This window comes from Allorhodopirellula heiligendammensis, from assembly GCF_007860105.1.
Taxonomy (GTDB): domain Bacteria; phylum Planctomycetota; class Planctomycetia; order Pirellulales; family Pirellulaceae; genus Rhodopirellula; species Rhodopirellula heiligendammensis.
Genome location: NZ_SJPU01000001.1, coordinates 56,549 through 287,234 on the forward strand (window position 1 = coordinate 56,549; position 230,686 = coordinate 287,234).

General features: G+C 57.2%; 167 protein-coding genes, 3 tRNA genes and 1 CRISPR repeat array (2 of these 171 cut by a window edge). Of the genes, 90 read left to right on the top strand and 80 right to left on the bottom strand.

The features are described 5' to 3' along the window. From Poly21_RS00290 to Poly21_RS00305, 4 genes are all read left to right on the top strand, one after another. Positions 1–594, top strand: partial view of a DmsC/YnfH family molybdoenzyme membrane anchor subunit gene (locus Poly21_RS00290; protein WP_146404863.1) — the 3' end only. Its footprint begins 1,269 nt before the window's first position; 594 of the gene's 1,863 nt are visible here — the last part of the coding sequence; its start codon lies off the left edge, out of view; its stop codon occupies positions 592–594. Next, a complete protein-coding gene (locus Poly21_RS00295; protein WP_496109470.1) occupies positions 591–2,888 on the top strand; it encodes a molybdopterin oxidoreductase family protein in 2,298 nt (765 codons plus the stop codon). The genes Poly21_RS00290 and Poly21_RS00295 overlap by 4 nt, the downstream gene beginning before the upstream one ends. Positions 2,889–2,902: 14 nt before the next feature. Next, positions 2,903–4,729 carry a NirA family protein gene (locus Poly21_RS00300; RefSeq protein WP_146404867.1) on the top strand — a complete coding sequence of 609 codons (1,827 nt, stop codon included), beginning with the start codon at positions 2,903–2,905 and terminating at the stop codon, positions 4,727–4,729. 138 nt (positions 4,730–4,867) lie between these two features. Further along, positions 4,868–6,508: a sulfite reductase subunit alpha gene (locus Poly21_RS00305; protein ID WP_146404869.1), complete on the top strand. Its 1,641-nt coding sequence runs from the start codon at positions 4,868–4,870 to the stop codon at positions 6,506–6,508. A 110-nt stretch (positions 6,509–6,618) separates the two neighbouring features. Here Poly21_RS00305 and Poly21_RS00310 read toward each other — a convergent pair whose 3' ends face one another. Both Poly21_RS00310 and Poly21_RS26880 read right to left on the bottom strand, forming a co-directional pair. Further along, on the bottom strand, positions 6,619–6,855 hold the full coding sequence (locus tag Poly21_RS00310) for a hypothetical protein (protein WP_146404870.1): 237 nt from the start codon (positions 6,853–6,855) through the stop codon (positions 6,619–6,621). A gap of 161 nt (positions 6,856–7,016) precedes the next feature. Further along, positions 7,017–7,295 (bottom strand): hypothetical protein, encoded by a 279-nt coding sequence (locus Poly21_RS26880; RefSeq protein ID WP_302117027.1) that lies wholly within the window; start codon positions 7,293–7,295, stop codon positions 7,017–7,019. A 71-nt stretch (positions 7,296–7,366) separates the two neighbouring features. Here Poly21_RS26880 and Poly21_RS00315 point away from each other — a divergent pair, with 71 nt between their 5' ends. The 9 genes from Poly21_RS00315 to Poly21_RS00355 all read left to right on the top strand — a co-directional run bounded on the left by Poly21_RS00315 (position 7,367) and on the right by Poly21_RS00355 (position 22,836). Then, positions 7,367–8,401, top strand: a complete 1,035-nt coding sequence (locus tag Poly21_RS00315) for an AAA family ATPase (RefSeq protein ID WP_146404872.1) — start codon at positions 7,367–7,369, stop codon at positions 8,399–8,401. 1 nt (position 8,402) lies between these two features. After that, positions 8,403–9,347, top strand: coding sequence for a DUF58 domain-containing protein (locus tag Poly21_RS00320; protein WP_146404874.1), 945 nt, complete (start codon positions 8,403–8,405; stop codon positions 9,345–9,347). Next, entirely contained in the window at positions 9,344–11,422 is a 2,079-nt protein-coding gene (locus Poly21_RS00325) for a BatA domain-containing protein (RefSeq protein WP_146404876.1), read from the top strand. The genes Poly21_RS00320 and Poly21_RS00325 overlap by 4 nt, the downstream gene beginning before the upstream one ends. Then, the gene (locus tag Poly21_RS00330) at positions 11,419–13,659 is read left to right on the top strand and encodes a vWA domain-containing protein (protein WP_146404878.1); all 2,241 of its coding nucleotides are present in this window, start codon (positions 11,419–11,421) and stop codon (positions 13,657–13,659) included. Before Poly21_RS00325 ends, Poly21_RS00330 begins: the two co-directional genes overlap by 4 nt. Next, a complete protein-coding gene (locus Poly21_RS00335) occupies positions 13,656–17,039 on the top strand; it encodes a DUF2157 domain-containing protein (RefSeq protein WP_302117029.1) in 3,384 nt (1,127 codons plus the stop codon). The genes Poly21_RS00330 and Poly21_RS00335 overlap by 4 nt, the downstream gene beginning before the upstream one ends. Before the next feature lie 149 nt (positions 17,040–17,188). Continuing rightward, positions 17,189–18,130 (top strand): hypothetical protein, encoded by a 942-nt coding sequence (locus Poly21_RS00340; RefSeq protein ID WP_146404880.1) that lies wholly within the window; start codon positions 17,189–17,191, stop codon positions 18,128–18,130. Continuing rightward, a complete protein-coding gene (locus tag Poly21_RS00345; protein ID WP_146404882.1) occupies positions 18,127–18,891 on the top strand; it encodes a hypothetical protein in 765 nt (254 codons plus the stop codon). The genes Poly21_RS00340 and Poly21_RS00345 overlap by 4 nt, the downstream gene beginning before the upstream one ends. Positions 18,892–18,931: 40 nt before the next feature. Further along, positions 18,932–19,993 carry a prenyltransferase/squalene oxidase repeat-containing protein gene (locus Poly21_RS00350; RefSeq protein ID WP_146406733.1) on the top strand — a complete coding sequence of 354 codons (1,062 nt, stop codon included), beginning with the start codon at positions 18,932–18,934 and terminating at the stop codon, positions 19,991–19,993. Beyond that, positions 19,990–22,836, top strand: coding sequence for a TlpA family protein disulfide reductase (locus Poly21_RS00355; protein WP_146404884.1), 2,847 nt, complete (start codon positions 19,990–19,992; stop codon positions 22,834–22,836). The genes Poly21_RS00350 and Poly21_RS00355 overlap by 4 nt, the downstream gene beginning before the upstream one ends. Positions 22,837–22,853: 17 nt before the next feature. Here the strand turns inward: Poly21_RS00355 and Poly21_RS00360 are convergent, their stop codons facing one another. The 4 genes from Poly21_RS00360 to Poly21_RS00375 all read right to left on the bottom strand — a co-directional run bounded on the left by Poly21_RS00360 (position 22,854) and on the right by Poly21_RS00375 (position 31,845). Beyond that, entirely contained in the window at positions 22,854–28,304 is a 5,451-nt protein-coding gene (locus tag Poly21_RS00360) for an MSCRAMM family protein (protein WP_146406734.1), read from the bottom strand. Positions 28,305–28,564: 260 nt separating this feature from the next. Then, on the bottom strand, positions 28,565–29,698 hold the full coding sequence (locus Poly21_RS00365) for a WD40 repeat domain-containing protein (protein WP_146406735.1): 1,134 nt from the start codon (positions 29,696–29,698) through the stop codon (positions 28,565–28,567). Between the two features lie 204 nt (positions 29,699–29,902). Further along, positions 29,903–30,679, bottom strand: coding sequence for a hypothetical protein (locus tag Poly21_RS00370; protein ID WP_302117036.1), 777 nt, complete (start codon positions 30,677–30,679; stop codon positions 29,903–29,905). Between the two features lie 11 nt (positions 30,680–30,690). Continuing rightward, positions 30,691–31,845 carry a prenyltransferase/squalene oxidase repeat-containing protein gene (locus tag Poly21_RS00375; protein WP_146404886.1) on the bottom strand — a complete coding sequence of 385 codons (1,155 nt, stop codon included), beginning with the start codon at positions 31,843–31,845 and terminating at the stop codon, positions 30,691–30,693. A gap of 39 nt (positions 31,846–31,884) precedes the next feature. Between Poly21_RS00375 and Poly21_RS00380 the strand changes: the two genes are divergently transcribed. Then, complete coding sequence (locus Poly21_RS00380; protein WP_302117039.1) at positions 31,885–32,268, top strand: hypothetical protein; 384 nt, start codon at positions 31,885–31,887, stop codon at positions 32,266–32,268. Positions 32,269–32,300: 32 nt separating this feature from the next. Then, positions 32,301–32,699 carry a hypothetical protein gene (locus tag Poly21_RS00385; RefSeq protein ID WP_146404890.1) on the top strand — a complete coding sequence of 133 codons (399 nt, stop codon included), beginning with the start codon at positions 32,301–32,303 and terminating at the stop codon, positions 32,697–32,699. A 71-nt stretch (positions 32,700–32,770) separates the two neighbouring features. On the opposite strand, the gene Poly21_RS00390 is transcribed toward Poly21_RS00385, so the two are convergent. Further along, the gene (locus Poly21_RS00390) at positions 32,771–34,177 is read right to left on the bottom strand and encodes a glucuronyl esterase domain-containing protein (RefSeq protein ID WP_302117041.1); all 1,407 of its coding nucleotides are present in this window, start codon (positions 34,175–34,177) and stop codon (positions 32,771–32,773) included. Positions 34,178–34,318: 141 nt separating this feature from the next. Between Poly21_RS00390 and Poly21_RS00395 the strand changes: the two genes are divergently transcribed. The 9 genes from Poly21_RS00395 to Poly21_RS00435 all read left to right on the top strand — a co-directional run bounded on the left by Poly21_RS00395 (position 34,319) and on the right by Poly21_RS00435 (position 45,037). Beyond that, complete coding sequence (locus Poly21_RS00395) at positions 34,319–35,824, top strand: SMI1/KNR4 family protein (protein ID WP_146404892.1); 1,506 nt, start codon at positions 34,319–34,321, stop codon at positions 35,822–35,824. A gap of 161 nt (positions 35,825–35,985) precedes the next feature. Then, positions 35,986–36,717, top strand: coding sequence for an adenylyl-sulfate kinase (gene cysC / locus Poly21_RS00400; protein WP_146404894.1), 732 nt, complete (start codon positions 35,986–35,988; stop codon positions 36,715–36,717). 267 nt (positions 36,718–36,984) lie between these two features. Continuing rightward, complete coding sequence (gene rpsO, locus Poly21_RS00405; RefSeq protein WP_146404896.1) at positions 36,985–37,254, top strand: 30S ribosomal protein S15; 270 nt, start codon at positions 36,985–36,987, stop codon at positions 37,252–37,254. Between the two features lie 323 nt (positions 37,255–37,577). Beyond that, positions 37,578–39,827 carry a polyribonucleotide nucleotidyltransferase gene (gene pnp, locus Poly21_RS00410; RefSeq protein ID WP_146404898.1) on the top strand — a complete coding sequence of 750 codons (2,250 nt, stop codon included), beginning with the start codon at positions 37,578–37,580 and terminating at the stop codon, positions 39,825–39,827. Between the two features lie 240 nt (positions 39,828–40,067). Next, positions 40,068–41,033, top strand: a complete 966-nt coding sequence (locus Poly21_RS00415) for a rhomboid family intramembrane serine protease (protein ID WP_146404900.1) — start codon at positions 40,068–40,070, stop codon at positions 41,031–41,033. A gap of 8 nt (positions 41,034–41,041) precedes the next feature. Then, positions 41,042–42,103, top strand: a complete 1,062-nt coding sequence (locus tag Poly21_RS00420) for a sugar phosphate isomerase/epimerase family protein (RefSeq protein ID WP_146404902.1) — start codon at positions 41,042–41,044, stop codon at positions 42,101–42,103. Further along, on the top strand, positions 42,100–43,455 hold the full coding sequence (locus Poly21_RS00425) for a redoxin domain-containing protein (protein WP_146404904.1): 1,356 nt from the start codon (positions 42,100–42,102) through the stop codon (positions 43,453–43,455). Before Poly21_RS00420 ends, Poly21_RS00425 begins: the two co-directional genes overlap by 4 nt. A gap of 74 nt (positions 43,456–43,529) precedes the next feature. Continuing rightward, a complete protein-coding gene (locus Poly21_RS00430) occupies positions 43,530–44,666 on the top strand; it encodes an FG-GAP repeat domain-containing protein (protein ID WP_146406738.1) in 1,137 nt (378 codons plus the stop codon). After that, entirely contained in the window at positions 44,663–45,037 is a 375-nt protein-coding gene (locus tag Poly21_RS00435; protein ID WP_146404906.1) for a nucleotide pyrophosphohydrolase, read from the top strand. The genes Poly21_RS00430 and Poly21_RS00435 overlap by 4 nt, the downstream gene beginning before the upstream one ends. Before the next feature lie 54 nt (positions 45,038–45,091). Here Poly21_RS00435 and Poly21_RS00440 read toward each other — a convergent pair whose 3' ends face one another. Continuing rightward, complete coding sequence (locus Poly21_RS00440) at positions 45,092–46,390, bottom strand: glucose-6-phosphate isomerase (RefSeq protein ID WP_146404907.1); 1,299 nt, start codon at positions 46,388–46,390, stop codon at positions 45,092–45,094. 287 nt (positions 46,391–46,677) lie between these two features. On the opposite strand from Poly21_RS00440, the gene Poly21_RS00445 reads away from it, so the two are divergent. Continuing rightward, positions 46,678–47,352 carry a MotA/TolQ/ExbB proton channel family protein gene (locus Poly21_RS00445; protein WP_146404910.1) on the top strand — a complete coding sequence of 225 codons (675 nt, stop codon included), beginning with the start codon at positions 46,678–46,680 and terminating at the stop codon, positions 47,350–47,352. 35 nt (positions 47,353–47,387) lie between these two features. Then, a complete protein-coding gene (locus Poly21_RS00450; protein ID WP_436967482.1) occupies positions 47,388–48,236 on the top strand; it encodes a hypothetical protein in 849 nt (282 codons plus the stop codon). A gap of 222 nt (positions 48,237–48,458) precedes the next feature. Here the strand turns inward: Poly21_RS00450 and Poly21_RS00455 are convergent, their stop codons facing one another. The 3 genes from Poly21_RS00455 to cas2 form a co-directional block, all read right to left on the bottom strand. Further along, positions 48,459–48,668, bottom strand: a complete 210-nt coding sequence (locus Poly21_RS00455; RefSeq protein ID WP_146404914.1) for a hypothetical protein — start codon at positions 48,666–48,668, stop codon at positions 48,459–48,461. Positions 48,669–48,850: 182 nt separating this feature from the next. Next, positions 48,851–52,230: direct repeats of the CRISPR family, unit length 36 nt; unit sequence GCTTCAATGAGGCCGCGAGTTGGAACTCGCGGAAGG. 174 nt (positions 52,231–52,404) lie between these two features. Then, on the bottom strand, positions 52,405–54,369 hold the full coding sequence (gene cas4g/cas1g / locus Poly21_RS00460) for a CRISPR-associated endonuclease Cas4g/Cas1g (RefSeq protein ID WP_146404916.1): 1,965 nt from the start codon (positions 54,367–54,369) through the stop codon (positions 52,405–52,407). An 89-nt stretch (positions 54,370–54,458) separates the two neighbouring features. After that, positions 54,459–54,749 (bottom strand): CRISPR-associated endonuclease Cas2, encoded by a 291-nt coding sequence (cas2, locus tag Poly21_RS00465; RefSeq protein WP_302117050.1) that lies wholly within the window; start codon positions 54,747–54,749, stop codon positions 54,459–54,461. A 551-nt stretch (positions 54,750–55,300) separates the two neighbouring features. On the opposite strand from cas2, the gene Poly21_RS00470 reads away from it, so the two are divergent. From Poly21_RS00470 to Poly21_RS00505, 8 genes are all read left to right on the top strand, one after another. Then, positions 55,301–57,040 (top strand): TM1812 family CRISPR-associated protein, encoded by a 1,740-nt coding sequence (locus tag Poly21_RS00470; protein ID WP_146404920.1) that lies wholly within the window; start codon positions 55,301–55,303, stop codon positions 57,038–57,040. A gap of 40 nt (positions 57,041–57,080) precedes the next feature. Then, positions 57,081–58,064 (top strand): type III-B CRISPR module RAMP protein Cmr1, encoded by a 984-nt coding sequence (gene cmr1 / locus Poly21_RS00475; protein WP_302117053.1) that lies wholly within the window; start codon positions 57,081–57,083, stop codon positions 58,062–58,064. Next, positions 58,057–59,997 (top strand): type III-B CRISPR-associated protein Cas10/Cmr2, encoded by a 1,941-nt coding sequence (gene cas10, locus Poly21_RS00480; protein WP_146404924.1) that lies wholly within the window; start codon positions 58,057–58,059, stop codon positions 59,995–59,997. Before cmr1 ends, cas10 begins: the two co-directional genes overlap by 8 nt. Next, positions 59,990–61,123 carry a type III-B CRISPR module-associated Cmr3 family protein gene (locus Poly21_RS00485; protein WP_302117056.1) on the top strand — a complete coding sequence of 378 codons (1,134 nt, stop codon included), beginning with the start codon at positions 59,990–59,992 and terminating at the stop codon, positions 61,121–61,123. Before cas10 ends, Poly21_RS00485 begins: the two co-directional genes overlap by 8 nt. A gap of 128 nt (positions 61,124–61,251) precedes the next feature. Further along, positions 61,252–62,079 (top strand): type III-B CRISPR module RAMP protein Cmr4, encoded by an 828-nt coding sequence (gene cmr4, locus Poly21_RS00490; RefSeq protein ID WP_146404928.1) that lies wholly within the window; start codon positions 61,252–61,254, stop codon positions 62,077–62,079. Continuing rightward, positions 62,076–62,510 (top strand): type III-B CRISPR module-associated protein Cmr5, encoded by a 435-nt coding sequence (cmr5, locus tag Poly21_RS00495; protein WP_146404930.1) that lies wholly within the window; start codon positions 62,076–62,078, stop codon positions 62,508–62,510. Before cmr4 ends, cmr5 begins: the two co-directional genes overlap by 4 nt. Continuing rightward, positions 62,503–63,822 (top strand): type III-B CRISPR module RAMP protein Cmr6, encoded by a 1,320-nt coding sequence (cmr6, locus tag Poly21_RS00500; RefSeq protein ID WP_302117058.1) that lies wholly within the window; start codon positions 62,503–62,505, stop codon positions 63,820–63,822. The genes cmr5 and cmr6 overlap by 8 nt, the downstream gene beginning before the upstream one ends. A gap of 302 nt (positions 63,823–64,124) precedes the next feature. Then, a complete protein-coding gene (locus tag Poly21_RS00505) occupies positions 64,125–64,448 on the top strand; it encodes a calcium-binding protein (protein ID WP_146404934.1) in 324 nt (107 codons plus the stop codon). 29 nt (positions 64,449–64,477) lie between these two features. Here Poly21_RS00505 and Poly21_RS00510 read toward each other — a convergent pair whose 3' ends face one another. Then, complete coding sequence (locus Poly21_RS00510; protein WP_302117061.1) at positions 64,478–65,680, bottom strand: ATP-binding protein; 1,203 nt, start codon at positions 65,678–65,680, stop codon at positions 64,478–64,480. 468 nt (positions 65,681–66,148) lie between these two features. Here Poly21_RS00510 and cas3g point away from each other — a divergent pair, with 468 nt between their 5' ends. From cas3g to csb2, 4 genes are all read left to right on the top strand, one after another. Beyond that, a complete protein-coding gene (gene cas3g / locus Poly21_RS00515) occupies positions 66,149–68,710 on the top strand; it encodes a type I-G CRISPR-associated helicase/endonuclease Cas3g (RefSeq protein ID WP_146404936.1) in 2,562 nt (853 codons plus the stop codon). Continuing rightward, positions 68,707–70,890, top strand: a complete 2,184-nt coding sequence (gene cas8g1 / locus Poly21_RS00520) for a type I-G CRISPR-associated protein Cas8g1/Csx17 (RefSeq protein ID WP_146404938.1) — start codon at positions 68,707–68,709, stop codon at positions 70,888–70,890. Before cas3g ends, cas8g1 begins: the two co-directional genes overlap by 4 nt. A gap of 127 nt (positions 70,891–71,017) precedes the next feature. After that, positions 71,018–71,992 carry a type I-G CRISPR-associated RAMP protein Csb1/Cas7g gene (gene cas7g, locus Poly21_RS00525; protein ID WP_146404940.1) on the top strand — a complete coding sequence of 325 codons (975 nt, stop codon included), beginning with the start codon at positions 71,018–71,020 and terminating at the stop codon, positions 71,990–71,992. 4 nt (positions 71,993–71,996) lie between these two features. After that, positions 71,997–73,643 carry a type I-G CRISPR-associated protein Csb2 gene (gene csb2, locus Poly21_RS00530; protein WP_146404942.1) on the top strand — a complete coding sequence of 549 codons (1,647 nt, stop codon included), beginning with the start codon at positions 71,997–71,999 and terminating at the stop codon, positions 73,641–73,643. Between the two features lie 323 nt (positions 73,644–73,966). Here csb2 and Poly21_RS00535 read toward each other — a convergent pair whose 3' ends face one another. From Poly21_RS00535 to def, 4 genes are read right to left on the bottom strand one after another with little or no spacing between them, the layout of a single operon-like run. Further along, the gene (locus Poly21_RS00535; RefSeq protein WP_367302515.1) at positions 73,967–75,136 is read right to left on the bottom strand and encodes a glycosyltransferase; all 1,170 of its coding nucleotides are present in this window, start codon (positions 75,134–75,136) and stop codon (positions 73,967–73,969) included. Positions 75,137–75,140: 4 nt separating this feature from the next. Then, a complete protein-coding gene (locus tag Poly21_RS00540; protein ID WP_146404944.1) occupies positions 75,141–76,502 on the bottom strand; it encodes a glycoside hydrolase family 99 protein in 1,362 nt (453 codons plus the stop codon). Continuing rightward, positions 76,499–77,536 (bottom strand): methionyl-tRNA formyltransferase, encoded by a 1,038-nt coding sequence (fmt, locus tag Poly21_RS00545; protein WP_146404946.1) that lies wholly within the window; start codon positions 77,534–77,536, stop codon positions 76,499–76,501. Before fmt ends, Poly21_RS00540 begins: the two co-directional genes overlap by 4 nt. Then, positions 77,533–78,117, bottom strand: coding sequence for a peptide deformylase (gene def / locus Poly21_RS00550; RefSeq protein WP_146404948.1), 585 nt, complete (start codon positions 78,115–78,117; stop codon positions 77,533–77,535). Before def ends, fmt begins: the two co-directional genes overlap by 4 nt. 417 nt (positions 78,118–78,534) lie before the next feature. On the opposite strand from def, the gene Poly21_RS00555 reads away from it, so the two are divergent. Beyond that, a complete protein-coding gene (locus tag Poly21_RS00555) occupies positions 78,535–79,479 on the top strand; it encodes a fasciclin domain-containing protein (RefSeq protein WP_146404950.1) in 945 nt (314 codons plus the stop codon). Positions 79,480–79,689: 210 nt separating this feature from the next. Here Poly21_RS00555 and Poly21_RS00560 read toward each other — a convergent pair whose 3' ends face one another. Both Poly21_RS00560 and Poly21_RS00565 read right to left on the bottom strand, forming a co-directional pair. Next, the gene (locus Poly21_RS00560) at positions 79,690–81,756 is read right to left on the bottom strand and encodes an FAD-dependent oxidoreductase (protein ID WP_146404952.1); all 2,067 of its coding nucleotides are present in this window, start codon (positions 81,754–81,756) and stop codon (positions 79,690–79,692) included. A 97-nt stretch (positions 81,757–81,853) separates the two neighbouring features. Further along, entirely contained in the window at positions 81,854–83,446 is a 1,593-nt protein-coding gene (locus Poly21_RS00565) for a glycoside hydrolase family protein (protein ID WP_146404955.1), read from the bottom strand. 161 nt (positions 83,447–83,607) lie between these two features. Between Poly21_RS00565 and Poly21_RS00570 the strand changes: the two genes are divergently transcribed. The 4 genes from Poly21_RS00570 to Poly21_RS00585 all read left to right on the top strand — a co-directional run bounded on the left by Poly21_RS00570 (position 83,608) and on the right by Poly21_RS00585 (position 85,944). After that, a complete protein-coding gene (locus tag Poly21_RS00570) occupies positions 83,608–84,387 on the top strand; it encodes a sugar phosphate isomerase/epimerase family protein (RefSeq protein ID WP_146404957.1) in 780 nt (259 codons plus the stop codon). 9 nt (positions 84,388–84,396) lie between these two features. Then, positions 84,397–85,290 carry an NUDIX hydrolase gene (locus Poly21_RS00575; protein ID WP_302117068.1) on the top strand — a complete coding sequence of 298 codons (894 nt, stop codon included), beginning with the start codon at positions 84,397–84,399 and terminating at the stop codon, positions 85,288–85,290. Between the two features lie 44 nt (positions 85,291–85,334). Next, on the top strand, positions 85,335–85,658 hold the full coding sequence (gene trxA / locus Poly21_RS00580; RefSeq protein ID WP_146404959.1) for a thioredoxin: 324 nt from the start codon (positions 85,335–85,337) through the stop codon (positions 85,656–85,658). 213 nt (positions 85,659–85,871) lie between these two features. Further along, a tRNA-Cys gene (locus Poly21_RS00585) sits at positions 85,872–85,944 on the top strand. 742 nt (positions 85,945–86,686) lie between these two features. On the opposite strand, the gene Poly21_RS00590 is transcribed toward Poly21_RS00585, so the two are convergent. The 21 genes from Poly21_RS00590 to Poly21_RS00685 form a co-directional block, all read right to left on the bottom strand. Next, positions 86,687–87,445 carry a DNA-methyltransferase gene (locus Poly21_RS00590; protein ID WP_146404961.1) on the bottom strand — a complete coding sequence of 253 codons (759 nt, stop codon included), beginning with the start codon at positions 87,443–87,445 and terminating at the stop codon, positions 86,687–86,689. Beyond that, positions 87,442–87,672, bottom strand: a complete 231-nt coding sequence (locus Poly21_RS00595) for a hypothetical protein (RefSeq protein WP_146404963.1) — start codon at positions 87,670–87,672, stop codon at positions 87,442–87,444. Before Poly21_RS00595 ends, Poly21_RS00590 begins: the two co-directional genes overlap by 4 nt. Beyond that, complete coding sequence (locus tag Poly21_RS00600; protein ID WP_146404965.1) at positions 87,665–87,910, bottom strand: hypothetical protein; 246 nt, start codon at positions 87,908–87,910, stop codon at positions 87,665–87,667. Before Poly21_RS00600 ends, Poly21_RS00595 begins: the two co-directional genes overlap by 8 nt. Before the next feature lie 44 nt (positions 87,911–87,954). Next, complete coding sequence (locus tag Poly21_RS00605) at positions 87,955–88,608, bottom strand: hypothetical protein (RefSeq protein WP_146404967.1); 654 nt, start codon at positions 88,606–88,608, stop codon at positions 87,955–87,957. 46 nt (positions 88,609–88,654) lie between these two features. Further along, positions 88,655–89,368: a hypothetical protein gene (locus Poly21_RS00610; protein WP_146404969.1), complete on the bottom strand. Its 714-nt coding sequence runs from the start codon at positions 89,366–89,368 to the stop codon at positions 88,655–88,657. Next, on the bottom strand, positions 89,361–89,963 hold the full coding sequence (locus Poly21_RS00615; protein ID WP_146404971.1) for a hypothetical protein: 603 nt from the start codon (positions 89,961–89,963) through the stop codon (positions 89,361–89,363). The genes Poly21_RS00610 and Poly21_RS00615 overlap by 8 nt, the downstream gene beginning before the upstream one ends. 484 nt (positions 89,964–90,447) lie before the next feature. Next, the gene (locus Poly21_RS00620; protein WP_146404973.1) at positions 90,448–90,999 is read right to left on the bottom strand and encodes a hypothetical protein; all 552 of its coding nucleotides are present in this window, start codon (positions 90,997–90,999) and stop codon (positions 90,448–90,450) included. Next, positions 90,996–91,769, bottom strand: coding sequence for a hypothetical protein (locus tag Poly21_RS00625; RefSeq protein WP_146404975.1), 774 nt, complete (start codon positions 91,767–91,769; stop codon positions 90,996–90,998). Before Poly21_RS00625 ends, Poly21_RS00620 begins: the two co-directional genes overlap by 4 nt. Beyond that, complete coding sequence (locus Poly21_RS00630; RefSeq protein WP_146404977.1) at positions 91,769–92,680, bottom strand: hypothetical protein; 912 nt, start codon at positions 92,678–92,680, stop codon at positions 91,769–91,771. Before Poly21_RS00630 ends, Poly21_RS00625 begins: the two co-directional genes overlap by 1 nt. Further along, complete coding sequence (locus Poly21_RS00635; protein ID WP_146404978.1) at positions 92,677–95,409, bottom strand: phage tail tape measure protein; 2,733 nt, start codon at positions 95,407–95,409, stop codon at positions 92,677–92,679. Before Poly21_RS00635 ends, Poly21_RS00630 begins: the two co-directional genes overlap by 4 nt. A 9-nt stretch (positions 95,410–95,418) precedes the next feature. Then, positions 95,419–95,946: a hypothetical protein gene (locus Poly21_RS00640; protein WP_146404980.1), complete on the bottom strand. Its 528-nt coding sequence runs from the start codon at positions 95,944–95,946 to the stop codon at positions 95,419–95,421. After that, positions 95,943–96,107, bottom strand: coding sequence for a hypothetical protein (locus Poly21_RS26885; protein WP_302117072.1), 165 nt, complete (start codon positions 96,105–96,107; stop codon positions 95,943–95,945). The genes Poly21_RS00640 and Poly21_RS26885 overlap by 4 nt, the downstream gene beginning before the upstream one ends. 65 nt (positions 96,108–96,172) lie before the next feature. Continuing rightward, the gene (locus Poly21_RS00645) at positions 96,173–96,655 is read right to left on the bottom strand and encodes a hypothetical protein (protein WP_146404982.1); all 483 of its coding nucleotides are present in this window, start codon (positions 96,653–96,655) and stop codon (positions 96,173–96,175) included. A gap of 44 nt (positions 96,656–96,699) precedes the next feature. Then, the gene (locus Poly21_RS00650) at positions 96,700–96,936 is read right to left on the bottom strand and encodes a hypothetical protein (protein WP_146404984.1); all 237 of its coding nucleotides are present in this window, start codon (positions 96,934–96,936) and stop codon (positions 96,700–96,702) included. A 51-nt stretch (positions 96,937–96,987) separates the two neighbouring features. Beyond that, a complete protein-coding gene (locus tag Poly21_RS00655; protein ID WP_146404986.1) occupies positions 96,988–97,509 on the bottom strand; it encodes a hypothetical protein in 522 nt (173 codons plus the stop codon). Positions 97,510–97,577: 68 nt separating this feature from the next. Beyond that, on the bottom strand, positions 97,578–98,033 hold the full coding sequence (locus Poly21_RS00660) for a hypothetical protein (protein WP_146404988.1): 456 nt from the start codon (positions 98,031–98,033) through the stop codon (positions 97,578–97,580). Beyond that, positions 98,030–98,443 carry a hypothetical protein gene (locus tag Poly21_RS00665; RefSeq protein ID WP_146404990.1) on the bottom strand — a complete coding sequence of 138 codons (414 nt, stop codon included), beginning with the start codon at positions 98,441–98,443 and terminating at the stop codon, positions 98,030–98,032. Before Poly21_RS00665 ends, Poly21_RS00660 begins: the two co-directional genes overlap by 4 nt. 69 nt (positions 98,444–98,512) lie before the next feature. Further along, a complete protein-coding gene (locus tag Poly21_RS00670; protein ID WP_146404992.1) occupies positions 98,513–98,881 on the bottom strand; it encodes a hypothetical protein in 369 nt (122 codons plus the stop codon). 2 nt (positions 98,882–98,883) lie between these two features. Then, positions 98,884–99,222 carry a hypothetical protein gene (locus Poly21_RS00675; RefSeq protein ID WP_146404993.1) on the bottom strand — a complete coding sequence of 113 codons (339 nt, stop codon included), beginning with the start codon at positions 99,220–99,222 and terminating at the stop codon, positions 98,884–98,886. 62 nt (positions 99,223–99,284) lie between these two features. Next, a complete protein-coding gene (locus Poly21_RS00680) occupies positions 99,285–99,704 on the bottom strand; it encodes a hypothetical protein (RefSeq protein ID WP_146404995.1) in 420 nt (139 codons plus the stop codon). 111 nt (positions 99,705–99,815) lie between these two features. Further along, positions 99,816–102,002 carry a phage major capsid protein gene (locus tag Poly21_RS00685; RefSeq protein WP_146404997.1) on the bottom strand — a complete coding sequence of 729 codons (2,187 nt, stop codon included), beginning with the start codon at positions 102,000–102,002 and terminating at the stop codon, positions 99,816–99,818. A 30-nt stretch (positions 102,003–102,032) separates the two neighbouring features. On the opposite strand from Poly21_RS00685, the gene Poly21_RS00690 reads away from it, so the two are divergent. Beyond that, complete coding sequence (locus Poly21_RS00690) at positions 102,033–102,284, top strand: hypothetical protein (RefSeq protein ID WP_146404999.1); 252 nt, start codon at positions 102,033–102,035, stop codon at positions 102,282–102,284. A gap of 376 nt (positions 102,285–102,660) precedes the next feature. On the opposite strand, the gene Poly21_RS00695 is transcribed toward Poly21_RS00690, so the two are convergent. From Poly21_RS00695 to Poly21_RS00710, 4 genes are all read right to left on the bottom strand, one after another. Further along, a complete protein-coding gene (locus Poly21_RS00695; protein ID WP_146405001.1) occupies positions 102,661–104,157 on the bottom strand; it encodes a phage portal protein in 1,497 nt (498 codons plus the stop codon). A 383-nt stretch (positions 104,158–104,540) separates the two neighbouring features. After that, positions 104,541–104,786, bottom strand: coding sequence for a phage portal protein (locus Poly21_RS00700; protein WP_146405003.1), 246 nt, complete (start codon positions 104,784–104,786; stop codon positions 104,541–104,543). After that, entirely contained in the window at positions 104,783–104,983 is a 201-nt protein-coding gene (locus Poly21_RS00705) for a hypothetical protein (RefSeq protein ID WP_146405004.1), read from the bottom strand. The genes Poly21_RS00700 and Poly21_RS00705 overlap by 4 nt, the downstream gene beginning before the upstream one ends. A gap of 2 nt (positions 104,984–104,985) precedes the next feature. After that, entirely contained in the window at positions 104,986–105,171 is a 186-nt protein-coding gene (locus Poly21_RS00710; RefSeq protein WP_146405006.1) for a hypothetical protein, read from the bottom strand. Positions 105,172–105,273: 102 nt separating this feature from the next. Between Poly21_RS00710 and Poly21_RS00715 the strand changes: the two genes are divergently transcribed. After that, the gene (locus tag Poly21_RS00715) at positions 105,274–105,426 is read left to right on the top strand and encodes a hypothetical protein (RefSeq protein WP_302117073.1); all 153 of its coding nucleotides are present in this window, start codon (positions 105,274–105,276) and stop codon (positions 105,424–105,426) included. 8 nt (positions 105,427–105,434) lie between these two features. On the opposite strand, the gene Poly21_RS00720 is transcribed toward Poly21_RS00715, so the two are convergent. The 23 genes from Poly21_RS00720 to Poly21_RS00830 form a co-directional block, all read right to left on the bottom strand. Next, a complete protein-coding gene (locus tag Poly21_RS00720) occupies positions 105,435–105,893 on the bottom strand; it encodes a hypothetical protein (protein ID WP_146405010.1) in 459 nt (152 codons plus the stop codon). Continuing rightward, positions 105,893–106,090 (bottom strand): hypothetical protein, encoded by a 198-nt coding sequence (locus Poly21_RS00725; protein ID WP_146405012.1) that lies wholly within the window; start codon positions 106,088–106,090, stop codon positions 105,893–105,895. Before Poly21_RS00725 ends, Poly21_RS00720 begins: the two co-directional genes overlap by 1 nt. A 155-nt stretch (positions 106,091–106,245) precedes the next feature. After that, positions 106,246–108,438: a terminase gpA endonuclease subunit gene (locus tag Poly21_RS00730; protein WP_146405014.1), complete on the bottom strand. Its 2,193-nt coding sequence runs from the start codon at positions 108,436–108,438 to the stop codon at positions 106,246–106,248. 184 nt (positions 108,439–108,622) lie between these two features. Next, positions 108,623–109,183: a hypothetical protein gene (locus Poly21_RS00735; protein WP_146405016.1), complete on the bottom strand. Its 561-nt coding sequence runs from the start codon at positions 109,181–109,183 to the stop codon at positions 108,623–108,625. Next, positions 109,183–110,838, bottom strand: coding sequence for a hypothetical protein (locus Poly21_RS00740; protein ID WP_146405018.1), 1,656 nt, complete (start codon positions 110,836–110,838; stop codon positions 109,183–109,185). The genes Poly21_RS00735 and Poly21_RS00740 overlap by 1 nt, the downstream gene beginning before the upstream one ends. Next, positions 110,838–111,317, bottom strand: coding sequence for a hypothetical protein (locus Poly21_RS00745; RefSeq protein WP_146405020.1), 480 nt, complete (start codon positions 111,315–111,317; stop codon positions 110,838–110,840). The genes Poly21_RS00740 and Poly21_RS00745 overlap by 1 nt, the downstream gene beginning before the upstream one ends. A 107-nt stretch (positions 111,318–111,424) precedes the next feature. Then, complete coding sequence (locus Poly21_RS00750) at positions 111,425–111,694, bottom strand: hypothetical protein (RefSeq protein ID WP_146405022.1); 270 nt, start codon at positions 111,692–111,694, stop codon at positions 111,425–111,427. Next, the gene (locus Poly21_RS00755; protein ID WP_146405024.1) at positions 111,691–112,143 is read right to left on the bottom strand and encodes a hypothetical protein; all 453 of its coding nucleotides are present in this window, start codon (positions 112,141–112,143) and stop codon (positions 111,691–111,693) included. The genes Poly21_RS00750 and Poly21_RS00755 overlap by 4 nt, the downstream gene beginning before the upstream one ends. A gap of 998 nt (positions 112,144–113,141) precedes the next feature. Continuing rightward, complete coding sequence (locus Poly21_RS00760) at positions 113,142–113,366, bottom strand: hypothetical protein (protein WP_146405025.1); 225 nt, start codon at positions 113,364–113,366, stop codon at positions 113,142–113,144. Between the two features lie 48 nt (positions 113,367–113,414). Beyond that, on the bottom strand, positions 113,415–114,689 hold the full coding sequence (locus Poly21_RS00765; RefSeq protein WP_302117074.1) for a hypothetical protein: 1,275 nt from the start codon (positions 114,687–114,689) through the stop codon (positions 113,415–113,417). A gap of 23 nt (positions 114,690–114,712) precedes the next feature. After that, complete coding sequence (locus Poly21_RS00770; protein ID WP_146405029.1) at positions 114,713–115,189, bottom strand: hypothetical protein; 477 nt, start codon at positions 115,187–115,189, stop codon at positions 114,713–114,715. Positions 115,190–115,280: 91 nt separating this feature from the next. Beyond that, positions 115,281–115,643, bottom strand: coding sequence for a hypothetical protein (locus Poly21_RS00775; RefSeq protein WP_146405031.1), 363 nt, complete (start codon positions 115,641–115,643; stop codon positions 115,281–115,283). A 182-nt stretch (positions 115,644–115,825) separates the two neighbouring features. After that, positions 115,826–116,803 carry a hypothetical protein gene (locus Poly21_RS00780; protein ID WP_146405033.1) on the bottom strand — a complete coding sequence of 326 codons (978 nt, stop codon included), beginning with the start codon at positions 116,801–116,803 and terminating at the stop codon, positions 115,826–115,828. A gap of 98 nt (positions 116,804–116,901) precedes the next feature. After that, positions 116,902–117,195: a hypothetical protein gene (locus tag Poly21_RS00785; RefSeq protein WP_146405035.1), complete on the bottom strand. Its 294-nt coding sequence runs from the start codon at positions 117,193–117,195 to the stop codon at positions 116,902–116,904. A gap of 99 nt (positions 117,196–117,294) precedes the next feature. Further along, a complete protein-coding gene (locus Poly21_RS00790) occupies positions 117,295–118,101 on the bottom strand; it encodes a 5'-3' exonuclease (protein ID WP_146405037.1) in 807 nt (268 codons plus the stop codon). Beyond that, the gene (locus Poly21_RS00795) at positions 118,098–118,343 is read right to left on the bottom strand and encodes a hypothetical protein (RefSeq protein ID WP_146405039.1); all 246 of its coding nucleotides are present in this window, start codon (positions 118,341–118,343) and stop codon (positions 118,098–118,100) included. Before Poly21_RS00795 ends, Poly21_RS00790 begins: the two co-directional genes overlap by 4 nt. Beyond that, a complete protein-coding gene (locus Poly21_RS00800) occupies positions 118,340–118,543 on the bottom strand; it encodes a hypothetical protein (protein WP_146405041.1) in 204 nt (67 codons plus the stop codon). The genes Poly21_RS00795 and Poly21_RS00800 overlap by 4 nt, the downstream gene beginning before the upstream one ends. A gap of 226 nt (positions 118,544–118,769) precedes the next feature. Next, positions 118,770–119,234 (bottom strand): DUF551 domain-containing protein, encoded by a 465-nt coding sequence (locus Poly21_RS00805; RefSeq protein WP_146405043.1) that lies wholly within the window; start codon positions 119,232–119,234, stop codon positions 118,770–118,772. Next, positions 119,231–119,533 carry a hypothetical protein gene (locus Poly21_RS00810; protein WP_146405045.1) on the bottom strand — a complete coding sequence of 101 codons (303 nt, stop codon included), beginning with the start codon at positions 119,531–119,533 and terminating at the stop codon, positions 119,231–119,233. Before Poly21_RS00810 ends, Poly21_RS00805 begins: the two co-directional genes overlap by 4 nt. Beyond that, entirely contained in the window at positions 119,530–119,835 is a 306-nt protein-coding gene (locus Poly21_RS00815) for a hypothetical protein (RefSeq protein WP_146405047.1), read from the bottom strand. The genes Poly21_RS00810 and Poly21_RS00815 overlap by 4 nt, the downstream gene beginning before the upstream one ends. Before the next feature lie 163 nt (positions 119,836–119,998). Beyond that, complete coding sequence (locus Poly21_RS00820) at positions 119,999–120,781, bottom strand: helix-turn-helix domain-containing protein (protein WP_146405049.1); 783 nt, start codon at positions 120,779–120,781, stop codon at positions 119,999–120,001. A gap of 5 nt (positions 120,782–120,786) precedes the next feature. Further along, the gene (locus tag Poly21_RS00825) at positions 120,787–121,218 is read right to left on the bottom strand and encodes a helix-turn-helix domain-containing protein (protein ID WP_146405051.1); all 432 of its coding nucleotides are present in this window, start codon (positions 121,216–121,218) and stop codon (positions 120,787–120,789) included. Beyond that, positions 121,208–121,561, bottom strand: a complete 354-nt coding sequence (locus Poly21_RS00830; RefSeq protein ID WP_146405053.1) for a hypothetical protein — start codon at positions 121,559–121,561, stop codon at positions 121,208–121,210. Before Poly21_RS00830 ends, Poly21_RS00825 begins: the two co-directional genes overlap by 11 nt. A 190-nt stretch (positions 121,562–121,751) precedes the next feature. Here Poly21_RS00830 and Poly21_RS00835 point away from each other — a divergent pair, with 190 nt between their 5' ends. The 5 genes from Poly21_RS00835 to Poly21_RS00855 all read left to right on the top strand — a co-directional run bounded on the left by Poly21_RS00835 (position 121,752) and on the right by Poly21_RS00855 (position 125,140). Beyond that, positions 121,752–122,090 (top strand): hypothetical protein, encoded by a 339-nt coding sequence (locus Poly21_RS00835; protein ID WP_146405054.1) that lies wholly within the window; start codon positions 121,752–121,754, stop codon positions 122,088–122,090. A gap of 3 nt (positions 122,091–122,093) precedes the next feature. Continuing rightward, entirely contained in the window at positions 122,094–122,750 is a 657-nt protein-coding gene (locus Poly21_RS00840; RefSeq protein ID WP_146405056.1) for a DUF3862 domain-containing protein, read from the top strand. Between the two features lie 73 nt (positions 122,751–122,823). Beyond that, positions 122,824–123,735 (top strand): BRCT domain-containing protein, encoded by a 912-nt coding sequence (locus Poly21_RS00845; protein WP_146405058.1) that lies wholly within the window; start codon positions 122,824–122,826, stop codon positions 123,733–123,735. A gap of 353 nt (positions 123,736–124,088) precedes the next feature. Next, positions 124,089–124,574: a toll/interleukin-1 receptor domain-containing protein gene (locus Poly21_RS00850; RefSeq protein ID WP_302117079.1), complete on the top strand. Its 486-nt coding sequence runs from the start codon at positions 124,089–124,091 to the stop codon at positions 124,572–124,574. A gap of 107 nt (positions 124,575–124,681) precedes the next feature. Beyond that, positions 124,682–125,140 (top strand): hypothetical protein, encoded by a 459-nt coding sequence (locus tag Poly21_RS00855; protein WP_146405062.1) that lies wholly within the window; start codon positions 124,682–124,684, stop codon positions 125,138–125,140. Here Poly21_RS00855 and Poly21_RS00860 read toward each other — a convergent pair. Next, positions 125,137–126,276 carry a tyrosine-type recombinase/integrase gene (locus Poly21_RS00860; protein WP_146405063.1) on the bottom strand — a complete coding sequence of 380 codons (1,140 nt, stop codon included), beginning with the start codon at positions 126,274–126,276 and terminating at the stop codon, positions 125,137–125,139. The genes Poly21_RS00855 and Poly21_RS00860 overlap by 4 nt on opposite strands. Positions 126,277–126,376: 100 nt before the next feature. On the opposite strand from Poly21_RS00860, the gene Poly21_RS00865 reads away from it, so the two are divergent. After that, a tRNA-Lys gene (locus Poly21_RS00865) sits at positions 126,377–126,449 on the top strand. A gap of 400 nt (positions 126,450–126,849) precedes the next feature. On the opposite strand, the gene Poly21_RS00870 is transcribed toward Poly21_RS00865, so the two are convergent. The 5 genes from Poly21_RS00870 to rpmB all read right to left on the bottom strand — a co-directional run bounded on the left by Poly21_RS00870 (position 126,850) and on the right by rpmB (position 171,751). After that, positions 126,850–126,935, bottom strand: a tRNA-Leu gene (locus tag Poly21_RS00870). Positions 126,936–127,161: 226 nt separating this feature from the next. After that, positions 127,162–150,492, bottom strand: a complete 23,331-nt coding sequence (locus Poly21_RS00875) for a tandem-95 repeat protein (protein ID WP_302117082.1) — start codon at positions 150,490–150,492, stop codon at positions 127,162–127,164. A 109-nt stretch (positions 150,493–150,601) separates the two neighbouring features. Beyond that, the gene (locus Poly21_RS00880; protein ID WP_146405065.1) at positions 150,602–170,191 is read right to left on the bottom strand and encodes a tandem-95 repeat protein; all 19,590 of its coding nucleotides are present in this window, start codon (positions 170,189–170,191) and stop codon (positions 150,602–150,604) included. 982 nt (positions 170,192–171,173) lie between these two features. Continuing rightward, entirely contained in the window at positions 171,174–171,482 is a 309-nt protein-coding gene (gene gatC, locus Poly21_RS00885) for an Asp-tRNA(Asn)/Glu-tRNA(Gln) amidotransferase subunit GatC (RefSeq protein ID WP_146405067.1), read from the bottom strand. Beyond that, positions 171,482–171,751, bottom strand: coding sequence for a 50S ribosomal protein L28 (gene rpmB, locus Poly21_RS00890; RefSeq protein WP_302117085.1), 270 nt, complete (start codon positions 171,749–171,751; stop codon positions 171,482–171,484). Before rpmB ends, gatC begins: the two co-directional genes overlap by 1 nt. A 289-nt stretch (positions 171,752–172,040) precedes the next feature. Here rpmB and Poly21_RS00895 point away from each other — a divergent pair, with 289 nt between their 5' ends. From Poly21_RS00895 to lpxK, 5 genes are all read left to right on the top strand, one after another. Beyond that, positions 172,041–172,409, top strand: a complete 369-nt coding sequence (locus tag Poly21_RS00895) for an STAS domain-containing protein (RefSeq protein WP_302117086.1) — start codon at positions 172,041–172,043, stop codon at positions 172,407–172,409. A 56-nt stretch (positions 172,410–172,465) separates the two neighbouring features. Then, a complete protein-coding gene (locus tag Poly21_RS00900) occupies positions 172,466–173,176 on the top strand; it encodes a sensor histidine kinase (protein WP_146405071.1) in 711 nt (236 codons plus the stop codon). A gap of 16 nt (positions 173,177–173,192) precedes the next feature. Next, positions 173,193–174,164 carry an AAA family ATPase gene (locus Poly21_RS00905; protein ID WP_302117087.1) on the top strand — a complete coding sequence of 324 codons (972 nt, stop codon included), beginning with the start codon at positions 173,193–173,195 and terminating at the stop codon, positions 174,162–174,164. A 241-nt stretch (positions 174,165–174,405) separates the two neighbouring features. Further along, positions 174,406–174,981 (top strand): MaoC family dehydratase, encoded by a 576-nt coding sequence (locus tag Poly21_RS00910; protein ID WP_146405075.1) that lies wholly within the window; start codon positions 174,406–174,408, stop codon positions 174,979–174,981. After that, a complete protein-coding gene (lpxK, locus tag Poly21_RS00915) occupies positions 174,935–176,050 on the top strand; it encodes a tetraacyldisaccharide 4'-kinase (protein WP_146405077.1) in 1,116 nt (371 codons plus the stop codon). Before Poly21_RS00910 ends, lpxK begins: the two co-directional genes overlap by 47 nt. Here lpxK and Poly21_RS00920 read toward each other — a convergent pair. After that, positions 176,043–176,906 carry a cysteine peptidase family C39 domain-containing protein gene (locus Poly21_RS00920; RefSeq protein WP_146405079.1) on the bottom strand — a complete coding sequence of 288 codons (864 nt, stop codon included), beginning with the start codon at positions 176,904–176,906 and terminating at the stop codon, positions 176,043–176,045. The genes lpxK and Poly21_RS00920 overlap by 8 nt on opposite strands. Before the next feature lie 224 nt (positions 176,907–177,130). Between Poly21_RS00920 and Poly21_RS00925 the strand changes: the two genes are divergently transcribed. Together Poly21_RS00925 and Poly21_RS00930 are read left to right on the top strand one after the other, a co-directional pair. Further along, positions 177,131–177,934, top strand: a complete 804-nt coding sequence (locus tag Poly21_RS00925) for a phosphatase PAP2 family protein (protein ID WP_302117088.1) — start codon at positions 177,131–177,133, stop codon at positions 177,932–177,934. Beyond that, entirely contained in the window at positions 177,931–178,830 is a 900-nt protein-coding gene (locus Poly21_RS00930; RefSeq protein WP_146405081.1) for a diacylglycerol/lipid kinase family protein, read from the top strand. Before Poly21_RS00925 ends, Poly21_RS00930 begins: the two co-directional genes overlap by 4 nt. A gap of 136 nt (positions 178,831–178,966) precedes the next feature. Here the strand turns inward: Poly21_RS00930 and Poly21_RS00935 are convergent, their stop codons facing one another. Beyond that, positions 178,967–180,721 carry an arylsulfatase gene (locus tag Poly21_RS00935; RefSeq protein ID WP_146405083.1) on the bottom strand — a complete coding sequence of 585 codons (1,755 nt, stop codon included), beginning with the start codon at positions 180,719–180,721 and terminating at the stop codon, positions 178,967–178,969. Between the two features lie 87 nt (positions 180,722–180,808). Then, the gene (locus Poly21_RS00940) at positions 180,809–182,329 is read right to left on the bottom strand and encodes a sulfatase family protein (protein WP_146405085.1); all 1,521 of its coding nucleotides are present in this window, start codon (positions 182,327–182,329) and stop codon (positions 180,809–180,811) included. Positions 182,330–182,636: 307 nt separating this feature from the next. On the opposite strand from Poly21_RS00940, the gene Poly21_RS00945 reads away from it, so the two are divergent. Together Poly21_RS00945 and queF are read left to right on the top strand one after the other, a co-directional pair. Next, the gene (locus Poly21_RS00945; RefSeq protein WP_146405087.1) at positions 182,637–184,022 is read left to right on the top strand and encodes a tRNA modification GTPase; all 1,386 of its coding nucleotides are present in this window, start codon (positions 182,637–182,639) and stop codon (positions 184,020–184,022) included. A 127-nt stretch (positions 184,023–184,149) separates the two neighbouring features. After that, a complete protein-coding gene (gene queF / locus Poly21_RS00950) occupies positions 184,150–184,515 on the top strand; it encodes a preQ(1) synthase (protein ID WP_146406745.1) in 366 nt (121 codons plus the stop codon). Positions 184,516–184,544: 29 nt separating this feature from the next. Here queF and Poly21_RS00955 read toward each other — a convergent pair whose 3' ends face one another. The 3 genes from Poly21_RS00955 to Poly21_RS00965 all read right to left on the bottom strand — a co-directional run bounded on the left by Poly21_RS00955 (position 184,545) and on the right by Poly21_RS00965 (position 187,926). Continuing rightward, positions 184,545–186,017, bottom strand: coding sequence for a sulfatase family protein (locus tag Poly21_RS00955; RefSeq protein WP_302117089.1), 1,473 nt, complete (start codon positions 186,015–186,017; stop codon positions 184,545–184,547). Between the two features lie 200 nt (positions 186,018–186,217). Continuing rightward, positions 186,218–187,402, bottom strand: a complete 1,185-nt coding sequence (locus tag Poly21_RS00960; RefSeq protein ID WP_146405089.1) for a cysteine desulfurase family protein — start codon at positions 187,400–187,402, stop codon at positions 186,218–186,220. Positions 187,403–187,413: 11 nt separating this feature from the next. Next, on the bottom strand, positions 187,414–187,926 hold the full coding sequence (locus tag Poly21_RS00965) for an SET domain-containing protein (protein ID WP_146405091.1): 513 nt from the start codon (positions 187,924–187,926) through the stop codon (positions 187,414–187,416). A gap of 311 nt (positions 187,927–188,237) precedes the next feature. Here Poly21_RS00965 and ruvX point away from each other — a divergent pair, with 311 nt between their 5' ends. After that, on the top strand, positions 188,238–188,774 hold the full coding sequence (ruvX, locus tag Poly21_RS00970; RefSeq protein ID WP_146406747.1) for a Holliday junction resolvase RuvX: 537 nt from the start codon (positions 188,238–188,240) through the stop codon (positions 188,772–188,774). Between the two features lie 117 nt (positions 188,775–188,891). After that, on the top strand, positions 188,892–190,637 hold the full coding sequence (locus Poly21_RS00975; protein ID WP_302117090.1) for a C25 family cysteine peptidase: 1,746 nt from the start codon (positions 188,892–188,894) through the stop codon (positions 190,635–190,637). A gap of 22 nt (positions 190,638–190,659) precedes the next feature. Here the strand turns inward: Poly21_RS00975 and Poly21_RS00980 are convergent, their stop codons facing one another. Further along, positions 190,660–191,901, bottom strand: coding sequence for a Glu/Leu/Phe/Val family dehydrogenase (locus Poly21_RS00980; RefSeq protein ID WP_146405092.1), 1,242 nt, complete (start codon positions 191,899–191,901; stop codon positions 190,660–190,662). Positions 191,902–192,087: 186 nt separating this feature from the next. Continuing rightward, positions 192,088–192,600, bottom strand: coding sequence for an NUDIX hydrolase (locus Poly21_RS00985; RefSeq protein WP_146405094.1), 513 nt, complete (start codon positions 192,598–192,600; stop codon positions 192,088–192,090). 353 nt (positions 192,601–192,953) lie between these two features. On the opposite strand from Poly21_RS00985, the gene Poly21_RS00990 reads away from it, so the two are divergent. The 28 genes from Poly21_RS00990 to Poly21_RS01125 form a co-directional block, all read left to right on the top strand. Continuing rightward, on the top strand, positions 192,954–193,181 hold the full coding sequence (locus Poly21_RS00990) for a FeoA domain-containing protein (RefSeq protein ID WP_146405096.1): 228 nt from the start codon (positions 192,954–192,956) through the stop codon (positions 193,179–193,181). Further along, positions 193,181–195,244, top strand: coding sequence for a ferrous iron transport protein B (gene feoB, locus Poly21_RS00995; protein ID WP_146405098.1), 2,064 nt, complete (start codon positions 193,181–193,183; stop codon positions 195,242–195,244). Before Poly21_RS00990 ends, feoB begins: the two co-directional genes overlap by 1 nt. 214 nt (positions 195,245–195,458) lie before the next feature. Continuing rightward, complete coding sequence (locus Poly21_RS01000) at positions 195,459–196,085, top strand: 3-keto-disaccharide hydrolase (protein WP_302117095.1); 627 nt, start codon at positions 195,459–195,461, stop codon at positions 196,083–196,085. Between the two features lie 358 nt (positions 196,086–196,443). Continuing rightward, positions 196,444–198,519, top strand: coding sequence for a flotillin family protein (locus Poly21_RS01005; RefSeq protein WP_146405100.1), 2,076 nt, complete (start codon positions 196,444–196,446; stop codon positions 198,517–198,519). Between the two features lie 16 nt (positions 198,520–198,535). Further along, complete coding sequence (locus Poly21_RS01010; RefSeq protein WP_146405102.1) at positions 198,536–203,863, top strand: DNA repair ATPase; 5,328 nt, start codon at positions 198,536–198,538, stop codon at positions 203,861–203,863. 212 nt (positions 203,864–204,075) lie between these two features. Beyond that, a complete protein-coding gene (locus Poly21_RS01015) occupies positions 204,076–204,975 on the top strand; it encodes a sugar nucleotide-binding protein (protein WP_146405104.1) in 900 nt (299 codons plus the stop codon). A gap of 202 nt (positions 204,976–205,177) precedes the next feature. Beyond that, entirely contained in the window at positions 205,178–205,870 is a 693-nt protein-coding gene (locus tag Poly21_RS01020) for an exosortase-associated EpsI family protein (RefSeq protein WP_146405106.1), read from the top strand. A 671-nt stretch (positions 205,871–206,541) separates the two neighbouring features. Then, positions 206,542–207,897 carry an O-antigen ligase family protein gene (locus tag Poly21_RS01025; protein WP_146405108.1) on the top strand — a complete coding sequence of 452 codons (1,356 nt, stop codon included), beginning with the start codon at positions 206,542–206,544 and terminating at the stop codon, positions 207,895–207,897. A 211-nt stretch (positions 207,898–208,108) separates the two neighbouring features. Beyond that, complete coding sequence (locus tag Poly21_RS01030; RefSeq protein WP_302117102.1) at positions 208,109–208,984, top strand: ABC transporter permease; 876 nt, start codon at positions 208,109–208,111, stop codon at positions 208,982–208,984. 140 nt (positions 208,985–209,124) lie between these two features. Next, on the top strand, positions 209,125–210,402 hold the full coding sequence (locus tag Poly21_RS01035; RefSeq protein WP_146405112.1) for an ABC transporter ATP-binding protein: 1,278 nt from the start codon (positions 209,125–209,127) through the stop codon (positions 210,400–210,402). Positions 210,403–210,418: 16 nt separating this feature from the next. Continuing rightward, entirely contained in the window at positions 210,419–211,261 is an 843-nt protein-coding gene (locus Poly21_RS01040) for an FAD-binding protein (RefSeq protein WP_146405114.1), read from the top strand. Between the two features lie 347 nt (positions 211,262–211,608). After that, positions 211,609–212,187, top strand: a complete 579-nt coding sequence (locus Poly21_RS28180; protein WP_367302539.1) for an acyltransferase — start codon at positions 211,609–211,611, stop codon at positions 212,185–212,187. Next, the gene (locus Poly21_RS01050; RefSeq protein WP_146405117.1) at positions 212,099–213,376 is read left to right on the top strand and encodes a polysaccharide pyruvyl transferase family protein; all 1,278 of its coding nucleotides are present in this window, start codon (positions 212,099–212,101) and stop codon (positions 213,374–213,376) included. The genes Poly21_RS28180 and Poly21_RS01050 overlap by 89 nt, the downstream gene beginning before the upstream one ends. A gap of 208 nt (positions 213,377–213,584) precedes the next feature. Further along, positions 213,585–214,481: a glycosyltransferase family 2 protein gene (locus Poly21_RS01055; RefSeq protein WP_146405119.1), complete on the top strand. Its 897-nt coding sequence runs from the start codon at positions 213,585–213,587 to the stop codon at positions 214,479–214,481. 1 nt (position 214,482) lies between these two features. Continuing rightward, positions 214,483–215,397, top strand: coding sequence for a glycosyltransferase (locus Poly21_RS01060; protein WP_302117107.1), 915 nt, complete (start codon positions 214,483–214,485; stop codon positions 215,395–215,397). Then, on the top strand, positions 215,394–216,407 hold the full coding sequence (locus Poly21_RS01065) for a glycosyltransferase family 2 protein (protein WP_146405123.1): 1,014 nt from the start codon (positions 215,394–215,396) through the stop codon (positions 216,405–216,407). Before Poly21_RS01060 ends, Poly21_RS01065 begins: the two co-directional genes overlap by 4 nt. 6 nt (positions 216,408–216,413) lie before the next feature. Beyond that, on the top strand, positions 216,414–217,505 hold the full coding sequence (locus Poly21_RS01070; RefSeq protein WP_146405125.1) for a glycosyltransferase family 4 protein: 1,092 nt from the start codon (positions 216,414–216,416) through the stop codon (positions 217,503–217,505). Next, positions 217,502–218,491 (top strand): glycosyltransferase family 2 protein, encoded by a 990-nt coding sequence (locus tag Poly21_RS01075; protein ID WP_302117110.1) that lies wholly within the window; start codon positions 217,502–217,504, stop codon positions 218,489–218,491. Before Poly21_RS01070 ends, Poly21_RS01075 begins: the two co-directional genes overlap by 4 nt. Continuing rightward, a complete protein-coding gene (locus tag Poly21_RS01080) occupies positions 218,488–219,396 on the top strand; it encodes a sulfotransferase family protein (RefSeq protein WP_146405127.1) in 909 nt (302 codons plus the stop codon). Before Poly21_RS01075 ends, Poly21_RS01080 begins: the two co-directional genes overlap by 4 nt. Then, positions 219,393–220,337 carry a sulfotransferase family protein gene (locus tag Poly21_RS01085; RefSeq protein ID WP_146405128.1) on the top strand — a complete coding sequence of 315 codons (945 nt, stop codon included), beginning with the start codon at positions 219,393–219,395 and terminating at the stop codon, positions 220,335–220,337. Before Poly21_RS01080 ends, Poly21_RS01085 begins: the two co-directional genes overlap by 4 nt. A gap of 12 nt (positions 220,338–220,349) precedes the next feature. Then, complete coding sequence (locus tag Poly21_RS01090) at positions 220,350–221,393, top strand: glycosyltransferase family 2 protein (protein WP_146405130.1); 1,044 nt, start codon at positions 220,350–220,352, stop codon at positions 221,391–221,393. Further along, on the top strand, positions 221,390–222,592 hold the full coding sequence (locus Poly21_RS01095; RefSeq protein ID WP_146405132.1) for a glycosyltransferase family 4 protein: 1,203 nt from the start codon (positions 221,390–221,392) through the stop codon (positions 222,590–222,592). The genes Poly21_RS01090 and Poly21_RS01095 overlap by 4 nt, the downstream gene beginning before the upstream one ends. Positions 222,593–222,646: 54 nt before the next feature. Next, on the top strand, positions 222,647–223,840 hold the full coding sequence (locus tag Poly21_RS01100; RefSeq protein ID WP_146405134.1) for a glycosyltransferase family 2 protein: 1,194 nt from the start codon (positions 222,647–222,649) through the stop codon (positions 223,838–223,840). A 75-nt stretch (positions 223,841–223,915) separates the two neighbouring features. Continuing rightward, positions 223,916–225,265: a glycosyltransferase family 4 protein gene (locus Poly21_RS01105; RefSeq protein WP_146405136.1), complete on the top strand. Its 1,350-nt coding sequence runs from the start codon at positions 223,916–223,918 to the stop codon at positions 225,263–225,265. Beyond that, positions 225,231–226,388 carry a polysaccharide pyruvyl transferase family protein gene (locus Poly21_RS01110; protein ID WP_146405138.1) on the top strand — a complete coding sequence of 386 codons (1,158 nt, stop codon included), beginning with the start codon at positions 225,231–225,233 and terminating at the stop codon, positions 226,386–226,388. Before Poly21_RS01105 ends, Poly21_RS01110 begins: the two co-directional genes overlap by 35 nt. A gap of 161 nt (positions 226,389–226,549) precedes the next feature. After that, entirely contained in the window at positions 226,550–227,761 is a 1,212-nt protein-coding gene (epsE, locus tag Poly21_RS01115) for an exopolysaccharide biosynthesis GT4 family glycosyltransferase EpsE (protein ID WP_146405140.1), read from the top strand. Between the two features lie 203 nt (positions 227,762–227,964). Next, positions 227,965–230,532 carry a DUF1592 domain-containing protein gene (locus tag Poly21_RS01120; RefSeq protein ID WP_302117115.1) on the top strand — a complete coding sequence of 856 codons (2,568 nt, stop codon included), beginning with the start codon at positions 227,965–227,967 and terminating at the stop codon, positions 230,530–230,532. Positions 230,533–230,685: 153 nt separating this feature from the next. Next, on the top strand, position 230,686 holds a 1-nt sliver of the coding sequence (locus Poly21_RS01125; protein WP_146405142.1) for a DUF1552 domain-containing protein. Its footprint extends 1,322 nt past the window's final position; just 1 of its 1,323 coding nucleotides falls inside the window; the start codon is cut by the window's right edge — 1 of its three bases falls inside, at position 230,686; the stop codon falls past the right edge of the window.

The following is a 230,686-nucleotide window of genomic DNA, read 5'->3' on the forward strand; positions in this document are numbered from 1 at the left end:
GTGATTCATCGCGTGCCCGAGTGGGTGACAGTTCCAGGCTGGGCAACGGCCGCTGCGATGGCAGCCACAGTGGTATTCGGATTAGCGGGTGTCTACAGCAGTGCGATGATTTACATCGTCACTCGCCGCGAACTGTGGCGTTCCTCTCGCACCCTACCACGGTTCTTGTCCACGGGGCTGATCGTCGGTGCATCGTTGACAGCCACAACCATCGGTTGGGCGGGCGGCTCCGACGCGGTGGTGATTCTGTTGTTGATTACCGCGGTTCTCTCCGGTGCAACCAAACTGTTCTGGGAATTGAGCTTTCATCTCGGCGCCAGCGTGGAGCTGGCAACCGTTGATCGGCTAGATATCCGCAGTCAAAACTTGGTGGCCTCACGCCTAGGCCATTGGCGGCAACTTCGCCTCGGTGCGGGGTGGGGTGGTTTAGTGGCCTGTATGGTCGCCGTTTGCTTGATCGGCGTGGGCGAGCATGCAGCTGGATTGCTGTTGGCACTGGTTGGCTCGCTGACGTTGCTCGTCGCGGAGTCGGCCGAACGTTTGTTGTATTTCATGAGTATCGTCTACTATCGTATGCCGGGAACATTGAAATGAGCATGGATATCGTGTCGAATCCGTTCGTCGATGGGACCAACGGACCCGCCAAGCGTTTTCGGTTTGAGCTGCCCCAGGTGCTCCAGCGACGGCAGGGACAAATGACTCGTGAGCTCGTGCTGCATCCCGGCGAGCATGGTTTGGGGATGACACACGGTTCGATGGCCGCCGACGTTACGACGACGGCGACCTGCGGATATTGCTCAACCGGCTGCGGACTACGGCTGCATGTGCGAGCGGGCGAGGCGGTCGGATTGACTCCCGAAACGAGCTACCCGGTCAATCTTGGCATGGCGTGCCCCAAAGGATGGGAGGCGCTGCGCGTGCTCGATTCGCCCGAGCGGGCAACCACACCGCTGTTGCGTGGCGCCGATGGCAAGATGCATCCGGTGGAGTGGGACCAAGCACTGCGGACCTTCGTCACCGAGATTCGCGGTGTCCAGGACCGGCATGGGATCGACTCGGTCGCCTTCCTGTCGACGGGCCAAATCCCCAGCGAGGAGATGGCTTTTCTCGGGGCACTCACTCGATTTGGAATGGGCATCAAACACGGCGATGGAAACACCCGCCAATGCATGGCGACGGCGGTCTCCGCATACAAGGAATCGTTTGGCTTCGACGCGCCGCCGTACACCTATGATGATTTCGAGCAGAGCGATTGCCTTGTCTTTATTGGCGCAAATCCGTGCGTCGCTCACCCGATCATGTGGGAACGTGTACTGCGCAATCCCAACGACCCCAAGATCATTGTGATCGATCCACGCAGGACAGAAACAGCCACTGCTGCAACTGAACACCTTCAGATTCGTCCTAAGAATGACCTCGCGTTGTTGTACGCGATCACCAATGTGTTGATCGAGCGGGACTATGTCGACCACGATTTCGTAGCCGCCCTCACCGAAGGCTTCGACACGCTGCGTGAGCATGTCGCCGCCTACGATGTCGACACGGTCGCTCGAGCGGCTGGCATCTCAGCGGCATCCATCATCCGAACTGCCGAAGCGATTGGAACAGGCAGAGCCGTTTCATTGTGGTGGACGATGGGTGTGAACCAGAGCTACGAAGGGACCCGCACGGCGCAGGCCATCATCAATATCGCCCTGCTAACCGGCAACATTGGCCGGCCGGGCACGGGAGCCAACAGCATTACCGGTCAATGCAACGCGATGGGATCGCGACTATGGAGTAACACGTCGAATCTGCTCGGACATCATCGCTTCGAGGACGAGAATGATCGTCGGAAAGTCGCTCAAGCGCTCGGTATGGATGAGGCATGCATTCCCAGCGAGGGCAGTTGGAAATACGACCGCATCATCGAAGGCATCCGGCGAGGTGAGATCAAGGGTTTGTGGGTGATCGCCACCAATCCCGCTCATAGCTGGATTCATCAGTCCGATGCACGAGAATTGTTTGACAAACTGGAGTTCATGGTCGTCCAAGACATGTATCACACGACGGAGACAGCCCAACACGCCCATCTCGTTTTGCCCTCGGCAGGCTGGGGTGAGAAAGAAGGCACCTTTATCAACAGTGAGCGTCGCTACGGGTTGATTAAGAAAGTCCGACGCGCACCCGGACAGGCGCTGGCAGATTTTCACATCTTCCGTGCAATCGCACACTACTGGGGTGTCGCTGACCAGTTCGCTGAATGGACGGACCCCGAGGCCGTGTTCCGTATCTTGCAACGGCTCAGCCGTGATCAACCTTGCGATATCACGGGCATCGATGGCTATCGTCATCTCGACGCCTGCGGTGGCATCCAGTGGCCATGGACCCAGCAAGATGCGGCCAAGAGTTCTTCCGATACCAACGGAGGTGCTCCTGGCAAACCGCCGCAGGAACGCCGGTTGTTCGCTGATGGTCGATTCTATCGGCCTAACAGCCGCGCGCTATTCGTCGTCGATCAAGTTCAGCCAATGCCCGAACGTACCGATCCGGTGTACCCGATTTTGTTATTGACGGGACGTGGTTCCGTCAGTCAGTGGCACACCCAGACGCGGACGCGACAGAGCCCTGTGCTGAGATCGTTGTATCCGGTTGAACCTTACATCGAGATCAACCCCGTTGACGCGGATGAACTTGAAATCGTCCACGGAGAAAAAGTGAATGTACTTTCACGTCGTGATGAAATCACGGTGACCGCCAACGTCACCGCTACGGTGCGTCGCGGACAAGCGTTCATGCCGATGCACTACGAAGCCACTAACCGCCTCACGCTAGCACATTTCGACCCGCACAGTGGTCAACCCAGTTACAAAAACTGTGCCGTGCGAATCATTGCGAACAACGAGTAGGACGAATTCCCATCATGTCAAATAACCCCGCTTTCACCGAATCACAAAAACAGTACCTGAGCGGCCTCACGTTCGGTGCCGACGTGGCGCGAGCTGTAAAAGGACTGCCGGTACTTGCAGGCAGTGCCAGTGGTGGCACCTCGCTATCGGTCGGTGGCGGCGGAGCCACCGTCGACGGCAAGACGGTACCGTACGGTCCTGAAAAAATTGCATTGGATGCTCAGGCGGCAGCCATTAGTGCTGGCAAAAAACTGTGCAAAGAAGAACTTGCCAAACAAGCCAAGAACCCCTTGGACATGTGGGATGAGATCATCGCTCGCAGCGACGAAGGGAAGTTTCCGAAAGGGAACGATGTGTTCTTAACAAAATTCCACGGCCTGTTTCATGTCGCTCCTGCGCAGGATTCGTTCATGATGCGGCTGAGGATTCCTGGTGGCATGAGCCACGCCTGGCAGCTCGCGGGAATGGCGGATTTGGCAGATCGCTCGGCAGGCGGATATCTCGACGTCACCACGCGGGCAAACCTGCAGTTTCGCGAGATCCCAGCGGACCAAGCTGCCGCGATGCTCTATGGCATTCGCGAACTCGACGTGATCAGCCTCGGCTCGGGGGGCGATAACATTCGCAACTGCACCGCGAGCTGTTTGTCAGGCATCGACCCCGACGAACTAATCGAGACGATCCCGCTGGCCAAAAAGATGCACCACTACATCCTCAATCACCGTGAGATGTACGGTTTGCCGCGAAAGTTCAACATTGCATTTGACGGTGGCGGCAGGATCGCATCGCTCGAAGATACCAATGACATCGGATTTCGTGCTGTTCGCATTGAACCGGCCGACAGTAGTGAAGACTTGCCCACGGGGGTTTATTTTCAGCTCACACTCGGCGGCATCACCGGTCACCAAGACTTCGCTCGCGACACCGGTGTTTTGCTGCGGCCAGAGGAGTGCATTCAGGTGGCGGGCTCCATCGTGCGCGTGTTTGTCAAACATGGCGATCGAACTGACCGAAAGAAGGCACGATTGAAATACGTGCTCGACGACTGGGGTTTTGACAAATTCATAGATGCCGTCGAGAAAGATCATGGCAAGCCACTGCGGCGCGTTGACGCTGCACGCGTAACGGTTGTGAGCCACGAAGACCGCATGGCGCATGTCGGTTTTCACGAGCAGCGGCAGAAAGGACGTTTTTACGTTGGCGTGGTATTACCTGTGGGTCGAATGACCAGCAATCAAGCGCGGGCCTTAGCTGAGATCGCCGGAGAGTATGGCAACGGCGAAATCCGCTGGACGGTTTGGCAGAACCTGATTCTCCCTGGTATCCGGGAACGCGATGTCGAGGAGGTGCAAGCCGCCATTCTCGCATGCGGACTTGACTATCGGGCCAGTTCGTTCCGCGCGGGTCTGGTTGCATGCACGGGCAGCGCGGGTTGCAAATACGCTGGTGCCGATACCAAAGCCAACGCGATGACTCTCGCCAAAGCACTCGAATCCCAGTTTGAGATCGACGTACCAATCAATATCCATTTAACCGGTTGCCATCATAGCTGTGCCCAGCACTACATCGGCGACATCGGCTTGATCGCCTGCCAGGTTGAGCAAGGCGACGATATGGTCGATGGGTACCACGTGATGGTGGGTGGTGGGTGGGGTGGCCGGCAAGGCATCGGTCGCCCACTGCTGAAGTCCGTCGTATTTGACGACCTCCCGGCGTTGATTATCAATCTGATCGACGGATACCTCGCCGAGCGTCAAGTGGATGAACCCTTCGTCGCGTTTAGCAGACGCAAGACGATCGAAGAACTGCAATCGCTAACCAAGCTCGCCGTTGCTCAATAGTTTCCGTATCTCACGTAGATCCGCGGCTAGCGCCGTCGGCTCACTAAGCACCTTTCGATAAGTTTTCAACTTTCTCGATAACCGTGGCTAGCGCCAAAACGGCTCATTTCCTCTCTCCCCTCTCACGGCATCTATACCATGTCAGACTTCATCCCCACGACAGCTCCGTTCAGTGAAGATCAACGCGCTTGGCTCAATGGTTTCTTTGCTGGATTGACCGGCATTCAGACCGAGGGGAATCCGGCTGCGGTCGTCCAGGCGTTGGGGATTGGAGGGGCGACCGCGGTTGCCGAACCGGAACCCGAGGAAGAGGAATTCGCGTGGCGTGATTCCTCATTGCCCATCGTCGAACGCGTAGGCTTGGCCGACGGCCACCCCACCGAACGGAAACTGATGGCCGCGATGGCACAACTCGACTGCGGTTCCTGCGGCTACGTCTGCCAAACATACGGTGAGGCCATCGCCAAGGGCGAAGAAACGAACCTGACACTGTGCAGCCCTGGTGGCAAGGAAACCAAACAGATGATCAAGAAGATCCTCGCTGAGAGCAAAGGGAGCGGTTCTTCAGGGAACGTCGACTCCGGTGCATCTTCCGGTGACCTGCGGAATGGTACCGAGTCACGAAACGGTGCTGCAGCGAGTCGCAATGGTGCGGCTGCCCAATGGTCGCGTAACAATCCTTTTTCGGCGAAACTGATTGAGTCGCGGCCGCTAAACTTGGAAGGATCAGCCAAAGATACCCGCCACGTTGTGATCGATCTGACCGGGTCGGGATTGAAATACAACGTGGGCGATGCTCTGGGCGTTCTTCCAAGCAATTGCCCTGACCTGGCGACGAAGCTCATTGATTCGATCGCCGCTGATTCGCAAATCTCAGTGGCCACCCCATCGGGCAATACCAAGACGCTCTTGCAGGCACTCTGTGAAGACTACTGTCTCAAAGACCCCAGTGATGAGTTGATCGAACTACTAGCAGGGCGAATCCAAGATGCGTCAGCCAAGGCGACACTGACATTGATGCTGGAGGAAGGCGTGCCGGATGGGTTCGATGTGCTCGACGTGCTCGAAGTCGCTCAGGGCGTGACAGTGACTGCGACAGAGGTAATCGAGACACTCGATCCCCTCAATCCGCGTCTGTATTCCATCGCCAGCAGCATGAAACGGGTTGGTGATCAAGTCCATCTGACCGTCGGCAAAGTCGTGTACGAGCGTGAAGGCCGTGTTCGCAAGGGTGTCGCTAGCACCATGTTGGCCGATCGCGTGTCGACGGGTGAAACCGTCCGCGTCTTCGTGCAGCCCAATCACGCTGGCTTTACCGTCCCATCAGCAGCTGACACCCCCATGATCATGGTCGGCCCCGGCACCGGGATTGCTCCCTTCCTCTCGTTCTTGCAAGAGCGTGCGGAGTCGAACGCGCCGGGCAGCAATTGGCTGTTCTTTGGTGACCAACATGAAGCCTTCGATTTCCTCTACCGTGAAGAACTTGAGGAGTACGTTGGCAATGGTCTATTAACGCGTCTGGACACCGCGTTTAGCCGCGACGATGAACGCAAAGTTTACGTCCAAGACCGGATGCGCGAACAAGCTGCTGAAATTTGGCAGTGGCTGGAATCGGGAGCTGCATTCTATGTCTGCGGCGACGCCTCCCGCATGGCCCGGGACGTCGACAAGGCATTGCACGACATCGCTGTATCCGCAGGCGGCCTATCCGCCGCAGATGCTGCCGCATATGTCAAGCAACTGAGCACCAGTGGCCGCTACCACCGCGACGTCTACTGAGACGCCATGGGGACAGTCCGCTTGAAAGCGTGCCCCTCGTGAGCTGATGAGCGTCGTGCTCGACGCATGACGCCGCAGATTCGCACACAGCGGTTCACGTGAGACAACCTTCAGAACAATGAATTTGGAGAGACGTCAGCGGCGCGTTTGGCGATCCCCTCCGCTGTCTCTCGATCCATCCGGCGCAGCAGGAACCAACGCTGCCATAGCCCCGACGCGTTCCATTCCTCGGCATTGTTCTGTTCGATTTCACGGCGAACCTCCGCGTCGATCCCCGAGAGCAAGCGACGACGTCCGTCAACTACAAATGCCGCTGTCGTGCCATGGATCTTGCTGGAGCGAAACATACTAATCTCGTTTGAATGAGGTTGCTAATCGGCGTTCATCCTACCTCTGTCAGGACGTCAATTCTACTCATAAAAATTTGATCGCGCGTTTTTAAGTGCGGGTGGTTCCACGGATTGTTGCCCCCGCACGGCGAAGCGTGGTAGGTCGAGTATCGAGCTTTCTACATGATCTCCGGGGACGACCGACCGCCCAACGTGACATCCCAGTCCAAGCTAATTGCCTCGTTTCGAACGCGGCTCTCCGCTATCAAACGCTCCCCGAATTCGGCGGCGTGGGCAATCACCTGAGAAGGCTTGCCAGCACTTAAGTAAAAGCCGCTCAGACGCTCGCACGGGTGAGACAGCGCCAAGCCCTCTGAAACCCGTGTCAAAGAGTTCGCGAGCCAATTTGAAAAATCCAGATACAATACGCCCATGGGCGTATTGCCAAGGGCTATCATGGGTGGCTGGTTGTGTTCCGCCACGGGATTTCTGACGAAACCCACCCCAATTCTTTTTTGGAGATTTCAACATGTCGCAGACGGCCGTGCCCGAGATCCCACCTGGTCCCGAAGCTACGCTCAGTGACGACGATGTCCAGGCGGTGGATCGGTTGGGGAAAATCCATAACCGCCTGCGCGAGGAACTCGGGCGAGTGATTGTGGGCCAGCGGGACACGATCGATCTTTTGTTGGTGTGTTTGTTTGCACGCCGACACGCATTGTTGATGGGCGTTCCGGGGTTGGCCAAGACACTCCTGGTCAGCAAATTAGCCGAGACGATGTCGCTACAGTTTAGCCGCATCCAGTTCACTCCTGACCTGATGCCCATGGATATCACCGGCACAGACATCTTGCAGGACAACGGCCAAGGCCGACGCGAGTTTGAATTTGCGCACGGCCCCGTGTTCGCGAATATTATTTTGGCGGATGAAATCAACCGCGCTCCACCTAAAACTCAAGCCGCGATGTTGGAGGCGATGCAGGAACAACGCATCACCGTTGTCGGCAAAGGGTTCGATCTTCCATCGCCATTCATGGTCTTGGCGACGCAGAACCCCGTCGAACAGGAAGGCACCTACCCGCTGCCTGAGGCGCAGTTGGATCGTTTCATGGCGCTCATCGAACTGGACTACCCGTCGGAGGACGAGGAGATTGCGATCGCGCGGACGACGACGGGATCGGGTCTGCCGCAACTCGAGCATCTGATGACGGGTGAAGACATCATCGCTCATCAGGAACTCGTGCGACGGATCCCCGTGCCCGATCACATCTACATTCAAGCAGCGAGATTGGTTCGTAAGACTCGACCGGGTGGCGGCACGGCGCCAGATTGGTTGTTGCCGCTGGTCTCGTGGGGTGCGGGGCCGCGAGCCGTTCAGGACTTGATCTTAGGCGCCAAGGCTCGGGCAGCGCTCGAGGGTTCTTACATGGTTCGTAGCGAGGACATTCACTACGTGGCGTTACCGGTCTTAACACACCGGCTGATCACCACCTTTGCCGCTCAAGCGGAAGGTTTGTCAGCCAGCGATATTGTCAAGCGATTGTTGAGCGAAGAAACCAGATAGCATGTGGAATCAACAGCAGCCACGTGACTTTCTCGATCCCGCAGTTTTGGCCGCGCTCGGTGGCATGCCACTGATGGCGCGGCGGCCGATGCGAGGCAGCGTGTCTGGTAAACACACCAGTCCAACGCGTGGATCGAGTGTTGAGTTTGCCCAGTACCGCAAGTACGTCCCCGGCGACGACCTGCGGCGATTGGATTGGAGAGCTCACGGCCGCAGCGACCGGTACTATGTCAAGGAGTTCGAAGCCGATACGAATCTGCGGTGTTGTCTCGTCGTCGACACGAGCGGCTCGATGGAATTTGGCACCGTCACGGAGAAAGCAACCGACGCGGTAACGAAGAAGACGTTGACGAAGTTGCAGTACGCTCGGCGAATCGCCGCCACGATTGGCTACCTCGCGGTCGGCCAAGGCGATGCGGTGGGATTGTCCTGTGTCGCTGATGGAATTGTCAAACATCTTCCCGCCCTGCGGAATCCGTCGCACTTGCGCACGATCTTCGATACCCTCGAAGAGATTCGCGGGCAGGGCGAAACGCATCTCGTTGAGGTCTTGCATGAACTCGCCGAAACGACGCGGCAGGGCGCGATGATCATTGTGATGTCTGACTTTTTTGTCGATCCCGACCTGCTGCGGGGATGTTTCGAGCACATTCGTTTTCGCAAGCATGATCTATCGCTATTCCATTTGCTCGACCCGATGGAGCTGAGTTTCTCCTTCGGCCGGCCCACGCGGTTCTTGGACATGGAGGGTGGTACAGCGATCTTCGCCGAACCAAGTGAGATTGCGGATCGCTACCACCAAGCGCTGCAACAGTACCTCGAAAGCATGCAAGAGATTGTCACTCAGACGGGAGTGGACTATCACCGTGTCGGCATCGACGAGTCGTACCAAGATGTCTTGACGCGGTTTCTGACACGACGGGCGATGGCGAGGAAGGTGCGATGAATTTCCTACAGCCCTGGATGCTCGTCGCACTGCCGCTGGCATTCCTTCCAATCATCATTCACTTGATCAATCAACGGCGGTTTCAATCCACGCAGTGGGCGGCGATGATGTTTCTATTGTCGGCCAACCGGATGAATCGCGGCTATGTGAAGATTCGCCAGTGGCTGATTCTGGCGTTGCGTGCGATGGTGATCGCGGCTCTCGTCTTTGCCATTGGTCGGCCCATTGCCAGCGGGATCTTAGGTGGATCGATTGCCGGATCGATCACGGGGCGCGGCCCCGCCAATACGATCGTTATTTTGGATCGGTCACCATCAATGCAGGCCAGCAATGATGGAACGTCACGAACCAAGCTGGAAACTGGCGTCGCTGAGATTGCGGAAGCTTTGCAAACGATCGGCACCCAGCGTCTGGTACTGATTGAGAGCAATGCGGTCTCGCCCCGCGAGGTCGCAACTCCCGCAGACTTATTCGATTTGCCAGAGGCGGGCCCGTCCGATGCGTCTGCCGACATACCTGCGATGATGCTGGCCGCACTCGACTACATCAATGCCAACCAACTCGGCCAAACTGAGATCTGGATTTGTTCCGACCTCCGCAATCATGATTGGCGCGGCGACGACGGTCGCTGGTCGTCGCTGCATGATGCGTTTACAGAGTTTGGCCGCCGCGTGCGATTTCGCTTGCTGGCCTTTGGTCCGTCAAGTTCCGCCGGCAACGTCGATGCAGATAATCGATCCGTCCGAATTGAAGAGGCGAAGCTGGAGGCGACTGCGGATGACAATGAGTCCGCTGTCCTGATTTCGCTCCAGATCACGGGGCATGCCGACGACGCCGAAGGCACACCGCGAAGCGTGCCAGTAACGCTCGATCTGGATCAATCACGAAGTGTGGTCAACGTCGAAATGCAGGGCGGGGTGGGCCAACTCGCCGGCCATCGTGTGGTCTTACCTCGAGATCAAACGCGCGGATACGGATCGGTTTCGATCCCGGCAGACTTGAATCTCGCGGACAACACATATTTTTTCACCTTCGACAAACCGCCGCCCCAACGGACCCTGGTGGTGAGCGATGACGGGGAGATTGGGCGAGTGCTGCAACTGGCGGCGGAGATCACTCCCGACGAGAATACGCGTAGTGTGGCCGACGTGGTTTCGCCACGCGACCTTGCGGGTGTTTCCTGGGAAGACGTTTCACTGGTGTTGTGGCAGGCCGCATTGCCATCGCACGACGGATCCGATTCCGACGCTGCAGAGATGCTGGAAGCGTTAGTGGGTCGGGGTGGTCGGGTTATTTTCTTTCCCCCTGAGTCGGGCGGCGACGTTGCTGCATCGGGCGAATTGTTCGGCATGCAGTGGCTGAGTTGGGGCGAGGTGGAGGGCGAGCATGCGGTCAGTTCGTGGCGCGGCGACGCCGATTTGTTAGCCGCGACGTTGGCGGGCAGTGCGCTGCCGGTCGGAACATTGCGGGTCAAACGATTCGTGGGACTGGAGGGCGACGCCACCACGCTCGCGAAGCTATCTGATGGATCACCGTTACTAGCACGAGTAGCGACCCCCAAAGGCGGAGTTTATTTTTGCAGTACGACGCCGCTGGCGAAGGACTCGTCGCTGGCGGCCGATGGGGTCGTGCTCTACGTGATGATCCAGCGAGCATTAGCCGCCGGAGCATCCTCGCTGGGAAATACCTCTCAGATCGACGCTGGGGTGACCGCGGCGACCGAAGCAGAGCGATGGGAGCGGCTGGCAGGTCGAGAGTCCGCCTTATCGAGCGAAAATGCGTTTGTTGCCGGTGTGTTCCGTGAACGAGACAACGGCCGGTTAATCGCAGTCAATCGCAGTTCCCTGGAAGACGCCTCTGCCCGGATCAGCGATGAACAAGTCGAGGCGTTGTTTCATGACTTGCCGTTTGTGCGGGTCGATCGAACCGCTGGCAAATCGAACTCGCTCGTCGAAGAAGTCTGGCGGGCGTTTTTGATCCTGATGTTGATCGCGATGATCGGGGAAGCCTGTTTGTGTCTGCCGCGGGTCCGCGCGAAAGACGATACGCCGGTGCGGGGAGGTGCCTCGGCATGATCCAAACCAACTCCGTTTCATTTGCGTGGACACCCGCGACCGCAGTCATTGCGGTTGCTGCGGTGGTGGCAACTGCGCTACTCGGCTTGGTGGCCTGTCGGCGCAGCGGGTGGCGTGGCTCCACCGTGGCGCTCGAAGCTTTACGTTTGCTGATGGTTTCGATCGCCGCGTTGTTATTGGGCGGCCCCGAATGGGTCGAGCAATATCGGCCGGAAGAAAAACCCGTCGTGGCGGTGCTATGGGATGATTCCGGCAGCATGCAGACACGTGATGCGTCGATGAGCGCCGCGTCTCGCAGCGACGCGATTGAGCCGCTCACTCAGGTCGAATCGTGGCAATCATTGCAGGGTCGTGCCGAAGTTGTGATCGAGTCGTTTGCCGAGACAAAAAGTGCCGACGACTCCACCGCGAGGGTCAATCCGATCTCCGCCAATCCGGAGCAAAGTATTGACGAACCGGGGACGGACCTGTCCAGTCCCTTAGTCGATGCGGCGACCAAGCATGATAATCTACTGGGCGTCGTCCTGGCCTCGGATGGCGATTGGAACCAGGGTTCAGCGCCAGTCCAGGCTGCGGGGCGATTACGTTCGCTCGGCATTCCAGTGTTCGTGTTCCCCGTCGGCAGCGACACTCAGTTGCCTGATGTGGAACTGCTCAGTTTCGACGTACCCACATTTGCGATCGCGGGCAAACGTGTTCGGATTCCGTTCTCGATTGAAAGTTCGCTGCCACGTGACCATCAGGCGACGGTCACGATGAAAACGAATGAGGGCGAGACGATCACGAAGGAGGTTCGCGTGCAGGCGATGGGTCGGACAAATAGTTCGATTGACTGGGAACCGGAAGCTCTTGGAGAAACGTCGCTCACGCTCAGCGTCTCACCCACCACAGGAGAGGTTCGTGACGACAATAATGAGATGACCTCGCCGATTTCTATTCGTGAAGAGAAGCTGCGGGTGCTCGTGATTGAATCGGTGCCACGTTGGGAGTATCGCTATTTGCGTAATGCGTTATCGCGAGACCCGGGCGTGGATGTTTCCTGTCTGCTGTTTCATCCTGGCTTGGATAAACACGGTGGCGGCAACGCTGACTACATCAGTGAATTTCCAGCAACGAAAGCGGAGTTGTCGAAATACGATGTCGTGTTTATTGGCGATGTTGGCATCGATGACGGACAACTGACGATCGAACAGTGCGAGTGGCTGCGGGGGCTCGTGGGGCAGCAGGCCAGCGGGATTGTGTTCATGCCGGGCTGGCAGGGACGTGAATTCAGTTTGCTCGACACGCCCCTTGGTGAACTGATCCCGGTGGTGATGGATGAAGGCCAACCTCGCGGCTGGGGGTCGCGCACCGCTCAGCACTTTGAGTTGACGGAGTTGGGCCGGCGCAGTCTGTTGACGAAACTTGCCGACACGACGGACGAGAACCTTGAGGTCTGGGGAAATTTGCCTGGCTTCCAGTGGTACGCGCCGGTCGTACGCGCCAAACCGGGCACAGAGACGTTGTGTGTCCACCAGGAAATAAGTAATCAATTTGGCCGGTTGCCATTGTTAGTGACACGCACCTTTGGTGGCGGCAAGGTGCTGTTCATGGGCACCGACGGTGCTTGGCGATGGCGGAAGGGCGTTGAGGATTTATATCACTATCGGTTCTGGGGCCAGGTCGTCCGGTGGATGGCCTACCGCCGTAGCATGACGTCGGGTGAAAACATGTATCTCTATCAGTCACCCGAGCGTCCCCGCGTCCGGCAAACCGTGACGGTGAACGCCAACGTGATGGAATCCAGTGGCGAGCCACTCAGCAAGGGCGACGTGACGCTGCGGGTGGTCTCGCCAGCGGGCAGGATCGAGACGATCCGATTGGATTCGGTGGGCGAGGAGTGGGGTGCTTTCTCGGGCCGCTTCACGCCGCACGAACACGGGATGCACGAGTTGACGCTATTTTGCAAGCAGACCGGTGACACCTTGCAGACGAAACTGCTGATCCAAGGGGCCTCACTCGAGCAGGTTGGAAAACCTGCCCGACCGGAGGTTTTGGAAGAGATTGCCAGGGTGACTCGAGGCCAAATTCTTACCGTTGACCGGCTCGATGACGTGGTACAATGGCTGGCGGCGATGCCCGATCCGCCGCCCTCAGTGCGCCGGATTGCGCTGTGGAGCCATCCGTTTGTGGTCGGATTGTTCTTCGTTCTGTTGGCGTTGTTTTGGATCGCACGAAAGGGAGTGGGATTGATATGAGTGTTGTCACCAATTCATCAGGTCCAGATTCAGGGCCGCCGAAGGCTCCTCGCACTGGTGCCAATAGCATGCCGCCGGCCAGCCTGTCGTCGCCCCATCACGGCAGTCTACGAGTACCGGACTCGCTACATCAACAATTGCTTGGTTATCGCCGTCATGTGTGGCGAATCAAGATTTTAGAGGCTGCTGCAATCGCGGTCTTCGGCCTCGCCGCTGCGTTCTTAATCGTCTACGGTTGGGACCGCTTGGCCGACACGCCGCGAATGATGCGCACCGGTCTGCTCATGGCGGCGGTAGCATTGATGGCGATCGTGCCATGGTTCGTCTATCGCTGGGTGTGGCGACATCGCGGTCTCGAACCCTTGGCTCGCTTGCTCAGCCGCGAGTTGCCGGCCGTCGGAGATCAATTGCTGGGCGTGATCGAACTGACTCACAGTGACTCGGAGCAAGCCCGTTCACCGGCGTTGTGCCAAGCGGCAATGAATCAAGTTGCCGCGGATGCCTCGCGCCGCGATCTCGCTCACGCGGCACCCCCGTCGCACTATCGCCTGTGGAGTACTCTCGCGGCAGTCATGGTCATCGCTAGCATTGCCCTGGCCGCAATCTATCCTGCCGCGGCAGCCAACGCGATGTCGCGGTTGGTCATGCCGTGGAAGAACACACCTCGCTACACGTTTACTCATATTGAACCTTTGCCAAACGAATTGGTGCTACCGCATGGCGAAGCGACGACGCTGCCGGTTGTCCTGGCCGATACGACGCGGTGGCAACCACCGACGGCAACGCTGCAGATTGGTAACCAGCCACTGGCCCGAGCGAGTCTGGAGAATGGTCAGTACCAATTCAACCTGCCGCCACAGATCACGTCTGACAACCTGACACTTCGCGTCGGCGACGTGACCCAAAGCGTGAACGTCGAACCAACTCTGCGTCCTGAACTGGCGTCGGTGATGGCGGCGGTGAGGTTGCCGGAGTATCTCGGCCAGAACGCGGTTCGCCGCGTCGACTCCCGAGGCGGCAGCGTGACGATGGTCCGCGGCAGTCAAGCGGTTTTTACTGCAACGATTAATCGTGATTTAGCAGCAGGACAGATTAATGAACAGGAGCGGGAAGTCGCCGGCGCGACACTGGCCAGCGACCAGGTGGCGATCGACGAAGTCTCCTCAATGAAGTTCCAATGGCAAGATCAACTTGGTTTGACCGGCCGCGAACCGTTCGAACTCACTGTCAACACAGTCGACGACGAAGCCCCAACATTGATCTGTGACGGGTTGCCTCGCCAAGCGGTAGTGCTTGACAGCGAGACGTTGAAATTCACTGCTCGGGCGAACGATGATTTTGGAATTCGGCGAATTGGTCTGATGTGGCGAGGCCTTGACATGGGCGCCGTCGAGCATCCTGCGTCCGGTGAACGCCCCTTGGCCGCTGGTGATTTTGATACTCCCGAAGTCGAAGCGATCGGAACGTTCTGCGCCACGACGCTGGGCATCGAGGCACAGCCGATCGAAGTGTTCGTTTGGGCAGAAGATTTCCTGCCGGGGCGAAATCGGATCTATTCGCCACCGCACGTGCTCTATGTCCTGACCCCAGATCAGCATGCGATTTGGATGAACGAGCAGCTTAGCAAGTGGCACCGCCAAGCCCTCGATGTTCGCGATCGCGAGCGGCAACTCTATGAAAAAAACAAAGAGCTGCGCGACATGTCAGCGGCAGAGCTTGATACGGCCGAGAACCGCCGCGAGATCGAACGGCAGGCCTCCGCGGAAACATCCAACGGACGCCGACTCGATCGGCTCGGCAAGCTCGGTGACGAACTCGTCTTGGCCGCCTCACGCAATCCCGAGATCGGCGTCGGACATCTCGAACGGTGGGCCGAGATGCTACAAGTCTTAAAGGACCTGTCGCAAAACCGCATGCCCTCCGTCGCGGACCTGCTCGACAATGCCGCCGAGCAGCCGAGCCTGGTCGACGGACGCCCCCGCCCGGACGGAGAAATCACGCCGGCCAAACCGACCAGCGTCAGCGGACCGAAGGCAGGCAAAAACCTGGCCGCAGGTGGCGGCAAGGGTGCCAAACCGTTCGAAGGCAAAGCGCCGTCGCTGCGTAATGCGCCCTCCCTTGTTGATATGGAATCATCGGCGAACTCGCCCGACGAGGGCAACGCGGAGCCCGGACCCCCGAAGAAACCTAGCAGCCCCTCGCTGCGACTCCCCACGACAACTGTCATGGGCAAGAGTCAACCCAAACAGGAGCAACCGCCCCAGGCCCAGCAAGAATCCATGGACAAAGCGGTGGAGGAGCAAGCAGATGTGCTGGCTGAATTCGATCGCCTCGCCGATGAACTCAACGCGGTGCTGGCAAACCTCGAAGGCAGCACGCTCGTGAAGCGACTCAAGGCTGCCTCACGGCAACAGAACGTTGTCGCCGGTCGGTTGACCGATCAACTGCAACCTGCCTTCGGTGTCAGCCGTCCGACAATGGATGTCTCGGTACGCGATGAACTTGACAAGTTGCAGGAAACCGAAGCATCCAGCGTGACCAACGTTTCCTACATCATGGATGACCTGGCAGCGTACTTTGAACGGCGGCGATTCATGCGATTCAAAGCCACCCTCGACGAGATGAAACAAGCCGATGTGATCGGCGGGTTGCGGCAACTGTCGACGGAATTGGTCAGCAAACAGGGGCTCTCGGTCGCCCAAGCGGAATACTGGTCCGACGCGATGGACCGGTGGGCTGAGAACCTCGTCGATCCCGCCTGCAGCGGATCGTGCCCCGGTGGAAAGTCACCTGAGAGCTTGCCTCCATCGATCGTCCTGGAGGTCCTGCAGATTCTCGAAGCGGAAGTCAACTTGCGAGAAGAAACCCGCGTCGCGGAGCAGGCCAAACCCGCAATGAAAGAAGCCGAGCGTGCTGAGAACGTCGAGACGCTCGCGAGCTCGCAAGACGCTATCAACGAGCGGGTGGTCAAGGTCATCGCGCGGATTGAAGAACTGCCCGATGCGAGAAAGCACTTTGGGAAGGAACTCCAAATGTTAGCGGCCGTTGACCAAGTGATGAGCGAAGCGACCGGTATTTTGAAGAATGCTGACACTGGAGCACTCGCTATTGCTGCCGAAACTGAGGCGATCGAATTGATACTGCGGTCCAAGCGGATCAATCCCAAGGGAGGCGGCGGCGGAGGAGGCTCGTCGCCCGGCGGTGGCGGCAGTGGAAACACCACTGATTCGGCCCTGGCATTGGTTGGAAAAGGCCGCAATGAGAAAGAGGTTCGTGAGAATCGCGAAGTCGGGCAAACGACCGGAGAGAGTGGTGCCGTGCTCCCTGAGGAGTTCCGCCGTGGATTGGATCTGTATTTTAACCGGATGGGAGGATCCTGATGCTGGGCAGTTTTCTTTCTTCCTGTCTCGCTGTACCACAACGCATGTCGACATGGGCAGACTGGGTGTCTCGCGGATCAATGATCGCCAAGCGATTGCCGTGCCGAGCCTGGATTTGTAGCTTGGGACCACTGTCACGAGCGTCCCGAATGACGGCGCCCGATGCGTCGTTGCTCCCAGCCCACATTCAAGGAGTTGGTCACCCCACGGGGACGTCGTGCGACGGTGTTGTCTCCCTGCCTCCGGCTGACTCCCTGCAGGTGGCACCGGTCTTTCGCAACCCATCGGGCTATTTACACCTGTGCCTGGTGCTGTTGGGGTGGTGCCTCGTGCAGACCAGCAACGTTGCGGCTCAGGATGAGGAGGATGTTCTCGCCGAAGCGATCGAAGTCTTCGAAGCAGATGCCGGAGACGTTCAGGCATTCTTCCCAGCCATGGTGGGTGCTCCCGCCCGTGACCTGGGAGCGCCTTTGGAATTTGTAAAACCGCTCGTCAATCTCGAGATCTCGTTCATCAAGCGAGTCTGTGAGCCCACCGATGAACAGATGACCGAGATCGTCGCTGCAGCCAAGCAGGCATACGAAGCCACAGGCGATATGGTCCAAGACCCGCAGCAGGCGATACGAGTCGACAATCGGGTGCAAATCATGGGGCCAGGAAATGAACAACTCAAGGAGAACCCTTACCGCCGAGTTCGTCGTGACGCCGCTAAATATCTGCAGGCGATTGTTTCTGAAGAACAGTACGATCGTTACCAAGCCGAATCGAAACAACGTGATGAATTCGAACGTGCAGCGGTGGTGGGAACCATCGTCGCATTAATCGACGACAAAATCGCGATGACGGAGCAGCAGCGTGCTGAGATGACCGAACTGATGACGCCCTTGAAGGACGGCTTCGACCTCCAGTCCATGCAAGTCTACATCTACAACCCGCAGTACCTCCCAAAAATCCCGGTGAGTGTCGTTAACAAAGTCTTTGATGAGAGACAGCTCAAGGCGTGGAAGTCAATGAACTCTGTGATGATGTCTTTCACGACGAGTTTCAATGGCGCGCAAGAGTTTTCACTCGAGGAGGAATGGATCCAATGATGCGTTTCTTCCTCAGCTGCCTGTGCCTTCTGGCATGGTCGACGCATGCATCGGCGCAAAACTTCGAGATCGACATTACCCAATTCGACAGTTGGATCTTCTCTAATTTGGGAAATACAGACAACGCTCGGCAGACGCTGGCCGACCGCGCTGAGATGGAAATTGATCGCATGAGTTTGTCGACGCCGCTGCGAGACGATCAGATTAAAAAACTCCGCTTTGCCGCCACAGGAGATATTAAACGGTTCTATGACGATGTTGACCAAGCCCATCGTGAATTCTACGCGATGCAGAAGGCAGGCGAGATCGGTCAGGAAAATGTCAACGAGCTTTACCAACTTGCCGCGCCGTTGATGCAGCGTCTCAACAACGGTCTGTTTGGCGAGACTTCGTTGCTCAAAAAAGTTGCCCGTGGATGTGTGGACAAAGAGCAGGCAGCGGTACTGCGTGAACGGGAGGAACGTCGACGCAAACTGAAGAGCGAAATCGCCATCACCAGTTACGTCGCAACGCTGGGACGACAGATTCCCATGACCCAGACTCAGCGAGCAGACCTGATGACCTTGTTGACGGAGAACGTTCAGTTGTCCGATCCTAACCATCAATATATCAGCTATCTATTGATGTACGAAATGAGCAAACTCCCCAAATTGAAGACGATTCTGGACGACGCGCAGTACAAGGCGATCGAGAAGAATTTCCAACGAGGCGTGATGATGAAAGCGACGCTGAAAGACGCGGGGTTACTCGATGAAGAATAGAAAATACAAACCTTCTCATCGCTATCAGTGTTGGGATCCGATGGCGGTGCCTTCCGCACTTTTATTAACTTTATTTCTCGCTTGTTCCCCAATCGCTCACGCTCAATTCCCCACCGCTCAAATGGGCGAGGTCGTTCCGCGTGATGTGCGCGAGGTCTATGAGAAGGGACTGCAGTACCTCGCCAAAACGCAAACCGAGGACGGGGATTGGCGCGGTGGTCAGGGCGGGCCGGGAGTCACCGGCATGGCCGTGATGGCATTCCTCGCATCAGGAGAAGATCCCAATTTCGGTATCTACAGTGGCAACATCCGTCGTGGTTTGCGAAGCATCTTGCTCAGTCAAGACTCGGCAACGGGTATTTACGGCGGCGCCATGGGGCACACGAGTATGTACAACCATGGTTTTGCGATGCTGGCGATCGCTGAGTCCTACGGCGCCGTCGACGACTCAGACCTGTGGCGTGGCAGTGCGAAACAGAGCGAAGACGGAACTGGCATGACGCTTGGTCACTCCCTCGAACTCGCCGTGCGTGGTGCAGTCACCTCGCAAAAGAAAAACCGCTTCGGGGGTTGGCGGTACGGTCCTGACGCGACCGATGCGGATACATCCGTCAGTGGCGCCATGATGGTCGGATTGCTCGCGGCGCGTAACGCGGGCATCGAGGTGCCCGACGAAGCGATCGATCGTGGCGTGGCGTATTTCAAATCGATGACCAGCCCATCGGGACAGGTCGCCTACGCAGGCATCGGGGGCTTCGACGACTCGATCCCACGAATTTCCATTGGGACGCTGGTCTATGCCATCGCACGACGCAAGGACATGCCCGAGTTCAAAGCGACCCTAGGAGCATTGACGAGCCGGCTCGAACAGCCCGCCAGCGGCAGTTATCTGCGTTACGGTCAATACTATGAGGCCCAGGCATTGTTCCAAGGCGACGTTGAGGCCTGGGAGAAATGGAATGAGCAATTGATTCGCGAACTCAAAGCCGACCAGGGTGCCGATGGTGGATTCTCGGGAGGGCTCGGAAACTCCGTCGATTCGGCCCTGTCACTCCTCGCGATGGCACTCAACTTCCGCTTCTTGCCAATCTACGAACGATGAAACACTGCATCCTGATCACGTTCCTGTGCGTTCTATCCGGCGGGTTATCGGTGAGCGCCGCCGAGTCCTCGTCGCCAGGGCTGCTACGACTCGTCGGCGGGGATTACATCCCAGGATATTTAGCGAATTCCAAACCGCAGGAGCAACGCGATGGCATCACGCGTCAGCTCGCATGGCAACATCCTGAATTCGCCACGCCGATTCAGTTCAATTTGCAATCGGTTGTTGTCGCATCCTTTCCTCCTCCCGACCAAGCCACCCCAGCGATGGGGCAATTTGCGATCGAATTGGTTGGCGGCGATCGTGTCTTTGGAAGCATTCTCGATATCGATGGGGAGGCCGTTCATGTCGGTACCGAGGAGTTCGGTGAGCTGGTCATCGAGCGTTCTGCCGTACGACGAATCTTGCGTTGGAACGATGGCGCGGCGGTGCTATTCGCGGGCCCCGGGGATGTGTTGGACTGGAAAGTTCGGCCCGATGCGCAAGCATGGCATTCCGGTGGCAACCAACTGCACACTGACAAGCCCAGCGCAACAGCGTTTCGCGATATTGGGCTACCCGAGACGCTAAGGATCGAATTTGAACTGGCGTGGGAAGGCGAACCTAACTTTGAGTTTGCGGTAGGCGTCGACGCGAAGAATACCGAATATGGAGGCAACAGTGCATTTCATATTGAGGTCTGGGATGACCAGATCACGTTGATGCGTGAACTGGATCAGATTGCTGATTGTGTGCCCCTGGGGAACTGGAAGGACCTCAACGGTAGTCTGCGGTTAACGCTGGAACTCGATCAAGCTGAGGGGCGCATGGTGGCATTGTCGCCCCAAGCCAAAGTGCTCGGTGAAATCACCGTCAATGGTGACAACTATCCCGGCGTCCGCCCCGGCATTCGGCTGACCAATATCGCAGGCAATGTGAGCCTAGAATCACTGCGTGTGTTGCGACTGACCGGCCAGACGTCCCGAGAAACGGCCACCGACGAAGACCTCATCGTGCTCACTGACCAGACGGCTCAGCGCGGACGTTGGACGGATGTTATCGACAACGAGTGGGTCCTCGCCGAAGGCGAATCGGAACAGCTGATCGATCCATCGAAAGTGCTCTCGATTGACTTACATTCTCCGCCAGCGGGTTCTAGCGACCAAGTGTCTGAGAGCCGAGCATCCCGGCCAGAGAATAAACCCAATGCGACCGATGCATCCTCCCCGACTGTTCAAGTCGTTACCCATGGCGGCGTTCGCCTCAGTGGAGAGCTGCAGGCGTCCCGTGACGGCAAATTGACGCTCACCAGTGATCTCATTCTCGAACCGATCGAACTGCGGCATGCGGACATCAGCAGAGTCTCGGTAGCGAGTTCCGGTAAGATCGCGTCCGAATCGTCTAAGTTCATTCTTGGCAGACTTGAGTTCCCAGACGCTCGATTGACGGGTCGTTTCATTGACACCGCAGACCAGAATCAGCCGACTCCACTGCGGTTTTCGCCGCGTCATGCCTCCGCTGTCAATCTCATGCCCACGTTTTCGGGCCGCATGGTTTATCGCGAATCACCTCCACCGGAGACTGCGAAACAACGCCGGCTGCGTGAACAGCGTGAGGCCGCCATGAAACGAGCAAACCAGCGTCAGGCTAATCAGGGCGGCGTTTGGAATGCACTCGCTCGTGCCTTCGGCAACACTGCCTCAAATAAGCCTCTTAATTCCTCGCCGCGATCGATGCACCTGCGGTCCGGTGAGATCATTCCCTGCGAGGTCACCGCGATCGATGAGCGGGGTGTGGCGTTCACCTCAGAAGTCACCGAGCGAACACGATTACCGCTCGATCAGATTCGGGCGATTGCGTTTACCGCTGGATGCCGCGATCCTGAGATTGAGGCGGCCCGACGCGACCGTTTATTGACCGTGCCACGGATGCGAAAAAAAAATCCCCCGACGCATTTAATCGTTGCTAACAACGGGGACATTCTCCGAGGTCGGCTCGTCCGCGTGACGGATACCAACATTGAGGTCGCAACTCGGCTGGAAACCATTCCCATCAAACGCTCCGTCGTCGCGCAGATCATTTGGCTCGATGATCATTCCGATGACGAGCAAGGCGATGACGCCGAATCAACCGGCAAGGAGTCGGACGAATTAGCAGTGCGAGCGATCTTGCGAAACGGCAACCGCATGTCGCTGCTGGCCCGCAGCCTAGAAAGCAGTGTATTGATTGGCGAACATCCCTTGCTGGGCGAATCTCAAATCAAGCTTGGTGATGTCAACGAATTGTTGATCGGCATCGATATCAACCAGGCTGAGCGAGACCAGCCCTATGGTGATTGGTTGTTAAAAGACGCTCCCGAGCCGATTATCGAGAGTGCAGAGGGCGAGGGTGGCGCAGCGGCGATGTCACCGCTTGTCGGCACCGCTGCCCCCGACTTCTCGCTGGACCTGCTCGGTGGCGGAACGTTCTCAATCTCAGGTTCACGCGGACAAGTCATCGTTTTGGATTTCTGGGCGACTTGGTGCGGTCCGTGCATGCAGGCGATGCCAGTGATCGAGCAAGCCGTCGCGGAGTTCGATGAGGATGACGTGCGACTGGTCGCGGTGAATCTACAGGAGACCGCTGAGCCCATTCTCGAAACGCTCGCAAGACTGGACATTTCACCGGAGGTTGCGCTCGATATCGATGGAGTCGCAGCCGCTCGATATCAAGCCAATGCGATCCCGCAAACCGTCGTGATCGACCGTGCAGGCAAGATCACACACCTGTTTGTCGGAGGCGGCGCAAAACTAGGTGAGCAGCTCCACGCCGCGATTGCGAAGACATTGGAAGATGAAGAATCGCAACCCAACGGCCAGGAGTGACTTCAACCATCCCGATACTACCCAGCAGCTCGATAATATCCGGGATCATCTCGATCGTCTCCATCGAAATCCCCGACGATTGGTTGTGAATCGCCGTCGGGTCGGGGAATGCGAATCTGCTGATCGTTGCCGGTAAGGCGACGATCACCATCAGAATCGATGATCCACAAGTCGCCGCGGACGACGCCGATTTCATCGATTCCGTCACCGTCAAAGTCACCGACGACGGGCTCATCGCCAGGCTGTCCAAACTCAATCGGACGGTCCTGGCCTGTCCAACGTCCGTCACCGTCTTCATCGAGCATCCACTGGCCACTTCGGAACACACCGATTTGGTCGATTCCGTCTCCGTTCCAATCGCCCGCCAACGGCGTATCCACCTGTTCGCCATACTGGAAGACGTGGTCAACGGCGTCCGCTAGCAGCTCACCGTCGTGTCCCCGCATCAGCACTCGCTGTTGTTTCTCATGCTCGGTGGGCACGCGATGAACCAAATCTTCTCGTCTCAGATTACGCCGTCGTTGGTTTGCGGGATCAGGCAATCCCGGATCTTGGCGAATGCGGTACTCGTCGTTTTGCCATCGGCGGCCGAAGATTCCAACGTCATCCTTGCCATCACCATCCCAATCACCGACGACCGGTCGGTCGAGCGCGGTGCCCAAGCGCACCCATAGGTCGCCCTTATCCCATTTCCCGTCGCCGTTGAGGTCAACGAACCATTGACCATCAATGAACAATACCGCCTCGTCGACGCCGTCACCGTCGAAGTCACCTGTCAGGGCTGTCGCGTCGCGGTGACCAATCTCGATCTTGCTGCCTGCAACGGAGTCCGACAAGACCTTGGTGCTGCTCGGTTGAATCTGCCAACGTCCATGGGACAGATCAACTTCGAGGAGCATATCGGACAGCTTACGGTTCTCATGGTCGCTGTCAGTCGCGCTGCGAAAGTTCGCTGGTTGTGCCCGCAGTGAGCCATCGTGTGATGTCATGATCGCCGATTCCGGCTGCTGACCTTGGCCGCGCGGAAATCCGCCGTTGATGACACTGAGGTGCCAGCTGACTTGCCATTCGTCATCGGCGATGATGGGCGGCGTGATGGTGTCAAATTGATAGGGTTGCGTGCTCAGCGGCGCACTCGGATCGAATGTCTCGATGGGAGCGGTCGGTTGTTCCGGCGTTGGTGTGGGGTTGTAGACCCATGGCGGCACGACAGGTGGTGCCTCAATCACGATTTCACTGAAGTTATTGCCTGAGCTGGTGCCGCCGGGTGTCACTTCGATGTGGAAAATCGCGTCAAAGCGTGGATCCCCACCCACAGCGAGACCATTCAAAAACGCCTGTAGCGCCCCGGGTTGGGTAAAGTCGGCCGCATTGATTGCCAACCCTCCTGTCGTCCCCGGAGTATCCAACGAGTCAACGAAGCCATCGGGTTGGTCCTGGTAAACGGAGTAACTGGTCCACGGCCGAAGTCCCGTGAATTCATAATAACCATTTCCATCCGTTGTCACTCGCAGTACCACGCCCGATGACCCGCCGAGCTGGACACTGGCAGGATCGATTCGCACGCCATTTTCATCGCGCAGTTCTAACCCCACCCCCGACAAACGAATGTCGTCGGGCGTGAGTTCACCGTCGCGGTACTGTCGCAACAGTTCGGGATCCGGGGTTTGGCTTAGCACCAGCGCGCCGCCGTCCTGGAACACGTATCCAGAGATCGTCACGGGTGCCAGTTCATAGAAGTTGTACTCGCTACCCTGATCACCACCCTTGAGATCAATTTCGCCGATCACGTCGACGTCTAATGAGCGTCCGCCTAAAGCGCCCACCGTTTGCCCGCCGTTGAAGTAACCATCCGGCTGATGCTCGGTGACCGTATAGGTTCCCGCCCGCAGTCCGGTGAACTCATAACACCCCTGAGCGTCTGTCCGCGTGCTAGCAATCACGCCTGTTTCATCTGACAACTCGATCAGTACACCCGCGATAGGTGACTCATTGCTATCGAATTCGTCGTCACGATCGAGATTACTCCATACCTTGCCGGAGATTGTGCCGGGTAGCTGCTCGCAAAAATTGTAATCGGTGAGCTGGTCTCCCCATCCGATCTGGATTGCCGAAATGTGGTCGGCGACTGAGGCATCGCCACCATGGCTACCAGCGACTTGACCGCCCTGGAAATAGCCATCAGGTTGTGTCTCGCGGACGGTATATTGACCTGCCTGCAAATTGGTAAATGAATATCGACCGCTGGCATCGGTCGTCGTGGCACCTACGACCTTACCCGTTTCATCTAACAACTCGATCAACACACCCGCCAACCCTTCTTCGCCTTCGTCTCGAACACAATCGGCGTCGCGGTCGACATAGACAATGCCCGAAAGTTCAGCGGGCAAAACTTCACAGAAGTTATAGTCAGTTAGGGTCTCGCCCCAGCCGACGGGGATGGCTGAAATGCGATCGGCGATCGAGGCATCGCCACCGTTGCTGCCCGCTTTCTGACCACCTTGAAAATACCCACTCGGCTGTGTTTCACGAACCGTGTAGCTGCCCGCCTGCAAATTGGAAAATGAGTATTGTCCGCTAGCATCGGTCCGGGTGCTGGCAACGACGTTGCCGTGCTGATCGAGCAGTTCGATCAACACATCCGCCAATCCCTCTTCCCCTTCGTCACGCACGCAGTCGGCATCGCGGTCGACGTACACGACGCCAGAGAGTTCCGCAGGCAGAACTTCGCAGAAGTCATAGTCCGTGAGTGTCTCACCCCAACCGATCGGAATGGCTGATATACGATCGGCAACCGAGGCATCACCACCGTGACTCCCCGCTTTTTGACCGCCTTGAAAATAGCCGCTTGGCTGAGTTTCGCGGACGGTATATTCGCCCGCCTTCAGATTCGTAAATGAGTAGCGACCATTCGCGTCGGTGGTCGTGCTATCGACGACCTCTCCCGATTCATTGAGCAACTCGATCAGTACGCCCGCCAAGCCCTCTTCATCCTCATCGCGAATACAATCAGCGTCACGGTCAACGTAGACGACACCGGACAACCCGGCCGGCAAAACTTCACAGAAGTTGTAGTCCGTCAGGGTCTCCCCCCAACCAATCGGGATTGCTGAGATATGATCGGCGACCGAAGTGTTGCCACCTTTATTACCCGCGGTTTGGCCACCTTGGAAATACCCTCCCGGCTGAGTTTCGCGAACTGTGTAAGCTCCGGCCCGCAGGTTCGCGAATGAATACATGCCATTGGAGTCGGTCGTCGTGGTCGCGACAACCTTGCCCGAACTATCGAGCAGGTCCACGATCACACCGGCAATGCCAGCCTCGTTGGCATCCTGTACACAGTCGCCGTCGACGTCGACGAACACAACGCCCGAGAGTTCAGCAGGCGGTTGCTCACAAAAGTCGTAGTTCAGAGCATTCTGGCCCGAGCCGATGGTGACGTTGGTGATGCGGTTGGGACCATCCAGTACTCCGCCAAGCGTGCCTACTGTCGCGCCGCCTTCGAAGTATCCAGTCGGTTGATGTTCGACGACGGTGTAAGTCCCCGGCATCAGGTTTTCGAAGCGATAGTTGCCGTTTGCGTCCGTCGTCGTTGTGGCGACTGTTTTTCCGGAGGCATCCTGCAGCTCAATCACCACCCCAGCGAGCAGCGGTTCTCCAGGATCGAGCACACAGTCGCCGTCTAAGTCGACGTGGACTTGGCCGCTGAGCGAGCCAACTTGGCGTTCCCCAAAGTCGTAGCCGACCCCGTCCAAGCCCTGACGTAGAACGACATCAACAAGCGAATCGCCGTCGCTTCCAAGCCGTCCGACGGGACGGCCATCGATCGTGCCCACCTGGTCCTTGCCATCAATAAATCCTACGGGCTGGGACTCAACGATCCGGTAGTCGTCGGGCGTCAAATTGTCAAAGCGATAGGCTCCCTGGGAATCGGTAAGAGTCGTCGCCACCACGGTCCCATCCGAACCGATCAAATCCAACGCAACGCCGACGATCGCTTCTTCGCCAGCATCTCGCTGGCCGTTGTCGTTTCGATCGTGGTAAACCTGACCGGCAATGGAGCCTGGAGCTGCTTCGCAGAAATTGTATTCGGTACCGTTGCCGCCTGAAGGCAACTCGATGCTGCGGATGTTCCCACCATCTACTGCGGTCCCAGCCCCTACTAGCACAGTGGAGGACAGCGTGTGAATGTCCCCTGCGTGCGATTCACCGTCGAGCAAACCCGCCGGAGTGACCTCCACAATCCGATAGATGCCCGCATGCAACTTCGAAAATAGATAGCTGCCATCGGCCCCCGTGTACGTGGTCGCAATCGTCTGGCCGTCCTCTCCAATCAACCGGACCTCGGCGCCCTCGATCGGTTGGCTATTGGATGCATCGTGATCGCCGGTGCAATCTTCACCTGGATTGACCAAGTAGACGAAACCGCCGATCGAGCCCAGTGGCAACTCACCGAAGTTGTAATTGATCCCGGTGTCGCCACCCTTGAGGACCAGGTCACGAATCTCGTCTCCTGGATTGACTGCTGCCCCAACGATGCGTCCAGAAATAGTACCCGCGGCGTCAATACCGTCGTCGGTGTCCTCGGGTTGGTCGAGCTCGACAATGCGATAACGCCCCGGCATCACGCCGGTGAACTCGTAGGATCCATCAGCGCCCGTTGTCGTCGTCAGTACCGCTTGCGGTTCGATTGTGTCGATCGGCTCCAAGCGTACGCGAATCCCTGCCAAGCCTTTTTCGCCGACATCCTTCGTACCCGAACCATTGTCATCGAGATAAACAAATCCACCCACAGAAGCCGGACGCGGCGTTTGCGTGACGCTACCGACAGCCGCCGCCGAGCGGTTGGGCAGGCTATCCACGCTGGTGCCTTGATCGGGCGGAAGATTCAATCCATAGTCGGCGTGCGGGTCCCCATAGTCATTGAGGAAAATCGAATCAGCGGTGGATTCGAAATAATCGGGTGCTTCGAACTTTGCCTCGAGAATCGAGTCTTGAAACTCTTGCCCCGACGCGATCACGTCAAGCCGCGCATTGAACTGATCAAGATCAGCGAGGTTGCGGAGCACTTCGTCGACATCAATCGTGAAGATCAAACGGTCGCCGGCCTGAAAATCCTTGGGCCGCAAAATCAACTCTTGGCCACCATCGCTGACTTCCGCCGTGGCCTCCTCGGATTGTCCTGGTACCAACTTGAAGGGATGGTACCCATTCTTGCCCCGTCCGCCCGCATCGGTATCAAAGATCAGGTCGCCAACACTGATGCCGTCACTGTCCTTATCCGTACGGATCCGCAGTTCCGTCAGCTTGGTACCCGGTGCGCCGCCGGTGAACGAAACGATGAACCGGTCACCTTGGGAGTCGCTGCCGACATCAGACTCGAGGTAATCCGTTTCGACGTAGACAACGCCGACATGAATGGGATCGGCGGCCATGAGGCGGCGCGGCTCAAGCGACTCGACACGCATGCTGCGTGAATGAACGCCAACATGAGAATGCGTGGGCGTGATCATGCGGCTAAGTTTCCCACGCCGCGCCCGCACACTCGCTGAACGTGCGGAGTCCCCAGCGGCGTCACTGACAGCGCAGGGTCGGCCTGAGAATCCGATCGACGCACAAAAATCTTCGATATGTTTCCAGAACACGCCGGACACCTCCCTGTGTCACCGTTTGATTCGCAAGAATGCTCGTCTTCGCCTACCCGTCACTCATCGTCGACAGGTGTTGGCTACCGCGGTGTCTGACCCAATGGGTCGACTCCGGCGTCATTCCCTAATGCAATTTTGTTATCGGAGACTTCCGTCTTCGACAGATCCCAGCGCCGCAGAGTCGCATCAAATCCTCCCGAGATCAGATCACCATGATTGACCACCAGGGTGGAGATTGTGCCAACGTGCCCACCGAGCTTCGCTTGGACTCGCAGTTCGCGCTGATCATCGCCCACACGAACAATGTGAATTTCGTCATCGCTGCCCGCCGCAGCGATCGTACGTCCATCGATTACTGCGAGTGAAAACAATCGCCCCGTCGTGATTTTCTGACGCGACAGGAGCACCTCGTCGCCAGTATCAAACCGAATCATCTCTCCGTCTTCGGAAACACTCACGAGCACTTTTGAATTCGGCATGAATGCGATATCTCGGATCCGTGCGGCGTGCAACTTCTTCGCCATCACGACCTCACCGGTGCGTGGATCAAACAGGTGCAGGTACCCGTCACGCCCTGCAACCGCGAGGACACTGCCATCATCACGATAAGTACAACATCGCAAATCAACGCACCGGCAACGCAACGTCGGTGCACTGTTGGCGGTGCTACCAATTAAAAATACTCGCGAATCAAAACCGACAGCGGCAATCTGTTTTCCCGACGCCGAGAACCGCACGCACGCCAGGGCGGGAGCGGAGTCAATTTCTTGCATTGCAGCGAAATCTCGTCGCCGGTCCCACAAAATGAGCTGACCATCGTTTCCCGACGAAGCCAAACGATCACCTGAGGCGTCAAACGCCAAAGTGCGGATCCAATCAAAATGTCCGGGCTTGGAGGACTTGGTCGCGCCCCCTTCGCCCAGTACATGGACAACGGCCAACGACTGCGCATTGAGGATGCGAATCACATGATCATCACCGGCAACCGCTAAGAATTCGCCCTTCGGGTCGACTGCGATCGCCGTGACAACGACCCGCTCCATATGCCTGTCGACCGGTGGCAAACGAAAAATGCGTGAAACCACTCGCTCGGGAGGGTTTTCCCAGCCTTCCTTGGCAGCGGATGGAGATTCCCCATGAGCTACCAGGCCGCCCCACCAGAGCAGACTCATCAGGGCTCCCGCCAGCGTCAACGCCTGTCGCCGCGTGAGCATCGTGTTTCCTTTGGTTCTCAAGACATTTCCCCCGATCCGGCCGCGCGTGCACAGACACTCCCATCCATTGAATCGGCACTTCGACACTCACTCATGAGCGCAATCCCATCGAGAGGAAGAATCCAATCGTGAGCAAGCATCCGCCGAGCGGAGTCGACTAGCAACCGTCATCGCACCGCTACGCGATCGAATTCGTCGTGGAAGTTATCCGGCAGCAGACGTGCGATATCGGACTAAGCTCCAGCCTTGGCCGAGGTTGGCGGTGGACTCCAGGTCGTGCCGATCGCTGAGACCACCGACGAAGGATGCGGGCTCGCTTCCCGCTGGATGCCACTCGGCCCAGTCATCGTGATCGGTGCCGCTGAGCTGCAATTTAATCGCGCCCCGCTCACTTCGTTCGATTGCGGCGATGCTGAAGTCGTCGTTGGCCAACGTCGGCGATGAAAGCAAAACCAGAACGGTCGGGCGGCCAAACGGATATGCCATGAATGGGCCTACCTCCGGAATTTCGCCGTCTCGTTCAGGCCAGTCCTCACGCAGCGGTTCGGTGAAGGATTCGAGTTGTTGGATTTGCAAACCCACTCGAATTCGCTGGCCCTGCCAAGCAATAGCCGGATAGTTGGCAGCAATGCTGCACCAGAGGGCGACTACCGAGACGATCGCCAAGAGCGATCGGATCGATCGCGATCGCTGGCTCAGCGATGGTCGAAATCGGTGGCCGATGATCCCCCCGAGCGAGATCACCCCGATCAGCAGGACGCCGAGCAGCAAACTCACACGCATCCACCCAATATGCTGCGCCGCATCATCGAACCAATCACTCTGGGAATCAACGCTGGACCTCAGCGTCCCCATGACGGACTCAAATTGCATGTCGAGCAACGCCCAAGCAACGACGCTGAGTAATGCACCGACATGCACTGCCCAGAGAACAGGCGATGGGTTTCCTATGGCCTTCTTCGTGCCATCGAGTTGCGGCATGGCCCTGCTCCCTACTTACAATACGACAATGCCATCAGTGCGAATGCCGTCGCGAGGTTTTTGTCGTTCTCAAACCAACGCTCATTGGAGTTCGACCACGACCCGTCTTCGTTTTGACGCTCGGCAAGCTCGGCGATCAGGTCAGCTTTCCAGTTGTGCTCACCACCGTCAGAATCAGTCAGCGTCTCGATACCAGCAGCATTGAGTCCGGCCGCAAACGTGTGGTAGTAGTAATACAAACCAGCCGATCCCATCCCTGGATTATTCTCGACGTCGTAGTGATCCTGGATCCACTGCAGAGCCGCTTTGACGCGCGGATCATCTTTCGTCAAACCGGCAAAGATCATGCTTTTCAACCCCGTGTAGCCCATCGAACCGTAACTACGCAGGCCACCGTTGGGAGTGTACCGTTCATCCGAGGTGCTGGGGTCGATCTTGGTCAGCGGAATTTCATAGTAGAAACCGCCGTCATCAACCTTCGCCGCGAAGGCGGTATCGTTGGCTTTCGAGTCGAGGTTCTGACAACGTGAAACGAACGCCAACGCTCGTTGAATCGCGGGGTCTCCAGCGGGTACTTCGACCGCGCGTAAAGCTTCGATCATGTAGCCTGTATTAGATAAATCGGGGCGTCCTGCGCCTCCGTAGCCGACACCCCCGTACCACGGATCCGAAGGGTCGCGTTTGCCTTCGCCGTACTGAAATCCGGTGACGAAATTCTTAGCGTTCTTTAGAATCTCATTGTATTTCCCCGATTGATTCGCTTCTGCGAAACACACCATCGCAACGCAAGTTTCGTAATTCTTCAAACGTCCATTGCCGTAAATTCCACCGTCGGGTTTAACAAACCCTTCCAGCGCCTGGAGGCCTTTGGCAACCACGGGATCATCAACGGACTGCCCATTCTTCATCGCTGCAGTCAACGCCAACGCGGTAACGCCCGGTCCGACTCGATCGGAAAAGGTGCCTGCCTCGGACTGGCCCTCTTTAGCGAGGAACGCCAACCCTTTGTTCACAACTTGCTCTCGCTGTGCATCCGATTTCGACGCCGCCACTACGTCCTGAGCGGAAATCTGCGGCGTCCATGCGAGTGATGGCACCGTAGCGGCGAGCGAAAGAGCGAGGACGAAAACGCGGCGTCCACAGCGAAGCTTCGTTCGTTGAGTCATGGAGAATTTGCCTTGGAGGAGAGTCTGCAAAAGTGATTAATGAGAACAACGGTGGGTTTAGCGAACCCAATTGCAGTCCGCGTACCATCGGCGGTTCCCTGGCGTGGAATCTGCAACAATTTGAGCAATCAGCACACAGCGCACATTACCGAAGCCGAATCCAATCAAACGGACACGCTGAGAGCCCCTGGGATCACAGAAAAGCATGCCCGATACGGGGGCTGCGCGGCGGTTTTCCCGACGCACCAGGCGGAACTTTCGCCACCGACCATGAATTCGCGGCCAGGCTCAATTCGTATGTCGGAAGTTGCCTTCTTGCGATTCGGTTATCTGCTGCGTACGGTCAGCCACGTGCTGACCAAGATCGTGGTTTGCTCGCCGTCCCTGGCGGATTCCAGTACACTCAACCGTGTCGGAGCTTGAAACCAATCAGTGTCTCCTGCGGATCATTCGAAATGGAGTCTAAATCGACACGTTCCTTGCTCAATATCACGTTGATGCTGACGATCGCACTGGTGGGGTTGTCCGCTCGCTGGGATCGCATCGGCTACATCGCACCGTTGGGCAATACGGATCTCGCTCCATTTCTGTTTTTGCCGCTGCTGATCGCCGCCATCCATGGCGGGATGCAGTGGTTTGGATTTCGCCTGTCACTGCCCGCCATGGCAACTCGTGCGGCAGCGTTGATCGCGTTGGCAACCTGTTTGATCGTCGTTTCCCAGCTACCTGCGACGTTCGATACCAAAGTCATGATTTCGCTCATCGTGGTTGCGTTTGTCGTCACGGCACAAGTCATCTGGATGCTCGTGCCCAGCAACACCGATACGGCGAGTAATCCGCACGACGGCGAATAGCCTCTCCGTATCCAAACGCCTCCCGCAGCTCGATCATGAGCGATCGAGCGACGCAGCGTGGGCGAGCGACTTCAGTCCTGTTGTAGGAATCGATCTGCGAAATCGAGGTAGCACTGCCAATCCTCTTTGGCCAAGTCGTGGCCGCCGGCGCGGAGATGGTAGCTAATCGCACCACTCGAATAGGCGTGATCCGGTTGCGGAGGCTCACTAGGCGTCTGCCCTTCGTCGTCGAGGAGACCGGGCAGCCCGAGCAGTTCGTAGACTGGCGAGGCTGCGCGAGCGGCCAAGAATTCGCCCCGTGGATCCGCCCACTTATCGTCGGTGGCGCTGCCGACGGCGATCGGCCGCGGAGCCGCCAGAGCGATCAGTTCGTGTGAATCGACGGGCAGTGCGTTTTCGTTCTGATTGTAATGCTCGAACCCGTCGCAGAACCAATGTGGAAAGCTCGCATTGATCCTCCCCACCGTCTCTCCGACGGCGCGGCGGGACAGAGCCGCACCACCGCAGCCGGAGTCGTTGCTGATGACGAGCGCGAATCGTGGGTCGATCGCCCCAGCCCACAATGCTGTCTTGCCCAAACGCGAATGTCCGATGACGCCGACTCGCGAGACGTCGATGCCAAGGTTGGGCGTCTTTTCGATTGCGTCGAGGATGCATGATATGCCATAGGTCCATCCCGCAATCGACCCCGGGCGTTCCTCCGGGGGCAAGCTCGCAATGAATTCTGGCATCAACCCATGAATGCCATTTTGAAAGCCGTCGTCCGTATCGGGGTCAATATCACCGTAGTACGCGGTGATGAGGGCATAGCCCCGTTGGTTGATCATCTCGCTGGGCCAACGACTCGCGGCCACACCCCGCCCGCCCGCGACCGCTCGGTTTCCCTCGGTGCTATCATCTCTTCGATCACGTACCCAAGACGGCGTGATTCGCACGTTGGGATCCGATGTCACGGTGTGATTGCCTTGGAAATTCAATCCCAGGAACGCGGGAACGGCCGCCGGTTTCGCCGCATCGCCGTTGGCTGCCCCACGGGAATGGGGGACATCCACGAGCACGTGAATCTCGATTGATTTTTCGATGTCGCCCGGGTTTGAGGGGTCGAGTTGCGGGGACTTCACGATCACGCTCAGCTCCGTGCGCACCGTCTGACCATCATTGGCATTCGCATCGCGACGTACCACTTTGGATTCCACTCGGCGGTGCTCCGGCATCCGCCCGAAAACATGCTGCGTGAAGAGTTCAATGATTTCGGCGCGGCGCGCTGGCCACTGCTCTGCGGTCGTGACGGGATCACCCGACTCCATGACCAAAGGATCGGGCAATTGGTACGCAGGGACTTTGGCCTCGTCGTAGTTGGGTTCGAATTTCTGTGCCGCGGCAGGTGGCGAGGCAATGGCTGCGGCGGCTAACAGAGCCGATAGCGTGATCCAGGTCGCCGCGTGCGAGTGAGGAAAAAGGGGGCGGGTGGGTCGCATCGTGAACTCGCTTGTCTTGCGTTGAATGGGATTTGGAAGCTAGGCTGGCGACCAATTGGTGCATCGATCCGCTGTCGCCGATCTCTTTTCCCCCCAGAACTCATCTGATCGGCAGCCCTTGCCGGCCGCTGATTATAGAACGTGACCAAACCAGATTCGACTACCGCCAATTCCTCCGTCGCCAAATGCGATGGAACTCACCAGAGCGATCCCCGGCATGAGCCAGCCAAGGGTTCGCTTCCGTGGTCAAAAAAATTAGCTGAGCGGTTCGGGCTGGATTTCGGCGAGGAACTGAACCAGTGGTGGGATGAACAGTGTACTCATTCCCCAGGTCCCGGTGAGTTCCGTTACCCTGTGCTGCCGCAGACGCTGCTCGCAACGGTGCCCGATCCGATCTGGCCTCCGCTGATGCCGCCGAATTTCCTCCCTCTGCTAGGCAATGGCGCAGGTGATTGGTTGTGCGTGCGATTGCTCGACCCCGACATCGCCGCCCTAACAGGCCGGTCAACCGATATTTGCCAGTGGTACCACGGTGGGGGCGACTGGCTGCCTTGGGGAGACCAATTGTCCGAGGCGTTGCTCTTTGACTGGTTGCTCAATTCGCTGCCCCAATCTGATTGTCGGCACGCAGAACCAGCCAGTGAGAGTTTTGACGGCGGCGATGAACAACCGCATGATCATGACGTGCGGCCCGCGACAGTTGCCTGGCGCGAACACGCCTGGGGGCGTTGGGTGATCGACCGACTCCCCACGCTCGCGAATATCGACTGGGTCGCGGCGAGCGACCCTCGTCATTTGGCGACCGATCTACTGAATCAGCAATTGTGCGAAATTCCTGTCCGTTGTCAGCTCGTGATCGATTCTCTCGCAAGTGCTCTGAGCTGCCGCCTGACGCCCAAAATCGCTCACGATTTGGGACTGACTTGGAATGATTGGATGCGTTGGTGTTTCGACCTACGGTCCATGCCAAGTGAGGTTTCCAGCCGCTTACAAGCGTCGCTGGGACTATCCTCCACCGATTTCGATCCCGCCCAACAGCGCTGGGACGACGTCGTCACGCATGCTGCCGCTGTCTGCCAAAAACGCCCTGATTTGTCGTGGGGACATGATCTGCTGGGGTACGCCCAGTGGTCCCGAGGGGACATGCAGGACGCCGAGCGAGCGTTTTCCAATGCGGTTCGCTGTAGCGTATTCTCGGATCAGAGCGTTCGGCTACGCACACACTGGGCCACCGCAAACGATGGAATTTCGAAATTTTCAGCTCGCTTTTTGGCAGAGATGTCCGCATCCTCGCATTGCGGTGATTCGTTTGAACCGCAGGTCCAGGACCAACTCGGGCTGTTGCCTGCGGTAATTGACCGCGCCTGCTTGCTCGAATTCCTCGGTCCCTCCTCCGCTGAGGATTCCTCATCCGTTCGCCAGCGATATTCGCAAATGCTCGTCGATGAGGCCTCCGTGGCATCATCACCGGCAACATCAGCGAGATTGCTTTACGCAGCAGGCTGGGATCTCGGCGCCGAGCCGATGCGGCGTTATGGCGAATTACTCGATCGGTACATGGCTGCCTGCCAAGCTGCGGGCTGGTCCCGGCACGAACGGCTCGCCAGCGTGCATCGAGATGGATTGAAGGCTCGCTACAATTTGTAACCCGGTACCATTTGTAACCCGATACCATTTGGTTCCAGTCGAGCGGTCGGCTCACCTGGCGTGAGAGTCCTACACACGCCCCGCTCAGACGGTCGAAGCGGTCTGGTTACGCAAATCCTTCCGCCGCAAAATTTACCCGCCCTACGCAACTACTTCGAAATATGAACGCACCTCCCCCACCGAATCAACCGCCCGCCGAAGGTGACGTTTCGAAGAATATCGTGTGGCATGAGAACACCGTCTCGCGAGCGGCACGAGAGCGAAACCTCCGACAGCGCGGCTGTGTGGTGTGGTTCACAGGACTGAGCGGTTGCGGCAAGTCTACCATTGCCAACGAACTCGACCGGTTATTGATCTCTCGGGGCGCCGCCTGCACTTTGCTCGACGGCGACAACGTGCGTCACGGGCTGTGTGCCCCGCCGGCAGCATTGTCCGGAGAGCATGGGGATGCGTTTGCTGAGCGGTTCGGTTTGGGGTTTTCGCCCATCGATCGCGAAGAAAACATTCGCCGCATTGGAGCGGTTGCCTCATTGATGGCGGCCGCTGGACTGATCACGTTGGCAGCCTTCGTCAGCCCCTATCGCCGAGACCGCGATCGGGTGCGGCGGATCGTCGAAGGCGACGGTCAGAAGGGCGATTTTCTGGAAGTGTTCGTCGACACTCCCTTGGAGGTGTGCCAGCAACGCGATCCCAAAGGGCTGTACAAAAAAGCACTCGCTGGCGAAATCCCAAACTTTACCGGCATCAGTGATCCGTATGAAGCACCGCAGCAGCCCGAGATTCATCTGCAGTTTCGCGTGGGCATGACGCCGAGCGACGCCGCGGAGGAGATTTTGCAGGTCATGACGGCGCGGGGCGTCTTTGGCACCCCGGTTGCCGAAGATAAACGCTGAGCGCCGGCCACGACCGCGCGTCCTGATGTGCGCGAGCCCCGCATGCGTTCAGCGTCCGTATACCAGCTTCTGCGGTCCTGCGGCGGGGTCCACGTTTGGTCGATGCCGCCGACAAAACACAAAAACCCCAGCCTTCCCCCCGATTTGACGTTGCGTTGACGGGGTGGCACGTTAGACTTCGCGGGAAAATAATTTCACTTTAACTTGGGTCTGACGCGGATGGCATGTGACCTCCGTATTGGATTCATCTAGGAAACAGTTCACGGTATGACGATCTCGAAAGAACGTAAGAAGGAAGTAGTCAGCGAACACGGAGCGACTGCAGATGACACCGGATCCCCTGAGGTGCAGATTGCGATTCTGACTGAGCGGATCAATGGTTTGACCGAGCACATGCGAACGCACCGCAAAGACTTTGCTTCGCGACGCGGCTTGCTCGGTTTGGTCAGTCGCCGACGTCGGTTGCTCGATTACGTTCGAGCTCACGATCCGCAGCGTTACCTGGATGTGATTGGTAAGCTCGGTATTCGCAAGTAGTTTCTCGTCAGGTTGGTCGTCGGCATGGTCCTTCGACCGTGTGTGGATGTGCCAACGGGCAGTACGCCCCGGATTGGTAATGCGAGTGTGTTCACTCTTTCTGTTAGCACCACACATCACTGAACGTTCGCCGCGGGCGGACATTTCTTGTTTCATCTTTCACGCATGTGCCGAGCGAATAATCGCTCGGCGTCATGCCGGTGAACGCGGGCGCGATGTTTCTCGAGTCGCGCCGCGATCAATTGTAGTCATCGAGTTTGTTGGCGGCGATGTGTCGCCGTTTTGTTGTTTGTAGGAAAAAGTAAAGAAAAATAGAGGTTGTGGTGAGTATTCACAAAATTCGCGTAGAACGAAAAATCGGCGATTCAGTCTTGTCCTTTGAGACGGGCCATGTCGCGAAACAGGCTGCCGGCAGCGTGCTGGTGCAGTATGGCGACACCGTCGTTCTGGTAGCTGCTGCTTCCGGAACCCCCCGACCAGGCATCGACTTCTTCCCGCTGATGTGCGACTATCGCGAACGGCTTGCTGCAGCAGGTAAGTTCCCCGGTGGCTTTCTTAAGCGAGAAGGTCGTCCGAGCACGAAGGAAATCCTCAGCTCGCGATTGATGGACCGACCCATTCGCCCACTATGGCCCAATGGGTACATGGACGAAGTTCAAGTCCAAGCGATGGTCATCGCCAGCGACTTGCAAAATGACGGTGACGTGCTGGCCATGAACGGTGCCGCTGCGGCACTTCATATCAGCCCCCTGCCGTTCCAAGGACCGCTCGCCAGCGTCCGCGTGGGCAAGGTCGATGGCAAGTTGATTGCTTTCCCGACTTTCGAGCAGCTCGAGGAATCCGAACTCGACATGATCGTCAGCGGCAGCCAAGAGATGGTTGCGATGATCGAGGGCTTCGCCAACGAGATGCCCGAAGAAGAAATGATGGAAGCGATTCAGTTCGCTCACGGAGTTATCCGCGAAGTCATCGAGTTGCAGGAAGAACTCTATCGTAAGGTGAACCCCACCAAGGTGCCTTTCGAGTCGCCAGCGGACGACGGCTTGTTCCAGCGGCTTAATGACGCCTACTACGATGACTTCCGCGCCGCACAGCAGACATCCGGCAAACAGGCTCGCGCCGATGCCACCCACGGCCTACGCGACCGCGCCATGAGCGAAGTCATTCCCGATCCCAAGGCCGACGGCGCAATCTGTGTGAATCGGTTCAAAAAGGTTTGGCACGATCTCGAAGAGAAAGTCGTCCGTGACCTGATCAGCGCGGGCACCCGTCCCGATGGACGCGATCGCAATTCGCTCCGAGCGATTCACTGCGAAACAGACCTGTTGCCTTGCGTCCATGGCTCGGCCATGTTCCAACGCGGCGAAACCCAAGCGATCGTGACGATTGCACTGGGCACCAGTCGCGACGAACAACGCGTCGACGGCTTGCAGGACGAGTACAGCAAGAAGTTCATGCTCGACTACAACTTCCCCTCGTACTCCGTGGGCGAATGCCGCCCCATCCGCGGACCTGGACGTCGGGAAATCGGTCACGGAGCCCTGGCTGAGCGCAGCGTCGCTCCCGTGTTGCCGCCCGCCGATGCATTCCCCTACACCATCCGCGTGATCAGCGACATCACTGAGTCCAACGGCAGTTCGTCGATGGCGTCGGTATGCGGTGCGACACTCGGCTTGATGGCCTCCGGCGTGCCGATCAGCAACCCTGTGGCCGGGATCTCGATCGGTCTGGTACAGAATTCACCAGATGACTGGCACCTGTTAACGGACATCCTCGGCACCGAAGATCACTTCGGCGACATGGACTTCAAGATCGCCGGAACGCAAAACGGTATCACCGGCATCCAACTTGACCTCAAGATCACGGGTGTTGGCGAAGAGATCATTCGAGCGACGCTGAAGCAATCGCGGGAAGCTCGCATTGAGATCCTCAAGAAGATGCTCACGACGATCCCGCGGCCACGCCGCGAAATCTCGCCGACCGCACCACGATTGCTCCGCACGAAGATCTCGCCCGATAAGATCGGTGCTCTGATCGGGCCTGGCGGTAAGAACATCCGGGGCATTCAAGAGTCCACCGGCGCCGTGATTGAAGTGGATGATGACGGCACCGTGCTCGTCGCCAGCAGCAACAAAGAATCCGCCATGGACGCCATGCGTCAGGTCGAAGCTTGCACGGCAACCGTTCAGATTGGCAAGATCTACGACGGCATCGTCAGCAGCATCAAAGAGTTTGGTGCCTTCGTCGAGATCCTCCCCGGTCGCGATGGACTCGTTCACATCAGCGAAATGAGCGGTGGATATATCAGCAACCTCGATCGCCACATCGCCGTTGGCGATGAAATGAAGGTGTTGGTCATCGACGTCGATGAGCACGACCGTGTCAAACTCAGCCGCCGACGCGCCCTCGAAGAATTGGGCCTGGAAGACCCCTTGGCCGCCGAACTGGAAGACGGTGAAGGTGGTGGCGAGAGCAGCAGCGGTGGCGACGGTGAAGACCGTCCACGACGCCGCCGCGGCGGACGCGGCCCACGTCGTGACGGTGGTGGCAGCGGCGGTCGCTCGCGCGACTGAGTGCCGACGGCATGAATCAAGACGCGACGGACTCATTCCCTCGCGTCTTTCAAAAATGAGCATTAACCGCCTGGGTGAAAGCCTGGGCGGTTAACTTATTGGTGTATTGGGCGACAGTCGTGTTGGTAACGATCCGCAGCTCCCCACCAGCTTCTCTGGGGGACAGGTAACGCCCGAGAGTTGCCGACGCAGCAACACTGCAACTTCAGCATATTCCCTCCATACAAGGCTCCAATTCTGATGGGGATCAACGATCGCGACTATGGCCGCACGGAACGCACTCCGTGGGATCGAATCGAAAACCCACGCAGCATGGTGATCACGCTCATCGTGATCAATGTGATCGTATTCGCTGCCCAGTCGCTGTTTGTCTACAGCCCGCAATCGGACTCACCAGTGGGAATGGATACCCCGCAGGGGGAAATCGCGGTCGTCTCGACGGGCGAGAAACGCAGCCACATCGACGACATCTTCGCCGTCCGCGGCACCTCGTTGACACGCCCCTGGTTGTGGTTCCAAACGGTGACCTATGGCTTTCTGCATAACCGTAGCAACATTCTTCACCTCGTCTTCAATATGTTCCTGCTGTATGTGTTCGGCCGACCGCTCGAACAGCGAATTGGGGGGCAGGAATTTCTGAAGGCATACTTGGCGGCGATCTTGGTGGGCGGTGTCGTGGCGATGGTCTCACCGTGGCTGCTACGAATGTTCGTTCCAGGTGTATCCGTGGACGTCGCGACGCTCGGTGCCAGCGGTGGCGTGATGGCCATGATGGTCATGTTCGCGTGTTACTATCCTCACCAAGAACTGCTTTTGATGCTCGTGCTACCCGTCAAAGCATGGGTGCTCGTCAGCTTCCTGGTGCTGATGGATCTCCTCGGTGCGGCGGGCATGAGCGGCAGCGACACCGCCTACGGCGTTCACTTGGCTGGGGCCCTCTTCGGATTTCTGTATGTCAGGAAGGGATGGAGCTTTCAGTGGCTCGATTTGACGCAGTTGGATGAAATCCCCGCTCGCTTGAGACAGCGTTCTCGACGGGCAAAACTGAAGCTCCACGATCCAGAAAAGAAAATTCGCGAGGAAGAACGGGAAGCGGATCGAATTTTAGCTAAAATCCATTCATCGGGCGAATCCAGTTTGACTGCGGGTGAGCGCCGGACTCTCGAAAAATACAGTCGCCGTAAACGGCAATCACGCGATCTTTAGCGAACACGATGTCTTCTGAAACCTCTCCGCCTCCTGCTCAACGCAGTCATTCGCCGCTGCGTCTGAACCGCCGTAGTGCCGCCAATTTAACCGCAACGACTGCGCTAGCGGCTTGGCTGGGTCGCCCCTTGAACTCCCTCGCAGCGGCAGCCGAGGGCGACGGGCCGGCGGCGCAGCCGTCCGCCACTGACACGCCGCCGGAGCCCGGTGTCCCCGCCCCACAACCGTCTCCGCTGCCGTACCTGGATCGAATCGGCCTGCAGCTCTACACGCTCCGTGACCAAATGGCAGAATCTCCTGAGCAGACCCTCGCAGCGGTAGCCGCGGCGGGGTACTGGCAGGTCGAACTGATGAACATCGACGAGCAGGCGGTCCAAATCGCGGCCATGGCTCGGGCAGCAGGACTGTGCGTGCACAGCGCTTTCCTCGATTACAACGTGATCACCGCTCCGGGACGTGAGGGCGTCGCTTCGCTTGAGCAGACGCTCGACCTAGCCCAGCGAATCGGACTGCGACACGTGGTATTTGGATACATTGCCAAAGATCAACGTGATTCCGCGGAGAAGTGCCGCGTGATCGCGGATTCCGCCAACGCCGCAGCCGACAAAACCCGGGCCGCAGGCATGCGTATGTGCTATCACAATCACTCCTTTGAGTTTGCCGCCTTTGCTTCGACTGCAACAGAAGATGCCGAGGCAAAGTCCCTGACGGCCTACGATATTTTCATCGAGCGATTCGATCCCCAGCAGATGGAATTTGAACTCGACGTGTTCTGGGCCAAAATCGCCGGCCAAGATCCGCTGGCGCTCATGCGGCGTCTCGCTGGGCGGATCAGCCAGGTACACCTCAAAGATATGCTCGCCGACACTCCCGTGAGCTTAGACGAATCCGCTGTGCCCAAGGAAGCATTTCAGGAACTGGGCGATGGAGTGATCGACATTCCCAGTGTGATGCGGCTCGCCAAGGAGATCGGTGTCGATCAATGTCATGTCGAACAGGATCAATCTCCCGCGCCGTTGGAGAGCATTGTTCAAAGCTACCAATACTTGATGAAAGCAGGTAATCCATGAACACTCGCTTCCACCCGCAGTCGCTCTGCGTGCTCCCTGCTCGATATCTCCGGTGCGCAGCGTGGCTATCAATCTTCGCACTGTCGTTGACATTCTCGGGCAGTCACCCCCAGGCTGCCGCTGACGACGACGTCACTCAAGCCGATACGTTTCAACCGAGCGAAGCGGTCAAAACAGCACTGATGCCATTATTCGATTCCATTTCGAAGGCGGACGGGTCTCGGGCAAATGTCGAGCTGACAGTCGAAACGGTCATGCATGGGGAAATTCTCTCCCGAGAACCGTCGTCGTTTGCGATAGCGTCGAAGTCGCCGGACCATCACACGATCTATCATCAGTCCGAAGGCGAGAGCAAACGGATCTATGCCGACGGCAAAACCTATATCGTGGCGCTCTCGCCACAGGCTTATTACGAACTGCCGGATGTTCTAAGCAATCAAGCGATCGTCACCAGCTCGCCGATCAACCTGGGCGCGTACCCTGAGCCATTACTCGCTCTGACACTGGCTGGCGTTGATCCAACGATCAGCTTCTTCAATGGGATGTTTTCTGTCGAAGCGATGGGAAAAACTAAATTCCGCGGCCGCACTGATTCTGTCCATGTTCGAGGTCAGCAGGACGATAACGTCGTCTGGGACTTGTGGATCACCGATGAACAGCACCCACGTCCCTTGCGGTTGCTGGTCAACCTCACACCAATGTTGCAAGCCAGTGACCAAGTCCATGTGCCCGAAGGTTACGGACTGTCGCTCCGATATGACTTCGTGAAATGGCGAGTAACCGGTGAGGTGGAAGACAAGCTGTTTCACTTCGTCCCGGCTCCAGATGCGACACAATACGCTTCACTCGCCGACTACGAAGAGCAAACCTCGCCCGAGATCGGCAGTCACCCTCTGCTCGGTAAGCCCGTGCCCGAATACACACTGACGCTTCTTGACGGAACCGAAGTCAGCTCAGAGGAACTCAAAGACAAGATCGTTGTCTTGGATTTCTGGGCGACCTGGTGCACGCCCTGCATGCAAGCGATGCCTACCATCAAATCGTCCGTTGCCGAGTTCGCCGACAAAGATGTCGTCTTTTACGCGATCAATGCTGGCGAGAATGCCAGCCTCGTCAACGGTTTTGCCAGCGAGCAAGATTGGGGCGTCGACGTCGCCGTCGATCCCGAGGGCACTCTCATGGATGCTTTCTCGGCGGAGGAAATTCCCCTGACGCTCATCGTTGGACGCAACGGAATCGTCGAATCCACTCACATGGGATACCCTGGGGAAGATGCGTTGGCAAAACAATTTCACGATGAGCTGGATGTGCTAGTCCGAGGTGGACGCATCGCCAGTTCTCAGCCCGAGTAACACTACGGATCTACCGCATGTTTTTAAGTCGCCTGTCCTCACTGATCACCGTCACGTGCCTGCTCACTTCGCACCTGCATGCCGGGGAACCTCCTCAGTTCGAAGTTCGATTGCTGACCATTGATGCGAATGAGGGAATCGCTGCGGGCGATATGGATGGTGACGGTAAACTTGACATTGTCGCCGGTCGAAATTGGTTTTGCAACGATGATTGGGCGGCTCGGCCCCTGCGGAATGTTGATGATTGGAACGGGTACGTGCAGTCCAATGGCGACTATCTCTTAGACGTCGACGGGGACGGACGTCTCGACGTCATCGCGGGCTCATTTTTGCCGACCCAAGTCAATTGGTACCGGAACCCAGGTGACGAGGGTCTGCGCCTCGGTCAACAGTGGCAGCAAAATTTGCTCGTCGATACCGGGGCAACCGCCAACGAGGGCCAGTTGCTCGAGGACATTGATGGAGACGGCACGATGGAATGGATCGTCAACAGCTGGAAGCCTGATTCCCCCATGATCGTATGGCGGTTGGTTCCGAAAACAGCTGCCGAAAATGAATCAGCTGACGCACCAAACTCCCCCGTCTTCGAAGTCAAACGACAGGTCATCGGACCTCAAAACGGGCATGGTATCGCCGTCGGTGATATCTCCGGCGACGGACGCGCTGACATCCTCGTGGGTACTGGTTGGTACGAACAACCTGAATCGGATCCATGGTCTGGCCCGTGGGAATACCATGCGGACTGGAACCTGAATGCGAGCTTGCCCATGATCGTGACTGATCTCGATGGTGATGGTGATAACGATCTGATCTACGGCAACGGTCACCACTTCGGACTGCAATGGCGAGAAAACAAGGGTGCGTCCGAAGACGATGGAAAGATCCAGTGGACTGACCACGTGATCGACCGAGATTATTCCCAACCGCATAGTCTCACATGGAAGGATCTCGACGGTGACGGCCAACCTGATTTGATCACCGGGAAACGTTATTTTGCGCACAACGGGAACGATCCCGGTGGCAAGGATGTGCCCTGTCTGTATTGGTACCGATGGAATCCCGATACCAAGACGTTTAAGCGATACACCATTGATGAGGGACGTGTGGGTACCGGACTCCAGGTCGTTGTCGAAGATTTCAATCAAGACGGCCGGATGGATATCGCCGTTGCCGGTAAGAGCGGTACCTATCTCCTACTCGCGAAGCCATGAACGGTTCACCGCCAGTTGCCCCTGAGTCACTATCAATCGCCGACGCGCAAAGTTGTGTCGACGATTGGATTCAAACCATCGGCGTCCGGTATTTTGACGAGCTCACCAATCTTGCCCAACTGATGGAAGAGGTGGGTGAGGTCGCCCGCATTCTTTCGCGGAGTCATGGCGAGCAGTCCAGCAAATCAGGCGAGCACCTAGGTGATCTATCGGATGAACTTGCGGATGTCTTATTTGTCGTGATCTGTCTCGCCAACCAATCAGGAATCGATCTGACAGAGGCCTTGAAGAAGAACCTCGCTAAAAAGACTGACCGTGACCGTGACAGGCACCGGAACAATCCGAAACTGGACGCCAGCGGGCAACCGTAAACCCGCCGCGATGCGTCTCTCCTCACCACACCAACAGCCAGTCAAGGACCTCCACTAGGACGGTTCACGGTGTAGTGTGAGCAAACATTCGCGGGCCAACCATGTGAACTGAAATAGCTGCCCGAGTGTGTGCATGTCGATATGCGGCAGATTCAAATGGGTTGTCGGCTGGCCTGCATTGCACCGCTCTTCGTTGTTTCTAGCGAACGCCGAACGCATCAGGTCGGGCAGCGTCACCACAGCACTTGCCTGCTTGCTAGATTTCGGTGCCGAATAACAATCAATTCCGATTTCGGTGGCGATCTCTCTAGATTGGACCGGCAAGGGATCCGTGCGTGCTGCGTCAACGAAGACCTGATGGACGACACCCCCATCGCCTGGTGATTCTCGTCGACCCAAGGGTGCCTTCATCATGCATTCCCACCAGGCGCCGAACCCCCTGAGCGCCGGTGTCCACACGTCCAGGCGACTCGGCGATGCTCCGTGAATTTGTCGGATCGCGGCCTCAATGGTTACAAACTGCATCACCGAATTCTCGGCAAACTCAGTAGTCAGAAAATGCTCGTTCATCGCTGCAGCACCAACTAGGAATTGGATGCAGTCGAGCCCGAGCAGAGCAGCGGGCAAGAGCGTTGCGGGCGAGTAGACGCCGAGCGGCCCACCCAACTCATCCTCAAATTGGAAGTCGCGTTCACAACCTCGGCGGTCCGCGTGCGCCCGGACAGGGCCACTCGCCGGCGTAATTGGGATTAATAATTTTGGTATCCAGCGAGGCGCGCCCGCGCCGAGCGACGCAGCGAGTTGATCGCCTATCACTTCCATCGACGTCGCCACAGCCAGTGAGGACAAACCATGACGTTGTCGCGAATCAATTGGGATGATGGCGTATCGCTGCTCTGCCGCGTGCGGACCGTTACCGCCCATCGCCAATCGTCGCGACAGACCCTCCGTAGCGTCGTTGTCGAAGTCCGCGCACGCGAAATACATTCGCGGTTTGCTACCGCGGGCCGAGCGAGATAACTCATTGTGGTAGGGATCACAGCACGCACGCATCAGCGCCGCGGGGCCGAGCAACGTGTCCTGGTCCCCAATCACCGCCACAGCGTCGAGATGGTCATGCAGGCGGTTGGCCACGCGGAAGACACGTCCCAGCTCTGAATTCTCACGCATCGATTCATAATCGGTGAGCAGTTTCTCGGGCATGCGAAATCCACCGGTCCACGTGGCAGTCGACCGCTGGAGCATGTCGTCACGCTGTGCTGCGAGCCGTCCGCACAACGCTTCGAACTGCTCGGGCGTGACCGCACAGGCACCGCCCATGACACCGTTGGGATCGAAACGCAGCAGCTTCATCGGCGATCTCTCTTGCGGTGAGGGGATGGATGGTCAAGAATCGAGCGCAAAGAACACCCGAGCGAAAGAAATGGATTAAAACGTGATTGAATCGCGTGTCCCACGGGCCGATGCCGCTGCCGGTTGACAGGTGCCGCCACCCCGCCGAACCACTCCAACGGCACTCAAAGTACATCGTGCGACGACTCGCTCAAAACCATAGCTGAGCTCGCTGAAAATTAAAATGACTCGCCGCTGGCACGATTCCGGCGGCGGGATACTCACCAATCAAACTCGATTGAGTTTTTATGCTGGAACTGATTTCTTCCTATTCCACAATCGCGATCCTCGCCGCTGCAGCGATCCATTTGCTCGTCTTCGCTGTGCTGATTCTGTGGGCTCGGGCAGACCGCAAACGCATCGCCCAAACGCTCGAGCGTTTCACCGCGGGACTGCCTCACCGCAGCCGCATGGATTTTCACGTCCACCTCTCCGATCAAATTGAGGCGTTCTTGGCCGACATCGGCGACGTACTGGCCGAACCTCCCCATAGTCCTGATCGCGCGAAGTTGGTCGAACGGATTCGCGTTCTCGACGAGCGCCGTGATTACCTGCAATCACTCCGATTCGAGACCGCTTGGAATGTGGCGCGAACCATGATCGAAGCCTACCCATTAGCGGGTGTTCTGGGCACCATTCTCGCCATCGGCTCGGCCTTGGCCGCCGATGATCAAGCGTCCGTGAACATCATCGTCAGTCGGTTTGGCGATGCAATCTGGAGTACTTTTGCGGGCTTGGCAGCCGCCATCGTCCTGATGCTGATCAGCAGCATTGTTGAACCCGGTTTCGCCCGCCTCTCAGAAAATCGTCTGCACGTCCGCGAAATGGCCAGCAGGGTCAAGCGAGAGCTTTCCGTTTACGAACGAGCGGACTCGAACCGGAACGAGTCGGTATCGACAGCGCAGCCGGAACCACGCACGTGAACGACGAACAACGCCAAACCGTCAATTCGCGTCCTATCGCTTCAGCTCAGCCCGGTGAGGTGCGGTTATCGACTTCGTGGCTCTCGCGGCGACTGCGCTTTCAACTGACGCCTTTGATGGATTTGTTATTAATCATTGTCTTCGCGCAATTTCTTGACGTGCGTGAAACCTCGCAGCGTGAATCGACATCCCTGCAAGCACAGCGCGAGCAACTCAACTTCGACATCGCGCGCCAACGCAGTGAGTTGGCGGGCATCCGCGACGCCATGCGTTCCCAGCAACGAGAACTCGAGCGACAGCGTGATCAAGCTCGCGCGGCGAGAGATCAGGCGGTGCAGCGATCCGATGCGAAGCTCGCCGAAATGCAGGGCGCCATGGACCTGATCGGACAATGGTTCACCCTCGATGAAAACGCGATCACGCGAGCCGACTCGGCGACCGGGGCGACGGCGCTGGACGATCCGATCGAAGCCGCCGTGGCGCAGGCCCAACGTCTTGGTCAAGGCTCGGCTGACGCCGTGATTCGCTTTCTGATCGGACACGCCGAATTACTCAAGCGAGCCGAGATCTGGACAGTTCATGCCGATGAGAATGGCAATATCGCCATCGAAGCCGACCAGCGGAGTGAATCATTCCGCTTGGAAGCCAAGACACAGGCCGCCCGCACCGACGAAGTCACCGATCGTCTGTTTGCTGCCTACAAACAATTCCCCCAACCCAAGGGACTCGTGATTCTGCTCGTCTCGTTCGCTCCCCAAAGCGTTGCCGGTGTGTACCAACCGCTCGTCGACGCGATCCCCAAAACACTCGAGCGGCTGCGCGCTGACACTCCCGAAACCCGATTCGAGTACACGGTCCTCGGTGCCACGCCCGACCCGATGTAAGCACAGGCCGCGCAATCAAAATTAAATCGCGCGTCCCCACTGCCTCGCTCACGATGCAAGAACCAGGGTGACATCACTCGACTGCAGACGAAGTCGCCGATACTGGCCATTCACCGCATCAACCGCTCGTTCATGTTGATGAGATGGCAGGCGGAGAAAATGAATCATGCAATGTTTCGAAAGGGAAGATGGGACTGAAACTTATTCCTGGCAAGACGCGTTTCATTTGTTCAGAGTAGTCACGATCGCAATCGCGAAGAAAATCACGGTCTGCAGCGCCATGATAAACCAGTAAGGTCCCGGCTTGGTACGCCGGTCAACCAGCATGTTGTTGCCACTGATCCCCGCAATGGCAAACCCACTCCAGAGCTGGAGAAAATAGGTCACGATCGCCAGTGCCGGAAGGACATACAGAGCAACAAATTGAGGCATGGCTGGGAGCGGTATCCGCGTGGGTAACATCGGCTAGAACGATCCCAACATATCATCCCACAGCGTGTTTGATCATGCCGGGATTCAATTGTTTCAATTGTATTGCGACACCTCGAGGGGATTATCGAATACGAACGACGAATGCACCGCTCCCAACGCGAGCGACTCGTCACTGGAACGCCCCTTCAATGAGGCCGCGAGTTGGAACTCGCGGAAGGTTGCCAGCCCAGATTTTGCGGGTGGTAACATTGTCGCTTCAATGAGGCCGCGAGTTGGAACTCGCGGAAGGCTTCCGGAGTTCGACGACATATTTGGCGACCCTGTAGCTTCAATGAGGCCGCGAGTTGGAACTCGCGGAAGGTTGTCCGTTAACCGGAGCAAGACTTTGCTACGACAAGCTTCAATGAGGCCGCGAGTTGGAACTCGCGGAAGGGCCGATGGGGTAGGGATCAGTGGTCAAGTATCATCCGCTTCAATGAGGCCGCGAGTTGGAACTCGCGGAAGGTCATCCTTCCGCCTGGACTTCCCTTTCGACCCAGACGGCTTCAATGAGGCCGCGAGTTGGAACTCGCGGAAGGGTCGTCTGCTTCCGATACCAAGCACGGGCGGCATCGCTTCAATGAGGCCGCGAGTTGGAACTCGCGGAAGGTCACTAGCGGTCACAGAATCGTCGAGGACGCTCGCGGCTTCAATGAGGCCGCGAGTTGGAACTCGCGGAAGGTGCTTGTCCTTCTTCCCGCGGCGACGGCGAGGCTTTCGGCTTCAATGAGGCCGCGAGTTGGAACTCGCGGAAGGTCCGATGCGATTGGGTCGCGGTGGTGCGTTGAAGCTGCTTCAATGAGGCCGCGAGTTGGAACTCGCGGAAGGGCACCAGACAATGAACGCCTGATTGTCGGTTAGCTGCTTCAATGAGGCCGCGAGTTGGAACTCGCGGAAGGAACAGCAAGCTGAATAAGACCTTGGCCTCAGTTGGGGAGCTTCAATGAGGCCGCGAGTTGGAACTCGCGGAAGGAGTAGAATTGGTCGAATGATCAGTAAGCACCCCAGACGCTTCAATGAGGCCGCGAGTTGGAACTCGCGGAAGGATCAGCTAGTGCAATCGGGCTGACATTCCAAGGGAATGCTTCAATGAGGCCGCGAGTTGGAACTCGCGGAAGGTGGGCAAAATCGGTGCTCGGAAGCTACTTCGCCGAGCTTCAATGAGGCCGCGAGTTGGAACTCGCGGAAGGGGGAGGCTACTACAGATGCTTGGTCAAATCCTACACCGCTTCAATGAGGCCGCGAGTTGGAACTCGCGGAAGGCCGGTGTGTAGCGATTCGAGCTGCGTCTATATGTGGACGCTTCAATGAGGCCGCGAGTTGGAACTCGCGGAAGGAAATACACTTCGGCGACTACTCAGCCAAGTACCGATCGCTTCAATGAGGCCGCGAGTTGGAACTCGCGGAAGGGCTTTGGGAGGGGGTTCATTTCGTATTCCCTTGGTTGGCTTCAATGAGGCCGCGAGTTGGAACTCGCGGAAGGCGGATCGCTCGGCGGGGGACATCGCAAACACCTTTGCGCTTCAATGAGGCCGCGAGTTGGAACTCGCGGAAGGAATCAACTTCAAATGAAGAATCATCGATCCTTCGCGGGCTTCAATGAGGCCGCGAGTTGGAACTCGCGGAAGGTAGCACCACCTCCGCCTTTCGTTTTTCCTGCAACGCGCTTCAATGAGGCCGCGAGTTGGAACTCGCGGAAGGGAACTGCGGTCGATCTCGCTGGACGCCGCGCTGCTCAAGCTTCAATGAGGCCGCGAGTTGGAACTCGCGGAAGGGATCTAAATGCACTGGTCGGGTGAGTGTGTCCGAATCGGCTTCAATGAGGCCGCGAGTTGGAACTCGCGGAAGGTTAAACTTCGACAAGTAACCGAACTCATTGGTGAAGAGCTTCAATGAGGCCGCGAGTTGGAACTCGCGGAAGGACTGGGGCGACGTTTCCGTTGAGTGCGGCAATCTCGAGCTTCAATGAGGCCGCGAGTTGGAACTCGCGGAAGGAGCCAGCCTGCGTCAATCGCGTCCTTGAGGGTCATGTCAGCTTCAATGAGGCCGCGAGTTGGAACTCGCGGAAGGTAAATCAGAGTTAGTAGCATTGTGCTATCTATCAGGTAGCTTCAATGAGGCCGCGAGTTGGAACTCGCGGAAGGCCAAAAGTGAACTAGAGGCTGAGCTACAAGATTGTAAGCTTCAATGAGGCCGCGAGTTGGAACTCGCGGAAGGGAACAGAGTCAGTAGCAGAGGAGCGGGAAAGACTGCGGCTTCAATGAGGCCGCGAGTTGGAACTCGCGGAAGGAACGCCGATGGTGAGGCAGAGTTCACGGTGGTCGATGGCTTCAATGAGGCCGCGAGTTGGAACTCGCGGAAGGGGCGACACGTCGCTGGGGTCGTACATCCTCACACCCGCTTCAATGAGGCCGCGAGTTGGAACTCGCGGAAGGCAGCATCCCGCAAAATATGATCAGGCTAATGATGAGGCTTCAATGAGGCCGCGAGTTGGAACTCGCGGAAGGGGGCGCGGAGGTTTCACCGTCTAGCCAGAACCCCCGAGCTTCAATGAGGCCGCGAGTTGGAACTCGCGGAAGGAGACTTGCAGCGTTGTATCCTCGCCGCCCGTGCGATTGCTTCAATGAGGCCGCGAGTTGGAACTCGCGGAAGGAAACATGGAGAAGTCCTAAATGTCTTTACTCACAAGAGCTTCAATGAGGCCGCGAGTTGGAACTCGCGGAAGGAAGGCGTACTTGGCCGGGCAGAGCGTGTGTGGGCTGGCTTCAATGAGGCCGCGAGTTGGAACTCGCGGAAGGCTCCTCATCAATCCTCACCGCCTCTTTCAGCAGCAGGAGGCTTCAATGAGGCCGCGAGTTGGAACTCGCGGAAGGCATGTCACGAGTCAGATCGTCCTTGAGGGTTAGCTCGCTTCAATGAGGCCGCGAGTTGGAACTCGCGGAAGGAGGACAGCGAGTACACCGTCGAGATATTCACAATAGGCTTCAATGAGGCCGCGAGTTGGAACTCGCGGAAGGTCGCAATTGACGCACCTTACAGTGCCTCAGTCGCATGCTTCAATGAGGCCGCGAGTTGGAACTCGCGGAAGGCGGTGATCACATCGAGGCAATCGCCCACCAGCTTCCGCTTCAATGAGGCCGCGAGTTGGAACTCGCGGAAGGGCACCGGCTGAGTCAGTTGTCCTTCGACCTTATCAGGCTTCAATGAGGCCGCGAGTTGGAACTCGCGGAAGGGGACGCATTGACAGCGTGTGAGGGCCGATATGGTGCCGCTTCAATGAGGCCGCGAGTTGGAACTCGCGGAAGGCGCGAGGAACTGATCTATCAAGCTGCTGGCCATGCCAGCTTCAATGAGGCCGCGAGTTGGAACTCGCGGAAGGATACAAGCAGCCCGGCATTCTATCCGCCCTGCCGTAGCTTCAATGAGGCCGCGAGTTGGAACTCGCGGAAGGGTAACAATCATCAGTGCATTCAGGCGACTGGTAAATGCTTCAATGAGGCCGCGAGTTGGAACTCGCGGAAGGGGCTCCCATTTTTGGGTGCGGGATTATGCGGGATTTCTCTGGGATTTGCGAGCGGGCATCAGATTCTACAGTTGGGCGCACGTGCCAGTCACTCTTAAAAGCGTTACTTTCCCCGTGTTTCCCACACTTGCGAGCGGGCCCCAGGTTCTGCGCATCACCTCGCCGCTCGCGTGGCTAGCGCGTCTGGAAAACGGGATATTCCTCGATTTCGCCGCTGAGTCGACGGGCTAGCAAACGGGTTTGAATCTCCAACAGTCGTCGATAGCTAACGCGGTAGTCGAACAGCGGGTGGGTGACCAACGAATCCATTCGCTTCTCATAGGCTAGCAGAAAATGTTTCCGCCCGGCATCGCTCATCACGACTGACTTTCCGGCGCAAATGAAATGGTCCGCCGTGACCATTTTCGTATTGATCGCCGATAGAACGACCGAGTCGGCGATCAGCGGGCGGAACGGCTCCATCAGATCCAACGCCAACGCAGGCTTGCCCGGTTTGACTTGATGATAGAACCCCAGATGCGGATCCAGACCGACGATAGTTGCGGCGACGAGGCAGTCTTTCGTCAACAAGCTGTAGGCTAGCGACAGCATCGCGTTGACGGGGTCACGGGGGGGACGCCGATTACGCGAGCGGAAATGAAACGCGGGCCGTTTCTCTGCCGTGACATATCCCTCGCCACCAGTCGATACGCCACAGTCGACTTTGAGCATCCCCGCAAAATCGCCGAAGTAGATGCGGGCAGCGATGCCCTCGATCCCCAACAAAGAGGCCAGTGAGTCTGCTGTCAACGCGCGAGCGGCGTAACGTTTGAGATCGCGTAGCGATGTGGCGTCGGGTTCACGGTGATTGCGCATCAACAGTGTTCGCTGATTACGAATTTTGCCATGGACGAGCGCGCGAGCAATATCGAGACAGAACTCGCTGTCATCGGCGAGCCGAAACTGCTGACGACGAACGAGAATATTCTTGACCCCCAGCCCACCGCTGACCCCGTAGTAGTAGCCCTTCTGAGTGAAGTATCCGATGGGGACGTCACGCCCAAGTGCAGTCTGAATCGCCTGTGTCGAAAGCTGAATATTTCCGAACAAATTGATTTGATTAATATCGTTAAATCGAATTTCTTGAACGACCTTTCCCTCCACTTTCGCTTGCAGGAGGTCATCCTTCTTGCCGATCCACATACCTTGCGTGTTGAAGTAGACGGGTCGCCTTTCATCACGAGCGGTGATCAAAGGTCGGACGGCGGCAGGCGGTTGCTGGATATTGGCGAGACGCCGGGTTTCTTCGGGTAAGCAAATACCAACCAGTGAGCAACGCGGGCATTTGGGGCTGGACACTAGCGGTGGAGGGATCTGCCCCGACTCACGGTGCTGCCGAGCAGCTGCGATGGCACTTCGCGTCAAATCGAGCAGTTCTTCATCGACGCCCACGCGGACGCGCTGCCGGGTTTCGTTGAAATAAAGCACGCCCTCATCCGATTGATATCCATTGTCTCGAAGCACGAGGACCTGCAAGGCAATTTGAACTCGTTCCGGGTCCCAGGCAGCCAGCGTTCCATCGGCCATCCGTTTGGGACGCCCCCGTTTGTAATCCACTGGAGTCACCACGCTCCCGGTCGCTTCGGCGAGATCGAGTTTGGCGATCACGCCGAGCGATTCACTGCTCAGCGTCACGCTGCGGGCATGTATCGTTTTGGGCAGGTCCTCGGCCTCCTCAGACGCGTCGGAATCCTGATCCGATTGTTGTTCGCATGCTTCTTGTTCACCCGCCTCCGAACCGTCGTCGTCGTCGTCGCCGAAAAGTGTCGCGGCTTGCACGTGCTTCGACTTCCGCCGCTTCTTCGGCTTGGTCGCCTCCGGGACGATCACGGCCGGGTCTTCATCGGCACTGGGAATGAATGACTGCGTTGCACAGGGCTCGGCAGGCGCCAACCCTCCCGTCCCATTATCGACGCGGCGATGCACAATCCCACCATCGATCGTATCGATCGATTCAGCGAACTGCCCCTCAACGTGCATCAAATAGAACAGTCGAGGACAATACACGAGCTCGTTGATCATCCGAGCTGGCAACAGATCCTCCGGATCACGATCAGAGGAAAACGTGGTTGAATGGGCTCCTTCGATGGGCTGGATCATGGCATCACAGATTCAAAAAATAGGTACAATCAAAACCGAGTAAAGAAAACTGGCGTCCAGAGCATTGCGAAATCAGTCGCGACAATTCATCACACGACAAAACAGGGTGCCGCCATGGCCGAGTAGGGCTTACCGATCGCTTGGACGAGTGTTGCGCTGCGCGACGCAGCAGGCCCGAGATCGATCACGAGCACTTGGTCTTCGCCATGGTGCAGGATGTCCGCCATCTCGGCCTTGCAGCGCAACAAGTCTGCGTCCGTCAATTGGCATTCAAAAACGCTGTATTGGAGATGGTCACCCCAACCGCGAAGGCACTTGAAAATCTTCCGCAATCGTTTCGCGTCGCAAACGTCATAAGTGATCAGATAGATTCGTCGCATGATTCTTAGCCATCACTAGCATGATTACCGCCGAACGCGACGGTGTGTCGATCAAGCACCCTAGTCAACCAAAGCGGACGGCAGCGAACCTGCACAAGTCGGTCACATCCAAAAAGTCATCCACCGCGACAATCTGTATGGATTATTCGCGATGGGAGGGGAGAAAACGACCCAATTGAGAAATATCAAGAATTGCGTCGGTGGGATTTTTGCACGGAGGGCAAGTGCCGACCTTCAGAAATATAGCAGACACGGTATGAGTCGTGGCTACCGGATTGGCAACTACAGCGCCCACCGAGTCGAGCGCCGACCGGTCCAGTGGAAGCGTATTCAACTTTGCACATTTTTTTGCAATGAGCGTTTCCCGCAACCCACGCTGTGTCGGTGATCGGATACGTTTGGGTCTACGAAGTGAGGACGAGCCATTTCACTCAGTTGGATGATTCCTCGAACTTCGGACAGCAGTACCGATCCCTTCCTCATCATCGTGAAAGCAGGCAGTGACGGGCATAGATCGATTTTAAAGAAACTACCATTGAGAGGCCTGTGTCGTGTCGGATGTTGCAACGGATCGTCACATTTTGCTTTCGTCCGTGGGGGTACTGCGGTCGCCGGAACGTTCTGCGATCACTTACTCGCGAGGCAACGTCGAAGCCGATGCGAAATTCTCGTTCCATGGGTTATGGAAGCTTCTTCCTGTGGAGGAGCAGCCGAGCGAGTTGGCGATTTTAGCAACACCGCAAGCGCGTGAGTCATCATGGAAAGAGATTCAGGAAGAATCGGCCAAACTCGATTTAAAGACGCGGTGCATTGATCTGGTTGGCGATGCAGATGACACCAATGCGTTTCTGGAGACTGCGGCCGCCAACATTCCTGAAGGTTGCGATCTGACTCTGAATGTTACCGAAGGGCTGCGTCATCATGCTTTTCTTTTTTATGCGTTAGTATTGTATCTGACGACGTTCCGTCGAGTCAGGATCCGCGGCGTTTGGTATTGTCGCATGGAGACGGAGAATCGAGATGATTCGAAACCGATCATTGACCTCACACCGGTATTGGAATTGGCACACTGGTTTCATGCGTTGGCCGTTTTCCGCGAAACGGGATCGATGCGGCAAATCGCTGGGCTTGTCGCCGACCGTGGAATTCAGCGTCAACTCAACGAGCTATCCCAGTTTTTCATGAATGGATTGCCGGTCGAGACGGGCCTAACGGCAACCCGATTGCTCGCCATTGATCGTCCGGTGCTCCCGAGTCATTTACCTCTCCGATCTGAAATCGAACGTGAGTTGAAAGACGAGATTCAGCCGCTTGCGGCCGCATTGCCCGAAAATCAATCAATCAACAAAGTGATGAAGGGTGACGTTGTCTTGACACGGACTGAGCTGGAACGGCAAGCGACGTGTATCGATCGATACCTTCGTACTGGGCAGGACAATCTCGGGTTTGGATTGATGCGAGAGTGGCTCGTCAGTTGGCTGGCATTTCAGGACAATGCGGGCGGTGGCTGGTTAAAGAAGGAATCACGCGGCAAATACGAACAAGCGTTGCGCGGGTTAGACATCGTTCATCGCGGTCGGGCTCCATGGCCCGAAGTCCGCGCGTTGCTCAGCGATGCCCAGCAGGAGTGGGCACAGCGATGGAACCGCGTGACCTCGGCACGCAATGCCCTTCAACACCACGGGATGGATGCTCAGGAGTTCAAGCCAGACAGCAAGGGGATGAGGAAAGCGAAAGAGGATTGGTGGGAGCGTGAAAACTGGGCGTCGCTCCCTCCCAGTGGTGGTGGTCACGGTCCGTTGTTGATCGCACCGATTGGAAACACGCCCGGTGTTCTCTTCTCGGCGATCGTCCACACGCGTCCGGCCCGGGTGCTGGCGGTCTGTTCGGAGGATACGGCCTCGGCGACTGCCGAAGCGGTTTCCAAGGCCAGCGAGGCAACCGGTGATCCGCCGGTCGAGGTGATGCGGCTGACGATGACGAATCCGCACACGGGTGTCGATGAGTTTACGGACTTATTGCGTCAGGCGTCGTTATGGTTGTACTCGGCTGACGAGGTTCGCGCGAGCCTCACCGGTGGCACCAGTTTGATGGGCGTTTTGGTGAGTCGTCTGAGCCGCTTGGCGAGCAATGAACTCCAGCGACCGGTCCATGAGTTTCTATTGATCGACCACCGACCACCGCAGCAGCAACGCAACGAGCCGTGGCAGCTCGGTGAAATTCACTATTTCAACGGCGAACCCTCCGTGGAGTTGAGCAAGGGAGATGCCGAGTCCGATGTTGAGCGATAAGATGAACAGGACTGGAAAACAATTCAGTGAAAACCAGCGAATGAATCGACCGACCGCGATCACCGCGACCTATCGCATTGTGACACCGATGTTTTGTGCGGGCGCGGATCAACAATCCGCCGAGTTGCGGCTGGCGAGTTTCAAAGGTGCGCTACGGTTCTGGTGGCGGACGCTGATGGCTGGCAAGTTTGGCAACGACATCGAAGGTTTGCACAAGGCGGAGGCGGAGTTGTTCGGCTCCAGCGATCGTCGATTCGGACAATCAAAAGTGCGGATGAGATTGCGTTGGCGTAGCAAGATACCGGCGAAGTCAGAACTCGTCACCGAGTGGCCTGCGAATCAACCCGCAATCGGCAGCACCTATCTTGGGTACGGCATAACGGAATCGGGCAAGAAGGGATCTCCGACGTATAAGCCGCACCGAATCGGACTCCCAGAGGGACGGGAGTTTGAAGTGAAGTGCATTGGCAACGAACGAGATCTTGCAAGTGTTCTTCCCGCATTGAAGATCGTTGGGATGTTAGGCGGTTTAGGAAGTCGCAGCCGTCGTGCATTCGGCTCCATCGCCCTCGAATATTTGGACGAAGACTCTTTCGAGTTCAAGAACGCCGATGGGTTCCGTGCTTTTATCAATTCATTGGTTCACGAGCCGTGTCCTATCCTACCGGAGTTTACTGCGTTTGGCTCTCATGCCCGACTCTACGTAGGCCCTGCTGCGGAATCCGCGAGAGAGTCACACAGATTACTTGGCGAAACCTATCGCAATTTTCGCGGCCTACCGAGCCCGTTGCGAGGTCGCAGCAAGATTCCGATGGGCCTCCCGTTGCAGGGCGTTGATTCACGACGCCGAGCGAGTCCATTGCTCATGCATATCCATCCGGTGGCGGACCAGTTCATGCCAGTTGTCCTATTTCTTCCATCGGTGTTTCATCCAGAAATTCGAGAAGGCAACCAGTTCGGCTTCTTTCAGGTCGTTCAACAATGGATGGAATCGCTCAATGCCACGGAGGTGAAACTTGGCTGAGAAATATCACCTTTCCTTTTCCATTGGGCCGGTCCAAGCGTTTGTGACGCAGGCGAGGCGGACGCGGGATCTGTGGGTGGGCAGCGTTCTGTTGTCGTGGCTGGCTGAGTCGGCGTTGGTTGCCGTTGAAAACGAATTCGAGGAGAAGTTCGAACAGGGTACTGCGACGACGATCCTCCCCGATCGATCGGGCATACGAGGCAAGTTGACCTCGATCGAAAGCGGATTTGGTGGGATTCCCAATCGGTTTGAAATTGAGTTTGAGTCTGCAAACGATGCCGCTCGATCGGGCACGGTCGCTCAGCAGGGATTCCAAAACGCTTGGCAAACTGCGTGCGATGCGGTGTGGATGATGATCGGTGAGGCCGAGCAAAGCGGCAATGCGACCGAGAATATTTGGAAACGCCAAACTGAGAGTTTTTGGGAACTGAGCTGGATTGTAGCCTCGCCATCGGGCAGATCGAAAACAATTGGTGATATGGCGGCGGCGCGGAAGCTGATTCGCAATGTTCCGGTCACGGAGGAAGGCGGCGTTAAATGCTCGCTGATGCACGAGTGGCAGGAACTGTCGGGTTACGAACGTCGCGACGATCAGACTGCGTTTTGGAATGCGGTTCGACGTTGTTCGGGCGTCGGCACGCTGGATCTTCGTGACGGCGAACGGCTCTGCGCAATGGCCTTGATCAAACGGCTGCTGCCCGCCGTGGATACACAGGTTTTCGGGCGTTCGTTTCAACAGAAGAATTGGCCCTCGACCGCGTTTCTCGCAGCCATGCCCTGGTTGCATGAAGTCCAACAGAACCCGACCGCTCGGGCGGCTGCGGACGCTTACGTCGCTGCTGCTAGAAAAGCAGGTGTCTGTCAGAGTGAGGTCGAAGCAGCGAAGGACGCCGAGATGCCTTGGGCCCGAATCGACGCCCCGGCTTGGTTCACCACTTCAATCCATAACAACGAGTGGTTAATGGAGCAATCGGATACGGGGATGTTGATCAAGCAGCTTGATGACCTCTACCGTGTTACTGCTGGGCGCAAACCGATCCCTTTTTATGCACTGCTGTTGATGGATGGCGATTCGATGGGCAGCTTGCTTCATGCGATCAAAGATCCGACGGCGCTGAGCCAGTGCCTCAGCCGGTTCACTTCCGGCGTGAATCAAGCGGTTAAGGAGCACGGCGGTCGGACGGTGTACGCGGGCGGCGATGATGTGTTGGCACTGCTGCCTGCGACCGAGACCCTCGCGATCGCCGATCGGTTGAGCCACGAATATCAGCGATCTTTTGTTGGCGTCTTGGAAGACACGTCGGAGGTACAGGCGACCATTTCAGCGGCGATTGTTTACGCGCATTGGAAGCAGCCTTTGCGTCAAGTCCTCCAGCACGCTCACCGGTTGCTCGACGATGTGGCCAAAAATGCGACCGGTCGGGATGCGGTCGCGATTGGGATCGTGAAGGGTTCGGGACTCAATGCTCAATGGGCGGTGCCATGGAAAACGTTGCGTGAATTGAAAATGATCCGAGGTGACGAATCGATTATCCACCGCTTTCAGGAGTCGCCCAGCGGGGACGCAGAAAAAAAACCGGTCTTCAACGCTTCGTTTCTTTGTCACCTTCGTGACCAGTTCGCACGGCTGATCGGTAGACTGCCCGAGCAACCTGGCAGCTTTGGCTTGATGCACGATAATTTCCAAGCCAATGAGAAACGGCAAGACATTTTGCTGGCGCTCGCCAATTCCGAATACCGTCGCCGTTTGTCGAGTGAGGATCGAACACAGAGTCTGGACGAAACACGAGAGTTCGTCAGACCACTGGTTGAGTTAACGCGTCATGTCATTCGAGGTGAACAGCCCGATACGCGAAAGGTCGGGTTCGATGGTTGGCGTGTGGCGAGATTTCTAAAGCAAGTCGATGACGGAGAGATGCAAGACCATGAGTGAAACACGCTGGTACAAGATCACTCCCGGGGACAGTTGGTTCTTTTGCGACAGCCGTTCGGCCAACGCGGGCGAGGATCAATCGGATTTACAGAGTATTTTTCCGCCGTATCCACAAACCGTGGTCGGAGCGATTCGAGCAGCGTTGGCACGCAGTCTCGGGTGGGAACGCGGGAATTGGGACGAGGCGATGAAAGCCAAGCTCGGCGATGGTTTTGATGACGTCTCGCCCCTGAGATTTACGTCGCCCATGTTGGCGATCAAATGCGAGAAATCGTTTCCACAGCGCGAACTGCAGCTACTGTTTCAACCTCCGATGCATCTGATTGGTACACGACATATCGAGAGTGGCGACTCGGGAAGTCCATTGCCGACGTTCGATCCACTTGATTGGCTGCGGCCATCGAGCGACCCGTTTATGACTGATATGGGGAGTATTCATCTGCCGTTGTTTCCAGTTTCTGGTGATGCAGATAACAGGCGACTGCGAACGGCTGACGATTTTTTCATCACGACGTCTGGCATGCAAAGCGTACTCGATGGAAACAAGCCCGATAAAACGGAATTGATTCACCAGTCGCGTTTGTTTGCAATGGAAAACCGAATTGGGATCAACCGTGAAGCCGATGCACGTTCGATTTACAGCCCAGGGCATGTTCGCTTATTTGACGGCGTTTCGCTGGTCATCGGTGTGGACGGCTTGAGCGACGACATCGAGTTGCCCCTGACTTTTCCGTTGGGAGGCGAATCACGGCAAGCCGTCTGTGAGCGATTGCGGCAGGCTCCCGTGCGACCGCAGTCGCGATCAGGCACGTGCGTTGTGCTCACCACTGCAGCGCGTTGGTTGAATCGTTGGTACGGTGTGCATTCAGGCGGCTCGGCCACCGGACTGCATCCGTCATTCGGGTCGAAAGTGACGACATGCGCCGTGGGCCGCCCCACTCGAATCGGCGGATTCGACTCACGCACGGGACGATCGCAAACGCTTCAAGCATACGCTCCCGCTGGGTCGGTTTGGTGGCTCGATGAATCGGTGTCGCTTCCCGAGGACACATGGTGTTTGTCGCTGGGTGAGCGAACCAGCCTGGGTTATGGAACTGCACTGCTGGCGCGTGAACCGGTTAAGTGAGGAAAGTCGTGGATCGCTCCGCGATCCATCGTTCTGGTCGCAGAGCGATCAGCGACTAACCGACGGTATTCGTTCCGGTCGTCGCAACCGAAGAATACGTAATCGAACTTCATCTCAAAAGGAACTTTATGAATAGCCGCTTATTTGGCATGTTGGCTGAGACGTCGGTTCATCCTGGCGGTGGCCAGGACGCTGGTTTCGTGGACCTGCCCGTCGCTCGCGAAAAGGCGACTGACTATCCCGTCATCGTTGGATCATCCCTCAAAGGAGCGATCAAGGACGCGATGCGTGATGTTCAACTCAAAAATATCGATCAGATATTCGGCCGGCAGGAAAATGCGGGCCAGTTGATCGTTGGCGATGCTCGATTGTTGTTATTGCCCGTCCGCAGCCTGCAAGGTGCGTATCGCTGGACGACGTGTTCGCAGCTTCTCAATCGATTCTCGCGTGATGCGGCTCGAACGGGCGTTGGCGGTTTGGGGAAAATACCTCGCATTGGTGACGGCGATTGCATGTGTACGGTTGCGACGGGAAAACCTGTGTACTTGGAAGAACGGCAGTTTGATTCTATCGGTGAGGTCGACGGTTCCATCATCGAGATGATCCGTCCGTTGATGCCGTCAGTGAGTGACTTCCTCCACGAGCGATTGGTCGTACTCAGTGATGATGACTTTGCTTGGTTTGCTCGCTACGGTTTGAGTGTCAATGCTCGAAATCAGTTGGATATTGAAACGAAGACCAGTAAAAATCTTTGGTATGAAGAAACGCTGCCGCCTGATTCGCTGTTCTACTGCATTCTTTCGGATCGCGGTCCAGGCGTTAAGGCAGTCGCGGCGATTGAGAGCAAATTGAACGAATCGGGCTATCTCCAAGTCGGTGGAAACCAAACCGTGGGTCAGGGAGTCTTTGCTGTCACGCCGATCTCGTCGGACGCCTCGCCGGAGGCAGCGGTATGAACACGACTGCAACCAAACCAACGCTCGACCAGCAACGCGCCGCCCATGCGCTGCAAATGATTCAAAAAATCAACTCGGACAACTATGACGGCATGTACGTCAGTTACGTCTCGGCCTTACCGGCTACGATCGCGATGAACGGCATCGGCCAAGCACTCGCAACGGAGCTGGCAAAGGACAAAGGCAAGAAGCAATCGCACCGATACCTGTTTGATCACGTGACCGATTGGTTGACGACGCCTGGTCGCCCGCTCGAGTCAGCGGAAAAGGCCAACGATCCACAGTCGGTTTTCCGTGCCCTCACCGAGTCACAGGAAATCTATATCGCCGCCCAAATTGAAGCGATGGCGTACATCCATTGGCTCAAGCAATTCTCGCGAGCATTTTTGGTCGATCGTGTGTTCGATGAAGGGGGATCGAGCGATGAATAGCTTGATGCAAGAGAAATCGGGAACGCCCTCCTACCATTCGCCATTGCCGAGAGATTTAGCGGAAGCCGCCCCGTGGAAACATGACACAAACGGGAATCTCGGCTTGATCTTTGACAAATGCGGGGATGCCTGGACCTGGGACACGACGACAGGAAAAGTCCTCGTGTTCAATCCACCGAAAGACGAGCGGGCGGGCAAGAACCGTGATTGGTTGGATGAGTTTGTGGCCATGGCCAACCAACGAGCAGGTCGCAGCGATGGTCAACTGCAAAACGCTTGCGATCGGCAACGGCGGATGATTCAGCAGTTGGGCGGAGGCATCTGTTACGTTCGCAACGAAAGTCGTTTTGTCACTGGCATGGGCCGACAGCATCCACTTGAAAACGGATTCTCTTGGCATCCGACTCTAGGGACGCCGTACCTGGCCGGCAGTGGACTGAAGGGCATGTTCCGGGCTTGGTTGCGAGAATGCGGGTTGGGCGATCAAGACTCCCGGATCATCCAGCGGTGCGGGGGACGCGGACAAATCGGCGAACTTGTGTTTTTTGACATGTTACCTTTGCAGCGGGTGCGTGTGGTGAAGGAGATCATGACGCCGCACTATGGAGACTACTACCGCAAGCCGTCACCGGGAGAGTCACGCAAGCCGCCCGGCGATTGGCAGTCCCCCAACCCGATATCGTTTTTGGCCGTTGAGGCAGATCAGCCGTGGCAATTTGGCATCGCGGTACGACCGATGTGCGACGACAACGGTGTCCTGTTACGCTCGCGAGAGCGGCGTGAACGATTGGGTGAATTGATTGATAAGCCAGTCGTTGGATCCGAGAGTTTACTCGATGGGCTCGACTGGGTCGGCTTGGGTGCCAAGACGAACATCGGCATGGGATGTTTCACAGTCGATTCTGAGATCGAGAGAAAGATTGAAGTCGAGGAGGAAACTGCACGTCGGCAACGCGACGCGGCGATTGAGGAAGCTCGCAAGGCGGCCGAGTTCACCGAGTCGCTTGCCAGTGCCTCGCCGCAACTGCAAGCATTGATGAAGCAACAAAGAGCGGAGAGCTGGACGCGTGCCGCCGACGATCAAAAAATGACCCAAGGCATCTTGGATTTTGCAAAATCGAATCCCGATCCACCGCAAGATTGTTTGGACTGGATTCGCGATTTCATCGAATCGATACCCAATTACAAAGGCGTATGGACCAACGCGAACGCGATGCAGGGGAAACGAAACGACAAACCCAAGTACGGGAGTCCAAAGGGATCCAAGGTCCGAGACATCGTCAACCAGCTAAACCCAGAATTAGAAAGCTAGACTGAGCATCGCGTTGGACAGACGGGATCGTCTACGATTCGGGGAGGCTCTAGCAGAATAGCGTAATTGACAGCACTGCCCGCTAGTGGTCTTCGGTGAGAATAAGCTGAAGTGATATTCTTGTGTCCCGTAAGGGACGACAACGGCACCCCAACGAGCATGCTAAGTTGTCCTCCCTGTCGCCCCTGCGGGGCTGGGACGGAAAACTCCAGGCTGGACCGGGGACTGACGTCCCCGGCAGAGTGCTGCCGTCCCTGCCGGGACTATTAGACAACGTCGTAAACTCCAAGGAAATAAAACCGATGAAGACGATTGAAATTAGGTGGTTGAGTTCACTCGATCCGGGCGAGATCGAGGAAGTCAAGCAAGAGGCAACCGTGGACTGCTATGACGAGCAAGAACAGTGCAGCGGCTCAACCGAAATGGCCGGTCAAGAACTCGCATTCCCCTTCGCCGCAGAGGTTTTGGGTAAATCCGTTGAAGTCGTCGATACCGCGCATCCGAAGTACGATGCGATGGTGCTCGACTTGGTCGTCGTTCACAACGGAAAACGCTACGCCGTGGCGGCTCATAACGTTGAATTATTAGAACCACTACCGGACGGCCATCTCTTTTTGGCCGCTTAGCTAGACTGGCGTTCGCGAGGCTGAAGACGCTAGTCGATCACCAGGTCCATCGTGCGTTTCATAAACCCTTCAAACAGCGGGACCGTGAACGCAATGTCTCCGTGCGACGCGCTGTAAGCCATCCCTTTCCTGATTAGCGAGCTCCGGCACGGCCCGAGGCTTTGAACCGATCTCGACAATACTTCAGCCACGTCACCACTACGATGCGCGCCTGGGCCGAGTTCCGCCATCGCCCGCATGTAGCGTTTCTCCTGTGGCGTCAGCCGGTCAAAGCGAACCCGGAAAAAGCTGCTGTCCAAATGCGCGATGGCTGACTCGGTAGTTGCCTGTGCGTCGACGAGCGTAATCGGTGATGTGGGGGCGATCTGCCAAGCATGTTGCCCCCACTCCTGGATAAAATATGGATAGCACTTTGTTTCATCGAGAATATGATCCAGAGCCCTGGAGTCAAACTCAACGGATTGCTGACGAGCTGGAATGGTCAACGCGTCTGCCGCTGCGGCCCGTTCTAGCGAACCGATCTCCTGGAAATCAAAGAGTCGCTCGGCGTACGATTTTGCTTTTCCCAATTGGCCCAGCAACTGGGGTAATCCAGCCGCGAATAAAGTAACTGGTAATCGCTCTTGGCTGATTTGATGCAACGCCGAAATCAACGCGGCAAGCTCCAGTTCGGAAACGTACTGCAATTCGTCGATGTAGATAGCGACCACGGTGGCCTGGTCAGCGGCAATCCTCCCCAGTTCTGAGAACAGGCTGCATAGGTCGCTCTCCAGGTCTCCACTATCGGCGATCCCCGCGGTCGGCGCGACATCGAGAACGACTTCCACATCGTCATACTTGGCTTTCACCGCGTTCGCGAACGACGCGAGCACTCCCAGCAAGTCGCGGAACTTGGCCTTCGCGGCAGCACCTGTCGAATTCTTGATCACTGTCGCTCGGAGAGCGGGCAGCAAGATCGACGGCAGTGAACGATTTTCGGGTGCTTCCATCGGCACCGTTACGTAACCATCGGCCGAGGCGTTGAGTCGCATTTGCTGGAGCAGCACCGTCTTGCCAACGCCGCGCAAACCATAGAAGACCATTCCCCGGCTATTGAGCTTGCCCGCCAAGCGATCGACGGCGATGGAGGCTTTCTCAAGCAAATGCTCGCGGCCCGCCAATTCAGGCGGGGGCGTGCCAGCTCCGGGGGCGAACGGGTTGGTACGAGGGTCCATATCTAACCAAGTATGCACGGTTTATCGAATTTCGATAAACTTACCTTACTTCCGTACATTTGTCAAAGTAATCAATGAGGCCGCGTTCGTTGAACGCGGAAATCAGTCAATCGGTCACTGCAACTTTAGCCAGCGTTATGCCTTCAATGAGGCCACGAGTCGGAACGCGTGGGAACGATACTCACCGTGGACAAACAACCCTTGCTCGACAGTTGGATCATGTTTCAACGCGAACACACCGTTTCGGTCGACCGAATGATCTGCGATCCACTTCTACGTGTGGCGTTTCTCGAGTCACTCGGCTCAATCGCAGCCACTCATTCCGAGAACGAAATCCTGTGGGCTCTGATGAGCCTGCGAAAACGAAAAGAACTTTCCAAAAGAAATTCGAAACCGACCCCCCCGGTGACCAAACGTGTCACCCCGGTCAGCTAAGCTACGTTTTCAATTGTTTTTACGACCCAACCTAGCATGCGAAACACAGGCATGGATTTTGACTCATTCTTTCAACAAGCGACAGGGCGTCCGCCCTATCCCTACCAAGCCCGTTTGGGAACACAAGAGCCGCTTCCACAGGTTTTAAGCGTGCCTACCGGAGTAGGGAAAACCGCTGCAGCTGCGTTGGCTTGGCTGTACCGTCGGCGCTACGCGGATGACGCAGTGAAGTTGGCAACGCCAAGACGTCTCGTATATTGCCTGCCAATGCGGACGTTGGTGGAACAGACTCGTAATGCGATTTCTGGCTGGGTGGAGAATTTGCAAATTGCCGATCGAAATACAGGTGGGGTTCGTGTCGCTGTACTGATGGGTGGCGAAGATGATCAGCGATGGTTCGAGCATCCTGAAGCCGATCAAGTATTGATCGGTACTCAGGACATGCTGCTTTCACGATCGCTCAATCGTGGCTACGGGATGAGCCGCTACGCTTGGCCCGTTCACTTTTCGCTACTCAACAACGACAGTTTATGGGTGATCGACGAGACGCAGTTGATGGGCGTCGGTCTGACAACAACTGCTCAGCTGGCGGGACTGCGACGCAAGTTAGCAACGTACGGACAATCGCATACGCTGTGGATGTCGGCCACGCTGGATTCCAATGCGTTGGCAACCGTCGATCACCTGCAATCCGATGGTGATGATTGGTCGGCCGAAACACTTCAGGCTGATGACACGAATAATGAGCGGGTGTTTCAGCTGCTCAATGCAAAGAAGCCGTGCGTTAAAGCTAGCATTGAGTTAACTCCCGACAACAAAAAAACATACGCCGGATCGTTGGCGGAATTGATTGTCGCCGCACACGTTTCCGGCGAGCTAACATTGGTCGTGGTCAACCGTGTGAATCGAGCGCAGGAGGTCTTCGAAGCGATTAAAAAACTGGTAGGCAAACTGGATGTGAAACCGGAAACATCGCTGATCCATTCGCGTTTTCGACCTGCCGATCGATCAAACATTCAAGCCGCAGCACTTGACGAGTCGACGATTCCCACAGCTGGACGGATCGTGATTTCTACTCAGGCTATCGAAGCGGGCGTGGATATTTCGTCGACCGTCTTATTCACAGAACTCGCCCCCTGGTCATCCTTGGTGCAACGATTCGGTCGCTGCAATCGGCGTGGAATGTGTGGTGTAAACAATAAAGCCGCAGCCCAGGTTCACTGGATTGACATCGATACGTCCAATCCGAAACGAGTCGCGGATTTGGCGTTGCCGTACGAAATTGCCGAACTCGAGGCTGCTCGCGCGGCTATGAATGAGCTAGCGGAGGTCGGGCCACAGTCACTTGCGGGCGTCGAAGTCGAAACACCACGCGTTATTCACCATGTTTTACGTCGCAAGGATTTGCTTGATCTGTTCGATACGACCGCTGACTTGAGCGTAAACGATCTCGATGTATCGCGCTATATTCGAGATAGCGATGATTGCGACGTCCAAGTCTACTGGCGAGACTGGGACCTAAAAGACAAAACGCTCGGTGGCAAGCCGCCGATGCCGAAGCTCGACGATGGCAGTGTTATGTTCCCTGCTCCATCCCGAGACGAACTTTGTTCGGTTTCGATCGCGGCGGTTCGCGGCAGTTCGGCATTCATCAAGAAAGCAGCCAACAAAGATATTCTTTGCTATACATGGGATTCACTCGATCGACAGTGGCAAGTGGTCAAACCGAATGCGGCTCGACCCGGCATGGTGTTACTGTTTCATTCGCGAGCCGGTGGCTATGACAGAGAACTGGGTTGGACAGCCGATCCAAAGCATGCCCCCGTCTCCGATTGCCGGAGCGAAGTCGGAGTGCTTCAAGCGTCGATGGATGAAGACGATTTGGCTGGTAGGCCATTAAGTGTAGAAGCCCACTTGCGGGATGTCGGACAGGCAGCGGTCGCCCTGCGACAAGCACTCCAGAGTGAACTAACCGATGTGCCATGGTCGTCGGTCATCCGAGCTGCTTGGTGGCATGATGTTGGCAAGAGTCATCCAGCGTTCCAGGGTGCAGTCATTGCATCGAATTCCCAACTGGATCCCAATCAGCTGTGGGCAAAGTCGGGCAAGAGCGGTTACCTGAACTATCAGATTGTCCCTTCCGAAACGCCAGATGTCGACTCTGATGTCATGATTGAGGTCCTGCTCCAGCTTCGTCGCGGCTTTCGCCACGAATTGGCCAGTGCACTCGCTTGGCTGCAACAGCATCCTCATGATCCGGCATCCGACTTGATTGCCTACTTGATCGCCGCCCATCACGGCAAGGTTCGAATGAGCTTGAGAAGCATGCCCAATGAGAATCAACCGCCCGATGCTGGCCGGTTATTCGCTCGCGGAATATGGGATGGCGATGAATTGCCCCGGATCGAGATCGGCAATGCCGAAGGAGATATTTCTGAAGCAACCAAATTGTCTCTGGGATTAATGCAGCTAGGCGAGTGCGATGGTCATCCAAGTTGGTTGGCTCGCACGATCGGACTGCGTGACGATCTTGGACCATTTCGGCTGGCGTTTCTGGAATCAATGGTTCGTGTCGCTGACTGGCGTGGTAGCGAGAAAGGAACCTCCAAATGAGCAACCAACTCCATACGATCAACTTGAAGGGCTGCTCGCCGACGCCTCTGGCACACTACTTGAAAGCACTCGGGATCTTGCGGCTTGTTGCTGAGCAAGTGGACACAACCGCGCTGTGCTGGTGGAAGAATGATTCGTTCTGGCTACGGTCGACACTGAATGAAACGGCGTTACAGGAATTTTTCTTGAATCAGTACAGTCCAACTCCACTTGTTGCGCCGTGGAACGGCGGGAGCGGATTCAATCCAAAAGACAATCAAGACGCGATGAAGGCGATTGAAGGCGGAGAGGCCGCGAGATTTTGCTCTTACCGCGATGTTCTTGCACAGTGCAAATCTCTCCTGACGAATATGCCCGAGGATGAGGAGAAGGCCAATCTTTTGTTGTTATGCCGAAATACTCTACCAGATAATGTGTTGACGTGGCTGGATGCTGCATTTGTCCTTACCGGCGCTGGACCTAAATATCCGCCGCTTCTGGGTACAGGCGGAAACGATGGTCGCCTGGAGTTCACGAATAACTTCATGCAGCATTTGATCTCGCTATTGAATCCTACGGATGGGAATGCGGCAGTGGATGCGGAAGCTCGAATTGAGGAATCGCTGTTTGCCGAGCTGAGCTGTTGCCGAAGTCGCGGTACGATCGGTCAGTACGACCCAGGTAGCCTCGGCGGATCGAATAGTGGTTCGGGTTTCGATGGCTATAGCACGGTGAACTCATGGGATTATGTGTTGATGCTGGAGGGGGCGATCATGTTCGCGGCGGCGTCCACCAAGCGATTGGAGTCGGGCGACAGTGGAGCACTTGCCTATCCGTTTTGCGTTCGTTCAACGGGTGTGGGATACCGAAGCAGCAGCGATACGGACGAGGCCTCCTCTCGGGCCGAAATGTGGCTTCCGATTTGGGAGTCGCCCGCGAGCTTTGCCGCTATCACGACATTGCTCTCCGAAGGACGCGTGGAAACACGTAAACGAAAGGCAAAAAACGGGGTCGATTTTGCGAGGGCGATCGCGTCTTTAGGTGTCGATCGCGGTATCAATGAGTTCCAGCGTTATGGATTTCAGCAACGTAACGGCCTTGCCTATCTTGCCGTGCCACTGGCTCGTTTCCAAGTCAAGGCTCAACCCGAAGCAGAAGAGCTACTGGCTCCGCTCGACCACTGGCTCGATCGGTTTCGTCGTGCGGCGACGGGAAAGACGGCTCCGGCGCGCGCCGGGCGAGCGTTGCGACAACTTGAGTCGAGCATTTTGAACCTTTGCCAGCGAGGCGACGCCACCGACGTGCAGGCAACTTTGATCGCGTTGGGCGAAGCAGAAGCCAGTGTTGCCATTTCAAAACAACTGCGTGATGGCAGCATGGGCAGCGGAATCAGTCCGCTGCCGCTTCTGAGCGACGATTGGTTGATAAAGTCATACGATTGTAGTTGCGAATTTAGATTGGCTGCCGCCTTGGCCAGTGTTACCCACAGCTCGGTTGGTCCTATCCGTCGACATTTCGAACCGATCGATCCGACGACTTGGAGGTCGCGATATCCCAAATGGGCTCGCGACGCATCCGACCCTGCGATCGTTTGGACCAGCGGCTCGCTCACCCAAAACTTGTCCGCCATCCTGAATCGCCGCATGATCGACGTGATGAAGTCTGGCAAAGATGATGCGTCAAAGGAATTACTCGCCCCACTTCGCGGTCGCTTAGTAGCAACCTTGCCGGACATCGCAGCGTTTATTGGTGGCGCTGTTAATGACGAACGTATCGAAAGCCTGTTCAAGGCCTTTTGCCTGATGGACTTTCCCCAATCCAAAGAGGGCTTTGCGAAAGTCATGCAGACATTGCATGCTCCTCAGGTCGGACGCGCGATGCCCGATGCGGCGTATGGTTTACTCAAGCTTTGCTACCTGCCTCACAGACTCAATGACGTTGCCATCGTGTTAAACCCGCAAATCTTACGGCGAGCCACATTGGGTGATGGTGCGGAAGCGACACGACTGGCTTCGCGGCGATTGACTGCGTCTGGTTTTGGACCAGCTGCCGACGCATTGCCGATGAGTCGCCAGCAGGCCCAGCGAACCGCCGCAGCTTTGTTGTTCCCGATTTCGAAAAAGGACGCCGACCGGTTATCACACCGTGTGTTGCATCAGTCTGAGCCAAACGTTGACACGAGTGTCGCCCATCCGGGCTGAGTGAGTGTCTTGTTTCAATTCCCGCGAGCTGATGTCCATGGCAGTTCTTGTGTCGGCCTCTGGTCTCTGACTGCGGAACACCTTCCGCTACTGCATTTCTTTTCTAGTTTTCCCTTAGGAGTTACGAATGACAATTCAATTCGACGCATTAAAATCCGCACCCCGACTGTTGGTGGAAATTCCTCTCAAGCCGATTCAAGGGTCTCGTTTTCAGCCGACTGGTTTTCCGGATCTCGGTGCCGCGACGTTCAAAGGGTTCAACGGTGCGGGCGATCCGGTTGACTGCCTGCTGGTCGAATCCGCTCAATCGGTAGCCAATCGGTTGGAATCGGTCTGTTGGGATGAGGGTAACAATTCGCTGGTGTCTCCGCTCAATGGCCTGCCCTACGTACAAACCACTTTGCCCGACGGAACGGTGACCGACTCAATTCGCGAAGCGCATCGATTGAATTCGCCTTACATCGCGTCCTCAAAGTCTCCAGAGTTCGATGCGATCAAAGATTCCATCGGGTTTGAAGCTAACAAACCATTCAATCGCCAAAAACTAGCCAAGGCACTGCTGAAGTATGATCCATGCAGTTTGCTTCACGGTACTTTTCTCGAAAAACTTGGCGGTGTCGTTCGCTTGCCTCGAGTAATCTCGGGATTCGTAGAGGCCGAAGGAATTGAGGTTGCCTCGGCCGGTGGAGTGAAGTTCGATCGTGTGCAACCAGGCACCGGTGAGAACACTCCTTACGGTAAAGCGGCCGAAGGCTATGGTAACGTGCCATACCATCGCGACGAGTACACGGCGAGATCGATCGTAGCCTACTTCAATCTCGACCTGGCACAACTGCGCGGCTATGGCCTAGGCGAGAATGCTGAATGCCTATTGATCGCCATTTCACTGTACAAAATTCGCAAATTCCTAAGTGAAGGCTTACGGCTTCGCACTGCATGCGATTTGGAAGCGACCGATGGCATCATCGTCAAGCGGCCCTTGGGCTTCGATTTCCCAGAATTAGAATTCCTCGAGAGCGAACTGCCAGGGCTTGTCCAGAGAGCGGCAGATGAAAAACTTTTTGCGGATCCCGCTGTTACCCAAATGAGCTACAAGAAATAACCCCATGATTGCCATTGAAATGCGGTTCCTCACCGGCAAGTATCATGCGACACCGTGGGGACGACAAGTGAATGAAGGTGCCGTTGAATGGCCACCATCGCCGTGGCGTATTTTACGCGCACTACTGGCAGTATGGCACTACAAATTCCCGGAAATCCCGGAAGCCCAGATGCATGACCTTATGCACAAACTCTCGGATGTACCCGCGTACAAACTTCCCCCGAGCACTTCGGGACACACGCGTCACTACATGCCAACAATAAACGATGCAAAGACCAAGGTCTTTGACACGTTCATCGCAGTCAGTCCGAATGATCCGTTAGTCGTCTGCTGGCCCAAATTGGAACTGACGGAAGACCAGCGTCGGTTGCTTGCTCAGTTGGTCTCAGCAATGAGTTACTTTGGACGTGCTGAATCGTGGGTAGAGGCCTCAGTCTCGTTAACCGCTCCCGACTCATTTAATGCAAAGCAACTAGACGATCGAGGCGTCGGTAGTTGTCAGGAGCTGATTCGCTTGCTCGCGTCGGACGACTGGGCTCAATATGGCCAGTGGCGAGCTCAGATACAGAACCAGATCGAAAAACAAAAGCTCTCCGATAAACGCGCGAAAGCAATGGAGAAGGGCAAACCAACTGACAAGATCAAGCTTTCCGCAAATGAGAAAGCTGCAATTCAACGATCGTTACCCGTATCGGCATTTGATGCATTACACGTCGAAACAGATCAATTGCGCAAAGCTGGTTGGAATCGTCCGCCGGCAAGTCGGTGGATCGATTATGTTCGCGAGAATGAGAAGCCCATACAGCGTTCAGAGTCACTCATACCGAAAGCGAATGGACCAACAATCGCTCGCTTCGCGGTTGCGGGACCAGTGCGTCCTCGATTGACGGATGCATTGTGGATCGGGGAGCGCGCAAGGAGCTACATTATGGGCTGTTCGAAACGGCAAAATGGCGACCAGTGTTCCGAAGCGTTCTCTGGTAAGTACGCCGATGGCACGCCACGAAGGGACGGTTCTCAGACTCACGGCCACGCACACTATTTCGCTGAATCTCTCGGTCCCAACAGTCGTGGGCGCATCACGCATTTGACCATTTTCATCCCGGCCGGAATTCAACCAAACGATGAAGCTGCGCTTAGCCGGTTCACCCACATGCACGGATCTGATGGTCATGACCTGCAAGTCGTCCCACTCGGCGTTGGCTCCCCCTGTGACTTTGGTGGCCTGGATCCGCGTCGTGGACAAACTGCTTTGCTTGCGTCGAGCCGTGTCTGGGAATCGCGTACACCCTTTGTCGCGACGGATCACCTGAGGATTCGCAATCACGAAAAGAAGGACCCTCAGTGCTACGCAGAGGCGGAACACCGCGAGTTGGAGCGACTCGTGCGGAAAGAGCTCAACCGGCGTCCATGGCTGGCTGAATTTGCTGAAGGCGTCACGATCGAACGTACATTTCACACATTTCTCGGTGGCACAAAAACGTCTTGGTTGAAATTCCGTCGAACGCGTCAGCGTGGCGGCGGCCGTCAAGCATCAACACAAGGCTATGGATTCCGACTGATCTTCGACGTTCCAGTCGAAGGGCCTATCTCACTCGGCTATGGTAGCCACTTTGGATTGGGACAGTTTTCCGCGGTGGCGTATGCATGAAATTGACACAGTGAATGCCCGAAGCAACCGCTGAAGACCTTTATTCTTGATCTACAACGGTTTTCGTACCCAAAACGTCGCTAAAAGTTCTCGGACCTTAAATCCGGTTCAGGGCTTGATGAATCAAATGCGGAGGGAGTTCAAATTAATTATTGATGACTTTTCCGGCATGACATCTAGCGCTAACTCGCTATAAGTTTGGAAAGCTGAATGATACATATTGTCTAGAATGCCCTTAGTTGGCTTCAATCGATCACCGTTATTGCCAAAGCTGCGTTGCTGGCGGGCGAGCCGGCGCCAAAAAGAAACGTCCTGAGACATCATCATCCGCGGAGGGTGCGCTCGTATGCATCTACCATGGTGTCCCAGTTGAACTCGTTGGTGATCTGGGGGGCGGCGGTGGATAGTTTTGCTCGCAGGGAGGGGTTGGCGAGGATCTCACGTAGACCGGAGGCGAGGGCGGTGGCCTCGTTTTCGACCAGCCAACCGTTTTCGCCGTGCCTGATCGCGGATCGGACGCCACCACCCGCATCAATGGCGACCACGGCGAGACCGCCCGCCATCGCCTCAAGCATCGCCGATGGGAAGCCTTCGTATAAACTCGGCAGCACAAACACATCAGCCTCTGCTAAGTGTGGCCACACGGAATCGACCCAGCCGCTAAATTCGACGCGGTCTGCGATCTTCCCATCGCGTGCGATCGCTTCGAGTGCTGTTAACTCGCTCCCGTCGCCGAGGATCCGCAGTGTCCACGCTGGTGCCTCGCCGTCTTGCGTAATTCCAGCGAGTGCCTGTAGCAATCGCTGAAATCCCTTCTCGGGCTCCAGTCGACCGATGGCAATCAAACGTACGGCAGTGGGCGCATGGCTTGCCGCTCGTAATTGCGTATATTCTGGGGGCGGAAGTTCAACTGCCGATGGAATCACGACGGGGTGAATATTCATGCGGCGATGCAATGTTGCGGCTACCTCGTCGCTCAAACAGACCACGGCATCGGCGCGGGGATACAACCGATCACGCAGCCATTCACGCACTCGCCCGAGCGATTGATGAGCCGGGTCGCTGCGTTCACTGACGACCACACGCGGGCATCGGCGCAGCCCCCGGGTCGCCGTGAGAACCAATACGTTGGTTGAGTCGCAGAACGATAACACGACGTCATACTCGCCCTGGATGATTTGGCGGCGCAGGCTCGTGACACGCTCTACCCAGCCGATCTTGCGTTTATCCGTCGACATCACATCGAGCGGAATCCATCGCACCGCATCACTGAGTTGGTGACGACGCCGCGCCCCGTCATCGAGCGTGATCAAGTCAACACGGTGCTGCCGCGCAGCGAGTCGTCCTGACAATCCCGCCATCACTCGTTCGGCACCACCACCATCGAGCGAGTGAATCACACATGCGATGCTCAACTGCTTCAATGGATCCGTTGCGACACATTGCGAGGCTGCGTCCGCGCATTCGATCGAGTCGCCTGAGGAATCATTCAAGTGATCATTCGCCTCGGATCAATCGGCTGCCTTTACCAGTCAACCGTAGATAAGTGTCCGACGGGAGACCTTCCAGCCCGAGAAAATGAGCTTGCGTCGGCGGCGTGTCGCTGACTTTGAAAATGGCGGTCGCCTCGTCAACTTCGTCGAACATCGCGACTTTCACCATCTCGATCTGGAGTTCGCCCGCAGTTTCGAATTGCCGCCAGTAGAACTCGCCACCGAGCCGAGGAATGTCCGTAGTGCCGGCGGGTTGATGTTTGAGATTATCCCAACTGAACCCGGGGAACACAACAGGCATGTAGCCCATCCCATGCCGCTGGGCTTCCTCACGGTCCCCTGCCCAACGTCCCGTGTCAGCATAGAGCTTGCCGGCTTCCCGGTGCACATGCCCCACGTTCCACGGACTGAGGACATCAAAGCGGCGAAGCGCCCGTGCCCACTGGGGGTCCGACTCGTTACGCCACGGCCAGTTGCAACCGCCGATCAGCGTGACTTGGTAGGGCCCCTCCGCTTTGAAAAAGTCGATCAGAGCATGAGCCGTTTCGCTGCTAAATCGCTCAGGGAAAAATCCCCAAACCCCCAGCACAGGCAGCCCCTCATGGTGTAGGTACTGAGGGTTTTCGGTGATCTTCATTTCATCCACGAGAGCTTTCCAGTCCGTGGTGATCCGCGTCAACAATTGATCTTCGGGCACACCGCTCATGTCATACTCGACGGCAAAGACGCGTCCCGTCTCCTGCGCCGCTGCAGCGGCATGACGGAGTACACGTGTGGAGTCAGGGTGTCCGGTGCCGGAAACAAATCGTTGCACCAGCGCACCATCAATTTCGTATTGACGCATCCAATCGAAATGCCGATCGACGGTGAGCGGGTTTGCCGAACTGAACAGTTCCGCCGGACGACCGTCGGGGTAGGTGAAACCGGGTGCCGGATACTTCTCGCCCGAGGTGTACTCGCGCATGTCCGGCCACATTTCAATTGTCAGCGACTGCGGTGTGATCTGTTTCCGGTCACGACTCCAGTGAACCCAGCCCCGACCGCTCGGGTCATCGGGGCAGCGGAACCAGCCTTGGTAGCCACAGAGCACCTTGTGATGCAGGGTGGTCGCGTCGATGGTGGGAACGGGATCGGCGGCGTACGCATGATGAACGGGTCCGCAGACGCTGCAGACGATCCCGAGCAACAAGGCGAATCCGGCCTGCATGAGCGGGGAAAAGCTATTTAACGTTGGAGTCCCCCATGACGCACCAAGACATCTCGCGCGGTTGTGAGCGTCGCCATGCGGTGGACGATCAGATACGACGCTAGCTCGCACGCTCAGGCTCACGCAGAATAATCGCACATCGGTTGTTCGTCGGTTCATACCTGGGGGCTCGTATTTTCGGTCGGGGTAGCCATTCCAAATCGAAAGCCGGCTTGCAAGCGATGTCCTCGAATGAATTCCGCCGCGTCCATCTCTTTTTTTCCGGCCGGTTGCAATCGCTCGACGATGATGCGTCCATCACCGCAGCCAATCGCCATCTCATCTTTCGTGTCGCTAACGAGCAGATGTCCGATCTGGGCGTCATCAGCCGCCGCATCGGGCCGAGCGGTGACCCGAACGATGGCCAGCCGCACGGGTGGTTTGCCAGGTTTCGTCTCGGCAAAGGTGTACGCGATTGGCCAGGGTTGCATCCCGCGAACGAGACAGTCGATATGGCGAGCGGAGCGGGACCAGTCAATCTCAGCTTCCGCCTTATGGAGCCGGGGTGCCTTGGACACGCGTGCTGGATCTTGGACAGCCCCCAATGTCGGCAGCGGCTCTGCAGGGTCATGACCGACTAGCGATTGGTCGAGCAGCTCGATCGCTTCGATCGTGGCTTGCACACCGATCGCCGAGAGGCGTTCTTCGAGCTCGCCCGAGGTCTCGGTTGTCCCAATTGGGGTTCGGCGGGTGGCAAGAATGGGTCCGCCATCGAGCCGTGGGGTCATGTGAATCACACTCACGCCGGTTTCCAAGTCTCCACTGAGCACCGCTCGCTGCACCGGAGCTGCACCTCGGTAGGCTGGCAACAGTGAACCGTGCAGGTTAATGCCTCCCCACCGTGTCGTTGCCAACGCAGCGGGCCGGAGTATCTGTCCGTAGTCACACACCACCATGAGATCCGCCTCAAGCTCGGCAAGCCGCTGCACCACAGCGTCCTCATTGATACTGTCGGGGGACTCGAGCGGAAGTCCATGGGCAACCGCCCAATCGTGAACTGGGGCCGGCGGCGGGCCGCGGCGACTCTTGACGGGTGGGCGGGGGCGAGTGATGACAAGCGGTACCTCATGTCCCGCAGCGCGGATCGCTTCGAAGGAAGGGACAGCGAAGGGGCCCGTGCCCATCAAGATAATGCGGCGTTTTACGGAATTCATGTGTAAGCTTTTTCCCACTCTGCGAGTCGACGTGCGAGTTCGGCGTCGTCGGGAATGCTGCCGGTATTTCGGAGCGACTCAAACGTCGTCTCAAACTCAGCGAGCGCGTGTTCAATGTCACGTTTTGCTTCGATCCCAATTCGATCAAAGAACATCACCCCGTCGAGATGATCAACCTCATGCTGGACAACGCGTGCCAAGAACCCATCAAGCTCAACATTAATTTCATTTCCTTGCAGATCGTAGCCTTGCAGCCGAACAGTCTTGGGCCGCTTCACCTGCGCGTACACGCCCGGAACGCTGAGGCACCCCTCCTGTCCGGATTCACTGCCCTTCGGACGATCGATCACTGGATTGATGACGATCCACTCTTCGCCCTCACCACGCTCCCCACTGGGGTTGGCGACGAACATCCGAATCGGCAGATCGACTTGATTGGCCGCCAGCCCGACGCCTTCGTTGTCGTACATCAGCTCCAACATCTCTGCAGCCATGCCGCGAAGTTTTGCGTCAACTCGTACAATGGGTCGACTGCGATGCTGCAGTGTCGGGTGAGGGTAATGGATGATCGAAAGGGTCATGGCGTCGACAATAATCTGTAGATGGGAGGCATTCGGTGCAGCTGATTATGAAGCATGGGCGCGGATTTGATAAGAACCTGCAGATCGGGAGCCAATCGCAACCGCATCACGTCGATTCACACACCCCGGCAAGCGAGCGAACATCGCCGTCTGGCACGAACGTCAGTAACCGCTGGATGTGGCGATTGTATCGCTGGAGTGTGACGGCATTGGTGAAATCGATGTCGCTCGTGATCGAGAGGTTGATTCGCCACGTGATCCACGACGGGGTTGGCTCCCGTGCGTGTTCCGAAAAATTCCTGCGTGAAAGATTCTGATTGGAGTGGTCATCCCGTTTGGGAGCCCTACTAACACTGCAGAGACCGCGACTCCGAGTCGACGCGGTCAAACCGAATCCTCCCCAACTGAGACCCCACGATGAAAAAGTTAATCTGCCTCGTAGCCATGTTTTCCACTTCCAGCCTGTCGGCCGGTGAGCAGTGTCCACTCGCTGCCGCTGCCGCCCACCAAAAGGCAACCACCCTCGTCGCAGCCCCTGCTGACACAACGGACGACATTGTCGACACTGCCGTCGCCGCCGGTCAGTTCAAGACACTCGTCGCTGCCGTCGAGGCCGCTGGCTTGGTCGACACGCTCAAGAGCGATGGGCCCTTCACTGTATTCGCGCCTACTGACGCTGCGTTCGCCAAGCTGCCATCAGGAACAGTCGAAGCCTTGCTCAAACCTGAGAATCGCAAGAAACTGCAAAACATCCTGACCTACCACGTCGTCTCCGGCAAAGTAATGGCGGCCGATGCTGCGAAGCTGAACAGTGCCAAGACGGTCGAAGGTCAACCGCTCGTGATCAAGGCGAGCGACTCCGGCGTCATGATCAACAAGTCGAAGGTCGTGAAAGCCGATATCGTAACGAGCAACGGTGTGATCCACGTCATCGATAGTGTACTGATGCCTGCTGATAAAGATATCGTTGCCACTGCTGCGGGGAGCAAAAACTTCTCCACGTTAGTGGCTGCGGTAAAAGCTGCCGGCCTCGTCGAAACGCTTCAAGGCGAAGGACCATTCACAGTCTTCGCTCCCACCGATGAGGCATTCGCAGCACTTCCCGAAGGCACAATCGCCAGCCTGCTCAAGCCCGAGAACAAGGGCAAGCTCGTGTCAATTCTGACCTATCACGTCGTCCCCGGTGCTGTCCTCGCGGCCGACGCGGCGAAGCTGTCCACGGCGAAGACCGTCAACGGAGAAAAGCTCTCGATCAAGACAGCCGATGGGAAAGTGATGATTGATGATGCGACTGTCACTGCCGCTGACATCATGACGAGCAACGGCGTCGTCCACGTCATCGATCACGTGCTGATGCCCTAGATCGTTTGCGAATCAATGCAGTTGATTCACAAAGATTAAACCACAATGAGGCCTGTCCTCGAACATCTTGGCACCCTGAATATTCAGGGGCCATTCGGTGTTCGAGGATTTCGGCGTTGCAGACTGACTGCGTTTTTTATCGAGATCCTCACCTCGATCCAATCTGAACACAAACTCGTGTCCTGCATACGTGCGATCACACCTTTGCCGCTAAGGATTCGTTGGCAGTAGCTGAACGGCGTCGACGATTACAAACCCTACCGTCTGCATGTTGCTGATGGAAATGGTGGTCTCGCCCTCACCTCCCAATTGGACTTCACCGATCAACTGGAAGCGTTCACCTGCCGGTAACGGCTGGGTTTGGTCTACCTTGAATCGTTTCACGTAGGCACCATTAGTGACGGTCACGGGAACACTCCTGGCGCGGGTTTCGTGTGCGGAGTAAGCCATCCTCAGTTGGTAGGAACCGGCGTCCGGCACTTGGACGCGAAACGTTGCTGCGGACGCGCCGTCACCAACCGCTGCGGAGTCTTTTTCGCCACTGAAGAGATAGCCGCGACCGATGTAGGGTTTGAATCCGGTCGAGCGAGACCACTGACCGGTGAGCTCCGCTGCAGCATCATCGAGCACGATTCCTGACAAGCTCTCCAGAGCGATTGAACCGTCAGCCGCTGGCAGGTCAGTGACGTCGGGCAGTTCGAGGACTTGGTGTTGTGCTAACAGGCGTTCCCGAAGCTGCGGATAGGGCAGTTCCTGCACGGCAACGCCGTGCTCAGCCGCCAGTGCCGCAGCGACTCCAGCGCTCTGGCCAAGAATCATCCACGTTCCCTCGATTCGCAGCGACGAGATGCCGACGTGCGTACACGACAGGGCAACAGGGACGAGCAGGTTATCGCATTGCTCGGGTTTGGGCAGGATTGCGCGGTAGGGAACATGATAGGCGAAGCCCTGTTTTGGGTTCGCCCGACGGACCGGAAAGATGGTTCCTTCGTTGATCACGCCGCCGTCTTGCAGTGCGACGCGCTGGCAATCGTGCGAGTCAATCGGAAATGACGAGATCGCGATGGGATCGTCTTTTTCGGGTTCCTCCAGAATGTCTTTTTCAGTGATCACGTACATGCCTTTCATACGCCGCGACTCCCGCACATAGAGTGCGGGTGAGAAGTGGTCGTGACTTGCAAACTCGTCTTTGCAGAACCCCAGACTTGCGTAGCTATTGCGGATGTCGGCGGGCACAGCAGGATCTGTGACGAGGAAGTGGATGAACTCCAGCGTGTATTGCTTGTGCGCCTCCCAGATTGCGCGCCGTCCCGCTTCATCGGCTGAGTGCCAATCGTTTGCGCCACCGACTAGCCCCAATGAAAATTGACCACCGATCGAGTTATTGCCGTCGAGTTTCCCGCCGGGCAGCGGATAGAGGTCGAATCCAACCCGCACGCCAGTCTGCAGGGCTCTTCGCATGACTTCAAACCGGGCCGGGTCATAATTCGCGGGGCTGGGTATCGCCACGCGGTTGTCGGGATCCGCGGTCAAACACAATCGAAAACTGTAAATCATGACGTTGCGATCACCCGCGTCGTCCGGCCCGGCAGCAGCGGTCGTGACCAGCGGCAGCAAGTTACCATTGGCATCGAAGCCGTTGATGTCCATCTTGGCTTTTGGATACTGTTTGCCCGCCCGCGACTCACCGTACTCCGCACGGCTTTCGCGCCCGATCGTCCATTGGACACCCGCGGCCGCCATCAGATCACCTTCATAGGTGCCATCGACAAATACTCTAGCCGAGAACGTTCCGTTCTTGGTCACCACGGATGTGATCCGCGGCCCCTCTTTGGTCACAGACGTCAGATATCGCTGAGTCAGCACAGTAACCCCAGCTTCATCGAGCATCTGCTTGGTCACCCGCATCGCCACGTGCGGTTCGAACGTCCAACGCGATTGATCCTTCGTCGCTGGGTCGTATGGGGCCGGAAGGCCTCGATCGGTGTAATCCATCACCACACGCCTGTGCCACTCATCGAACAGTCCCATCACCGTTTCGCGAACCATCTGGTTGGAGTCGCAATGGCTTAGCCCGCCAGTATTCATGGCGCCGATGTGATCGGTCGGTTCCAGCAAGATGACCGATGCGCCCTCGCGGGCAGCAGCGATCGCCGCACAAAAACCGCCTGGCGTCGATCCATAGACGACCACGTCAGCTCGGTTGTCGGCCATCACCCCTGACTGGGAGGCTGCGAGAAGTGCGATGCACAGGCAGACGTGTCGGAATAGGGACATGCTAAACATTCGGAGGGGGTGAGAGGGCGGCAGAGGTCCCTGAGTCTAGTCCATGCTGACACCACGCGTGGTGACGTACCGCATGCCTGCGACTCCCTCAACCACTCGCCAAATGCTCGTCGCTCTGGCTCGGTGAGGCCAATCTCACCAACTCGACCCCGTCCAGCCGGAGCACGGCGGTTTCGAGATACACCCCCACGTGGCCGCACTGAAAATGCTGATCGGCGAGCGACAGCACCACCCGCCCATCGACGCTCAGCTCGATGTAACTGCCGAACGCAATCAACTTAATTTCAGCCTGTCCGCGTGTCTCGCTGTGCCAAAAGCCCGCTTGGAGTGGCTCAAACTGCATCATCTGGTCCCCCGTGGCCTGCGAATCCGTCCCCCAGCCACGCAGTTGGGCGACGCCCTTGTGCAGATCCAACGAGAGATAGTATCCGTCGCGTGTATCGGGATCGATACGAAAGACGAGTCCGCACTTGCCGAGGCCCTGGAGATCCATTTTCGCCTGCATGCGAAAATTCTCGAGTTCGCCATCAAAGACGAAGGCCTGGAAGCCGCTCTGGCAAGCGAGTTCGAGATAATCCTGGTCGACTCGGCAGACCTGCTCGCTCGGCCCCACATCCTCGATCAGGGGATTGGCACAACGGACATCAATGGACTCGCGAACGTAGTTCTCGATGCCTTCAAAGGTGACCGCACGCAACAGTCCCGTTTCGGTTTGGACGAGCCGCTTCGGTGGCGGCATGAGGTTGTCCTGCGTCCGATCGTCACGGTGCATGGAGTAGAAATTCCATAGCAGCCAGCCTGTTTCGTCCCGGCAAACTCGCCCCGCATAGTTTCCCTGGGCCAGCAACACATTGTCATGATAGCTCTGCCAGTGCTCACGTAGTGCATCAGCATGCCAATAGCGGATTTTGGCATCCTCTCGAATGCTGCCGATCAGGTAGTGATCGTCACCCAATCGGATCAGATTGGGAACCTCGATATCGTCGTACATGCGCGGGTGATGCAACGGCTTCTGGGCGACGAAATGGTTGGGTGACACCTCTTTCATGAGCGCCACGCAGCCCCGCCGAACCACCGGGCCGTGATTGGCACGGGCAGCGGCCAGCAACCATCCGTCTTCGCCATCGTGGAAGTAAAACGGATCGCGAAAACTGATCCAGTGCCGTCCTTCGTCGAGCGACGCTTCGTAGAACCTCGGGTCCGGCTCCAGCGGGAAACAGCTCTCGCGATCGAAAGGTGCGTCGGCCCGCCGCTCCGGTTTTAGCCGACTGGCTTGAAGAGCCTGTTTGACCAGTTGCGGATCACGCGGTCCACGGTGGTCTTCCCAGTGCACCGGTGATTTTTCCCAGTGAAATAGATCTTCGCTGACCGCCAAACCCAGCCGTTGGTAGTCCCCTTGGTCACGTCGCGACAGCCCTGTGTAAAACATCCTCCACCGACCCTCCTGGTTCGGGTCCGGCGATACGTGCATCGTCCACAGCATCAGGTCGTCCCAACTACCAGGCTCCCCGATAAATAACGCGTTATTCACCCGACGCCAATTCAAGGCGTCCGTGCTGACCGCGTGGGCGATGAAATCGTGATTGGGTAGCACGAGGTGAAACAGGTGGTACAGGCCGTCGTGATACAGCACATCGACATCGCCGATGGTTTTCCGACTACCGGTAATCTCGGAAAACATGGGTCATCCAATCGTGAGGGGGAGAATAGTGTCGATCAAGGCATGCCGCCGCAAAGAAACGCCCGACTCGACTGGACTTCGTCGCTACGAGAACGCTAGAGTGATCAGGTTCCCATGATACACAGATTTTTTCGCTTGTTTACTCAGGAAGGACGCACCGCGTGTTTGTTGCTGCTTCGACTTTATGTTGGCCCGATCTAGAACTGCAAGCTGCAATCGAGCTGCTCCAGGATCTCGATTTCACCGCTGTCGAAATCGCGATCCAGGAATCGATCGGTCCTATCCGGCCAAATGAATTGCTTCAAGACGAGGCCCGCGCTGTTCAGATTCTTCGCTCCAGTCACCGCATGGACATCAGCGGCTATCGCGTGGAACTATCGACGACGGGCGACGAACATTACGAGCAGTTTCATACGCTGTGCCGGATCGCCAAGGCGACCAAGGTAGTCAATATTTCTGTTCCATCGGCTGAAAAGGGTACTCCCTTTAACGAAGAAGTCGAGCATTTGAAGCGGCTCGTCGCCATCGCAGAAGGTGAAGGCGTGCGGCTGAGCGTGCGGTGCATGCTCGGTTGCCTCAGCGAAGACCCCGATACCTTGTTGGTGCTGTGCAATAACATCGAAGGACTCGGAATTGCCCTGGATCCGTCCGTGGCGCTGATCGCTTCGGCTGGGAACCCCGCCGTTGCCAAAGCGATGGCGGTCGGCAAAGGCTTCGATCAACTCTTGAAATTTGTCACCAACGTCCAGCTCCGCGATACCAGTAAAGACAAATTCCAGGTCAGTGTCGGTCAAGGGGAAATCGACTACGGCAAAATCGTCACCCAGCTCGAACGGGAAAAATACAACCGGGCGCTGACCGTCGACATGAGTCCGATGGAAGAGCACGATCACCGCGTCGAATTACGAAAACTACGGCGTCTGTTGGAGTCATTAATTTAGGCTGCTACCGTGAATGACAACCTCCCTGTGGACGGTCGAAACCGCCGGTCAACGAATCCGACTACCGACGGCTGGAGACGTCCGTCAACGATTGTAGCCGCCCCGCCCCGTCGTTCCGAACGGGAAATTGTCAGCCCGTGTTCGTCCGAGATGGCCACGCGGCTAAGCGAGCGATTGACCGAACTCCGCACCAGCACCAGACGAGATGGTCTGCAGTGGAACATGACTCCACAGCTCGCCTATGGCCGCCATCGCGGCCCCGCTCGTATGAATTCTCGCCAAGCCGCCGTGGCGGTGGGATTGTATTTCGACCCTGATGAGGGTTGGATCGTCCCGCTCACTCGTCGTCCCCACGCCCTGCGGCATCATGGCGGCCAAATCTGTTTTCCCGGTGGACGCATCGAGGCAGGCGAGACGCCCACCGCAGCGGCGCTACGCGAATTTGAGGAAGAACTCGGCATCGCCGCGGACGTGGTCGAAATCTGTGGTGAACTGCCGATGCAGTATGTCTACGCCAGCGACAACGAAGTCACCCCAGTGGTATGTGTGCTCCGGAAACCCAGTCGGCCATGGCAACCCGACCCAGCAGAAGTCGACGAAGTCATCCATCTGCCCCTCCAGATCCCCTGTCAGCGATCCTCGGTAGGCTCGTTTTGGCACCAGCGATGCGTTCAGGCCGCCCGGGACCCCCAGATCGATGTCGCGGAGTTTCGCTTCAGCGCACCCGCATTTGAATATCAGTCGCTGCGAATTTGGGGCGCCACCGCCGTGATCCTGGACCAGTTGGCCCAGTGTTTGCAGCCTATTGGATTCCGCTCCCCCGAGCGAACGAATCTGCCAACTTGGCCGATTCGCTGTTTTGGCACAACCGAGGCCACTGGTCTACGAACCCCTTCCCGGTAAATTGTGTCCATCCTACTCAACTCTCCTTTTAGCAGGAAACAATCATGGCCTCTGATGCGGTAAAAGAATTCACCGACGACAACTTCGACACTGAAGTCCTCAATAGCGACGCAGCAGTGCTCGTGGACTTCTGGGCACCTTGGTGCGGCCCCTGCCGCCAGATCGCTCCGATGATCGAAGAGCTCGCTACCGAAAACCCAGGCGTCTCGATTGGCAAAGTCAACATTGACGAAAACCCCGGTGTGGCGCAAAAGTTCGGCATCAACAGCATCCCTACCTTGTTGCTGTTCAAGAACGGTGAAATCTCCGAAAGTTTCGTCGGCGTGCGTCCCAAAGCGGCGCTCCAACAAGCCATCTCGGCGGTATGAATTTGATTTTTTGCCGCAGAGCACTCAAGTTCCGCGTCGCGAATGTCGAATGAACGGGTAGCAACGAAATTGACGCTCCGATTAGAAAAAAACAGGGCTGCCCGCCCTTCCTAACCGGAGCAATTTCTGCGAAGTTTATCGCTGCCGCAGACGTCTCTTCCCAGAGCGTTTGTCATCACAAAAAACGGTGATGAAGGAGGCAACGATTAACAAGGCGACGTGGCCAAGTGGCTAAGGCGAAGGATTGCAAATCCTTTATTCGTCGGTTCGAATCCGACCGTCGCCTCTATTTTTTGTCAGTGCCTCGGATTGACCAATGCATCCGAGCATCGCAAAATGTGACTCCGCTGAGCACACTCATCCGACGAGTTGTGCCCAGCACCCATTAGTGGCCATTACGGCCACACAGCCGCCCTTGTAGCTCAGTTGGTAGAGCAACGGACTCTTAATCCGAAACCAAGGGAACGCCAAACGGCGATTTTCACGGCGTTTTCCGCCACTTCTGCTATCATGCCAAGTTGCACAGTGTAGCACAATAGACACGGAAATACATCGTTTCAGGTGTCGCGACACCAGGCCTTGACTGAGGCGATCGGGCGTGCTTTTTCTATCGCAACAGAAACCCCTGATAGGGTTGGCCGCAGCCTATTCGCAAGGCATGCCTGGTTCCGACAGTGCTGGATGGAAAACGGAACCTGCCGAGTTGCATTGCCGCGTCGGCGGAAGCAATAGGGCATAAACTAGGAGGTGCGCTCCAGCAGCGAGTTTGCATCGGGCCAACCCGCGTGAAAGAGATCGAGCCGCCTGCCGACGCGGGCGGACTCGGTCGCCCACCAGCCACCCCCCCCGGCAGGCGGCAGGTCAAAAAAATCCTCTGGGTCCTTCCGCCGGGAGCTTCACCTCCGACCCGGGCAGGGAACGGGCGGCTTTAGAGACACACTTTCCCGTCCTTTGGTCGGCCGGACGGACGGTCGAAAAAAAACCGGCGAGGATCGCCGGTTATGTTGGTGGGATTTTTTCGCTGGCGGCTAGGCTGGGTGAGCGGCCAGGGTTTCGCGGATCCACGTCTCGGCCGTTTCGTAATGGTGGGCGTCGGTTTCGATGCCGATATAGCGGCGGCCGGATTTGATCGCAGCGACGCCCATTGTGCCGGAGCCGGCGAAAGGGTCGAGGATCGTGCCGCTAGGCGGGATCGGTTGGGCGAGAGCGGCGAGGAGGTCGACCGGCTTGCCGCACATGTGCCGCTTTTCGGCTGGCTTGATGCGGTGGGTGTGGCAGCCGGGGAACGGGCCGGCGTGGGTGGCTTTGTTGCAGGGTCCGTTGGTTCCCCAGGCAACGTACTCGCATTGGTGGCGGAAGTAGCCTTTGTGCGGGGCTCGGCTCGAGGCGGTTTTGTCCCACGCGATGATGCCGCGCCAGATGAAGCCGGCTGTTTGGAGGGCGTCGGTGAGCGTGGGGAGTTGCCGCCAATCCGAGAACACTTGGCAGTAGGCTCCGGGTTTGGCGATGCGTCGGCATTGGCGGAGCCAGAGGTCGCACCATGCTAGCCAGGATCGTGTGTCGCGGTTGTCGCCGCTGAATTCGGCGTGCTTTCGGGCGACGCCGTTGTCTTGGTACTTCGCAGACGGCTTTTGATTGCGATCACCACGGGTAAACCCGCCGGAGGAATAGGGCGGATCGGTGATAATCGCATCGACGCTCTCCGGTGCAAGTGCCGGCAGCACTTCCATCGAATCAGCGTGGTAGAGAGTCACGCGGCCGCAGTCGCTTTGGAAGGTTGGGGTCATCGTCGGCCAGGTCGGAAAATGGGGATTCGGTCGGGGGTGGTTTCGAGTCGCTCGAGTCGCGCGCGGAGTGTGGCGATCTCGGCGGCGGATTGGTCGAGGCGACGGTGGGCGGAGTGATCGATGGTGGGAGGCGTCCGCGTAGCCCAAAAAGAAACGGCGATCGACGTCAAAACGCCGATCGCCGCAACGGTTGTCTGCAGAGCGACCCAGTTGGCTTCTTTACTCACTCGGGAGCGAATCCGTGTTGTAGCCAAGGCCACGGCCAGCAGCCCGCCACTTGGCGTCGGCCAGGTCGGCCTCCTCTTGCTGCCTGACGGTCTTCTTGAGTGATCGCCACGACTTGCCGGAGGAGTCTCGAGAAACAACAAACGCAACGCAGCAGAGCAGTAGGGCGCCGAGGGCGAGAACAGCGAGCAGGCACAAAACGCCAATGACGAGGCTCGCGATGGTTAGGGGTTCGGGCATTTTGTAAGCCTAAATAGGGTGGAGGGATGGATTGGAGACGACGATCAGCCGCGGAGCTTGACGAAGGCGACCAGGCCAACCACGGCGATCAGCAAAAGCCCGCCGAGGCATCCGATCAACACGATGCCACCTACCACAGCAATCGCCCACTTGGGCACTGACGGAGTTTGCACATCGATCGTTACCGTGTCGGGGATCAGTCCATCGAGCGGGCGAAAACTCGGCAGCGATGGAAGGCTCGGCAGAGCCGGCCGTGTCGGACAAGTGCCGCCGGGACAGTCGGCGGTTGCGGAATAACGCAGAGGGCTGTTGTCACGGTCCATTTTCGCGGCGTCCATCAGATTTGCTGCCAGGTCGGCGCCGGTGGAGGGGACCGCATTGCCGCTCGCTTTGTAGATCACTCCGCCGTCGGAGCGAGCCAACGCGACGATCGGCAGTGCAGTGGCGGGCAGCGATCGGGCATAGCGTGCCTGGTAGATTTTCGTTTGTGGTGTCCATTGGTGGACGTGGCACCGAGCCGCGATGCTGGCCACTTTGGAATCGCTTTGGATCAGCGAAAGCAAACGGGCACCGAGCGGCGAGGGCGTGCTCGCGGTCACTACGATAATCTGATACTTGCCGCCATCCTCGGGCAATTGGGCGCGGGCGTTGCCGGCCAGGGCGACGATGCAGAGCATCACCGCGATAAAACGCATCATGGTTGGGCCTCGAGGCGGAAGGAAACGGGGGGTAGCTCGTCGACAATCAGCGGACGGCGCTGATCAGTTGCGAACAGTAGAAATTTTGCGACTTCGACAGCCCCGATTTCTCTAGATAGGAAGTCAGGTAGCTGCGTTTCTCCCCTGCCGATGCCACCTGCCAGCACTGCTCGCAGAGGCATGTCATGGGCGTGTTGTCATCCGCCCACAGTTCGTGCCAATCCTTGCCGACTACTGATTTCGAGCATCGCGCACAGCGAAACACGCCTTCGCGCAAATCGCTGTTGACGATTTTCGTCGCCGGTCTAACTGGTGGGATGATCGCGGCAGGCTTGGCCACCGGCGCGGGCTGCACGATACGGCTCGGGCCGATCACCACCTGGGGCTGCGGCTGGTAATTCGGGCACGTGGGGCAGGAGTAGTTCGGCCGGTAGTTCGGACAGCTCGCACAGTCCGCATCCTTGGTTTGTCGCAACGCCTCTTGATTGACGTCCGCGTTGTCCACGTCTCCAATCTCAAGCGATCCATTGGGGTACACCGGTCGAGGGCATTGGCCGCCAGGGCAACACGGATTCCCTGGGCCATAGCCTCCAGGGCATTGACCTCCGGGACAATCGAAGCCAGGGCAACCGGTACAATTCGGGCAGCATTGGCCCGTCGGACAAGTCGTGTTGCAATTGGGGTTGTCGGTGCAACCAGTGGACACAATCAAAAACGTGCACAGCACGCACGCGGCGAGGATGGTGAGTAAATCACGCATGGGGAACGCTCCTATAAGCGGGGTAGAGTGGTGGGGGGACCGGCGGGTCGAGCAGTGACAAGGCGAAGCCGCCATAGTCAGCCCATCGCCTGAGAAACTCGGCACGCTCGACTTTGATGTAACGAGTAGGCCGGTTGTTGTCGTTGAGGAACGCGTATTCACGCCCGTCAACATTTGCGAAACCCACAAAGGTCACGCAGTGCCGCGTGTAAAACCAGATGATCGCACCGCGGCGGGTACGCGAGCACCAGTCGAGGAACGATTCATCCGCCGAGCGAGTAAACACGTACCGCAGGCCGGCGGCGTCGTGACTCTGCCGAATGCTCGTATCGGTTTCGCCACCGGAATGGTTGCGACGCCACCAATCGGCCATCGCCTCCTTACCACGCCACTGCAGTGCGTAGACCGTCGATGCGTTGACGCAGGATCCGGAGCCGTCGGCCGCCGTCCAGTTATAGGGGCGGAGCGACTCAGGGAGGTTAGCGGCGGGAACCTCGGCTGGCGGAGGTTGGTTTGGAATCAGGATTGGTGCAGCGGATTGGTTACAACCACAGACCAGGCCCAGCAGGGCCAGGATCAGGAACAGTTTTTGCATTTGATGCTCGCGGGGGCAGGCGATTCATTCGGTCGACCCGCGCGAACGTCCGCGGGCCGGGAGAGATTGGGCAGTTGGCCAGCGAAGAGGCTGTCGGGTCATTTCCGACGCACAAAACGTGAGAAGACGCGGTCGACCGAAGGTGTCACGTGTCAGGGTACAGCAGAGTGCCGTTTTTCCGTGCTTTCAGGCTTCTATGGTCGCGGACCATTTCGGGGCCTCTCGGGGGCACGTCGCAGCTGGGTTAGGGATGCCGAGACGATGCAGCAGCAGGCCAGGGCGGCCGCGGCTCGTGATGATGCCGCAGCGGTTTCCCTCTCGATGCGGACACGCGGCACAGATTTGGATCCGGTCGGCCTGCCACTCGGTGAGTGTCTGCAGGTCGATGGTCGGAACCACGCGCTGCCTCGGCACTTTGCTAGAGCGACACGCCGGGCAGTTGCGTTGCTTGTGCCAGGTATTGCACCGAAAACACTGGGCGAGCTCAAAGGAGGACATATTCATAGGTCATGTCGAACTGGTAGCTCGAAACCAACGAGACGCTGGAATTGTACGACGCGGGGTAGGTCACGTATGGGTTAAGCGTGACCGGAGCCGGGAGAGGAAAGAGGGCAACGGCTTCGCCAGGACCATCGCAGCTCGTCGGCTGGTAGACGATCAAGCTATTTGGCGTCGACGAGTTACCCGAAGCAAAGAACAGATAGATTGTCGTGTTGCCTGTTTCGTAGTCGACCGTCATGTTGGAAAAGTTCTTGCTCGGATGCTGGGAGTTGACCAGATCTCGGGCAATCTCTAATCGCTCGATCTCGAAATCCAAGCAATTCACTGGCGAGAACGTGAATTTAGAGAGATACACTCCGTTAAACCCATCGAGCCCCGTGATGGTGTACGGGCCAGGCGAGCCGCCGGGGAACGTGTACGAACTGAGCAACCCCGCGATGGTCACCCGCAGGTACAGCTCGCCGTCATAATCTTCACCGCAGGCGCAGTAGCTCTCGCCATCGCAGCAGCAGCTCGGGGCTAGGTTGTTGCTCATGTGCCACAGTACGAAACATCGGGGACGATACGGCCGTTGAACAGTCGACACTGGACGTAGTCCACGCCGGTGATCGCGGGGCCATAGTGAAACACACGCACCTCGCGATCGTAGGGACTCGGCACCGGCGTCGCTTGCCCGCTCGCGGGGCTGGCCCAGGCGATGATGCACGTACTCGCGACCGGTCCGGACCACGTCCCCGCGGCGATGTCGCCGGAGACCAGGCAGTGACCGCCGTCGTAGCCGTCGATCAATACGCGACACGGAGCGTCTGCACCCCCACCGGTTGAACCATCAGGCTTGCCAAGGATGCGCACCGGGCCGAAGTAGCCGCTCTGCAGTTTGCCGTTGTCGAGCACGCGGGCACGGGTATGTTCGACGTCGATGACGTCGATCGGCATGGTGAGTTGACCGCCGATCCATGCGGGGCCGATCTCGCCGGCGGGGATCTGGTCGGCTAGGACCGCGATCCGGCTCCGGTGTGCCGGCTTGTACTCCGGATCGGGCAACACGCCGTCAAAGGTCAGTCGCTCGCGGAACTTATCCGACCAGTCCGTTTCGCTGGGATCGTCCAGCGCGAGTACAGTCAGGGCGTCGTGGTCGTCCTCGGTCGTGTTCAGCACCCAGACGATGTTCGGATCGGTGGCAATGTTGCGACGAACGACGCGGCCCGTGTTGGCGGTGTAGGCCTGTCCGGCCCGCAGCATCGCGTTGTACTCGAGGGCCGAGGGCGAGAATTCGTCACCGGCCTTGACAGGGTGAAACGGCATCAGGATCCAATCACGGGGCCGGAGGTGTCGGGATCATTGACGCCGAGCGTCGCAAAGTTACCCGGCCGATAGACTTTATTGACATACACGCCCGTCGGCACGTCTTTAATGACGCCGCTCACCTTGACTTGCTTCGACGTGACCCATAGGTAATCGTGGCCACCCTTTTCGATGTCCTCGATGTCGCCAATCGTCAGGCCCGTCAGGTTGGGCGAAACGGCGAACTGAAACGTGATGTCACGCTCGCCAGCGACAACCGTGGCGTCGCTCATGAATTTGAGCGGCTGTTGTCCGGTGGGCCCCAGGAACAGCACCTCGCCGGGGGCGAACCCCAGGAAACTCGCGATATTCGTGGTGCCGGTGAGGTAGATCAGTGAACGCAGCCAGGGCAGCGTGATCGTGGCACCTTCGAACGATTGTTGGAGCGTAAATTTAACCTGCGGGATGACAATCTCGACCCCCTTGGGTCGGCCGTCCTCGCCGATCTCGATCGCGGTGCCGAAGTCGACGGCCGTCGGCGGAAATCGCTCTTGGGAAAACCCGTACAGCGTCGTCGTGGTCCCGCCGGTACCGTCAAACGCGAACGTGCACTCGCCGACCGCTTTCGGCTGGTTTTCGGATTTTTTGTCCTTCGGGTTGACGTACTCGACGCTGGCCTCCCAGATCCCGTTTCCAATCGGGTTCATGGCGATGCCTTCGGCGATAACCGATTGGCCAATGCCAACCAGGTCGAGCACCGGGGACAGTTCCGCGAGCAGGGCGGCATAGGCGGCGGCCTCATCGGTCGTGCCGGTGATATACGCCTTGATCGTTTTACCATCACCGCCCTCGGCGGTACTGAGTTTGACGGAGCGCGAATCCCACGACTCAAACGCCTCGACGGCTCCGGTACTGCTATAGGGGCTGCTCATGCTCCGAACCTCACGGGGTTTTTCTTCCCAGCCGCGTCTGCGATCCGGCGCGTGTTTTCGGCCGTCGCCTTGGTGGCCTCGGCGGTCTCTTTGGCGAGCGCGTCACGTCCGTTGCCACCACGCCCGAGAGCGAAGCCGTCGAACGTGCCGGCGGTTTTGGTTTGCTTGTCCATTTCCGTTCCCGCGTTGGCGGCCGCCAGGCGGGCTTGGTCGAGCAATCGAGCCACGGCCGCGATCTGGGCACCGGCCTCGGCTTCGTTGATCTGGCCACCGTCGAGGCGTTCACGGATGGTCTGTTGTTGCTCGCGAAACGTGGCCTGGCGTTCCTCTTTCGTGTCGTTGGCCTCGAGAAACCCCTTCTGCAGCTTGTTACGACTGCGGCGGAAAGTGGTCTCGTCGATCAGGCCCGCGCGGAGGAGCTCTTGCGAGTTCTCGAGTTCCGTGCGGAACACTTCGAAAGGGCTGCGCAGAGCCTCCGCGAGCGATGCGGCGTCGGACTTCATGTCGGCGAGCTTGGCGGCAGCGGCCGCTTGCTCTTGGGCAACCTTCAGCGCGGCGAGTTGGGCGGCTGTGGCGCCCATCAGGGAGAGCTTGTGCCGTTCGGACGCCTCGGCACCGTGGCGAGATGCGTAGGCTTGTTCGTTGAGCGATTGGATTTGATCCTTCACGCTGTCGTTGACCTTGGCAATCGCTTCCGCTCGGGTGGCCTCCTCTTGTGCGGCCTTGAGAGCGTCGATCTGGGCACTATTGGCACCTTCACGCCGGAACTTAATGACCTCGGCGGCGTTTTTTCCGTGGACGGCCGAGTTGCCGGTATCGGCGAGCGAGTCGATCCGGCCGGTAATCGTGTCGGTCAGTTTCTTCGCGTCTTGGTTCGCTTTGCTCGTGCCTTCTTTCTTGGCGGTGTCCCTGCCCAGCTCGCTATTGAGGCGTTTCAGCTCCGCGCGGGCACTCTTGGCGCGATCTTCGAAGCTATCGAAGCTCGCGCCGACTCCGCCTGAAAATGCGTCGGCCAGCATTTGCGCGATAGAGGGGCCGCCGGTGAGTGCAGACCAAATCATTTTTGGAATGGCTGCGAACACCGACCCAAGCGTTGTCAGTACGTTGCCCCAGAATTCCTTGAAGTATTTCCAGTAGTTGGAAAAGTAGTGTGACAAGCCCTTCGCAATGCCATCCATTCCGGTAAAGAATGCTGCCTTTACACCTGCCCAGAGGATCTCGGCCGCCTTCGCGTATTGTCCACCAGCCATCGCGGCGGTGAGCCCGCTGAAAGTTTCTTTAGCAATTGCCCACACCTCCTTGAGGACATTCTTTGCACCCTCCCACGCGGCTGAGACGACGTCCATTTTTGATGCTGCCACGATGAATACCGCGCTTAACGCAGCAACGTACGCAGCGACCAATGCAATAAGCGGAAGAAAGGGCAGTAGTGGACCTGAAATCGCGGCCCACGCGGAGGTTGCGGCCGCGGCCACAAATCCCCAGGCAGTTGCCATCCCGCCGAGCCCGTAACCCAAGAGGCTAACACCGGCCGCAATGGCGACAAGTGTTCCACCAACGGTCACCAGCCCTGCGGCCGTGATGGCAAGTACTTGGGCCACGCCTTGGTTCGCGTTGATAAATTCGGTGAGATCACCGAGCACCTGGGTAAACGCGTCGACAACCTTCGACAGCCCACCTTCGATGCTCGCGCCGATCGCGTTGGCGACCCCATCAACGGCTGACAGGATGCGTCGGAATGCTCCGCCCAGCCCAGCGTCCATGCTCTTGGCGGTCGTGTTGGCAGTGCCCTCAGCGGCCTTGAGTTTGGCGGTGAGTTCGTCGAGTGCTGGGCCAGACGTGGCGATAATGTTGGCCGCGTCCATGCCGAGCAGCCCAAACGCGTCGCTGAGTGCCTTAGATTGCTCCGTGGTGCTCATCAGGGCGGTTGATTCGCCGATCTCGGTTAGGATCTTGGCTAGTGGTTTGAATTGGCCATCGGCGTCGGTATTGGACACATTGAAGATCTTCTTGAGTTCTTCGCCCGACGATGATGCAATCGACGCGATCCGACGGAGGGCAGTACCGGCGGCGGATGCTTCGATACCTTTGTCGCCGAGAATGCCGATAAACGCGGCAGTCTCCTCGACACTCATGCCGAGCCGGTGGGCGCTCGTGGCGGCGTAGACCATCGATTCGCCGATGCCCTCGACGGTCGTGTTGGTGGAGTTGGCTGTTTTGGTCAACACGTCGGCCAGGCGGGTCGCGTCGGATGCCTCGAGCCCGAATTGCTTGATCGCGTTTTTCATGATTCCAGCGGCGAGGGCGGCATCAGTACCGGTCGCTCGTGAGAGATCGAGCACTGCAAGCGTCATCTTGTTGATTTGCTCTGGCTTGAAACCGCCCTTGGCGAGTTCCTGCATCAGCAATGCGACCTCTTGCGAGGTGTAGCTGGTGGTTGCACCGAGACGACTCGCGGTGTCGGTCATGCTCTTTAGATCTTCGGAGGATGCCTGGGCGATCGCACCAACCGCCCGCATCGCGTCGTCGAAGTCCGCGAAAATCTTCGTGGCAAACGCGATCGGAGTACCGAGGGCAATGCCAGCTCCGGCGAGCTTCACGACGACGTTTTGCAACCCTGCCGAAAACGCTCGCATTTTGGCTTGTGCGTTCTTGAGGCCGGCCGAGAGTTTGTCGTTGATGCCGAGTTCGACGAAGGCACGCCCGGCGCGAATTCCTGAGGTGCTCATGGGGTCGGCTTACTTGATCGAGTTGCGGAATAGGTTCGGGAACTTGGGGGCCTCTTTTTGCAACGCCGGAAACATGAACGGGCGGGCCTTGTACCGGGCCGCGGTGAGGCGACGCGTTGCGTGGCCGCCACGGTTCTTGCGGCGTGAGGTGGCGAGGACTTTGCCGGTACCGCCGTGCTCGAGCAGCTGCGGGACGTTGACGCCGTTCTTGCTCTTGAAGAGCACGGGGCCGATGACGACGCTCTGCGGGCCAGGCTGGTAGCCGAACAGGATCGTGCGAATGTTTTTCGCGCCCTTGGTGTGCATCCGGGGCGGTTGGCCGGGGCGGCTGATCGTGGGATCAAGACCGCCAACGCGTTGGCCTTTCTTCTTCTTCGATTTGGCTCGTTTGCCGACCGGTCGGATACTCGATCGAGCTGTCCGCCGGACGAAGGCACCGGCGCGGGAGAGTTCACGCCGGACGGCTCGATCAACCGAGCGTTGCACCCTGGGACGGTCGAAAAACGAGCCCTTGATCTTCCACGTGACAGTGGTCATTTCATGCTCCGGGCAATCGCCTCAATCATCGGACGCATGCTGCGGACTTGCTCCCGAGTCATGCCGCGACGTTTCTTGGCTTCGCGGAAGGGGTGAAAATCCGTGACTTCGGCGGCCTTGGTTTTCTCGCCTCGGTTGCAGTTGAATTGCAGGGCGAGCATCGCGGAGGTGTGATCCCAGCGGGCGGATTGCCGGGCGCGTGAGAATTCGAGCAGCTCGGCGAGTGTTAGCTCGCCGGGATCGATGCCGGCTTCTCCGGCAATGGCCCAGAGCTGGCGATAGCGGCCATCGCCTCGTCGATCGCCCGGTCGATCGTGCCATCGCTCAGCGCCGTCGCCAGCTTGGCTTCTTGACTTGCCACCATCGTTGCCGCCCGGCCCAGCACCTTCTCCAGAGTCTTCCGCCGGGCACCGGGGAAAAAATCTACGATGGCCTCGAGGAATGCGGACGTGGCGTCTTCAATGGTTGATCCGTCGAACGATTCGCCGAATTGCTCATCGGTAACCCCGAGATCTTTCGCCTGGGGCATGACAACGGCGAAGATACCATCGACGAAGAGGATGGGATCTGCGGACAACTCGGCAAGCAACTGGGGCTCGTCGAGCACTCGCATCAGGTTCACGCCTGCAAGGTCGCGAACGCGCTTGACCGCGTTGACGTTGAGCGTCAGATCCCAGCGGCGGTTTTTAGTGTCGGTGAAGTGAGGCATGGTGCGAAGGGTGAGGGGTGAAGGGTGAGGAGTGAAAAGGGAGTTCACTCGGCGGGCTTGGCTGTCTTGCGGCGGGTGCGTTTGGGCTTGGGCGGATCGTCTGCACGGACGTTGACCGGATCGGCCGGGGGTGTGCCCCAGGGGGCGTGCTCTTTGTTTTCCGGAGCCTCGCTGGCCCCGATCAGAACGCGGATCCACTCGACGGGGACCGAGACGCTCGTGGCGCGGGGGGAGCGGCTGAGTGTCTCGGTGAGTCGGGCGGTGATTTGGTCGCGCTGCATGATCGGGGCCGTGGAGGTGGTTAAGAAATTCAGGGTTCAGGCGTCAGGCGATCACTCGCCGGCGTCGACGGTGCCAGCGATCGTGACCCACGTCGGCAGCAGCAATGTGCCGCTTAGCTTGTAGCGGGCGGCGTCGACTTTGATGTCGTAGGTTTTGCCCTCTTCCAACTCTTCGCCGGTCGGGAATTCGGAAACCATGCCCGCAAACTTCCAGCCCTCGACGTCGTAGGCGTCGCCGGCATCGGTGCCCTCGGGATGGACACCGTCGGAGGGGCCGTCGAGCACGGCAAAGCCAATGATGGTGTCGTTGACATAGGAATCACGCAGCATCGCCAGCACGGTGTCTTCGGTCTCGTAGAGGTAGCCGAACTGCAGATCCATCGATTTGAATCCAGCGCCCTTGAGATCCCAGCCGCCGGAGCTGCGAGCCATCAGGCTGATCATGTTTTTCGTCACGCCGGGTTGGCTGACGTTCTTTGCGTTTTCAACGGTCGAATAGACGGGTGAGGCCCAGCCGGAGATTGGGAAAGAGGCGAGGACGCAGTCCTTACCGATGACAGGGTTTCCGGACATATGGTTGATTCCTAGAGAGGCGTGGCAGTGGGCGGAGTGTGAGCCGAGGGGCGTGATCCCCCGGACGATCAGAGTCTGACGATCGTGCGATAGGTGACCGTGAGGACGCTCTTGAGCACGTGGTCCTTATTCAGGGCCTCGACGTCGTAGAGCGGGAGGATTTGCGACGATTCGCGGGTGTGGCCGCCGATGCGTCCGTGACTCTCGAGCGTCTCGTCGATCCAGCGGACGAAGTCGAGGAATTGCTCGATCTGCAGCTCGTCGAACGTGTCGCCTTTGGGTGTGGTTTTGAGGTGCGGGCAAATCTGAATGGATCGCTCGCGATTGGCCGCGCTACGTGATGCGGTGAGCGAGGAGGTTTGCACCGGAGCGACGGGCACACGGCACGTGGTGAGTTTGGCGGGGGTGTAGACGGGCAGGAATTCACGCGAGACCAGGGCCGAGGGGATCGGCGAGGCCTCGATTTTGTTGGCCAGTAATGCGGCCACCACATGAGCGAGTTCGGCGGGGGTGGTGTGGCTCATGCTCCGCATTCACAATCGGGGTCTTGATCGTCGTCGAGGGATTGGGTGTGGATCCGAATGCGGCGGCGGCCGGTGTCGGACCAGATCCACGGGGCATCGCCAGCGGCGGCGACGCATTCGTACCGAACGTCGTCGATCGAGTCGGTGATGATCCAACCGCGTTTGGGCAGCTGCAGCCCCTCGTCGGTGATCAGCTGCGTCACATCGACGAGCCAATCGCGGGCGGCGATCTGCGATACGGTGCCATCACTGGCGACCTCGTCCCAGGTGCTCTGGCCGGGTGCGGCCTGCAGCTCGATCGACACGTCCGGGTAGGACTCGCGATCGGTCAGCGTGACCAGGCGAGTCGCACCGGCCGCCGCGAGTTGCTCGGTGAGGAAATCAGCGGCAGCGGTGAACAGGTCAGGCACAGGGGCATTCGCTAGAGGAGAAAGAGCGGACCACGAAACACACGAACTACACGAAATTGCAGATCGGTTTTATTTCGTGTCCTTCGTGTCTTTCGTGGTTGATTGATCAGCCAACGGAAACTCGGCGATCAGTTTCCGAGTCGGTTTGACCTTGGCGGCTTCGGCGTCGGCGTACTCTTTCGATTTCAGCCGCTCGACGATCGACCGCCAGGCCACGCGGCCGGCTTTCTCGGTGAAACGGAAGGTCACGCCGTAGCGGACCCGGCTGAGCCGTCCGGCCTTGGCCATTGCCTTGGCCGCACGGGCAAGCAACGCGTCGGATTTCTTCGCGTTGGTTTTCAGTTTCAGCACGTCCGGGGCGATCCGTTTGGTGATCTCCGCCGATTCGTCACGCAGTCGACGCAGCTCGTCGACGTCTTCGCGGGTTAGATCAGCCATGATCAGACGGCGGTGCCGTTGGGTTGGTGATAGATCACGCAGGTGTCACCGTTGACGCTCACGCAATACCCCAGGTGCTTGCCACCCTGGGTGACGTCACCGACGAGGTCGGAGTCGACATAGGCAGCCATGCCCGGCGTCGGCTCGTCGCCGCTGACTTCGCTCGCGGGCATCTGGTAGCAACCGCCACCGGCAGCAAACGCGGCCGGCTGGCCAGACTTGCCGCGATTGATCGCGATGAACGGCACATTGCCGACGACAACGATGTCGCCGGCGTCGTGGTCGGCAGGAGCGGCAAAGAGGACGGTCGTCGGTTCGCCGCGGAGGAGTTTGGTAACCATAGGATTTCCGGAGGGTTTGAGGATTTATGAGCCGTTTGGGCGCTAGCCCCGGTTGTCAGTGATCAAGCCAGCGAGGCTTTGATCGCCTTGACGATGTCGTCGGAGGTGGCATCGCCGATGCCTTTGATCGCGGAGAAGTCTTCATCGTGCTTGATGCCGTATTCGATCGCGTCGTCCTCGGTGAGGATTGGCGGATCGGCCTCGGCCAGCAGCTTGATCACGCGTTCATGCAAGCCAAACATCTTGGGCGGGTCGGCCGGTGGGTCGCTGGGCGTGGATACCGGATCCGGTTCAACGGCCGGCGTTGGCTCTGGCGTTGGGTCCGGTTCGCTGGGCGACGCGATGTCATCACCCTCGCTCGCGATAAATCCGCCGGATCTCAATGATTCGATTTCGCCGGGTGTGGCGATGTCCGCGATGTCGACACCGCGGCGGTAGATAGTGCCGCCGAGGTTGATCGTGCGGAGGAGGATGGTAGGCATTGGATTGATCGACTTTACGACGTTACGGAAGGTGTAAATTTGGGTTGGCGTGGCCTCCCGACGGCCCCAGCGCGGAGCGTAGGGCCATCGGTCGGCGTGTCACCGGGCGGATCAGGCCCCGGCGTTTTTCCGCATCGTGCGGTTCTCGACGATCTTCGCGCCGATGTCGTACTTGCTCTCGATCTGCACGCCGAATTTGCCGACGCCTCGCAGGTTCGTGACCATCGTCACCGGTGTTGCCCCCGTACCTTCCACGGTCACGATCTCGATCGTTTCGCCGTCGGTGGAAACCAAGAACCACGCGGTGGCCGATCCGGCCTGCAGGACCTTGGTCGTCGGGTTCACCACGCCGTTGCTGATGCGAGCATCGGCAACCGGTGTGATACCGTAGCGGGCGATCGGGTTGTTGGCACCTTTCCCGCTGTCGTTGGACAACGTCGCCGATCCGAGCAGCTGCACAGCCGTGTCGGACAGCTCGGCACCGGTGATCAGGTGCGTGGGCTGCAGGTTCAGCGTCGCATCGCCGTCCTTTTGCTTCATCATCGAGGCAATCGCGGTGCTCATCGCCGGTCCGGACAACGCCGCAGCGGTCAACAGGGTGCCGTCGGTGAGGTGGAACGCCGCGCGGTTGGTGCGTGCCATCGTGGGGTTGGCGAGCATCACGCCGTAGACGAGGTCGGGACGCAGGCGACCTGCGGCCGCACCGGCTTGTTGAGCGGAACGGGTGAGCAACCCGAGGCGATCGCCGATCAGGTCTTGTTCGTCGATCTGCCATTGCTTGGCGTAGCGAGCGGCCGAGACGATTTCCTTCCAGGCCGCGCGAGACGCCTGTCCGGCCTCACCACCGGCGGGCAAGTGATCGAACGATTCCATCGACTCGAGCTGGTGACGGCCGTGCTCTTCGAAATCGGGCACGGTGCCATTTCGCGTCCATCCCTGCGTGGTGTCGTTGACCTCGCGGAATGCCATCAGGGTCCGGGCACCGACAGTGGTCCCGAACAGGCTGGCGATCGCGTTGGTGGAGAATGCAGCCTCGAGGATCGCGGTCTTGCCGTGGGGACGGGTTCCGGTCTCGAGTTCGGCAACGCTCGCGAGGATCTCCATAATGTGCGAGTGGCGGAACCGACGGCCGGCCTCGGCGGTACGTTGGAAACGCTCCGCATTGACGTCGGCGTTGAGCCAGTCGGGCGTGCCAGCCTCGATCGCGGCCATCCCGCGGAACGCAGTCGCCTCGATGTCGACGCCGCAACGCATCATCAGACCCGCGTTGACCGCGTCGATCGTGAACGTTTGGCTGCGGCCGGTCGAGTGTGCCGCTGGGGCGGTCGGCCGCGAGGCACGGAGGGCCTCGAGTTCGGTCTGCGTGACGTCCCATCCGGCCTCGATCGCGACTTCCGCCACGGGTCGATCGACACCCTGCAGTTTGATGGTCGGGTTTTTGTGCTCGGCACAAATCGCCGTGATCCGGTTTACCCGCTGCGTTTCGGCGGCGTACTGTGCCCGCAGTTCGGCGATCGGGTCGACGTGGTCACCGGCTCCGGCCTCCACCTCCGTCACGGGTGCAGACTTTGGCTTCGGTTTCGGCACCGGTTCATCCTCGGCCGCCTCCGCTTCGATGCTCGCGTTGTGTTGGCTGCGGAAAAACTCGACTTGGTCGTCGCTGATTTCGTCGGCGTTGAATCCAGCGGCGGTGATGTAGGCGCGAAGTTCGGGAGTCATAATCAATGGGTCCAAGGGGGCCAGAGTGGCGGAGACGGTGGCCGACGCGGATTCGTCAGCCCCGATGGGGAGAAAGGAGATTTCGCGGAGCGTTCCGCGACGGGCGATGTAGGCCGGACCCGTGATCAGGCGGCCGTTGACGGTGGCTCGCTCTTTCTGAGCGAGGTACTCGAGCTCGGTGGCTTGGAATCCGACCGAGACGGCCCAGCGGAATCCGCCTTCGGCACCACCGGCGACTTTGTCGCGGGATTTACCGGGGACGGATAACACACCGGAGGCATCGATCGACGTGGTGACGTCGACACGGTCGGTGTGCCCGATCGGGTCCTTTTTGTCGTGAGCGAACAGGATCGGCGTACCGCGACCGTTGCGGGCGATGCGGGCACCGGCCAGGTCGATCACGATCGGGGTCGATCCCGTCGACACACCCGCCACGTTCGGCCGCATCAGTCCGCCGCCGTAGGCACGGGTGCGGAACGTCGGTAGCTTCGGTTTCGCGTCGCCATCGGTTTCACCGGGGGCGGCGTCAATTTCAGCGGTCTCGATCTCGACCGCTGCGGCTTCGCCGGTGATCCACAACGGCGTGGCGTCACTGGCCTCGATTGCAACGTGACCGGTGCGAATCGGCGGGACGCGTCGGCGTTTGCGGGCGCGTCGGCGGGCAGGCTTGGGCAAGCGGGCACCTCGGGTGAGCGACGCGCCGTGATCCGGTGGGGCGTTAGCCCCGGTTGTCACGTCGCGACGTTGGAAGAAACTGCACACGCCGATCGAATTCGCCGCAGCCAAGCGTTTCGCTTTCGGCCTGCTCGCGTCGATCGACGTGTGCGTGTGGGAGTAAAACTGCTAGCTGCTAACGGCTAGCTGTTGGCTCTATGCGAGAACGCTGGTCGGGTTGGCTTGTGGAATCCCCCATGGTTTGTTGACCTTGGGCGGGGGCGGAGAGGTGGGACGGGGGCGATAGTTGGTCGGTGCGCCGCAGTTCTGGCATCGGCTCGCCGTGGCAGGGGTTCCGCAGTAGTCACAGCCGTCGGGAACGTGAGGCGCCGGGGTCAGAGGAGGAATGTTGCTTCCCATTTAACGGCACCGAATGCGATAGACGATGGTCATCAGCAGCGGCAGGACGTCCGGCAGCGACAATGCCATCACAACGAGGAGGCTAAAAAGTTCCATCAGTCCCTCGCGAACAGGACGATGATGATCAGGATCGTGTAAAGTCTCAGGAGCACCTCGGAATCCATCACGCCGCGACCGGTTTGGGTGAGGCTTTCGTTGCATCCGCACCCGGTGTCGCTGGATCCGGCTTCACCGGCGGCGGTCCCGCAATCTCAGCGATCTCACGGCGGCGGCGGGCCTGGCGGAGCATCTGTTGGTGATGCTCTTCCGGGTCGATACCCTCGCGGATCAGGTAGGCCTCGTCGGTCAGCAGGCCGAGTTTGCTCAGCGTGTCGGTCGCCTTGGCTTGTTTGGCCGGATCGCCATGCGTGCGGCCGTCCCAGTAAAAACGATGGGGCAGGCCGTATTTGTTGTGGCCCTCGAGGTCGGGCAGGTAGCCGGGGATCAATAGGGCTTCGTCGAGCCATGAGGCGAAGATCCTCTCGAGGCAATTCGTCGTCCATGTCGATCGATCGACGCGAGTGGTGTCGTCGAAGAATCCATGATCGAGTTGGCCCGAGGAGTAATTCATCCCCTTCGACGTGCCGGCGGCGACGTTGAACGGCATCCCCAGGCAGCGAGCGATTTCGTTCAGGATCGCGTTGCGGAACATTTCGAAATTGGTCGTCGGCTGCTCCGGCTTCAGCTGGTTCAGCTTCCATCCGCGAGGCAACACGGTCATCATGCCGCGATCGATCGGGGCGGCGTCGTACGGGTCGAGGTCATCACCATCGAACCCGTACTCGTCGTCCATGGGCGGCCCCTGCGTCTCGAGCACCGCAGCGTGATCGGCGGCGACTTCGGCCCCGATCAGAACGGCGAGCGTGAACCGCCGGAGCTTGGCAAACAGCGGCAGGGCGGGCGTGAGAGCGGAAATGCCCCGGATCTGCCCTGGGCGATCGCACCGGAACATGTGAATCAGGTCATCGGCGTCGACCGGCTCGGCTTGTTGCCACCCCGCGAACGCGTCGCCGGGGTGATAGCGGAGCATGTCGTAGCGGACGGGGTTGCGGTAAGCGTCGAAATGAATCCCGGCGGTGTGCTCCGGCGTTTGCGATTGGTTCACATCCTCGAACTGATCGCACTCGAGCACCTGCAGGTCCAGGGACACGGGCGTGGTCGCTCGCGCGGCCCGTGGGTTGGTTGTGAACTGAATGAACGATTCACCGTCCACCGTCCGTGCCCGGTGAGCGGTGCGGAGCTTTTCCGCCAGACGGACTTGGTCGCACCACTGTTTCCACCGAATTTCAATCGCCGCATTGATCTCCGCCGACAACGTCAGCATCTGCAGCCGCGGCCCGGTACCGATGGTCGTGTTGGAGAGCGTATCGACGATGCCCGAGGCATAGGAGTTATTGGCGACTTCGTACCGAGCACGCTCACGGATCGTACGGCGGATCTCAGACGAATTGGCCTCAGCGGCCGACAGCGAATCAGCCCACCGCCAGTGCTGTGCGTTCTCGCTCGTCGTCTGCGCCGCGTCGTAGGCCGCCGCGATTTCGGCACGACGCCGCTGTCGACGCTGCGAAACCATTCGCTGCGCCGGTGTCGGCATCGGCTTTCCGTATTGGTCCAACAGCACGCGGGAGAGTCCAGCGGAGGAGAGAAGAAAACAGCCATTCGGGCACTAGCCCCGGCTATCCCTTCAGAAGAAATCAGCCGGTTGGGCGCTAGCCCCGGTTGTCTCGGCAGTGGGCCAGAATGGCCAGAAGCATGTAAATTGTTTCAACCACGAAAAACACGAACTACACGAAAGGCAGTACCGGTTTCATTTCGTGTTCCGACCGAATAACCGTGTTTCTAGTGCTCGAATCTTTACGTAATGTTGATTCAGTTCACCCTGTAAACGGTGAATGGCTTCGGTGTTTTGGTCGGTGCGTTTATTTGCTCGGCTCGCAACCAGTGTTGGCGTGACGGATGCAACTAGCACCAGTGCCGCACATGCAAATGCATTAACTCTGTCCATCAGTGCTCCCATGGTGGAGGATCGCTATCTGCGGGTGCGAGTAAGGGGTGTAGCGATGCAGGAACGCCCATCGATCGGTTGATTTCCTTCACGATCTCGTCGCGAAAGTCACCATATTGAGCGGGCGGTTTCGGCATGGGCAGCTGGTAAACTTTCCAACCTTTTGGAACGACAACGACTTCGCCACTGAGAGTGACGATGTCGCCGGCGTTGGCGATCACTTTGGGCTGACGTTGCGGCATCATTTAACGCGTGCAATCCCAAGGCAGATCCCAGCGATTGCAAACAGCGCAATCGCCAGAGCAAGCGGTCCCCACAGTGGGATCAGCACCCACAGCCAGGACCACGCAATCACGCCGCAGAGTTTCAGCGTGATGAAGATCAGCAGGAGCACAGAACAGAACCCCATGCCGCCGGAGTGAGTGGTTTCAGGGTTGGCCATGGCTACCAGATTCGATGAAAGGTGGAGGAAACAATGTTGATCACGATGGCGATCGCCAACGGCACCCAGGTAAACGCGAGCGTTCCGGCCCACGTGAGCGTGAGGACGCCGCAGAGTTTGAGCATGATCAGGTAGAGCTGAAACACAAAGCAGTAGCTCAGCGGATCGCATTGTCGACCGTCGCTCATCGTTCCCAGTAAACCAGGCCGACTTGGATTTGCTTTTCAGGAGAACTCATGGGGTCTCTTCATTCCTTGGATGGTTCTTTCAAGTTCCGCTTCGTGGGCACGATGAGTTCTAATTTGACGGAACAGGGATTCTGCACGGTGTTGCTCAGCGCGGAGTTTCTCCGCCAGACGCGAGTTGGCTGCACGCAGATTTGTTATCGCGAACATCGCCGCTACGATCGCCAAGAAAACGATCACGGCGAGAATGGCGAATAGCATCGTCATCAGCTCACATCCTCGAGGGATTCGTAAACTGCACCGACTCGATCGAGCATGGTCCGGTAGCTGTGTTTCAGGTCACGGCGGGTCGGCATCTCGCCGTTGAGATCGCCAAGCGTTTTGCGAATACTGATCGCACGCGTGAGCAGCTTGGCGTATCGCTCGTGAATTTCGTTGCGTTGCTCGACCAGCTGCGCGGCATCTTCGCGGCAGAAATCTAACTGAGCCTGCAGGCCCGCGATCTCCGAGCCTATCGCCTCGATCTCCTTAGCGTGCTCATTGCGAATCCGCAGGAGATTTATCGAATGCAGTACCTCCTTCTGTTTTTGCAGGCGTGCGATTGCATCGGTTTTCGCCATCAGGGCGACGGTCCGCTTTCGCGTATACCTTGCGGCGACGCGATCACCCGTGAGACCACCGAGGCAGAAGATTATTCCCGCCAGAAGAAAACCGTATACAAACATCAAACCGCATCCCCTGGAGTCATTCGTCGTCGCATGATGCCCAGGCCTTTACGGCGGAGGGCCTTCGCCGCGTCGGCTCGATCGGCGGCATCGAGTTGGCTTTTCAGATCGTGTTGCGACACGCTCTGGTTATCGATGGTCACATTTTTAGGCCTCGAGGGATCAGGTGAATCGTTCGATGTTGAATTGTTGCTCATGCGTGCGAATTTAGCACACCACCCCCGAAAACCATCCGATGCGCTTTCTACGGACTCGATCCGGGGCGGGCGATCCAATCACGAAACACACCAACGACACGAAACAAAACCATCACTACCTTTCGTGTCCTTCGTGTCTTTCGTGGTTCCATCCTTCACCCCCGCCGCTTCGCCGCCCGCATCTCCGAGATACTCAGCTTCGCCGACTTCGCCGGTTTCTCCCGACGATCATTCGCATCCAGATCCGTCTCCCGCGTGTCATTCCGCACCGATCGCCGTCGTGACCCCGTCGCCGCCGCGCTCTTCGGCAACGCCTTCCGCCGTCGCTTCGCTGGGGCCGCCTCCGGATGCTCCACACCCGCCAGGTTAGCGGCCACGGCCGCGTAAATCGTCGCGTCCAGAAAATCGTTTTCCTTGCCGGTTCGGCACTTCCACTCAAACACCGTCCGCCCACTCGCCGACACCTCCGTCGGGTACTCCGCCGCCATGTGGTCCGCCCACATCCGGTGCGCCGTCGCCGTCCGTTGGAACAACGTCCATCGCCCCGCCAGCCCCGGCGAAATCGTGAACCGCCGCAACAGGTCGCTCTTCCACGTGTTCGTGTCAATGTCCACCCGCCGCGCCGCCGTTGTCTTCGTTACCGGCGGCATCCGCCACCCGTACCCCACCCGCTCACCGCGTCGCGTCTTCGTATCCGCCCACGGCTTTTTCGTCGCCCCCACGCCAAACCCCATGCACGGCAGCACCGGGTGCGGCGTCTCGCGAGCCCAGCGGTAAATGGCGGCGGTCCATGCGCCCGAGTCCACCAGGCCCCGCTCGATCCGAAACGACCCGCCCGCGTCTCCGGGGTATCGACGTGCAAACAAATCATCGCACAACCGGGTCAGCCCCTCGACAATCGCCGCCTTGCCCTCGAGCCCCGTGGCCTTTTCCAAAGTCACCGACACGTCGGCCCGAGAGAAATACCCGTCCGGCTGTTTCGGAAACGCTCCGTAATCGATCACCGACCCCGCGAACCCTTCACCGACCGCGACCACCACCCAGAACAGCACGTCCTTCTGCACGTCGATCCCCACCGTGACCGTCGTCGCCCACTCCGGCACCGTGCCCCGTTTGATGCCGCCGGCGAGCGTGCAGTACTCGTCCGACGTCAACACGCGAAACGCGGTCGCCTCCGCCGCATCGTCCTTGGGTTCGTTCTGGTACTCGGCGTCGAATGAATCCGGGTTGTCATGCCGCAGGTTTACCGCGTGCTCGACGGCCGAGTGTTCATGCGGGTATTTGCGCGCCGCCCAAGGCACATCGGCCCCGGCATCCATCGCCTTTTGATTCTTGCGATAGAACGCCGTCGCCTTCGGATGCTGTTCATTCTCCGCCGCGATCTCCGCGTCGCGGATCTCCGTGTATTTCGCCCACAACCCGCCGCCGGACGCGTAATCCGTCGGCCACTTGTTGACGAGTTTGCACCGCCGCCCCTTCCATCGCGGATAGATTGTCCGGTTCAGAATCCGGTCGGCCGCATCGCCCCATCGGATCACGGTGCAGGTGCAGAACGCGGCCATCGTTTTGCCGGGGCCGGCCAGCCCCAGGATGCCGGCGGCGATCTTGCGTTCACGCTTCGCACACTGGACCTCGCTCGCCGCCGATTCGTCCGTTTGAAAATCCTCGACGAGCACCACGTCAGGCCGCAGCACCTCGCCGGCGGCCGTCGTGTATTTCATCCCCCGGATACGCCCGAGCAGACCCACGGCACGCACGCAGCATTGCCGAGTCCACGTCCCGTCGGATCGCTGCACGTGCGGCGTGACCAACTTCGTGCCCGACCATCGCAGGTGAGTTTGCTGGCCCGCAGACGTTTGCGTTTTCGCCCGCTGGACCACGCCCTCGAGTTCCCGCACTGGGTACGCGATCTCAGGGAAATCGGCGAGCAGCCGATCGTTGGTTTCCCAGATCGTACGAAAATCGTCGGCCAGCTCGGTGGCGGACTCCTTTTCGGATCCGATCAGGACGACGAACCGGCGATGCCCGTAAGCGATCGCCCAGCACAATGCGAGCAGGATGATCGTGGTCTTGCCCGACCCTCGCGGCATGGCCTGCGCCTTGGCTCCGCCGTGCAGAATCGCCCGCTCGATCTCGGCGATAAAATCGAGGTGATCGGCGGAGAAGTCGAACCCGAACGACTCACGGTGATACGTCAGCAGGTATTTGAGCAGGTCCCGTTCACAGCCATCGCGGCGTGACGGTTTCTCCGTCGGCGGGATGCCACCGATGTCTTTGCCTGCGGCGGACTCTTCGCGGTCGCGCGCAGCAGCGCGATTCTTCCGCCGGTCGTAGCTTTCGCTAGCCATGGGGTTGGTTTCATCGTGGGAGGAATCGCGACGCCAGAGTGGCGCTCATGCGATGCGAGCCAGAGAGGCTCAAGAAAAAATCAGCCGATGGGCGCTAGCCCCGGTTTTCACCACGAAACACACGAACGACACGAAAGAAAACCAGCATTCGCTTTCGTGTCGTTCGTGCGTTTCGTGGTTGAAATCAAACCGACAGATCCGTCGATTCATTCACTTGCAAATCACCGCCCAGCAACGTCACGCGATCACCGGCCGGATAGATCGCCTTGATCTGCCACGCATAGCAGCCGCTCGGCACATCGAGCGCCGCCGCCGTCAGGTTCGCCAGCAGATCAAACTGCGTCGCCTCCCCCGCCACCGCCACCGCGTAGGCCGTGCCCGTGATCGTGACCTTGCCGAACCCCTTGCCGATCTTCTGCTTGGCCACAAACGACAGCACCGGCGGATCCACCGGGCGGAGCAACGGCTCGACCGTATCGATCCGCCCCGCATCGATCGGGTACGAATCGCTCTCGTCGTTGTAATCATCCCGCTGCGTGATCGTGATCAGGCCCGCATCATCCACCGTCGGCGACTCACTCCGGCGCACCACAGGGCTGCGCAGCAACACCGACAACCCCGCCTCCGACTCCGTCGGCGCGGTCCGGTCGCCATCGATCCCCAGGCGATAGCGGATCTGCGCAACTTCGGCAGCGGTGAATCCAGACCCACCGCCGCTACCAAACACGTTTTGAAAAGCACCCATTATTCCGGGGTATCCTCGGCTTCGGGGGTATCCTCGACGCCGATGTCGTCGAAGTCAGGCCCGGTGCCCATATTCTTCCATCGTCCAGCAATCCCAGCACGGACGCTGGCCTTGGTTGCCACCATCTCATCGCCGACCGCTGCCGGGTTTGCCGGGATGACGGCTGTCTTGGCTTTGACTTCGCTGAGAGGCGCCTTGACTTGGTCCTCTTTGGACGCGCCGACGATGCTTGCTGCGTCGTTGTCGCCAGACCACGCCGCTTGTGCGTCAGCTAGGTCGCTACATACCGTGCTCTCAACTGTGCCCCATGATGCGTTTGCAGCAACGTCATACACATTCCGGTCTACAGTGTTGTTTTCCTGAATGTCTGGATCCGACGAGGCATAGAAGACGGTGCCATTTAGACAACGGAGGAGGCAATCTGTGATCGAGTTATCCTCCGCTTTGTAGGTGGGCTGCCCCATGATAATCATAGGGCCATTATCATTGCCTACAAGCTCGCTGAGTTCCAAGTTCCACCCCTTGGTGTTCTTGAACAGAGCTGTAGCAGTGGTCCCACCTTCGACGTACATATCCCGGCCCTTGCCGGTACCCTTTAGGACCAGCCCATATCGTGACCGCCGGGAAATCACTCGGCCGTTTGTGATTTCTGAGTTGACTGAGCCATCTCCGCACAGTAGACCGTGACCCGTCGCCGGATCGTAGACGTAGGCGATAAAGTTGGATGCCTGGCCTCGTGCGTTGGGGATGTCGCCATCGGCCGGCATTCCGAGCGCCACATTTCCCGCATGGAAGATAGACCCGTCCTCGTCTATCTCGCAATTCGGTCCCGCCAAGAGCCAACCCGTGGCATTCCCTGTGCCGATGCTGCGGCAACCTCGTGTGACGACTCGCAGGTAGTTGCCGTCATACGCACCGTTAAACCTGCCCGCAGCTATAGCGCCCTGCACCTTGGAATCAATAAATCGATAGGTCGCCTCGGGAATATTCAATCTGTTTGTGAAGACGCCAACACCGCCGGTGATCTCGCTGTCGATTACCTCCAGAGAAGGACATTGGTCGCCAACCAGCAAAGCATTTCCGCCTGCCAGAGGGTTTTGTTTTACCTTCGAGCCGAAGATCTTGACTGCCGCTTTGTCGACCCAAAGGCCGTTCGCTGCCTTTGATTGATTGACTATCGAAAATTCATTAAGCATAAGGGTCCCAGTCACCGCGTTTAGAACGGAGCAAAACGTAGCGCTGGGATGGCTGTTGATTGCCTTGCACCTGTTGAACGTCAGATTAGTAGCCGTTCCGTCCACGCATGCTACTGGGCCATAAACACAGCTTTTGCATGATCGAAAATTGACATCACAGAAGACATGTCCAGTGGAACCAATTCTTACCGAGAACACAGAATCGATGCCGGACAGAGACGCCGGTCGCTCCGGGTCATCACTGAATATAAAGATTCCTGCCGTAAGACCCGCCTTGTTGAAGTACAGGTGCCCAGCGTTATTGTCTTCGGCGTAGTGGCCGTTTGGTGTGGTCAGGCAAACGCCACCCCCGTCGGTCGCCAGCGCGTAGGCGGCTGACGCTGTTCGCTTCGGTGATTCGCGTGATAGACCGTCGTTGGCGTCGTTGCCGATGTCGAGGTCCGCGTAAATGATTGTCATTATTCCGCACCCTCTTGCACGTACGCTTTGAGCTCATCGGCCATCACGCCGCAGAGGGTCGGGGCTTTGTGTTGGGCGTAGTTCGGCCAGCCATCTTTTTTGGGCGTGTGCACGTAGTTGGCAAGGTCGACGATGTACATTCCATCGCTATAGCCGATCACGTAGCCCGCCTGGCCGGCGTAGAATCCGCGAATCACCTCGACGGCCTCGCCCCAGTGCCACGCGGTGTCGCTGTCAGTCTGCCAAGCGATGTCCTGCTCGTTAGCCGCCAGACGTCCCGCCACATAGCTTTCCCAATACTCGCTAGGCACAGTCTCGTATCTGCTGTGGTAGCCGGCTTTTCCGTCACGAAAACCGCGCAAGAACACAGCTTCTTCCGAGGCCTCATCCATGTCAGTGATTCGTGGGTCGGGTTTTGAATCACAACCGAGCGACGCGGGGAGGAACAACAGGGCGAGGGCGAGCAGGATTGGACGCATGTTTTTGATGGATCAGGGGGTTCAGGGTTCAGAATTGTGCCAAGAAAGACACCCACGACACGACATAAACCCATCGCTCGCTTTCGTGTCCTTCGTGTATTTCGTGGTCAGCCGACGCCCAGCCGCACTCGCGTCACCCAATCCACCCGCGACCAATCGATCCGTCGACGCCGTTTGATCCCGTTCACTCCGGTGCAGTGGCAATGCACCGGGTAGTACCGCGTGAACAGCTGGCACGTCGTGATCGCCCGCATCCGTCGGCCGCAGCTCGGGCACTCCGGCGCGTCATCCGGCGACGCCACCGCCTTGGGCAAACTGCGGAACGTGTCCGCGTCGATCGAGGGTGAAACGGCGGGAGCGGGGGCGATGGCGATCATAGCGATACCTCGAGGGGCCAGAGTCCGGCGTCGGCGATACGTTGGTTCAGCGATCGATCGTCACCGGCGAGATAGATCAATCCAGCGTGAGCGCTGGCGGGTTGCAGCGTGCGCGTCCAACCATGAACGAACGCCGGCCGAGGCAAGTACACACGATGCCGATGGCCAGGCCGGTCCGGATGGTCCGCGATCCACGCCGCGATCTGATCACACGCCGCCCGAGCCGCCGCGGTCAGTCGATGGCGAGGCCGAAACCCCGGCCGCGTCGGCGCCGGTTCGGAGGCGGTTTTATTCGGATCGAACCCGAGCAGGTGCAGGGTGATTTCGCACCCCACTCGACCCGGTTCCATGTCCACGATCAACCGCGTCGGTTGGATCACGCCGCGAATGATCGCAGGCGTAGCGAGTCCGTCAGCCGTCGGCAGCGGAGGCCAGAGCGAAGCAGGCAAGAGCACGTGTCCCTACGTGGTGGGTGCGAATTGCATAGAAGCGTACCGACACCAAGATACCACCCAAAACACGGGAGTTTCGCCGCCGTAGAAAGTAGTCCCCAATCAGCCGCCTGGGCGCTAGCCCCGGTTATTTTTGCGCAGACCGGAGGGCGACCGTCTCCTACCGGTGGTGTGAGACCGAATCTCTTTCTCATGGCCTCTCTGATCGCCATCATGTGCGGCAGACCTGGCAAACACAATTCATCGAAAAAATCAAAATCCTTGTTGACGCGAAAAGCCAATTACGTAAAGTTAACTCCTGCCACACCGCTCGAAACGCAGTCTCCCAAGTTTGGGTCACCGTGTTTCCTTAAAAACCAGAGCAAAACAGTTCCAGAGAGAGGTTTTCGCCCCTCTCTGGACTGCGTAGCCCAGGCCGCTGTCACGACCTGGAGGTTTTTGTTATCGAACGTAACACTGACGGTTGATCACCGATTGGCCGTCAGCTTTCCTAGCCTCGCGGTTTCAGAAATAGTGTGATTAGCACCACGGATACTAATAGTATCTCTGCCGGTCCTGTCATCTTCACCTCCTTCCCTGGGGAGCGGGCTTGCAACTCAGGTACAACGCACCCGACGCTGATTCGCCTCCCGGTGCTCCAATGCCGGCACGAACTCGACCGATCTTAAGACTGTGGTGCATGCGGTGAGTAGCCAGCGACATGCCTTAATTTCGACGAGGTTATATTAAGGCTTTCCGAGATCGCGTCAATCAAAACTTTTGAAGTCATGTAAGTACCTACTGTGTTAATACTTACGGAAAGCACATTTTATATTTTCGTTTCGCCCTACGGTGCGGTCTGTATTCGCAAGTCGTTACCTTGAAAGGACTTGCAAACACCCCAGTCGGTAATTTAAATCACGCTGAATATTGTGATTAATACAGGGGTATCCTGGAATATTCGACTAAATAGTTATCCATACGGCCACAAATCTTTGATTTCGGTGCGTTCACGGTCACAGGCCCCGCTTTCGCCACACCGCCCAGGCCTGTTCCTGGGCCGCCAATTCAGCCGACCATGCCGGTGGAATCGGCTCCCCGGCTTGGCGGTACCGGGCCATCGCCGCCGTGATCTCCTCGCGGCGATCATCCAGCCAGACCGGTAGCGGCCGCAGACCGAGTGGAGGTCGCGATCGACGGGGACGCCTCAGCGTCCCGATTATGTGAAGCAGGTTCGACATTGTTTTTCGTGTCCTTCGTGCATTTCGTGGTTACAAATTTCCAAACCGTCAAATCGCCCGCAGCATCGCCATCGCCCGCTGCCGAGCCTCTTCCGTCGTCCGTTCATTCACCCCCGGCCCCGCCGCCGGAGGCCGTTTAATAGCAATCCCACCACAGGCCCCCGGATGCCCCGTGGACGCTCGCGGCGGCTCCTGCGGTAAATCACTCGGGTATCGCCCACGCATCGTCACACGCGAGAGCAGAGAGCACATTTCGCCCTCGTCGAGCCCCAGTGATCGTTGCAATGTCGAGCGGAAGTATCCCACCGGATCGTCGATCGGGCCCGTCGCCGACGCCACACCCCGGCACGCACTCGCCACATCGTGCTGCGAGAGCAATCCCGCATCGTGAGCCGCCGCGACCCGCCACAGCGTCTGAACGTCGCCCACCGGCCGGCACCTCATCGCCCGCACGATCTCGAGCACCGTCGCCACCGTCGCCTCTCGGGTCGTGATCCGAGTCGCCGCATGAGCCACACCCCCCCGACGGCGGTCAAATCTTTGGTCCTCCCCGGCTTCACCTCCGGATTTCGCCGCCGGCGTGGTGGAAGGGGGATCTGGGTTATTGGGGTTTTGGGAGGATGGAGGAAGAACAGTATAGTGCCCCAAATCTTGCTCACATCTAGCCGGTGTCTTGTCCGGCTCTTGCTCGCATCTAGCCGGTGTCTTGCTCGCATCTTGCTCGTATCTTAATAAATCAGAACCCACCCCCCGATCGGCAGATAATGTCATATTTTGAGGCTCCAAAACCGGCCCTGAAGCCACTGGGCTCGGCATCGAGTCCACCCACGAGATCGGGCACCGTGCCGCCTCCCGCTGGCGAGCCTCGTACTCCGCCGCCACGCGAGCCACGCGGTGACACTCCCGCCAATTCACTCGCAGCGTATGGATCAACGGCGGCCGGCCCCGACGCCGCACCTGCGGCCCCGGCTCGGCCGTATGGATCAGCAGACCATCCCGGACCAAGTTCTCGATTTCGTGAGCCATCTGCACGCTCGAGCACTGCACGTCCTCGTCCTCGGCAAACTCCCGGACCGTCCGCCGCATCGCTCCGAACGCCACCACCTTGGCGATCATTCGCAGCAACCGGCCTCCGACCGAATCCCTCCCGATCCCAATCGCCGCGCACGCCTCCTCCACGATCCGGATTCGATGCCGGAACTCAATCGCCGCATCCGCCGCCGCCCCGGCCGCCAATGACTCCGCCTCGGGCAAGCCCGCGAAATCGAACAACGGCCGACTCTCGCCGAGAGGCAAACGCATCTCGCTCGCCGGTGGTCTCACGGATTCCCTCTTGGCTTGGTTCACTACTGCGCGTCCTCGTTGCCTTCGATAGCAGGCCCCGCCGCGACTCCGAGCAGTCGCCGAAACACAATGCGGCCAGCCGGCGTCTCGTAGCAGATGAACGGATCTGGCAACACAGTATGGCCCTCGCTGCTAACCTGGATCCGGCAGAGTCTTTTGCTCGCTCGTTCGGTTTGCAGTACCTTGTGCTTGCCTACGACCGCCCGCCGATCGACCATCATCCGCCTGGCCAATAGCTCGCTCTGTTTTTTTAGTTCTTGCCGAATGAATGTCGCTGCCCGGCGATCATCGCGACCGATCACAAAATCGTCCTTACTGATCGGAATCAGACGCCCCTCCAGGTCTTCTCTGACCCCATAGCCGCTGGGCGAGGCCATCAGCCGAACGCCATCTGCCCGCCTCCAAGGGTCGATAGCAATCGCGAGAGGCTCGTTGAACCGATCGATTATCTTTTTGTGAGGATCTTTGGAATTGCCCATCACTTATTCCTCGCATAGAGAATTGAGAAAGAGAACACCCGGTGAGCTTGCAACCGAGACGCATACTGGCGCCATGCGATCGAGATCGTGATCAGTCTGCATCGTGCGACTCGGTATAAATCGGAAAACCATCAGCGTCAGAATCATTCAGTGCGAACATGCCCCGGCGCTCACACTCGAGCGCCCACGCCGCCGCGTCATGGACGTCGAACCCCGCCGGAGCCAACGGCCCCACCAGAGGAAAAACGTCCGTCACATCCGCCGGCACCGCCGGCAGGCCATACACCAACATCGCATTCACCGCCGCGCACGTCGCACCCGGCTCCGCCCGTCGATAACCCAACCAAAACCACCGCCGGTGGTAGGTCGAATCCAAGAGGATCACGCCAAACAACGTCCGCTCGACCACCGCCGCAGCGGCCGCCGGGGAAGGCTGGGTAGCGATCGCACTCATCAGCGAATCTCCATGACAGGGTGCAAAGGGCCACGAAAGACACGAACCACACGAAACGAAATCAGCATTGGATTTCGTGTCCTTCGTGTGTTTCGTGGTCAAACAAAATCAACACCGGCCGCAGCATCGAAACCACGACAGCGGGGTAATGACTCCCGCCGCGAACCCTCACCGGCGATCAACTACAGCGAGCACGCCTGGGCCGCGAACCGCTTCGGAACCTTGCCGCTACAAACGAAGACGGCTCCCAGGTCCGTGATGACCCAGTCACGCTGCACGTCCTGGCACTCACTCACGCACGCCATCACCTCCGCGAACGATCCCGTCAGCTCGATCTCGTACTTGCCTTCCCAACGAAACCACAACCGATGCGTCGCCGCCTCCACCGGTGGGCTATCCGCCTTCTCCGGTGCATCCTGAGCGACTGGTTTCGGTGCAATGGCCGGCAAATCTTCAACCATCGGCATCAGCACATATATGCACTCCGCATCGCTGTCCTCGTCCCTGGTCGGCGCAACCCGGATCGGCTTCGCGAGGTCAGTGGGGTTAATATTGACCGCTATCGAATTGCATTCCGAGAACGAGCATGCGTGGTCGGCGATAGCATTTAAAAATTGCGGACACAGCAAGATGCGTTGCGAATTCCCAGAGGTCTCATTGATAGCCGCATCGATGTTTGGGTACATGCCACCCATCGTCTCCAGTGGCAGTGACCACATCACGTTCCTCGAATCCCTCGAGAACCGGCATTCGATCGACCACGTCGCCGGACTCTCGCCCAATCGCTCGCAGATCAGAAACAATTTCCCGCCGCTCTTCTTCCACAGAATTTCCGCCCGACCGAAACCCTTCGCCAGCAACAGCACCCGCGGCAACCCAATCGGAATGTCCTCTAACCCCGGCAACCGGCACGTCACCGCGATGCGACCGTTGGTGGCCACCAACCGTCCTTTTTCTCGGTCCAACTGGACGCACGCCAGCGAGTACCGATCCGTGCTTTCATCCGTAAACGTATGCAGCATCGCCTCCGGCGGCAGGTAGATCTCCACCCGTCGCCCCTTCTCCACTGGCGTTTCCGCCGCCCGTTCCGCCGGCCCGTCGTAACAGGCCGGGATCTCCGGCGTCTGAGTCACCGCATCAATCAAACTCGCATCCATCATCACACCTCCGAAAAAAGAAAAAACTCAGTGAGTTACGCACCACGAAAGACACGAACCACACGAAAGCAAACCCTCACGCCCTTTCGTGTCTTTCCTGGTCAAAACAACAATCCCGTAAACTCCTCCGGTGCTTCGACTGGCACCGGCGGCGTACGATCCACGGGCGTGACCGCCCTCGCCGCGATCGCCGCCTCCGACGGCGACGGCACATTGCCCGCCTCCTCGGCCGACCGAATCACCGTCCGCCGCCCCGTCAACGGGCACGTGATCGCCACCGCAAACGGCGCAAACGGCGTCACCTCCTCCGGCGGCAGAAACCGCCCGATCGAATGCACCACCAACCCCCGATCGCACATCTCCTCCGCCACCCGGCACGCCGCGTATAGGTTCACGCTCCACCTCCTCTCGAATCACAGAAAAACACGAACCACACGAACAAAAAACTGAACCTGAATTTCGTGTCCTTCGTGTATTTCGTGGTCAAACCAAAATCACGCCGCCACCGTGGCCACGTCCAAACTCGCCCCACCGGGCACCGTCCACCACGGCCCCAGAGGCACACACCGATCCAACGTCAACAGCTGCCGCAGCCTCGCCACCCGATGCCGCGAATCCTTCACCAATCGCCGCCCCGCCTTTTCCTTCGCCGTCAGAAATTGCCCCTCCTCACGCCGGAAAAACTCATCCAACCCCGCGTGATGTTTCAGGATCTCCCGAGCCGTCGCCGGCCCCACGCCCTTAATCCCGTCGATCCCGTCCGACTTATCCCCGATCATCACCCGGTAATCCACCCACTGCGCCGGAGTCACGCCGTACTTCGCCTGCAGCCGATCCGCGTTGATCACATCGCAATCCAACGCCGACCCACTCCGCCGCATCGCCGTCACCTGCGTCACCGACCCCGGCACAATGCACTGATGTAGATCCTTGTCCGCCGACACGATCACCGCCCGCTGCTCGAGCAGCGTCGCCCGACGGGCCAGCGTCGCGATCACGTCATCCGCCTCGAACCCCGTCGCCGCCACGCAGGGCACGCACAGATCCAGCAGCAACGCCATCGCCCGCTCCAAACAATCCGCCACCTCCGGCGCCGGCGTCCGTCCCGCCTTGTAGCCCGCGAACAGATCATGCCGAAACGTCCGCCCCGAATCGAACGCCACCACGATCTCGATCGGTTTCCACAGCTCCCGAATCGCCGCAATCCGCCGCTCGATCCCCGGCACGAACCGCCCCGGATTATCCTTCGTCGCATGAAAATCCCGGTGCACCATGTTGTTACCATCGATCAGGATATTCATGTGCGCACCTCCGGTTTGCCCTTTGCCACACGCGTCAAGCGGTGAGCAGTTCCGACAATCAACGACTCGACCGCTTGTTTGTCTAAGCAGATTTCCGACGCTGCATTGACGTCGCCCTGGTCTGCCGCCTCGCTGGCGGCGATGATCATGTCGTGGTGCCTATCGCAGGCATCGGCCAGCTGACCAAGCAACTCACGCACGCGAGCGGAGACTTTCAGTTTCTGTTGAGGTGCACTGCTCATAGTTTCACCCACTTTGCGACGCGCAAGCGACTAAGTCCACTCGGCCCGATCGTGTTGCGAGTCTCCCGCAACACCCAATCGCCACGCATCCAGCAATCCCGCAATTTCGACTTCCACGATCGTCCATTGACCGCGACGAAATGCTGCAGCTTCTCCCGTTCCTCGGCTGACAATTTCGCCAGCAACCGGTCGCTACTCATGATGCCACCTCCGGACGGTTCGTATGAATCGCTTTCCACCCGAGCCGCTCGCCTCGTACCACGCGATCAATCGACCTGAAATAGCATCCTGCCGGCAACGGCTCTCGCATGACTCGTTCGGCCTCTCGCATCGTCCGTACGCGACGGCACACAACCCGGTGGCGATGCGTTCGCCGATCACTGGCGTATAATTCGCGTATTCGCAGACGCCCTACGCGTAGACCGCTCATGACGCCACCTCCGGCCCAAACGGCATTTCCGCCCAGTGAGTGACCGCTTCGTGCCAGCTGTCGTCGACGTACCACACCTCTCCATCGTGATGACCAATCCAGATCGGTACCGACTCATCGTCGATTTTCACCATCACATCAATGTCAGCGTCCGGCAGCTGCTCGCTCGCATCAATCCACCTGATCACCTCCGTGTTCGCTGCCCGCTTTAACGCGTCCCGTTCCGCAATCAAACGTCGAGCACGCTGCCTCGCGGCGACCAGAGTGTGAACGAGCGCCGACACCCGCTGCGGCGTCATTAACACGTCATCATCCGACTCCGCCGCATTGCAGAAATACCGCGTCCAATTGTCCAGACACTCCGACGCGTCCGACGCACCGAGCCCGGGCTCGGCGGCCAGCATCAACGACTCCATCGGGTGCACGATCTCGTACCCCGGCACGATGTTACACGTCGTCACGCTGCACCTCCCGACTTCGCACCGCTCGCCACGCTCATCGTTTTCGCCCACGCCACGCCATCGCAGCCCGGGTGCATGTCATCGTGGCCCAGTCGCGCCGTCCGCACCCGCGTCAAAATCTTCGCCGCGTCCGCCCACGTCAGCTCCAATTCCATCGCCCCCCAGCGAGCCACATCCCGCTGCGCCGCTTGGCGAGTCTCCGGCGTGAACGCCCACGCGTAGTGATGCCCATTGCGCAGGTAATAAACACAGATCACCCGCCGGACCGGCACCGGAATCGCCCCAAACGGCACGCTCATGGTGACTCCTGCGGAATCAACCGCACGGACGCCGCATCGCACGCCGCCTTCCAATTCTCTTTCGCGAGCTCCGTCTTCGGATCGCTCGCCACGCCGAAACACTCCACCCGCACCGCCGTCACGTCGAACGTGTCGATGCCGGCCGCCGCCGCCAACGCCGTCGCGTCGCGACTCGCGATCAGAAACGAACGGGCGACGAATAGCCGCGCGACGCTGCAGGCGTCCGATTGCACGATCAGGCCCCACACGCAGAGCGGCGGTGTGGGATGGGAATCGGCCAGTGGATAATCTTGCGTTACCAATCGTTCTATCCTCAAAAAAAAAGGGGTTCTGTCAGTGCATACCGGTAGCCACGACGGCCATCGGCACCGTTAAAAAATCAGGGTTGTTCCATGAGCCGTTTGGGCGCTAGCCCCGGTTCTCACGATCTCACAACGATCCGCCTGAGCGCTAGCCCCGGCTATCTCACTCGAGCAACTCAATTCGAACGCCACGCGGTGGCAATTCCAGCACCCGCTGCGGCCGCCCCTCCGGGTCCGGCCCCAGCGACACCAACAGCGGCTGCATCCACAGTTCGCCGTCCTCGCCCTCGAAACACAGCACGCGCCGACGGTTCACCCAGTACAGCTCGCCCGCGATCATCGCCTCGCCATTCTCCAAACACGGCACACTCCGCCGCGTCAAACCGTCCGGCAACTCATTCTCACGCGTCATTGTCGTCGCCATCGTCTCGCTCTCCGGTTCACTACTGGTTACACCTCTCTCCGGATCTCGCCCCGCCGGCGAAACCTCACTCACAAACGGCAACGACACCAACACGCAGGCACTCCCACCCGACCGCGTCGGCCGTTTCCGCTCCGTCCGGATCAATCGCCCTGCGGCGACCAACTCCGTCACCCGTCCACTGATCGCATTAGGCGGCCGATCCATCGCCACCGACAACTCATCCAACGTCATCCCACCGTGGCCCGTCGCCAGCACCCGCAGGTAGACCGCCCGCCGCCGCTCCGGCATGTCCTCGAGGTTCTCGTAATACGTCGCATCCCGCGAATCACGCCCACGCTGCTGCGACACCTGCACCGCCGGCACCGACGCCCGCCGCGTTTCGTGTCCTTCGTGTTTTTCGTGGTCACAGCCCAGCTGCACCGCCGCAGATCCTGCACCGATGTTGGACACCGGCGCAGCGATAGGTTGCGACGAGTCACCGAACAGCAACGGCTGATCACGATGGGGATGGGTCATGGCCATGGGCGTTACACCAAATGTTTGCGTTTTGCGATTTTGCGACGACGTTCGGCTGGCACATTCGCCCGCGCCTCACGCTCTTTGATGGTCGCCGGCATCGCCGGTGACTTCTTCCGTTTCGTTTTGCGAACCTTCCGCATCCGCTCGACCAGACCCACGAAGCTCGCCCGCGTGATCCGGTACATCGGCCGGCCGCCCGGCGACAAATTCACATCCACCGCATCGAGCAGCCCATCGTCGCAGTACCGGCCCACCGTCCGCCGATCCACCGCCAAGATGTCCGCCACCTCCGCAATCGTCAGGAACGTCTCGCCCGCCGGCTGCATCGCCTCACACAGCGCCGCCGCCGACACACCCCGACTCGCCGCGAGGGTCTCGAGAGTCGCCCGAGCATCCTCGACCACCCGCTCCGGAATCCTCGCCGCTTTGCTAGCTGCCATGGCTCACGCCCTCCGCAGCTTGAGAAAGATTCTCCGGTGCACCGATGCTCGCAAACCGATTGACCACCGTGCCACGCAGGCGGTGTTGATCACCGCGACCCAGCACCATGCCTTCGCTGATGGCCTCGGCTTCGAAAGTGTCGCTGTCGAGACCGTTGGGCGGCTTCGTCTTCGCCGTTTTGAATTGCTGGTAGTGATAGTTGCACAGCCCGCGTACGCGAATCGGCCGCTTGCAATCCGGATCGATGCACCGCCCAGCCGCGACGCGTTCTTGGATCACTCGTTGACGTTCAGCGTCCACGTCAATCTCCACGAATTGGGGAATGTAAACAGTCAGTCTCATTTGTTCGTTCCGGAAAGGTCACTGATGAAAACCCCTCCGTGCGATTCAGAGTATCGCTCAGTGTGCTCCGGTGTCAACATAAGTTTTACCGAAGTATCTCCGAATGTTTTCCGGTGAGTGCCGGAGCGATACCGTAAGTCTTTTACTGTAAAAGGGTTGCGGCTGTGTCACACCTTGGTAAAATTTCGGTATGGAACAACCGAAACCCAAGACAACCGGCTGCAAAGTCTGCGGGAACGAACCCGATGACATGCGTCGAGGCCTTTGCCAAAAGCACTACCGCCGATATATGGCAAAACTGAAAACGCTCGAACCGGCGGAGGCGGAGGCTTTCGAGGCCAAGTGCATCGCCGACGGTTGGCTGGAAGAAAGCCGGCAAGGACAGAAATCCACGAAGGATTTCGATCCGTTCGACGATCTCGTTGCCGAGGTCCAGGCGGAGTTTGAAGAACAACTAGGCCCCAAGGCAGAGGCCGCAAAACAAGCCAAGGCACCGGCGAAAACACCCCGCAAACGCAAGGCGAATTGAATCGTGGCGGAGACAGCAACAACGCAGTGCGGGACGTGCGGACACGTCATCACCTATTCCGATGAACAGGGTGGCCGCACTGTAAATTGCCCCGAATGCGGTGATCCCGTGCGGTTGCGCGAGGTCGTCAATGTCACCGCGGACGCATGGGCCGAGCCAGTCGCGAAACCGGCATCACCACCATTGCCTATGCCCGTCAAGGCCTTCTTCGGCTGCGGTGGATTGATGGTGCTCGTTTGCGGCGGCTGTCTCTCGCTCTCCGTTGTCGCCTCGATGTTCGACAACCCGTTCGAAGACAAAGCGGCGATCCAGGCCGAAGCAGAAAGAGCGGAGCAGGAAGCGATCCAGGCGATCGAAGTCGAACAGGCTCGCAAGGCCCAGGCGGCCGCGGAGATCAACGCAGCACGAGAACGAAACATCCAGCGCGAGGCGAACCAGAACGCGAACGCCAAGCTGACTCCGGCCGACTTCGCCCAGTGCAAAATCGGCATGACCTACGACGAGGTCGTCGCGATCATCGGCGAGCCCGGTGATGACGCTGGCGATGTGTACCTCAACGGTGTCCGAACGCAAACTTTCATCTGGTCTGGCGGTCCACTGCATCCGGATGACGTTTTCATGACATTCGACAACGGCGTGCTCGCCGAGAAATCAGAATGACCAGCACGCCATAAAACACGCCCAAATTCCTTCTTGTTTGTGACTCCAATCCCCACTGCCAATCGAGAATATCGTGAATGAATCAACCGGAGCAAAACCCCGAAGAGAACGCGATGCTCATTTTCGATTCACCGGTCCCGCTCGACTCAGTCGAGCAGTGAACACCCTTGAGGGGTTTTTACTGGGGATCACCATTGATTCGCGAATCAATGACGCTGAGCTTGCGACACTGGCCCACTGGGTTTCGGAGCATTCGGAGTTTGCTGATCGTCACCCATTTGATGAGTTTATTCCAATTTTGATCGAGGTTCTCACAGACAAGTCGATTTCAGAGGAGTCTCGCGCTGATCTCCTTTGGGCCTGCGGTCAATTTCATTCCGACGGTGCTTTTTACACAGGTGCAACTGCTGACATGCAGCGGTTGCAAGGCATCTTGTCGGGGATCATTGCCGATGGACTCGTGACAGAATCGGAGGTTCGACAGCTCACCACGTGGCTGCATCAGCACGACGAACTCAAGACAGTGTGGCCATATGCGGAAATCGATTCCGTGCTCATGAGCGTGCTTGCCGATGGTGTCGTGGACGCCGAGGAGCAGGCGATGCTGCTTGATTTATTCACCGAATACAGTGCCGTCGGCGGCGGCATGGCGCACCCCAGCGAACGCGTCTCAACTGTGCCAATCAAGGGCGTCTGTGCATGCGATCCCGTCATTCATTTCGACAATCGCAACTTCTGCTTTACGGGAAAGTCGGACCGTTGCGATCGAACCTCGTTTGCTGAGCTAATCACTGGCCGAGGTTCCATCTTCAAGCCTCGTGTCACCAAAGATCTTCATTACCTAGTCGTTGGGGCGTCTGGTAATCCATGCTGGGCGTACTCCTGCTACGGAAGAAAAGTAGAGCAAGCTGCGACGATGCGAATGAATGGCAGCCACGTTCTCATCGTTCATGAATTCGATTTGTGGGACGCAATTGATGGCTGAGATCAACGAGACGTAGACGCCCCGTTCCGTGTGAACTAGGTCGACAAAAAGACTTTTGTTTTAGCGTGATCCGCACCGGATCTCCTTCATTGTTTTACTGTAGATAGACACTCAACTAAAATTAGGAAGATCCCGAAATGGCTAGATGCACAGCACCGGTAAATGGCCATCGCACAGCGAGCGGGGCGGCGGCATGTCCCGCCTGCAGCGGCGGAAGTCGCAGCTACGGCTCGCACTCATACCCGTCCTACTCTTCGTCGGCGAGCGGTGGGGGCATCAGGAGTACCGGATCCGCCCGGACTAGCGGTGGTGGATCTAGTACCCGGCCGAAATGGTCGCCCGCGGGTTCGTCCGTGGCATACACTCCGGCCGAGGTGCGTTCGCTAACGCCGGTCCGTACCAGTATTGAACCGCGTCTGGCACTTCCTGACCTGCGCGACGTCTTTCTTTGTCACGCGTGGGACGACCGAGGAGGGGCCGCCAAGGAGTTGCATGACCTGCTTGAGTCGAGCAATGTCTCCGTCTGGTTTAGTGAAAAAGACGTCCGCCTCGGCACTCCGCTGCTGCGCGAGATCGACAAGGGATTGGCAAAATCGCGAGTCGGCATCGTGCTGGTAACTCCCGCTCTGCTGGCCCGTATTCAACGGGAGGGCATCGCCGATAAAGAGCTATCCGCACTTCTGGCGCGTGACCAGCTCGTTCCCATTGTGCACGGTACGACGTATGAAGCACTGCGTGAAATCAGCCCCCTGCTCGGCTCGCGAAGTGGCCTGAGCACCGCCGAAGGCACGATGGCAAATATCGCGGCCCAGCTGGCCGAGCTGATAGCCGTCGAATGAAACGGGCGCACTGACCAAACGTGTCCAGCCGGTGGACCACGCTAGCCAATCGTCACAACCCGATTTGCTAGCAAAGCCTGACGCCCCGCCTGCTCCCCACCCGCCTGATGATCCAGCCCGGCCAAACGATCGAATTGACCTATCCGGATTGCACCCTGATCGGGGCAATTCGTGACTTTCGCGAACGGCGGTTAGTCGTGCGTTCGATCAGGGACCTAGTCGCCGAACCGTTGACGATCGCCGAATATCTCCGCCGGCCAATGCTTGCTCGCTCTCGCTGGCTGCTGCAGTGCTGGGACGTGGAGCGGCGTTGTTGGCGGAAGTTTTACTTGGGCTCGAGCCGCGAGCATGAGCGGCCGGGGTTGCTCCGTGTGGGCTTGTATCGGCCTGGGGCGACGCGACCCGATGAGCTGGTCAGCCGGGCGTTTGGGCCGACGCGGATGGAACGCCGAGTACTGGCGAGGGTGCTGGCCGATTGGGTCGACGCGGACCTCGGGCGACTGCAGCTGCGGGTGCTGGCCGATGACCTGGCGTTGTACCGCGGAGACGAGCGGTCGGCGGGCTAGCCGCGGAGGTACCAGTCGCGGACGTGGTCCGACGTCGCGACGAGGCCGGCGTCGCCAATATACTCGATGTAGGCGTCGTCGATCGATTGGTCGGCGTGTCCCATGACGCAGCGGATCGCGGTGAGATCTTTGGCCGGGTTGTCCTCGGCGACGCTGCGGAAGGTGTGGCGGAGGGCGCCGAAGCTGGCGGCGTCGGGGATCTTGGCCGCGATGCGTAGTTTGCTGAATTGCTTGGCGATCGGGGAGTCTCGCTTGTGAGCAAAGGCGAGCGGGCCGCCGCAGCGGGTAAGCAGGATCCGGTCGGCGAGCTCGGCGGACTTGGGGCGGCGACGCTTGGGGAGGTAGGCATTGATCGCGGCGAGGGTCTCGGGCCAGAGCAGGGCTTTGCGACGACAGTGGGTTTTGTTGCGCGGGTAGGTGACCCACCCGGTGTCTAAATCGACGTGCCGGAATTCGAGGAACCCGCAGTCTTTGTTGTTGAGTGCCATGTTGATGCCGAGCAGGATGCAGCACCGCATTTGCGGCGTGGCGACGGCGAGGAGACTGCGGATTTGGGCGGCGGTGAGGAGCTTGGTTTTCGACCGCTCGCGATGTTGGCGGAATTCGGACTCGGCCGGACGTGCGAACACTCGGCCGAACTTGATGGGCGTCTCGATCAGCTCTTCGTCTTCGTACGCCCACGCGAACACGGCTTTCACGCGCGCGACGTGCCCGGCGATCGTGGCCGGAGCATATGCGTCCTCCCAGCCTTCGCGGAGTCGCTTGAGATCGCTTTTGCGGATCGTGGACACGAGCGTGTGCCGGCCGAGGCAGGCGACGACGAGCTTGCCCGTGCGTTGGTGATCGTTCCACGATCCTTGCCCGACACGCCCCCGGTCAACGCGTTTCTGAAAATCGACCAGGAAATCGGTCCACAGGTCCGCAAGCGTCAGCCCCTCGTCATACACTTGGGGATCGCGGCCGGCGTACAGGTCATCGCGTTGGAGCTGATACAGCTCGAGAGCGGACTCCCATCCGTCCTTTACTGAGCCGAAATGGCGGTGCTTACCTCTGATTTTCTTGCACCACTGGCCGTTCCGGTGAGGAAAGAGCGGAAAATCCGGGTAAGGCTTTTTAACTGGGTTTGCGTTGCTCATGTCATCATGCTAAATTCCGCCCGTGACACGTTTGGTCAGTCGACCGGGTGTCGAAGCGGGTGTCGGACACGTTTTCAAAAACGCGAAAAACACCGCAAAAGCCCTTGTAGCTCAGTTGGTAGAGCAACGGACTCTTAATCCGTGGGTCCTAGGTTCGAGCCCTAGCGGGGGCACTCTGATGAAGCCGTGTTTTCCATGCGAAACACGGCTTTTTTCGTGGCGTTTCAGAATGGGGGATCCGCTCCATTTACCAACCCGAAATTGCAAAAATCGCGAGGTTTCGATATCGCGCCTACGCTGTGGGTGTACGTTTCTAAGACCCGTCGGCACAATGCCGCCACTTTCTCACCGTCTCTCGCCAACACTCGCAATCTTTGCGGCGATTGAACACACCGGTCAACGCAGGAGAACGAGCTCTCCTCTGAGCGATTTACCGTCCCGACAATAGACAGGCGGCATTCACGATGGGGCCAAATAGCGATCCGTGCAACACGATTCTGCGTCGACGACATCGAAAAATTTCAAGAAGACGCGATGAGTCCTCCCGCGGCACGACAAGACGAGCCAACCAAATACCCAGGGCGGGACTCGAACCCGCAAGGACGTAACCGTCCGGGGGATTTTAAATCCCCTGTGTCTGCCAATTCCACCACCTGGGCGCACAGTTTTTACACCGTGCGAGTGATTATTTGCGGCCCGCGTACGGGCGGCTAGGCTCGTGGTGCGGTCAGCTATCCACGAGCCGGTAAGATAACCTGCTTGAGCGACACAAAACAGTGGAGAGAGCCCACGGATGGGGTCGCAGAGCAAATTTCTCGTCCTGGAGTCGTCCATGACTCCAAGTTCCGAGAGATTGGATCTCGCGGCTCAATGAGCTGCAACTACTCAGAGCAGGCGTGACATCGCCGCATCGATCGCCGATGACAGGTCGGTCTGCTCATCGGGTTCGTCATCGACTTGCTGAGCAGCGACGAGTCGGTCGAGGACGTCCGCATCGATACTGATTGATGCACTCGCATCGACCCACTTGTCCTCACTATCGAAGACCTCGATGGGAGCCGCGACGGCACCATCGGGTGTGGAGTTCGCGGAGGACGGCGTATCAACCGCTATTGGCACAGCATCAGTCGATTGCGATGTCGCCAAACCGACGGGTACCGACGCGGTGGGCACTGGTGTCGTCGAACTCGATACCGCCAATGGTTCACTGGTTCCGCCGGTCGTGTCACGACGGTTCAGCTCATTGATGACCTGCAGCACATCGAGTTCTGAGATCACCCGGTTGCCGGAGACATCAAAATAGCCAGCCCCGTACTCGTTCCCATCGGACGACAGATAGGTGCCTGGAGGTACTGGATCGTCGGTCTGAACAATCAAATCCTCTGCGGTAGGAATGGTCGCTCCCGATGCAACCGCGTCGGAGTTTCGATTCAGGAAGTTGATGATCAACAATGCATCGAGCGCCGAAACAGATCCGTCGTCATTGACGTCATACCGCACATCTGGATTTTGCAGACGACTAGCGACGACCTGGATACTGACCGTCGCGACGCCACTGCGTCGACCACGGGTATCGGCGACAGAATACTCGAACGAATCCCGTCCGGTAAATCCGACCGTGGGCGTGTATCGGACCGTGCCATCGGGAAGCGTCGTGACAGTTCCGGCGGCGGGCTCGGACTCAATCTGCACGCTCGTCAGATCGAAATCATCTGCTGGATCGGTATCCAGATCATTATCGAGGACACGGATGACGATCGATTCACCGGTGTAAGCTAGGCCGGTATCATCGCGAACGATCGGAGCAACGTTGGGACTGATCTCCACCCGTCCCTCCTGGCTGATCGCACCGAGATCATCTTCGACGGTGTATCGGAACTCATCCTGACCAGGAAATCCGGTGAATGGCGTGTAGACAATCGCTCCGGTATTGGGATCGACCGTCACACTGCCGAACGCAGGTTGGCTGGTTATCTTCAACGTGCTCGGGACGATGGTGCCGTCGATATCTTCGTCATTGGAGAGGACATCAATGGTGGTTGGTCCCGTCGGGCTCAGCGTCGGCTTGTTAGGATTCACTGTCGGTGCGTCATTGACGCCGGACACGTTCACAGTGACGAGCACACTGTTGCTAGCACGATTTGGTGTGACGGCACGTCCCGCCTTATCAGTCACCGCATAGCTGAACGAATCAGCAAGTACGGGTGAGTCAGGTCGTAATGCCTGCAACTCGCGAGACTCCGTTGGATCGTAGGTGACAATCCCCGTAATGGGATCGAAGCGTACCACGGCCCCTCGCAAGCTGCGTTGGACCAAAGGCATGGACAACTTCAACTCATCGGGATCGGCGTCGTTGAGATCCGCATCGATATCATTGGCGAGCAGGCGAGCGGCCGGAATCGTTAAGATCGTGTCCTCGTTCGTTGGCTCGAGTTGGTCGCCGACGGGAACCGGGAAATCATTAACGGGCGTCACGACGATGCTGAGGGTCACCGCGGCACTCTGGGCTCCCTCGGAATCGATGGCGATCACTTGCACCCGAGCCGTACCGTTGGCGTTGGCAGCCGGTGTGAACGTGAGCACTCCAGTGCTGGAGATTTCTGGCTGGCCGTCCGTTGTGAACAGTGCCGCGTCACTCGGAGCAACCGGTGTGACAGTGAACGACACCCCTTGGTTGATCTCGTCGGCGGGTCCCGGCGAAATACTGGTGGCCCAGGTTGACGAATACGGACCGCGGTCTTCGAACACGGTAACCGTGCCACCGGGCACGAATGCAGGTGCATCGTTGACAGGATTGACATTGATCGTGAACGTGCGGATGTCCGACTCATTGATGTCTCCATTGCCTAGGTTATCAGGACCATCATCAAAGAGTTGTACAGTGAACGTCGCCGTCCCGTTGGCATTTGGAGCCAGCGTGTAGTGCAACGATGCCGTTCCACCGGCGTTCACCACCGCACTGGGGGCGACGGTGAACAAGTCCAATCCACCATCGATCGAAACAATTTCGAAATTTAACGCTTGACCGGGAGGGCCGATTTCATCATCCGCACCGGGAGGTCCGGCTTGGACATTGGTCGCCCAGTTCTCAATCGTGACCACACCGCGTCCGTCGCCGGTATTGGTGTCCTCGTCACTCGTCACATCGCCCGCACCACTGAACTGAGGGGCATCGTTAACGGGTAACACATTGAAGGTAACTGTCCCGGTCGCGACTTGAGGATCGGCCGCAGCGGTGCCTCCCGTTCCGACGGGTACGGTTACACCGTTGTCGGTGACGGTGTAGTTGAAGCTGTCTGGACCAACGTAATTGTCACGTGGCGTATACCGGAAATAAGGACTTCCAGTGGTCGGCGTGATCAGTTGCAGCGTTCCACCCTGTGCCGTCGTGACGGGGATGGGCTGCGTCAGAGATAACGTTTGGTTTCCACCAGGAACGATGTTCGCCGCTTCGTTGTCGGGACCGACCAAGAACACATCGAGCAGACCCGGCGACGTACCGTCTCCGTTGACGAGAACATTTTGCGAGCCGCCTTCGGAAAGATTGAAGCTCAACGGGTTGGTAGCGGGCGTGTTGAACTCCGGTGCAATGACCGGACGATCGTTGACCGGTCTAACGTCAATCGTCAGGGTGGCAGGAATCGAGGTATTCAAGTCACCACGACTGCTGTCGGAACTGCCATTGTCAGTGAGGACGACTGAGAATTGGAACGTGCCATACACATCTTTAGCCGGTTTATAGCGAAGCTGCCCCTGCAGATCCACTGTCGGCATGACGTCAAAGTATTGTGCCGCGTCAGCATCATCAAACGACAAGCTCGACACATCAAAGGTCAATTGTTGGCCTTGGCCGGAATTGATTTCATCAAACGCTGACTGTGCCGGCCCTGCTGAAATTCCAAATGCAAATCCGTTGATGACCTGTTCAGATCCATCTTCGGAGACCTCATACTGCAAATCAAGTGTCGAGAACTCAGGCCGATCGTTGACCGGATTGAGATTGAGTTCGACCACCGACGTCGACGTGCGACGGTCCTGTACCAAGGATTGCGTGTCGAGCGAATACGTTTCACCATCGCCGGGATTGTCGTCCCGAACGGTGTATTCGAAGGAGTCAACGGCACCGTTGAAATTATTGAAGTCTTTCGGTGGCGTATACAACAGGCCGATCAGCAGCGGATTGCCGTTGGCATCAACCTCGGTGTTCGAGAATCTGCGTGTCAGAGTCCCGCCCAGCTTTGTCTTGTCGGGGAAATCAAAGAGCTCAAGGATCTGGGCGCCACCGGTAGGTGCATCCGCAGTTCCATCCATCGATTCATTGGCTGGCCCGACATCATACACGTCAAGCAGTCCGAGGCGGGTGTAATCGCCCACCACAACGGTACCGGCGATGTCACTCGGCAGTGCGATGTTCTTGTCGACGGGGATGAAGTAGCCGCCCGTGAGGACCTCGCCAGGCTGGCTCGGATCGGGACGCGTGTTGTCTTCTCGCAGCGTGTAGCGGATCGTCGCTTGATCGTTGAATCCATCGCCGTCGGTATCCGTCCCCGTCGTGACGCTATAGGCCTCGTCCGGGTCGGCGGAATCGGAGGATCCCGCGATGGCCGGATCGATGCGAGGTCGGTCATTGACCGGACGCACACTGATGGTGACGAATTGCGGGTCTGAAAGCGATGTCGGATCGTTCACTTCGAACGCAACAATCTTGTACACCAGCTGGCCGATTTGATCCGGTGCCGGGAAGACGGTCAGTGAGCCTTCGGTATCCCCAGGCGTATAGTTGATGACCGGCATCGAGTCCATGATGGACGGGTCGCCCGAAACCAGTTCAGGTTCAAGGAAATCAACTTGCTGATTCTGAACTTCGTCAAATGCGTCATCAGGCCCAGCAAAAATCTGCGATACGAAGTCCGGAATCGTCGTGGACGAGCGATCATCTCGCTCCAGTACTTCGACCGAGAGTTGACCGTTGAAGGTAGGCGCATCGTTGGCCGCGGCCACGGTGATCGTCAGAGTACCTGATTCAGAGACCTCTGCTGGTAGATTCTCGACGCTCGCAGGACTTGGGATCGTCGTCTTACCGTCATCGATGATCTTATAGCTCAACAACTCACTTGGCGCGAACGGCAACTCTTCGTTGTAGTTCAACGGTGGCGTGTAGGTGATGTTGCTGAAGTATCGCAGTGTCTGACCATTGACAACCTCCGAAGCGATTTCGAAGCGGAAGATCCCGCCCGAATCACTTTCCAGCCCAGCTTCGTTTGGTCCCAGTGGTGTGAGGGTGCCAATCAACGCTGGGTCGGCCGACACGAGATCGGTGTCGGTGAGCAGGTTGAGCGTACCGGCGGCGGTGCCCACTTCGATAATTCGCAGCCCCGGAGTTTGTTCGCTCTCATTGAACGGAGCAGCCAGCCGAGCATCAAAGTCTCCCGGTGCGTCGGGAATCTCATTGACGCTGGCTTGATCGATCACCTGCAGGGACACACGAGTGAAACCCTCGGGAACCCCAAAGGCACCCACATCGGCGATTGCCCCTAAGCCGATCGACCGGAGCTGTTCTTGCAATGCGATCGCGACTTCGGAGGCAGTGCTGGCGGTTGTGAACGCCACCGCAACATCCGCACCGACAGAAGGCGTGCCGCTTGTGTTGAACTCGACAATCAACACATCTGCCGATCCACCCGCGATTTGGATCTGCTGGCCATCGATCAATTCCGAACCGGCCGGCACCAAGATGTCGGTGCCATTGATCTGAATGCCGCTAGCGGCTTGGTCCAGTGAAATTGTCGTCACATCGGTGAGTGTGACTTCCCACGTCACCATTGTGACCACGCCAGCGGTGACCGCGGCAGGATTTGGATTCGCGGTGTCATTGAGCGCGTCGGCAAGTCGCGAGGACAAATCCGGTGCGGTATCGGTGGTTTGGAATGCAACGAAGATATACGCCGGGTCGCTCGCAGCGGTGCCAGTTCCGAATTCGACGATGGTCGTGTCGCCAGCGGCGTTTTGGATTTCCAGCAGTTCGCCGTTTTGCAGCATCGAACCTGCCGGCATGAGAACGTCGCTGCCGATCACACGGATCGCGGATGTTGCCGCCTGGGGATCGATCGAGGCAGCGTCGTTTACACGGACACGGAACTGCGTCTGAGTCGTTGCCGCTGCGGTCGCATTGAGGCCTTCGGCGGTCATCGCCGTTGCGAGCGCCTGGGCGATCTGTTCAGAGGTATCACCCACGTTGATCGCCACGGGGATCATGTCACTGGCAACGGTGCCCGTGGTGGTAAATTCGAAGGCGTGCGTGGTCCCATTGAGATCGACCACTTCGACTTGCTCGCCATCACCGAGATCGGCTCCCGATGGAATCGTGATCGCTTGTCGCGTCGAGTCCACTACTAAGGAATTGGTGCGAGTGACCTCCGTGATGACATCGGCATCATTAAAGGCAACCTGATTGCCCATCGCGGTGCCGCCGAAACCGACCGCACGCAAGGCTTGTGCGAGCCGTGTTGCCAGGTCCTCGGCGATGTCGCTCGGGGAGTAACGGACAACTCGATCGACGCCGGGCGGAATGACACCAGTTGTGTTTAGCGCGATCGCCGCACGTCGTCCATTCGCGGCGTTGAAGATGAGCGTCTCACCGTTGAATAGCTCATCCGCGTCAGGCAGAGTAACCCCTGAGGCCGAGGCCACAATCTGGGTATCCACACGCAACGACGCCGGAATGTTGGCGGTGATCAAGTCATCGGAATCGATTTCAATCCAGGTAGGGGTGCTGGTCGTCGATTCGGTCAATCTGGCAAGGCGATCATACGCCACTGGTGCATCGTTGACCGGTGCGACGAAGATCGTCGAGGTCATCGTCGTGGTTTGACCATTGACAACCTGCGTGCCGCGATCGGCCGCATCAAAGACATCATCGACATCGAGGCCTTCATCGATCCCACTGTCCATCACGGTATAGGTGAACGTGATCTCGCCGTAAACATCGGCGGCAGGTGTGAAGGTGATCATGCCGGTGGCCGGATCGAGCGTGATCGATCCGCGGCTGAGCGTGTCGGCATTCGCATCGTCCAAACCAACTGCGACCACTCGGATCTCACCATCATTCCCAATCAGCGGGTCGGTTTCATCGACCGCGCCAGCAGGCCCTGCGGCATCGTTGTCGAGCAGGTATGCAGCCGGGAATACGAGCACCGTATCTTCGGTCGGCGTCGGCCGTGTGGCCGCGTTGGGGAAGAAGTTCAGGTAGCGATCGTTTGGAGCTCCCGTTGCATCGGTCAGGCCCACATAATCCGTCACTGGAACTGGCGCGTCATTCCGCGGCACGACACGGATCGTCGCCGTTGCCGTCGCTTCGCTGGCTGCTACCGGTTTGCGGAGGAACTGATCGCGTTCGCCGCCACTGATGTAGTACGGTGGGAGACTGAGATCATCGCCTCCAAGTAGACCCTCCGCCTCGAGATCCGCAAGGTTGGCTTCAAGGTCGTCCGGCAATTGTGAAATGCCATCATCGAAGAGAGTAAAAGTGAACTCATCGAGTAACAGATCACCGACGGCACCGACGTCACTATTGAAATCAGCTGCAGGAGTGTAACGCAGTTGAGTGATCCACTGTGGATTGGCCGGATCGTTGAACTCGGCAACCAGTGTTCCGCCCTGGCGGGTCGTGATTGTGTCCAAAGCACCTCCCGGAACGATGCTACCATTCACAGTCGCGATCGAACGTACCAGAATCGCTTGGTTGGACTCATCCAACGGCGCGGTCGTTTGGTTGGGGTCATAATCCGGAATCGCGGCGGCGATCAAATCGTCCGCAGTGATGACCAGCGTGGCGTCCCCACCGTCACGGGTAGGCTCAAAGGTGACGAACGTTTCATCGCTGGCACCAGGATCGTCATTGTCGGGGAGGACATTGATCGTCACAGTTTCAAACGTGATCCCATCCAGATTGTCGCTATCAGCATTCTGCTGGGTTGACAAACGGTACCGGAAGGTGTCAACACCGTTGAAATCTTTCGGAGGTGTGTACAGGAACGATCCAGTTAGATCATCGCCCGGGATCGTTCCCTGCATGGTGCGGTTGACCTCGAGCGTACCGCCTGCGGGCGTCCGATAGACCAGCACGTCGTCGCCGGGGTAGCTCGTATCGCCCGACTCAACAAAGATCCTCGGCAAATCAACGAAGTACCGAACCGGCAAGATTTGCGATGCAAAATTGTCGTTGGTGAACAGGGTCTTTTGGTTGATAAACAGCGGTGGATTGGATGCTGTCAGCGTGGAGTCGATACGCAGCGGTGTATCTTCCATGGCAATGAACGGATCACCGTCACCCGAAGGCACAGGCAATGGAACGCTCCGCACGCTCACTCGGTAATCCTCGACTTCTCCACCAATCGCCACACCGGTGGGGCGTGTGTTGCCGGAATCACTCAAGCGAATCCGTAACCAGGTGTCCTTATCCGTTACCGTGCTGGGAGTGATGAGATTGAGTGTGTTGATGCCATCAACGACAGGCGTATTCTTGAGCACCTGCTCAGAACCGTCTTCATCGAAGACACCGTTGCCATTGAAATCGATCCACACATCGACCAAGCCGCCGCCGGTCACATAGATTTCCACGTTCGTCCCGGCCGGATCGGCAGGATTAAGGAATCCGAATACCTGATCGGCTTGCGTTTCATCGAAGACGGCACCATTGTCGGCATAGCGTCCAAAGAAGTATGCCGGTGGAATCGCACCACCTTGATTGAACGTGACCACTGAGACACCGTCTTCGTCATCGATGGCGGTCAGACGTACCGTCGCAGCGTCGGCATCGTCAATACTCGCCAGAATGCTGCCACCGAGACTACTCAGGTTTGGATTGATCGCGGCCAATAAGGCTTCGGCGACCTGTTCAGTCGTGAACGAACTCGTAATCAGTACCGGAATACTGCCTGGTCGCGGATTTGAACTCGGGTCAACGAACTCGTACGTGAGCGTTTGATCGTCGGTGCGTAGGTCGATCAATTGTCCGGCCAACGGGATGCCGGTGAACGCAACCGAGAGTGAATGAGGATCGGAATCGTCCACCGTGAAGGTTGACGAGAAGAGACTCGATTGCGACCCCACATCCAACGTGGGCGCCGGAGTGGTTCCCACTGCAGCCGATGTAATTTCAATCTGTTCAGGGTGGGCGGCATTGGTGATGGCCGTCACGCCGGGCGTCGTCACGTTCGCATTGATTGCCGCTAACAACGTCGCAGCCACATCGCTGGCCCGATCACCGGCGGCGATTGGAATCGTGATACGAGGGGGGACCGCCGTCGTCCCGTCCGAGATGAACTGGAACTCGTAGTTCGTCCCACCCACCGACAGCGTGAATAGATCGCCCGATCGTGGCACTCGAGTAATCGAAATTCGAGCAAAGCTTGGCGTGATTAAATCAGCCGCCGTCGCAGCGGCACCCACCGACTGCAGTTGATCGTCGGAAATCCCCACACCAGTATCAACGGGCTGTCCATCGGACTCCGTATCGACGTAGAGACCCAATCGGCTGCCGCCGGTGCCGCCGGTGATCGCGTGGCGAGCACCGTTGCCGGGCACGTAGCCTGGTGCGGTGGGCTGCAGACCCGGAGTTGGAGATTGCAGCAACGTGCCGTACGACTGCGGCGCGTCACCGAAATCGAATCGCACATCTGGCATGATGATGGTGAAACGGGTTTCGTTATTCGGCCGCGTCGGACTGACGGGGTTGCCCGCCAAATCGGAAACCGCTGCGATTGTGGGAGCAACCGTACCGGCATCATCGACTCCACTGCGGGAGACCACGTTTTGTGTTCCTGCAAACAACAAGACACCACCACCCGGCGAGAAGACGTCGACGCTGATGCCTGAATCATCAATGGCTTGCTGCAATTTCGTGGCTACGGAGACAGCTGGGAACGCATCACTGGGCGTGTAGTCCACGGCGTACGCGCCACCGCTGACACCGCCAATAGCCAACGCGTCCGCTCCCACCACAGCAGATCCGTCAACCACATCGATGGTTGTAAATTCCGACGCAGTTTCACCGAGCGTGATGACGGCTCCATCGCGTGTGACGTTTTGCAACGTGCTTCCCAGATTCAGCTCGATCGCTGCCTGCAGAGCCGCAGCAATCGCGGCAGCATCCGCGTCAGCGGCAACTACCACCGTGACGTTGGATGATGTGAGCTGGGGGTCGGTGGTGAACAGGAAGGTTTCCGACGTACCGTTGACGTTCAGCGTGACCGTTGATCCATCGATACTCGTGCCGGTTTCAGTGGCAGGCACCGTTATACTGAGGCTACCTGTGACGCCTGGGTTGCCTGTCAAGGACAGATTTGAGCCCACCAAGTCGACGGTGTCGCCATCGAGACCGCCCACCGATACTAGGCCATCACCAATCGCGATCGCCTCACTCAGGTCAATATTGGAATTACGCAGCGCCTCTGAAATCGAACTGGCGATTTGATTCGACGTATCGGTGCGGCTGAACTCGACCCGACGAAGTGTCTGGGTTTGGTCGGCTGGATCGAAGGAACCATCCGAATCAAACTCGAACGTAATACTCTGCGCGCCGCGGGTATAAGTGAACTGCTGCCCATCGACGATCGAATCAATGTCACCGGTTTGAATGAGTCCCGATGAGATATTTGCCATGTTGACGACGTGTCCCGGCAGGGTTCCTAACTGAATCGCATCGTTTCCGACCGCGACCGGCGCCAAATTGAGTAGCGTGGCGTAGTCAACCGCATTACTGGGACTGCCGACGAATTGAGTGGGATCGAGGACGCGTAAAATCGCGTCGCGAATTTCGGTAACGGTCCCCGTGTTGGCCATCGGAATCGCGACGTTGGCACTGGCGACACCGCCGGTGGTATTGATTTCAAACGTCACGCTCTGTGAGCCATCGGCCGACGTGATCGTGAAGGTGTCGGTATCACGGAAGCCTACTCGAGTGTCGGTTACTACTAACGTCTCGTTTTGCGGCACGGTGAGCGTGTAACCGCTGTCGAACTCGAACACGCTCTCGCGTCCCGCACTGTCCGTGACGACGACTTGGTCGCCATCGGCGATCGATCCACCCGATGGCAATTCGACAACACGCCGCGACTGATTGTTGAGCGTGACCTCGTAGACTGAATCCTGGTTCCATACCCCAGCCAGTGGCGTGAGGCGAATTGTGCGACTGTTTTCGCTGTAACCAAACGTGAAATCTCGACCGGGCAGAAGTTGACGACCATTCTCCGTCAGCAACACGGTATCTGCCGTGATCGTGGAGGCGTCCAGACCAGTACCCGCTTCATCGATCAGCTGGATCTCAAAGAACTTGACAAACTGATCTGAATTGACCAGCCGAACAAATGACTGCTCGGGATCGGTGTCACCCACGGTATTCGGGTCCGTAGGCGAACCAGCGGCATCCAAATTGGGTGCATCGAATGGATTGTTCAAGACCGCATTCGGGCGCCGGGTATCGGCGCGATCGACGGCACCGCGATCGATGAACACGTTCGAACCGGTACCTCCGCCGGGCGAACCAGCAACACCGTCGACGCGTCGCTGCCCGTAGATATCGACCGATGGCGCCAAGATCGGTGAGGGTGGCAGGCCGATGGGGCCTTTGACCGTACCCGCGAAATCACTTCGGTCGTCCAATGCATCGATGGAGTTATCGATCAAAGAGCTGCCGGCGGCGGGAATGTAGATCGACCGTGAGGCATCCTGGAAGATCTGGGCGAGATCAACGTTCGTCCCCAGGTTAATCGAGCTGTTCGCGATAGGCAGGGTGCTGTTAGTGCTGTTATTGGCAAACAGGTTGCTACCTGTTCGGGTACCCGATGCGGTCTGCGTGTTAACGTCGATGCCTGTGCTTGCACCGACGATGACATTATTGAGTAATGTCGGAGCTGCCCGACCGGTAACGGAGATCCCTGCGCCACCACCACTGTTGACGATGGTGTTATTGACAACACGGCTGAAGAGACTCGGCGTGCCGAGTTCCCCATTGCCAAAATCACCACCGCCGATTTGGATGCCAATACTTCCAGATCGTTCGACGACGTTATTGACAATCACCGCCCCTGGAATCAGGCCAAACTGGTTAGCGTTTCGCAACAGGCGTGCATCCCCTGGCAAACTCGATGAGTTCCCGACTTTACCCGAACTCGGGTCCACTATCGTCGAAATGCCCACATTGGCTGAATCACGAATGAAGTTATCCGCGATGATCAGTTGTCCCTGATCGTCGACACGGTTCTGGTCCGAGATACCAAACTGATAGTCGACCATCAACACATCGCGTGCGGGCACGCCCGGATCCCCGATAGGACGAATCGCCAGAGAGTAGTCTCCCAACTGCATATCCGTGGGACCGGATGGCAAGCCACCCCCTGTATAAACCGCTGCGCTGCTGATGATGACGTCATAGTAACCCGAACGCGTCGGGGTGAACTGCAGCGTTGCGCCCGCCTGGGTCTCGCCGACAGCAACCGTCGGCGAGTTGAATCCGGAGTACGCCGGATCCCCATTGGCACTCTGGGCAAAAGCAAAGTTCAATTCGGTTGACGTGAACTTCGTTCCCTGTTCCACCACGGCGACAAACGGACGAACCAGCCCAGCACCGACTTTGAACAGTCCCGTCGTATCGACATCAATATCGATACCTTGGCCGGCCTCCAGATACACACGTATCGCATCAATATCTTCGGTCGGGTCGCTGTACAGGACCGCCCCGTCATCAGCGTCGCTGCCGGGACTGATACCGAGATTCACCGCATCGCCAATCTTGCCGATAGCGAACAACGTATCGCCACTGACATAGCCCGGAACCGCAGCTTGGGCGAGCTCATCGCTGTAAACGACGTATTGCGTCGCAGTGTTGGTGTTCGCACTATCATGATCGATGACCGCCACCTTGCGACTGGTGTACCTACCCTTGAAGGTTTCTTCCGCACTCATGTCGAGTTTCAGCGTTCGCTGCGATCCCGGATTGACCGTAATGTCAGTCGCCAGAGGCCGTCGCACGAGGTTGTCGTCGAGCACGTAGGCGTTGCCGAACAGCTCAATCCGCGATGAAGATGAAGTACCGCTATCGCTGCTGTCACCGGTGGCAGCCAAAATTGCAAGCGTATCCTGGGCTTGGCTAGAGTTAATCGCATCACGAATCGACGCTGCGACTTGAGCCTCGGTGTCAGCCGGATCGAACGGCACTGGAACGTTGCCTGAATCTGGCGTTACCCCAGGGGCGTAACGGCTATCGAATTCGAACGTCAAGCGGTGGGAACCGTCATCGAGAACAAACGTGTCGCCGTCGAGCAGATGGCGGCCCGCCGGCGCGACAATCGTGACAGCGCCATCGACGAGTCGATCGTTGCTGTCGAAAGTTCGCCCTGCGGAGAACTGTTCGTTGAGTTCCAAGTTGATTGGGTTGTAGTCTTCGGGCACACCATACTCGTCGGAGGTGCGAATCCCCAATGAATAGCCGCCGACCAAAATTTCGTCAGCGTGCTCGGGCTGGACCGCATCAGGGCGAGTATCCGGCAGATAGGAGGGGTCGAGCACAAAATCAGAATTGCCTGGTTGTCCACTGAAGTTCTCGTACAGCACCGTTTCGCCACGCTCGGCCAAGCCGATGATGATGTCATCGATGTACACCCCAGCTCCGACGTTGTCAGCGCCATCAGCCCCTTGAGCAGTCGTGATGGTGTTCGGCGCGCCCAGCCCGAACTCGTCACCGGGCAGGGTGGTATTGAGACCGTAGGGTCCCGCTTCAAGCACGGGCGAGAAGCCGGTTAACCCTGGCGTGATACCAGTATCAGGTAGGTACAGCCGGATGCGGTCCCCACCCGTGATGGCGTAATGTTCTGCGCTGGCACTACTTTGGTATCCAGAATTCTGTGCCGAGATAATGCCAACCGACGACACGAGGCCCCGTTGGAGCTGTTCGGCGACCTCGACGGAATCCATTGCCGCATTGGTGATCACGGGCACGGCGCGAGGCACATAACTGAAACCCGATTGTCGCTTGGCTTCCCAAGAAATGATGCTGGAACCACTCCGCTGCACCGACACCGAGCCAGCCTCGATAATCAAGACCTCACGTCCAGACGTCCCGAGCATTTGCCCCACGAGAGCCGGATCGAGGACAGCCAAGAACTTCTGTGCGACCTGCTGAGGCGTATCGGTCGCCGCATAAACAACTTCATTGGCGGCACCCGTTGGAGCGCTGCGGAACGTATACGTGGATCCAATCGTGCTCGTCGGTGAATCCTTCCGGAAGATCGTGATCGACTCACCGTCGGTAAGGTTCGTTCCTCCAGGCAACGTTACGGGCACGCCGTACGTGTCGAACGACAACTGATCCTGTTGAGTGATGGCAGGCTGGATCGTGGGGATCGAGGCAGAGGAGTTGAATCGCCCCAGGCCAAATCCATCGCTCGTGAGAGATTCAATCGCGCCGAGTTCTGGCGCGAGCGTCTGTAATTTCTCAACGACTCGTGCCGACACTTCTGCTGCCGTCAAGTCTTCGGTGAAGTAGACGCGAATGTTGTTATTGGGCGCCACGTCGGTGCCTTCGCGAGCGAACACCAGATTGACTGTCCGGCCGCCGCCACGAAGTTGAATCTGATCGCCGGTACGTAGATCCGCACCGGACGGCAGATCGATTAGCGTCACCGGTTCCAGAGTTGTGACGATGTTACTCGACTCCGCTTTCGTCACATCGGGCAGGCCGTCACCGTTTCGGTCTCCCAACAGGACGCGAACCGTGTTAGGTGAAGCGAGATCATCTCGAAGAGGATCCAGACCCGGCGCGTTGGCAGTGATCGCCGCTACCAAGTCAGTCGCGAGAGTCGCTCGAGTGGTATTGTTGTTGTACGTCAACACGGCGCTGGTTGTGTAACCATTGAGCAGGTTAGCCGGCAGCCCGTCACCGTCGTCAAATGCGACCGCGAGGGTACTCGCACCACCAGGCCCGTATCGGAAAACCAGTAGCTCATCGTCGACAAGCTGGTTGCCAGCTGGGACATCCACCCGCGTCCGCACGGTCGCGGGATCGATCGCCGTGATCACAACCAAGGAGTCAGCGGCTTCGATATCAAACGTAACGCCGAGCTGCACGAAAATCAAATTTCCATCGGTGTCGATGAACGTTGTTCCCGCTGGTAGTTCCGCAGCAATGCGGGTGGCAATCTGAGTGCGAGTTTCGCCCGAGAGAGCAACGATTTGAATGTCACCGCTGACATCAGTTGGATCGACTGCCCGAACGTATCGCAGCGTCACCGGTGCAGACGATGGGTAGGTGACCGTCACCTTCTCGCCGATGGCGGCCTCATCCCCGGTGGGAACGAGCAACTGGCGGAAATCGCCTTGGAACTCAACCGGATTGGCTTCGCCACCGAGCAATTTGCCATCGATTTGAATGTCGGTCGCAGCGAGCAAGCTGAGGCGGCCATTGTCATCGACTCGGGGTCGCATTGCACCAGGAACGGCGGCAGCGACAGCGTTCGCCACTTGGCTGGCCGTTGCGGCTGGGTCGATCACGACTTGCACGCCCGCCACACCAGGATTCAGCGCGTCGACAAACGTAACGGTTTGCTGAGTCGTGACCGCGTCGCGATAGGTAACCGTAAATGAATCGCCGTTTACAAGCTTTGCTCCAGCGGGCAGCACCACGTCGCGTCCGACAATGGTCTGTAACGATGAGACAAGGCCATTGTCATTGCGGATGAGGGTGATGTCGTTGTCGACGAGTTTCTCGCCCTTCACACCGACCAATTCCACTGATCCGAGCTGGGTGCGCATCGCCCCGGCTGTACTGAAATCGAACCGGATACGGGCGTTAATGCTGCCCGCCAGAGGCGATAAATCCACGCGAACTTGACGCCATTGGTCAGCGGCGTTGTCGTCGAACACTGTCTGTACTGCGATGCCAGTTTTCGCGTACTCGTCGTACTCATCACTATTGGGCAATTCGCGGAATGCGTTGTTGGTCGCCAACAACTTCCATTCGCCATCATCTCCGGCGGCGAAGACACGGAAGGAATCGTGCTGCGCCCGGTTGAGACGGTAATCGTCATCGTCTTCAACGTCGATGTTGTACGTGAAGTACAGCGTTGGTTTATCGGCGGCGCTGTATTCGCTCAGGTCGAACGACTCGGAGATCGCCGAACCGTGGCTGCCACCGGGGGCCATCTGCCCCAGGTTGCTATCTTCGGGGCGTCCAATGGTATTATTGTTTTCGTTGTTATCGACTTCGAAACCAAAGTACAAGCTTGTTCCGCCATTCGTATTCAGCCGACTCTGATCATAAGGAACGACGTCGCCGTGACCGTCATCACCACGTCGATCGACCGTCGAGTGCCATGGGTTGACCTCCAGATTGCTGAACGCCAGTCCGTTGGTCTGGAGATTGATTCCACCTCCAACGCCTGCACTGTCTCCGTATAGTCGGATCTGAACGGCCGAGTGACCGTTGTAAAAGATGTTCGCGGGCGTGGTCGTCGGCAGCCCCGCATTGTCTGTGTCGAGGGTGAATGCATACATCCATCCATCGACGGTGGTCGCGAACAAGATATCTGCATACTTACCGCCTTCAACAACCTGCGGTCCGAGCGTCAAACCCGTGAAGAGTGGGAACCGCTCACCCGTGTCGGGATCGGTTCCAAGCTGAGCGCTGAAATCAGCGAGATGGTCAGGAGCGACGGTCAAATGACCATATTTCACCGTTGGGATGACCCGGTTATATCCGTCCTCAAAAAACCCTAGCGGGGCCGGTTGAGTGTTGCGGGGATCAAAGACGTGAATCCCTCCGAGATTCGTAACAGCGACAAGATCGTCATTGAGGTTGTTATTCAATGCCGCCAAACCGGTGATCGCCCCGCCATCGCCGCCGGTAGCCGCATCAATAAAACCGGTATCGACAATCCCAAATTCCACTTCTTCGGCGGCCGGACCCAACGTCGTTCGATAGGGGCCATTTCCGAAGTCACGATCAGCGTTGCCATCCAAGCTTCCCAGCGAGGTGATCTCACCATTTCCAGCGGCGGCTTGATAAATGATGTTCGTGCGCAGTTCGATCGGCACGCCATTGCGTCCACCGGAATCTCGGCTACCGACGACCCAGAATCGCTCTGAATTGTTATTGATCGCTGTGTTGTTCACCGATCCGTTCTGGGCGCCGCTGGAGTTGCGGCTGAACGTCATCGCGTTGACGAGGAACTGCGCATTGTTGTCAACTTCCACACCGGTGCCGGCCTGGTTGGTCTGGCGGAAACTGATGTCGTCATCGCCCGCTTGGCTCGTGCTGGCGTCGGTGGGACTGACGTTGAGGAAATTCCCGGTATTGCCGTTGTTGGGATTGTTGGGTGGTAGGCTGTAATTGAACAGCTCGCCGTCGCGTCGAATCGCGATGTCTCCCGACCGTGGACCGTCGCCGCCGATCCCGCCGTACACCGTACCGGTGAACGGGTTGACACTTACCAAAGTACTATTATTGGAGCCACTTCCGCCATTTAAATTAACGAACAGCCGAATGTCATTAAGAGTATAGGGCACCGGGGAATCAGCACTGAAGACGGGCTCGATGAGCGGTCGTTCGGCGGTGTAGTCGTCCTGCCGCGAACTGAAAAAGGTGCTCTCATCAAGGTTATCGCGGCTGATCCGACGAACCGAGTTGACCGGCATCAATCGCACATTGGGATTCACCGGGTTCGCTTCAAAGAACTGGTTGAGCACCGCTGGCACGGCGGCCTCACTGCTGACGGCAACATAGTAGACGCCTTCAGGAAGTTCGACGGGACCGATGTAAGCATCGAGAGTACCCGCTGACCCTGCAGTCAGGTTGCTCATATCGACGCCCTCAAGCGGACGGCCCTGGTCATCGGTAACGTTGCTATCACGTCCGACCAAAATCAACCGCCCCGCTGAATCATATACGGACAGTACCGTATTCGCCCGCCCAAGTTGATCGGCGTAATCGATGTCGAACGTTGTCGTGACGAACCGATTTTCACTATCAAAGGTATCCGGTTTGAGCTGCTGAGCACGCAGTTCGACTCGGTAAACATCGACATCTTCGAGTCGCGTGTCGAGCTGGGCGTTGGTCAGGTTGCCGAGTTCGCCCGTAACGGTGAGCGCACCACGGTCCGTCGTCAGTAGGTTACCCAAGTCTTGTGCGTCAGCGGGATCCGCACTCAGACGGGTGTTGACTGTTTCACGCGTCGATTCATCGCCGCTGTTTTGGTCACCGGGCGTTGGATCGATGTACACCACCGACTCACCGACGTCACCGACGAGTGGACTATGCATGGGCGTGCCGGTGACGGCGATCGCATTGGTCGCGAAACGGATGTCGGCTCCACGTACGGTCGAGCCGGCGACCTCATCGGTACCGCGCAGACGGATACCGAGTTCGTACTGCCCGGAGGTTTCTGCGTTCGCGCTGTGAACGCGAACGTAGTAATCATTTTTGGCATCAAAGTTACCTGGCAGCACCACTCGGAACCCAGCATCGAGCATGTTGGATGATTCCACATTGCCACTGGTCAGCCCCGTTGGCAGCGAGCGAACGTCACCTTGCTGCACACCGTTCTGAAGCCCGGTATTGACGTAAATCGTCTCGGTACCATTTGCTTCGGCAAACGAATTGTCACTGCTGGCGATCACGACGCCGCTATCGTTGACGAGCTCAACGACGGTATCGAGTCCCGGGGAAGATTCGTCGATATCGAAGTAGACTGCGGTGCCGCCCGCAGCTTTGAACCGGTAGGTATCGATATCATCTTCGGTCGCGAGTGTACCGCGAATGGTGAACCCAAGCCGCTCGTTGTCATCGCCGGTGGTTTCGCCAGTAGCGAGGGCGCCAAGGATCTGCGCATCGACCGGGTCACGGTTAGTCGTGATCGCGCCGGCATCACCGCGTTCGTTTTCGTAAACGTAGGCGACGTTGCGATCGTTGATATACGCCTGCAGCTGCAAGCCCTGCCAATCGCCCGCTGCTGCGGTAACGATCTCATTGCCATTGGCGTCAACTGGCAATCCGGTGTTGTTCGTATCACGCTGTGATCGCCCGTCGGGCGTGAACCCCGCACCAATCGTGCTGTCATTAATACTCGTTAGAACGACCGGGAACCCTGGCGACCCGAGAACCTGCAGAGTACCACCGATGCGGTCGTCAATATCGAGTGGCCGTCCGCCACCGACCAGGGTACCGCCGGGGCCAAACTTCACGACCAGGGATTGGTCTGCATCACTGCGCAGGCGGATGGCGCCGTAGTAGTGCTGCGTCATCGAATAGATCGAGCCTTCTACCACGTGGACAATGTCGGTGTCATCCCACACGCTGTCGGTGGTGACGATTTCACTGCGGACGCGCATACCGTTGAGCAAGTTCCCGGAGAGCTCGTTGTCGAGCAATAGTGGGCCTTGATTGTCGGGGCGATCGACGAAACGATCGATCATGCCGGTCGATCGTCCCGGGTCCGTGACAGCTTGGAACGTGAGCGCATCGGGATTAATACTGATTGCCGCACCCTGACCATCGACGATGGTGTTGCCGATCAGGATCGGTTGGGCACCACGTACGAAGATCGTCGATGCATCATTAAAACCACGTCCCACGCGAGTGGCAAACGGGCCTGAATCGGCACCGATGCCGTCAACATCTTTCCCGTCGGCGTTAGCGACGAAGCTGGAATTAACGACCCGCACGTCCGATTGTAAGATCTCCAGGGCGTTAAACTTGGTCAGACCGCCCTGGACCGGAGCTTCACCACCGCCGTAACGAACGTCGACATGGTCCAAGCTCGCCGTCACGCCTTGCCGCAATACAATTCCGCCCCAATCGCCGGCCGTGCCCTGGCTGACTCCGTCATTATTAGTATCAAAGGTGCCACCCACCCCATACTCATCATCGGACTGAGAGGTGAACACGATGGGCTTGCCCTCGGTTCCCTCGGCGTAGAAATCAGCACCAAAAGTAGCTTCAATTCTCGCCGTTCCTAGTTTGACGATGGTGCCTGGATCAATCGTCAACCGCGCGTCAAAACGAGCGAGCAGTTTCGACCCATTGTCAGCATTGGCACCGAGTTTTCGTCCCAAAAGTGATCCATCAATGCTCTGGTCACGAGCATCATCGAATAGGAACGTCTCACCCAATCGCAGTTCGGCAACTAGGAAATAGTCTCCCGTGCTGGGATCGCGACGGTAGACGTTTGTGCCAATGAACCCCGCAGGTGCCAAGGGGATGTTACTCAAACCGACACCCGCATCTTGGCCGGTAACGACTGTCGTCGTCGCGTTACTGGCTCGGGTTTCCCCGCCGTATGCGTCGGCAAACGTGATCCGATAGTCAAGCGATTGGTTCTCGCTAAAGTTCCCCGTATTATCGAACGCCGCGACGTTGATAGCGGTTGCATCTGGAACGGGCTGGATCGGAGGGGTCCCTTTTTGCGCCTGGCCGGAGTCAACGAACGTACCGGTGCGGCGATCGAGCTGATCGACCAATTGATACGTGATCACGCCGGCGACGAGGGTGCCGCGATATAGTTTCCGACCGATGTATTGGTCCGGCGCGGTAGGCAGATTCCGCAGCGTGACCGAACCGACACCATCAACATCGGTCACAGTCACCGAATTGGTCGGCAGACTGACCAAGGATTCGTGTCCCTCGCGGGTAACGAACGTCAGTACATACTCATGCTGCCCAGCAGCGAGGTTACCGGTGGTGGAGGGCGTCAGCGTCACGCTGCCCATACTCGGACGGGTCTCAAGCAGGGTAGGACCACCGGGGGCACCGGAGATTGTCAACGCTTGATTAATAACGTGAACAATATCGGTATCATCAAACCGTGCGCTCTGCGTGAGCGTTTCTAAGGCACCGCCGGCCGGTGTCGTGACGCTAACAAACAACCCATTGGTCGTGTTATCGGATAACAAGTTGCCGGAGATTTCCGGTCCCACACGATCGTAGTCGCTCGTGAACAGCCCCGCGTTCTGGTACAGCGAGGTGTTGAAGTTGTCTTCACGGAAACTGTTTGGGTCGGCGCTCATAGCGGCACCGGCACTGAATGAAATCTTGTTGTAAATCAGTGTCGGGCGGCTTTCATTCATCTGAATGGGCGCCACGGCGTCGGCGAGCAAACCGGCCCGGCCGCCACCATACTTCAAATCGGCATGGGAAACGTAGTCGAGGAAGATGCCTCGTCGTTCCCAAACCTTACGGCCTTCGGCGTAATCGACGTCATTGTGTAAATCGATACCTGCCCAATCGCCGCTCCCGGGAACTGTGTTAATGGGATTGGTATCGATACCGACGTTTTGGTCGTTGTAACTCGTGAATACCACCGAGGACATCGGCGTGCCGAGCACCTGAATCGCCGCGAGTTCGCGGTTAGGGTCAATCGACTCGCTGCCGACACCAATCTTGGCGTCCTTCAACTTGAGCAGGGCACCGGCATCAATCATCACTGTCACACCACGGGGGACATCAAATGTCGCACCGTCGGAGAGCACGCTATTGCTAGCACCGCCACGACCAAATTCGAAAGCTCGGTTGTCCTTCTGCGCTTCGAACGCTTCGTCCAGGGTCGTGCTAGGATCGTCAACGGCCGAAACCTTGCCATCGATACCAGCCGACGGCAGCAACCGGACGATATCGCCCGGCTTGGCCACCGACAGAGCCTTCGAAACCGTGCCATAAGGAGACGTGAGCGAACCATTGTTACTGTCGCTACCGTCACTGTCTTTAGTGACAAAAATGGTCCGCACCTCACTGCTGACCGCGGAGGCCGGGGCGGTACGGAACCAGAAATTGAAATCGCCGCCTGCTTCTCCATCGGCATCACCGTCCAAACGAGTGCCATTGGCGTCCACCAAGGCATCGCCGCTAGCCACACCGATGGATGAATCAAACGTGATGCGAAGTTCATAGTTGCCTTCGCTACGGCCATCGTTTCCGGTTCCTGCTTCGGCACCGTCGTAGGCATCGTTGCCCGTACTCGATACACCCACGACATAATCGCCCGCCGACAAATCAACCTGCAACGACGAATCGTCGCCATAGGAGTCATCGTTTCTAGCGATTAATTCGTAATTTGAAGTACCGCCCGGTCCCGGTGTGACACGGTAGAGTTGCACCAGTGTATCGAGCAAACTGACGTCATCGAGACGCTGGGCAAATGTTTCGAGCGACAGTCGTCCGAGCACAGCGTCGTCGGCGATGTTGTCATCAATGGGCGGATCGATAGTGAATGAATAAAAGTCAACGTCGCTACTCTCAGGACGATGCAGGGACTGGCCAAGCGTGATATCGCTCTGGCTGAGGAAATCCGGTTCGCTCGGCAGTGTTGGGAATCCAGCGATACCGCTGGGTCCGCCGTCACCGTCATTGCTCTGGGTTTCGCTATTGGGTTCATCAGGGCTGCTACCGCCTGCGGCAACACCGTCAGGCAATTCAAATAAATCGCCGACACCGAGTAGATTACCAATTCCCCGTAATCCCTCGACAAACCAACTCGGTCGCGAGTCCGGTGACAAGCCATAACCGTCGTACCAGCCTTCGTCGGCCTCGAGCACTAAGATCCCGCGCGATGGATCTCGCTCGTTCACCCGATAGAGACTGTAGGGCGTGCCCTTGCCGGCGCCTGTGTCAGCGGTTTCCTGGATCGCTCGCAAGTCACCGGTGACGATTTGCAGTCCCGAATTCTTCGTCTCGACAAACCGCACCCCAAGGTGCTGCTCATAGAGGTCGAGAATTTCGCGAGTGCGCTGTTTTTGGGCTGTCGTGATCGCGTTGTCCAGCGGGTTCCCGTTGGGGTCTTCACCGTAGAGCGTGGCAAAATTGTAGGGAAAAATATTAATCCCAGTATTGGTATCAATGCGTCCCACAATGCTCGCGTCACGCCGCTGATCACGCGACCCCGGCGCATCATAAGCCCCCGGCCATGGCGGCACGTAGGCGCCCGTGTTTTGAATCGAGCCACCGCGCAGCAGCACACTCTGCAAACCGCCCGCTGGTGAAAAGCTGATCGACTTCTCGGGAGCTTGCCCTGGATTGGCATCGCCGACAAAGACACCCGAGTTGTCGAAGGTGTCGTTGGCAGGCACGCTGATGGGATTGCCATTTGCATCCAGAACAGTCGCACCTTCGGCAGCGAGATTGAATACCGTCGGGGCGTTGGGCAATGAGTCACCACTGCCGATGCGCAGGCGGAAGGTGCCCACGCCATCGGTTCGCCCTGTGAGCACCGACAAGTCAGCGGAGAACTTCAGAATCGCCATCGACTGCGACGGATCATAGATCACCGTGTCGGGTCTTAACCGCAGATCATCGGTGTTGTCGACCGTGTCCTTGGTCATGAACAGCTGATAGAACTCCGGTTGCACGACCGGCAGCCCCGAGAGCGTCTGGCCAGCAGGCGGGTTTGGGTTATTGGTGATGACACCGGCGTTTGGATTCGACAGAGGATCGTTGTTGAAATAGACGCGAATCTCATCGCGTGCCTGAACTCGATTGCCCGCTGTTCCAGAGATCGGTTGTGGAACAACGGCCACAACACGCGCGCCCACTTCGACTTCGAAATCAATATCCAGCGATGGTGTTGCCGAATTGACTTGGTCGGCCGGCAAAATCGGGTTCCCATCGGTGTCCCGCAACGCCGTGATGTTGGTGTCAATGGAATCTCCATTGGCGAAAACATCATTGTTATTGACGTCGTCATAGCCAGCGATTTGGATTCGGTAGCGATCATCGGGCAAAGCTTCGACAAACCGCGACACGACCACCCGGTCACCGACCTCGTCATCAGCAAATCCCAAGAACCCAGGCTGAATCAGCACTTCGTTGCCGTCGCCAAACGTTCCGTCACCACCCGAACCGATCACGCGAATCCCACGCAGCGTGCTCCCGTCGAGCTGGGACGTTCCGTCGAAGCGGAAAGTCAACTCACGCGGCGCCGAATCGAGCCGATTTTCCACGCTCGTTCCGTCGAGCCGGATCTGCGATACCGCCCCGGCTTCAACGCTAACCAACCGCGGCCCGCTGATAATCTCAGCAGCGAGCAACTCGCGGCGTTCCAGGGTTTGGTGCTGCAACCGTCGCGACATGTCTGTCGTCGCGCGGCTGGAAGAGCCGGCGCGGCGGGCATCTCGCCGAGCATCTTTACGAGAAATACTGCGGGCAGCTCGTGAAAGTGGGTTTCGTCGGTGGGTCATGGTTGACCGAAGCCTTGAAAGAATAAAATCGGTGGGTAGGTAAAAAAGCGGCGGGACGCGGGTAATCTAAGTTACCCGCTGCCCGCCCAGCGTGGTGGGCGTATCCAGTCTAGTCACTCTCAGATTCGTCCGAAAAAAGATCCATCAGGGCCGAATCAAACGCTTGGCTAGCCGCTGCCGGGTCGTCCGATTGTGACGCCCCGAATCCGGTTGCCAATACGTCCACTGCCCGCTGTGCACTGGTGGCACCGCCAGCTTGAAGCTCGATCCCGCCGGTCAGAATCGCATCGAGCGAGTTCGATGAATTCTCGATCGTTGAAACTGCGGAGCGGGCAACGCGATCGGTGGGAACGGGCACGAAATTGGCCGAACCCAAGTTAGCGGTCGACACGCTCGCAAATGCCTGAGTCGATGCAAAGGAACCCTGCATTCCCGCCGAACCGTCCGTGCCGGCACTCGCCAGGTTCACGTTGGCCATTTCTGAGAATGCCTCCGATGGCGAAATCGGTTCACCCGATCCGTCAACGCCATTGGTGTCACGCTCATTCAGTTCGTTGATCACCTGCAACACGTCGACGGTCGTGATGAATCCGTCGCCGTTGACATCGTAGTAGTCCGGCGGCTGCGTGGTCAGTTCCGACACACTGAACGGTGACGAGCTGTCCTCGCGAGCGTTGATCAGGTTGAGAATTCGCAGAGCATCAATCGCACTGACAAATCCGTCGCCGGTAACGTCATACTGATCGACTGGATTTTGATAAATCGACTGATTAAACGTAATCGTCACCTGAATCGGATTGCTAAGCCGTCCGGTATCGTCAATCAGTCGGTAGGTAAACTGATCGGTCTGACCGGGCACCGGTTGGTTATTCAGGTCCGTGGTCGTAGTAAACGAAAACGCACCGTCTTCGCGGCCGAGCAAATCGACCGTGCCCGTGCCACCGACAGGTTGCGTCAGTGAGCCTGGAGCAATTCGAATGGTCGAACCCGGATCAGGATCAAAATCATTGCGGAGTAAGCCGAGCGATGGATCGGTAATCCGCAGGCTGCCGCCAACGGGGACCGAATAGGCATCGGGACCAGTGACGTTGCCACGTGGTGCATCGGGAACCTCGTTCACAATAAAGTCGAACGAGTATGAATTGACGAAGGTACCATCGAAGGCTTCGATTTCAATTTGCACTTGTCCCGACTGATCCGCTTTCGGGCTGATCTGCAACGTATCGCCGATAAACCGAATGGAATCAATCAACGGGTCGGCGGCAATGTCCGCTGCCGTGGGGTTGTTGATCGAACCGAGTCGACGCACACGATAGGTCAACGTGTCGTTGTCGGGATCGAAGAACAGACCATCTGAATCAACCTGCTGACGTCGCAGGTTCGCCAACGCCACACCGTCTTCGTCGATCACAGTTGGCTGCAGACTGCCCGCCACAATCGGTGCATCGGGTGTGCCAATCACGTTGACATCGATCACTTGGCTGACCGTCAATCCGGAAGGATCGAGGGCTTTCACCGTCAGCGTGGTAGAACCAAATCCGAACGGCGTGAAGTTCAGCGTCAACATATTGCCGTTGACGGTCGCTTGGATCAGGCTCGTGTTGCCCACGTCAGGGCTGGGGAAGGTGAGCACATCCCCGTCGGCATCGGTGAACCACGACGTGAGGTCAAAGGAGACCGTTTCATCAGGCTGTTTGCGTTCTTGGAACTCGAGCGTGGTCTGGCCCGCTTCCCCACGCACACCCACGAACTCAGGCGGGTTGTTGACGTTACCGACAACGATCGTCGCCGTCGCCGTGGATTCCGCACCGAGTGAGTCACGAACAATATAAGTGAATCGGTCTACACCGCTGAAATTCACTCGTGGCGTGTAGACCAGGTTGGATCCAACCTGACCGATTTGGCCACCACCGCCTTCGGTACGGCGGTACGGCACCACCACGCCATTGACGATCGACGTGAATTGATCGGGCACCAAGCTGATCGTTTGATTCTCTGGCGGGGCGACCTCGTCGGGAGGACCGGCCGTGTCATTGTTGAGAATTCCATTGATCGTCTGGCCGTTGACGACAATCGATCCCGTGATGGGAATGGTCAGAGCCGGATCGCTAGCCGATACTCGCTCGGACGTTTGATACGTCTCATTATTGAGTCGCGGGTTGTCGTTGATCGGATCGATGGTGATTTCAACTCGGCCTTTCACTGCAGCCGATTGACTGACGATGGAACCAGGCAGCGTGCTCAGCAATCGATCAGCTACCGTGTAATTAAACGAATCGGGAGTCTGGCCGTTGTAGTCCGCCGGTGGTGTGTAGAGGATCGTGCGTCCGTCTGCACTGATCGACAGCGACCCACCTTGAGCGGTCCGGAACGCCGTCGTGTCGGTTCCGGCTCGCAAGAAGTACAGCACCTGCTCCTGTGGCTCGCTGCCGGGGCCGGCGATGTAGAACGGGTCGATCAGATCGGCAGCACTAAACACAACCGGTCCAAGGCTCGTTTGATCGGCTTGGCTGAGCACATTGTCTTCGTTGATCGTAATCTCGGTGATCACGTCGCTCGCATTGACGCCGACCTTCAGCGTTGGCGGATCGTTGACAGGCGTCACCGTGATTGTGGCAGATACCCGCTGCGTGCTGACGAGTTGATTCTCAGGAGCTCCTGGGACCACGTCGCTCACGCGAGCGTCAAAGACAACTTGTCCGGCAAAGTCATCATCAGCGGCGAAGGTGAACGTTCCGTTGGCCATGACCGTGAGCGTACCGGCAAACTGTCCGGTTTCCCCAAACAGGTCGCGTGTTCCAACATCATCGGCAAAGATCTGAACGCCGCCGGGCGTTGCCGTGGTCACGCCAACGAGCAAACCATTGTTGTTATCGAAGGCGTCATTACCAAGGTCATCGCTAGCCTGCAGGAAGCCCCCTTCAGGGATGCTGTACTGCGGATTGGGGTTGCCAATGACTGGCGGCTGACCACCGACCAGACGCACGAGGTAATCTTCCACCTCCCCGCTGAGTGCTAACCCAACCGGTGAACCCGTACCGGTTCGCGAGATCCGGAATCGAGCATAGGTGTCCGCAGATTGTCCCGCTGGCAACTTCGGCGTGGTGGCGGGAATCGAGATATTGAACGTGCGATTCGTCGTCCCATCACCAAAGATGGCCGGGTTGGCAACAGTGCTATCGGTGGCGAGATCTGGTGAAATCACCAATTCGCCTGGATCATCCCAGTCACCGTCCGCATTGAAATCGATCCAGCCCTCGAGCACGCCAGCCCCCGTCACGACCACATTGATCGAGGTGGTCAGGTTCGGATTGAAGATCCCCTGAGGGTTACCCTCACTGGTGAACGTCACGCCATCCTCATCATCGCCGCTGACTTCCACGACGACTGAACCGGCAGTCGGGCCATCGACGGTCGCGACACTGGCAGGATTCAACGGGCTCAGCTGAATCGCTTCTTCAATTGCATTGGCAATGGCTTGCTTCGTCATTGCCCCCGAAACGGCCACGGCGAAATTGTCTTCGTCGAAGATCCCATCGGTATCAAACTCAAAGGTGGCAATCGCTGCACCGGTGTCGATCGTGAAGGTCTCACCATCGAACTGCGTGAGATCGGCTACATCATTTGGATTGATGTTGATGCTGACAACACCCGCATCGAGGCTGGTTGCAAACACTCCTCCACCGCCGCTGACCTCGATGGTCAGATCGTCGCCGTCGGCGGTTCGCACAGAGAGTCCATCGAGTTCCGCATCGACGCTCGTACCGAGCATCGGACCATTGCCAATAATATGGCGAGCACCATTGTCATTCAGACGGGTGGGGTACCGACCTGCAATCGAACCAACTGGGTCGGGAGCATCGCCATAGTCCAAGGCGATGTCGGACAGGTTGATCGTGAACTGCGTTGTCCGATCATCGCGATTCGGCTGTAGCGGATTGCCCACCAAGTCCTTGATCGCCGGCAGATAGTAGTTGTCGACCGGGCCCGCAATGATGGAAGCATTTTCCACGAATAGTGTATTTCCACCACGATCCTCGGCAGACAACGTTGTTGTCGGCAACTCACCAGGCTTGTTGACACTGTTAAGTTGACGCAGCAATACCTGTTTGACCGCTTCGGCATTGAACAATGGCGAAATGGTGATTGGAATCGCACCGCCTGGAACGCCGATGACGTTAAGCGTCGGGGCTGCCGACGTATCGACCTGTGTCCCCGGCAGATCGTTTAGGATCACCGCGCCGGTAGGAATGCCGTTCTCATCGCGTTCAGCGATCGGATAGATCGTGCCGTCTTCGCCTGGCGTGAATCGCAAACCACCTGTGTTGTTGCGAATCGCTGCTGCCAAGCTTTCAGCGATATCGCCGGGCGTGCTCGTCGGTTGGAAGGATACCTGTACGTTGCCGGGTTGCACCCCGCCGCCATTGTCGACCGAATCGAATTCATAAGAAACCGACACGTCGCCCTGACGGATGCGAAGGATCTCACCATCGCCGACAATTCCGCGAACGATCCCAATGGCGGGTGTGCCACTGATGCCAGGCAAGCCCGTATTGCTGACGCGGTCACGATCGGTGCGACCGAGCGAAATCTGGGTTCCGTTGACCACGGTCGCCTGCAACCCGACGGTGGAGGCATTGATGGACGCGGTGAAGTTCGTCGCCAGCACATCCGCACTGTCGGCTGTGCTGTAGGCGACAATGATGGCACCGGCAATCGCTTGCCCTGCTGGTGGCACACCACCGATATCAAACTGGAAGATAACATCGTTGCCATCCGGATCAGTAATGATGAAAACACTACCGTTGGTAATGCTATTACCACCCAGGATTGGCATCGTCAGCAGCAATGGACCGAAGACCTGAACGGTGCTGCTGCCGCTGACGCCAGGCTCGCCACGCACCTCGAGCGAACTGCTTGGCGAGACGCTCAGCGTGAGCGGATCATTGACATCCACGTTCACGGCGACCTGACCCGGTGCCACGGTGTCACTGCCTGGCAGCAATCCAGGAATCGCGGGAGTGTTATCAGCGACGCCATCACCGTCGGTGTCACCTGCGAGGACGTTCAATGCCTCGGCAACCTTGTCGGCCAACTGGGTCGCGGTATCGGTCAGCGAGTACAGAACGGGCACGTTTCCTGGCGTCACACCATCGCCATTCGGGTTGGTATCGGTGACCAGATCAAACTCGAGCGTTTGCCGTTCTTCGAACGTCGCGGTATCCGTCAACGCGACACCACTGAAATCGGAGATAATTCTCGCCGTTTGGCCAGCGGGAATCGTCAAGAACACGAACTCGTCTTGGGCGACGGGATCCACATCGATTCCTCGTGTCTGAATCGCGGCCGAAATTCGGCGGGCGAGTTCGTCGCGAGAGACGTAGAATTCGCTAGTGGTTCCGTTCTCGTTGACAATCGTCTCAGTAACGTCGATCGCGATATTGCCAGGGGACACTTCGGGCGGATCAACGTCGCTGGTGTCGAACTCAAACGTATAAAGTTCGGGAAGTTGATCGCCTTCGCGTAACTCCAAGGTGAAGAGAGTTCCGTCAAGCGGCGTGTTGATCGCACCGACTTCGAAACCAGCCGGGAAGGTGTTGTTAACGACAATTGCAGTCGACGGCGGCTCGGGTGCTCGGCTGACGCGAATCGCATCGCCATCGAGCAGCGGACGGGCCAGACCGACCAAACGCAGTTGACCGGCGGAAACATTAGCGAATCCAGCGGACGGTAGATCCAAGTAGACCGTTGCCCCATCGACTGTCGGGGTCAGCCCCAAGCCGGAATCAGTGACCGCTACATTGATCAGCTCGGCGATGTCCGCACCGGTGAGATCGCCCAAACTGGTATCAAGAGTTATCGCGATCGCACTGCTGTTACTGAGCTGAGCGTCAAAAGTAAATTCAAACGAACGCTGAATATTTCCATTGCCCAGCGTGAACGAATCACCGTCCTTGATGCCATTGGCTCCGGTTCCAATCAAGGGAACTTCGAAAGCGAGTGTTCGGGCGTCCTGATCCAGTCCGCCGCCGGATGTATCGACAACATATCCCAACGACGCACCGAGTACGACACGGTTGCGGTCAACCTCCACATCGATATCGAAAGCGGCGGCCCGACTCTCGGGCAACTCCCCAACTTCACCGACCTTGCGACGCTCCTGGGTGATCGCCGTCTGGATACTCTCGGCGATTTGATTGAGATAATTAGCTCTTCCTGCAGCATCGGTCGGCGTGGGGATTGCGGGCAGACTGTCCAGACGCAACGAAACTCCTCTCGCTGGTGATGGCGCTGGCCCGGCAGTGAACGCATCCGGTTTGTCCGTGATCGCGATTGTAGGGCCACCCGTTTCACTTGTAATGATCAGGTTGCTCAGATCGTCATCAGGCACATCGACAAAGACATTGTTAATGCCGTTGTTGGTCAATGTGGTTTGGATAACGCGATACAATTCGAAGATGCTGCCTTCCACTGGGTCGACAGGGTTGTACGTGACGGGAATTGCCCCGCCAGTAGCAGCATCACCTTCACTGACATACTGGAATACAAAACTGTCGGTGCCCACCCGCAATGTCACATCGTCGCCCACCAATGATTCAGTAGGCAGGGAGATTCGTCGTGAACCGGGTAGCAAGACACCATCGGTATCAAACTCGAACACCGTCGACTCATTGACACCATCGGAAATCTGGAAAATATCTCCGTCGCGTAGTCCACCGGCATCGGTGCCCACGCTGGGCACGATCAGCGTGGGAGCTTCGGGGAGCAGCAGTTGGTATCCCGACTCAAACTCAAATACGACCGTGCCGCCATCGGAATCGGTGATTTGGATTTGATCGCCGTCAGCAACTTCGCTGGGATCCGGAGCAATCACGACACTGCGGTCACGGTTATTCAACGCGACTCGGTAGGAACGGTCATCCCGCCATACGCCCGCCAGCGGAATGAGCGTAATCGTATTGCTGGTTGCGTCGTAACTGAACGTGTAGTCAATACCCTCGGTGAGCAGACGATCATTCTCGAAGACCGTGATGTTTGCCCCTGACTTCCGCAGACCCGGAATCTCGGCGACCATCAGCGTACTGTCATCGATACCAATCCCAGTAAATGGATTGGATGCATCGCCGGTATCGACCAACTGGATGCGGAAGTCACCCAACGTACCGGTTCCGCGCTGAATAAAGCTCGTTGTACGATCGCTATCCAGTCCTGCTGCGTCGTTGTCGCGAGGATTGATGGCAACGGCAACCGGGCCAATGAAATCGGCGAGTTCCGAGCTACCGCGGTCTTTGAACACCGACTGTCCGGTGCCGCCAGGGGTCGCAAAGTTCGGGTTGTCTGCACGCAGAATTCCGTTGACATCGCGATCAGGGGCGATGATGTTGCTCGCCGGCAATCCGATGGCCGATTTCACCGCCGAGAACGCACGGCGTTCGCCAACGTTGTTCGTTGCGCTGTCGATCAGTTTCGAGCCCGCCGCGGGCAAGAAGTTATTACCTTCGGCATCTTCAAGTAAAGCTTCACCCGGTGGAATAAAGAAGTTGAAGTCGTCCGATTGCACGGCCACGTTCGTGGCCCCCACGACATCATCGGTCGAGAGCGATGTGTCGATCACATCGAACGGCGAAGTGGTGTCGATGGGCCAGGTGATATCAAAACGAATTTCGCTATTTCGCGACTCGTCGTATTGGAACACGTTTCCATTGACGATCACTTCCTGCGGCTTGACATAGTCGTCACCAGCAACCTGCACACGTTTGCCGAATCCGAAGAAATTCGTCTCGTCGACGGCAATGCTTTGATGCAAGTTCGACAACACATTGTTCATGATCGTCGGCGAAGCGCCACCGGTCACCCAAATGCCGCTCTCGATGATCAGCTGGTCGCTGTTCTCAGCGAAATCGACACGGTTATTATTGGGGCTCCGGTAATCATTCGTCGTCAGCTTCAATCCGGCAGCAATGGCCTCGGGGCTGAGTTCGATTTCCGCCGCGTTGTTGAACAATACGTACAACTCAGTGGTCGCAAAGCCATCGGTCAGCGAATTGGCAGGGCGAATCGTGAAATTCAAATCTTCCTGACGATCGTGGCCGAAACCGAACGGGAAGTCCGATTCGTTCTGCTGGAAGTAGTGCAGTGGAGGAGTCGTTCGCGAGATGCCGGGGCGACGACTCGGATCGGATAGGTTGACGATCCCTGCGTTGTCGCCGTCCTGGCCACCGAGTGCCGAGGCGGTCACCCGCGTGACCGGCCCAGAACGTCCGCCCGGGCCATTGCCATTTTCGTAGTTAGGCAGTGCCGGAACGTCCGCACCCGTCAAGGGTTCTTTGAGTCCATTAATCGCATTGGCGATCGCACTCATGATATCCGGAACCCGGTACCCGCCATCATTCTGGTCGACAATCAATGGAATGTTGTAATTGCCATTGCCCAGGATGATGCTGCTAACACTATCCGTGAACTCAAACGTCAGTTGGTTACCGGTGGTGTTTGGAATGCCACCGCTGACGGGGAAGTTTGGCCAGTCGCCTGCAAAATCAGGAATTTGCGTGATCGTGAAGGTCGTCCCGACCAGCGCGCCGGCTTTGGTCCCGGTCTGAATCGCCTGCGACTCTGACTCGTTGTCAAGACTCATCACGAACTGACGCGGGGCGTAAACCTGAATGCCAATTTCGTACTCGCCAGTTGTCGTACCACCGGTTCGACCGGAGATACTGTTAGGATCATACTCGGAGTTATTGACCGAACTGACACCGATGAAATAGGTGCCGGTCTTCAACGCCGTATAGTCCACGAATGGGTCACGGCCATTGAGCGGATCGTTGACCGCCCCAGGCCGATTGCTGCCGGCATCGGTAAACACGGTTGATCGTGGGTCCAAGTATCCCGGTGCCGCCCCATTGTCCGCAATTCTCGTTTCGTTGGGAGCTCCGACATTGAGAATTTGGCTTTCACCGAATTCATCAAAGATCTGAATGATCGTATCGGGGCCGCCGGCATCCGTATCAATGTCCACGATCAATCGATCGCCCACACCGAGTTCAACCTTGTAGAAATCGACGTCGTTTTCGTCTGCCACACCGGCCAATGCCGCGGGCAGAGTTCGCTCGGGAAAGACCAGGCTCAGGAACAGTTGATCGCTGGCCGCAATCGACTGGCCGCCGGTCAGGTTGACGAGCAATTGCGTATCGGTATATGAAACATCGACGCCGACGGTCGAGGCACTACTGACCGTAACTTGTTCCAGATTGCTAAAGTCGCCTTCGAAGATATAGCCATTGAAGTCGCCCTCTTCGACCACGCCCGCTTCAAGGTAGTCAATCGCGATTGCCGAATTCGTGATGCCGATATTGGCATTGACCGTGGTCGTCGGGGCACCATCGGTGGCGAAGCTATTGATGTCTGGGAACTCAGTTCCCACACCGACCACGGCGGATCGCGAATCCGTCACGTTGGTGTCATTGTAGACCGTGCGGAAGGTGATCGTCTGATCGGTCAACCCTTGCGGGATGTTGTATCCGATGGCGGCGTTTTGGATATAGGGACCGGTGTGGTTGGCTCCCACATGAGTCACCGTGGCGTCGGACAATACATCGTTGGCGTCCGCTGCGGCATCATCGGGATACAGCGACTCCGTCCCGTCAGCTCCATATACCGTGTTGTTGATCACGCGGGCAAAAGGCTGAGGCGCTTCGGCAATGTTGGCTTCCTGCACGAAAATCCTCGAACCTCCACCTCGTGCGTAGGCCGATGTGAAGTAGATATTGCTAACCCCTTCCAAATAGACCGCAGCGGTAGGGAAGGACTCGGCGTTGCGAGCGAATTCCTCGAAGAATCCATTTCGTTGGGTCGGTGATACCGCCAGCGTGGCCGTGACGAGTTCGGCCATATCGTTGGTAACAAGAATGCTGCCTTGAATCGATTGTTGAATCGACAACATCAACTCGAACGAGTTGTAACCGTATGCGCGAGCGCCCCCACTTGGTGGCACGTTGTTGTAGCTGCCTGTAGCCGCCGGGTGGCGGTAGTAAATCGGCACGTGACCATCGACCCAACCATTACCACCGGCCACGCCGCTACCACCCGCTGTGGTCGGTGCTCCAGCAACGTCTTCGAACTCGAAGACGACCCGTGTACCGCCGGCGTCAATCGCCATCGCGAAACCATCGGGAATCTGAGAGGGACTGCTGAGGATGTCAGTGATGTCAGCATCTCCAGCGATGTTTTGCAACACCGTGGCGTCGATCACGAACGGACGCGGTTCGCCCTGAATCTTGATACCTGACAATCCAGCTTGGTCGATCGTGTTATTACGTACGACGACGCCCGTGCTCAAGCCCCCCTCAACCGAGTTATTGAGTGTGGGCAGGTTGCGAGCGACGCCCAGCGACGGATTGCCCACCGGTGGCAACTGCAAGAATGGATGCGGGTCGGTGACCGTGCGATCGAGCCCATAAATATCATCCTGACTACCAAAAATGCCGCCGAAGAAGAACGAGTCATCTGGGTTGGCCCGGATGTCTTCGGGATCGGTTCCGCGGTCGCCCGGCTCCGACCAAATGCCAATCGCATGCACATCACTGATCGTGTTGTTCTCAACGATCACTTGACCCTGGGTGCGTTTGAAATTGCTATCACCAATGCCATCGAAGAGCACTGCAGGCATGAAGATCCGGCGTTCATTGTCATCGGTCATCTCAGATCCCAGTGGATCCGAGGCAGCCGGTGCATCCGTGAATGATGAGAGCGGCTGGAACGTGCCCGCGACAATCCCGAACAGATTGAGCCGGTTGCTGGTCATTGTCTCCGTATCAAGCCCAGACGCCGACGCCGCTTCGACGTCGAGCTGAGTGGAATCATTGATCGCCGTTCGCAACTTCATTGCGATTTCCACCGAGGTGTCGGTAGAGAGGAATGGCAAGCGTTGGTTGCCAAATCCCACGACTCCGTCGGTGTCGAACTCGAATACCTGAGTTGTTTTCCCATCGCTCAGTTCGAATGTGTCGCCATCGGCAATCTGCGAACCGGCGGGCGCGACTAACGTGACCTCTTGGGCGTGACGCGCGTTCGTATCGAACGACGCAGTCAACTGTTGGGCATTGAATGTCGGCGTGGCGAATGTCGTCGCCCGACGAGCTTCGAGTTGGTACTCGCCGGCCGGTCCACTATTGAAGCCACTGCTCTGGAAACTGGTCTCGCCCGGAATCGCATTAAACACGGTTTCACCACGCTCGGCAAACCCGACGATGAAGTCATCTAAAAACAATCCATCGACACTCGGCAACGGGGTCGTGTCGCCGTCATATTCAAACTCAAAGCGGATGCCGGTATCGCCTGCAAACCCACCCAGATCAACGATCTGCTGATGCCACTCGCCATCGCCGAGGAAATCGGCTCCGAACTGATTATTTAAGGTCAACGAGCTATTGGTGAGATTGCTCAGCGTGACGCCTGTCGGGTTCTGATCGCTCGTGATCGTGAGGCTGACATCGTCGGTGGGACTATCCCACAGATAATTGAAATAAAACCGCGGCAAATCTTCAGCCACGTAGCCGGTCAGATCGAAGGGATCGCTGCGTAGGTTCCCAGTGGCCTCGTCGTTACGGTTGAGAAATAAGCTCTCGTTGGTGCTCAGGCCAGCGTCAACGGTCTGTCCCTCGACGGACACGTGCAAGAGATAACGTCCCGATATCGGCACGTCAGCGGCATCGCTGGTGACTTCAACGACACCGTTGTTAATGGCGACCGTGGTATCGGTGTTCACGACACCGATGAAGTAAACCCCTGCATCGAGAATCCCGTCAAAGAACGGGTCGCGACTGCGACCGATCAAGTCGCCAGGATTGAAAACGTATCCAGCCCCGAGACTGCCTTGCTGCCCTTCGCTAGGCAGTGAATTCAAAATCCGACCTGGCGGGGTGACGATGGCGGGTACCGCGTTGATGATCACCAAATCCACATCGACGCTATCGAAGTCCCGTGAGTAACCTTCGCCGGGGTCTTGATCGGCAGGGTCATCGACATCTTCACCCTGGTAAGGGTTGTAACCTTCATCCACGTCGAGAATGACACGGGTGTTGTTGTTGGGCACGACCAGTTGGTAGAAATCCGAAATATCGCCACCCATCCCACCTTCGATTGTTAGGTGAGGAATAACGTTAGCGGTATAATCGAACGCGCCTCCGATTTGCGTATTGTTGCCCAGTGAGAACTGGAGTGAACTGAGGTCGAGGGCCCCAACGGGAGTCCGCGCACCTTCCGGGATGGACTGCACCGCAGTATAAGGCTCTGACGTGAAGACACTCGAGCCCTGGATCTCGCTGTACAAGATTTGGTCACGTCCGATCTGAGCAACATTGCTATTGTCGAAGTTCCCGTACAAACCGTGCCCAAATTCGCCACCTCGCTCGGTCGACTTGGTGAATCCACTGCCGACGATTTCCACATCATCGAACAATTGATCGAACCGAGGGCCACCGAAGACACTGTCGTTGGAGGTCGAGCCTGTGGGCACGAAAGTATCGATGCGATCTTCGAAGAGACGTTGCACCGAGTTGATAGGCTCGCGGCGAATGTCGTTATTAAACAACTCGCTGGGGAGCTGGTTGCTGGCTGAAACAGCGACGTAGTAGCTGCCCTCTGGTAGCGAGACCGGACCAATCAGAGGATCGGAGGTGGAGATCGATCCCCGGTCGAGGCGTTCGGCTAAATCATCGCTATCGCCGAAGGGGCTCGTTTGATCTTCGGCAACATTGCTGTCGGCACCAAACAAGACGAGCTGGGGCTGGGCAGGGCCAAATTCTCCATCAGAATCATAATAGACGCTGATGTTCGTGTCCGGGCGCGTCAGCCCGGAAGCATAATCGATATCGAACACCGTCGACAGATAATTCTTCAGCTGGCCTGTGGTAGTGACCGAGGCATCAAGATCGATTTGATAAAAGTCGATGTCGCTGCTACTGCTCAGCGAACCGGCCACACTGATGACAGGATTCTTGCCTTCGAGCAGGTTGCCAACATTTTGAGGGCGGTTCTGGGGGGCGAAATCGTCCTCTCCCAGTGGCACCGATCGCAAAATGTCGTTACTGGCAACGGTTCCACCGAATTCGTTAACCTGCTCATTCTCACCGGCTTCTCCCATCAGCGGTGATTCGCCCGGAAGGCCACGCAGGTGAATTCCCTGGTTGGCGTATCGGATGTCCGCGAATCGCACCACGCTGCCAGGATATTCCTGCTCTTCTTGCAGTCGGATTTGGACGTTGTAGTTACCGCGACTGCCGCCCGCATTGGGATCGTCCAAATTGCTCGACGCACTACGAATACGAACGTAGTACACACTGCGACTCTCAACACCGCTGGCGTCGCCTGGCAAGACGACACGGAAACCCGCGTCGCGCGGATTAACGCTGCCATGATCGACGTAGTTACCAAAGACGTCAAAGTCAGTGAATGAGTCGGCGCGTGATTGCAGTGAACCGATCAACCCCTCAACAGACGGATCCGTGGCGACTGCATCCCCAGCCTGAGAGTTGTCGCTGCGAGCCAACACGACACCTGTGGAATCGAGCAGTTCGACAACCGTATCCAAACCGAACGTGGTGTTATCAACGTCCACCCAGACAGCCGACCCCGCGCTGCCCACAAAACTATAGGTGTCCACGTCGGTTGGCTCAGAGAGGTAGCCACTGACCTCGAAGCCGAGGCGACGATTCTCGTCACCGGTATTCAAATCTTTCGCCAAATCACCTAGGACCTGAGCCTGTTGCACAGTGCCGTTGATACCAGGGGCCACGTCTGTCGCGAGTTCTTGTTCAAGCACGAAATCGACATTGCGATCATTGCTATACTGATCGAGCAAGATGCTCCGCCAATCGTTGGATTGCGGACGCGAGCCATAGGAGTCACCGTTGGTATCGGTGAACTGCGTTCCGTCGACGCTGATTCCTGCTCCGACAGTATCGTCCTTAAAGCTCGTCAATACGACGGGCGCCCCGGGCAGCCCGACGATCTGCAGGGTACCACCAATGCGTTGGGCGCTGTCGCTCGTCTCGCCGGTCGCCGTCAAGCCGGTTCCCAGCGTAGGACTGTTTGGCGTACCTCCGCCCATCAGCTTCACGACGAGGGACTCGTTGGCGCGGCTCTGCAACCGCAATCCGCCCGAGCTCTGCAGGTTACCGACGGTCACGCTCTCATTGAGCACATGAACAATATCAGTATCGTCCCACACCGATTCGGTGAGCAACTCGCCACCGCGAATCACCAAACCACTGATCTGTTTATCTGCATCATCATCCGCCGGCACGACCTCGTACCGGTTCCTACGAATCAGAGGGCCTTGGTTGTCATCCAGATCTGAGAACGTATCGACACCGCCGGTTTGGCGACCGGTATCACGCAGATAATCAGCGGTCATTGAATCAACATCAATTGCGATCGTCGCGCCACGGTTATCGACAAATTCATTGGCGACAATAATGGGCTGACTTCCCCGCACAAAAATCACCGACGCATCCGCTGCGAGTCGGCCACCGCGTCCCGGATTCCCCGATCCGTCTTGCCCACTTTCATTGAACTCAAAGCGCGAGTTCACGACCCGCCCCTCGGCTTGCTGCAGTTCGAGCGGTGCGAAACCGTGACTTTCGCCGCCCTCGACTAAACTGACCCCACCACCATAGGCAACGACCGCATGATCCATGCTGACGTGGGCGTTGGGTCCCGCATAGATGCCCGACCAATCGCCACGCTCGGCATCACGCGAGCCTGCAACTGTGCCCGCATCGTTGTTGGTATCAAATGTCCCACCGGCCCCATAACGATCGTCTTGGGTGCTGGTAAAGATCACGGGACGAGCCAATGTGCCCTCGGCGAGCAACTGCGTACCGTGGCCCAATTCAATGCGTGCTCCGGTCAGCTTAACCACCATGCCGGGATCAACGACGAGCGAGGCATCGAGCCGACCGCGAACGCCGACATGATTCAGATCCAAGACCCCTTCGGAGGCGGACCCATCATCGGTATACGTTGAGCGGGAACCATCGAGGTCCGCAATCAGACGATAACCATTGAGGCTCTTGGTCACATCGCCGGCGTCAGCCGCTGAGGTAAACTCTGCGCGATAGAGTCGCCGTGAAACATAGTCCGTTCCAACCGGAATCCGCGGCAGTCCTGCCAATTGAATGCTCGCCCCGGCGAGCGTTTGACCACTTGCGGCCGTCTGCCGAAGAGCCCCGGTGACATTTGTCGCTGCCGATTCGAATCCATTGGCGTCAACGTAGGTCATCAGGTACGCCACTGTATTGGTACCCGCAGGCAAGCTGCCTCCGGTCATTACCTGCGTGGATGCCTGGGCCAATGAAGGCCGAATCCCATCGTTGATCGAGCCACCGGGGGTCCCCGCAATCACTAGATTCTCAGCGATGTAGTGAACGATGCTGATATCATCAAACCGCGCCGCCGCGCTCAACTGTGTCGGAGGCGAGTTGGGCGTGACAATGGTGCGGATGAACAGACCGTTGATACTGTTGTCCGTCAACACATTGTTTTTAATATCGGGACCGACCCGGCTGTAGTCCGGAGTGAATGCACCAGCTTGTTGGAACGCCGGCGTCCCGAAGGTCGTCTCGCGGAAACTATCCGGGGCCGCACTGATCGCTGCACTTCGACTGAGTGTGATTTCATTGAATGAAATGTTCGGACGCAAGTTGATCAATTCAATTGGATTAACCGTCTGCTGCACCGAGTCGACCCGGATATCACTCGCCCCACCGTATCGAATTTCGGCATGATTGACCGATTGCAGGAAGATCCCTTCATCTTCCAGGTCGCGACGACCTTGAGCTTGATCGACGTCGCGGCGGAACACCAATCCGCCCCAGTCACCGGCTTTCGCCGCAGGTGACGTTCCCGCTCCCGCCTGGTCGGCTTGGCGATCCCGCGTGCTCGTGAAGATCACGCTACCGTCGTCGTACCCCAGTCCAGCGTCATTGGTATCGCCGAGGATTTTATCGCTGGGGTCGATCGCATTGAAGTCAACCAAGCGGGGAGTCCCCAGAACCTGCAGGGCACCACCACTGCGATCAATTAGCGAACTACTGCTACCGACACTGACTCGCGCCGAGCGCATTTTGAAGATCGCTGCGGCATCGATCATCGTTGTCACGCCCGCTGGGATCTCCATGTCCCGGCCGTCTTCACGAACACCGCCGCCGATTTCGTTCACCCCGAATTCGTAGGCAAAATTGTCCCTCTCGGTGGTCAAGTCTTGATCGGAACCGCCGTTTCCAACGATGCGGACAATGTCTCCTCGCTGCGTGGCGCCAAACGCATTGACCACGGCGGGATTGTTGATGTTGTTGAAGGGAGCATCCAGACTGCCGTCCGCATTGGTCGCCGCCAGCTTGTCGACGAAAATCATCCGACCAAATGTTTCCACTCCACGGAAATCATTTGAATACTTAATTGCCCGCTCGCCATCGAGCGTGAGACTCTCACCGGTGACCGATGCCGTCACGCCGGTGGCGTCTTGACGACCGTTGATCGCAGTGGCCAGCAACTCGGCTAGGTTACCCGCCGGCGAATCATTGCCAGCGGTGTTGCTATAGGTAACCGCAATGTTCCCTGGACGCGGCGAACCGCCTCCAATCGGGATGAACTCATAGGTGCGTGAATCGCCATTGCTGCCCGTGATCGTGATGGTCTGCCGCGGCGTGATCGCTTGCCCGGCAAGCGTGAAGTGCAGGGTGCGTTGCTCGGGACGAGTCTGGAACCAAAAATTGTTAACACCCCGCGGCGTGCCGTCGCCGTCGCCATCAAGTGGCGTGCCAGGGACGCCGGCCCGTGAACCATCTTGATCCCGAATCACGTCGACTTCATCGACTTGGGGCTCAAACTTGATTCGCAGCTCGTAGTCACCCTGCGTCAAGCCACCAAATCCACTGTCCTTAATCATCGGGTCATAGGTGTCGTTGCCACTGGCGGCCACACCGATGTAATACACACCCGCACCGAGTGAAGCGTTGAGGAACGAATCTTCACTGAAGTAGTCATCGTTGCGGCTGAGCTGCTGCAGTCCGCCACCCGACAATACAACGGGACTGGTCCGCAAGTCTTGACCACTGATATCCGTTGAGGGCGAACCCTTCACCAAATTGACATTGAATAGGCTACTCGCCAACGCGTCACTCTGAATCGCATTGATCAGATCGCTGACCGGAACGCTACTGATGAACCGGCCTCGACGAGGCAGATCTACCAGGATCCCGTTCTCGATCGGATTGCCATTGATATCCAGAAGCTGTGTCACGCGAACGGCATCGTCGCCCGCAACGCGATCACTCTGAATGAACTCAATTCGCGATCCATTCCCCGTCGCTCCCACCTGCACCGCATCGAACTTCAACTGCAGTGACGGCCCAACCTTGAGATCCGTCGTCGCGCCCGCACGCACTTCCTGGAATAACGTCAGGGTAGTGTCAAGCGAACTGGAGTCGGCCAACCGCTCAGCATAGGTCTCCACACTGAGCTGACCCACACGATCGGCATCGTCCAGGTTGACCTCGAACCGATACAGGTCAACATCCACGCTGTCGGGACGATCGATATACTGACCGTGGAGGACATCGATGTTCGATGGGAACACTGGCTCCCAGTTAGGCAACTGGAAATCATCAATGTTGTCGGGCAGGTAAACCAGGGATCCTTCAGTAGTAGGAACCTGGCTCGGCAATACAATGGGATCGATGGGGTCATTCAGAAACCCGCGGAACTCTGGGTAGTCCTCATCGAACACCTGATAATTCGGTGAGTTCGGGTTGGTGGTGGGGGCTGTGATCTGAGGTCCGCGGAAGCCATCGCTTGGTCGCCGCAGCAACGCTTCCTCATTGAACGCGTTGAGCGACATGAGAACCTGAGGAGCCTGATCCGGCGCCGCCAGCAAACCCAGCAAGAAGCCGACTCCAGCAGCAGCCTTGCGAGTGAAATCCTCGCCATAGTTAAGGCCAAAATTAGCCTGATTGCTGAACACAATCGAAGCGTTGGATGACGCTGCGGTCGCATTGTCATTGATCGCTGGGTCAACCCGCAGTACCGCTTGCAACTGCGGCACCGATGTGAACCGCTGACTGGCAGGCAACAAGGCGCTCGTCAGGTCGCTTCCGGTTTCACCCAAGGCAAACGTGATCCCCTGATTCGCGGTTTCCGTGAATTGCACGCCGACCTTGTGACTCCACAACTCCAGCACTTCACGAATACGCTGCTTCTGGGTGGGCGTGATCTGATTCAACGATGATGTCGAACCGTTCTGAAAATACACGCCTTTGAAGTTGTAAGGAATCTCGGTGATGCCCGCTTGGGTATCCGGACCAAAGGCTTCGTTGATATGCTCGATCAACAGCCGATGACCTGGATCCTCATCACCACCCGACAGCTGAATCGAGAGGTCCTTGGGTGAAATTGAGTCACGAATCACCAAGCTGGTCAGTGCGTCAGACTGCCCAAACGTGCCGATATTCAGCGCAGTGCCTAGCGTGTCGCCCAATCCATAGAGCGTGATCGGATTGGCGCCGACGAGGTTCTGGGGAAGCGGCAGGCCAGCTGCACCGCCGTTGACGGAAATCGAAATGAGACTACTGATCGCCGCATCCGCTGCGACGAGATTGACGAGGTCGCTCACCACGGGCGCACTGCCGCCGTAATTGAAAACGATCACGCCATCGGCATCCACCGCAGCCGACAATCCTGCCGTGCCAGTGTTGACGAATCGGACCTGCTGTCCCGAGGCATCCTCACCAACATTACGCGACACAAAATCAAACGACGCGCCCGTCGAGTTGAGCGGCACGGTTGCCGATGGAGCCGTGACGAAGTCCGTGGGTGGGACAATCAAATCAGCCCTGGCGTCGACTGCAGTCCCAATACGCAATCGGAACGTACCTCCACCGACCGGCACTCCCGGCAAACTATTGATATCAGTATCGAAGATCAATCGCGCCGTGAAAGTGTCCGCATCATAGATCACCTGTTTGGGCTGATAGAGAACGTCGTCGGTCGTACGGACCGTTTCCTGAGTCAACAGCAACTGATAGAAACGCGGGTTTTCTGCCGAGCGGTCCGTCGGCTGACCGTCTGGCCCATTCTCAGTGAACAGCGGATCTTCGTTGAAATAGACCACGACTTCGTCACGGTTCTGCGTCAATGAACCGTCGGCATTGCGGATCACCGGCTGTGGCACGATCGACTCGACCAGCGCCCCAAGATCGAGCTGGAAATCGATCGTTTCGGTACGCGTTCCAGGCACCGAAGGCTGAATCAACTCGCCTTGCACATTGCGCAGCCCTACGATCCGGGGCGTCGCATTAGGATCGTCATAACCGTAAATGTTAATCCGATAATTGTCATCGGGCAGCGCATCAGCGAACCGCACGACAACTTCGTTCTCGTTGGGATCGCCCAGCGTCACCAACCCAGGCTGAATTGCCACATCGTCGGCGGTGCCGAACGCCCCGTCACGGCCGCTCCGAGTAATTTCGATGGCATCGAGCGTATTGGTATCGATCTGTTGATCTTCGTCGAACCGGAACGTCAGCACGCGTGGAGCGACCTGACGGACGTCGCCGTTGTCGATCAACTCACCCTCGTTGGGCTGGATGCCGATCAACTGCGGCCCGGCCAACAACTGTCGAGGCTCAAGCGTTTCGAGCAAGTGCTGACGCCTCGCCAATCGCGAAGCACCACGGCGATTGCCATCACGCTCGCGACGCCGCGAGCGCTCAGAACGCTCTGACGAAGAGGAGGGGGCCGATGAAACGGGGGAAGACGATGAGTTTCGCTGACGCGAGGTCATAGACCGAACCTTCTTGGCAGAGCGGACGGCAAACTGATAGCGGCAAGCAAGAAAACGCTCGCACCACCAGAGAACCGTTGCACTTGTTGTGGATCTCGAAGTTCTGAAAGGGCTGCGCGCACACCGCCAACAAGCTCTGGAAGGGATACCCCCCCTTTTTCAAGCCCGACCGGCCGATGCACACATGGTGCCGAGTATAGTTGGAGCATTCAGAGCCGCAAATTTTTGCCGCGCTTCTGGACGCCCCCACCATCATCTCAGCGAGCGACCTCACGCCAGACAGCCGACATGATTCCGCGTTCCTTTGGACGCTGCTAAAGGGGAAAAGTTCCCGATGAACAACAAACGCCCAACGATTAGTTTTCAGCTTTCTTATCCATCCAGGCAAATACCAAAATAGCATTCAGTGGTAAAAAACCCACCATTTGGCCAACCTGCGGCGAACTATTCCGCACGACCGATATTGCTGAGGGCAAATCCACCTCATGCAACCGCCGCCCCGCCACGCGGGCAAGTCGAAAATGCCACTGGAATCCCGGAGCCCTCCTGCCCCCTGAATGGTCGCCTGGGCTGGTCAAACCTCAGCCCCATGGCCTGAACTGCACCGCGCCCTGACCCTGCTTTTCGATTCTATGCGTGGCGACTGCCAAAACAGCGATTTGAACCGCCAGCGTGTGCGGGCTTCGAAGAATTCGCAGGCCTTAAACTGCCCGTAGGCAGCAGGCTAACCCGCCTGGTGCGCAGCAATTCCTCGCACCCCAGCGACCGCGCTCGAACACGCGAAACCCGCGCAGCATCCCCGCCAGCAATCGCCTCGACAACTTGCCGGGAACTCTCGTTACTACGAACTCTTGCCCGTTGCGGCAGTTCCGAGCACGGGGGGAACCAAGAAGAAACCGTCTTGAGCGGCTGGAGCGGACCGGGTCGCCGTCTCCGCCGAGAGGCTCGCGCCCGCGACATCGTCGCGGAACCTATTTTGCACATCGAGCGCGCTGGTCATCGGCTCGACACCCTCGGTGTCAAGCTGGTTAAGTTGCTCGACAAACGCCAGGATCTCGCCGATCTGGGGGCCAAAACTTTCGCGTTCGGCGTCAGTCAGATCGAGCTTGGCGAGGTGGGCGAGCTTTTCGATATCGACGCTCTGAGACACTATTTGTGAGCGCCGCTGACGTCAAATGGCTTGGTCTTTACCGTCTTGCGGACCTTGCCGCTGCGGATGCACTGAACACAAACCCGCACGGTCTTGTTCTGGCCGCTGGGCAACGTGACGTGAATGCGCTGCAGGTTGGGGACAAATTTGCGGCGAGTACAACCAGTAATCTTGGTACCGACGCCGCCGAGGTATTTGGCCTTACCGCGGGTTTCGATCCGATTGCCTACATGAACTGTTTTGCCGCACGTTTCGCATTGTCGTGCCATCGAATTCTCCGCAACCGCTAATGAAATAGGTAAAAATGGTGAAATCTGCAGCATGTCATCGTGGCTGCAGAGCAATGTTTTGATTTGGAAGCCCGGAAGGATAGCGACTTTCCTTGGCCAGGAAAAGCAGGGAATCGGGCGGGCAGAGCTTTATTTCTGGACGAAAAAATTGCGGCGCATCAAAAAATGCCGGAGGCTTGTTGCTGCATCGAACTGACAAGGTACACTCTTCTACCCTAAAGGGTCTTCGATCGACCCTCCACCCATTGGATTGAACTGGAAAGCTCGCATGCCGACATCGATTACCAACCAAATGCAGGGCGATATTTTGGTCCTCGGTTTCACTGACACCAAGATTCTCGACAGTCAGAAGATTGAAACCGTTGGCAAGGAACTTCAGGACGCCGTTGCCGAGGCGATTCACAAGCGGTTGCTGGTTAATTTCCGCGGTGTCTCCTTCATGTCCTCCGCCATGATCACTAAGCTGGTGATGCTCAACAAACGCTGCAAAACACAGGGCGTGACGTTAAAGTTCTGCGAAGTTTCTCCCAACGTGATGGAAGTTTTTAAAATCACGAAGCTCAACAAGCTGTTTGACATCCAAGATGGCGAAGAAAAAGCGATCGCCAGTTTCGACAAGAAGGGCTGGTTCAGCTGAAACGGCGAGAATCTCAGTCGATTCCCAGATCTCAGGCGAGTCGAGAAACCCAGGCGATGGTCGAGGCCGAGCGAGCCGCTATCGCTGCGGACATTCACGACGGGCTGCTGCCTTATCTGTACGCGGCAGCCGCTCAGATCGCGGCGTTGCGACGATCCGATGAGCAACTCCACGAGCGTTTGTCAGATGCAGCGCAATGGATAGATCAGTCACGCGAAGTTGCCCGAGCTTTGATGAACGGAATCACGTACCCACCGCTGGCGCTGGCTGACCCCCTGGCCGCGGCTAAGACGTTTGTCGAGCAGGTCGCGATGGCTTCCGAGGGAGGCATCACCGGCCACAAGGCCGCACCGCTGGTCCACTGGGGCTGGGACGACGACCGCTCGCCACTGGCCGGTCAACTACCACCAACCTCTGCGGTCGCGATCTATCGTCTCACGTGCGAGTTCGTCCGCAATTCCCTGCGGCACGCCCAAGCTGAACATATCGAAGTCTCCGGCTCAATTCTTGAAGACGCAGCCGTGGTGTGCATCCAAGACGATGGCGTCGGTTTCCATCCGAGTGATGTCGATACGTCCTCCTCTCATGGACTGGCACTGGCGCGGCGCCGCGCCGTAGCGGGTAACATCGAGCTCCAGATCGAATCAAGCCGAAAAACGGAGGGTGCTTCGTCGCGTGGTACGCAAGTGACCCTCCGGACTGCTCTATCTATCGAAGACCCGTCCCCCGTGCCCATTCAGCCCCAGCAGCAGGCCACCGATGAGTGAAACTGTCTCTGACACCATGATGCTTCACGATATCGCCAGCCCATTGCCCGCAGGCGTGGCTACCGCATGGCAGCAATTGCAGGATGTCGCCTCTGAACTGCGGTCAGTCGTTCGCGGGAAAGACGATGTCATCGAATTGGTGCTGACGGCCCTGCTCGCTGAGGGGTCGATCCTTCTCGAAGACGTCCCTGGGGTGGGTAAAACCACGCTTGCAAAATCAGTCGCGAGGTTAGTCGATCTCGATTACCAACGCATTCAGTGCACACCTGATTTGTTGCCGGGTGATATTCTCGGCGGCTCGATTTACCGGCCCGCTGTCGGTGAGTTTGAGTTTCGTCCTGGACCTGTCTTTTGCAATCTGTTGGTCGCAGATGAAATCAATCGAGCGTCACCGCGGACCCAAAGTGCGCTCCTCGAAGCGATGGCAGAGACGCAGGTGACGATCGAGGGCAAGCGATACGACCTGAAACACCCCTTCATCGTCATCGCGACACAAAACCCTGCTGGTTTTGAAGGTACCTTTCCGCTGCCGGAGTCCCAACTCGATCGATTTCTATTTCGCTTGAAGATGGATTATCCGGACCCCAAGAGTGAAATCGACCTGCTTGTGGACCAGTCCAGCCACGAGCCAGTGATGGATTTGCAGTCGCGCATGCATGTCGACGCCTTAGAACTTCTGCAAGGTTGGGTCCGTGACATTCGTGTCGATCGAAAAATTGCGACGTACATTGTTGCTCTTGCCACTGCCACCCGCCGCGATGGTCGGCTACGGGTCGGCTGCAGTCCCCGGGGATGCAAAATGTTACTGCGAGCGTCCCAGGCCCGCGCGGTGCTGATGGGCCGGGACTACGTGCTTCCTGATGATGTGCAGCACTTGGCGGTGTCGACCCTCGGCCATCGAGTCAGCTCAAGGCATGCTTCGATCGCAATGGACGAGAATCGCCAAATCATCGATTCCATTGTGAAACAAACGGAAATACCTCTGTAAAATGCCTCAGATCGGGCCAACCCATCGATCATCCAGAAATCGATACTCACCCGCGCGCGGGCTGCCGCCACCACTCCCACCACCTCCTCAGATACCTACCTATTTCCCCTGGCCCTGCTAACAGGACTGGGTTGGCCCTTTTTTTGCTTGGCTGTCCAGGAAAGCTCACCCCCAATCGACGCTGTTCGTGCAAAATGGAATATTCAGCGACGAACCACCCCAACTGAATGCACGCTCTTCCATGACGACTTCGACGTTTCGCTCTGATCCGCCTCAATCTGTGTTTACCGCCCCCACGCAGACCGATGGGGTGACGCTCTATTACGAAGACCTGGCTGTCGGCCAGTGCTGGAAAAGTCCGTCACGTCGCATTACCAAAGACGATGTAGCCTCGTTTTCATCTTTGACTGGCGATTTTGACCCCTTGCACCGCTCAGCGGCTGCCGGGAGCGGGACAAAAACAATCTTGCCATCGCCGTTTGGCGAGCCGGTTGCCCATGGGCTGCTGGGCATGAGTGTGCTCGCAGGCCTATCAACAGAACATCCACGCGCAGCCACGCTCGCCCTGGTGGGGATCATGGACTGGCAGTTCGAGAACCCCATTTTCTTTGATGAGGTCGTTCACGTCGTAACGCAGGTCGAAACGGTCATTCCTCACGGGCGTCGTGCCGGCCGCATCACTTGGCTTCGCAAGCTAATATCGAGCGATGGGCGGCTGTTGCAGCAAGGCCGATTCGTTACCTTGGTTGCCTCCCACAAACGTGAATTTCATGGCAACTCGTCCTCCTCAACCGCAGCGCCCCGACAACCCCGCTAAAGGTTCGTCATCGACCTTCGACCACCGCTCCCTGCTCAGCGGGCAGACAACGGGGCTGCTGGCCAGTTCGACCCGACTGGGACTGCGTTCGGCAAGTCTACTCTACGGAGTGGGAGCCCGCGTCCGGCGGTTTCGATATGACAGCGGCCGAGCGACAGTCAACCACGTTGATGTGCCCGTGATCAGTGTGGGCAACCTCACGACCGGCGGCACTGGCAAAACACCGGTGGTCTGCGACCTTTGTTCCCGCCTCCGTCAACTCGGACACCGGGTGGCGATCATCAGTCGCGGGTATGGGGCAGGCGATAGCGGCATCAATGATGAAGCGCTGGAGATGGCCGAACGATTGCCCGACGTCCCGCATGTGCAGCATGCTGATCGGGTCGAGGCCGCGCGCATCGCTGTGGAGGAACTCGAGGCCGAAGTGCTGGTCATGGACGACGGCTTCCAGCATCGCCGCCTGCATCGTGATCTCGACCTCGTGGTCGTCGATGCGACATGTCCATTCGGATTCGGCTACATGCTGCCGCGCGGGTACCTTCGCGAACCCGTCAGCAGCCTCGGTCGCGCCGATGCGGCCATCCTGACGCGAACGGATCAAGTCGACACGCAAGCGCTCGCCTCGCTACGTACAGAACTCCGTACCTACCTGGGCGATCGGCCGCTGATTGAAACCTCGCATGCCCCGTCCAAGGTGCAGCTGGATCGTGGCGTGAGTGAACCGATCGAGTCGCTTCAAGATCGATCGATTGCCCTCATCTCCGCGATCGGCAACCCGGATGCATTTGAAAAGACAGTGAGCAATTGCGGCGGTCAGATTGCCGGGCATTACCGCCTGGCCGATCATGATCCTTATGACCGTGAAACGCGGCAGGCATTGCGAATGTGGATCGAATCACTCCAGTCCACCGGTAGGATTGATCGGATACTTTGCACTCACAAGGACGCGGTCAAGATTGCGGCCGACCAGATCGCCGGCGTGCCGCTGGGATACCTGCAAATCGACCTGCAGATCCGAACCGGTGAAGAGCAGTTACAGACACTCGTGGAGTCGTGCGGCGTTACCTGATCCGTAGTCCGGCACCACCCCACAGGACGTTTAAGTCCGCTGCTGTCCATTCTTCCTGTCCCACTGCGGGATCTCCCACCACGACCCCGCCATGGGGGCCTCGGCCCAAGGCCACCACCGAGTGCCCCATGCCAGGAATCCAGCCCCACTGTTCGACGTAGCGACGGTCTTCCACACCAAATGGTAGCTTGACCGTTAACAGGACAGGCCAATCGTCAGCGTCCAACAGATCAGCCGTCGTGCCCTCGAGCAACTCGACCTCTCGATCATGGCGATTGGCGACCAACTTGACGCCCCGATACAGCCCGAGAGTCGGCGTCCCACTGGAATCTGTCAAGCACAATGGAATCATCTGCGACTCACTCATTTCGATGCCCTCCGCTCGAAGTAACGTCGCCGCTGCAGCTGGACTGCATGTCGCCCACGACGTCTGCATCGCAACATCGTTTTCCCACTGATCTCCACCGGTGGGCGGCGGTCGAACGGCAATCGACAGAATTGGCCAAAAGATGATAGCCACTGATCCGCTGGCGAGTAAAAGACTCAGAATTGAACGACGCCATAACGGCGTGTTCGGCAATCGCCACGCCCAGCCCGCTGCCAACGCGGCGAAGATCGCAGATAAATTCGTATAGATGATTGCTGCTGATGATGGCACGAACCTTGCCCAGAACAACTGCCCCGATGCATACAGCAGGAATAACACCATGGACATCGTTGCCAGCGCTAGGCAAGCCATGGTCCCCTGACCTTTGCGGCTGTACGCATAACCGCCCGCGAAGACAACGCAGATAAGCGACAAAGTCAGCATCACGCTGATTGCGATTAACAAATCAGTGGCCACAGTTTGATTCATGGAAAGTGTGCTGCGAGAAGTTTGGCGTTGCGACATCGATCGCCACTTTTAAAAGCCTCCAACGTTTGTCCTTCGATGCTATTGAACAACAATCAGCCCCCCCACGCCACCAGTCACTCCATCCGCCCCACAGGATAACTTGCCAATGGGATGTTGCTTCGTTCGACGGCGGTGACACTTGCGTTCGGCACCCCGTCCAGCATGGCAGCCCGAGAGAGTCAGTCATGACTGGAGGTCAAGACGGGCAGCGGCAGGCCCTTGTGCGGCTAGGCACGGAACTTGCTAAGCTCAGCATCATGAACGCACCAACGTCCCCTCCAAACTGGCTGCATCGTTTCGTACGGTTCCTGTGGGGGCGCGAACCGATTGTACTGCTCGGGTTATTAGTCGTCCTACTTGGCAGTTGGGGTTTCACCGCTCTCACCGAAGAAGTGCTCGAGGGCGACACGCAATCGCTCGATCTGTGGGCGGTGCGGAGCATGCGTCATGCCGACGATCTGGCTCGGCCGATTGGACCGGGGTGGATGGCTGAGGTGGGGCGTGATCTGACAGCTTTGGGGGGAATCGCGGTGCTGTTACTGGCCATCGTGGGCGCGGCGGGCTTCTTAGCGATCCACGGTGCCTACCGGATGCTGATCGTCCTGCTGGTTTCGACACTCGGTGGCATGTTGGCGAGTTTGTGGATGAAGCATTTTTTTGATCGCCCGCGTCCCGACATTGTGCCTCACCTCTCGCAGGTCTACACCAATAGTTTCCCCAGTGGTCATTCGATGATGTCGGCCATCGTCTATCTGACGCTCGCTGTATTGGTCGCCCCCTTATTGCGAAGTTTCTGGATTCGTTTCTATGTCATCGCCGCGGCGGTGGTCTTGACCATGCTGGTGGGCATCAGCCGTGTGTACATGGGAGTGCACTACCCCACCGATGTCGTGGCAGGCTGGGCCGCTGGATTGGTCTGGGCATTGCTGTGTTGGTTAGTGGCCCGGTCGATTCCTCATTCTCAAGCCAAGCAGCAGCCGCGAACATGAAACAGCTCGTTTTTTACAATCAGAGTGCCGGTAAATCCGCTCAGCTTGATTCCTTGCGTGACTCACTCAGTGCCCACGATACCACCTGGGTAGAACTCACTCGCGATGTTGAGATTGCCCATGAAATTCACGAGTTCTTAACGACGGGCGGTCAGACGGTGATTGCCGCGGGCGGCGATGGAACGGTGCATGCAGTCGTCAATGGCATGATGCAGATCGAACACAGCAAACGCCCGAAAATGGCGATCGTACCGCTCGGCACAGCCAATGATTTTGCCGGCACATTACATATCCCAGACGAGATCAAAGACGCCGTGGCGGTTATTCATCACGGTGCCACAACCGCGATCGACGTCGTGCGGATCCGCGGAGAAGGGCTGGACCGGTACTACTCCAACGTCGCCGCGGGCGGCAACTGTGTCCGCGTTTCCGAGGAGCTCACCGACGAGATTAAAGCACGCTGGGGAGCGTTATGTTACCTACGCGGGGCCATCGGCGTCTTGGCCGATATGCAGAGCTATCGCATCACCGCGGACCTTGATGACCAGCGAATTGAAAATTTGGATACCTGGGCGGTATTGATCGCCAACGGAAAGACCAATGCCGGACGGATCGAGGTCGCCCCTCATGCTTCGCCGTCTGATGGCATGTTCGACGTCATCATCATTCGTGATGGTACGGTCCTGGATATGGTAGACATTGTTGCGAAAAACCTCACAGGACAATTTCTCGAAAGCGAGCAGGTTCTGTTTCGCAAGGCCAAACGGATCCGCCTGCAATCAAACCCGCCGATGCGGTTCACCCTCGACGGTGAATTGATCGACGAGCAGCCCATCGAGTTCGAAGTCATCCCCGGCGCGATCGATACCTTCGTAGGTCCCGAGTTCCAAGGTTAACGTCAGAGAAACCAGTGAATCCGGTTCCCAGAATGAAGGGTGTGGAGGATGCCGTCGACTTTCAAGCAAGTAACCTGTCCCGGATCCAGCCCGGGAGAGTACAAGCCTATCGGTGCCCGAGGCAGTTGATTCCCAGTTAGTGCTGCTTGTTCCGCTTTTTTTGTGGGTTCAGTGGCAAGACATTGGCACGCTCGGCATAGGCCTGCCACATCGCAGCAAGTTTTTCAACCTGCTCGGGCATTTCAGCACTCAAGTTGTTCTGCTCACTTCGATCATTGGCAATGTTGTAGAGTTCCCATTCTCCTTTCACGCCCTTCGCGACTAGTTTGTAGTCACCAGCACGAATGGCACGGTTGCCTTCGTGCTCCCAGTAGATCGCCTCGCGATCGAACTTTTTGCGAGTGTCGGCATCACTTGCAAACAAGGGTGTCAAGCTTTTGCCTTCCATTGGCTTGATCTTCTTTCCATTGTGAAACGTCGCCGGGTAGGTCGCACCAGAAACATCGACAGCGGTCGCCATCAAGTCGATGAGATGCCCCGGTGTCGTCTCCAGTTCACCCTGTCGCTTGATTTTGGCGGGCCAGTGAGCGATCAAGGGCGTCGAGATGCCGCCCTCATGGGTCCAGTGCTTGTACTCGCGAAATGGCGTGTTGGACACGGTCGCCCAGCCCCGTCCATACCCGATCGCCGTGTCAGCCGGTCCCGCCATTGCGCCCTTTCCCGTTCGCATGACGAAGCCGTCACGCGACTGTTTCGGTGTCATATCAGGTTGAAGATAGGCTGCTGGTAGCGCCGCCAGGGTTGGTTGCTCGGCCCGCTCCACACCCACGCCACCACGTCCATACCCTTCGGCACATCCGCCGTTGTCCTGCAAAAAACAGATCAGGGTATTGTCGAATTGCCCGGTGTCCTGGAGAGACTGCACGATTCGGCCGATGCCTTGATCCATGGAGTCGATCATCGCTGCGTAGACTTCCATGTTTCGCTTGTCCCAGTCCCAATGGTCAGTTTCCTTCCAAGCATCCTCAATTTCCCAGTTGACCGTGCTGCTCGCATCTATCACGCCGAGGTCCAACATCCGCTGGTAGCGAGCGCGCCGGACAGCGTCGTAGCCAGCATCATAGGCACCCTGGTATTTAGCAATATCCTGAGGCAATGCATGCATTGGCCAATGGGCCGCGGTGAAAGCAACATACAGAAAGAATGGCTGATCTCCCGTTTGAGCGTCGTGCTGTCGGATAAAGCGTGATGCGTGATCGGCGATCGCATCGGTGTAATAAAATGTTTCGCCCGGCCAATCTTCTTTGCCGTATTGGGAATCATTGAACGGCGAAATGTAATCATTATCACGCGTTAGTGTATTTGGGTCGAAGAAGCTTCCGGCCCCATGGATGGTTCCATAGAATCGGTCGAAACCACGCTGCATGGGCCAATTCGCCTTATCCGCCTCTGCTTGCGGGTTGATCTTGGCCGTCACATGCCATTTGCCTGACATGTAGGATCGATATCCCGCCTCCTTGAGTGCTTCGGGAATGGTTACACAATGGCGATTGAGCTCACCTCGATAGCCCGGGTAGCCTCGATCTTCCATCATGTGCCCGACGCCTGCTTGGTGCGGATACAGACCGCTGATCAAACTTGCGCGTGTCGGGCAGCAGCGGGCAGTGTTGTAGAACTGAGTGAATCGAATTCCGTGGGCCGCCAATGTGTCGAGGTTTGGTGTACTGATCTCGCTCCCGTAACAACCGATATCGGAGTACCCCATGTCATCGGCGAGAATATAGATGATGTTCGGACGATCCTCCGCAACCGCCAGAGAAGAAACGGAGATTGCCAGGACGCCTAAGAACAGCCAGGCCGCAGTAGTCAGACACAATGAGCGCGGACGCATGATGAATTTCACGAGCAAGTGGGGAAGGGCAAAAAAGGATGATGAGTAGACTGCATGTGACAAAACGCCAAGCAGAGAGATGCGAAGTTAGCGTGGGGAGTGCTCGTCAGTCTGGGAGGTACGCTGCCCCGCCGCTCGGATTGCCTTGCCGACATGCTGGGTCAATGAATCGCCCAACTCCTCGCGGTATGGCTCGGCCAGCTCTGTGAGCGCCAACACCACTTCCGGATAATCAGTGGCCACATTTTTGGTTTCGCCGATGTCATTAGACAGGTCATACAGCGAGAGTGGTAACTGCTCGACACGGTACCCGTGCCTACTAGCAATGCCTTCGACGCCACTCGCAGTGATCGACATCGGCTTGAGCTTTCCATGCCCCGCTGGTTTTCCGTCCGCTCGAAGGTCGTCACGAGGGGTTAGGTACGGGTGCGGAAAATGCAACTTCCAACGCCCTGAGCGAATCGCATGGAGTTCGCTTCCGCTATAGAAAACCAACGACTCATGCGGCATGTTATTTGACTCTCCTCGCAGGGTCGCCTCGATATTCACTCCGTCGATCTGCTTCCGAGGCAGCTCGGCACCAGCCAAACTGCACAGCGTCGGCAGTAGATCGATCGACATCATTGGCGTGTCACAAGTCCGCCCGGCAGCAATCTTCCCCGGCCAGCGCATGATCGCTGGTACGCGGACGCCACCCTCGAACGCTGTCAGCTTGCCCTCTCGCAAGACTCCTGAACTACCTGCATGTGTCCCGTAGCTTAGGAATGGCCCGTTATCGTTGGCGAAGATAACGAGGGTCTTGTCAGTGAGTTCATTTCGATCAATCGCGTCAACAATCTGACCTACAGACGCATCGATCTCTTCAATCACATCACCATACAGTCCCGTTGCCGACTTCCCGCGAAATTCGTCCGAAGCAAATATCGGCACATGCGGCATCGGATGTGGCACATACAGAAAAAACGGACGATCGCGATGCTGGTCGATGAACGCGACTGCCCGCTGAGTGAATCGTTTGGTGAACAGTGCTTGATCGGGATCGGTTTCGACGACTTGTTCCCCATCGTAGAGCGGCAGCGGCGGCATACTGTCAGACAGGACAGGATGGTACTTGGTATTGTCATTTGAATAGGGAATACCGAACCACTCATCGAATCCATTCCGCGTAGGACTGAAGGCCGGTGGCATTCCGAGGTGCCATTTCCCTAGAATGGCTGTGGCATACCCTTGCGACCGCAGCAGCTCTGGCAACAACTCTTCATCTGCATTAATTCCATTCGTACTGGTGTGATTGAGCGCTCCCGCCAAACCAACACGGTTTGCATAGCATCCTGTTAAAAGCGAGGCGCGTGACGCTGTGCAAACGGCTTGGGAAACATAGAAATCCGTGAACCGTGTCCCCGCTGCGGCGAGCTTGTCAATATTGGGTGTCTTGATCGGTGTTTCAGAAAACGAACTCAGGTCGCCGTAGCCCATGTCATCGGTGAATATCAAGACGATGTTGGGAGGATCGCCGGACTCTGCTTTCAGTGACGTTGAATACAGCGTTTGTGAGATGAATGCGTTGCTGGCGGCGAGGGCCAGCGTCATCGCAAAGTACCTGAGCATGTTGAATCTTATTTCGGGAATCGTGAATGCAGTGTGCTAGGGCTAGCCATGCGGCGTGGGGAGTCAGACCTAGCTATTTATACACGAGAATCGGGAACGTTTTGGGCCAAAGCCGCTCGGACTGGAGCGGGTTGTTGATTGAGTGAGCTGAGACGCGTAAGTGGCCGGGCGAGGTTATTGTCGGGCCTGTGGGATGAAGACATGCGACGCTCATTGTGTATAACTGACCGGTTCCAGCACTCGGCCACCGATCACCATCAGGATTTTTCCCATTCGCCAGTTCACTGTTGATGACACGATTGTCGCGATCGCCTCTCCGCTCGCTCCTGCGCCACGCGGTATCGTGCGTCTCTCGGGTGACTCTGTCGTGCCGATTTTGCAACGCGTGGAGTTATTGCGTCAGGACCATGGCGACCCACGTTCGCGGCGCTTCTCTGCGTCGCTGGACCTGGGCGACTGCCTGGGACGACTCGATCTCGACGTGCTGTTGTGGCCGACCCCACGCAGCTACACCGGCCAGCCCGCTGCCGAGCTGCACCTAATTGGATCGCTACCGCTGCTCGATGCCGTCGTCGATCGATTGATCGGGGCAGGGGCGCGGGCGGCCCGCGCCGGTGAGTTCACGATGCGTGCGTTCCTCGCAGGACGAATGGATTTGCCGCAGGCCGAGGCAGTGCTCGGGGTGATCGATGCCGAAGATCCGAACACCCTCAATCAGGCACTCTCGCAGTTGGCTGGAAATCTGTCGCGGCCCCTCCAAGCGGCCCGCAGCGAGCTGCTCGACCTGCTTGCCGACGTTGAGGCCGGACTCGATTTCGTCGACGAGGATATCGAATTCGTAGAAGACGCCCATTTGCTCGAGCGGCTCGGTGAGGTTCGCGAGCGGCTCGCGGCGATCGCCACTCAGCTGCGTGATCGATCCGCCTCCCGGTCTGAACTGGAGATTGTGTTGCGTGGGCTCCCCAACGCCGGTAAAAGCTGCCTACTCAATGCACTCTCCGGCGGTGAGCATGCGATTGTCACCGAGGAGGCCGGCACCACTCGCGACAGCATCTCCGTAAGTTTCGCAGTCAATGGCCACCCGGTCCGCATGACCGACACGGCAGGGATCGAATGGCGGGCTGAACATGAACTTGACTCTGCCGTCCTAGCCAAGGCACAACTGCAGGCAATCGAGGCGGCATCACGGGCGGATGTTTGTTTGTGGTGCGTCGATGCGAGCGATCATGATCAAGCCCCTGCAATCGAGCAGCTGCGGCATGCCGTTCATACCCGCGAAGGTTACAAAGCATCGATCGAACACTGGGTCATCCTCACGAAGACGGATCTGATGTCGGCGTCGCCATCCTGGTTCGACGAGGTCCGTGCTTTGGGGGTCTCCCTCTCAATGATCAGTACGCTGACGGGCGACGGAATGGATTCACTCAGAGCTCAGATTGCAGAAGCCGCCGAGCGTCGCGATCCGACCGAAACCGGTGGCGTGATCGGCACCGCTGCCCGCTGTCGTGATTCACTCACCGCGGCCGGCCTCGCAATTGGCAGTGCAATCGACATGACACAATTGCAGGCGGGTCACGAACTCGTCGCTGCCGAGATTCGCGCCGCCGCATCGGCCATCGGGGACGTCACCGGCGAGGTCTACACCGACGATCTGCTCGATCGTGTGTTCAGCCGATTCTGCATCGGCAAATGAGCGGCGATTCGCGTCCCCTTTTCGGTGCGATCCATCCGAGTACAACAACACCTCGTAGCACGATCTGCCACCGCCCGGCTCAGCTGGGTTCCCACTTTCGATCCACTCACAATTGACCCTCACTCCAGTGAATTCCCAGCCCTCTGATTTCCGTGATCTGTTGGAAGTATTCGACAATCCGGCTCCCCAGCGAAACTTTTCCATCGAGCACCACTGTCCTGAGTTCACGTCAGTGTGCCCGAAAACAGGACAACCGGACTACGGCGTGATCGTGTTCACCTACGTACCTGATCAGGTCTGCGTCGAGCTGAAGAGCCTGAAAATGTATTTGCAGCGTTTTCGCAACGAGGGAATTTTCTACGAAGCGGTCACCAATCGTATCCTCGATGATTTCGTCGCCGTCGTCCAACCACGCCGCTTGCGGGTGGAAAGTCGCTGGACACCGCGTGGCGGGCTCAACAGTAATATCATCGTCGAATATCCGGAAACCTAGACAGACCTGATCAACACGCCAGGCTCGCGTTACCGCTGAGTGCCGCTCTTCCAAAGTTTGATATTGTCGGTATCGTTCCGAGATTCTGGTCCGGTGGTACTGCGACCACGGGCGATGTCAGCTTTCAGCAGCGCGATCAACCGGGCGGCCACCTCGGGCTGGGAAGCGTATTGATTCGTCGTCTCCGCCGGGTCGCTCTCCATATCATAAAGTTGAGCGATGGGACTGTCAGCGGCGACCTGCTTTTCGGTGGGTGAGCTCCAGCCACCTGATCCCTTCGCCAGCAGCAGTTTCCACTTTCCTTGGCGATAGCCGAAATGTCCGCTGATCGAGTGATGGATCACGCCATCGCGGGTGGATGCGATCGGTTCCCCCGACAATGCAGGGAGAAAGCTGACGCTGTCCTCGGCACTGCCCGCTGGCAAGGTTTCACCGGTCAACTCCGACAGTGTCGCAAACAAATCCGTTAGGCAGATGGTCTGATCGCACGTCGAACCTGCGGCGACCTGACCCGGCCAGCGGACGATAAATGGAATGCGATGTCCGCCGTCCCATAAATCTGCTTTTGAACCTCGATACCCCGCACTCACCTGGTGCCCCAACTTGGCCAGCTGCGCGATACCCGCAGCTCGCGAGCATCCGTTATCGCTACTGAAGACGAACATTGTGTTCTCGGCCAACCCGGCCTGCTGCAGTGCATCAGCTATTTTCCCAACCGCAGCATCGGTCTGCATCACAAAATCTGCGTAGTCGCCGAGCCCACTCTTGCCCTGCCATGCTTTCGAAGGCACGATCGGGGTATGCGGAGAACCGAACGGAACATAGAGAAAGAAAGGTGTCTGCGCGGAATCAGCAGCGCGCGCACCAATGTAGTTCACCGCCTCGCGTTCTAATCGCGGCAGCATGTTGATCTCATCATCGTGCTCGATTACCTGATCATTCTCCACCACACATTTCATGTTCCGGGCATGATGGAACCCATGAAAGAAATCGAATCCACGATGGATCGGGCCATCCGGAATCCGAGACCCAACCGGCGCCAATCCGTCTTTCCTGTTGAGCGCGGTGCCGGTCACCGGATCGAGGTACTGAAAATTCAAGTGCCATTTGCCAACTATGCCCGTGTGGTAGCCCTGTGATTTCAAAAAGCTCGCAACGGTTGGCCGATCTTCGGCGACGAGGTCGGGAGCGAATCCCTGCACCACTCCGCTCTGTAACTCGGTTCTCCAACTATACCGCCCCGTCATCAGACCGTAGCGGGTGGGGGTACAAACCGACGATCCCGCGTGCGCGTCGGTGAAGACCATGCCTGCGGCAGCAAGTTTATCGACCGAGGGCGTCGCGATTTTTCCATGCTCGAGGTTCAAGCACTGGACATCCCCATAGCCGAGGTCATCGCATAGAACAAAGACAATGTTAGGTCGCGGACTGGCCGCATTTGTGCCTTGGCAGATTGCTAATAGACACAGCATGAAGCTGGCAATCGACGTCACTCTGAACATTAGTTTTCTCGGTTCGAATGGTGGCTTCGGGGAAATCGCCTCTCACTTTCAAGGGCCCGTTGAGTATTTTGCTTTCGCTATTCGAATACACAAATACTAGCCCGAAATGGATACGAGGAATGGGCTGGACTGCCTCGCTGGCGCGGCGAGTTGGTAATCCAACAGGCAACTTAGCATACCCCACGTGAGCGAGTAAAAGTTCAGGCGCGCGAGGCATATTCGCAGGCGTCGGCCACTAAGTCGACGGCGCGATCAATCTGCTCGCGGCTGGTAGTCCACCCAACGGAGAATCGCAATGTGCATCCGATCTGTTGTTCGCTTTTACCAATCGCGCGCAGCACACGAGTGATTTCGTCCGGCGGACTCTTTGACTGTGCCGCGGCGACAACAATCTGTCTCGCTGTCCTTTGAATGCGTTTTGCTTCGGTGGCCAGTTCGATGGCGACAGTATTGGGTAGCCGAGCCACATGCTCAGCGAGCACTTCAATGCGACTATCGAGCGTCGCTCGCAACCCCTCAACCAGACGCTCGCAGAGCTCTTGCAGCGTCGCCTGAGCTTCATCGACGCATCTCGCCGTCATTGCCGCAGCGGCCCCGAGGCCGACGATGCCCGGTACATTTTCGCTGCCGGCCCGCAATCCCATCTCCCTGGATTCCCCGAATGAAATCGGATTCATATCCAGGCCGCGGCGAACGAACAGCGCCCCACTTCCCTTGGGGCCGTAAAACCTATGCGCACTCACGGACAGCGTATCTACTCGCAATTCACGCACATCAACTGGGACGCGTCCCACTGCTGCCGTGGCATCGCAGTGAATACGAATCCCCCGACTGTGGCTGCGATCGGCCAACTCTCGAATCGGCTGGATCGTACCCACCACGGGATTAGCCAATTGCAGGCACGCCAAACGCGTAGTGGGTTCGAACCGCGATGCAAACGCCTCTACTGACACAACTCCCTGGCTGTCGCAGGGGACCCAGTCTACCCGCCACCCCAGTAGCTGCAGGTGTTTGGCCGCCGCGATAACCGATTCGTCCTCAACCTCAGACACCAAGGCGTGCGGTGGTGGTACATGAGAACTACAAGGAAAACCGGGGGCGTGATCTCGTGGATCGCTGCCCGCGTGACAGATCATCGCTGCCCCGAGCACGCCGAGGTTATTCGCCTCGGTTCCACCGCTGGTAAAGACGACCTCGAATGGATCGCACCCCAACAGCATCGAAACATTTTCTCGCGCAGTTTCAATCGCTTCGCTCACTGCCGAGGCGTGCACGTGCGATTGCGAGGGCAGCATGAAATGCGTTGACCAAAAGGCCTGCATGGACTCGATGACCGAGGGGGCCATCGGCGTCGTTCGATTGAAGTCCAGGTAAATTAGCGACACTGGTAAACGGCTTAGCTCGATTTCTTTTTGTGTTTTTTGGCCAGCCGTTTCATCTTTTTGACCTCATCCTCAGCCACCACCCACCCACGACAATTCCGCGCGCCACAGCGGCAGCGAGGATTCCAATCGAACGCTTCCCAAGCGTAATCGAAGGTTAATTGCGATTCCGCTTCGATATTGCAAATCGCGACTACCCCCAGCGACGTTTTCGTCAACTGGATTAATTCGCAGTTTGGGCTGCAGGAGTGATTCATGAACGCACCCGGCATACTGGGTTCGAGATACCACTTGGTATCCAAATCCATCACGTATTCGCTGCCTTCGTAGTCCTTTTTGCTAATCAATTGGCCAGTCACTTCCATCACCAATTCACCGGGTAGGAACTGACGTGCCGCAAATACCCCGTGTCCACATTTGCCAGTCGTGCGAACCTCGACGTCCTCATCCCAGTAAGAACGGTAGGAGTAGTCTTTATCGACGACGGCTTGCAGTTTTTTTCGGCGTCGTTTGTCCAAGGTGATCATGCAGTGTTTCAGGAAAAGAAAATTAAGAGAAAGGTCGTGCGTTGTCCGCCGACGGCTCCGTTTGTTAGCCGGGTCATGTTTGAGCCGCAGATCCCCCCGTTTGCAGCAGTGGAGATGAGAACCAGTGCAGACAAACTCAATGGTCGGAATCGGATGGGTTGGCTTATTGCCCAGGCAGCGGAGGTCCCCTAGTTTCATCAACGCAATGCTGAGCGTCAACGCAGCAATTTGCCAATTTTTGCAAGCACATCGTTTGTCTCGCTGTCGATTCACCGTTGACAGCCCCCTCCTACTGCACTTCACTCGTGCTCATGAACATGCCAGCGCCCCCGATTGATAACGAATTTCCCAGCCACGGCCGGATTGCTGCTGTGGACTACGGCACGGTCCGAATTGGGATCGCGGTGTGCGATCCCGACCGGATTTTAGCCAGTCCACTGGAGGTGCACCCCGTCACCCAGCCCGATGCGGGTGGGTACGAGGCCGACGAGACCTATTTCCAAAAACTCGCTGCCGAAGAACGCATTGCTGCGTGGGTCGTCGGTTTACCGATCCACTGCGACGGTGGTGAAAGTGATAAAAGCGTTCAAGCTCGGCAGTTCGCCATCTGGCTGAGCCAAACCACCCAACTGCCAACAAGACTCTTTGACGAACGATTCACCACCGTCGCCGCGAATCAAAAGATCCGCCAAGCAAAAACGACCCGCAAGAAGACCAAACAGCGAATTGATGCGATCGCTGCTCAAGTGCTGCTCGAGTCATTCCTGGAAGCATGTCGCTACCGCGGCGAAATCGCTGGGCATGACGCAACTGAAATTGCTGCCGGCGGAGATTCCTTGGTAGATTGATCAAAGCGATGCGACCATGACCCCGTCGAAGCCCAATGAGGTCGATTTCGATCAGGCCGCGCGGGACAATGGTCCCAACCTACGGCCGTCATTGTCTTCCTCTCGAATTACCTTTCCGTGAGAACACTGCCCGTGCTGCTGAAATACGTCCACTTGAGAAAACACCAGGCATTCCCGCGATGGCTCTGCGTGGCAGGCATGCTCGCGCTGGCATCGGTGAGCTCGGCTGCGGACGTCGTCGTCGTGTGTGCGGATAGCTTTCGAGAATCGCTCGAACCCTGGTGTCAGCTTCGCCGCGCCGAGGGCTTGAAACTCGCATTCTGTCGTCCCTCTCTTACCGCAGAAGAAACATCGACGCGAGTTCGCGAGGCCGCTGATCCATCGACGCGGTACGTCGTTCTCGTTGGTGACGCGCCAGACTATTCCCCTCGCGCGCAAAACTCTGCACTCAACCAAGGAATCTCGCACAACCAAGCAACAGCGGTCGACTCCGACCGTGTCACACGCATTCCAGCCTTCTATCTGCCGGCGAAAGTAACCGCCGCGTTTGGCTCGACGCCGACGTACCCTGCGGATCTGCCCTACGGTGATTTGGACGGTGACGGTATCACGGACGCGGCGGTGGGTCGCCTGCCCGTCGTTACGCCCGATCAATTAGCAGATTTGGTGCATCGTCTCTTGGCCTACGAATTGTCGCAAGACTTTGGTGTGTGGCGACGTAGCTTCCAACTCACTGCGGGCGTTGGCGGATTTGGGATGTTGATCGACGGCGCGATTGAGTCGGTGACCCGATCCGTTCTCACAAGCGTACTGCCGGCTGACGCGAAGCCACAAATCGCCTATGCCAGTCCCGGTCATGCATTCTGTCCGCCGGAGGAGTCGTTTAGCACTGCGGTGCTCGGACGGTACCGCAACGGATCGAGGTTCTGGGTGTATGCTGGGCATGGCAGCGTTGACCAACTGAATTTTCTTTCCCGATCGCAGCAGGATGCGGCAGCCCTCTCCGAGTCGGCCCTGACGCAACGAACGACTGATGGACAGTGGCGGGTGGAATCGCTGCTTGATAATCAAACCGTCACCCGTTTAGTAGCACCTCCCGGTCGGGCTCCCATCGCGATCTTGTTGGCGTGCTACGCCGGAGCGTATGACGCCCCTGGCGACTGCCTATCCGAACGGATGCTGCTAACCCCCGGTGGTCCGGTCTCCGTAATCGCCGCGAGCCGCTTAACGATGCCTTACGGCAATGCCCGATTCGGACTCGGGTTGCTCGAATCCGCCTACCACGATGTCGATGCTGCCGACGCCCCTGAGCGATTGGGGGACGCGATGCGAGCAGCCGTTCGTAATTTGCAGATTCAACGACCAGGCTCGACGACGCAGATGATGGTCGATGGTCTGGCCACCCTGATCTCTCCGGCCGCTGATCAGTTGGCCGACGAGCGCAGCGAGCACGCGGGTTTGTATCAGCTTTTCGGTGATCCTACACTCAATCTTCAGTCGCCTCAGCAGTTGTCAGTGACCGTGAACGCGGCCGAAACAAGCGACCAGTCATCGGAGGCGGCAGTAGTCCCTAGCCACACAGTCTGTGTGAACGTGACCAGTCCAATTGCGGGCAGACTCACCGTCTGTGTTGATCGCCCATTAACGGCGGTATCCGCCCCGACCGTTGGGCTCCCAGACAATGCGGCAGACGACCCGCACGGCTGTACCCTCGGCTACGTGACGATTCCTATTGAAGGTAACGTCGCCGGCATAACGACAATTCCTCTCCCAGAAGACTGGAGCGGCCCAGTCGTCATTCGTGGATTCGTGCAAGGACGCGAAGGCTGGGCCAGCGGTTCGGCGAGGACCGTGGTGGACTAGCTGGAATCAGCGGGGTTGCCCCTCACGCCAATCCAGCCAACTCAGTCGCCCGTTTGACGCGTGAAATGCCGATCATGTACGCGGCGGTTCGCAACGAAACCTCGTGCTGCGCGGCCATCTGCCACACTGACTCGAAGGCATCGTTCATTGTCCGATCGAGTTCTTGACGGACGCGATCGAGCGACCAGCGGTAGTGCTGGCGATTTTGAACCCATTCGAAATAACTCACGGTGACCCCGCCCGCATTTGCCAAAATGTCTGGCAAAACGGTCACACCGCGTTCATTGAGAATTTTGTCGGCATCGGGATGTGTGGGACCGTTGGCCGCCTCAATGATGACCTTGGCGGTGATCGCCTCCACGTTTTCTGCGGTGATCACTCCACCGAGAGCCGCTGGAATTAAAACGTCCACATGTTCAAGCTTCAGCAACGCGTCCAGCGGCAAATGCTCGGCATCTTCGAATCCTTCAAGCAGGCCCTTGGGATGTGCCAACTTGTGCCTGAGCAACTTGGGAATATTCAATCCATCAGCATTGTAATACGTCCCCGTGATATCGGACACCGCCACAATCGGGAACTGTCCTTCATGCAAGAACTTAGCCGCGTGGGATCCTACATTGCCAAATCCCTGGATCGCAACTTTCGATTGGTCCGCCGACATGCCGAGTCGCTTAACAAGTTTCTGCGTCAGTGTCCCGACACCTCGCCCTGTTGCTTCCTCACGCCCCCTGGCACCGTATTCCTCAACTGGTTTGCCAGTGATCACCGCTGGGTTGAAACCGTGGTATTTTTCCCATTGGTTGCGAAACCAACTCATCACCTGGTGGTCGGTTCCCATATCTGGGGCGGGGATGTCGGTATCGGGACCGACGATATCGTGGATTTGATCGACGAACGCACGCGTCAGTCGCTCAATTTCGCTTTTAGATAATTTCGCTGGATCCACGCCAATGCCGCCTTTCGCGCCACCATAGGGCAGATCCACAACAGCCGTTTTCCATGTCATCAAACTCGCCAGCGCACGCGATTCGTCCAAATCGACTTCGTGGTGATACCGCAGACCGCCTTTCATGGGACCGCGGGCATGATCGTGCTGAACTCGGAAGCCCACGAAGTTCGCCAGGTGCCCGTCATCTCGGCGGATTGTCACCTGGACCTGAATCTCGCGGTCGGGCATCAGCAATGCTTCACGCAGTTCCTCACTAATATCGAGCTGGTCAGCGGCCTGGTTGAAAAAGTGACGCGTCGCTTCGAAGGCTTTCATGATGGGCTTTGCAAAGAAGATATGAATCAATCCAGCGGGATAGCGCCCGCTGGCTGGGTTTCGTCGACTGTACGCACCCAACAATAACGCCAACCGCCCAGCAATGCATCTACGGCGAGTCCGCCCCGATTCATCCGATGACGTCCGAGGTATCCCCTTACGCTCAGGCGATTCGCCTGAGCGTCGCTAATAACCCAGCAGGAAATACTGTAGCCCGACGAGTGTCTTGGAGTCGCGGATGTGCCGGCCTCGCACCAGCCGCTCCACTTCGTCGCGTTCGACAACGCGGGTCACAATTCGCTCCGTCGCCTCGAGTTGCTGCTCGCCAGCGGTGAGATCCCGGGCGACGACCATGTGCATCAGCTCGTTACCAAGCCCCGGAGCGGAGTAAAACTCACACACCACCTCCAACTCATTGGCGTGGTAGCCTGTCTCTTCGACGAGTTCCCGGGCCGCCGTCTCCAGCGGCGGCTCTCCCGGATCACGTGTCCCGGCCGGCAATTCCAACAGCGTCTCGCCGACCCCAGTGCGTTCATTCTCGATCATTACAATCGTGTTGGCATCGAGCAGGGGCAGCAGCACGACTGCCCCCGGATGCCGCACGTAGGCCCGTCGATGCGTCTGGCCGTCCCGAGATGGCAAGTCCATTTCCACCACGTCGAACCGAGCGGTATGCAGCAATAAGGTGAAGTCAGGCACGGCGGTCAGCCTTTATGAAGGGCGTTGGATAATTTGAGATCAAAACAGGCCCAGGATGCCGAAGAGAAGTGGTAGAAACGAACGCACACATTATCGCATCACGACAGCCTTCACAGCCTGCAGAAGTTTCGAACGCCATCGGCTCTCTGAGCAGCCATTTAGTTCAACGAGAAAAATCAAAAAAACGACCTTTCCCTGCTCAACCCACTAGGCTGCCGACAGCCAATCGCCTACACTGACCTAAACGAGAATCATTCTCAACTAGCGAGTCCTGCAGTTGACGGCACCGTCCGATTGGACCGTGTCGGCTCTGGGACCACGCTCCCGCCTCGATTCCAACCTCAGCGCAGCCCATGTTCAGCGAAGTCAGTCTAGAACATTTCATCGGCACCAGTGGCGAAATTGCTCGACTGGATCTTCCCGAAGCCTGTGCGATTCGGTTGAAGGCGCTTGGTCTGTTTGCCGGTCAGCATGTGCAATTGTCACGTGGCGGCAATCCAATGATCGTCAAAGCTGCGGGCGGCAAGATCGCCGTGGCCGGGGAGATCGCTCGAGGTATCTACATGCGAGTAGCCTCCTGATGAGTACGTCGGTCGAGTCGACCGAACCGCACGCTGGTAATACGTCGACAGAAAAGAAATCGGGCTCGCCTGTCGTCGCGATGTTGGGGAATCCCAATGTTGGCAAGACGTCGATGTTCAATCGACTGACGAATCTGCTTGCCAAAACGTCAAACTTCCCCGGGACGACGATCGATCGGCGGATCGGTCGAGTTGAACTGGATGCCGGCAAATCGATCACCCTCGTCGACTTGCCCGGCATGTATTCATTCGAACCTTCGTCGCCGGAGGAGCAGGTTGCCCACGACTTTGTGCTGGGACAGTCCGACATGGTGCCCGATGCGGTGCTGATTGTCGTCGACGCGACGAACTTGCAACGGACCCTCTTTATCGTTCGGCACGCTCTCCAGCAGGGCCGGCCCACGATGGTCGTAGTCAATATGATCGAAGCGGCGCGGCGGCGTGGAATTGAGATCGATCTCAATACGCTGGGTCGCAAATTGGGCTGTCCCGTCGTCGGCGTGTCGGCCCGCACCGGTGAGGGTTTTGATCGCCTGAAGTCGCAACTCGACATTTTGTTGTCCGGTCCTGCCCTGCCGATGCTGATCGGAGATGCGTCTGCGGAGTGTCCACCGCAACCCGCTGAAAACGTGTTGACGGTAGTCTCCACTGAGGAATCCTCTTGTGGATCCTGTCGTGTCTGTCCATTTGCCGATGGTCACCAATGGGCCTCCGCGTTAGCCCGCGAGAGCATTGTCGATGGCAGTGTCGTTTCTGACGAAACAGCTGACCGAGTCGATCGCTTTTTGACTCATCGCTGGTTTGGCATGGCTGTGTTCGCAGTCGTCATGGTGATCGCATTCTCACTTGTCTTCTGGATCGCCCAGGTCCCGATGCAGTGGCTCGACGATGGCTTCGCCGCTCTCGGCGCCGCCGTCAGCGACTGGCTGCCGGAGGGAGACTTCCAAAGTCTTGTGGTTGACGGGATCATTGGCGGCGTAGGGGGCGTGGTCGTATTCCTGCCGCAGATCCTCATACTATTCTTCATGCTGGCGATTTTAGAAGACTCCGGGTATCTTGCCCGGGCCGTCGTCGTGGTGGACCGCTGGATGCGTCGCGTTGGCCTACCCGGCCAGGCATTTGTGCCGTTGTTAGCCGCACACGCCTGTGCCATCCCTGCCATCATGGCAACTAAGGTTATTGAAAACCGACGAGATCGCTTGGCTGCGATCATGGTCATCCCGCTGATGACCTGCTCGGCTCGCTTGCCGGTCTATACGATGCTCGCCGCGATGCTGTTTCCCGATAACCCGCTTCTCGCTGCGGGGCTGTTTGCGGGGGCCTATGTGCTCGGCATGGTTGCCGCTTTTATCGTCGCGTTGATACTCAAACTGACATTGCTGCCGGGCCAACCATCGCCGCTCATCCTCGATTTGCCGCACTACCGGACACCTTCGATTCGTAACGCCCTGCGATATTCGTACGAGCGTGGCTGGATGTTTTTGCGGGATGCAGGGACTGTAATCCTTTTGATCTCGATCGGCATTTGGGTGCTCTCGACCTATCCCAAACTCTCCGACGAACGCTTCGAAGCAGAACTTGCCGCAAAGCATGTCGCCGCCGATCAGATAAGCGAAAGCGAACTTGAAAATGTGCGTGCCGCAGCAGATCAGGAATACGCGATCATCGGACAAATGGGGCAGATCGTTGCACCTGTCTTCGAACCCTTGGGATTCGATTGGAAAATCAGCGTGGGTGTGATGACCAGCTTCGCTGCTCGGGAGGTGGTCGTGTCGACGCTCTCGATCCTCTACGGTCTCGGCCCTGAGCCTGAAGAAGGCTCAACGCTACAGCACCGACTCACCGCGGCGACCTATCCGGACGGGCGGCGCGTATTCACTCCGGCGACCTGCGTCAGTCTACTGGTATTTTTTGTGCTCGCGATGCAGTGCCTGCCAACGCAAGCGGTCACCAAAAAGGAAACGGGCTCGTGGAAATGGGCGGCATTCCAGTTCGGCTACATGACGCTGCTGGCCTACGCGGCCGCATTCATCGCCTATCAGACAGTCTCGATGCTCTCGTAGGGTTCGGCGACACCATAGATTCATCGTATTGGGGGGAGACAACCGTCGCCTAACCTAACGGTACGGCCGACTTGCTAGTGGACACAGCGAACCCTGCGTCCACGTTACTGCCGTGCAGCTTACCCCAACTCCCTGATTGAACTATATTGCTGGGCTGACGTTTTTCATGCGCCCCCGCGGGCGTCCCCTCACGCTTAGCCCTAGGAAACTCAATATGACTCGCCTGTTTCAACGTTCATTCTGCTGTATTGCCACACTCGCCCTGCTTTGCGGCGGAAGTGTATCGGCGCAAGAGGTTGATAAATGGACCTCGCTTTTTGATGGCAAATCACTCGACGGCTGGCAAAAGGTGGGTGGCGACGACAGTCACTGGGAAGTCGAAGATGGCGAGATCCGTGGCTCGGGAAATGCATCGATGCTGGTATCAACGACCGGCCCGTACAAAAACTTCCGTTATCGGGTGGAGATGAAGATCAACGATCACGGCAACTCCGGTTTGTATTTTCATACCACGGAGAAACCTGGGTTCCTGGACGGCTACGAAGCCCAGGTCAACAGTAGCCACACCGATCCGATCCGCACCGGATCGCTCTACGGTATGTGTCACGTCTACCACGAACTCGTCAAACCCGATACTTGGTTCACTTACGAAATCGACGTCAAAGCAGACAATTGGCGCGGACGGGATATGCTGCGGATCAAATTCATCGTCGATGGCAAGGAGCTTTATGAGTACCTCGACTTTGAACAGACTTTCAAAGAAGGCTACTTCGCGTTCCAGCAGCACGATCCTGGAAGCAAAGTCAGCATCCGCAAAGTCGAAGTCATGCCGCTGCAATAAGCAGCGTTCCGACGGAAATTGCTGAGTCGGCCGTACCCTCGTAACGGCCGCACGCTCGCGGCGATCGCAACCGCCGCTTGACCATTCATCCAGACGGCTTCGTCCGTCTGAGCTGGACCACGTCCGCATTTCTTGCGTCGGGCGGAGCGATCGGTCGCCCGGTCCTTATCTTGTCTCGATTTGCGAAATCCCCCTCACAAGTGCTGTTTGTGACCTAGGATCAACTAAGATGCCCAGGATCGCCGGGTGGATGGTGGAATATTCTGCAGAGAATTTGCGCCTCAACTGCCTCTGAGATCCCGCCCAGCTTCTTGCCCCAGCTTTACTTCATCTGCCTTTGACCAAAGGGATAGCTCCCATGCTCTTGCAAATCACTGATTCCTACATGACCGATGGAATTATCGTGTTCATTGTCGGGGCCATTCTCGTGATCCTCTTCATCCTCGTCATGATGAAGCACTACTACATCAAGGTGGGCCCCGATCAAGCGATCGTGAAGTCAGGGCGTGGCGGGGTAGAGGCTGTGTGCGGTCAAGGGATGTTCATCATCCCGCTGGTCCATCAGTACGAATTCATGGACTTGACGCTCAAGAGCTTTGAAATTCATCGGGAAGGTAGCGCCGGGTTGATCTGCCGCGACAATATACGCGCCGACATTAAGGTCGCTTTCTTCATCCGTGTCGCCAATTCTCCAGCGGAGATGAAAGAGGTGGCTGAAGCGATCGGGGCGAAACGCTGCAGCCAAATCGAAACGCTTCGCGAACTCTTTGATGCCAAGTTCAGTGAAGCGCTCAAGACGGTCGGCAAGCATTTTGACTTTATCGATCTGTACGATCAACGCGACAAATTTAAGGATCAGATTCTCAAGGTCATTGGAACGGACCTAAACGGATACCGGCTCGACGATGCGGCTATCGATTACCTGGAACAGACACCGCTGGAGATGCTCAGCCCGAGCAATATTCTCGACGCGGAAGGGATCAAGAAGATCACCGAGCTGACCTCGATGGAGAAGGTCAAGGAAAACCAATTCACTCGCGACCGCGAGAAGACGCTCAAGAAACAAGATGTTGAGGCGCAGGAAACCATTCTCTCTCTCGAGCGGCAGCGCGTCGAAGCGGTCGAGAAACAATCTCGCGAGATCGCTGAGATTACCGCTCGCGAACAAGCCGCAGCGACCAAGGTGCAGCAGGAGCAACGGCTCGAAGCCGAACGCGCACGCATTCAGACAGAAGAGGAGATTGGCGTCGCCGAAGAGAACAAGGCTCGTCAAGTCTTGGTCGCCCAACGCAATAAAGAGAAAACGGACGCGGTCGAACAAGAACGTGTCACCCGTGATCGCGACCTCGAGGCAACCGAACGTTTACGCGTCGTCGGTGTCGCCGAAGTTGAAAAAGAAAAGGCAATCGAAGTTGAACGACGCAACATTCAAGAAGTGATTCGGGAACGCGTGGCCGTTGAACGGTCGGTCGTTGAAGAACAACAGCGAATCAAGGATACCGAAGAGTTTGCCACCGCCGATCGTGCCAAGAAGGTTCAGATTACCGCGGCTGAAATGAAAGCAGAAGAAGAGCGAATCCGGCAAACGAAGTTGGCACAGGCGGAGAAGGAATCGAGCGAGTTGATCGCGGAGAAAGTTCGTATCGAAGCCGAAGCGAATCGAGATGCTGCCGAGAAACAAACCGCCGCTAAGAAGATGCTCGCGGAAGCCGAAACCGCACAATCAGCGGCGATTGGGTTGGCCGAAGCTCAAGTCCAAGAGGCGAAAGCCGCATCGCTGGAGAAAGAGGGTCTCGCCGAAGCCAAGGTGTCACGCGAGAAGTACAGCTCCGAAGCGACCGGTATCACCGAGAAAGCCGAGGCGATGAAGAAACTCGATGGGGTCGGCAAAGAACACGAAGAGTTCAAACTTGCTCTGGCCAAGGAGAAGGACGTGGAAATCGCAGCCATCGATGCTCAACGCGGTATCGCCGAGAGCCAAGCAAGCGTGATCGGGGACGCCCTGCGTGCCGCACGTATCGATATCGTCGGTGGCGATGGCGAGTTCTTCAACCAAATCACCTCGGCGGTCAAGGGCGGCAAGGCCATCGACCGATTTGTCTACAACAGCAAGGTTGCCACCGATATTAAGGACACCTTCTTTGATGGCAACGCAGACTACTTTCGTACCCAAGTCCAAGACCTGATCGGTCAATTCGGACTCGATACCGATGGTGTCAAGGACCTGTCGATCGCCGCGCTGATCGCCAAGATGCTGGGCATGGCGTCGACAGATGAAGCACGAAACCAACTGACCAGTTTGCTCAATATCGCAGCGACGGCAAATGTCACCGAGCAAAAAGCGGGACGCCTGTTGGCTCGACCCAGCGGCAAGGATGAAACTACCGTCGCGGCCACGCAGGTCAAGAAAGTCAAACCGACCGCCAAAGGTTAATCGGTAAGCCATTACCATGACTGATACACAACTCGCCGGCGGCACCTACGAAATTCTCCGCAATCGCCTGAACGAATCTGCAGGCGATCTGCGGACGCGGTTGGGAGAACTCAACGCCGACCGCAGTGAGGTGTTCGGCAACATCGAAACACGGCTGATCGCGACCCAGCGAATCACGACCGAGCACAACTGTATCGCTCGTGACATCGTTTCGATTGGTGACCACTTCGTATTCGGGTACAACGTTCAGTTCGGTCTCAAGACAGAGATTCATCTGCCCGATGTGTTCGCGATCTACCGCATGGAGGCTCACGAGTTTCATCGGGAATCGCTCGACCTGATCAGCGATCCCAAGTTTGTTCGCGATTTTGAGGAACTCTATCGGTTCTATAAAGGCACCACGTTTCTACGGTTTTTCGTTGCCGGTCCGATTCTCCACATGGTGTTTCAGGTCGGCAGAACGGCCAGCGACATCAAATCGTTCAAGTGGCGGGTCGTCAATGGCGATGTGGAATACATTGACAATCGCAGCGATCATGAAGTCCGTCGTCCCGACCAACATGCCTTCGCCTGGCAACGGGCCACGCGCGACATGCATCGCTATGGAGACCACCCCCATATCTCGATCGAAGATCGGGTGTTCGTCGAAACCGTCGGTGGCGACCTGACCATCAAGGTCGAGAACAACACCGCCAGTGGTGAGGGTATCTACGCCGAACCGGTCGACAATCCTGATCAAAAACTCGACGATGCCGAAACCTACTACGCGATCGTGGGCAATTTGGTATTGCTCAAGATCAAACCCTATCAGGAGAACGCATTCCGGTACATCGTCTTCAGCGGCAAGGTCAACCAAGCGGTCCGACTGGACGAGATCCAGCACGCCTGTGTGATGCTGCCGGGCGACCAAGGCTTGATCTTTCCCGGTGGATACTATTTGCAATCGGGCGAATTCAAACGCTTTGATCATGGGCTGGCGGATATGCGTTACGAGCGCACGATTGCGTCGCCCAACGGCGAAGACTATCTCTATCTATTCAGCAATCTTGACCAAGGCACCTACGTTCAGCTGAGATACAACCAGATCCGCCAAAATGTCGATACACCGCTGGTGTGTCATGGACAGACCTTCTTCGAAGCCGGCGAGATGGTGTGTTTCAAAGGAAACCAGTCGCCCCAAAAACACCATCCGATTCAGATTTGGCAGACGCCCTTCGTCAGTGACGACTTCTTGCCACCACACCAAACCGACTCGATGCTGTTCAAGATCGGTAACAAAGAACTTGTTCGCGGCATGGCTGAGTGCAGCGAAGTGTTGCAGCTCATTGAAAAGGACGATAGCTACGACAGTTTATATCAGGATCTCGTCAAGAAATCGGGCGATATCCTTGATAGCTACTTCTGGATTGACAAACCCGAAACGCATCACCTCGACAAACCGCTCGGCGAAATCCGTGGTACCGCAACTGCTGCGATCGAAGAGTTTGAGAAGGTTACTCGAGTCCGCAGTGAAACCAAACGACGAACCGAACAAGTTCAAACTGCGATCGAGCAAACGCTTAAAGAGGTCGAGCGATCCCGTTTTGAATCAATCAATGACTTTGTCGCTGCCCTGACGCGATTGCGCGAGCACCGGGGGCATGCCATCACGCTCGGCGATCTGAAGTTCGCCGATGTTCCGCTCGCCGAAAATCTCGAAACTCAACTCACCGATGCGACGACCCGGCTGAGTCGCCGCTGTGTGGAGTTCCTGCTCACGTCCGATTCGCTCGCTCCCTACCATTCCGCCATCGCAGCGGCGGACGCTAAAGTTGCCGCAGTCGACAGCGTCTCAAACGCTAAAGAGCTCGAATCGGAAATTGATACCGCCGCATCGGAACTCGAGTTGCTCACCGAGACGGTTAGCAATTTACGGATTGACGATGCCACTCAACGCACCGACATCATCGACGCCATTGGCGACGTTTTCGCGATGGTCAACCGTGTTCGCAGCGCGCTGAAAAACCGCCGCCGTGATCTGGTCGGGATCGAGGGGCGAGCTGAGTTTGCATCTCAAATGAAATTGTTGCAGCAATCGACAGCAGGCTATCTCGACGTCTGTGACACGCCGGCACGCTGTGACGAGTACATGACCAAAGTGATGGTGAGTCTGGAGGAGCTCGAAGGTCGCTTCGCCGAGTTTGATGAGTTCATCGAGACGTTGGCTGAACGCCGTGAAGAGATTTACACCGCGTTTGAATCACGCAAAGTTTCGCTGCTTGAGAAACGCAACCAACGGGCGGAATCGTTGGCGTCAGCTGCGGATCGGATTCTAAAAGGAATCGCCTCACGCGTCACGGCCATGGAATCGAGCGATGCGATCGCATCGTATTTTGCAGGCGATTTGATGGTTGCCAAAATCCGCAGCTTAATCGATGAACTCGACGAGCTTGGTGATGCCGTTCGTGTCGGCGATCTACAAGGCCGACTGAAAGTCATCCGAGAAGACGCCACGCGAGGGCTCAAGGACCGGCAAGATCTGTTCGAGGACGGCGGCGATGTCATTCGATTGGGGCAACGAAAGTTCGCCGTCAATACGCAACCACTGGATCTGACAACGGTTTATCGCGGCGGCGACCTGTGTTTGCATCTGACCGGTACGCAGTTCTTTGAGCCGATGAGCGACCCGCGACTGGATGCGGCTCGTGAACTGTGGGACCAGCCGTTGATCAGCGAGAACCGAGACGTTTATCGCGCTGAATTCCTGGCGATGGATCTGTTTGAATCGATCCACAGCGATCTCGCAGAGCACCATGCCGACGGAAACACCGTCGAACAAGCGTGGGTTAGTCAACAGATGAACGGACGTTTCGACGAAGGTTACGCCAAGGGCGTTCACGATGTCGATGCCACCGCCATCTTGAATGCATTGCTAAAGATTGACGAGCGTCTTGGTCTGCTACGCTACGAGCCAACTCTTCGGGCATGCTCTCAGTTCTGGTGGCACTTACTGCTCGACGACCGACGCCGCGGTGAGATGAGTGACTGGATCGCAGGGTTTGCGAAGTTAGCTCGCGCTTATCCCAATGCAAAACCTGCGGTGCAGTTTCGTGAACGACTGAGCGAACTCGCGCTTGCCGATGCCGATACTTGGCGTCCTCTCTTTGGCCCGCATCTCTCCGCAGACCGGATTGCGGCATACCTCTTCGATGAATTGCTTGTCTCACCGTCGAAGACAACCGCAAGCGGCCGAGCTGCAGACCTGCTGAAAGAATTCCAAGATGCCCTCCCGGCATCGGATCGCAAAAAATGGCTGGTTGCAGGCCTGCAGAACAATGCGGAAGATCCCACCCGCTTGTTCGTGCTCACAAGGAATTGGGTTGACGCTTTCTTGACCAAACAGCAGGCAGGGACTGATCAAGATGTCGATCCCGCAAGCGGCTATCGCGATGAGATTGCCTGGTTGGTAATGAGTGAGGTCGTCGGCCAAACAGACTCGAAGTCCATGGCAATGCAACCTCGCAGCGATGTGGGCGAAGCCGAATCAATCGTCAGCCGGTTGAACATTATCGACGTGCCCGTAGCCGTTGCGATCGGTTCCCTCGTCGGCAGCCACGATCGAATCTCCAACGGTGAAATGACACTTCATTTCCACGATTTCCTACATCGACTGCGGACGTATCGGGAATCAGTGGTACCGCGATTTCGGGCATTGCACGTCGCCAAGGCGGAGTTGGTTAAAAATGCTCGTGACTCCATGCGTCTGGACGAGTTCAAGCCCAAGGTGCTCAGCAGTTTCGTACGCAACCAATTGCTCGACGACGTCTACCTGCCACTGATTGGTGATAACTTGGCCAAACAGATGGGCGTTGCGGGAGCGGACAAACGCACCGATCGAATGGGACTACTATTGCTGATCTCTCCGCCCGGCTATGGCAAGACAACATTAATGGAATACGTCGCTAATCGTCTCGGCCTCGTGTTCATGAAGATCAATGGTCCCGCGATCGGCCACGCTGTGACCTCACTCGACCCTGCAGAAGCCCCCAATGCCGCTGCCCGCGAAGAAGTCGAGCGGTTGAACCTGGCGCTCGAAATGGGCGATAACGTGATGCTGTATCTCGATGATATTCAGCACACCCATCCCGAGCTCCTACAGAAATTCATCTCACTGTGCGATGCAACGCGGAAAATTGAGGGTGTTCGCCATGGCAAAACTCGCACCTACGACCTTCGCGGCCGACGCGTGGCTGTGGTGATGGCAGGGAACCCGTACACCGAGAGCGGTGATCGTTTCCAAGTCCCGGATATGCTTTCCAACCGCGCAGACGTCTACAATCTCGGCGAGATCATTGGCGACAAAGCAGACGCGTTCGAGATGAGCTATATCGAAAACTGTCTATCCAGTAACACGACCCTGGCCCCCCTCTCAGCGGCACCACCAGTCGACGCTCGCAGAATTGCGATGGCGGCTCGGCGAGATTCGATTGAAGGCATTGAACTGGAAAGCAATTTTTCGCTCGACCAAGTCCGCGATATGTTCGAGGTCACGCGCAAATTACTGCGGGTGCGTGACGTGGTCCTACGCGTCAATCGCGCGTATATCCGCTCTGCCGCCCAAGCCGATTCCTATCGCACCGAACCACCCTTCAAATTGCAAGGCAGCTATCGGAACATGAACCGCATCGCTGAGCGCGTGGCGCCGGTGATGAACGATGCAGAACTGCAAACTCTGATTGTTAGCAACTATGAACAAGACGCACAAACGTTGACCACCGATAACGAAGCCAACGTGCTAAAGTTCAAAGAGTTGATGGGAATCATGACGCCCGCGGAAACCCAGCGTTGGGACGCAATCAAATATGCATTCGTTGAAAGTGTGCGGATGGCCGGCATGGATAGCGAAGATCAAGTCGGACAGGTACTACGGCAGCTCGCCTCGATGCGCGACGGATTAGAATCGATTCGGCAGGTCCTCGCCAAAGCCATCGCGATGACAGATCACTCTGGTGAGGAACGGATGGACGCCCGTGTTGACACGCTGAGACAGTCCCTACTGGCCATTGGCGAGTCACTCAGCCATCAGCTGCACGCTACCGGAGGAAAGATTGAGGACCTGGCTCGTCAAAACGCCGCCGCGCCGGTCGAGCAGAAAGTGCTCGTACAGCACAAGGTACCACGTGTGATGGCCGAGCTGATTAAAGGGCAATTCCACTTAATGCAAGAATGGATGCGTCCGCTGCTAGCGGAATCCATTGATAACGGCCGCGACCTCGACCGTTTACTCAACCAGCTCGATCAAATGATGCAGACCTATCAAGACGTCGAAGACGTACTCGACCCACCGGCGGGTGATGTCGACTGAATTGCGGATTCGCGACGATGACTGAATCTCAAGGGTGCTAAGGCCCCTTCAGCCCCCATTAAACGGCCAAGTCAAGCTGTCATGCGGGACCTCCTCAACAAAAACGGCGTAAGGGCTACCCAACCTCTCCGCCCGTCCATAGGCTAAACGTTCCCAAGGCAGGTTGCCGAGAGGAGTGCCCTTGCTGTTTCAATCCAAGTGGAGACCCATGAATGATCGGACTTTTCGGATCCACCGGCTATGTCGGACAATCGATCGCCCATGTGCTAACCCAGCGCGGCCTTGATTTTCTGCCGATTCGCCATCGCCAAATTCAAGGGATCACCTCCGAATCACTGGCATCCATCCTCCGTGACCACGGAATCGACTTCCTGATCAATAGCGCCGGCTACACTGGAAAGCCAAATGTCGACGCTTGCGAACTTGATAAGGCCAACTGCTTGGACGGCAATGCGACCCTGGTGGGACGCATCCGCGAAGCCTGTGAGCTCGCAGGGATCCCCTTTGGACATGTGTCGAGCGGGTGCATTTTTACAGGTAGTCACGCCGATGGGACCGGGTTCACCGAAGCTGAGCCGCCGAACTTCAGCTTTCGGCAAAACAACTGTAGTTTTTACTCCGGAACCAAGGCGCTCGGTGAAGAAATGCTGGCCGATTGCGAGTCGTGCTATGTTTGGCGACTGCGAATCCCCTTTGATCATCGCGATTCACCCCGCAATTATCTGAGCAAGGTGCAGCGGTACGATCGGTTGTTGGAAGCGACCAATAGCCTGTCACATCTGGGCGAATTCGCATCCGCATGTGTCGACTCATGGGTGCAGCGAATTCCGTTCGGAATTTACAACGTCGTCAACGGTGGCAGCATCACCACACGCCGAGTCACCGAACTGATCGCCGAATCCCTCCCCCGTGACCGTTCCTACGAATTCTTCGATGATGAGGTTGAGTTCATGGCCAAGGCCGCCACCACGCCTCGCTCGAATTGCGTTTTAGACAACTCGAAAATTCTGGCAGCAGGTATTGCGATGCGGCCCGTCGAAGATGCGATCCGCGACGCTCTTGAGCATTGGCAACCGGAAACGTCGATGAACGAAAATCGTCAGCTGACGTAGCCGAATATGGCTGGACATTCACATTTGCAAGCTGATAGCGGGTGGGCATTAGCCTTTAATTCTGTGGACGCATCGCGTCTCATAGGAGACAACCGGGGCTGGAGACAACCGAGGCTAGCGCTCACCGGCTAATGAATACGGGCTGGCCAGCCAGCGTGTCACACTTCTCTCGCCTATCTCACAATTCCCTCACGCTCGTCTCATGATCACCTCCAAAGTCCGACAAATCATCGCCGTCTGTGTGTTCATGCCACTATCGCTTTTCGTCGTAGCGTTCAGTTACGTCCAGGGCGGAAACTCATACACGATCGCCCAACCCAAGGTGCAACTCCAATCGATCCCTACCGAGCTGGGAGCATGGTCGGGGGAGGTCACTGGTCTCTCCGAGCAGGAGTACGACGTTTTGGACGCCGACGATGTGGTCGGTCTCTCACTGCTGGGCCCCAACGGGACGAGTGCCTACGTGCACATGGCGACCTGGACAGACAAGACCCTTGTGGGGATGGTATGCCCCCACCACCCGTCAAAATGCTATCAGAATACCGGTTGGAAAACCATTCGCACTCAACAAGACAGTGTCGACGTGCCCGGTATCGGTTCGGTGCCGGTGACGATCGCAGAAATGCAACGAGACGGTGTTCAGATTGTGATCGCCCACACGTACGAGATTGGTTCTCATCATCTCGTCGACGACCAGGGCATTCGTGGTGTCAAGGTGAAACTGTTCGGGCAAGACGAGTGGCCTCCCGTCACTAAGTATCTCATTCAAGTCAACACGCCGACGCTGGCCAGCGGATCGGCAGCAGCCAAGCAGATCCTCAGTGAGCTGCTGGTGTGGCATGCTGATCAGGAGGCAGGCGATTCTGCGCCTCCTACCCAGTCCACAGCGCTCTGATTGCCCGACTGCGCCGCACAGGCTCGGTGTTGCCATCGGAGCACTGAGACCTGCATGCCTGGGAGCGACGGCACCTACGGATCGGTGCACAAGCGTAGCGTCCGCACGCTCCAAATCTCGTCGGTCACGCGAAAAACGGTCTTCAAAAATTGTTCCGTCGAGGCCAATTGGGTTGGACAAACACCTACTCCTGCCACTGAGTGAATGCTGTCCCGCCGCCTGGTGGAACATGAAAGCGACTCTTTCAACACCGGCGGGGCCACTCACCCACCTACACCGAGTGCCGTATTAACGTTTGCCAAGACGCTGTAAGCGACTGCGCAAAGGGAGTCGAACACACCTGCGATCACGCATCAGCAAAACCTCTTTTCTCAGCCCTTGAACCCTCACCACGCCCCGCTAAGGTAACCACAGCCCGGGGTGAAACTGTCACCCAAGTGGACGAAGTCTAGCCCGACGACCCTCTTCGCTTTGTGGACCAACGGTGGGCGTTCCAGTTCTATCGCGTTGGCGGGCGGGCTGAGTGCGTTCGACTGCTCCTCGATTCGCCCCCTCAATTGGCTCCTGAAATGGCGTTATACTTCGCTGCAGTTTGCCAGGGTAAGAATTTGCCGTGAACCGAAAGAGGCTCATAATGCGTGTTCGGGTGACGCAGTGCGTGTGAAATCTCAATGAGTTTTTTGGTTCCAATTGCGCTGTTCACTTGGATCCCGTTTGTGATCCTGCTGCACCTGTGGCTGCCAGCCCGGAAAGCAACGAGTTATGCCTTCGCTGCCGGCTGGTGCTTCCTGCCAATGGCGGGGTACGCGTTACCGGCCCTGCCTGACTACACCAAAATGTCGGCCACGTCGGTCGGCGCCTTGATGGGGATCGCCATCTCAGCACCGCATCTCCTGATGCGATTCCGGTTCAGTCGCTATGACGTGCCCGTAGCGATCTTCATGATCGAGCCCTTTTTCACCAGCGTTACCAACGGACTAGGACCATACGACGGGCTAGCTTCCACACTGACGACCACCGTCACTTGGGTACTGCCCTACGCTATTGGTCGTGTGGTGTATTGCACGCCGCAGGACATCGAGTCACTCGTGACAGCCATTCTCGTCTGCGGGCTGCTATACGTGCCGCTGTGCTTGTGGGAGATCCGCATGAGCCCCCAGCTACACCTTCAAGTCTACGGCTTTTATCAACATAGTTTTGCACAGACGATGCGAGGCGGAGGCTTTCGGCCGATCGTATTTATGCAACATGGGTTGCAGGTCGCGTTGTGGATGGGCGGGTGTGTCATCCTCGTTGGGTTCCTGTGGATAGGCGCTCGTGTCAAGAAAGTCTCTCAGTATCCAGTCTGGCTGGTCGCCGTCATCCTCGGGGGCACATTTGTACTCCTGAAGTCTCTCGGAGCGTTGGTGCTAGTAGCGCTCGGATGCGTTGCTCTGGCATTGTGCAAGCTCGGATGGACACGATCAGCGGCGCTGTTATTCCCACTGTTGTTATGTGGTTACATCGGCGGTCGTGTCACGGGCACCGTTTCAGGCGAACGATTGATTGAAACGGTCACCAATTACGCCTCCAAAGAGCGAGCGGATTCCCTTAAATTCCGTTTCGACAATGAGAATTTGCTGATCGACAAAGCGTTGCAGCGGCCGATCCTGGGCTGGGGCGGATGGGATCGCAACCGGGTCCGCACGGAAAGTGGGGGCATGACAACCACCGACGGCTGGTGGATCATCTTATTGGGCATCCGCGGATCGCTCGGGATGATTTGCTTCTACTTGATGCTGCTCTGGGCACCGACGGTATGGTTGCTCAAGAGTCAACCGAAGACGTGGCATCTCCAACCCGCCGCAGCCATGGTCAGCGGCTTGGCGGTGATCGCGGGCATGAACGCGATTGATTCCTTGCCCAACGCGATGATCGTCCCGATCACCATCGTCTCCTCGGGTGCGATTGTATCGGTCGTTAACGCACGAAAATCGAATGTGGTCAGACGGCATCCTGGTGCGCCAGTGACGGCCATGCTGATCTGAGCTTGAGCCCGCGCGGCCGCAGCCTGCAATATGTATCGACAGCCGTCAATCGAAACACCGTAAATAAGTACCAGTCATTTTTCCTGAAGAACCCTATGAAGCGTTGCCAGCACGCACCGATGTGGTGTTTGCAACGCTCCCCTTCCAGGGTCACTATGGAACGACAGCGGTTTCGGGAATCACAGCGGTACCGTAGCTACAGAAAATGACAATGGAAATACCCTCCAACCCTAAGGTTGCTGCATTGGAAACACGAATCTACAGTCCTGAGCCAGCAATCCAGCACCCAGCAGTGCTTATCAAGGATCTGATCCGAGATATCAATGCTGGACGAGAATTGGCTTGGCGGCTATTCACGCGTGACCTGAAGGCCATGTACCGGCAGACCTATCTTGGCTACGTGTGGGCGTTCCTCCCGCCCCTTGTAGCGTCCGCAACGTTCATCTTCCTGCAAAGCCAAGGGATTACGAGAATCGAGGGCACCGGAATCGCGTACGCAGCCTTTGCCATGATGGGCACCCTACTGTGGCAAACCTTCGTCGAAGCAATGCAAAGCCCATTGCTAGCGGTACAGAACGCGAAACCAATGCTCGCCAAGATTAATTTCCCAAGAGAAGCGATCTTGATGGCAGGTCTATACATGGTTGTTTTCAACTTCTTGATACGGCTGGTATTGCTCGTTGTTGTGATGGCCATTTGGCAGGTCGTCCCCGGTGCGACAGTGGTCCTATTTCCGCTGATGATGCTAGGTCTGCTGCTTGCCGGATTTTGCATTGGCCTGGCGCTTGTGCCAGTCGGCGGACTTTATGGCGACGTCGGCAAGGCAATTCCGATCGTCGCTGGTTTCTGGATGCTTCTCACACCGGTAGTGTATCCAGCTCGCACCGAAGGACTGGCGGGCGTGTTAGCCGTCTGGAATCCGGTCTCACCTTTAATCACCACCGCGAGAGCAACCCTAACTGGGCAACCTCTCGAACATCTGGCAGCGGCAATTGTGGTCATTCTAATAGCATTTTTAATTTCATTGGCAGGCCTGCTTGCTTTTCGCCTCATCATGCCTCACTTGATCGAGCGCATGGGGGGGTAGTGTTGAGTACACGTGTATTCCTCCGCGGAAGCCGCGTGCTCCATCACTTGCTGAGTATCTCGTTTCCAGAATTAACCCCACCTTCGTAGCAAACGGTGTTTCTGCGAGCAAGCTTTAGTACCGATTATAAAAGCGGCATCATGCAATTGAAAAACACACAATCCTCGGAAGCGTTTAATCTCGAGGCATCCGATATCGAGGAATCGAGTTGCGACGCAGAAGTGCTGCTTACAGCAGAACACGTACATAAGAAATTCTGCCGCAGCTTAAAGAGGAGCTTGTGGTATGGAATGAAGGATGTGACGAATGAACTAAATCCATTCTCACATGACACCAACAGCAATCTGCATGAACGTAACTGGAATGCAGATGCCCACCTGCGGCAGGAAGAATTCTATGCAATCCGCGACGTTTCCTTTGAACTTAGGCGTGGGGAATGCTTGGGTCTGATAGGGCATAACGGCGCAGGAAAGACAACTCTATTAAAAATGCTCAACGGCCTCATCAAGCCAGACCATGGCAAGATCCAGGTACGTGGACGAGTGGGGGCATTGATAGCGCTAGGAGCCGGCTTCAATCCAATCCTGTCTGGTCGCGAAAACGTATATATTAACGCCGCGGTCTTAGGACTAAAGAAAAAAGAAATTGACGATAAACTGGAGGAAATAATCGATTTCGCCGAAATCGGAGAATTCATCGATGCTCCAGTACAAAGCTACTCGTCTGGAATGCAAGTGCGTCTCGGATTCGCAGTAGCCACGTCACTAAAGCCAGACGTGCTGATCTTGGACGAAGTATTGGCTGTCGGGGATGCCGCATTTCGAGCCAAATGCGAGCTGACGCTAAGCCGGCTGATCAAAAACTCAGCTGTAATACTCGTTTCACACAACCCACTGCACATAAGCCGCCTTTGCCAGAGAGTCCTGTGGCTCCAGCGAGGTTGCGTTGTGGGAGAGGGCGACCCAGGCGAAAACCTGCGTCGCTACGCTTCTAGCTTAGACGTCAAGAAAACAGGGGATTCAAGCGCATTGGTGGTAAATCACCTTGAGAACTTCAGACTTATCAACAGCGAGTTACCAACTCAGTATCGAGATCGCCTTAAGCTCGGTGTCACATTTCGATCAACCAAGAAAATCGAAGTGAGAATAGTAGTAATAGGAATCCATGACAAGAGACAAGGGCAAGTGGCGCAGTCGACGATTGACACCAATCTATGCATCAATGGCGAAGCAACAATTGCTTTTGAAACTGGTGAAATCGAGTTAAGAGATGGTGACTATACAGTTACGCTGGCGTTCTACGGAAAAGAAATATCAGAACTTTACCTGCGGGCCACAAACTTCGTTGAATTCAACTTAGACTCCGGCATGGTCAGTCACGCAGCATATAATTTCCAAACCTCCCTGAAACTCGCTTAGCGCTACGCATTCCCAGATGAAGCACTTTCAACGTCATCCGATCGCGAAATACACTACGCTAAAGGTAGGGGGATACGCAGACAACTTCTACATCCCAAACGACAGAGAAGAACTTACTGAACTGATTCAGTCCTTTGGTAGTCACCAATTCCTTCTGCTGGGGAATGGATCCAACATATTCATCAAAAGTAAAAGAATTAAAAAACCGGTCTTAATGACAAACAAGTCGCTAAAAGATGTGGACATTGACGCCACAACTGGAAAGCTCCGCGTTGGCGCCGGAGTCGACATCCGAAAAATGATCGCAGACTGCCTGCGTGTTGGCTTGCGAGCACCTGTTGAATTGCTGACGATCCCTGCAACCGTCGGGGGAGCTGTGTACATGAATGCTGGGCGGACATCCATGAACAGCTCAATATCGGACAATCTCATCGAAGTTGAGGTGTTCGACGGAAAGCACTTTACCACACTAAGTAGGAAAGAATGCACTTTTTCACACCGTTACTCAGTCTTCCATCGTCGCCCGCAGACCACCATACTATCAGCAACTTTTCAATACGATCGAATTCCGAGCGATGTCATTCAGTCCTTAAAACGCACATCAATTGAGGCCGCTAAGGACAAAGATTACCGGAACCTCGCGAGTGCCGGAAGCGTCTTCAAGAAGTGTGACTACCAACTCATGCAGAGTTTACGTGGAACTGGCTTTCGCCGAACTGGGTTCGCAAGAAACACTCCAAATTGCATTGTCAACTATGGGGATGCGTATGCTTGGCAAATCAGTGCATTACTTGCATATGCTTATGTGTCGCACCGCCTTCGAGGAAAGCAGGCAATACTTGAATGGCAGGTCTGGTGATTCGGATACCGCGTCAGCGATACTCCACTTTGACCTGCGAGGAAGCAGGCGTTACGTGTTGCTGTATCGTTGCACAAGACTGCCTGTTTGATTTATTGGGGACCGGCGGTCTGCGTTCTCCATCATCAGGATCGCAAGGCATCTGTGGCAACCCACGTATTGATGCGGACGCATACTGATGTACCTGTCGCGAATAGCTCTGCTAGAGTGCGGGACGCACTTCCAGGACAGCATCGCATCGGGAAGTTAACTCGCGATTGAGATTTACCGTCATCTACTTGGCAGTTTTTCAATGAATATCCTGAAGGAACCTAGGTTTGTGGACTCTAATTGACAACGGAAGCGTATTGCCTAACAGGGAAACATTCGGCGCTAGAGTTACTTACTCCCTCGGCCGTTGGAAGGCGGCTAAGAGGCGAGGGGTAAACGTACCGAGGAGTTGCTTAGTTCACCCGGCCTCCAGAATAAATCCAAGGAATGGTCGCATTTCACTTGGAGAGCGCTGCACCATCGCGGTTGGGGCAGCTATCCAGGGGAGCGTGGATCTTGGTGATGACTGTTCTTTACAGATGAACTCTATGATCGTCGGATATGGGTCTTCCGATTCCGATGATGGTCGAGTTCAAATCGGGAACGGGGTTAGAATCGCAGCAAATGTACTCATTATCGCAGCCAATCATATCTTTTCTGCGACTGATAGACCTATATGGAAGCAAGGTCTCGATAGAAAAACAATAGAAATCGGCGATGATGTGTGGATTGCTGGCAACGTCGTAATTACAGCAGGATCGCGAATTGGTAGCGGTTGTGTTATCGGTGCCGGATCGGTTGTGATAGGTGACATTCCACGAAATGGAATCGCTGTCGGCAGTCCCGCAAAAGTCGTTCGGCAGCGTGATGCAACTTCTCCTGAAAGCAGGGCTTAACAGTTTGAAACGAATAGGCATTATAACGTACCATTACGGTTACAACGAAGGTACGCTGTTGCAGGCATACGCGACACAGCAACTTCTTTCCAACGTTGTTGCTGATTGCGAAGTTGAGATCATTGACTGGCGTTATGCTCCCAAGGAACGCATCGTTTTTGATGAGCCGAAAAGTGAACGAGAGCAAGCGTTGCGAGACTTTTTCAACGACGACTTAAAGAAGTCTCAGCAATGCCTCTCGCAGCAACCCATTGATGACTTTTTCAGGTCTATCCGCGACCAGTATGATATGTTGGTTGTCGGAAGCGACGAGCTATGGCGATTAGACTATCAGAAGAGGCGAAAATTGGGGATCGTGCGGTTCGATCAGAAAAATGTGTGGGCACCGCCATTTCCGAATCCCTACTGGCCAGTGGATACTAGTTGTCCATACATTTCGTTCGCATCGAGCATTAGCGAGCAGAACGATCTTCGGATGGTGCCGCGTCGGCACCGAAATCGTATGCTGAGATCCCTCGCGGGGATGTCGTCGATCTCAGTTCGCGATAGCCGGACCGAAAACTTTATCCGCGACCTCGTCCCCGATTCCCGACAGATACACCGGATACCTGACCCGACATTCGGACTTTCATTCGACAGAGGCAAACACCTTGCTGCGTTTAAGCAGATTCTTGACCGACACGTTGATCCTACTCAACGGATCGCATTGATTGTTTGTCATACAGATTCGGCTCACCTGCGGGATTGCATTTCCCTCTGCAAGAGCCAAGGGTTATGCACCGTCGCACTGACTAGCAGCTGCGATGATGTTGATGTTGACTTGTCACAAGCGTCAATCGATCCACTGACATGGGCGTCAGCGTTCGAGGCCGCTGAACTGGTGATTACCGACCGCTTTCATGCAGCGATTTTTGCCCTGCAGGCGAATCGCCCCGTGATCGCGTTGGACTACAGAGCACAAAAGAACGGTACAGTGTCCAAACTGCGTGACCTGTTTGATGACGGTGAAATTGGCGACTGGTACTTTGACGTAAAACGGCGCACTGCTGCAGACTCGTTTGCCCAAATGGAAGAGTGCTTTAAGCTAAATTGGCCGGCTGCCTCTATCCAATCTAGAGTCAATTCTCTCGGTGACGTATTGCGGCAGCACCTGGAGCAGAATGTGACACCGATTCTGACGCAGGATTGAACATGCTCTGCATTTTTGATCGCGTTCGGTCTCTCAGAACTGGTCTACTGATTTCTACAAATATGGTTTGTAATGCAAGTTGGTTCTGACGTGTTGCTAGCTGTCTTCGGTACAATTCGCAACGGGAGATCGATGGCATTGTCTGATAGACTCCGAGGTGTGAGTACAATGACCTGCCGCGCGTGTTTCATGAACATGGTGGATTATTTTGGCTGAACCGCTCGTGAGTGTCGTAATGGCTGTGCACAATATGGGCGACTATTTACGTCCTGCGATCGCCAGTGTCTTAAGTCAGTCTTTTCGGGACTTTGAGTTTATTATCATTAACGACGGGTCGGTAGACTCGACCGGCAGGATTCTAAGATCTCAGTCGGATGCTAGGATTCGGGTGCTGACCCAGGAGAACCAAGGACTTACAGTGTCGCTCAATCGCGGCACTGAACTTGCAAAGGGAAAATACATTGCCCGAATGGATGGGGATGACATCAGCCTTCCATTCCGATTTGAAGAACAGGTGGAGTTTTTAGAGAGTCAACCGAACGTGGTAGCTGCTGGTGGTCAAGTACTCGACGTCGATTCTTACGGCGGCTATTTGGGTGGCAAATTGCGGCCCACTCAACACGAAGAAATCGACCGACAGCTTCTCCTCGGAGTTGGCGATGTGATAGTTCACCCCTCACTAATGGTTCGCGCTACCGCGTTGCGTCAGGTACATGGTTATGACGAACAGTATCGGACCGCCCAAGACCTTGACCTATACTTACGTTTGGCAGAAACCGGTCGATTAGCAAACTTGGAGTCTCATGTGCTGATGTACCGTCAACACGCTGCAAGCACCAACAGCAAAAAATATGATATTCAGATCGAGAATCGGCGAAATATCATGACTGCGGCTTATGAACGTCGACAGATTCCCTTCACTCCGGGGTGCCTCACCGACTGGACGCCTGTCGACTCACTAGATCAGTCTATTTCTTGGGCTTGGCGAACACTCGCTCATGGTGAACGATATCCCGCATTGAGACACGCACTGAATGCCTGGTTGAGTCATCCGCTGTCGAAGAAAACTTGGAAATTGATGGCTTGTGTTGCCCGGGGATACTAACGTGAATCAGCGTCCGCTCATTTCGGTAATACTGCCCGTTTACAATGCCGAGAAGTACGTCGGCGACGCCATTCAGAGTATTTTAGATCAGAACCACTCTGACTTCGAATTATTGATCATTGACGATGGGTCAAGTGACCGGTCCCTGGAAGTCTTACGTGAATTCGAACGATCAGACGATCGTGTCCATCTGACAGTGCGTCCCAACCGCGGGCTCGTCACAACGCTGAATGAATTGATCGCATCGGCGACTGGGACCTATTTAGCGAGGATGGATGCCGACGACATTTCGCTACCAGATCGATTTGAGAAGCAGGTTGAGTTTCTTACGAAGCGAACTGATGTTGCTGTCGTCGGGGGCCAGGCTGAATTGATCGACGACGTCGGTCGAGTTATTGGCCCTTTTGGATTCCCACATCAACATAGTCAGATCGATTCGCTGCTGGCGGAGGGACATTGCACGATATGTCATCCGGCGGCGATGATGCGGCTCGATAAGGTTAACAAGATTGGCGGATACGACGCCTCGTTGGGGGCTGCGGAAGATTTGGATTTATGGCTTCGTTTGGGCGAGATTGGCCAGTTGGCAAATTTACCTGATACGGTGATTCGATATCGAATTCATAGCGGATCGATCAGCGGTGCGAATCGCGAGCTGCAGCGAGCGTTTGCCAAAACTGTTCAGCAGATGGCTTGTAAACGTCGCGGCACTGATGTTGAGTTTACAGCCGATGCTCATTGGCGACCGGGCACATCGAGAAAGTCACGCCAGAGCTTTGCCGCCAAGTACGCGTGGTTGGCGTTTAACCATCAGCATTTGGACACGTTTCGGCACTATGCTTGGCAAGCCATCCGACTGCGGCCTTTTTCGACAACGTCTCTGCGGCTGTCTCGTGCGTGGATGAAGATTCGATGAGCGGCGAAATGCGTCCAGAAACTCCGCTCATCAGTGTTGTGGTTCCCGTTCGCAATGCGGAGTCGACAATCGCCCAAGCAATCAGGTCATGCCTGGATTCGCAGTGGGTGGGAGAAGTCGTCATCGTCAATGATGGATCGACCGACGGTACCGACGCGAGAGTTGCCGAATTGGCGGATGAACGCATTCGAGTGATTGATGGCCCAGGCTGCGGTATCAGCGCAGCGTTGAACACTGGTTTCGCTGCATGTCAGTTCCCGTTGATAGCGCGGTGCGATGCCGACGATTGGGTGGAACAGGGTCGTTTTGCATGGCAAGTGCCCGAGTTGGCGGACCCCAGCATCGTTGCGATAAGCGGGGCCTTCACGACGGTGGATTCCAAAGGCATGGTCGTTGCTGAGTTGGCAAATTCGGGCGAGCGGCGGGATGTAACGGATCTACTACGCGCCGGCAAGACAGTGACTCACTTGTGTACGTGGCTAATCCGCCGCGACGCCCTACAGCAATGCGGCGGCGCGCGGGAGTGGTTTCAAACCGCCGAGGACATCGATTTGCAGTTTCGCCTAGCTTCGGTGGGACGAATAGTGCACGTACCGAGGTTCGCGTATCGATACCGTCTACACGATCAATCGATCACCCACACTCAGGGGACGTTGCAACGCAAATTCTATGAGCAAACGGCTCGTGATTTTGCGATTGAGAGAGCCAGTTCTGGCAGCGATGCGCTCGATCGTGGTAGTGCGCCAAAATGCCCTGACGCCCCATCCAGTCCCCATTCGGCCAGTAAAAACATCGCTCGCCAATTGGTCGGCCGTGCCTGGCAGTCTCACCGGCAGGGGAAACGTTGGATCGCGATCAAAACTATGTTGCGCGCGGCTCAGCATGACCCGACAGCAGGTCTAGATTTGACACGGCAGATCGCGATCATGCTACTACGCCGACCTGCAGATCGATCCGGGCAGTCGCCATCGGACGCGCCACCTCAATCTCGTTCACAGTCAAAATTGTAGTAGACGATGCGAATTACTTTCTTATCTCCGCCTCCTAATTTATCCGGAGGCGAACGCGTCATCGCGATCTATGCCCGTGAACTTATCGAACTGGGGCATGAGGTGGAGATTGTTTGCAATCGAAAGGCGACCCCATCCCTGAAGTCGCGGTTAAAGCGGATCGTGGCCACTCGCCGGGTGTTGGAACCACCGCCCCCGCCGAGCCATTACGAAAACTACGAAGTCCCCTTTCGGATCGTCGAGCACAGCAATGGCGTGCTGGACAGCGATTTACCAGATGCAGATGTGGTCATTGCCACTTATTGGCGGACCACGCACTGGCTACCAAAAATAGGCAGGGAGAAAGGGTCCACAGTCTACTTTTTCCAAGATTATGGTGCTCCAGGTCAGACTTGGGATTTGCTGACACCGACCCTTACGTCGTGCGGACACATGATCACGCTATGTCAGTGGCTGGCCGATGAGGTCTTGAAGCGGGAACCCAATACGAGCTTGACCATCGTGCGCAATGCGGTCGATCCAGTTGATCCCGCGATACTGAAGAGCCCGCGAAATCCGCGTCAATTCGGTCTGGTCTATCGAAAAACAGAATCCAAGGGCTGTTCGGATGCGTTTCGCGCCATGGCACTCGCCTCGGAGAAGGCGCCAATTGAGTTGGTCATTTTTGGAGAACAGCCTGACGAAGAACAACTCGCTGTTTTTGATCGTGTTGAGTCGCTCGGACGAATCGACGAGGATCAAATCTTAAAGACTTATGCCGCTTGTCGCGGTTGGTTGTTTCCCAGTCATCTCGAGGGATTCGGATTGCCTATTTTGGAAGCAATGTCTTGTGGCACGCCCGTCATCGGTACCAATGCAGGTGCCGGTTCAGATCTGATTGACGCCGGTGGCGGGATCATGGTGGGCGTGGGCGACGTGCAAGCCACCGCAGAGGCAATTGTTCAAATTGCAAACCTTGATGATTCACAATGGCACCGTCGATCCGAGCAAGCCTATCGCTTAGCCAACGAATATACCTGGCAGGATGCGGGAAAGCTGTTTGAAGCCGCTTTGATCCATGCTGCCAGCAACTCCTGTCAGTTCGAAGCAGCGAAGTGACAACCACAAAAACGAGTCCTAGTACGGCGTCGTTATCCGTTGTAGTACTGAACTACAACTCGTTCGAGTTAACGATCGATTTGTTGCGATCTTTGGCCGAGCACGAGCTCGTTGACTGGATGTCAGTCATTGTTGTTGACAATAATTCTCCCAACGACTCATACCAAGAAATCAAGAACGCCGTTGCGTCAAATCGATGGGATGCTTGGTGCCGTATTGTCAAGAGCGAACAGAACGGCGGTTTCTCAGCGGGCAATAATCTCGCGCTAGTGGAAACCACATCGACGCATGTCATTCTGTTGAACAGTGATACACTCGTCGAAGCACCTTCACTGACGAGGCTGTCGCAAATTGCCGACGAACAGCCGGATGCTGCGATTTTCTCGCCGCGACTACAGTGGGCTGATGGGACTGCTCAAAATAGTTGCTTCCGATTCTTTCGTCCGTTGACTGAATTGGTCAACGCGGCTGGAAGCGGGCCGATTACCCGGCTGTTTCCAGCGGCGACCGTTCCGTGGGAAACCGATGGTCAGGGGGGGCATCTCGCATGCGAACCTGATTGGGTCAGCTTTGCGTGCGTCTTAATTCGCCGAGAGGTCATCGAACAAATCGGACTCATGGATGACGATTTTTTCATGTACTACGAAGACATTGATTTTTGCCGCCGGGCGCGAAATGCGGGGTATTTGATCCGGCATGTGCCTGATACCAAGGTCGTCCATCTGCGGGGCGGATCGTCGCCAGTGAAATCATTACAGACTCAGCGAAAGCGTCGCCCCCGCTATTACTACGCCGCTCGAGCACGCTATTACGCGAAGCACTTTGGACGTTTTGGGTTGTTTCGGGCCAATTGTTTTTGGTTGCTAGGCCGTGGCATTGCCTTTTGCCGTGAAGCTGGTGGCCGTCGACCGCCTCATGCATGCGAAGCGGAGTGGAAAGATATCTGGATCAACTTTTGGAACCCACTGACGGGGCGGCATCGATGACTCAAAAACCGAATTTCATTGTGATCGGCGGCATGAAGTGCATGACCAGCACGCTACACGATCAACTGGCTCTGCAACCGGGCATCTGCATGTCCGACCCCAAGGAGCCCAACTATTTCAGCGACGACGATGTCTATGCACGCGGTCCACAATGGTATCAATCGATTTGGGGTGAGGGACAAACCAGTGACCTGTATGGCGAGTCGTCAACGCATTATACCAAATTGCCGACGTATCCAGACACCATTGATCGGCTGTGCCAGTACTGCCCCAATGCTAAGCTCATCTACGTGATGCGACATCCTATCGATCGCCTGGTGTCTCACTACATCCACCAGTGGACCATGAATGTCATCGACTGCCCAATCGACGAGGCGATCGATCAATTTCCTGAACTGATCGCATACAGCCGATACGCGTATCAGTTGCAACCGTTTATTGAAACGTACGGCACCGAGAACATCTTGCCCGTGTTTTTTAGGCGGTTGAGAGACCACTCCCAATCCGAGCTCGAGCGGATTTGCCGCTATTTAGAATATCCAGGCCAGCCGCAATGGCGATCATTACCTGCGAGCAATGTTTCCAGCGAGCGAATCCGCGACAATGCGTGGCGTGATCGTCTGGTCTACGCGCCGGGGATCAGCTGGGTGAGACGTAATTTGGTTCCTCGCTCGGTACGCGAGCAAGTCAAATCGTGGTGGCGGTTGCGACAGCGTCCACAGTTGAGTGATGCCAGTCAACGTCGTCTGAAGGCTGTCTTCAATGACGACCTTCGGCTGTTGAGCGGATGGCTGGGACTGAGTGATGCATTGACGTGTGATGATTTCCGCGAGCGGACGGTGTCTCTGACGCCATCTTGGAAACGCCCCATCCAATCCCTCTCAACCATCTCGGAGATTCGATGAACACTGCCAGACAGCCATACTTCATCGTTGGCTCTGTACGTGCGGGAACGACGTTACTGCGTTTGATGCTCGATCATCATCCGCGGATCCGGTGTTTTGGTGAATTTGAGTATGCAATCGATCTGTTGACGGATGACGACCAATGGCCATCTGCGAGGGACTACTGCGAATACTTGTCCACAGAGCGACGTTTCATGTCCAACGGTTTGGAAGCCGAACCGAGTCAAACCTATCCCGAAATTGCTCAAAGCCTGTTCGATCAGATGGCTGGTCGAGTTTCCAAACCTATCAATGGTGCGGTCGTACATCGTCATTTCGAGCGACTGACTAGATTGTGGCCGGACGCCAAGTTCATCTACCTGTACCGCGATGGTCGAGATGTCGCGAAATCCTGCATGGCGATGGGGTGGGCGGGCACGATCTGGCACGGCACTCAGTTCGTCATTGATGCCGAGACAAGCTGGCAGAAGCTGTGCCAGCAAACGGAGCTATCAAAACGCCTGGAAATCAAATCCGAAGACGTCGTCGTCCAACCGGAGTCAACACTCCGCCAGATCTGCCAGTTCTTGGGCGATGAGTTTGACCCAGCGATGTTGGAATTTCATCGAGACACCACTTACGAGGCGCCAGACCCGGCACTGGTTGATCAGTGGCGAAGAAAGTGTTCGTCGAAGGAACTCCGCTTGGCCGAATCACGAATAGGCGATCTCCTGCAGCAGCGTGGATACCAGCTCAGCGGTGGACCACGCGGACCGGTCAGTACCGCGGAACAGCGGCGGCTCAACCTACAAAACAGGCTGGGGAGATACCGATTCGCAATTCGACGATACGGATGGCGACTCTGGTTGGCCAGCTGGCTATCGAAACGGTTCCCCGGCACCGAGTTTCGTGAGCGAACTCGCCACCGCGTCATCTCGGTCGATTTAAAACACTTGAAATGAAGCGGTCAACCATTGAATGAACTAGGAATCGTCGCAATCGGCCGGAATGAAGGCGAGCGATTGAAGGCTTGCCTGGCTTCGCTGCAGGAAAACAGCACCGATAGCGTCATCGTGTACGTCGATTCGGGTTCCGACGATGGCAGTGTCGCTTTTGCTCGGTCACTGGGTGTTCATGTGGTCGAGTTAGATCGCGAGATCCCATTCACGGCCGCGCGGGCACGGAATGCGGGTGTATCGCAGTTGCAAAAACTGTCGGGATCAATCCGTTGGATCCAGTTTCTCGATGGAGATTGTCAACTACAACCTCAGTGGATGGAGCGAGCGATCGAGTGTTTAGAAACAGATTCGAAACTTGCAGCGGTTTGCGGTCGCAGGCGCGAGCGATTCCCTGATCGTTCAATTTATAATGCGCTGATTGATATGGAATGGGATACCCCGGTGGGCGAGGCGCTCGCATGCGGCGGCGATGCATTGTTTCGGCTGTCGGCGCTGCACAGCGTCGGTGGGTTCACCGAATCCATGATTGCGGGCGAGGAACCAGAACTGTGCCAGCGGTTGCGATGCGCGGGCTGGGGAATCCGACGCATTGATGCTGAGATGACACTTCACGATGCCGATTTGCATCATTTTTCCCAGTGGTGGCGTCGTGCGAAACGGTTTGGTCACGCCGCCGCTGAAGCTTTCCAACGTTATGGCAATCGAGACGAGCCGGTCGCCCGAGCTCAACTTCGGGGCATCGTCCTATGGGGTGGTTTCATTCCTGTTTTCAATGGACTGCTCCTCCTAATCGATTGGCGGATTGGATTGTTCAGTTTGCTGATCTGGCCGATTCAATGGGCGCGGTTGACGGTCGCGTTTGCCCGTACTCACCCCTGGTCGTTTGCGGCGAGACGGTCGGCGTTGCAGCTTTTATGTAAGTTTGCTGAGTTCGGGGGTGTCGTTTCGTATTGGTCACGTCGGATCGCTGGTCGCCAATCGACTCTCATTGAGTACAAATCCGGTCCGAGCAATGAGAATGAGTCCGCCAGTGCCCCGGGAACCGACGCCTCCGCATGAAAAAAATCGCCTATTTGACGAACCAGTATCCGATGACCTCACACAGTTTCATTCGTCGCGAAATCGCGGCGTTGGAAAGGTTGGGATATTCGATCTCACGTTACTCAGTTCGGTGCACACAGACCGAACTGGTGGATGCCGATGACATTGCTGAGGCCCACCAAACCAAGTCAATCCTGAGCCGCCGGTTCGCGATCGTAGTAGAAACCCTAGCGACGGCAGTTCGATCGCCATTACGCTGGAGTTCAGCTGCGAGCTTAGCATGGCGTGCCGGGCGAGGTTCTCGGGCCGGCCTAGTCAAGCACCTGTTTTATTTTGCGGAGGCATGTTGGCTTGCGAGCGATTTGCGTCGTGGCGGAGTCGAACATGTGCACGTTCATTTCGGTACCAATTCGGCGACCGTGATGATGTTAGCGGGAAAAGTCAGCGGCATCCCATACAGCATCACTTGTCACGGTCCAGAAGAATTTGATTTCCCGGTGGCGATCGGCTTGCCCGAGAAGATCCGCCGGGCCGCTTTTGTCGTTGGCGTGTCGAGCTTTGGCCGGAGCCAGCTTTATCGATGGTCCGCATGGGCGGATTGGCCGAAAGCCCACGTCGTGCACTGTGGACTCGATGGAACATATTTTGCGCCCCGTGATCACGCACAGGGGGACTGGGACGTCTCAATACCGCGGCGATTAGTTTGCCTGGGTCGGTTGTGTGAGCAAAAAGGTCAACTATTGTTGATCGAAGCCGCGGCCGAAATGCTACGACGCAAAATTCCATTCGAACTGATTCTCGTGGGCGATGGCGAAATGCGCGGCGAGATCGAGAAGCTGATTGTGGTCCATGGCCTGCAAGATCATGTCACAATCACTGGATGGCAGGACGGGAGCCAAGTTCGCGAGTGGTTGCGATCAAGTCACGCGATGGTCTTGCCTAGTTTTGCCGAAGGCTTGCCGGTGGCAATTATGGAATCCCTAGCGCTTCATCGCCCGGTAATTTCGACATACATTGCCGGCATTCCCGAACTTGTCGATTCCGAGTGCGGTTGGCTGGTGCCTGCTGGCAATGTCCAGGCTTTGGCCGACGCCCTCGCGGATTGCCTGACCTGCGACCAGGAGCGATGGTCGCGATTAGGAGAGACCGGAGCAGAACGTGTCCGTCAACGGCATCATGTTGATATCGAGGCGGCGAAACTAGCGAGTTTGTTTTAAGCGGTCCTGTAACGGCCGATCCGCTACCGTGATTGAGCGATTATTTTGATATTCATGGATGCTGTCTCTTGGGCGATCTCGTTGATTTTTTCAGGGATGCTCGCGGTCATTGCAATCCAATGCATGATCGCCATCGTGGCGTCTGGAAAAGCGGACTCTGCCGTTGACCACGATCAGCCGCGGCTTCGCGTGGCGGTGCTCGTTCCCGCGCACAACGAAGCAACCGGTATTGAGCCAACGCTTCGTCAAATCAAAGCGAGTTTGCGGGCCGGTGATCGCTGCGTCGTGGTAGCGGATAATTGCAGTGATGACACCGCCGCTGTGGCGCGTGCCACCGGTGTTGAGGTTCTGGAGCGGTATGACCAGACAAATCGAGGGAAAGGATTTGCGCTGGATGCGGGTGTCCGCTTTCTCGAACCGGACCCGCCCGAGGTGTTGATCATCGTCGACGCCGACTGCGACGTGGATTCAGACGCCATCGAACTCCTAACTCGCAGCGTGGCGGAGACGAACCGACCTGCTCAAGCGCTGTATCTGATGCGGATGCCAATCGGTGGCGGCCCCGAGGCAGCAGTGTCGGTCTTCGCATTCTTGATAAAAAATTGGGTTCGCGCCCGTGCAATGCACTGTCTGGGTTTACCAGTCTTATTAACGGGCACGGGCATGGCTTTTCCATGGGTACAAATCCGCGAGGCCAAGCTAGCCTCTGCTGAGTTGGTTGAGGACTTGGCATTGGGGCTGCTATTGACCCGCCAGGGCCACGGGCCTGTCTTCTGTGAACACGCGCATGTTCAGAGTGACTTACCAAGCGATCTCGGCGCCGCGATCGAACAACGGACGCGTTGGGAACATGGATACCTAAGCACCATTCTAAGAGAAGTGCCCCCATTATTACTGACAGGTCTATTTCGCTTTCAACCGACATTGTTGGCCGTTGCAATCGATCTGTCGGTCCCTCCACTGGCGTTGCTCGCGATTGGTTCGATGCTGGCATGGTTAGTCTTGTGCGTGCTGTCGTTATGGACGATGCATTGGTTGCCGCTGGCTATCTTAAGCGTCGCTGGAGCAATGGCGATACTATTTCTGGCGATCGCCTTTGTCCGCTTTGGACGCGCAAAGGTGCCAGTCGCGGCGCTGGCCTCGATTCCTACGTACGTCTGGCGTAAACTCGGAATCTATCATCGCTTTGTCGGCAAACGTCAAACGGAATGGGTGCGCACAGCACGCGATGCGGAATCCCAAAAGTAAAATTAATAGATCCTTGTCTTGCTGGGTGGGCTACCCATGAGGATTGAGTCCTGCCGACCTGCCGAGAAGAATTAAATGGCTAAAGACCGTGTATTGTTAATTGCCGAAGCATGCAATCCAGAGTGGTTCAGTGTGCCACTGGTGGGTTGGGCGCACGCGTCCGCTCTGCGGGAGCTCGCCGATTACGATGTGACCGTTGCCACCCAAATTCGAAATCGCGAAGCTATTCTCAGGGCGGGGTGGGTTGAGGGCGAGGATTTCGTGTCGATCGACTCAGAACGGGTAGCCGCACCAGCGTATAAAGTAGCAACCCTGCTGCGTGGAGGTGCTAACAAGGGCTGGACGACTGTAACGGCAGTTCAATCATTAACTTATAACTATTTCGAGCGATTGATTTGGTCGAAGTATAAACAGGAGTTGCGATCAGGACGGTACCAACTGGTTCATCGACTGACCCCACTTTCGCCGACATCTCCGAGCTATTTAGCGAGCAAACTGCATTCAATTGATGTGCCGTTTATCATCGGACCGCTTAATGGTGGCGTGCCCTGGCCGACGCAGTTCTCCGGCGTACGTCGCAAAGAGAAGGAGTGGTTGTCCTACATCCGGTCGATGCATACTCTAATGCCCGGATACCATCGCACCAGACGCAGTGCACGGGCATTGATTATTGGATCGAAGGATACCTGGCACCAAATGCCCGAGGCCTATCAGTCTAAGTGTGTTTATATCCCAGAGAATGGAATTGATTTAGCGAGATTCTCGAAAACGAGAACGCGACAGGCCACCCTACCACTGGAACTCGTTTTTGTAGGCCGTCTGGTACCGTATAAAGGTGCTGACATGCTCATTGAAGCGGCCCAAAATCTCATTCGTAACGGCCAAGCCAGGGTCACCATCATCGGTTCAGGTCCAGAATACGAGACGTTGCAGCAACTGTCATTAAAACTGGGCTGTGCCGAAGGTGTCAGGCTACTTGGATCGATCGAGCACCAAGCGGTGCAGGATCATTTAATTCAGGCCGACTTGATGGTCTTCCCTAGCATTCGCGAGTTTGGTGGGGCAGTCGCCCTCGAAGCCATGGCGGTTGGCCTGGTACCGATGGTCGTGCGATATGGAGGTATCGGAGAACTGGTTTCGGACGAGACTGGATTTCTAATTGAAATGGGCTCTCGCGACGAAATCGTTGCCTCCTTGAGGCAGAATTTGGAGCATGTCGTAGCAGACCCCTCACTTATCGAGCAGAAAGCGGTCGCAGCGAAAGATCGAGTTCAACATTGGTTCACATGGGACGCCAAGGCCCGGCAGGTATCGCAGGTCTACGACTGGGTATTGGGACGTCTCAATCAGAAACCCCACTGGGGTATGCCGTTCGGAAACAATCAAGACCATGCGAAAGCAAGCCGAGGCGGGGACCATGATTAAAACATCCCAGATCCGACAAGCACGCGAGTTCCTTAGACGGGCTGATCCGATTCGCAATGGTCTTGCGCAGGACCCCATTGCCTTGTACATCGGGGCAGCGGCATCGAAGAACCTAGGCGACATTCTCCTATTCGACGCGATTAAGAAATTACTGAAAGGAGTCAGTCTGATTCCGAACTGCCCAACCGGGAGCTTCAAGGACACACGTTCGCAGATCGCAATGCGAAAGTCCATCGACCGTTTACTACGTTTTGGGCGGCGAGTTGATGCCGTCGTTATTGGCGGCGGAACACTCCTCAATGACCGATATTTTCATTCGCTGATCAATTTCTATGCCGCAGGAAATGATTTACCCGTATACGTCGTTGGTACCGGAGTGGAGTCCATCGATCTGTACGGAGATAATCTACATCAAGTTCTGCCTGTGCTAGAACGTAGCCTGTTTACGGGATTGCGAGACCAGACTTCTGCGCAGCTGATCTCGGATTTGGGCATTGAGTGTCAGACGATCGGTGATCCAGTCGTCTTACTGCATCAACCAATTGCTCGAACAGTGAAGTCTCCGACCCACATCGGTCTCAACGTGGGCTGTGATTTCGGAAAGATGCTGGCGGAACAAGAGCGGATCAATTGTATCGTCGATGCACTTCTAAGTTCCGAAAAGTATTCAAACTGCCAATTTGAATTTTTTTGCATGCACCCCAACGATGTCTCGGTAGCTAAGCAGATCGTGAGATCGCATCCCAATCGTCGACTCAGCGTTGGCGAAGTTTTCACCGGCCTTAACGATTGCGAACAATCGCTTTCGCAATACGACATGGTGATTTCACAGCGGCTTCATGGAGTCGTTTGCGCAACATCGATGGGCATCCCGTCGATCTCTTTGGCATACCGCCCAAAATGCATTCGGTACATGGAGTCCGTGGGCATGACTGAGTTTGTCGTGAATCTGTCGAGTGAAAAATCTACCGATGAGTTCTTTGCAATGTTGACTTCCTTCTTCAATAACTATGCCGATGTCAACGCATCGCTTGTGAAGAACGTGACGCAACTTCAAGACCAAATCAATCTCTTTGGTGCGAAGGTTTCGGCATCGATTCGGCAACAAGCGGGCTTTAAGTAGCCCTACGCCGACCTCGATCAACCTGCGTTCAGGTAGTGGTCTTTACTGACACGGTAGTGTATTTCTGGATTTAAAACTGGGACGGGAATCCAACTGGCCGCGTCCAGACTGAAGACGCAGAAACCTGTTTCATTCGACCTCCCTCACGTGCTAGCACCAACATGTCTTGTCGTTCATTGATTGGCTACCTTATTCCGGAATTCCCAGGCCAAACACATTCCTTTTTTTGGCGTGAAATTGAGGAGCTTTCGAAACTTGACATTGATGTTGTGCTATTCTCCACACGCAAGCCTAAGGATGCCTTAGCCACGCAAGACTGGGCGGCGGAGGCAAAAGAGAAAACCGGCTATCTCTACCCTTTGGATCTTGCTGATTATGGCAGGGCGGTGATCGACTGCCTCGTTCATCCCAGCGTCGTATCGCTGGTTCTCCTGTCGAGCGGCGGTGCTATTACCAATCGGCTCCGGAGGCTCTCGCTGATTCCATTCGCCTCCAAACTGCACCGCTTGACCAAAGCGAAGGGCATCAAACATGTCCATGTGCATTCATGTGCGAATTCTGCATATATTGCCACGCTGGCGAAATGTTTCGGCTCGTGCAAGTACAGCCTGACTCTGCATAATCCCTTAGGGGTGTACGGCGAGGATCAAAGTCTCAAATGGCGCCGCGCTCGATTCGCGATCGTAATCACACAGAAGATCTACGAAGAGGTCTGTCGTGAGCTGGCGGGACATCTACCACCTCAGGTTTTGATCGCTCCCATGGGCGTTGATTTACCTAGTTTCACTCGCCGAACTCCGTACCCGGTGGGCGAAACGCACCCGGCACGAATATTCTCGTGTTGCCGGCTGAATCGCTGCAAGGGTATTGAAGATCTGCTTGATGCCATTGTGATACTTAGAAAGTCCGGCATCCAAGTGCAGCTGCGGATCGCTGGCGAGGATGATGACGGCGGCAGTGGGTATCGGAAAATTCTCGAAGCAAAGATTAGGGATGCCCAGCTACAGGATTCCGTTGAGTTGCTTGGGTCGCTCGGTCACATCGCCGTCCGAGACGAACTTGAGGCGGCCCATATATTCGTGCTCGCAAGCCATGCAGAACCATTGGGTGTGGCATTCATGGAAGCGATGGCAATGGAGCTGCCTGTTATAGGTACGAATGCGGGTGGTGTCCCTGAATTAATTGATCACGGCGACACAGGTTGGCTGGTTGAACCTCGTTGTCCGGAGGGATTAGCCGAGGCAATCGCGAGTCTCGCAAGCGATCCGCAGCGGTGCATGGAACTAGGTAGAAATGCCCGACTTGAGATCGAGCGGAACTGGACGAGCCAGCGCAGCGCACGCGCGATCGCTGAAGCACTTTCCACCTCGTGAAGTTAATTTATTGCTAATTCTGTGCCAAGTTAGAGTAGTTGGCCGTGTCACGCCCCATCTTCGGAGGTCTGTCCATCATGTCTTCAAACGCGTCTTCCCGAGTTTGCGATTCGGTAAGTATGCGGAGGCGGGTTTGCGATCTGCTCACCGCGAAATCCGGTGGATGCAGTAGATCCAGCCAATTGTTCACACGAAAACTCTTTGTGAAGCTTTACGTGGCCGTTGCTGCGCTGCTCGTTTCAATCCCGCCGGGCGCCGATCACGTGGGGGCTCAGGAACAGCAGGCGTTCCCTCCCGAGCGTGGAGATTTCATGGCTGGTGCTGAGCGTTTTCTGAGCCAGCACTGTATTCGTTGTCATGGGCCGGAACTCGCCGAAGCCAACTTTCGGGTCGATCACGACCTGACGGACGCCTTTGGCGATCGAGTGACTGCGGCTAAATGGGCTGATGTTGTCGAGGTGCTTAATGGCCACCAGATGCCGCCGAATGAGGAACCGCAACCTGACGCAGCCGAGGTGGCACTTTTAGTCGATGGCGTGACGACCGAACTTATTCGCGCCGAGGCGTCGCAACCGCGTTCGGTCGCAGTACTGCGGCGATTGAACCGAAGCGAATATCACCACACGATTCGAGATTTAGTGGGCGTCGATTTTGACACTTCCCATTTACCCCCGGATCCTGCGACCGGTGGTTTTGACAATAATGGCGACGCACTCACGATGTCGCCACTGTTGATGGAAATGTACTTCGACGCGGCGACACGAATTTTGGATCAAGCCCTTGTCGAGGGCAATCAGCCACGTGCGATCCGTTGGCGTTTCGAGCCCGAATCTGGAAACTCCGACCGCAATCGTGTCACCTACGACGGACAACGAGTGATCGTCAACGGAGGCAAGAATCGTGTTGAGGGTGATTACATTGTGATGCATCACGGATCATGGGATCGCAAATTCAATGTACGTGACTTCCGATTGACCGATCCCGGTAAGTATCGAATTCGCATCCGTGCAGGCACTCATGTACCCGACCGGCAAGCGGTGCTCGCATCAGCCGAAACGCTACTGACAATGCGACTCGAGGACGCAATCAAGCGAAAACCACAGGAAGAATCGGGGAAGCGGAAGGAATTGGCCCGTCAACTCGAGCACTTCAAAAGTTTCCCAGCTTATAACTATGGTCCTGCTCGAGTCGAGATCACCCGCCAGCTGGGAGGACAACCCGAACGAGTTGCCGAGTTTGATATAGATGCTCCAATTGATGAAATGAGCACCTACGAATTCGACACTGTTTTTTCAAATCAGGATGCTGGACTAACGATTGAGTACGCATACGCTATCCCGCGAGAACTTGAGAACTTTCAAATCCAGTGGGATGATCGGTTCGCCCGTCCGGTCGCCGGGATCGACTGGATGGAGATTGAAGGACCGATATATGAACAATGGCCCCCTGAGAGCCATTTACGTTTGCTATTCCCTTCCGCCAGTCGTCAGACGGACGAGCGATTATATGCACGTCAAGTGATTACTCGATTTCTGCAGCGGGCGTATCGTCGTCCCGCCGATGCGGCTGAGATTGATTCAAAAATGCTGTTATTTGACGAAGCCCGCAAACATTCAAAATCGTTTCAGGATGCGATTCGGATGCCGCTGACGGCGATACTGGTGTCTCCCAACTTTTTATATCTAGCGGAACCACAGCCTCAATCAGTCGCTGAAAAACCCAAGCCGCTCCATGATTATGAAGTAGCTGCTCGGATTTCATACTTTCTGTGGAGCAGTATGCCCGATGATGACCTGTTTCGAGCCGCTAATCGGGGAGAACTGAGGACTCGGGAGGGGTTGAATAGCCAAGTCGCTCGGATGTTACGCGATCCGAAAACCGACGCGTTGGTAACCAATTTTGCTGGGCAGTGGTTGGGACTTCGCGAAGTCGGTGCCAATCCGCCCGCGCGACAGTTGTATCACCGCTATGACCGACATCTGGAGTTATCCATCGTAGAAGAATCTCTTGCCTTCTTTCGCGAAGTGTTGCAAGAGGATCTGAGTGTCATGAATTTCGTTGATTCCGATTTCGTGGTGATCAACGAACGTCTGGCTCGTTTTTACGGCATCGAAGGTGTCCGTGGAGATCATTTCCGAAGGGTCGTACTTCCCACGGACTGCCACCGCGGAGGTGTCCTAACGCAAGCATCCATGCTGTCACTGACGTCCAACGGCACCCGCACCTCGCCGGTCAAGCGAGGTGTTTGGATACTAAACAATATACTGGGCATTGATCCCGGTCTGCCTGTCGCCGATGCGGGAGACATTGCGCCGAAGGTTCCCGGTATCGACCTGGCCACCGTTCGGGAGCGATTAGAAATCCATCGTGAGTTGCCGCAGTGTGCTCGCTGCCACAATCAAATTGATCCACTCGGCTTTGCACTTGAGAACTTTGACGCATCGGGTGCTTGGCGAGAGCGAGAAGGACATGGATATGAAGGTAAGATTCGGGATAATGACCCACTCATTGATGCCTCGTCTCAGTTACCCGACGGCACAACGATTGCGGGGTTAGAGGAACTCAAGTCGGGGCTCATGCGGCAGCAAGACGCGTTTTTGCACTGCTTGGCGGCAAAGATGCTAACGTATGCTCTGGGCCGCGAATTGGGCATTACTGATCGTCCGCTGGTCGACGACGCCGTGAAGCATATGAAATCAAATGCTCTCACGCTGCGATCTCTCATCGAGTTTGTAGTGCAAACGGAAACATTCCGAATGCAGAGAATGTAGCTGAGTTCCGCTTCGAAAAACAAACCGAAATACTTGACCGACGGTAGCTATTCGCCATCGTGTGAGTACAGCGATGATCGCCCATGGGTTGTCCGAGAGCTTGCTTCATACTCACAGAGAAACGCGTATCATAATATTGGGAGAACTCGATACA

Bases quoted from the DNA above. Each gene is read 5' to 3' on its own strand.
- Poly21_RS00295 (WP_496109470.1), top strand. From the start codon at position 591: ATGAGCATGGATATCGTGTCGAATCCGTTCGTCGATGGGACCAACGGA.
- Poly21_RS00300 (WP_146404867.1), top strand. From the start codon at position 2,903: ATGTCAAATAACCCCGCTTTCACCGAATCACAAAAACAGTACCTGAGC.
- Poly21_RS00305 (WP_146404869.1), top strand. From the start codon at position 4,868: ATGTCAGACTTCATCCCCACGACAGCTCCGTTCAGTGAAGATCAACGC.
- Poly21_RS00310 (WP_146404870.1), bottom strand. From the start codon at position 6,855: ATGTTTCGCTCCAGCAAGATCCATGGCACGACAGCGGCATTTGTAGTT.
- Poly21_RS26880 (WP_302117027.1), bottom strand. From the start codon at position 7,295: ATGATAGCCCTTGGCAATACGCCCATGGGCGTATTGTATCTGGATTTT.
- Poly21_RS00315 (WP_146404872.1), top strand. From the start codon at position 7,367: ATGTCGCAGACGGCCGTGCCCGAGATCCCACCTGGTCCCGAAGCTACG.
- Poly21_RS00320 (WP_146404874.1), top strand. From the start codon at position 8,403: ATGTGGAATCAACAGCAGCCACGTGACTTTCTCGATCCCGCAGTTTTG.
- Poly21_RS00325 (WP_146404876.1), top strand. From the start codon at position 9,344: ATGAATTTCCTACAGCCCTGGATGCTCGTCGCACTGCCGCTGGCATTC.
- Poly21_RS00330 (WP_146404878.1), top strand. From the start codon at position 11,419: ATGATCCAAACCAACTCCGTTTCATTTGCGTGGACACCCGCGACCGCA.
- Poly21_RS00335 (WP_302117029.1), top strand. From the start codon at position 13,656: ATGAGTGTTGTCACCAATTCATCAGGTCCAGATTCAGGGCCGCCGAAG.
- Poly21_RS00340 (WP_146404880.1), top strand. From the start codon at position 17,189: ATGACGGCGCCCGATGCGTCGTTGCTCCCAGCCCACATTCAAGGAGTT.
- Poly21_RS00345 (WP_146404882.1), top strand. From the start codon at position 18,127: ATGATGCGTTTCTTCCTCAGCTGCCTGTGCCTTCTGGCATGGTCGACG.
- Poly21_RS00350 (WP_146406733.1), top strand. From the start codon at position 18,932: ATGGCGGTGCCTTCCGCACTTTTATTAACTTTATTTCTCGCTTGTTCC.
- Poly21_RS00355 (WP_146404884.1), top strand. From the start codon at position 19,990: ATGAAACACTGCATCCTGATCACGTTCCTGTGCGTTCTATCCGGCGGG.
- Poly21_RS00360 (WP_146406734.1), bottom strand. From the start codon at position 28,304: ATGCGTGTCGAGTCGCTTGAGCCGCGCCGCCTCATGGCCGCCGATCCC.
- Poly21_RS00365 (WP_146406735.1), bottom strand. From the start codon at position 29,698: ATGCTCACGCGGCGACAGGCGTTGACGCTGGCGGGAGCCCTGATGAGT.
- Poly21_RS00370 (WP_302117036.1), bottom strand. From the start codon at position 30,679: ATGCCGCAACTCGATGGCACGAAGAAGGCCATAGGAAACCCATCGCCT.
- Poly21_RS00375 (WP_146404886.1), bottom strand. From the start codon at position 31,845: ATGACTCAACGAACGAAGCTTCGCTGTGGACGCCGCGTTTTCGTCCTC.
- Poly21_RS00380 (WP_302117039.1), top strand. From the start codon at position 31,885: ATGAGAACAACGGTGGGTTTAGCGAACCCAATTGCAGTCCGCGTACCA.
- Poly21_RS00385 (WP_146404890.1), top strand. From the start codon at position 32,301: ATGGAGTCTAAATCGACACGTTCCTTGCTCAATATCACGTTGATGCTG.
- Poly21_RS00390 (WP_302117041.1), bottom strand. From the start codon at position 34,177: ATGCGACCCACCCGCCCCCTTTTTCCTCACTCGCACGCGGCGACCTGG.
- cysC (WP_146404894.1), top strand. From the start codon at position 35,986: ATGAACGCACCTCCCCCACCGAATCAACCGCCCGCCGAAGGTGACGTT.
- rpsO (WP_146404896.1), top strand. From the start codon at position 36,985: ATGACGATCTCGAAAGAACGTAAGAAGGAAGTAGTCAGCGAACACGGA.
- Poly21_RS00415 (WP_146404900.1), top strand. From the start codon at position 40,068: ATGGGGATCAACGATCGCGACTATGGCCGCACGGAACGCACTCCGTGG.
- Poly21_RS00420 (WP_146404902.1), top strand. From the start codon at position 41,042: ATGTCTTCTGAAACCTCTCCGCCTCCTGCTCAACGCAGTCATTCGCCG.
- Poly21_RS00425 (WP_146404904.1), top strand. From the start codon at position 42,100: ATGAACACTCGCTTCCACCCGCAGTCGCTCTGCGTGCTCCCTGCTCGA.
- Poly21_RS00435 (WP_146404906.1), top strand. From the start codon at position 44,663: ATGAACGGTTCACCGCCAGTTGCCCCTGAGTCACTATCAATCGCCGAC.
- Poly21_RS00440 (WP_146404907.1), bottom strand. From the start codon at position 46,390: ATGAAGCTGCTGCGTTTCGATCCCAACGGTGTCATGGGCGGTGCCTGT.
- Poly21_RS00445 (WP_146404910.1), top strand. From the start codon at position 46,678: ATGCTGGAACTGATTTCTTCCTATTCCACAATCGCGATCCTCGCCGCT.
- Poly21_RS00455 (WP_146404914.1), bottom strand. From the start codon at position 48,668: ATGCCTCAATTTGTTGCTCTGTATGTCCTTCCGGCACTGGCGATCGTG.
- cas4g/cas1g (WP_146404916.1), bottom strand. From the start codon at position 54,369: ATGATCCAGCCCATCGAAGGAGCCCATTCAACCACGTTTTCCTCTGAT.
- cas2 (WP_302117050.1), bottom strand. From the start codon at position 54,749: ATGCGACGAATCTATCTGATCACTTATGACGTTTGCGACGCGAAACGA.
- cmr1 (WP_302117053.1), top strand. From the start codon at position 57,081: ATGAATCGACCGACCGCGATCACCGCGACCTATCGCATTGTGACACCG.
- Poly21_RS00485 (WP_302117056.1), top strand. From the start codon at position 59,990: ATGAGTGAAACACGCTGGTACAAGATCACTCCCGGGGACAGTTGGTTC.
- cmr4 (WP_146404928.1), top strand. From the start codon at position 61,252: ATGAATAGCCGCTTATTTGGCATGTTGGCTGAGACGTCGGTTCATCCT.
- cmr5 (WP_146404930.1), top strand. From the start codon at position 62,076: ATGAACACGACTGCAACCAAACCAACGCTCGACCAGCAACGCGCCGCC.
- cmr6 (WP_302117058.1), top strand. From the start codon at position 62,503: ATGAATAGCTTGATGCAAGAGAAATCGGGAACGCCCTCCTACCATTCG.
- Poly21_RS00505 (WP_146404934.1), top strand. From the start codon at position 64,125: ATGAAGACGATTGAAATTAGGTGGTTGAGTTCACTCGATCCGGGCGAG.
- cas3g (WP_146404936.1), top strand. From the start codon at position 66,149: ATGGATTTTGACTCATTCTTTCAACAAGCGACAGGGCGTCCGCCCTAT.
- cas8g1 (WP_146404938.1), top strand. From the start codon at position 68,707: ATGAGCAACCAACTCCATACGATCAACTTGAAGGGCTGCTCGCCGACG.
- cas7g (WP_146404940.1), top strand. From the start codon at position 71,018: ATGACAATTCAATTCGACGCATTAAAATCCGCACCCCGACTGTTGGTG.
- csb2 (WP_146404942.1), top strand. From the start codon at position 71,997: ATGATTGCCATTGAAATGCGGTTCCTCACCGGCAAGTATCATGCGACA.
- Poly21_RS00540 (WP_146404944.1), bottom strand. From the start codon at position 76,502: ATGAACCGACGAACAACCGATGTGCGATTATTCTGCGTGAGCCTGAGC.
- fmt (WP_146404946.1), bottom strand. From the start codon at position 77,536: ATGAATTCCGTAAAACGCCGCATTATCTTGATGGGCACGGGCCCCTTC.
- def (WP_146404948.1), bottom strand. From the start codon at position 78,117: ATGACCCTTTCGATCATCCATTACCCTCACCCGACACTGCAGCATCGC.
- Poly21_RS00555 (WP_146404950.1), top strand. From the start codon at position 78,535: ATGAAAAAGTTAATCTGCCTCGTAGCCATGTTTTCCACTTCCAGCCTG.
- Poly21_RS00560 (WP_146404952.1), bottom strand. From the start codon at position 81,756: ATGTCCCTATTCCGACACGTCTGCCTGTGCATCGCACTTCTCGCAGCC.
- Poly21_RS00565 (WP_146404955.1), bottom strand. From the start codon at position 83,446: ATGTTTTCCGAGATTACCGGTAGTCGGAAAACCATCGGCGATGTCGAT.
- trxA (WP_146404959.1), top strand. From the start codon at position 85,335: ATGGCCTCTGATGCGGTAAAAGAATTCACCGACGACAACTTCGACACT.
- Poly21_RS00590 (WP_146404961.1), bottom strand. From the start codon at position 87,445: ATGACCCCAACCTTCCAAAGCGACTGCGGCCGCGTGACTCTCTACCAC.
- Poly21_RS00600 (WP_146404965.1), bottom strand. From the start codon at position 87,910: ATGCCCGAACCCCTAACCATCGCGAGCCTCGTCATTGGCGTTTTGTGC.
- Poly21_RS00605 (WP_146404967.1), bottom strand. From the start codon at position 88,608: ATGATGCGTTTTATCGCGGTGATGCTCTGCATCGTCGCCCTGGCCGGC.
- Poly21_RS00610 (WP_146404969.1), bottom strand. From the start codon at position 89,368: ATGCGTGATTTACTCACCATCCTCGCCGCGTGCGTGCTGTGCACGTTT.
- Poly21_RS00615 (WP_146404971.1), bottom strand. From the start codon at position 89,963: ATGCAAAAACTGTTCCTGATCCTGGCCCTGCTGGGCCTGGTCTGTGGT.
- Poly21_RS00620 (WP_146404973.1), bottom strand. From the start codon at position 90,999: ATGAGCAACAACCTAGCCCCGAGCTGCTGCTGCGATGGCGAGAGCTAC.
- Poly21_RS00625 (WP_146404975.1), bottom strand. From the start codon at position 91,769: ATGCCGTTTCACCCTGTCAAGGCCGGTGACGAATTCTCGCCCTCGGCC.
- Poly21_RS00630 (WP_146404977.1), bottom strand. From the start codon at position 92,680: ATGAGCAGCCCCTATAGCAGTACCGGAGCCGTCGAGGCGTTTGAGTCG.
- Poly21_RS00635 (WP_146404978.1), bottom strand. From the start codon at position 95,409: ATGAGCACCTCAGGAATTCGCGCCGGGCGTGCCTTCGTCGAACTCGGC.
- Poly21_RS00640 (WP_146404980.1), bottom strand. From the start codon at position 95,946: ATGACCACTGTCACGTGGAAGATCAAGGGCTCGTTTTTCGACCGTCCC.
- Poly21_RS26885 (WP_302117072.1), bottom strand. From the start codon at position 96,107: ATGCTCGCCCTGCAATTCAACTGCAACCGAGGCGAGAAAACCAAGGCC.
- Poly21_RS00645 (WP_146404982.1), bottom strand. From the start codon at position 96,655: ATGCCTCACTTCACCGACACTAAAAACCGCCGCTGGGATCTGACGCTC.
- Poly21_RS00650 (WP_146404984.1), bottom strand. From the start codon at position 96,936: ATGCAGCGCGACCAAATCACCGCCCGACTCACCGAGACACTCAGCCGC.
- Poly21_RS00655 (WP_146404986.1), bottom strand. From the start codon at position 97,509: ATGTCCGGAAACCCTGTCATCGGTAAGGACTGCGTCCTCGCCTCTTTC.
- Poly21_RS00660 (WP_146404988.1), bottom strand. From the start codon at position 98,033: ATGAGCCACACCACCCCCGCCGAACTCGCTCATGTGGTGGCCGCATTA.
- Poly21_RS00670 (WP_146404992.1), bottom strand. From the start codon at position 98,881: ATGGCTGATCTAACCCGCGAAGACGTCGACGAGCTGCGTCGACTGCGT.
- Poly21_RS00675 (WP_146404993.1), bottom strand. From the start codon at position 99,222: ATGGTTACCAAACTCCTCCGCGGCGAACCGACGACCGTCCTCTTTGCC.
- Poly21_RS00680 (WP_146404995.1), bottom strand. From the start codon at position 99,704: ATGCCTACCATCCTCCTCCGCACGATCAACCTCGGCGGCACTATCTAC.
- Poly21_RS00700 (WP_146405003.1), bottom strand. From the start codon at position 104,786: ATGATGCCGCAACGTCAGCCCAAAGTGATCGCCAACGCCGGCGACATC.
- Poly21_RS00705 (WP_146405004.1), bottom strand. From the start codon at position 104,983: ATGGCCAACCCTGAAACCACTCACTCCGGCGGCATGGGGTTCTGTTCT.
- Poly21_RS00710 (WP_146405006.1), bottom strand. From the start codon at position 105,171: ATGAGCGACGGTCGACAATGCGATCCGCTGAGCTACTGCTTTGTGTTT.
- Poly21_RS00715 (WP_302117073.1), top strand. From the start codon at position 105,274: ATGAGTTCTAATTTGACGGAACAGGGATTCTGCACGGTGTTGCTCAGC.
- Poly21_RS00720 (WP_146405010.1), bottom strand. From the start codon at position 105,893: ATGTTTGTATACGGTTTTCTTCTGGCGGGAATAATCTTCTGCCTCGGT.
- Poly21_RS00725 (WP_146405012.1), bottom strand. From the start codon at position 106,090: ATGAGCAACAATTCAACATCGAACGATTCACCTGATCCCTCGAGGCCT.
- Poly21_RS00730 (WP_146405014.1), bottom strand. From the start codon at position 108,438: ATGGCTAGCGAAAGCTACGACCGGCGGAAGAATCGCGCTGCTGCGCGC.
- Poly21_RS00735 (WP_146405016.1), bottom strand. From the start codon at position 109,183: ATGGGTGCTTTTCAAAACGTGTTTGGTAGCGGCGGTGGGTCTGGATTC.
- Poly21_RS00740 (WP_146405018.1), bottom strand. From the start codon at position 110,838: ATGACAATCATTTACGCGGACCTCGACATCGGCAACGACGCCAACGAC.
- Poly21_RS00745 (WP_146405020.1), bottom strand. From the start codon at position 111,317: ATGCGTCCAATCCTGCTCGCCCTCGCCCTGTTGTTCCTCCCCGCGTCG.
- Poly21_RS00750 (WP_146405022.1), bottom strand. From the start codon at position 111,694: ATGATCGCCATCGCCCCCGCTCCCGCCGTTTCACCCTCGATCGACGCG.
- Poly21_RS00760 (WP_146405025.1), bottom strand. From the start codon at position 113,366: ATGTCGAACCTGCTTCACATAATCGGGACGCTGAGGCGTCCCCGTCGA.
- Poly21_RS00770 (WP_146405029.1), bottom strand. From the start codon at position 115,189: ATGGGCAATTCCAAAGATCCTCACAAAAAGATAATCGATCGGTTCAAC.
- Poly21_RS00775 (WP_146405031.1), bottom strand. From the start codon at position 115,643: ATGAGTGCGATCGCTACCCAGCCTTCCCCGGCGGCCGCTGCGGCGGTG.
- Poly21_RS00780 (WP_146405033.1), bottom strand. From the start codon at position 116,803: ATGATGGATGCGAGTTTGATTGATGCGGTGACTCAGACGCCGGAGATC.
- Poly21_RS00790 (WP_146405037.1), bottom strand. From the start codon at position 118,101: ATGAATATCCTGATCGATGGTAACAACATGGTGCACCGGGATTTTCAT.
- Poly21_RS00795 (WP_146405039.1), bottom strand. From the start codon at position 118,343: ATGAGCAGTGCACCTCAACAGAAACTGAAAGTCTCCGCTCGCGTGCGT.
- Poly21_RS00800 (WP_146405041.1), bottom strand. From the start codon at position 118,543: ATGAGTAGCGACCGGTTGCTGGCGAAATTGTCAGCCGAGGAACGGGAG.
- Poly21_RS00810 (WP_146405045.1), bottom strand. From the start codon at position 119,533: ATGAGCGTGCCGTTTGGGGCGATTCCGGTGCCGGTCCGGCGGGTGATC.
- Poly21_RS00820 (WP_146405049.1), bottom strand. From the start codon at position 120,781: ATGGCCATGACCCATCCCCATCGTGATCAGCCGTTGCTGTTCGGTGAC.
- Poly21_RS00825 (WP_146405051.1), bottom strand. From the start codon at position 121,218: ATGGCAGCTAGCAAAGCGGCGAGGATTCCGGAGCGGGTGGTCGAGGAT.
- Poly21_RS00830 (WP_146405053.1), bottom strand. From the start codon at position 121,561: ATGAGACTGACTGTTTACATTCCCCAATTCGTGGAGATTGACGTGGAC.
- Poly21_RS00835 (WP_146405054.1), top strand. From the start codon at position 121,752: ATGGAACAACCGAAACCCAAGACAACCGGCTGCAAAGTCTGCGGGAAC.
- Poly21_RS00855 (WP_146405062.1), top strand. From the start codon at position 124,682: ATGATCCAGCCCGGCCAAACGATCGAATTGACCTATCCGGATTGCACC.
- Poly21_RS00860 (WP_146405063.1), bottom strand. From the start codon at position 126,276: ATGAGCAACGCAAACCCAGTTAAAAAGCCTTACCCGGATTTTCCGCTC.
- Poly21_RS00875 (WP_302117082.1), bottom strand. From the start codon at position 150,492: ATGACCCACCGACGAAACCCACTTTCACGAGCTGCCCGCAGTATTTCT.
- rpmB (WP_302117085.1), bottom strand. From the start codon at position 171,751: ATGGCACGACAATGCGAAACGTGCGGCAAAACAGTTCATGTAGGCAAT.
- Poly21_RS00895 (WP_302117086.1), top strand. From the start codon at position 172,041: ATGCCGACATCGATTACCAACCAAATGCAGGGCGATATTTTGGTCCTC.
- Poly21_RS00900 (WP_146405071.1), top strand. From the start codon at position 172,466: ATGGTCGAGGCCGAGCGAGCCGCTATCGCTGCGGACATTCACGACGGG.
- Poly21_RS00905 (WP_302117087.1), top strand. From the start codon at position 173,193: ATGATGCTTCACGATATCGCCAGCCCATTGCCCGCAGGCGTGGCTACC.
- Poly21_RS00910 (WP_146405075.1), top strand. From the start codon at position 174,406: ATGACGACTTCGACGTTTCGCTCTGATCCGCCTCAATCTGTGTTTACC.
- lpxK (WP_146405077.1), top strand. From the start codon at position 174,935: ATGGCAACTCGTCCTCCTCAACCGCAGCGCCCCGACAACCCCGCTAAA.
- Poly21_RS00920 (WP_146405079.1), bottom strand. From the start codon at position 176,906: ATGAATCAAACTGTGGCCACTGATTTGTTAATCGCAATCAGCGTGATG.
- Poly21_RS00925 (WP_302117088.1), top strand. From the start codon at position 177,131: ATGACTGGAGGTCAAGACGGGCAGCGGCAGGCCCTTGTGCGGCTAGGC.
- Poly21_RS00930 (WP_146405081.1), top strand. From the start codon at position 177,931: ATGAAACAGCTCGTTTTTTACAATCAGAGTGCCGGTAAATCCGCTCAG.
- Poly21_RS00935 (WP_146405083.1), bottom strand. From the start codon at position 180,721: ATGCGTCCGCGCTCATTGTGTCTGACTACTGCGGCCTGGCTGTTCTTA.
- Poly21_RS00940 (WP_146405085.1), bottom strand. From the start codon at position 182,329: ATGCTCAGGTACTTTGCGATGACGCTGGCCCTCGCCGCCAGCAACGCA.
- Poly21_RS00955 (WP_302117089.1), bottom strand. From the start codon at position 186,017: ATGTTCAGAGTGACGTCGATTGCCAGCTTCATGCTGTGTCTATTAGCA.
- Poly21_RS00965 (WP_146405091.1), bottom strand. From the start codon at position 187,926: ATGATCACCTTGGACAAACGACGCCGAAAAAAACTGCAAGCCGTCGTC.
- ruvX (WP_146406747.1), top strand. From the start codon at position 188,238: ATGAACATGCCAGCGCCCCCGATTGATAACGAATTTCCCAGCCACGGC.
- Poly21_RS00980 (WP_146405092.1), bottom strand. From the start codon at position 191,901: ATGAAAGCCTTCGAAGCGACGCGTCACTTTTTCAACCAGGCCGCTGAC.
- Poly21_RS00990 (WP_146405096.1), top strand. From the start codon at position 192,954: ATGTTCAGCGAAGTCAGTCTAGAACATTTCATCGGCACCAGTGGCGAA.
- feoB (WP_146405098.1), top strand. From the start codon at position 193,181: ATGAGTACGTCGGTCGAGTCGACCGAACCGCACGCTGGTAATACGTCG.
- Poly21_RS01000 (WP_302117095.1), top strand. From the start codon at position 195,459: ATGACTCGCCTGTTTCAACGTTCATTCTGCTGTATTGCCACACTCGCC.
- Poly21_RS01005 (WP_146405100.1), top strand. From the start codon at position 196,444: ATGCTCTTGCAAATCACTGATTCCTACATGACCGATGGAATTATCGTG.
- Poly21_RS01010 (WP_146405102.1), top strand. From the start codon at position 198,536: ATGACTGATACACAACTCGCCGGCGGCACCTACGAAATTCTCCGCAAT.
- Poly21_RS01015 (WP_146405104.1), top strand. From the start codon at position 204,076: ATGATCGGACTTTTCGGATCCACCGGCTATGTCGGACAATCGATCGCC.
- Poly21_RS01020 (WP_146405106.1), top strand. From the start codon at position 205,178: ATGATCACCTCCAAAGTCCGACAAATCATCGCCGTCTGTGTGTTCATG.
- Poly21_RS01025 (WP_146405108.1), top strand. From the start codon at position 206,542: ATGAGTTTTTTGGTTCCAATTGCGCTGTTCACTTGGATCCCGTTTGTG.
- Poly21_RS01030 (WP_302117102.1), top strand. From the start codon at position 208,109: ATGGAAATACCCTCCAACCCTAAGGTTGCTGCATTGGAAACACGAATC.
- Poly21_RS01035 (WP_146405112.1), top strand. From the start codon at position 209,125: ATGCAATTGAAAAACACACAATCCTCGGAAGCGTTTAATCTCGAGGCA.
- Poly21_RS01040 (WP_146405114.1), top strand. From the start codon at position 210,419: ATGAAGCACTTTCAACGTCATCCGATCGCGAAATACACTACGCTAAAG.
- Poly21_RS01065 (WP_146405123.1), top strand. From the start codon at position 215,394: ATGAGCGGCGAAATGCGTCCAGAAACTCCGCTCATCAGTGTTGTGGTT.
- Poly21_RS01070 (WP_146405125.1), top strand. From the start codon at position 216,414: ATGCGAATTACTTTCTTATCTCCGCCTCCTAATTTATCCGGAGGCGAA.
- Poly21_RS01080 (WP_146405127.1), top strand. From the start codon at position 218,488: ATGACTCAAAAACCGAATTTCATTGTGATCGGCGGCATGAAGTGCATG.
- Poly21_RS01085 (WP_146405128.1), top strand. From the start codon at position 219,393: ATGAACACTGCCAGACAGCCATACTTCATCGTTGGCTCTGTACGTGCG.
- Poly21_RS01095 (WP_146405132.1), top strand. From the start codon at position 221,390: ATGAAAAAAATCGCCTATTTGACGAACCAGTATCCGATGACCTCACAC.
- Poly21_RS01100 (WP_146405134.1), top strand. From the start codon at position 222,647: ATGGATGCTGTCTCTTGGGCGATCTCGTTGATTTTTTCAGGGATGCTC.
- Poly21_RS01105 (WP_146405136.1), top strand. From the start codon at position 223,916: ATGGCTAAAGACCGTGTATTGTTAATTGCCGAAGCATGCAATCCAGAG.
- Poly21_RS01110 (WP_146405138.1), top strand. From the start codon at position 225,231: ATGCGAAAGCAAGCCGAGGCGGGGACCATGATTAAAACATCCCAGATC.
- epsE (WP_146405140.1), top strand. From the start codon at position 226,550: ATGTCTTGTCGTTCATTGATTGGCTACCTTATTCCGGAATTCCCAGGC.